This is a genomic window from Scleromatobacter humisilvae, assembly GCF_023231945.1.
In the GTDB taxonomy this organism is placed as follows: domain Bacteria; phylum Pseudomonadota; class Gammaproteobacteria; order Burkholderiales; family Burkholderiaceae_C; genus Scleromatobacter; species Scleromatobacter humisilvae.
In genome coordinates, this window is the sequence record NZ_JAJLJH010000005.1 from 1 (window position 1) to 225,727 (window position 225,727).

The 225,727-nt window shown below is 69.9% G+C and carries 212 protein-coding genes and 2 pseudogenes (1 of these 214 cut by a window edge); 100 read left to right on the forward strand and 114 right to left on the reverse strand.

Features of this window, described 5'->3' with window-relative positions:
* Positions 1-110 (forward strand): annotated as a pseudogene (locus LPC04_RS17500) (IS481 family transposase); the annotation flags it as partial.
* Positions 111-176: 66 nt separating this feature from the next.
* Here LPC04_RS17500 and LPC04_RS17505 read toward each other — a convergent pair.
* From LPC04_RS17505 to LPC04_RS17525, 5 genes are all read right to left on the reverse strand, one after another.
* Complete coding sequence (locus LPC04_RS17505) at positions 177-905, reverse strand: helix-turn-helix transcriptional regulator (protein WP_275683552.1); 729 nt, start codon at positions 903-905, stop codon at positions 177-179.
* A gap of 190 nt (positions 906-1,095) precedes the next feature.
* On the reverse strand, positions 1,096-2,268 hold the full coding sequence (locus tag LPC04_RS17510) for an ABC transporter permease (protein WP_275683553.1): 1,173 nt from the start codon (positions 2,266-2,268) through the stop codon (positions 1,096-1,098).
* Positions 2,265-3,026: an ABC transporter ATP-binding protein gene (locus LPC04_RS17515; RefSeq protein ID WP_275683554.1), complete on the reverse strand. Its 762-nt coding sequence runs from the start codon at positions 3,024-3,026 to the stop codon at positions 2,265-2,267. The genes LPC04_RS17510 and LPC04_RS17515 overlap by 4 nt, the downstream gene beginning before the upstream one ends.
* Positions 3,023-4,558 carry an alpha/beta hydrolase gene (locus LPC04_RS17520; protein ID WP_275683815.1) on the reverse strand — a complete coding sequence of 512 codons (1,536 nt, stop codon included), beginning with the start codon at positions 4,556-4,558 and terminating at the stop codon, positions 3,023-3,025. The genes LPC04_RS17515 and LPC04_RS17520 overlap by 4 nt, the downstream gene beginning before the upstream one ends.
* Complete coding sequence (locus LPC04_RS17525; RefSeq protein ID WP_275683555.1) at positions 4,558-4,923, reverse strand: glutaredoxin; 366 nt, start codon at positions 4,921-4,923, stop codon at positions 4,558-4,560. The genes LPC04_RS17520 and LPC04_RS17525 overlap by 1 nt, the downstream gene beginning before the upstream one ends.
* 147 nt (positions 4,924-5,070) lie before the next feature.
* Here LPC04_RS17525 and gstA point away from each other — a divergent pair, with 147 nt between their 5' ends.
* The 3 genes from gstA to LPC04_RS17540 all read left to right on the forward strand — a co-directional run bounded on the left by gstA (position 5,071) and on the right by LPC04_RS17540 (position 8,331).
* Positions 5,071-5,679, forward strand: a complete 609-nt coding sequence (gstA, locus tag LPC04_RS17530) for a glutathione transferase GstA (RefSeq protein ID WP_275683556.1) — start codon at positions 5,071-5,073, stop codon at positions 5,677-5,679.
* Between the two features lie 206 nt (positions 5,680-5,885).
* The gene (locus LPC04_RS17535) at positions 5,886-7,622 is read left to right on the forward strand and encodes a hypothetical protein (protein WP_275683557.1); all 1,737 of its coding nucleotides are present in this window, start codon (positions 5,886-5,888) and stop codon (positions 7,620-7,622) included.
* Between the two features lie 46 nt (positions 7,623-7,668).
* Positions 7,669-8,331: a hypothetical protein gene (locus LPC04_RS17540; RefSeq protein WP_275683558.1), complete on the forward strand. Its 663-nt coding sequence runs from the start codon at positions 7,669-7,671 to the stop codon at positions 8,329-8,331.
* A 7-nt stretch (positions 8,332-8,338) separates the two neighbouring features.
* On the opposite strand, the gene purT is transcribed toward LPC04_RS17540, so the two are convergent.
* The 3 genes from purT to LPC04_RS17555 all read right to left on the reverse strand — a co-directional run bounded on the left by purT (position 8,339) and on the right by LPC04_RS17555 (position 12,027).
* Positions 8,339-9,556, reverse strand: coding sequence for a formate-dependent phosphoribosylglycinamide formyltransferase (gene purT / locus LPC04_RS17545; RefSeq protein ID WP_275683559.1), 1,218 nt, complete (start codon positions 9,554-9,556; stop codon positions 8,339-8,341).
* A gap of 28 nt (positions 9,557-9,584) precedes the next feature.
* Positions 9,585-11,171: a thioredoxin family protein gene (locus LPC04_RS17550; protein ID WP_275683560.1), complete on the reverse strand. Its 1,587-nt coding sequence runs from the start codon at positions 11,169-11,171 to the stop codon at positions 9,585-9,587.
* A 109-nt stretch (positions 11,172-11,280) separates the two neighbouring features.
* Entirely contained in the window at positions 11,281-12,027 is a 747-nt protein-coding gene (locus LPC04_RS17555; RefSeq protein ID WP_275683561.1) for a hypothetical protein, read from the reverse strand.
* Between the two features lie 82 nt (positions 12,028-12,109).
* On the opposite strand from LPC04_RS17555, the gene LPC04_RS17560 reads away from it, so the two are divergent.
* Both LPC04_RS17560 and LPC04_RS17565 read left to right on the forward strand, forming a co-directional pair.
* Positions 12,110-12,688, forward strand: a complete 579-nt coding sequence (locus tag LPC04_RS17560) for a DJ-1/PfpI family protein (protein ID WP_275683562.1) — start codon at positions 12,110-12,112, stop codon at positions 12,686-12,688.
* 121 nt (positions 12,689-12,809) lie between these two features.
* Positions 12,810-13,244: a ribbon-helix-helix domain-containing protein gene (locus tag LPC04_RS17565; RefSeq protein WP_275683563.1), complete on the forward strand. Its 435-nt coding sequence runs from the start codon at positions 12,810-12,812 to the stop codon at positions 13,242-13,244.
* An 18-nt stretch (positions 13,245-13,262) separates the two neighbouring features.
* On the opposite strand, the gene LPC04_RS17570 is transcribed toward LPC04_RS17565, so the two are convergent.
* Positions 13,263-14,453, reverse strand: a complete 1,191-nt coding sequence (locus LPC04_RS17570; protein WP_338055445.1) for a LysR family transcriptional regulator — start codon at positions 14,451-14,453, stop codon at positions 13,263-13,265.
* Here LPC04_RS17570 and LPC04_RS17575 point away from each other — a divergent pair.
* A complete protein-coding gene (locus tag LPC04_RS17575; RefSeq protein WP_275683564.1) occupies positions 14,446-15,075 on the forward strand; it encodes an FMN-dependent NADH-azoreductase in 630 nt (209 codons plus the stop codon). The genes LPC04_RS17570 and LPC04_RS17575 overlap by 8 nt on opposite strands.
* Before the next feature lie 48 nt (positions 15,076-15,123).
* Complete coding sequence (locus LPC04_RS17580; protein WP_275683565.1) at positions 15,124-16,044, forward strand: pirin family protein; 921 nt, start codon at positions 15,124-15,126, stop codon at positions 16,042-16,044.
* 66 nt (positions 16,045-16,110) lie between these two features.
* On the opposite strand, the gene LPC04_RS17585 is transcribed toward LPC04_RS17580, so the two are convergent.
* Complete coding sequence (locus tag LPC04_RS17585; RefSeq protein ID WP_275683566.1) at positions 16,111-17,508, reverse strand: DUF4397 domain-containing protein; 1,398 nt, start codon at positions 17,506-17,508, stop codon at positions 16,111-16,113.
* A 232-nt stretch (positions 17,509-17,740) separates the two neighbouring features.
* Here LPC04_RS17585 and LPC04_RS17590 point away from each other — a divergent pair, with 232 nt between their 5' ends.
* Positions 17,741-19,819 (forward strand): oxidoreductase, encoded by a 2,079-nt coding sequence (locus LPC04_RS17590; RefSeq protein ID WP_275683567.1) that lies wholly within the window; start codon positions 17,741-17,743, stop codon positions 19,817-19,819.
* Position 19,820: 1 nt separating this feature from the next.
* On the opposite strand, the gene LPC04_RS17595 is transcribed toward LPC04_RS17590, so the two are convergent.
* Complete coding sequence (locus tag LPC04_RS17595; RefSeq protein ID WP_275683568.1) at positions 19,821-19,982, reverse strand: hypothetical protein; 162 nt, start codon at positions 19,980-19,982, stop codon at positions 19,821-19,823.
* Between the two features lie 229 nt (positions 19,983-20,211).
* Between LPC04_RS17595 and LPC04_RS17600 the strand changes: the two genes are divergently transcribed.
* Complete coding sequence (locus tag LPC04_RS17600) at positions 20,212-20,934, forward strand: phosphatase PAP2 family protein (RefSeq protein ID WP_275683569.1); 723 nt, start codon at positions 20,212-20,214, stop codon at positions 20,932-20,934.
* On the opposite strand, the gene LPC04_RS17605 is transcribed toward LPC04_RS17600, so the two are convergent.
* Positions 20,935-21,537: an NnrU family protein gene (locus tag LPC04_RS17605; protein WP_275683570.1), complete on the reverse strand. Its 603-nt coding sequence runs from the start codon at positions 21,535-21,537 to the stop codon at positions 20,935-20,937.
* 70 nt (positions 21,538-21,607) lie between these two features.
* Here LPC04_RS17605 and LPC04_RS17610 point away from each other — a divergent pair, with 70 nt between their 5' ends.
* From LPC04_RS17610 to LPC04_RS17645, 8 genes are all read left to right on the forward strand, one after another.
* A complete protein-coding gene (locus LPC04_RS17610; protein ID WP_275683571.1) occupies positions 21,608-22,102 on the forward strand; it encodes a MaoC family dehydratase in 495 nt (164 codons plus the stop codon).
* 162 nt (positions 22,103-22,264) lie between these two features.
* Positions 22,265-23,182 carry a glucosamine kinase nucleotide-binding domain-containing protein gene (locus LPC04_RS17615; RefSeq protein ID WP_275683572.1) on the forward strand — a complete coding sequence of 306 codons (918 nt, stop codon included), beginning with the start codon at positions 22,265-22,267 and terminating at the stop codon, positions 23,180-23,182.
* On the forward strand, positions 23,179-24,312 hold the full coding sequence (gene nagA, locus LPC04_RS17620; RefSeq protein ID WP_275683573.1) for an N-acetylglucosamine-6-phosphate deacetylase: 1,134 nt from the start codon (positions 23,179-23,181) through the stop codon (positions 24,310-24,312). Before LPC04_RS17615 ends, nagA begins: the two co-directional genes overlap by 4 nt.
* Positions 24,305-25,315: an SIS domain-containing protein gene (locus LPC04_RS17625; protein WP_420854738.1), complete on the forward strand. Its 1,011-nt coding sequence runs from the start codon at positions 24,305-24,307 to the stop codon at positions 25,313-25,315. The genes nagA and LPC04_RS17625 overlap by 8 nt, the downstream gene beginning before the upstream one ends.
* Before the next feature lie 5 nt (positions 25,316-25,320).
* Positions 25,321-26,844, forward strand: coding sequence for a beta-N-acetylhexosaminidase (gene nagZ / locus LPC04_RS17630; protein ID WP_275683574.1), 1,524 nt, complete (start codon positions 25,321-25,323; stop codon positions 26,842-26,844).
* Between the two features lie 55 nt (positions 26,845-26,899).
* A complete protein-coding gene (locus LPC04_RS17635; RefSeq protein ID WP_275683575.1) occupies positions 26,900-28,225 on the forward strand; it encodes an MFS transporter in 1,326 nt (441 codons plus the stop codon).
* Between the two features lies 1 nt (position 28,226).
* Complete coding sequence (locus LPC04_RS17640; RefSeq protein ID WP_275683576.1) at positions 28,227-29,180, forward strand: glycoside hydrolase family 16 protein; 954 nt, start codon at positions 28,227-28,229, stop codon at positions 29,178-29,180.
* A gap of 13 nt (positions 29,181-29,193) precedes the next feature.
* The gene (locus LPC04_RS17645; protein WP_275683577.1) at positions 29,194-30,303 is read left to right on the forward strand and encodes an ABC transporter ATP-binding protein; all 1,110 of its coding nucleotides are present in this window, start codon (positions 29,194-29,196) and stop codon (positions 30,301-30,303) included.
* A 71-nt stretch (positions 30,304-30,374) separates the two neighbouring features.
* On the opposite strand, the gene LPC04_RS17650 is transcribed toward LPC04_RS17645, so the two are convergent.
* Both LPC04_RS17650 and LPC04_RS17655 read right to left on the reverse strand, forming a co-directional pair.
* Positions 30,375-31,673 carry a hypothetical protein gene (locus tag LPC04_RS17650; RefSeq protein WP_275683578.1) on the reverse strand — a complete coding sequence of 433 codons (1,299 nt, stop codon included), beginning with the start codon at positions 31,671-31,673 and terminating at the stop codon, positions 30,375-30,377.
* A 210-nt stretch (positions 31,674-31,883) separates the two neighbouring features.
* Positions 31,884-32,624, reverse strand: a complete 741-nt coding sequence (locus tag LPC04_RS17655; protein ID WP_275683579.1) for a GntR family transcriptional regulator — start codon at positions 32,622-32,624, stop codon at positions 31,884-31,886.
* Between the two features lie 388 nt (positions 32,625-33,012).
* Between LPC04_RS17655 and LPC04_RS17660 the strand changes: the two genes are divergently transcribed.
* The 6 genes from LPC04_RS17660 to LPC04_RS17685 all read left to right on the forward strand — a co-directional run bounded on the left by LPC04_RS17660 (position 33,013) and on the right by LPC04_RS17685 (position 44,309).
* The gene (locus LPC04_RS17660; protein ID WP_275683580.1) at positions 33,013-35,850 is read left to right on the forward strand and encodes a TonB-dependent receptor; all 2,838 of its coding nucleotides are present in this window, start codon (positions 33,013-33,015) and stop codon (positions 35,848-35,850) included.
* 129 nt (positions 35,851-35,979) lie between these two features.
* Positions 35,980-36,984 (forward strand): cupin-like domain-containing protein, encoded by a 1,005-nt coding sequence (locus LPC04_RS17665; protein WP_275683581.1) that lies wholly within the window; start codon positions 35,980-35,982, stop codon positions 36,982-36,984.
* Positions 36,985-37,026: 42 nt separating this feature from the next.
* Complete coding sequence (locus LPC04_RS17670; RefSeq protein ID WP_275683582.1) at positions 37,027-38,610, forward strand: tryptophan halogenase family protein; 1,584 nt, start codon at positions 37,027-37,029, stop codon at positions 38,608-38,610.
* Between the two features lie 30 nt (positions 38,611-38,640).
* Positions 38,641-40,254, forward strand: a complete 1,614-nt coding sequence (locus tag LPC04_RS17675; RefSeq protein ID WP_275683583.1) for a tryptophan halogenase family protein — start codon at positions 38,641-38,643, stop codon at positions 40,252-40,254.
* Between the two features lie 23 nt (positions 40,255-40,277).
* The gene (locus tag LPC04_RS17680) at positions 40,278-41,303 is read left to right on the forward strand and encodes a cupin-like domain-containing protein (protein ID WP_275683584.1); all 1,026 of its coding nucleotides are present in this window, start codon (positions 40,278-40,280) and stop codon (positions 41,301-41,303) included.
* 249 nt (positions 41,304-41,552) lie between these two features.
* Entirely contained in the window at positions 41,553-44,309 is a 2,757-nt protein-coding gene (locus tag LPC04_RS17685) for a TonB-dependent receptor (RefSeq protein WP_275683585.1), read from the forward strand.
* A 407-nt stretch (positions 44,310-44,716) separates the two neighbouring features.
* On the opposite strand, the gene LPC04_RS17690 is transcribed toward LPC04_RS17685, so the two are convergent.
* On the reverse strand, positions 44,717-45,934 hold the full coding sequence (locus tag LPC04_RS17690; RefSeq protein ID WP_275683586.1) for an ROK family transcriptional regulator: 1,218 nt from the start codon (positions 45,932-45,934) through the stop codon (positions 44,717-44,719).
* Between the two features lie 370 nt (positions 45,935-46,304).
* On the opposite strand from LPC04_RS17690, the gene LPC04_RS17695 reads away from it, so the two are divergent.
* The 21 genes from LPC04_RS17695 to ubiA all read left to right on the forward strand — a co-directional run bounded on the left by LPC04_RS17695 (position 46,305) and on the right by ubiA (position 73,272).
* Positions 46,305-47,663, forward strand: a complete 1,359-nt coding sequence (locus LPC04_RS17695) for an extracellular solute-binding protein (RefSeq protein WP_275683587.1) — start codon at positions 46,305-46,307, stop codon at positions 47,661-47,663.
* The gene (locus LPC04_RS17700; protein WP_275683588.1) at positions 47,660-48,646 is read left to right on the forward strand and encodes a carbohydrate ABC transporter permease; all 987 of its coding nucleotides are present in this window, start codon (positions 47,660-47,662) and stop codon (positions 48,644-48,646) included. The genes LPC04_RS17695 and LPC04_RS17700 overlap by 4 nt, the downstream gene beginning before the upstream one ends.
* Positions 48,636-49,478: a carbohydrate ABC transporter permease gene (locus tag LPC04_RS17705; RefSeq protein ID WP_275683589.1), complete on the forward strand. Its 843-nt coding sequence runs from the start codon at positions 48,636-48,638 to the stop codon at positions 49,476-49,478. The genes LPC04_RS17700 and LPC04_RS17705 overlap by 11 nt, the downstream gene beginning before the upstream one ends.
* Positions 49,479-49,496: 18 nt before the next feature.
* Positions 49,497-50,438 carry an ROK family protein gene (locus LPC04_RS17710; protein WP_275683590.1) on the forward strand — a complete coding sequence of 314 codons (942 nt, stop codon included), beginning with the start codon at positions 49,497-49,499 and terminating at the stop codon, positions 50,436-50,438.
* 5 nt (positions 50,439-50,443) lie between these two features.
* Positions 50,444-52,177 (forward strand): glycoside hydrolase family 9 protein, encoded by a 1,734-nt coding sequence (locus LPC04_RS17715; protein WP_275683591.1) that lies wholly within the window; start codon positions 50,444-50,446, stop codon positions 52,175-52,177.
* A 35-nt stretch (positions 52,178-52,212) separates the two neighbouring features.
* Entirely contained in the window at positions 52,213-55,065 is a 2,853-nt protein-coding gene (locus LPC04_RS17720; RefSeq protein WP_275683592.1) for a TonB-dependent receptor, read from the forward strand.
* Positions 55,062-56,252: a DUF5009 domain-containing protein gene (locus LPC04_RS17725; protein WP_275683593.1), complete on the forward strand. Its 1,191-nt coding sequence runs from the start codon at positions 55,062-55,064 to the stop codon at positions 56,250-56,252. The genes LPC04_RS17720 and LPC04_RS17725 overlap by 4 nt, the downstream gene beginning before the upstream one ends.
* Positions 56,253-56,371: 119 nt before the next feature.
* The gene (locus LPC04_RS17730) at positions 56,372-57,706 is read left to right on the forward strand and encodes a methyl-accepting chemotaxis protein (RefSeq protein WP_275683594.1); all 1,335 of its coding nucleotides are present in this window, start codon (positions 56,372-56,374) and stop codon (positions 57,704-57,706) included.
* 121 nt (positions 57,707-57,827) lie between these two features.
* Positions 57,828-59,273: an efflux transporter outer membrane subunit gene (locus tag LPC04_RS17735; RefSeq protein ID WP_275683595.1), complete on the forward strand. Its 1,446-nt coding sequence runs from the start codon at positions 57,828-57,830 to the stop codon at positions 59,271-59,273.
* A gap of 17 nt (positions 59,274-59,290) precedes the next feature.
* A complete protein-coding gene (locus LPC04_RS17740) occupies positions 59,291-60,508 on the forward strand; it encodes an efflux RND transporter periplasmic adaptor subunit (protein WP_275683596.1) in 1,218 nt (405 codons plus the stop codon).
* Positions 60,505-63,702 (forward strand): efflux RND transporter permease subunit, encoded by a 3,198-nt coding sequence (locus LPC04_RS17745; RefSeq protein WP_275683597.1) that lies wholly within the window; start codon positions 60,505-60,507, stop codon positions 63,700-63,702. Before LPC04_RS17740 ends, LPC04_RS17745 begins: the two co-directional genes overlap by 4 nt.
* 12 nt (positions 63,703-63,714) lie before the next feature.
* Positions 63,715-64,416: a heavy metal response regulator transcription factor gene (locus tag LPC04_RS17750; protein WP_275683598.1), complete on the forward strand. Its 702-nt coding sequence runs from the start codon at positions 63,715-63,717 to the stop codon at positions 64,414-64,416.
* Positions 64,417-64,474: 58 nt separating this feature from the next.
* Positions 64,475-65,848 (forward strand): heavy metal sensor histidine kinase, encoded by a 1,374-nt coding sequence (locus LPC04_RS17755; RefSeq protein WP_275683599.1) that lies wholly within the window; start codon positions 64,475-64,477, stop codon positions 65,846-65,848.
* 301 nt (positions 65,849-66,149) lie between these two features.
* Positions 66,150-67,268, forward strand: coding sequence for a polyamine ABC transporter substrate-binding protein (locus tag LPC04_RS17760; protein WP_275683600.1), 1,119 nt, complete (start codon positions 66,150-66,152; stop codon positions 67,266-67,268).
* 148 nt (positions 67,269-67,416) lie between these two features.
* Entirely contained in the window at positions 67,417-67,659 is a 243-nt protein-coding gene (locus tag LPC04_RS17765; protein WP_275683601.1) for a hypothetical protein, read from the forward strand.
* Positions 67,660-67,783: 124 nt separating this feature from the next.
* Positions 67,784-68,299: a Dps family protein gene (locus LPC04_RS17770; RefSeq protein WP_275683602.1), complete on the forward strand. Its 516-nt coding sequence runs from the start codon at positions 67,784-67,786 to the stop codon at positions 68,297-68,299.
* A 40-nt stretch (positions 68,300-68,339) separates the two neighbouring features.
* Positions 68,340-68,954, forward strand: coding sequence for a DJ-1/PfpI family protein (locus LPC04_RS17775; RefSeq protein WP_275683603.1), 615 nt, complete (start codon positions 68,340-68,342; stop codon positions 68,952-68,954).
* Between the two features lie 108 nt (positions 68,955-69,062).
* Positions 69,063-69,887 (forward strand): CsgG/HfaB family protein, encoded by an 825-nt coding sequence (locus tag LPC04_RS17780; RefSeq protein ID WP_275683604.1) that lies wholly within the window; start codon positions 69,063-69,065, stop codon positions 69,885-69,887.
* Between the two features lie 121 nt (positions 69,888-70,008).
* Complete coding sequence (locus LPC04_RS17785) at positions 70,009-71,637, forward strand: peptide chain release factor 3 (protein WP_275683605.1); 1,629 nt, start codon at positions 70,009-70,011, stop codon at positions 71,635-71,637.
* A 55-nt stretch (positions 71,638-71,692) separates the two neighbouring features.
* Positions 71,693-72,313 (forward strand): thiol:disulfide interchange protein DsbG, encoded by a 621-nt coding sequence (dsbG, locus tag LPC04_RS17790; protein ID WP_275683606.1) that lies wholly within the window; start codon positions 71,693-71,695, stop codon positions 72,311-72,313.
* A 50-nt stretch (positions 72,314-72,363) separates the two neighbouring features.
* Positions 72,364-73,272, forward strand: a complete 909-nt coding sequence (gene ubiA / locus LPC04_RS17795) for a 4-hydroxybenzoate octaprenyltransferase (protein ID WP_275683607.1) — start codon at positions 72,364-72,366, stop codon at positions 73,270-73,272.
* Between the two features lie 10 nt (positions 73,273-73,282).
* Here the strand turns inward: ubiA and proC are convergent, their stop codons facing one another.
* Complete coding sequence (gene proC / locus LPC04_RS17800; protein ID WP_275683818.1) at positions 73,283-74,146, reverse strand: pyrroline-5-carboxylate reductase; 864 nt, start codon at positions 74,144-74,146, stop codon at positions 73,283-73,285.
* Positions 74,147-74,381: 235 nt separating this feature from the next.
* On the opposite strand from proC, the gene LPC04_RS17805 reads away from it, so the two are divergent.
* Complete coding sequence (locus LPC04_RS17805) at positions 74,382-75,653, forward strand: Glu/Leu/Phe/Val family dehydrogenase (protein WP_275683608.1); 1,272 nt, start codon at positions 74,382-74,384, stop codon at positions 75,651-75,653.
* Between the two features lie 84 nt (positions 75,654-75,737).
* On the opposite strand, the gene LPC04_RS17810 is transcribed toward LPC04_RS17805, so the two are convergent.
* The gene (locus LPC04_RS17810) at positions 75,738-76,916 is read right to left on the reverse strand and encodes a hypothetical protein (protein ID WP_275683609.1); all 1,179 of its coding nucleotides are present in this window, start codon (positions 76,914-76,916) and stop codon (positions 75,738-75,740) included.
* A 208-nt stretch (positions 76,917-77,124) separates the two neighbouring features.
* Between LPC04_RS17810 and LPC04_RS17815 the strand changes: the two genes are divergently transcribed.
* The gene (locus LPC04_RS17815) at positions 77,125-77,622 is read left to right on the forward strand and encodes a DinB family protein (protein ID WP_275683610.1); all 498 of its coding nucleotides are present in this window, start codon (positions 77,125-77,127) and stop codon (positions 77,620-77,622) included.
* Between the two features lie 258 nt (positions 77,623-77,880).
* A complete protein-coding gene (locus tag LPC04_RS17820; RefSeq protein WP_275683611.1) occupies positions 77,881-79,014 on the forward strand; it encodes a carbohydrate-binding protein in 1,134 nt (377 codons plus the stop codon).
* Positions 79,015-79,024: 10 nt separating this feature from the next.
* On the opposite strand, the gene LPC04_RS17825 is transcribed toward LPC04_RS17820, so the two are convergent.
* Together LPC04_RS17825 and LPC04_RS17830 are read right to left on the reverse strand one after the other, a co-directional pair.
* Complete coding sequence (locus LPC04_RS17825; protein ID WP_275683612.1) at positions 79,025-79,498, reverse strand: GFA family protein; 474 nt, start codon at positions 79,496-79,498, stop codon at positions 79,025-79,027.
* Between the two features lie 75 nt (positions 79,499-79,573).
* A complete protein-coding gene (locus tag LPC04_RS17830; RefSeq protein ID WP_275683613.1) occupies positions 79,574-82,633 on the reverse strand; it encodes an L-glutamate gamma-semialdehyde dehydrogenase in 3,060 nt (1,019 codons plus the stop codon).
* 96 nt (positions 82,634-82,729) lie between these two features.
* Between LPC04_RS17830 and LPC04_RS17835 the strand changes: the two genes are divergently transcribed.
* From LPC04_RS17835 to LPC04_RS17845, 3 genes are all read left to right on the forward strand, one after another.
* The gene (locus LPC04_RS17835; RefSeq protein ID WP_275683614.1) at positions 82,730-83,239 is read left to right on the forward strand and encodes an Lrp/AsnC ligand binding domain-containing protein; all 510 of its coding nucleotides are present in this window, start codon (positions 82,730-82,732) and stop codon (positions 83,237-83,239) included.
* 93 nt (positions 83,240-83,332) lie between these two features.
* Positions 83,333-83,926 (forward strand): Lrp/AsnC ligand binding domain-containing protein, encoded by a 594-nt coding sequence (locus LPC04_RS17840; RefSeq protein ID WP_420854739.1) that lies wholly within the window; start codon positions 83,333-83,335, stop codon positions 83,924-83,926.
* Positions 83,927-84,067: 141 nt separating this feature from the next.
* On the forward strand, positions 84,068-84,376 hold the full coding sequence (locus LPC04_RS17845; protein ID WP_275683615.1) for a hypothetical protein: 309 nt from the start codon (positions 84,068-84,070) through the stop codon (positions 84,374-84,376).
* A gap of 29 nt (positions 84,377-84,405) precedes the next feature.
* Here LPC04_RS17845 and LPC04_RS17850 read toward each other — a convergent pair whose 3' ends face one another.
* Positions 84,406-85,128, reverse strand: coding sequence for a YggS family pyridoxal phosphate-dependent enzyme (locus tag LPC04_RS17850; protein WP_275683616.1), 723 nt, complete (start codon positions 85,126-85,128; stop codon positions 84,406-84,408).
* Positions 85,129-85,167: 39 nt separating this feature from the next.
* On the opposite strand from LPC04_RS17850, the gene LPC04_RS17855 reads away from it, so the two are divergent.
* From LPC04_RS17855 to LPC04_RS17870, 4 genes are all read left to right on the forward strand, one after another.
* Positions 85,168-86,211, forward strand: coding sequence for a type IV pilus twitching motility protein PilT (locus LPC04_RS17855; RefSeq protein WP_275683617.1), 1,044 nt, complete (start codon positions 85,168-85,170; stop codon positions 86,209-86,211).
* A gap of 24 nt (positions 86,212-86,235) precedes the next feature.
* The gene (locus LPC04_RS17860; RefSeq protein ID WP_275683618.1) at positions 86,236-86,877 is read left to right on the forward strand and encodes a cyclic nucleotide-binding domain-containing protein; all 642 of its coding nucleotides are present in this window, start codon (positions 86,236-86,238) and stop codon (positions 86,875-86,877) included.
* A gap of 114 nt (positions 86,878-86,991) precedes the next feature.
* Positions 86,992-88,128, forward strand: a complete 1,137-nt coding sequence (locus LPC04_RS17865; protein ID WP_275683619.1) for a PilT/PilU family type 4a pilus ATPase — start codon at positions 86,992-86,994, stop codon at positions 88,126-88,128.
* A 101-nt stretch (positions 88,129-88,229) separates the two neighbouring features.
* Entirely contained in the window at positions 88,230-89,126 is an 897-nt protein-coding gene (locus LPC04_RS17870; RefSeq protein WP_275683620.1) for an NAD(P)-dependent oxidoreductase, read from the forward strand.
* A 63-nt stretch (positions 89,127-89,189) separates the two neighbouring features.
* Here LPC04_RS17870 and LPC04_RS17875 read toward each other — a convergent pair whose 3' ends face one another.
* The 3 genes from LPC04_RS17875 to LPC04_RS17885 all read right to left on the reverse strand — a co-directional run bounded on the left by LPC04_RS17875 (position 89,190) and on the right by LPC04_RS17885 (position 91,078).
* Positions 89,190-89,825, reverse strand: a complete 636-nt coding sequence (locus LPC04_RS17875) for a BON domain-containing protein (RefSeq protein ID WP_275683621.1) — start codon at positions 89,823-89,825, stop codon at positions 89,190-89,192.
* Between the two features lie 5 nt (positions 89,826-89,830).
* Complete coding sequence (locus LPC04_RS17880) at positions 89,831-90,439, reverse strand: SIS domain-containing protein (protein WP_275683622.1); 609 nt, start codon at positions 90,437-90,439, stop codon at positions 89,831-89,833.
* Positions 90,440-90,652: 213 nt separating this feature from the next.
* Positions 90,653-91,078, reverse strand: a complete 426-nt coding sequence (locus LPC04_RS17885) for a YraN family protein (RefSeq protein ID WP_275683623.1) — start codon at positions 91,076-91,078, stop codon at positions 90,653-90,655.
* 85 nt (positions 91,079-91,163) lie between these two features.
* Here LPC04_RS17885 and rsmI point away from each other — a divergent pair, with 85 nt between their 5' ends.
* The 3 genes from rsmI to LPC04_RS17900 all read left to right on the forward strand — a co-directional run bounded on the left by rsmI (position 91,164) and on the right by LPC04_RS17900 (position 95,063).
* The gene (gene rsmI, locus LPC04_RS17890) at positions 91,164-92,087 is read left to right on the forward strand and encodes a 16S rRNA (cytidine(1402)-2'-O)-methyltransferase (RefSeq protein ID WP_420854742.1); all 924 of its coding nucleotides are present in this window, start codon (positions 91,164-91,166) and stop codon (positions 92,085-92,087) included.
* A gap of 153 nt (positions 92,088-92,240) precedes the next feature.
* Entirely contained in the window at positions 92,241-93,704 is a 1,464-nt protein-coding gene (gene tldD, locus LPC04_RS17895) for a metalloprotease TldD (RefSeq protein ID WP_275683624.1), read from the forward strand.
* Positions 93,705-93,929: 225 nt separating this feature from the next.
* Positions 93,930-95,063, forward strand: a complete 1,134-nt coding sequence (locus tag LPC04_RS17900) for a 3-deoxy-7-phosphoheptulonate synthase (protein WP_275683625.1) — start codon at positions 93,930-93,932, stop codon at positions 95,061-95,063.
* On the opposite strand, the gene LPC04_RS17905 is transcribed toward LPC04_RS17900, so the two are convergent.
* The gene (locus LPC04_RS17905) at positions 95,056-95,643 is read right to left on the reverse strand and encodes a cob(I)yrinic acid a,c-diamide adenosyltransferase (protein WP_275683626.1); all 588 of its coding nucleotides are present in this window, start codon (positions 95,641-95,643) and stop codon (positions 95,056-95,058) included. The genes LPC04_RS17900 and LPC04_RS17905 overlap by 8 nt on opposite strands.
* 60 nt (positions 95,644-95,703) lie before the next feature.
* On the opposite strand from LPC04_RS17905, the gene LPC04_RS17910 reads away from it, so the two are divergent.
* Genes LPC04_RS17910 through LPC04_RS17920 form a run of 3 tightly spaced genes read left to right on the forward strand, consistent with a single transcriptional unit; the run spans position 95,704 to position 97,806 of the window.
* Positions 95,704-97,119, forward strand: a complete 1,416-nt coding sequence (locus tag LPC04_RS17910) for an FAD-binding oxidoreductase (protein WP_275683627.1) — start codon at positions 95,704-95,706, stop codon at positions 97,117-97,119.
* A 9-nt stretch (positions 97,120-97,128) separates the two neighbouring features.
* Positions 97,129-97,605: a hypothetical protein gene (locus LPC04_RS17915; protein WP_275683628.1), complete on the forward strand. Its 477-nt coding sequence runs from the start codon at positions 97,129-97,131 to the stop codon at positions 97,603-97,605.
* An 18-nt stretch (positions 97,606-97,623) separates the two neighbouring features.
* Positions 97,624-97,806 (forward strand): hypothetical protein, encoded by a 183-nt coding sequence (locus tag LPC04_RS17920; RefSeq protein WP_275683629.1) that lies wholly within the window; start codon positions 97,624-97,626, stop codon positions 97,804-97,806.
* Between the two features lie 21 nt (positions 97,807-97,827).
* On the opposite strand, the gene LPC04_RS17925 is transcribed toward LPC04_RS17920, so the two are convergent.
* The 4 genes from LPC04_RS17925 to LPC04_RS17940 all read right to left on the reverse strand — a co-directional run bounded on the left by LPC04_RS17925 (position 97,828) and on the right by LPC04_RS17940 (position 103,222).
* Positions 97,828-98,214 carry a hypothetical protein gene (locus LPC04_RS17925; protein WP_275683630.1) on the reverse strand — a complete coding sequence of 129 codons (387 nt, stop codon included), beginning with the start codon at positions 98,212-98,214 and terminating at the stop codon, positions 97,828-97,830.
* 111 nt (positions 98,215-98,325) lie between these two features.
* Positions 98,326-99,939 (reverse strand): SpoVR family protein, encoded by a 1,614-nt coding sequence (locus LPC04_RS17930; protein WP_420854740.1) that lies wholly within the window; start codon positions 99,937-99,939, stop codon positions 98,326-98,328.
* A complete protein-coding gene (locus LPC04_RS17935) occupies positions 99,936-101,222 on the reverse strand; it encodes a YeaH/YhbH family protein (protein WP_275683631.1) in 1,287 nt (428 codons plus the stop codon). Before LPC04_RS17935 ends, LPC04_RS17930 begins: the two co-directional genes overlap by 4 nt.
* A 77-nt stretch (positions 101,223-101,299) precedes the next feature.
* A complete protein-coding gene (locus tag LPC04_RS17940; protein ID WP_275683632.1) occupies positions 101,300-103,222 on the reverse strand; it encodes a PrkA family serine protein kinase in 1,923 nt (640 codons plus the stop codon).
* 453 nt (positions 103,223-103,675) lie between these two features.
* Here LPC04_RS17940 and LPC04_RS17945 point away from each other — a divergent pair, with 453 nt between their 5' ends.
* Positions 103,676-105,247 carry a hypothetical protein gene (locus LPC04_RS17945; RefSeq protein WP_275683633.1) on the forward strand — a complete coding sequence of 524 codons (1,572 nt, stop codon included), beginning with the start codon at positions 103,676-103,678 and terminating at the stop codon, positions 105,245-105,247.
* Here LPC04_RS17945 and LPC04_RS17950 read toward each other — a convergent pair.
* Both LPC04_RS17950 and LPC04_RS17955 read right to left on the reverse strand, forming a co-directional pair.
* Positions 105,244-106,164: a ParB/RepB/Spo0J family partition protein gene (locus tag LPC04_RS17950; protein WP_275683634.1), complete on the reverse strand. Its 921-nt coding sequence runs from the start codon at positions 106,162-106,164 to the stop codon at positions 105,244-105,246. The two genes, LPC04_RS17945 and LPC04_RS17950, sit on opposite strands and share 4 nt — an antisense overlap.
* A gap of 32 nt (positions 106,165-106,196) precedes the next feature.
* A complete protein-coding gene (locus LPC04_RS17955; protein ID WP_275683635.1) occupies positions 106,197-106,766 on the reverse strand; it encodes an RBBP9/YdeN family alpha/beta hydrolase in 570 nt (189 codons plus the stop codon).
* A 125-nt stretch (positions 106,767-106,891) separates the two neighbouring features.
* Here LPC04_RS17955 and argC point away from each other — a divergent pair, with 125 nt between their 5' ends.
* Positions 106,892-107,884, forward strand: a complete 993-nt coding sequence (gene argC / locus LPC04_RS17960) for an N-acetyl-gamma-glutamyl-phosphate reductase (protein ID WP_275683636.1) — start codon at positions 106,892-106,894, stop codon at positions 107,882-107,884.
* A 73-nt stretch (positions 107,885-107,957) separates the two neighbouring features.
* Positions 107,958-109,343 carry a tetratricopeptide repeat protein gene (locus LPC04_RS17965; protein ID WP_275683637.1) on the forward strand — a complete coding sequence of 462 codons (1,386 nt, stop codon included), beginning with the start codon at positions 107,958-107,960 and terminating at the stop codon, positions 109,341-109,343.
* Here LPC04_RS17965 and LPC04_RS17970 read toward each other — a convergent pair whose 3' ends face one another.
* The 6 genes from LPC04_RS17970 to LPC04_RS17995 all read right to left on the reverse strand — a co-directional run bounded on the left by LPC04_RS17970 (position 109,344) and on the right by LPC04_RS17995 (position 114,011).
* Positions 109,344-110,213: an EamA family transporter gene (locus LPC04_RS17970; RefSeq protein WP_275683638.1), complete on the reverse strand. Its 870-nt coding sequence runs from the start codon at positions 110,211-110,213 to the stop codon at positions 109,344-109,346.
* A gap of 70 nt (positions 110,214-110,283) precedes the next feature.
* Positions 110,284-110,988: a helix-turn-helix transcriptional regulator gene (locus LPC04_RS17975; protein WP_275683639.1), complete on the reverse strand. Its 705-nt coding sequence runs from the start codon at positions 110,986-110,988 to the stop codon at positions 110,284-110,286.
* 18 nt (positions 110,989-111,006) lie between these two features.
* Complete coding sequence (locus tag LPC04_RS17980) at positions 111,007-111,387, reverse strand: VOC family protein (RefSeq protein WP_275683640.1); 381 nt, start codon at positions 111,385-111,387, stop codon at positions 111,007-111,009.
* Positions 111,388-111,468: 81 nt separating this feature from the next.
* The gene (locus tag LPC04_RS17985; protein WP_275683641.1) at positions 111,469-112,749 is read right to left on the reverse strand and encodes an ABC transporter substrate-binding protein; all 1,281 of its coding nucleotides are present in this window, start codon (positions 112,747-112,749) and stop codon (positions 111,469-111,471) included.
* A 175-nt stretch (positions 112,750-112,924) separates the two neighbouring features.
* Positions 112,925-113,683, reverse strand: a complete 759-nt coding sequence (locus LPC04_RS17990; RefSeq protein ID WP_275683642.1) for an SDR family oxidoreductase — start codon at positions 113,681-113,683, stop codon at positions 112,925-112,927.
* A 28-nt stretch (positions 113,684-113,711) separates the two neighbouring features.
* The gene (locus tag LPC04_RS17995; RefSeq protein WP_275683643.1) at positions 113,712-114,011 is read right to left on the reverse strand and encodes a putative quinol monooxygenase; all 300 of its coding nucleotides are present in this window, start codon (positions 114,009-114,011) and stop codon (positions 113,712-113,714) included.
* 106 nt (positions 114,012-114,117) lie between these two features.
* Between LPC04_RS17995 and LPC04_RS18000 the strand changes: the two genes are divergently transcribed.
* The gene (locus tag LPC04_RS18000) at positions 114,118-115,080 is read left to right on the forward strand and encodes a GlxA family transcriptional regulator (protein ID WP_275683644.1); all 963 of its coding nucleotides are present in this window, start codon (positions 114,118-114,120) and stop codon (positions 115,078-115,080) included.
* Here LPC04_RS18000 and LPC04_RS18005 read toward each other — a convergent pair whose 3' ends face one another.
* The gene (locus LPC04_RS18005) at positions 115,081-116,598 is read right to left on the reverse strand and encodes a CoA-acylating methylmalonate-semialdehyde dehydrogenase (RefSeq protein WP_275683645.1); all 1,518 of its coding nucleotides are present in this window, start codon (positions 116,596-116,598) and stop codon (positions 115,081-115,083) included. It lies immediately after the preceding gene.
* 127 nt (positions 116,599-116,725) lie between these two features.
* Here LPC04_RS18005 and LPC04_RS18010 point away from each other — a divergent pair, with 127 nt between their 5' ends.
* From LPC04_RS18010 to sodC, 3 genes are all read left to right on the forward strand, one after another.
* A complete protein-coding gene (locus LPC04_RS18010) occupies positions 116,726-117,691 on the forward strand; it encodes a LysR family transcriptional regulator (RefSeq protein WP_275683646.1) in 966 nt (321 codons plus the stop codon).
* An 81-nt stretch (positions 117,692-117,772) separates the two neighbouring features.
* Entirely contained in the window at positions 117,773-118,267 is a 495-nt protein-coding gene (locus tag LPC04_RS18015; protein ID WP_275683647.1) for a tetratricopeptide repeat protein, read from the forward strand.
* A 36-nt stretch (positions 118,268-118,303) separates the two neighbouring features.
* Entirely contained in the window at positions 118,304-118,831 is a 528-nt protein-coding gene (sodC, locus tag LPC04_RS18020; protein ID WP_275683648.1) for a superoxide dismutase [Cu-Zn] SodC, read from the forward strand.
* 6 nt (positions 118,832-118,837) lie between these two features.
* Here the strand turns inward: sodC and LPC04_RS18025 are convergent, their stop codons facing one another.
* Both LPC04_RS18025 and LPC04_RS18030 read right to left on the reverse strand, forming a co-directional pair.
* Complete coding sequence (locus LPC04_RS18025) at positions 118,838-120,115, reverse strand: aspartate carbamoyltransferase (RefSeq protein WP_275683649.1); 1,278 nt, start codon at positions 120,113-120,115, stop codon at positions 118,838-118,840.
* Positions 120,116-120,375: 260 nt separating this feature from the next.
* Complete coding sequence (locus LPC04_RS18030; RefSeq protein ID WP_275683650.1) at positions 120,376-120,939, reverse strand: flavodoxin family protein; 564 nt, start codon at positions 120,937-120,939, stop codon at positions 120,376-120,378.
* Between the two features lie 95 nt (positions 120,940-121,034).
* On the opposite strand from LPC04_RS18030, the gene LPC04_RS18035 reads away from it, so the two are divergent.
* Positions 121,035-121,706 (forward strand): YecA/YgfB family protein, encoded by a 672-nt coding sequence (locus tag LPC04_RS18035; RefSeq protein WP_275683651.1) that lies wholly within the window; start codon positions 121,035-121,037, stop codon positions 121,704-121,706.
* Between the two features lie 16 nt (positions 121,707-121,722).
* Entirely contained in the window at positions 121,723-122,028 is a 306-nt protein-coding gene (locus LPC04_RS18040; RefSeq protein ID WP_275683652.1) for a hypothetical protein, read from the forward strand.
* Positions 122,029-122,039: 11 nt separating this feature from the next.
* Here the strand turns inward: LPC04_RS18040 and LPC04_RS18045 are convergent, their stop codons facing one another.
* Together LPC04_RS18045 and LPC04_RS18050 are read right to left on the reverse strand one after the other, a co-directional pair.
* Entirely contained in the window at positions 122,040-123,359 is a 1,320-nt protein-coding gene (locus tag LPC04_RS18045) for a D-amino acid dehydrogenase (RefSeq protein ID WP_275683653.1), read from the reverse strand.
* Positions 123,360-123,565: 206 nt separating this feature from the next.
* Positions 123,566-123,802, reverse strand: a complete 237-nt coding sequence (locus tag LPC04_RS18050; protein ID WP_275683654.1) for a hypothetical protein — start codon at positions 123,800-123,802, stop codon at positions 123,566-123,568.
* Between the two features lie 216 nt (positions 123,803-124,018).
* Here LPC04_RS18050 and LPC04_RS18055 point away from each other — a divergent pair, with 216 nt between their 5' ends.
* Positions 124,019-124,243 carry a hypothetical protein gene (locus LPC04_RS18055; RefSeq protein WP_275683655.1) on the forward strand — a complete coding sequence of 75 codons (225 nt, stop codon included), beginning with the start codon at positions 124,019-124,021 and terminating at the stop codon, positions 124,241-124,243.
* A 3-nt stretch (positions 124,244-124,246) separates the two neighbouring features.
* Here the strand turns inward: LPC04_RS18055 and LPC04_RS18060 are convergent, their stop codons facing one another.
* The 6 genes from LPC04_RS18060 to LPC04_RS18085 all read right to left on the reverse strand — a co-directional run bounded on the left by LPC04_RS18060 (position 124,247) and on the right by LPC04_RS18085 (position 131,993).
* On the reverse strand, positions 124,247-125,023 hold the full coding sequence (locus tag LPC04_RS18060) for a metallophosphoesterase (protein ID WP_275683656.1): 777 nt from the start codon (positions 125,021-125,023) through the stop codon (positions 124,247-124,249).
* Between the two features lie 92 nt (positions 125,024-125,115).
* Complete coding sequence (locus tag LPC04_RS18065) at positions 125,116-126,987, reverse strand: phosphoenolpyruvate carboxykinase (GTP) (protein WP_275683657.1); 1,872 nt, start codon at positions 126,985-126,987, stop codon at positions 125,116-125,118.
* Between the two features lie 332 nt (positions 126,988-127,319).
* Complete coding sequence (locus tag LPC04_RS18070; RefSeq protein WP_275683658.1) at positions 127,320-128,534, reverse strand: DUF2235 domain-containing protein; 1,215 nt, start codon at positions 128,532-128,534, stop codon at positions 127,320-127,322.
* A gap of 60 nt (positions 128,535-128,594) precedes the next feature.
* Entirely contained in the window at positions 128,595-130,082 is a 1,488-nt protein-coding gene (locus tag LPC04_RS18075; RefSeq protein WP_275683659.1) for an ATP-binding protein, read from the reverse strand.
* Positions 130,075-130,800 (reverse strand): response regulator, encoded by a 726-nt coding sequence (locus LPC04_RS18080; RefSeq protein ID WP_275683660.1) that lies wholly within the window; start codon positions 130,798-130,800, stop codon positions 130,075-130,077. The genes LPC04_RS18075 and LPC04_RS18080 overlap by 8 nt, the downstream gene beginning before the upstream one ends.
* Positions 130,797-131,993, reverse strand: a complete 1,197-nt coding sequence (locus tag LPC04_RS18085) for an ABC transporter substrate-binding protein (RefSeq protein WP_275683661.1) — start codon at positions 131,991-131,993, stop codon at positions 130,797-130,799. The genes LPC04_RS18080 and LPC04_RS18085 overlap by 4 nt, the downstream gene beginning before the upstream one ends.
* Before the next feature lie 286 nt (positions 131,994-132,279).
* Here LPC04_RS18085 and LPC04_RS18090 point away from each other — a divergent pair, with 286 nt between their 5' ends.
* The 4 genes from LPC04_RS18090 to LPC04_RS18105 are packed head-to-tail and all read left to right on the forward strand — an operon-like array spanning position 132,280 to position 136,439.
* The gene (locus tag LPC04_RS18090) at positions 132,280-133,536 is read left to right on the forward strand and encodes an ABC transporter substrate-binding protein (protein WP_275683662.1); all 1,257 of its coding nucleotides are present in this window, start codon (positions 132,280-132,282) and stop codon (positions 133,534-133,536) included.
* A gap of 10 nt (positions 133,537-133,546) precedes the next feature.
* On the forward strand, positions 133,547-134,461 hold the full coding sequence (locus tag LPC04_RS18095; protein WP_275683663.1) for a carbohydrate ABC transporter permease: 915 nt from the start codon (positions 133,547-133,549) through the stop codon (positions 134,459-134,461).
* Complete coding sequence (locus LPC04_RS18100) at positions 134,458-135,315, forward strand: carbohydrate ABC transporter permease (RefSeq protein WP_275683664.1); 858 nt, start codon at positions 134,458-134,460, stop codon at positions 135,313-135,315. The genes LPC04_RS18095 and LPC04_RS18100 overlap by 4 nt, the downstream gene beginning before the upstream one ends.
* Positions 135,316-135,326: 11 nt before the next feature.
* Positions 135,327-136,439, forward strand: coding sequence for an ABC transporter ATP-binding protein (locus tag LPC04_RS18105; protein WP_275683665.1), 1,113 nt, complete (start codon positions 135,327-135,329; stop codon positions 136,437-136,439).
* 46 nt (positions 136,440-136,485) lie between these two features.
* Here the strand turns inward: LPC04_RS18105 and LPC04_RS18110 are convergent, their stop codons facing one another.
* The 7 genes from LPC04_RS18110 to LPC04_RS18140 form a co-directional block, all read right to left on the reverse strand.
* The gene (locus LPC04_RS18110) at positions 136,486-140,220 is read right to left on the reverse strand and encodes a hydantoinase B/oxoprolinase family protein (RefSeq protein ID WP_275683666.1); all 3,735 of its coding nucleotides are present in this window, start codon (positions 140,218-140,220) and stop codon (positions 136,486-136,488) included.
* On the reverse strand, positions 140,217-140,984 hold the full coding sequence (locus LPC04_RS18115; RefSeq protein ID WP_275683667.1) for a putative hydro-lyase: 768 nt from the start codon (positions 140,982-140,984) through the stop codon (positions 140,217-140,219). Before LPC04_RS18115 ends, LPC04_RS18110 begins: the two co-directional genes overlap by 4 nt.
* 56 nt (positions 140,985-141,040) lie before the next feature.
* On the reverse strand, positions 141,041-141,979 hold the full coding sequence (locus LPC04_RS18120) for a LysR family transcriptional regulator (protein WP_275683668.1): 939 nt from the start codon (positions 141,977-141,979) through the stop codon (positions 141,041-141,043).
* A 15-nt stretch (positions 141,980-141,994) separates the two neighbouring features.
* Positions 141,995-142,360, reverse strand: coding sequence for a hypothetical protein (locus LPC04_RS18125; RefSeq protein ID WP_275683669.1), 366 nt, complete (start codon positions 142,358-142,360; stop codon positions 141,995-141,997).
* Between the two features lie 84 nt (positions 142,361-142,444).
* The gene (gene pcp, locus LPC04_RS18130; RefSeq protein WP_275683670.1) at positions 142,445-143,101 is read right to left on the reverse strand and encodes a pyroglutamyl-peptidase I; all 657 of its coding nucleotides are present in this window, start codon (positions 143,099-143,101) and stop codon (positions 142,445-142,447) included.
* Positions 143,098-144,057: a DUF979 domain-containing protein gene (locus LPC04_RS18135; RefSeq protein ID WP_275683671.1), complete on the reverse strand. Its 960-nt coding sequence runs from the start codon at positions 144,055-144,057 to the stop codon at positions 143,098-143,100. The genes pcp and LPC04_RS18135 overlap by 4 nt, the downstream gene beginning before the upstream one ends.
* On the reverse strand, positions 144,054-144,791 hold the full coding sequence (locus tag LPC04_RS18140) for a DUF969 domain-containing protein (protein WP_275683672.1): 738 nt from the start codon (positions 144,789-144,791) through the stop codon (positions 144,054-144,056). The genes LPC04_RS18135 and LPC04_RS18140 overlap by 4 nt, the downstream gene beginning before the upstream one ends.
* A 213-nt stretch (positions 144,792-145,004) precedes the next feature.
* Here LPC04_RS18140 and LPC04_RS18145 point away from each other — a divergent pair, with 213 nt between their 5' ends.
* Positions 145,005-145,184: a hypothetical protein gene (locus tag LPC04_RS18145; protein ID WP_275683673.1), complete on the forward strand. Its 180-nt coding sequence runs from the start codon at positions 145,005-145,007 to the stop codon at positions 145,182-145,184.
* Positions 145,185-145,849: 665 nt separating this feature from the next.
* Here the strand turns inward: LPC04_RS18145 and LPC04_RS18150 are convergent.
* The 27 genes from LPC04_RS18150 to LPC04_RS18280 form a co-directional block, all read right to left on the reverse strand.
* Positions 145,850-146,944 (reverse strand): AgmX/PglI C-terminal domain-containing protein, encoded by a 1,095-nt coding sequence (locus LPC04_RS18150; RefSeq protein WP_275683674.1) that lies wholly within the window; start codon positions 146,942-146,944, stop codon positions 145,850-145,852.
* Between the two features lie 7 nt (positions 146,945-146,951).
* The gene (locus LPC04_RS18155; RefSeq protein WP_275683675.1) at positions 146,952-147,434 is read right to left on the reverse strand and encodes an ExbD/TolR family protein; all 483 of its coding nucleotides are present in this window, start codon (positions 147,432-147,434) and stop codon (positions 146,952-146,954) included.
* Between the two features lie 12 nt (positions 147,435-147,446).
* A complete protein-coding gene (locus LPC04_RS18160; protein ID WP_275683676.1) occupies positions 147,447-147,944 on the reverse strand; it encodes an ExbD/TolR family protein in 498 nt (165 codons plus the stop codon).
* Positions 147,945-147,986: 42 nt separating this feature from the next.
* Positions 147,987-148,637 carry a MotA/TolQ/ExbB proton channel family protein gene (locus LPC04_RS18165; RefSeq protein WP_275683677.1) on the reverse strand — a complete coding sequence of 217 codons (651 nt, stop codon included), beginning with the start codon at positions 148,635-148,637 and terminating at the stop codon, positions 147,987-147,989.
* A 50-nt stretch (positions 148,638-148,687) separates the two neighbouring features.
* Positions 148,688-149,005, reverse strand: a complete 318-nt coding sequence (locus LPC04_RS18170; RefSeq protein WP_275683678.1) for a hypothetical protein — start codon at positions 149,003-149,005, stop codon at positions 148,688-148,690.
* Entirely contained in the window at positions 149,002-149,745 is a 744-nt protein-coding gene (locus tag LPC04_RS18175) for a tetratricopeptide repeat protein (protein WP_275683679.1), read from the reverse strand. The genes LPC04_RS18170 and LPC04_RS18175 overlap by 4 nt, the downstream gene beginning before the upstream one ends.
* A complete protein-coding gene (locus LPC04_RS18180; protein ID WP_275683680.1) occupies positions 149,732-152,653 on the reverse strand; it encodes a tetratricopeptide repeat protein in 2,922 nt (973 codons plus the stop codon). Before LPC04_RS18180 ends, LPC04_RS18175 begins: the two co-directional genes overlap by 14 nt.
* Entirely contained in the window at positions 152,637-154,562 is a 1,926-nt protein-coding gene (locus LPC04_RS18185; RefSeq protein ID WP_275683681.1) for a tetratricopeptide repeat protein, read from the reverse strand. The genes LPC04_RS18180 and LPC04_RS18185 overlap by 17 nt, the downstream gene beginning before the upstream one ends.
* A 5-nt stretch (positions 154,563-154,567) precedes the next feature.
* Positions 154,568-155,272 (reverse strand): AraC family transcriptional regulator, encoded by a 705-nt coding sequence (locus tag LPC04_RS18190; protein ID WP_275683682.1) that lies wholly within the window; start codon positions 155,270-155,272, stop codon positions 154,568-154,570.
* A 22-nt stretch (positions 155,273-155,294) separates the two neighbouring features.
* Positions 155,295-156,404: a DUF3570 domain-containing protein gene (locus LPC04_RS18195; RefSeq protein ID WP_275683683.1), complete on the reverse strand. Its 1,110-nt coding sequence runs from the start codon at positions 156,402-156,404 to the stop codon at positions 155,295-155,297.
* A complete protein-coding gene (locus tag LPC04_RS18200; protein WP_275683684.1) occupies positions 156,391-156,639 on the reverse strand; it encodes a DUF4266 domain-containing protein in 249 nt (82 codons plus the stop codon). Before LPC04_RS18200 ends, LPC04_RS18195 begins: the two co-directional genes overlap by 14 nt.
* Positions 156,640-156,641: 2 nt before the next feature.
* Positions 156,642-157,133, reverse strand: a complete 492-nt coding sequence (locus LPC04_RS18205) for a peroxiredoxin family protein (RefSeq protein WP_275683685.1) — start codon at positions 157,131-157,133, stop codon at positions 156,642-156,644.
* A gap of 107 nt (positions 157,134-157,240) precedes the next feature.
* Positions 157,241-157,948 (reverse strand): outer membrane beta-barrel domain-containing protein, encoded by a 708-nt coding sequence (locus LPC04_RS18210; RefSeq protein ID WP_275683686.1) that lies wholly within the window; start codon positions 157,946-157,948, stop codon positions 157,241-157,243.
* 10 nt (positions 157,949-157,958) lie between these two features.
* Positions 157,959-158,912 carry an outer membrane beta-barrel protein gene (locus LPC04_RS18215; protein ID WP_275683687.1) on the reverse strand — a complete coding sequence of 318 codons (954 nt, stop codon included), beginning with the start codon at positions 158,910-158,912 and terminating at the stop codon, positions 157,959-157,961.
* Positions 158,913-159,001: 89 nt separating this feature from the next.
* On the reverse strand, positions 159,002-159,658 hold the full coding sequence (locus LPC04_RS18220) for a hypothetical protein (RefSeq protein ID WP_275683688.1): 657 nt from the start codon (positions 159,656-159,658) through the stop codon (positions 159,002-159,004).
* Positions 159,655-162,669: an HzsA-related protein gene (locus LPC04_RS18225; protein ID WP_275683689.1), complete on the reverse strand. Its 3,015-nt coding sequence runs from the start codon at positions 162,667-162,669 to the stop codon at positions 159,655-159,657. The genes LPC04_RS18220 and LPC04_RS18225 overlap by 4 nt, the downstream gene beginning before the upstream one ends.
* A gap of 39 nt (positions 162,670-162,708) precedes the next feature.
* A complete protein-coding gene (locus LPC04_RS18230) occupies positions 162,709-163,683 on the reverse strand; it encodes an FAD:protein FMN transferase (protein WP_275683690.1) in 975 nt (324 codons plus the stop codon).
* A gap of 342 nt (positions 163,684-164,025) precedes the next feature.
* On the reverse strand, positions 164,026-164,742 hold the full coding sequence (locus tag LPC04_RS18235) for a tetratricopeptide repeat protein (RefSeq protein ID WP_275683691.1): 717 nt from the start codon (positions 164,740-164,742) through the stop codon (positions 164,026-164,028).
* Positions 164,739-165,287 carry a cytochrome c-type biogenesis protein gene (locus LPC04_RS18240; protein WP_275683692.1) on the reverse strand — a complete coding sequence of 183 codons (549 nt, stop codon included), beginning with the start codon at positions 165,285-165,287 and terminating at the stop codon, positions 164,739-164,741. The genes LPC04_RS18235 and LPC04_RS18240 overlap by 4 nt, the downstream gene beginning before the upstream one ends.
* Positions 165,280-165,810: a DsbE family thiol:disulfide interchange protein gene (locus LPC04_RS18245; protein ID WP_275683693.1), complete on the reverse strand. Its 531-nt coding sequence runs from the start codon at positions 165,808-165,810 to the stop codon at positions 165,280-165,282. The genes LPC04_RS18240 and LPC04_RS18245 overlap by 8 nt, the downstream gene beginning before the upstream one ends.
* Complete coding sequence (locus tag LPC04_RS18250; RefSeq protein WP_275683694.1) at positions 165,807-167,828, reverse strand: heme lyase CcmF/NrfE family subunit; 2,022 nt, start codon at positions 167,826-167,828, stop codon at positions 165,807-165,809. The genes LPC04_RS18245 and LPC04_RS18250 overlap by 4 nt, the downstream gene beginning before the upstream one ends.
* Entirely contained in the window at positions 167,825-168,277 is a 453-nt protein-coding gene (gene ccmE / locus LPC04_RS18255; protein WP_275683695.1) for a cytochrome c maturation protein CcmE, read from the reverse strand. Before ccmE ends, LPC04_RS18250 begins: the two co-directional genes overlap by 4 nt.
* Positions 168,274-168,471, reverse strand: a complete 198-nt coding sequence (ccmD, locus tag LPC04_RS18260; RefSeq protein ID WP_275683696.1) for a heme exporter protein CcmD — start codon at positions 168,469-168,471, stop codon at positions 168,274-168,276. Before ccmD ends, ccmE begins: the two co-directional genes overlap by 4 nt.
* Before the next feature lie 3 nt (positions 168,472-168,474).
* Positions 168,475-169,254, reverse strand: a complete 780-nt coding sequence (ccmC, locus tag LPC04_RS18265; protein WP_275683697.1) for a heme ABC transporter permease CcmC — start codon at positions 169,252-169,254, stop codon at positions 168,475-168,477.
* Positions 169,255-169,321: 67 nt separating this feature from the next.
* Entirely contained in the window at positions 169,322-169,993 is a 672-nt protein-coding gene (gene ccmB, locus LPC04_RS18270; RefSeq protein ID WP_275683698.1) for a heme exporter protein CcmB, read from the reverse strand.
* The gene (ccmA, locus tag LPC04_RS18275; protein ID WP_275683699.1) at positions 169,990-170,715 is read right to left on the reverse strand and encodes a cytochrome c biogenesis heme-transporting ATPase CcmA; all 726 of its coding nucleotides are present in this window, start codon (positions 170,713-170,715) and stop codon (positions 169,990-169,992) included. The genes ccmB and ccmA overlap by 4 nt, the downstream gene beginning before the upstream one ends.
* A gap of 85 nt (positions 170,716-170,800) precedes the next feature.
* The gene (locus LPC04_RS18280) at positions 170,801-171,208 is read right to left on the reverse strand and encodes an ACT domain-containing protein (protein ID WP_275683700.1); all 408 of its coding nucleotides are present in this window, start codon (positions 171,206-171,208) and stop codon (positions 170,801-170,803) included.
* Positions 171,209-171,248: 40 nt separating this feature from the next.
* On the opposite strand from LPC04_RS18280, the gene LPC04_RS18285 reads away from it, so the two are divergent.
* On the forward strand, positions 171,249-171,830 hold the full coding sequence (locus LPC04_RS18285; protein WP_275683701.1) for an MOSC domain-containing protein: 582 nt from the start codon (positions 171,249-171,251) through the stop codon (positions 171,828-171,830).
* Positions 171,831-171,878: 48 nt separating this feature from the next.
* On the opposite strand, the gene LPC04_RS18290 is transcribed toward LPC04_RS18285, so the two are convergent.
* Positions 171,879-172,970 carry an alkene reductase gene (locus LPC04_RS18290; protein ID WP_275683702.1) on the reverse strand — a complete coding sequence of 364 codons (1,092 nt, stop codon included), beginning with the start codon at positions 172,968-172,970 and terminating at the stop codon, positions 171,879-171,881.
* A gap of 295 nt (positions 172,971-173,265) precedes the next feature.
* Here LPC04_RS18290 and LPC04_RS18295 point away from each other — a divergent pair, with 295 nt between their 5' ends.
* Entirely contained in the window at positions 173,266-175,029 is a 1,764-nt protein-coding gene (locus tag LPC04_RS18295) for a methyl-accepting chemotaxis protein (protein ID WP_275683703.1), read from the forward strand.
* Positions 175,030-175,092: 63 nt separating this feature from the next.
* Here the strand turns inward: LPC04_RS18295 and LPC04_RS18300 are convergent, their stop codons facing one another.
* Positions 175,093-176,139 carry an aminoglycoside phosphotransferase family protein gene (locus tag LPC04_RS18300; protein WP_275683704.1) on the reverse strand — a complete coding sequence of 349 codons (1,047 nt, stop codon included), beginning with the start codon at positions 176,137-176,139 and terminating at the stop codon, positions 175,093-175,095.
* A gap of 266 nt (positions 176,140-176,405) precedes the next feature.
* Here LPC04_RS18300 and LPC04_RS18305 point away from each other — a divergent pair, with 266 nt between their 5' ends.
* The 3 genes from LPC04_RS18305 to rsmA are packed head-to-tail and all read left to right on the forward strand — an operon-like array spanning position 176,406 to position 181,244.
* Positions 176,406-178,979, forward strand: a complete 2,574-nt coding sequence (locus LPC04_RS18305) for an LPS-assembly protein LptD (RefSeq protein ID WP_275683705.1) — start codon at positions 176,406-176,408, stop codon at positions 178,977-178,979.
* Positions 178,980-178,987: 8 nt separating this feature from the next.
* Positions 178,988-180,430, forward strand: a complete 1,443-nt coding sequence (locus LPC04_RS18310) for a peptidylprolyl isomerase (RefSeq protein ID WP_275683706.1) — start codon at positions 178,988-178,990, stop codon at positions 180,428-180,430.
* Between the two features lie 10 nt (positions 180,431-180,440).
* A complete protein-coding gene (rsmA, locus tag LPC04_RS18315) occupies positions 180,441-181,244 on the forward strand; it encodes a 16S rRNA (adenine(1518)-N(6)/adenine(1519)-N(6))-dimethyltransferase RsmA (RefSeq protein WP_275683707.1) in 804 nt (267 codons plus the stop codon).
* Positions 181,245-181,257: 13 nt separating this feature from the next.
* Here rsmA and LPC04_RS18320 read toward each other — a convergent pair whose 3' ends face one another.
* Both LPC04_RS18320 and LPC04_RS18325 read right to left on the reverse strand, forming a co-directional pair.
* Positions 181,258-181,506, reverse strand: a complete 249-nt coding sequence (locus LPC04_RS18320) for a diguanylate cyclase domain-containing protein (RefSeq protein WP_338055448.1) — start codon at positions 181,504-181,506, stop codon at positions 181,258-181,260.
* Positions 181,507-181,558: 52 nt separating this feature from the next.
* Positions 181,559-181,900: pseudogene (locus LPC04_RS18325) on the reverse strand (MASE2 domain-containing protein); the annotation flags it as partial.
* An 86-nt stretch (positions 181,901-181,986) separates the two neighbouring features.
* Between LPC04_RS18325 and LPC04_RS18330 the strand changes: the two are divergent.
* On the forward strand, positions 181,987-182,202 hold the full coding sequence (locus tag LPC04_RS18330) for a hypothetical protein (protein ID WP_275683708.1): 216 nt from the start codon (positions 181,987-181,989) through the stop codon (positions 182,200-182,202).
* Between the two features lie 7 nt (positions 182,203-182,209).
* Here the strand turns inward: LPC04_RS18330 and LPC04_RS18335 are convergent, their stop codons facing one another.
* The 3 genes from LPC04_RS18335 to LPC04_RS18345 all read right to left on the reverse strand — a co-directional run bounded on the left by LPC04_RS18335 (position 182,210) and on the right by LPC04_RS18345 (position 185,853).
* Positions 182,210-182,605 (reverse strand): barstar family protein, encoded by a 396-nt coding sequence (locus tag LPC04_RS18335; protein ID WP_275683709.1) that lies wholly within the window; start codon positions 182,603-182,605, stop codon positions 182,210-182,212.
* A 46-nt stretch (positions 182,606-182,651) separates the two neighbouring features.
* Complete coding sequence (locus tag LPC04_RS18340) at positions 182,652-183,038, reverse strand: guanyl-specific ribonuclease (protein ID WP_420854743.1); 387 nt, start codon at positions 183,036-183,038, stop codon at positions 182,652-182,654.
* 520 nt (positions 183,039-183,558) lie between these two features.
* Entirely contained in the window at positions 183,559-185,853 is a 2,295-nt protein-coding gene (locus LPC04_RS18345) for an NADP-dependent malic enzyme (protein WP_275683711.1), read from the reverse strand.
* A gap of 230 nt (positions 185,854-186,083) precedes the next feature.
* Between LPC04_RS18345 and thiL the strand changes: the two genes are divergently transcribed.
* Genes thiL through LPC04_RS18365 form a run of 4 tightly spaced genes read left to right on the forward strand, consistent with a single transcriptional unit; the run spans position 186,084 to position 189,100 of the window.
* Positions 186,084-187,046: a thiamine-phosphate kinase gene (gene thiL / locus LPC04_RS18350; RefSeq protein ID WP_275683712.1), complete on the forward strand. Its 963-nt coding sequence runs from the start codon at positions 186,084-186,086 to the stop codon at positions 187,044-187,046.
* A 4-nt stretch (positions 187,047-187,050) separates the two neighbouring features.
* Entirely contained in the window at positions 187,051-187,617 is a 567-nt protein-coding gene (locus LPC04_RS18355) for a phosphatidylglycerophosphatase A family protein (RefSeq protein WP_338055446.1), read from the forward strand.
* Positions 187,599-188,156: a CinA family protein gene (locus LPC04_RS18360; protein WP_275683713.1), complete on the forward strand. Its 558-nt coding sequence runs from the start codon at positions 187,599-187,601 to the stop codon at positions 188,154-188,156. Before LPC04_RS18355 ends, LPC04_RS18360 begins: the two co-directional genes overlap by 19 nt.
* Positions 188,153-189,100 carry a 2-hydroxyacid dehydrogenase gene (locus LPC04_RS18365; RefSeq protein ID WP_275683714.1) on the forward strand — a complete coding sequence of 316 codons (948 nt, stop codon included), beginning with the start codon at positions 188,153-188,155 and terminating at the stop codon, positions 189,098-189,100. The genes LPC04_RS18360 and LPC04_RS18365 overlap by 4 nt, the downstream gene beginning before the upstream one ends.
* Positions 189,101-189,107: 7 nt before the next feature.
* On the opposite strand, the gene LPC04_RS18370 is transcribed toward LPC04_RS18365, so the two are convergent.
* The 5 genes from LPC04_RS18370 to leuS form a co-directional block, all read right to left on the reverse strand.
* Positions 189,108-189,542: a hypothetical protein gene (locus LPC04_RS18370; protein WP_275683715.1), complete on the reverse strand. Its 435-nt coding sequence runs from the start codon at positions 189,540-189,542 to the stop codon at positions 189,108-189,110.
* A gap of 84 nt (positions 189,543-189,626) precedes the next feature.
* On the reverse strand, positions 189,627-190,049 hold the full coding sequence (locus LPC04_RS18375; RefSeq protein ID WP_275683716.1) for a DUF6970 domain-containing protein: 423 nt from the start codon (positions 190,047-190,049) through the stop codon (positions 189,627-189,629).
* Positions 190,050-190,094: 45 nt separating this feature from the next.
* Positions 190,095-191,171 (reverse strand): DNA polymerase III subunit delta, encoded by a 1,077-nt coding sequence (gene holA, locus LPC04_RS18380; RefSeq protein WP_275683717.1) that lies wholly within the window; start codon positions 191,169-191,171, stop codon positions 190,095-190,097.
* A 10-nt stretch (positions 191,172-191,181) separates the two neighbouring features.
* Positions 191,182-191,793, reverse strand: a complete 612-nt coding sequence (locus LPC04_RS18385) for an LPS-assembly lipoprotein LptE (protein WP_275683718.1) — start codon at positions 191,791-191,793, stop codon at positions 191,182-191,184.
* Between the two features lie 2 nt (positions 191,794-191,795).
* Positions 191,796-194,441 carry a leucine--tRNA ligase gene (gene leuS, locus LPC04_RS18390; RefSeq protein ID WP_275683719.1) on the reverse strand — a complete coding sequence of 882 codons (2,646 nt, stop codon included), beginning with the start codon at positions 194,439-194,441 and terminating at the stop codon, positions 191,796-191,798.
* A gap of 233 nt (positions 194,442-194,674) precedes the next feature.
* Between leuS and LPC04_RS18395 the strand changes: the two genes are divergently transcribed.
* On the forward strand, positions 194,675-195,520 hold the full coding sequence (locus LPC04_RS18395; RefSeq protein WP_275683720.1) for a PA3715 family protein: 846 nt from the start codon (positions 194,675-194,677) through the stop codon (positions 195,518-195,520).
* Between the two features lies 1 nt (position 195,521).
* Here the strand turns inward: LPC04_RS18395 and LPC04_RS18400 are convergent, their stop codons facing one another.
* The 5 genes from LPC04_RS18400 to LPC04_RS18420 all read right to left on the reverse strand — a co-directional run bounded on the left by LPC04_RS18400 (position 195,522) and on the right by LPC04_RS18420 (position 199,258).
* A complete protein-coding gene (locus LPC04_RS18400; protein WP_275683721.1) occupies positions 195,522-196,655 on the reverse strand; it encodes a GGDEF domain-containing protein in 1,134 nt (377 codons plus the stop codon).
* A 127-nt stretch (positions 196,656-196,782) separates the two neighbouring features.
* Entirely contained in the window at positions 196,783-197,199 is a 417-nt protein-coding gene (locus tag LPC04_RS18405; protein WP_275683722.1) for an ExbD/TolR family protein, read from the reverse strand.
* A gap of 3 nt (positions 197,200-197,202) precedes the next feature.
* Positions 197,203-197,856, reverse strand: coding sequence for a MotA/TolQ/ExbB proton channel family protein (locus tag LPC04_RS18410; protein ID WP_275683723.1), 654 nt, complete (start codon positions 197,854-197,856; stop codon positions 197,203-197,205).
* Entirely contained in the window at positions 197,856-198,653 is a 798-nt protein-coding gene (dapB, locus tag LPC04_RS18415; protein ID WP_275683824.1) for a 4-hydroxy-tetrahydrodipicolinate reductase, read from the reverse strand. Before dapB ends, LPC04_RS18410 begins: the two co-directional genes overlap by 1 nt.
* Positions 198,654-198,676: 23 nt before the next feature.
* A complete protein-coding gene (locus LPC04_RS18420) occupies positions 198,677-199,258 on the reverse strand; it encodes an outer membrane protein assembly factor BamE (protein WP_275683724.1) in 582 nt (193 codons plus the stop codon).
* A gap of 104 nt (positions 199,259-199,362) precedes the next feature.
* On the opposite strand from LPC04_RS18420, the gene fur reads away from it, so the two are divergent.
* Positions 199,363-199,821, forward strand: coding sequence for a ferric iron uptake transcriptional regulator (gene fur, locus LPC04_RS18425; protein WP_275683725.1), 459 nt, complete (start codon positions 199,363-199,365; stop codon positions 199,819-199,821).
* Here the strand turns inward: fur and hprK are convergent.
* From hprK to LPC04_RS18455, 6 genes are all read right to left on the reverse strand, one after another.
* A complete protein-coding gene (gene hprK, locus LPC04_RS18430) occupies positions 199,818-200,771 on the reverse strand; it encodes an HPr(Ser) kinase/phosphatase (RefSeq protein WP_275683726.1) in 954 nt (317 codons plus the stop codon). The genes fur and hprK overlap by 4 nt on opposite strands.
* A gap of 110 nt (positions 200,772-200,881) precedes the next feature.
* Positions 200,882-201,352, reverse strand: coding sequence for a PTS sugar transporter subunit IIA (locus tag LPC04_RS18435; protein WP_275683727.1), 471 nt, complete (start codon positions 201,350-201,352; stop codon positions 200,882-200,884).
* Positions 201,353-201,677: 325 nt separating this feature from the next.
* Positions 201,678-202,031, reverse strand: coding sequence for a ribosome hibernation-promoting factor, HPF/YfiA family (hpf, locus tag LPC04_RS18440; protein ID WP_275683728.1), 354 nt, complete (start codon positions 202,029-202,031; stop codon positions 201,678-201,680).
* A 249-nt stretch (positions 202,032-202,280) separates the two neighbouring features.
* Entirely contained in the window at positions 202,281-203,519 is a 1,239-nt protein-coding gene (locus tag LPC04_RS18445; RefSeq protein WP_275683729.1) for an SAM-dependent methyltransferase, read from the reverse strand.
* Positions 203,516-204,382 carry a DUF1365 domain-containing protein gene (locus tag LPC04_RS18450; RefSeq protein ID WP_275683730.1) on the reverse strand — a complete coding sequence of 289 codons (867 nt, stop codon included), beginning with the start codon at positions 204,380-204,382 and terminating at the stop codon, positions 203,516-203,518. Before LPC04_RS18450 ends, LPC04_RS18445 begins: the two co-directional genes overlap by 4 nt.
* On the reverse strand, positions 204,379-205,749 hold the full coding sequence (locus LPC04_RS18455; RefSeq protein WP_275683731.1) for an NAD(P)/FAD-dependent oxidoreductase: 1,371 nt from the start codon (positions 205,747-205,749) through the stop codon (positions 204,379-204,381). The genes LPC04_RS18450 and LPC04_RS18455 overlap by 4 nt, the downstream gene beginning before the upstream one ends.
* 539 nt (positions 205,750-206,288) lie before the next feature.
* On the opposite strand from LPC04_RS18455, the gene LPC04_RS18460 reads away from it, so the two are divergent.
* From LPC04_RS18460 to LPC04_RS18470, 3 genes are all read left to right on the forward strand, one after another.
* Positions 206,289-207,227, forward strand: a complete 939-nt coding sequence (locus LPC04_RS18460; RefSeq protein WP_275683732.1) for a MerR family transcriptional regulator — start codon at positions 206,289-206,291, stop codon at positions 207,225-207,227.
* Between the two features lie 118 nt (positions 207,228-207,345).
* Positions 207,346-208,221 (forward strand): ferritin family protein, encoded by an 876-nt coding sequence (locus LPC04_RS18465; protein WP_275683733.1) that lies wholly within the window; start codon positions 207,346-207,348, stop codon positions 208,219-208,221.
* Between the two features lie 220 nt (positions 208,222-208,441).
* On the forward strand, positions 208,442-209,020 hold the full coding sequence (locus LPC04_RS18470; RefSeq protein WP_275683734.1) for a c-type cytochrome: 579 nt from the start codon (positions 208,442-208,444) through the stop codon (positions 209,018-209,020).
* Between the two features lie 58 nt (positions 209,021-209,078).
* Here LPC04_RS18470 and LPC04_RS18475 read toward each other — a convergent pair whose 3' ends face one another.
* The 4 genes from LPC04_RS18475 to purU form a co-directional block, all read right to left on the reverse strand.
* Positions 209,079-209,648 carry a DUF2946 family protein gene (locus LPC04_RS18475; protein WP_275683735.1) on the reverse strand — a complete coding sequence of 190 codons (570 nt, stop codon included), beginning with the start codon at positions 209,646-209,648 and terminating at the stop codon, positions 209,079-209,081.
* Between the two features lie 39 nt (positions 209,649-209,687).
* The gene (locus tag LPC04_RS18480) at positions 209,688-210,698 is read right to left on the reverse strand and encodes a YheT family hydrolase (RefSeq protein WP_275683736.1); all 1,011 of its coding nucleotides are present in this window, start codon (positions 210,696-210,698) and stop codon (positions 209,688-209,690) included.
* An 83-nt stretch (positions 210,699-210,781) separates the two neighbouring features.
* Entirely contained in the window at positions 210,782-211,231 is a 450-nt protein-coding gene (locus tag LPC04_RS18485; RefSeq protein ID WP_275683737.1) for a YybH family protein, read from the reverse strand.
* A 20-nt stretch (positions 211,232-211,251) separates the two neighbouring features.
* Complete coding sequence (gene purU, locus LPC04_RS18490) at positions 211,252-212,136, reverse strand: formyltetrahydrofolate deformylase (RefSeq protein ID WP_275683825.1); 885 nt, start codon at positions 212,134-212,136, stop codon at positions 211,252-211,254.
* 102 nt (positions 212,137-212,238) lie between these two features.
* Here purU and LPC04_RS18495 point away from each other — a divergent pair, with 102 nt between their 5' ends.
* From LPC04_RS18495 to ybiB, 3 genes are all read left to right on the forward strand, one after another.
* Positions 212,239-213,639, forward strand: coding sequence for a phospholipase D-like domain-containing protein (locus LPC04_RS18495; protein ID WP_275683738.1), 1,401 nt, complete (start codon positions 212,239-212,241; stop codon positions 213,637-213,639).
* Positions 213,636-214,520, forward strand: a complete 885-nt coding sequence (locus tag LPC04_RS18500) for a hypothetical protein (protein WP_275683739.1) — start codon at positions 213,636-213,638, stop codon at positions 214,518-214,520. The genes LPC04_RS18495 and LPC04_RS18500 overlap by 4 nt, the downstream gene beginning before the upstream one ends.
* 221 nt (positions 214,521-214,741) lie before the next feature.
* Complete coding sequence (ybiB, locus tag LPC04_RS18505; protein ID WP_275683740.1) at positions 214,742-215,680, forward strand: DNA-binding protein YbiB; 939 nt, start codon at positions 214,742-214,744, stop codon at positions 215,678-215,680.
* Positions 215,681-215,690: 10 nt separating this feature from the next.
* Here the strand turns inward: ybiB and LPC04_RS18510 are convergent, their stop codons facing one another.
* The 3 genes from LPC04_RS18510 to LPC04_RS18520 are packed head-to-tail and all read right to left on the reverse strand — an operon-like array spanning position 215,691 to position 218,389.
* Entirely contained in the window at positions 215,691-217,208 is a 1,518-nt protein-coding gene (locus tag LPC04_RS18510; protein WP_275683741.1) for a sensor histidine kinase, read from the reverse strand.
* Positions 217,209-217,222: 14 nt separating this feature from the next.
* Positions 217,223-217,432 carry a zinc-finger domain-containing protein gene (locus tag LPC04_RS18515; protein ID WP_275683742.1) on the reverse strand — a complete coding sequence of 70 codons (210 nt, stop codon included), beginning with the start codon at positions 217,430-217,432 and terminating at the stop codon, positions 217,223-217,225.
* A gap of 33 nt (positions 217,433-217,465) precedes the next feature.
* On the reverse strand, positions 217,466-218,389 hold the full coding sequence (locus LPC04_RS18520) for a branched-chain amino acid transaminase (RefSeq protein ID WP_275683743.1): 924 nt from the start codon (positions 218,387-218,389) through the stop codon (positions 217,466-217,468).
* 90 nt (positions 218,390-218,479) lie between these two features.
* Between LPC04_RS18520 and LPC04_RS18525 the strand changes: the two genes are divergently transcribed.
* The gene (locus LPC04_RS18525) at positions 218,480-218,998 is read left to right on the forward strand and encodes a TrmH family RNA methyltransferase (RefSeq protein WP_275683744.1); all 519 of its coding nucleotides are present in this window, start codon (positions 218,480-218,482) and stop codon (positions 218,996-218,998) included.
* Here LPC04_RS18525 and LPC04_RS18530 read toward each other — a convergent pair whose 3' ends face one another.
* Entirely contained in the window at positions 218,999-219,844 is an 846-nt protein-coding gene (locus LPC04_RS18530; protein WP_275683745.1) for a metallophosphoesterase family protein, read from the reverse strand. It abuts the gene before it with no gap.
* A gap of 75 nt (positions 219,845-219,919) precedes the next feature.
* Between LPC04_RS18530 and LPC04_RS18535 the strand changes: the two genes are divergently transcribed.
* Positions 219,920-220,336, forward strand: coding sequence for a hypothetical protein (locus tag LPC04_RS18535; RefSeq protein ID WP_275683746.1), 417 nt, complete (start codon positions 219,920-219,922; stop codon positions 220,334-220,336).
* A gap of 141 nt (positions 220,337-220,477) precedes the next feature.
* On the opposite strand, the gene radA is transcribed toward LPC04_RS18535, so the two are convergent.
* On the reverse strand, positions 220,478-221,845 hold the full coding sequence (radA, locus tag LPC04_RS18540; RefSeq protein WP_275683747.1) for a DNA repair protein RadA: 1,368 nt from the start codon (positions 221,843-221,845) through the stop codon (positions 220,478-220,480).
* Between the two features lie 191 nt (positions 221,846-222,036).
* Here radA and LPC04_RS18545 point away from each other — a divergent pair, with 191 nt between their 5' ends.
* From LPC04_RS18545 to LPC04_RS18555, 3 genes are all read left to right on the forward strand, one after another.
* Entirely contained in the window at positions 222,037-222,495 is a 459-nt protein-coding gene (locus tag LPC04_RS18545; RefSeq protein ID WP_275683748.1) for a GNAT family N-acetyltransferase, read from the forward strand.
* A 79-nt stretch (positions 222,496-222,574) separates the two neighbouring features.
* A complete protein-coding gene (locus LPC04_RS18550) occupies positions 222,575-223,204 on the forward strand; it encodes a LysE family transporter (protein ID WP_275683749.1) in 630 nt (209 codons plus the stop codon).
* A gap of 13 nt (positions 223,205-223,217) precedes the next feature.
* Positions 223,218-223,982: an SDR family NAD(P)-dependent oxidoreductase gene (locus LPC04_RS18555; protein WP_275683750.1), complete on the forward strand. Its 765-nt coding sequence runs from the start codon at positions 223,218-223,220 to the stop codon at positions 223,980-223,982.
* On the opposite strand, the gene alr is transcribed toward LPC04_RS18555, so the two are convergent.
* Positions 223,983-225,095: an alanine racemase gene (alr, locus tag LPC04_RS18560; protein ID WP_275683751.1), complete on the reverse strand. Its 1,113-nt coding sequence runs from the start codon at positions 225,093-225,095 to the stop codon at positions 223,983-223,985.
* Positions 225,096-225,248: 153 nt separating this feature from the next.
* Between alr and lplT the strand changes: the two genes are divergently transcribed.
* Positions 225,249-225,727, forward strand: the start of a protein-coding gene (gene lplT, locus LPC04_RS18565; RefSeq protein WP_275683752.1) for a lysophospholipid transporter LplT. It continues 799 nt past the right edge of the window; only the first 479 of its 1,278 coding nucleotides appear in the window; the start codon lies at positions 225,249-225,251; its stop codon lies beyond the right edge, outside the window.

The window sequence follows — 225,727 nt, forward strand, 5'->3', positions numbered from 1 at the left end:
GCTGGCAGCACCACTACAACTGCCATCGTCCTCATAGCGGCATCGGCGGCGTGCCGCCCATCTCCAGGCTCAGCACTTTGAGGGACCACCTGTTGACGGTTCACAACTAGCCGACCCCGCCGAGGCCAAGCCTGATCTCGACATCCTCGACCGGCCGGGCTTCTCGCTGTCTGGAGTCAGCCGCAAGTAATCAACCCGAGTCGGATCGCGCGCAGCGCGGCTTCGTATTTAGTTGCGCACCCAAGTTTCGTCGTTGCTCTCCGAAGTCGCAGTAGCACCTCTGTCTCGGAAAGCCCCATCGTGCAACCGACTTCCCAATTGCTGAGACCGTCCATGCTCCAGCGGAGGGCATCCAGCTCGCTCGCGGCGAGAGTGCCCTCGTTGTTTCCTTGAAAGTACGGAGCGCAGAGGTTAGAGGCCGCGGCCTGCGCATAAGCGGCAAATTCTTGAGTGTCGAGGGTTAGACCCAGCATTGCCCTCCTTGCAGCACAAGCTTGCTGGTCTGACGTGAGGCCGAACATGAAATGCCTGCCGCGGGGAAGATGAAATGCGACGCAGATTCCACTTTGAAACCCGAATGCCGCTTGCTGTTCCCAGAAATCTGCTCGTCCGGCAGCAACGTAGGTCTTCTGATCCCAGACTAAAGGCAAGGACGATCGTTTGCAGTATTGCGAAACAGGGTCCAACCGTGCGGAGTCCGCGTCCTCGAAAGTGGGCAGGTAGTCGGGCGGCGCGTTGGTCACGGACTGAAACTCGCTCAAGAAGGGCGAGTGATCCGTAACAACCATCGCAGCCATCGTATGGAACCCCATCGATTGCCCAAACTCCGCCGATATCCGAACGAAATCCTTGACCGTCTTCGCGTGCAAGACCTCAAGGCATTGCCGCTGCAATTGCGTTTCCATGCTGACCCCCGTGCTGTCCTCGCCGACGTCGCGGTCGCGTGGGGCCATACCCCCGGACGCATCGCCGGCGTGGGAGTTCTCTTGCGGAACTCCTCGGTCAGGACGGTAGCACTGGCCCGGTGCGCGGGCATCGCCTGAACCGGGTATCGAGCCGCCTAATCAGCGACGGGGAAGACTCCCAGGGCAAGGCCTATTGCGCCGCGCGTCTGGCGAGCTGCCGCGTCACGAAGGCGAGCGCCGCGGCGGTGAGGACGACGCACATCAGCAGGCTCGGCGCGACGTCCAGCAGGCCGATGGGCGCGTTCTTGAGGACGCGATCCATCAGCGTCGTCTGCGCGACCGAGGGCACCCACAGGTTCCACGCGGCCTCGCCTTCCTGCGTGAAGAAGCCCAGCAGCGGCGTGAGCGTGAAGGCCATCGTGAGCACGACCATGTTGGCCTGCGCCTCCTTGACGGTCCTGCAGCGGATTGCCACGGCCATCATCAGCGCGGCGATGAGCGCCGCGAGCGGCGCGAGCAGGCCGATGAACAACGCGGCCTCGACCCACCCGAAGCGGAACAGCGCGGCCAGCGATTCGCTGCGCAGCAGGCTCTGCGCGGGCAGGAAGCTCAGGCACGACAGCACCGCGATGAGCAGCCCCAGCGCGAACACCGCGCCCCACTTGCCGATTACGATGGCGGCGCGCGACGCGGGCGTCGCGAGCAGCGGCTCGAGCGAGCCGCGTTCGCGCTCGCCGGCCGTCGTGTCGAGTGCCGCGTTGAGCGCGCCGTAGAGGACGGACATCAGCACGAACAGCGGCACGATGTTGGTCATCTGCGCCGCGCGCGCGGCGTTGTCGGCGATGTCGTGCTCGTCGATGCGCGTGACGCTCAGGGTGGACGGCGCGACGCCGCGGGCGACCAGGCGCAGCGTCGTCTGTTCCTGGTTGAAGCCCTGCAGCAGTTGCGCGATCGTGCCGGCGCCGCTCTGCGCGCGCGAGTTCGCGCTGCTGTAGACGAGTTCGATGCGCGGCGGCCGCCCGTGCGCGAGATCGTCCTCGAAAGCGGCGGGCACGACCACCACCGGGTCGCCGAGCTTGTTCGCCTTCAGCTGCGTCTCCCAGTCGGCGGGTGCCGTCTTGACGACGAAGGTCTGGCGCTCGATGTAGTTGCGCAGCGTGGGCGCGCCGTCGAGGCCGATGACGACGACCTCGCGCGCCTCGGCGCGCTTCTCGTACCGGCCCACCAGCGACGACAGCAGCACCAGCATCAGCGGCCCCATCAGCACCGAGCTGATGAAGACGGCAATCAGCGTTCGGCGGTCGCGCAGCGCGTCCTTGAGTTCCTTGGCGAACACGATCCAGATCGATTGCGCCATCCTCATCGCGCGTGGCCCTCCGCGCCGAACGCGAGGCGCACGAACGCATCCTCGAAGTCGTCGCTGCCCGCCTGCTCGCACAGGCTCGCGACGGTGCCGTCGGCCACGTGCTTGCCGCGTGCGACGACCACCACGCGATCGCACAGCCGCTCCACCTCCTGCATGATGTGCGTCGAGAAGACGATGCACTTGCCCGTCTCGTCGCGCAGCACGCGCAGCGCCTCGCGCAGCGCGCGCGTGGCCACGACGTCGAGGCCGTTCGTGGGTTCGTCCAGCACGATGTTGTCGGGGTCGTGCACGAGCGCGCGCGCCAGCGCCGTCTTCATGCGCTCGCCCTGGCTGAAGCCGTCGGTGCGGCGATCGAGCAGCGATTCCATCTCGAGCAGGCGTCCTAGATGCTCGCAGCGCGCCTGCGCGACCTCGTCGGCGACGCCGTGCAGGTGGCCGTGATAGACGATGTTCTCGCGCGCGGTGAGCCGCGGATAGAGCCCGCGCGCGTCGGACAGCACGCCCAGCCGCGCGCGCACGCCCTGCGGGTCGTCGCCCAGGTCGACACCATCGACGCGGATCGTGCCGCTGTCGGGCGTCACGAGGCCGACGAGCATGCGCAGGCTGGTCGTCTTGCCGGCGCCGTTGGGGCCCAGCAGGCCGGTGATCGCGCCGTCCCGCGCATGCAGCGTCAGGCCGTCGACGGCGACCACGGTGCGCGCCTGGCGGCCGCGGCCGGTCGTGAACTGCTTGCGAAGGTCGTCCATCGCGATCATCGCGCGTCCTTCATGCCGGGCGGCGGAACACCCGGCGTGTGCGGGGCCGAATCGTCGAACCGGTTCGGGTCGTTGTCGGCCGCTCGCGCGCGCGACGGCAACGGCGGCTGGAATGCGAGCGGGCGCGGCATCTTCGCGGCGCAGCCCATGTCGACGGCCTGCGCCTCGGCATCGGTGGCGGCGTTGATGAAGTGGAAGACGGCGTCGCGCATGCAGGCGATCGCCGTCACGTTGTGGCCGTTGTTGGCGACGACCACCGAGCGGGCCATCGGCCCCAGCGCCTTGGCGACGCGCTCGGCATGGCGCGGCGGCGTCACCGGGTCGAGCCCGCCGGACAGCAGCAGCACCGGCGCCGCGCTGCGCGGGATCGTGTAGAACGCGGCCGGCACGTCGCCACGGGGCCAGCTCGCGCACGCGGCGCAGTACATCGCCTGCGCCTCGTGGTCGCCATCCGCGCGATCGGCCGGGCTCATGCGCGGCGCGTCCTCCGCGCAGATGACGGAGAAGTGCTCGCCCTCCGACAGGTCGGCATCGCCCGTGGCCAGCGCCATCAGCGATTCGTAGCGCCCCGCCGCGGCCTGCTCGATGGCGTACGGCAGCAAGGCGCCCAGCGTCGGCTGGTACAGGCCGGGACGCACCAGGCCGCGCAGCGCGGCGCGCGTCATCGTGACCTGTCGCGCCTCGCCGCTGACCGGCCCGACGAAGTCGATGGCCTTCGGCAGCGACAAGAGCAGCCGCTGCCAGGTCTGCGCGAGCGATGGGTGCGCCTTGGCGCAGGCCGTCTCGGCGGCGCAGTCGCGAAACAGCGCAGCGAGCGCGGCGTCGGCGTCGATGTCGTCGGAGTCGGGCAGCACCATGTCGGGCGGCGCGACGCCGTCGATCACGACGCGGCGCACGTGCGTGGGATACGCCCGCAGGTATTCGAGCGCGGCGCGCGTGCCGTAGCTGATACCGATCAGGTCGATGCGGTCGGCGCCGAGCGCGGCGCGCACGGCGTCGGCGTCGGCCATCGCGATGGTGGTCGTGTAGAAGCGCAGGTCGCCCCAGGGCAGTTTCTGCAGCGCGACGCGGCAGGCATCGAGCGCCGCGGCCGCGCGGGCGCGATCGAGCGCGCGCGCGAGCGCCTCGTCGGGCGTGGGCACGTCGCAGTTCAGCGGCGCGCTGTGGCCGGTGCCGCGCTGGTCGATCAGCACCAGGTCGCGCCGCGCGGCCAGCCGCGAGGTCAGGTGCTCGATGGTGCCGGCAAGGCCGACGGCGCTCTGCCCCGGGCCGCCGGCGAAGAAGAAGATCGGGTCGGGCAGCTTCTGGCGCGCCAGCGCGGGGATCACGACGACGTGCAGGTCGATCTGCGTGCCGTCCGGCCTGGCGGGATCGAGCGGGCGCTTGAGCACGCCGCACTGCGCGTCGTGATCGAGACCCACCAGCCGGCAGGCCTGCAGCGGCAGCGCCGCGGCCTGCGCGGCGGCGCACGCCAGCCAGGCGAACGCGGCGACGATCGCGGTACGCCAATGCGGCCGCCGCGCCGCGCGCATCACGTGCGCGAGCCCTTCTTCAGCGTCGCAGGATCGAGCTTGGCGAGATTGTCGTAGCCGCCGATGAACTGGCCGTCGATGAAGATCATCGGGAAGGTCGTCCAGCCCGTCCACAGCTTCAGCGGCAGGCGCTTGCGCCACTGGCTCGCGTAGTTGCCGTATTCGAGGTACTTGTAGGCCACGCCGGCCGCGTCCAGCCACTTGCGCGCCTTGGCGGGGAACGGGTTCCAGCCCATGCCGACGACGACGACCGCGTTGGCGGCGACCTCAGCCTCCACTTCGGCGATGACCGCCCGGCCCTCGTCGGCGATGCGGGCGCGGATCGCGGGGTGCACACGGGAGTCGTCGAGGATCTGTCTGGTCACGTTGGCACCGACTATGGTTGGGCAGGGGACGCCAGCGTAGCAGACCTTCGCTGCGTGTCGGCGTGCTGCGCACCCGCGCCGATTTCGGCATCATGGACGCCTCGTCGCGCCGCCCGCCAGGCGCGTCCTCAACTCCGAAAGACCGTCATGAAGCTCTATTACAGCCCGGGCGCCTGCTCGCTGGCCTCCCACATCGCGCTGAGCGAGACCGGCACGAAGTTCGAACTCGTCAAGGCCGCGCTGCAGACGCACACGCTGGCCGACGGCACCGACTACTACACGATCACCGCCAAGGGCCAGGTACCGCTGCTCGAGCTCGACGACGGCTCGCGGCTGTCCGAAGGCCCGGCGATCCTGCAGTACATCGCCGACCACGCGCCCGGCACCGGCCTCGCGCCGGCGGCCGGCACGATGGAGCGCTATCGCCTGATGGAGTGGCTCAACTTCATCACCAGCGAGCTGCACAAGGGCTACTCGCCGCTGTTCAATTCGAAGATGCCGGTCGAGGCCAAGGAGATCTTCGCGGCGCGGCTGAAGGACAAGTACAAGCTCGTCGACGCGCGACTCGAGGGCAACGACTACCTCCTGGGCAAGCAGTTCAGCGTCGCCGACGCCTACCTGTTCACCGTCACCAACTGGGCGGCCAACGTCGGAGTCGACCTGACGGAGTTCAGGAACCTGGAAGCCTTCAACGCGCGCATGAAGGCGCGCCCCGCGGTGCAGGCGGCGCTCAAGAGCGAAGGCCTCATGAAGTAAGGCGCGGTCCACGGCCGCGCGGGCCCACCCGGGACGGGTCGGCCGCGCGTGGCCCGCGCCTGCAAGCTGGGAGCGTTCCCAGTCGCGGCGACGGACGTGCTGGGAAGCGACCCAGCTATCGCGCCGGCCGCCATCCCTGTCGAATGACGACGAAGGCCTGCCGCGTCCGCGGCGGGCGCCGCCATGCAGACCAGGGAGAAGAGAACGTGAGCCTCGCCATCGACGACGCGCCATCCGCGTCCAGGACCTCCACCACCTCGACCAACGATTCGCGCGCCGCGGACGATGCGGCGCTCGTCGCCGCTGCGCAGGCGCGCATCGCGCAGGTCGCCTGCCAGCCGCTCGATCCGGCGCAGCGGGCGGTCGAGGGGTTTCGCGCGGCCGCGTCCACCCGCGCGCCGGACGGCGCGGGCGTCGATGCCCAGGTGCGCGCGGACGCCGGCGCCAACGCGCGCACGGCGCTCGAGCGGTCCGACCTGTCGCCCGCGCAGGCGAAGCAGGTGCGCCAGGTCATCGAGCACCTTGGCAACGCGATCGTCGACGGCAGGATCGACCCGCATATCAACAACACCTTCCGCGCGCATCTGTACGACCTCGCGACCGCCGATCCGCTCGAAGGCGGCAAGTTCCAGGGCGCGCTGGCGCAGATGACGCGCGCGGCCGAGGTGCTCGACCGCGTGCAGCTCGCGCCCGGCACGAGGCTCGGCTACGACGTCGGCGCCAGGCAGCCGACCGGCCGCACCGGCCTGCCGCTGCTGGACGTGCCCGACATCGACGCCGACCTGTACTTCAGGACGGCGGACGGCACCTCGCACATCGAGAGCGTCAAGGTGGGCTCAAGCACGCTGGCCGCCACCGCGAAGGACGCAGGCGCGAGCCCGGCGGCCAGGACCCAGCTCGGTCGGCAAGGGCTCTGGCGGGCCGCCGGCACGCCGCAGGAGCCGCGTTCGCTGGGCCTGTTCGTGCTCGACAAGCACTCGGACTTCACCGCGCTGACGGCCGGCAAGAACCTCGACCAGCTGCAGGCCGCCGTCGGCGACGCCGACGCGCGGCGGGTGGTGATCGGCGATCGCGCGTACTCGGTCAACGAGCTGCGCGCCATGGGCCGCGACGCGGTGGCCGAGGCGAGACCCAACGTGGACGCTTTCCGCGCCCAGTGGGAGGCGAAGAATCCGGGTGCCCGGTTCAGCCCGATCGAGTACTTCAAGGCGAACTCCAGCACGCCCGACCAGGTGATGGCGCGCGTGGGCAAGCAGTACGGCGAACCGCAGCCGCCGTTGTCGGAGCTGCCGCGACCCACGGCGCCAGGCGCGGGCCGCACGGCCGCGGGCGGCGGCGCTGCCGGGGCGGCGGTGTCGGCGGGGATCACGATCGTCTCGCTCGCGCGCAACGGCCAGCTCGACATGCAGCACGCCGGCGTCGTCGCCGGCGAGGCCGCCCGCGGCGGCGCGATCGGCACGGCCGCGGCGTTGGGCGAGCGCGCCATTGCGCCGACGGTGGACCGCGCCATCGGCGCCGCCGCGCAGCGCGCCGGCACGGCTGTCGCGGCGCGCGTGGGCACGTCGGCCGTCGCCGATACCGCGGCCGCCGGCGTCGCCGCCCGCACGCTGGCCACGCGCGTCGTCGGCTCGACGGCGGTGGGCGTCGTGGTGTCGGCGGGCGTGTCGGCCTGGGACAACCGCGCGGGCCTCGCGCATGGCGATTCGAAGGCGATCGGCAACGTCGCGGCCGACACCGCGGTCGGCGCGGCCTCCGTCGCGTCGTCGGTGGCGATCGGGGCGGCGGTCGGCTCGGTGGTGCCCGTCGCGGGCACGGCTGTCGGCGCCGCGGTGGGGCTGGTGGTCGGCGTCGGCGTGGCCTACGGTGCGCAGATCTCGGGTGCGCGCGATGCGATCGCCGGCGCGGCCAGCAGCGCGGTCGACGAGATCAAGAGCTGGTTCTGATGGTGCTCAAATGGCGGATCCGTCCACGACCTCGCCCAGGCGCCCGATGACATCCGCTCCCGTTCCGACTCCTGTCGCCAGGCGCCCCTGGCCGTTCGACGTGCAGGCGCATCGCGACTGGTTCCGCCAGGCGCCCGAGGAGCTGATGCTCGTCGATGCCCTGTCGCACCCGGGCAAGTACCGCGAACTGGTGGACGGCGAGGCCTGGTTCTCGATGATGCTGCCGCTGTTGTCGCGCGTGCGCGTCGAGTCGCTGGCCATCCTCGACTTCGACTACGAGCCCCTGCCCTACCGCCGCGCCTGGCGGGTCTGCGGCGACGAGGTCCTGGGCGTGTCCGACAGCGTCGGCGGCACGCACCGCGCCATCGAGTGGATGCATCGGCTCTGGATCGACGGCCGCGCCATCGTCGACGAGACCGGCGCGCCGGTCGAGCTGGCCGGGTTCAGCACCTGGATCTCGGACGAGGTCTTCGTCGCCGAGGTGCCCGGGCCGGACGACCATCCCGCGCAGGACTTCGGCCCCGGCGGCTATCCCGTGATCCTGGGCCTGGTGGTCGTCGACGCGGGGCGTGGGCGCACGCACGTCCTGCAGCCGGCCGCCACCGAGCGCTGGACCGCGCCGCGGTTGCGCGAACAGGGCGGCCGTTGGCAAGTGGTCGCGTCGGAATCGGCGACCGAGCCCGACCGCGTGATCGATCCGGCGGGCTGAGCTCGGCTCAGTCCACGGCCTTCGGCGTGACCTTGCCCGCGGCCTCCTTGGCCAGCACGCGGGCGCGCTCGACGTCCGCGTCGTGCGCGAGCGCCACGCCCATGCGGCGCTTGACGAAGCTCTCGGGCTTGCCGAACAGGCGCACTTCCGTCTGCGGCACGCGCATCGCGTCGGCCAGGCCGTCGAAGCGCAGCGCCCTGGCGTCGACACCACCGTAGATCACGGCGCTCGCGCCGGGGCTCTTCAGCGACACGTCCACCGGCAGCCCGAGGATCGCGCGGGCGTGCAGCTCGAATTCGTTCTGCCACTGCGTGATCATCGTCACCATGCCGGTGTCGTGTGGACGCGGGCTGACCTCGCTGAACCACACGTCGGCACCCTTGACGAACAGCTCGACGCCAAACAGCCCCTGGCCGCCGAGGTCGTCGGTGACGGCCTTGGCGATGCGCTCGGCGCTCGCGAGCGCGGCCGGATCCATGCGCATCGGCTGCCAGCTCTCGACGTAGTCGCCCTTGACCTGCACGTGGCCGATCGGCGCGCAGAAGCTGGTCTGCACCGCGCCGTTGGCGCCGAGCGAACGCACGGTCAGCAGCGTGATCTCGTAGTCGAAATCGATGAAGCCCTCGACGATCACGCGCCCGTGGCTCACGCGGCCGCCGGCCATCGCGTAGTCCCACGCGGTCTTCACGTCGGCCGGGCCGTCGATCTTGCTCTGGCCCTTGCCCGAGCTGCTCATCACCGGCTTGACGATGCAGGGGTAGCCGATCTTGCCGTCGATGGCGGCCTGCAGCTCCTCCAGCGAATCGCAGAAGACATACGGGCTGGTCGGCAGGCCGAGCGTTTCGGCGGCGAGGCGGCGGATGCCTTCGCGATCCATCGTCAGCCGCGCGGCGCGCGCGGTCGGGATCACGCGCACGACGCCTTCGGCCTCCAGCGCCTGCAGCTCCGAAGTGGCTAGCGCCTCGATCTCCGGCACGACGAGGCCGGGCTTCTCGCGCTCGATCAGCGCGCGCAGCGCCACCGGGTCGCTCATCGTGATCGTGTGCGCGTGGTGGGCGACCTGCTGGCCGGGCGCGTTCTCGTAGCGGTCGACGGCGATGGTCTCGACGCCCAGGCGCTGCAGCGCGATCAGCACTTCCTTGCCGAGTTCGCCGCTGCCCAGAAGCATCACGCGGGTGGCGGCCGGGCTGAGCGGCGTGCCGAGGGTCTTGTTGTAGGTGGTCATGACGGTGACGGATTTCAGGAGAAAGGAATCAGGCCTTGGTCGACGCCGGCTTGAAGACGCCGTCGCAGGTCTCGCGTTGCGGGTCGCCGGCGGGCAGTTTGGCGCAGATGCCTTGCAGTTGCGTGTTCAGGTGATCGATGACGGCCTGGTGCTTGCCGCCGGTGTTCCATTTCACGAGCTTGGCACCGAGCCGCTGCAGCGAGCGGCCGTTGCGCTGGTCGAACGCGTTGGGCTGGGCGGCCGCCTCGTTGAACACGGCCTGCGCCGTGGCCTCGATGCGCTTCGAGTCGTTCGGCGTGAGGTCCACCAGCGCGCCCAGGTACGAGTTGCCCCACTGCAGGCGCGTGGCCGGGCCTTCGCTCTTCTCGAAGGCCTGCTGGTACCACTGCAGCGCCTCGGCGTTGTGGCCCTGCTTGCGCGCGTTGGAGCCCAGCTCGCTCATGAGGTAGTACGGCGAATGGCTCTTGGACAGGCTGGACTTCAGCAGCGTCGCCGACGCGTTCCACAGGCCAGCCTCCTCGAGCAGTTGCGCCGACGTCGGGATGACGGCCTGGCGCTCGAACGCGTTGGTGGCCTCGCGGTCGGTGGTCGCGGCGGCGGCGCGGACTTCCTTGACGAGCGCCGGCGGCAGCTTCGGATGCAGCGTCTCCTTCGGCTGGTCCAGGCGCGCCAGGTCGACGCGCGCGAACAGCGCGTCCAGCCGGTCGCCGCGCGACAGCGTCGCGTCGGCCTGCAGGCGCACCAGCGCGGCGTCGAACGACGCGACGAGCTGCTGGCGCTCCGCGCCCGGCTTGGGCGCCAGCGCGGTGACGATGGCGGGCGCGCTGTTGGTCAGCACGTCCATGTAGGTGCGGCTCAGCGCGGGGTCGCCCAGCACCTGCGCGACGCGGGCGCGCGTGGCGGCGTCGGGCGACGGCGCGTTCTTCTCGTCGCTGTCGCCGATGGACTTCAGTGCGAGGCGCGTGCAGGCCGCGGACTCGGTCGACGGGCAGCTGGCCGCGAGCTTGCGCAGCAGCGGCCCGCGTTCGGCGGCCGGCACCGCCTGCGCGCCTTCGTCGACGTCCCACGCATAGAACGCCAGCAGCCGCCACTCGCTGCCACTGAGCGGCCTGCCGGCACGCGCGTCGGCGAGCACCGCGGCGATCGGGCGCCCGCTGGCCAGGCCCAGCTGCAGCAGCTGCATCACCTGCGCGGCGTCGACCTCGCCCGGCAGGCGCGTCAGCTCCTTGCGATCCGGGCTGAACAGGATCAGCGTCGGATAGCCGACCACCTTGAACTTCGTGCCCAGCCTCTGCGCGCCGGGCGCGTCGCCGTCCAGGTGCACGGCGATGAAGCTCCTGGACTCCTCCGCGAAGTCCTGTCGGTTGAACAGCGTCGCCTTGAGCTGGTTGCACGGCGGGCACCACACGGCGCCCCAATACAGCAGCACCGGCTTGTTCTGCGCCTTGGCGGCCGCGAAGGCCTTGTCGATGTCGGCGTCGCTGGTGGCGTCCTGCCAGGCCACGTTGCCGGGCGGCGGGCCGTCGAGCGCGTGCGCGGCGGGGCCGAAGCCGGCCAGCGTCGCGGCGAGCGCGACGGCCAGGGCGGCAGCTTTCAGGGGGCGAGCGTGGCTCATCGACGAGGTCTCCGGGATGCGGGCGGGCGGTGCAAACGCCTATTGTCCGCGACCTCGCGCGCCCGGGCACGCGCATGCTCATGCGTCACGCGCAGGAGGCGCGCGCGACTCAGGCGTCCGGATCGACGGGAGGCTCGTCGCCAAGCGATTGCTGCGTCGACTCCTCGACCGGCTCCGGCGTCGCCCGCGCCAGCGCCATCCACGTCGCGAACGGCAGCCGCAGCGTGCGCCGGGGCGCCGGGCGCAGCACGTCCAGCACGCCGTCGCGCTCCATCATCACGCCGTAGTCCTCGGGCACGTCGCCGGCGTCGCCGATGCCCTCGGCCAGCACGTACCAGCATTCGCGCGCCATCTGCCGGTAGGCCTCGCCCTTCGCCGGCTTGCGCAGGTCGCCCAGCAGGTCGGCGCGGCGCACCTTGATCTCGTGGACGATGGGCTCGAGGTAGTCCTCGACCGTCGTGTTGCGCACCGAGAACAGGTCGGGCATCGCGACCGTCCATTGCCCGGTGCCGAGCGCATCGTCGCCGGTGCGCACGCGCAGCGACAACCCGCGCCAGGCGATGCGCCCGGCGCGCTGCATCGCCACCGCGACGCGGCCGATCAGCGCCTCGTGGGCGTCGCGCGCGGCGCGGTTGCGCGCCAGCGTCGCGGCCAGCACCTGGATGCCGGCGTCGGTGACGCGCAGCGTCTCGCGGCCATGGTCGTCGCGCAGCCGCTCGACCCAGCCGGCGGCGAGCAGCTCCACCTCGACCAGGTCCTGGCTGGGCCAGCCGGCGGAGCGCCAGATCGCCCGCAGCCGGCGGCGATGCAGTTCGGTGAGCGACGGTGGCGGCGGCGGCAAGGTCACGATGAGCACGCGAAAGTATCCGATTACTACCCGCTCATGGCGTGAGCCTGGGAAGCTTTCTTCCCTGCTTCATCCAACCGGAGAGACGACCATGGCGAAGAAGATTCTGATGATCTGCGGCGATTTCGGCGAGGACTACGAGACGATGGTGCCGTTCCAGGCGCTGCTGGCCGTCGGCCACGTGGTGCACGCCGTCGCGCCCGACAAGAAGGCCGGCGAGTACGTCACGATGGCGATCCACGACTTCGACGGCGCCCAGACCTACAGCGAGAAGCCCGGCCACCGCTTCACGCTCAACGCGAGCTTCGCCGACATCCGCGCCGAGACCTACGACGCGCTGGTCGTGCCCGGCGGCCGCGCGCCGGAATACCTGCGCATGAACTCGCAGGTCGTGGCGATGACGAAGCACTTCCTGTCGGCCAACAAGCCGGTCGCCGCGATCTGCCACGGCGCGCAGCTGCTGGCGGCCACGGGCCTGATCAAGGGCCGCAAGGTCTCGGCCTACCCGGCGTGCCAGGTCGAGGTGGAGCTGGCGGGCGCCGAATACATGGGCATCCCGGTCGACCAGGCCGTGACCGACGGCAACCTGGTCACCGCGCCCGCCTGGCCGGCGCATCCGGCCTGGATTTCGCAGTTCCTGGCGGTGCTCGGCACGCGAATCAGCTTGTAAATCTGCGATTCCGCGGCTGGCGGCTTCGGCCAGCCGGGCGTACATTGGGTCGAGAGGCGCTGCGGTTGGCGCCCCTTTCGGAGAGCCGTGCGCGACGCGGCCCGGGCCAAGGAGACATTGCATGTGTGAAATCTTCATCAGCGCCGACCCCGCGAGCTACGAAAGCCGCACGCGCTCCGTCCGCCTGCACGGCGTGGTCACGAGCATCCGGCTGGAGCATCTGTACTGGGAGGTGCTCGAGGAGATCGCGCGCCGCGACGGCATGAGCGTCGTCCACCTGATCGAGAAGCTCTACGACGAGCTGGTGGCCGCGCGCGGCGGCGTCGGCAACTTCACGTCGTTCCTGCGCGTGAGCGCGCTGCGCTACGAGGCGCTGGTGGCGCAGGGGCGCATTCCGGCCGACGTGCACGTGCCGATCCGCTCGCTCGATGCCAAGGCGGTGCTGCACGAGCTGCCCAAGGGCTGGAGCGTCCTGCCGACGCCGCAGGCCGGCACCGGCGACGCGCCGGCGGCGGGCCGCGCATTGCAGCGTGCCCTCACGCGTCTGCCGCACTGACGCATCCGGCGCGCGCCGTCAGCCGACGCGGAATCGGCCCGGCGACGCGTTGCTCGCCAGCGCCGCGGCGGCGACCGCCACCTCGCACGTTTGCATCGTCTTCGACAGCATGTCGATGAACGCCCGCGTCTTCGCGGGCATCAGCCGGCGGCCGGGGAACACGGCCCAGCACTCGGCGTCGGGCAGGCACCAGTCGGGCAGGATGCGCTGCAGCTCGCCGCGGGCGAGATAGGGTTCGGCGAAGAAATCGGCGACCGCCACGACGCCGGCGCCGCGCCGCGCCAGGCGGATCAGCACGTCCGGCGAATTCGCGCGCACGTGCTGCTGCGGGACGATGGCGTGCGTGGTGGCGTCGTCGCCCGCCCGCGGCGTCTTGGCAGAGGATGGCCGCCGAGCCTCGGCCGGCGTGGCTTCGCGTCGCGACAAGGTCCACGGCACCGGCTCGCCCGACCGCGACAGCAGCAGCAATGCGGGCATCGTGCGCAATGCCTCCGGCGCCAGCGGCTCGCCGTGTTCGCGCAGCAGCGACGGCGCGGCATAGAGGCCCGTGGTGAAGGTGGCCAGGCGGCGCGCGGCGAGCTGGGTGTCGTCGGGCAATGCGCCCATGCGGATAGCGAGATCGAAGTTCTCGCCGATCAGGTCGACGCGCCGAGGCGACAGGTCGAGTTCCAGGGTGACCTCGGGATAGTCGCGGATGAAGCCGGCCATCGGCTGTTCCAGCGCGAGGCTCGCGAAGTCCCCGGGCATCGTCACGCGCAGCCGGCCGCTCGGGCGTGCCTGGCGTGACAGCGCGAACGCGAGCGCCGCGTCGACCTCCTCCGACATCGCCCGCGCGTGATCGAGCACGCCCTGGCCGAACTCGGTGATGACCAGTTTGCGCGTGGTGCGCTGCAACAGCCGCTCGCCGAGCCGCTTCTCGAGCGCGGCGATGCGGCGCGACACGGTGGACTTGGGCAGTTGCACGCGCTCCGCGGCGCGGCTGAAGCTGCCGGACTCGGCCACGCGGGCGAACAGCAGCAGGTCGTCGGCGTCGGGGGTCATCGAACCATCTCCCGGATAGACATTGGCTTGGCCATTGTGCCACTCACGGAACAATGATGTGCAATCTGACGGCTTCCGGCGCACCGGCGGACTCAATACAGTCTCATCAAACGGGAAATCCGTTTCGACCCCACCCGACACCGCTTCCAAGGAACCCATCATGAACATCCTGCAGATCAACTCCAGCGCGCGCTCGTTTGCCAACGGCCAAGGCTCGCAATCCACCCGTCTTGCCAACGAGCTCGTCGAGCAGCTGCGCGCCGCCAATCCGGCCGCCACGCTGACGCTGCGCGACCTGACCGCGAACCCGCACCCGGTGCTCGACGAGGCCACGCTCGGCGCGCTGTTCACGCCGGCCGAGGCGCGCTCGGCCGAGCAGCACGCGCGCGTCGCGCTCGACCATGCGCTGATCGACGAGGTCAAGGCGGCCGACGTCATCGTGATCGGCGTGCCGATGGTCAACTTCGGCATCACCAGCCAGCTGAAGAACTGGATCGACGCGATCGCCAAGGCCGGCGTCACCTTCAAGTACACAGCCACCGGCCCGGTGGGCCTGATCGAGGGCAAGAAGGTTTACGCGGTGCTGACGCGCGGCGGCATCTACCGCGACCAGCCTCACGACACCCAGGTGCCCTACCTGCGCCAGACGCTGGGCTTCCTGGGCATCACCGACCTCGAGTTCATCTATGCCGAAGGCCTGGCGATGGGCCCGGACGCGGAAGCCAAGGCGCTGTCCTCGGCCCGCACCGAAATCGCCCGCATCGTCGACGGTGCGGCGATCGCGGCCTGAAGATCTTCAACGCGGCCCGCGCAGGGCCGCACAACGGAACCCCTGCCAATGACCACGACCTTGACCGACAACGTGACCACGCCGACCCTGGACGCCGCCGTGCGCAATCCGCGCTCGGTCGAGCGCCTGGTCACGGGACAAGCCACCAGCGACGGCGACGGCGTGAAGCTGACGCGCGTGCTGACGCAGCCGCTGCAGCGTCGGCTCGACCCGTTCCTGATGCTCGATGCCTTCGGCTCGGACGACGCCGGCGACTACATCGGCGGCTTTCCCGATCACCCTCACCGCGGCTTCGAGACCGTGACCTACATGATCGCCGGCCGCATGCGCCATCGCGATTCGGCTGGCAACGAGGGCCTGCTGGAGAACGGCGGCGTGCAGTGGATGACCGCCGGCCGTGGCGTGATCCACAGCGAGCTGCCGGAGCAGGAGCAAGGCCGCATGGAAGGCTTCCAGCTGTGGCTGAACCTGCCGGCGGCCGACAAGATGGGCACGCCCGGCTACCGCGACATCCCCACGGGCGAGATTCCGGAGCTGCGCCTGCCCGGCGCGACGGTGCGCGTGATCGCAGGGACGAGCCACGGCGTGGCCGGCGCGGTGCAGAAGGCGCATACGGAGCCGCTGTATCTCGACCTGCACCTGGCGCCCGGCGCGAGCTTCGAGCAGGTGCTGCCGGCCGGCCACAACGCGTTCGTCTACGTGTACCGCGGAGATCTCGAGGTCGACTCGGGGGTCGCGCGCACGCCCGTCGCGCGCGAGCGCATGGCGGTGCTCGCCAACGCGGCCGATCGCGACGGCGTGCGCGTGCAGGCCGGCGCGGACGGCGCGCGGGCGCTGCTGGTCGCCGGTCGTCCGCTCAACGAGCCCATCGCGCAGTACGGCCCGTTCGTGATGAACAACAACGCCGAGATCTTCCAGGCCGTGGAGGACTTCCGCGCCGGCAAGTTCGGCAAGCCGCCGGGACGTTGAACGCGCCGCGCGGCCATGAAAAACGGCGCCCGCGGGCGCCGTTTCCGTTGCAGGCCGCAAGGCCGCTCAGGCCGTGGTGCCGGAGGCCGCCTGGAAGAAGTCGAGCACCGGGCCGCCGGCGGGCACGCTCACGACGATGTCGGTGAAGATGTTGCCCAGCGGCAGCACCTGCACGTGTTCCGTCAGTTGCGCCGCGCCGTCGACGACCTTGACGGTCGAGTTGAAGGTCTGGGGCACGTTCGGAACTTCGGTGTAGCTGGACGCGGTGGCGTACGGGATGTTCGACGCCACGCTGCTGCCGTTGACCGTCATCGACATCTCCAGGCCCTGGTTGTCCGAGGCCAGGTTGATCAGGCGGAACTTCACGCCGGCCGCCGTCACCGGAGCCGTGTTGTTGTCCTCGACCAGCTTGGCCGTCGGCGTGCTGCCGTTGAGGTAGACCATCAACGTGTAGTCGCCGCCGGCGGCGAGCTTCGCGGGGATCTGGGCCGGCGGGACGGCCGTCGACGTGGGGTCGTCCATCATGATGGTCGCCGGGTCGAGGGCAACGCCGCCGACCGTGACCACGGGCGGGTTGCCGGTGGTGACCACGAAGTAGTTGGACAGCTTGGGCGTCGAGTTGCTGGGAAGAACGGTGACCGAGGTGCCGGTGGAGTTCGTGCCGACGACCGACACGGCGGTGCCGGAGATGGCCGTGACGGCACGCACGCGCGCGGTCGTGTTCAGGTAGCTGACGGCCGTGCCTTGCGTGCCCTGCGTCAGCAGGATCGCGTTGGCCAGGACGCCGCTGGTGCCCGGGGTGAGGATGACCGTCATCACCTGTCCGGAAGCCAGCGCGATGGCCGACGGCGTCTGGAAGCGCACGTCGCTGATGTTCTCGGCGACGCTGCCGGCGCCCACGACCGTGATGTAGTACGAGCCCGGCTGGATGTCGAGAGCGAACTGGCTCTGCTGGGGCGACGTGGAGGTCGCCAGGACGTTCGAGGCGATCTGCGTGGAGATCGACAGGCTCTTGGTCGGCGACAGGTAGACGTCCACCGCGCCGATGTCGGCCGAGGTGTTGAGGACGTTGACGGCGGCCGTGTTGGCGTCCAGTGCCGTGTTGTATTCGGCGACCAGCGCCAGGCGCAGCTCGTCGAGGATGCCGTAGGCCACCAGCGAATAGCGCTGGTCCTTGGCGACGGTGCGCAATTGGGCGGCCGTGGCGGCCTGCTCGGCGCCGCTGACGGTCGTCGTCAGGGTCAGATGGACGGTGCCGGCCTCGATGTTGAAGTACGGGCTGGCGTTGCCGTACGTGATGCCGGTGGTGATCTGCGTCGATTCATCCATGAATCCCATCGCGCCCGGGTAGCCAACGCTTGCGTTGACCAGGCGAGTGGGCGCGCTGCCGGAACCGTTGCCGCCGCAGCCGGCCAACATCAAGGGCATGGCGCCGCCCATGGCCAGGAACTCACGTTTTTTCATCAAAACACTCCACTTTCCAGGCCGAGCGCCTGTCATCTGAATCCAACATTATGGGGCATGCCGTGTTGCCGGTCTGTTGCCTGCAACGCGGCAGTCGGCTAAACGCCGCGAAGCATGGAGTGAATTTCCGCCGGAAGGTTCACCCGTGCGCTCCTCCGATTAGTGCGCCGCCTCGATTCTGACAGGCCGTCCGCCCGTACCATCCCGGGCTCCCGCCAGCCCTGAGAACACGATGACCTCGCCCTATCCGAAGCTGCTCGCCCCGCTCGATCTCGGTTTCACGACGCTGCGCAATCGCTCGATCATGGGCAGCATGCACACCGGGCTGGAGGACGCGGCGCGTGACTTCCCGCGCATGGCGGCGTTCTACGCGGAGCGGGCGCGGCACGGGGTCGGGCTGATCGTCACCGGCGGCTTCGCGCCCAACGTCGAGGGCTGGGTCAAGCCGTTCGCGGGCACCTTGTGGACGCACGCCGGCGCGCGGCGCCACAGGCAGGTGACCGGCGCGGTGCACGCCGAGGGCGGCAAGATCGCGCTGCAGATCCTGCACGCCGGCCGCTACGGCTACTCGCCGCTGTGCGTGGCGCCGAGCCGCATCCAGAGCCCGATCTCGCCGTTCACGCCGCGGGCGCTGACCGCGCGCGGCATCGAGCGCCAGATCCGCGCCTTCGTCCGCTGCGCGGTGCTGGCGCGCGAGGCCGGCTACGACGGCGTCGAGGTGATGGGCAGCGAGGGCTACTTCATCAACGAATTCCTGGTGCGCCACACCAACCACCGCACCGACGAATGGGGCGGCTCGTACGAGAATCGCATGCGGCTGGCAGTCGAGATCGTGCGCCGCGTGCGCGAGGCGGTGGGGCCGGACTTCATCCTGATCTACCGCATCTCGATGATCGACCTGATCCCCGAAGGCAGCACCTGGGACGAGGTCGTGCAGCTCGCCAAGGCGGTGTCGGCCGCCGGCGCGACCATCCTCAACACCGGCATCGGCTGGCACGAGGCGCGCATCCCGACCATCGTCACCAGCGTGCCGCGCGCGGCGTTCGGCTGGGTCACCGGCAAGATGCGCGCGGAGCTGCGCGCCGCCGGCGTGACGATCCCGCTGGTCACGAGCAACCGCATCAACACGCCGGAGGTGGCCGAGGGACTGCTCGCGGCCGGCATCGCCCAGTTCGGCCAGGCCGACCTCGTGTCGCTGGCGCGTCCGTTCCTGGCCGATGCCGCCTTCATGGAAAAGGCGGCGCAGGGCCGGGCCGACGAGATCAACACCTGCATCGCCTGCAACCAGGCCTGCCTCGATCACACCTTCCGCAACAAGCAGGCGACCTGCCTCGTCAATCCGCGCGCCGGCTTCGAGACCGAGCTGAAGATCGAGCCCGCCGCGGCGCCCAAGCGCGTGGCCGTGGTCGGCGCGGGCCCCGCCGGCCTCGCCGCGGCGACGACGCTGGCCGAGCGCGGCCATCACGTGACGCTGTTCGACGGCGCCGACCGCATCGGCGGCCAGTTCAACATGGCCAAGCGCGTGCCGGGCAAGGAGGAGTTCGTCGAGACGCTGCGCTACTTCGGCCGCCGCATCGAGCTGCTGCCGTCGCTCGAACTGAAGCTCAAGACGCGCGTCGACGCCGCGGCGCTGGTGGCGGGCAAGTTCGACGAGGTGATCCTGGCAACGGGCGTCGTGCCGCGCGATCCGCGCATCCCGGGCCAGGACAACGCCAAGGTGCTCAGCTACATCGACGTGCTGCTGCACGGCAAGCCGGTGGGCCAGCGCGTGGCCATCGTCGGCGCGGGCGGCATCGGCTTCGACGTCGCCGAGTTCCTCGTGACGGGCGCCGACCGCGGCGAGCCGTCGCCGACGCTGCACCTGGACGAGTGGAGGCGCGAGTGGGGCGTGGGCGATCCGGCGAAGACCGCCGGCGGCCTGGAGCGCCCGCAGCCGTCGGCGCCGTCGCGCCAGGTGACGCTGCTGCAGCGCAAGCCGGGCAAGCATGGCGCCGGGCTGGGCAAGACGTCGGGCTGGGTGCACCGCGCGACGCTGAAGATGAAGAACGTCGAGATGCTGGCCGGCGTGAACTACGAGCAGGTCACCGACGACGGCCTGTTCGTCACCTTCGGCCCCGAGCGCAAGGACGGCACGCTGATCGAGGTCGACACCATCGTGCTGTGCTCGGGCCAGGAGCCGCTGCGCGAGCTCTCGGAGCCGCTGGCCGCGGCGGGCGTCAAGGTGCACCTGATCGGCGGCGCCGACGAGGCCTCGGAGCTCGATGCCAAGCGCGCCATCAACCAGGGCACGCGCCTGGCGGCGGCCATCTAGCTCAGGCCTGGCGAGCGGCGTGGGCGGCCTGCGCGACCAGCGCGTTGGCCGCGCCCAGGCGGGTCTCGACCTTCGCCAGGTCCTGGATGCTGCCCAGCATGCCGACCGTCATCAGGGCGGCAAGCGCGAACGAGGCGATCTGGGTGGTCAGGCTCTTGGTCATGATGGACTCCTTGCTGCGTGAGGTGGACTGCGCGTCGTTGCGTCGTCCGTGATTCGATGGGTGGACTGTAAACAGCGTCCCCCTCGACTTCCACGCGCTTGCGACGGCTGGCGTGCGGCGCGGGCCGGACCGCAGCGACGCGCGACGGACCGTCAGCCCCGCCTCACATTCGGCTCACGGCCTGCGGCTAGGATGGCCGTCTTTCAACCGCTGGATACGACAGGGGCGCATGACGGGCGGCAACGAGATTCATTCGCTGTTCTGGTTGGCAGTGACGCGGCTGGGCGAGGCGCAGATCCTGCTGCCCGCCTTCCTCGCGGGCGCGCTGTGGCTCGCGCTCGCGCGTCCCGCGGGCGCGCGCGGGCGGCTCGCGCTGGGCAACCCGCACGCGCACGACCATCCGGCCCGCCTCTCGGCGCTGCGCTGGGTGACGGGCATCGTCGTGGTCGCGGGCATCACCACCATCAGCAAGGTGGCCTTCCTCGGATTCGGCTATGGCATCGCCGCCATCGACTTCACGGGCTTCTCGGGCCACTCGATGTTCGCCTGCTCCATCCTGCCGGTGATCGGGGCGATCGTCGCGGGCCGCAGCGGCACCGTCGCCGGCGTGGTGCTGGCCGTGCTGATCACGTATTCGCGCGTCAATCTCGGCGCCCATTCGTGGAGCGAGGCGATCACCGGCATGGCCCTCGGCGCGGCCGCCGCGGGCTGGACGCTGGCCGACTACCTGGCCCACCCGGGCGCCGTGCGCGCACCGTGGTGGCTGCCGCTGCTGCTGCTGGTGTGGCTCGCGCTGCTGCCGATGCACGCGCCGCCGTCGCGCACGCACAGCCTGGTGGTGGCGATCTCGCTGAAACTGTCCGGCCGGCCGCGGCCCTACACGCGCTTCGAGCTGCTGGCCGGGCTCATCCACCCCGCCTGGCAGAAGGCGCAGCCGACGACAGCGCCCTGATCAATGGCCGATGCCGTGGAAGCCGGGGAACGGCGCCACGCCGATCAGCCACTGGTGCAGGTGGAACGCGAACAGCATCCACACGAGCACGCCCACGACGACGGCCATCAGGCTGCGCCCGCGCTTGACGCTGCCGACTTCCGGCTCGGCCCCCGCGCGGCGGCGCTGGCGCGCGGCGCGGAAATCGAGCACGACCCAGGCGAGGAAGCTGCCGAACAGCACGACGTCGGCCAGCGTGCCGTTGGCCAGCAGGTGGCCGGCGGCCCAGCACTTCACGCCCAGGATCATCGGATCCTTCACGCGCGCCTTGATGCCGTTGCCCGGCACGTAGGCCGCGGTGACCAGGACGAACGCGAGCAGCGTCAGCAGCGCGGCGACGTCGTGCGTCCAGCGCGGCGGCGACCACAGCAGGACCGCCTGCTGGCGCGCCTGGCCGAAGCCGATGCAGATCAGCACGAAGCCGGCGATCGAGATGAGCGAGTAGACGCCCTTCCAGGCATTCAGGCCGCGCGCGGCGATGAAGCGGGATCGGCGGCCGTCGGCGACGATGCGCACCGAATGGATGCCGAGGAACAGGACGAGGCCGAAGATGAGCAGGATCATGGCCGCGATCATGACGCCGGCAAGGCGGCGGCGCTATCCTCGTTGGCACTCCCTTCGACCAAGACCACCCATGGACAAGACCACTCCGCCCGCGAAGCGCTATTGCTGGGAAGACTTCCCCGTCGGCCGCGTGATGGCCCTCGGCAGCACCACCGTCGCGCGCGAGGCCACGCTGGCGTTCGCGCAGCAGTTCGACCCGCAGCCCTTCCATCTCGACGACGCGGCGGCCGAGGCCTCGCTGTTCAAGAGGCTGTCGGCCAGCGGCTGGCACACCTGCGCGATGACGATGCGCCTGATGTGCGACGGCTACCTCAACGACTCGTCCAGCCTGGGATCGCCGGGCATCGATGAACTCCGGTGGCTGAAACCGGTCTATCCGGGAGACACGATCTCGGCCGAGATGACCGTGCTGGAGGCGCGCGTGATGAACAGCAAGCCGCACATCGGGCTGGTGCTGTCGCGCTGGCGCGTGTTCAACCAGGATGGCGTCGACGTGATGACGATGCAGGGCTGGGGCATGTTCGGCCTGCGGCAGCCGGAACCAGTGCCGGAAAATCGGACGTAATTGGTATTACGACTGGTTCATCGTCGAAGCTGTCCGAATTGTCAGCGACATTCGGGTTTCTTCCTAGAATTCACGAGTGAATTCGACGCTCGGACCCGCGACCCCTACCGCCGAGCATTCGTTGACAGCGGTCTGTCATGGTACTATAGTGGTATCACACATATGAGCCACACCTGCTATCACCCCGCCTTCGAACAGGCCGACATCCGCTACGCGCTGGGCGTGGACGGCGGCGGGACGGGCACCCGCGTCCGACTCTGGACGAACGCCGGCGCGCTGATCGGCCACGGCGAATCCGGGCCCTCGGCGCTGGCCCAGGGCATCGCCCAGGCGTGGACGCACATCGTGCAGGCGGTCGAGCGCGCGTTCGCGTCGGCCGGGCTCGCGATGCCGGTGCCCAACCACTGCGTGCTGGGCCTGGGCCTGGCCGGCGCCGTCGCGCCGCACCTGGCGGCCGCGTTCTTCCGCGCGGCTCCCGAATACGCGCTGATCGTGCTGGAGACCGACTCCCGCACCGCGCTGATGGGCGCGCACGCCGGCCGCCCGGGCGCGATCGTCGCCGTGGGCACCGGCGCGGTCGGCGAGGCGCTGCATGCCGACGGACGCCGCGTGGCGGTCAGCGGCTGGGGCTTTCCGGTCGGCGACGAGGGCTCGGGTGCGTGGCTCGGCCTGAAGGCGATGCAGATCGCGCACCGCGCCCTCGATGGCCGCGCCACGGCCGGCACGCTGGCGCAGGCCGTGTGGCGCCAGGTGGGCGATCGCCGCGACGCGCTGCTCGAGTGGTGCTCGGCCGCCGGCCAGCACGAATACGCGCAACTCGCGCCCCTCGTCTTCGAGTGCGCGGACACCGACGCCGCGGCGCAGTCGCTGGTGCAGGACATCGGACAGGAAATCGAAGACATGGCGCTTGCACTCGACCCGGGGCTGCAACTGCCCATCGTGCTGCTGGGCAGCATCGGACTGCGCATGGCGCCGCGCCTCGCGCCGGCACTGCGGGCGCGGCTCGTCGAACCCGCCGGCGATGCCGTCGACGGCGCGCACCGCCTGGTGCGCCAGCAGATGAAGGAAGCGGTCGCATGAGCGTCGCCCGGCAAGAGATCAGCGGCAATGTCCTGACGCCGCAGGGCTTCATCCGCGGCAAGTTGACGGTCGTCGACGGGCGCGTCTCGGGCATCGAGGGCCAGCCGATCAGCGAGGGCCAGGCGCGCGTGTCGGGCGAACCGCTGATCCTGCCGGGCTTCATCGACCTGCACGTGCACGGCGGCGGCGGCTTCGACACGATGGAAGGCGGCAACGCGGTCGCCGAGATCGCCCGGGTGCACGCGCGCCACGGCACGACCTCGATGCTCGCGACGACGATGACCGCGCCGATGGCCGACATCTCGCGTGCGATGGCCGCGCTGGCCGACGCGGTGCGCACGCACCGGCGCGGCGGCGCGCACGTGATGGGCGTGCATCTCGAAGGCCCGTACATCAACCCGGGCGCGCTCGGCGCGCAGCCCGACTTCGCGCGGCCCGCGTCGGTGGCGGAGGTCAAGGCGCTGCACGAGCTCGCGCCGATCCGCCTGATCACGATGGCGCCCGAGCTGCCCGGCAACCTCGACCTGATCGCGCCGCTGCGCGCGGCCGGCTTCCACGTGCAGATCGGCCACACGGCCGGCACGTACGAGGACGGCGTCGCCGCCCTGCAGCGCGGCGCAACCGGCTTCACGCACCTGTTCAACGCGATGAGCAAGTTCCACCACCGCGAGCCGGGCATCGCCGGCGCGGCGCTGGCGCATGCCGAGTTCGCCGAGATCATCCCCGACTTGCTGCACGTGCATCCGGGCGCGATCCGTGCCGCGCTGCGTGCGATCCCCTGCCTCTACTGCGTGACCGATTCGACGGCCGCGGCGGGCATGCCCGACGGCGACTACAACCTCGGCAGCCACCGCGTCACCAAGTGCCTGGGCGGCGTGCGCCTGGCCGACGGCACGCTGGCCGGCAGCACGCTGACGATGGACCAGGCGCTGCGCAACCTCGTCGGCATGGGCCTGAGCCTGGACGACGCGTCGCGCCGCGTGGCCACCAACGCCGCCGACTTCCTCGGCCTCGCCGACCGCGGCCGCCTGTTCGTCGGCGGGCGCGCCGACATCGTCGTGCTCGATGCCGCCCTGCACCTGACCCAAGTGATCGTAGAAGGAGATCCCATTGACCTCACGGATGTTTGACGAAGCCCGCGAAGCCCCGGCGGCCGTGGCTCGTCTGATGGCGGCCGACCTCGCCGCCTACACCTCGCTCGGCGAGCAACTCCGTGCCGATCCGCCGCGATCCGCCCTGACCGTGGCGCGCGGCAGCTCCGACCACGCCGCGCACTACATGGCCTACCTCGTGATGGCGCGCCTGGGCCGGCTCGTGACGTCGCTGCCGATGTCGCTCGTCACGCTGTACCAGTCGCAGCTCGATTGCAACGGGCTCGTGTCCTGGGGCTTCTCGCAGTCGGGCCAGAGCCCCGACCTGATCGCGCCGACGCGCCAGTTCCGCGAAGGCGGCGCACGCACGGTGGCCGTCGTCAACGACGCCGGCTCGCCGCTGGCGCAGGCCGCGCAATGGGTGCTGCCGCTGCACGCGGGCGCCGAGACCAGCGTGGCCGCCACCAAGAGCTACATCACGCAGCTCGTGGCCGGCGCGCGCATCGTCGCGCACTGGCAGAACGACGCCCCGCTGCTGGCCGCGCTCGATACGCTGCCCGAGGTGCTGGAACGCGCCGCGTACACCGACTGGTCGCCGCTGGTCGACGCGCTGGTCGACGCCGACAAGCTGTTCGTGATCGGCCGCGGCACCAGCCTGGCCATCGCGATGGAGGCGGCGCTGAAGTTCAAGGAGGTCTGCGGCATCCAGGCCGAGGCGTTCTCCGGTGCCGAGGTCAAGCACGGGCCGATGGCGCTGATCGAGGAAGGCTACCCGCTGCTCGTCTTCGCGCCGCGCGGCCCCGCGCAGGCCGGCCTGCTGCAACTGGCCGACGACATGCGCCGCCGCGGCGCGCGCGTGCTCGTGGCCGCGCCGGTGGGCACGCCGGGCGCCGAGCTGCCGCTGGTCGTCGCCGATCACGAGGATCTCGATCCGATCTCCGCGATCCAGAGCTACTACCTGGCCGTCGAGGCGCTCGCACGCGCGAAGGGCCTCGACCCGGACAAGCCGCGCCATCTCAACAAGGTCACGCTGACCCATTGACGACGATGAGCGCCGCGCCATTTCATCCCGGCCATCTGGTGATGGTCGACATTCCCGGCACGTCGCTCGACGCCGCGAGCGCGGAGTTCCTGCGCCGCCATCACGTGCGCGCGATCTGCCTGTTCCGCCGCAACCTCGGCACCGAGGACGAGATCCGCCAGCTGACGGCCGACCTGCGCGAGGTGATGGGCCCGAACTCGCTGATCGGCATCGACCAGGAGGGCGGCTCGACGATCCGCGCGACCTTCCTGCCGCAGGCGCCGGCCGCGATGGCGCTCGGCGCGATCGGCGACGAGGCCTTGTGCGAGGAGGTCGGCGCGACGGTCGCGCGCGGCCTGCGCAGCCTGGGCATCAACTGGAACTTCGCGCCGGTGCTGGACGTCAACAACAACCCCGGCAACCCGGTGATCGCCGAGCGCAGCTTCGGCGAGGATCCCGCCGAGGTCGCGCGCCTGGCCGCCGCGTGGATGCGCGGCTCGCTGCGCGAGGGCGTGGCCTGCTGCGTCAAGCACTTCCCCGGCCACGGCGATACCGCGACCGATTCGCACCACGCGTTGCCCGTCGTCGACAAGTCCATCGCCGAGCTCGAGGCGCTGGAGCTGAAGCCCTTCCGCGCGCTCGCGCATGCGCATGGCGACACGCCCGCCGCGCCGTCGGTGATGACGGCCCACATCGTCTATCCGCAGATCGACCCCGGGCATCCGGCCACGCTGTCGCGGCCCGTGCTCACCGGGCTGCTGCGCGAAGCCATCGGCTACGACGGCGTCGTCATCACCGATGCGCTGATGATGAAGGCCGTGCACGACAACTACGGCCATGCCCTCGCCGCCGTGTTGGCGCTGCAGGCGGGGGCCGACATGCCGCTCGCGCAGGGCACGCTCGAGGAGCAGGGCGCGACCGTCAAGGCGATCGAGCAGGCGCTCGCCGAAGGCCACCTGCTGCCGGCCGACGTCAAGCGATCCGAGGCGCGGCTGGTGGCGCTGGCGCAGGCCTATCCGGTGTCGCCGAGGGCCTACGACGCCGCGCAGCGCGCCGCCGACGACGCCGCGATGCGGGCCGCGTGGGCGCGGGGACTGACCGCGTTCGACGGCGCCGGCCGGCGCGCGACGCCGCCCGCGCCGGGCACGCCGCTGCGCGTGGTCACGCAGGATTCGGTGGAGTGCGACGGCGTCTCGGAAGCCGGCCTGCCGGCCGAACGCGTGATGGAAATGTTCGCCGGCTTCGCCGACGTGCAGCTCGTGCGCGTGCCCGACCTTCGCAACATCGATGCCGCGACGTTCCCGCAGGACGGCCGCTGCAACATCCTTGTCTCCAACCACCGCACGCGCTTCGGCACGACGGCCGCGAGCGCGCGGCCCGACCTGCACGTCGCGCTGTGGAACCCGTTCCAGCTATTCGACATCGCCGCGCCCTCGCTCGTGACCTGGGGCTACTGCGACGGCGCGATCGACGCCGTGCGGGCGTGGCTCGAAGGCCGGGCGCAAGCCACCGCCAGGTCTCCGGTGAACCTCTCTCCTCGCGCGGCCTGAACGCGGGCAGACTGTGTGGAACCGGGCTCCCTCACCGCCAGGAAAGAGACATCGAGTGCAAAGTGAATCCGTCCTGACCGCCGACCTGGCCTCGCCTTCCGTGACGCCGGCGTCGCCGCTGAAGCGATCGCCCATCACCTGGGTTCCGACGCTCTATTTCGCGCAGGGCGTGCCGTTCTTCGTCGTGATCGCGATCGCGGCGCTGCTGTTCAAGGATCTCGGCATCGAGAACAGCGTCATCACGAAATGGACGGGCGCGCTGGGCCTGGCCTGGGCTGTCAAGCCGCTGTGGAGCCCGTTCCTCGAGGCGGTGCCCAGCAAGAAGCTGCTGGTCGTGGTGTTCCAGCTGGTCGGCGCGACCACGCTGGGGCTCATCGCGCTGGCGCTCAACGTGCCGCACAGCGTCTCGCTGGTGCTGGGCATCCTCGCGTTCACGGCCTTCGCGTCGGCCACGCACGACATCTCGTCCGACGGCCTCTACATCGCAAGCCTCACCGACAAGCTGCAGGCCGAATACGCCGGCTGGCAGGGCGCATTCTTCAACGCGGCGCGGCTCTTCGCGCGCGGCGGCGTGCTGGTTTTGGTGGGCTACCTCGAGAAGTCGATGGAGACCGCGCATGCCTGGAGCGCCGTCTTCGTGCTGCTGGCCGCGGTGATGGCCGCGCTTGCCGCGTACCACGTGTGGGCGCTCCCCGACACGCGCGCCGCGACGCAGGTCTCGCGCAAGGTGGGCGACATCGCGAAGACGACGGTTGAAGTGGTCGTCGAGTTCTTCCGCAAGCCGGGTATCTGGTTCGCGATCCTGTTCATCATCCTGTTTCGCGCCGGCGAAGGACAGATCCAGTCGGTCGGCCCGCTGTTCCTGAAGGACGCGCGTGCGGTGGGCGGCCTGGGCCTGTCGACCGACCAGATCGGCGTCGTCTACGGCACGTGGGCGACGGTGGCCTTCGTCGGCGGCAGCATCGTCGGCGGCTACTTCACGTCGTGGCTGGGCCTGAGGCGCTCGATGGTGTGGCTCGTCATCGCGATGAACCTGCCCAACCTCGTCTACTGGTGGCTCAGCACGGCGCGCCCGACGGACATGAGCCTGATCGCCGCCGGCCTGTCGATCGAGATGTTCGGCTACGGCTTCGGTTTCGTCGGCATCATCCTGTTCATCATGCAGGTGGTCGCCAAGGGACGCTTCACGACGGCGCACTACGCGCTGGGCACCGGCGTCATGCAGCTCGGCTTCATCCTCTCGGGCACGTGGAGCGGCGAGATCCAGACCTGGCTCGGCTACCAGCACTTCTTCCTGTGGGTGCTGGCCTGCGCGGTGCCGGTGCTGGTGCTGTCGTTCTTCCTGCCTCATCACGAGGAACCTGTTTCTGCCGCCGCCTGACATGAGCCGCCAGCCGCTGTCGCTGCGCGCCCTCGCGCGCGCGATCGCCTCGCTCGCGTTCGTCGCGACGGCCGCCGGCTGCGTCGTCGTCAACGCCGGCGCCGCGGCCGCGCCGGCCGAGCTGTTCTTCGACGACTTCTCCTACGCGCAGCCCGCCGACCTCGCCGCCGGCGGCTGGCAGTTGCGCGACGGCGTCGGCCATCCGGGCCTGCCCGGCGGACGTTTCAGTGCCGGGGCGATCACGCTGCTCGACGACCCGCAGCAGCCCGGCAACCGCGTGCTGCGCATGACGGCGACGACCGACGGCACCGGCCCCGGCACCGTGCAGGCGCAGCTGTGCCACCAGCGCAAGGTGCTGCAGGGCACCTACGCCGCGCGCATCCGCTTCAGCGACGCGCCGCGCGCGGGCGCCGACGGCGATCCGGTCATCGAGTCGTTCTACGCGGTCGCGCCGCTCGCGCACGCGTTCGATCCCGACTTCAGCGAGCTCGATTGGGAGTACCTGCCCAACGGCGGCTGGGGCTCGGACAAGACCCGGCTGTACGGCGTGTCGTGGCAGACGGTGCAGATCGATCCGTGGGAGTCGCACAACTCCGCGCACGAGGAGTTCGGCTCGTTCGACGGCTGGCACACGCTGCTGATGCAGGTGACCAGGGCCGAGGTGCGCGAGTTCGTCGACGGCCGCCAGGTGGCGCTGCACGACGGCCGCAACGTGCCGGTGTCGCCGATGACGATCTCGTTCAACCTGTGGTTCGCCGTCGGCGGATCGCTGCCCACCGGCGGCGCGCAGCGCGTCTACGACGAGGACGTCGACTGGGTCTTCCACGCGAAGGACCAGGTGCTGAGCCCGGCCGACGTCGATGCCCAGGTGCGCGCGCTGCGCGCCGGTCACATCGCGCGCACGGACACCGTGCCCGCCCCCAACCCGCCGCTGCAACAACGCTGCGACATCTAGGACTCCACACACCATGGCCAGCCTCTCGCTCAAGCAGATCCGCAAGACCTACGACGGCGGCGCCGAGGTGATCAAGGGCGTCGACCTCGAGGTGCGCGACGGCGAGTTCATGGTGTTCGTCGGGCCGTCCGGCTGCGGCAAGTCGACGCTGCTGCGCATGATCGCGGGGCTCGAGGAGATCAGCGACGGCGAGCTGTTCATCGGCGACGAGTGCGTCAACGACGTCTCGCCGTCGGACCGCGGCGTGGCGATGGTGTTCCAGAGCTACGCGCTGTACCCGCACATGACGGTGGCCGAGAACATGGGCTTCGCGCTCAAGCTCGCGGGACGTTCGAGGGCCGACGTGGCCGCCGCCGTCGGCCGCGCGGCGGAGATCCTGCAGATCGGCGCGCTGCTCGATCGCAAGCCCAAGGCCTTGTCCGGCGGCCAGCGCCAGCGCGTGGCCATCGGCCGCGCGATCGTGCGCCAGCCCAGGGTGTTCCTGTTCGACGAGCCGCTGTCCAACCTCGATGCCTCGCTGCGCGTGCAGATGCGCACCGAGCTCGCGCGGCTGCATCGCGAACTCGGCACGACGATGATCTACGTGACGCACGACCAGGTCGAGGCGATGACGCTGGGCCAGCGCATCGCGGTCTTCAACGCCGGCCGCATCGCCCAGGTCGGCGAGCCGATGGCGCTGTATGACCGCCCGGCCAACCTGTTCGTGGCCGGCTTCCTCGGCTCGCCGAAGATGAACCTGGTGCCGGTGACCGTCAGCGCCAACGACGCCGACGGCCTGCGCGTTCGTGCGGGCGCCGGCGAGTTCGCGCTCGGCGCGCGCGCGTCGCGCGACGCGCCCGCGGTCGGCGCGTCGGCCACGCTGGGATTCCGGCCGGACCAGGTGACGCTGGCCGCGGCCGACGGCAGCGCGCCGGCGCTCGAGGGGCAGGTCGACCTCGTCGAGCGGCTGGGCGACGCCACGCTGGTGCATGTGCAGTGCGCCGGCCAGGCCGCGCCGGTGATCGTGCGCCTGCCCGGCCACGCCGATCCGCTGGCCGCCGGCAGCCGCGTCGCGCTGCGGCCCGACCTCTCGCGCAGCCGGCTCTTCGACAGCGCAGGCGACGCGTTCCAGCAGAGCGCCTGAGGTTTTCCGCGCGGCAGTAAAAAAGGCCCCGGTCGCCGTCGCGACCGGGGCCTCGTTCGTTGCGGCTCGCCCTACTTCGACGCTGCCGCAGCCGGTGCCGGCGCGGCGGCCACGGCCGTCTTCGACTGCAGGTACATGATCCAGACGTGGGCCAGCGAGCCGGTGCCGCCCGCGCCGGCGATGGACTGGAACGTCTTCATCGCGTCGGCATCGCGGCCGGCGCGCACCTGGGCGTAGCCGAGATGCAGCTTGGCTTCCTCGGGCTGGCGGATGCCGCCGCGCGCGATGCCTTGCGCGATCAGGTCGGCGCCCTTGGCGGCGTTGTCCTGGGTGGTGTCGAGCAGGCCTTGCGCGACCAGCGGGTTGCCGTCCTTGGCCGCGAGCGCGCCCTTCTCGTTGACCGCCGCCTGCGCGAGGTCGTTGGCCGCGGACTTGTTGATCTCGGGGCGCAGCTTGGTCGCGTCGGCCAGGTCGGTGCCGGTGAAGGGCCTGTTGGCGAATGCGTCGTCCAGCACCTTCTTGGCCTCGCCCGGGTAGCCAGCGCGCGCGGCGAGCGCCGCGTAGTTGATGCGCTCGCGATCGTCGACGTGGCCGAAGATCTGGACCTTCATGCGATAGACGTCGAGCGTGAGGCGGTCGGAGAAGTTGTCGACCTCGCGCGCGCGGCCGATCAGCTCGCGCCAGTAGTCCGGCTTCGGATAGTGGACGGCCAGCAGCTCCAGGCCGTGGACGTAGCCGGCGTCATCCTTCTCGCCCAGGTACGCGCTGACCATGAAGCGCAGCAGCTTGTCGGTGGGCACCTGGCCGGCGGCGACCTGCGCGTCGACTTCGGCGCGGAAGCCCTTGGCGGCGGCGGCGTAGTCCTTCGCGGCGTACTGCGCCTGGGGCAGCAGGCTCTTCAACTGCGGGTCCTTGCCGCCGGCGTCGAGGTAGCGCTGGATCGCCGCGGCGGCCTGCGGGTACTGCTCGCCGGTGTAGAGGATCTCCGCCACGAACTTGAGCATGATGGCGCGGTCTTCCGCCGGCAGCAGCGGATTGGCGAGCAGGGCCTCGAAGTCGCGGTGGGCGCCGGCGTTGTCGCCGGTCGAATATTCGCCCGGTGCCTTCACGCGCAGGATCAGGTATTTCTCGTAAGGCGTCTGGTCGGGCAGGGCCTCGGCTTCCTTCAGCTTGGCGAGCGCGCCCGCGGCGTTGCCGCTCTTGAGCATCTCCTGCGCCGCGTTGAACGGCGTAGCGAACGCGGCCGGCACGGCGTTGTCGGGTTGCGACGCGGCGGCCTCCGGCGCGCTGGCGGCGAACGCCGCGGGGATCGTGCCGTTGAGGCCGGCGGCAAGGGTCAGCGCCAGCACGGCGCGCGAGGTAGCTCTCATGTCAGTCCCAGGGGAAACGCTGCGCCGAACGGAAAAAGGGATTCACGAATGCACGCGGGCGGCGCCCCAAGCGCAAAGGAAAAAGACTTCTATTGTCCTCAAAACGCAGACCCGGCCGCAAACGCTGACTTGGGGGCGAGGAATAGCGCCCATGGCCGGCAGGCCCGCACTGCGGGCGCCGTTGTCGGCACTTGGCGTGCCCGGGCGCGTTCAGGAGGCGTTGAGCTCGGCGACGAAGTCGTAGGTGTCGCCGCGGTAGATCGACTGCGACAGCTCGATCGCGCGGCCGTCGCGCAGGTAGCCCAGGCGCTCGACGAGCAGGCCGGCGTCGCCGACGTCGGCGTCGAGCAGGCGCGCCTGCTCCTCGTTGAGCAACAGCGCGCGCAGACGCTGCAGTGCCCGCACGGGGCGGTTGCCGGCCTTCTCGAGCGCGTCGTACAGCGAGTGGTCGACCGACTCCAGCGACGGCAGCGCCGCCGCCGACAGCGTCGCGTACTCGAGTGCCATCGGCGCGTCGTCGGCGTAGCGCAGCCGGTGGAAGCGATAGACCAGCGAGCCCGGGCTCAGCGCGAGCTTCATCGCCTCCTCGGGCGTGACGGTGCCGCTGGAGCGCTTGATCCATTCGCTGCGCGGCGTGCGGCCGCGGGCGCGCATGTCCTCCGAGAACGACGTGAGCTTCGCGAAGTTCTTGTCGATGCGCGTCGAGACGAAGTTGCCCGAGCCCTGGCGCTGGTCGAGGAAGCCCTCGTCGGCCAGGCCCTGGATGGCCTTGCGCACCGTGATGCGCGAGACGCCCAGGTCGGCCGCGAGCTGGCGCTCGGAGGGCAGCGCGTCGTCGGGGCCGAGGACGCGCTTTTCGATCGCCTCGCGCAGCGCGCGCTGAAGCTGTTGGTAAAGCGGTTGACTGCCGTCCGGGTCCAGCGTGTTGAGAAGTTGTGCCAGCGCGCTCATTGCGTGCCCTTATTCGTGTTGTCGGGGGCGTGACGGCCGGCCTTCGCCTGACGGGTGAATCGGCAGGCCAGGGCGTCACGGCACGAATAGCATACCACTCAGGCACCAAAGTACCGTCAAGTGCACCGACCGGGCGAACCACGGCACCGCGTGCGTGCGGACCGCGAAATCACGCGGGTTCAGCTGGTAAACACGGTGTTGCCCAAACGCAATATGAGGGTAAACGCATAGAGCACTGGTCTAGACTGGTTGTACAGTGGTACTACCTTGTCGCATACCAGGTTTCTAGCCCGAGGGTGCACCGTCTGAGCACATGGAGAGACGGCACGACCCAACCCCAACCGGCCGCGTTCCCGAAGAAATGCTGCCATCCGAAAAGAGGAGCCCCATGAAGACGAAATTGACGCCCATTGCCGCCGCGACCGCGGTCGTACTCGCCGGTTCAGTCGCGCCGGCGTTCGCCCAGTCCGCCGCGGCTCCTGCAGCGGCGGCATCGGCCGCGGACGACGTGCAACGCGTTGAAGTCACGGGCATCCGGGCTTCACTGCAAACTGCCATCAACGTGAAGCGCAACTCCGAGGCGCACATCGACGTCATCTCGGCCGAGGACATCGGCAAGATGCCTGACAAGAACGTGGCCGACTCGCTCGCGCGCATTCCGGGCGTGACCATCCTGAACAGCCCCTCGGGCGGCTCCGGCGGCTTCGACGAGCGCGATCGCGTGGGCCTGCGCGGCACCAACCCCAGCCTGACGCAGACGCTGCTGGACGGGCACCCGGTCGCCAACGGCGACTGGTTCGTGCTGGATCAGACCGGCGCCGGCGTGGGCCGCAGCGTCAGCTTCTCGCTGCTGCCGTCCGAACTGGTGAGCCGCGTCGAAGTGCACAAGACCTCGGTCGCCTCCGACATCGAAGGCGGCACGGCGGGTTCCGTGAACATCATCACCCGCAAGCCGCTGGAATTCAGCAAGCAGTTCACGTTGGAAGGCAGCGTCGGCGCCGTCTACGCCGACCTGCCGGCGAAGACCGACCCGCAGGCCAGCGTGATGGCGGCCTGGCGCAACGAGTCCAAGACCTTCGGCCTCATGGTGCAGGGCTTCGACGAGAAGCGCCACCTGCGTCGCGATGGCGTCGAGGACCTCGCCCATGACGGCTCGAATGCGTATCCCGGCATCGATGCCACGAAGAACGCCTCGTCCGTGGCCGCCGGCATCCCTGCGGGCACGAAATACGAAAACCTGATGGGTGCGGCCCTGTTCACCCAGGAGCGCGAACGCAAGGGCGGCGCCGCCAGCATCGAGTTCAAGCCGACCAACGACATGGACTTCACCCTGTCGGGCTTCTCGTCCAAGATGGACGCGAACAACTACAACCGCAACTTCCTGATGACGCCCTTCTGGGCGCTCGACGACTCGCGGCATGCGGGCAACCTGCCCACGTTCAGCAACATCAAGATCGACCCCAGCACCAACATCCTGACCTCGGTCAACTACACCTTCGCCCAGCCCACGGTCGTCGGCGTGTACGACCTGATCTCGCGCAAGGCGTCGGCGTCCACCAACTACCTCAACCTGGAAGGCTCCTGGAACGTCACGAGCTCGTTGAAGCTGTCCGGCAACGGCGGCGTGTCCAACGGCGAGGGCAAGACCGACGCGCAGAACGTCTGGGAAGGCGACATCTACGGCACCGGGGGCGGCTACCAGCTCAATGGCAGCGGCTCGGCGCCCTCGTTCGGCATGACCCTGTCCCCGGCGCCGGCCTCCCCCGGCCACACGCCTTCCGGCTCCTACCTGACGGACTGGATCTTCGGTGACCAGAACGTCGACGTGAAGGACAAGGACACCTGGGGCCAGATCGATGCCGAGTACTCGCTGACCGACGGCGTGCTGCGCAGCCTTCAGTTCGGCCTGCGCGGCTCCGAGCACAAGCGCTACACCGACGGCCCGATCGTGGGCCAGGGCCCGAACTGGGGCACCGACCCGTTCTCCAATCCGATTCCCCAGGCCGACTTCAACCAGAGCTACCCGGGCAACTTCGGCAACGGACTCGGCGGCAGCTTCCCCACCAACATCGCCTTCCCGTCGGAAGACACCCTGGCGGCCTACGACGCGAAATACGCCAACCGCGACATCTCGCGTCGCCAGGTGACGCACGAATATGCCGTGACGGAAAAGACGGCGGCCGGCTACCTGCAGGGCAACCTGGAAGGCGAAGGCTGGAGCGGCAACGTGGGCATGCGCCTCGTGCAGACCAAGTCCAAGTCACTGGTCTGGGTGCCCACCAGCGACAGCACCTTGCCGGGTTATGTCCCGTCCGCCTTCGCCGCCGTGGGTCCGAACTTCACCGATCCCACGGGCTACTACCAGACCTTCCACGAACGCACCTACACGGACGCCCTGCCGAGCGCCAGCGTGCGCATCGACGTGACGCCGAAGGTCGTGGCACGCCTGGCGGTGTCGCGCACGATGACCCGTCCCGACTACACGGCCCTGTCGTCGGCGCAGCTCCTGGGCGGCTACTCCGACCCGACCGGCAAGTCCGTGGGGTCCGGCAGCACGGGCAATCCGGACCTGAACCCGGTGCGCTCGACCAACGTCGACGCCAACATCGAGTGGTACTTCGCGCCGCGCGCCTTCGTGTCGATGGGTGCGTTCCACATGGAGATGCGCAGCTACATCACGGACGGCATCGAACGCGTGACGGCCTCCACCGACCTCACGTCTGGCGGCAATCCCCAGCCGGGTGCGCCGGGCAACCCGCGCATCACCGCCCCGTTCGACTTGAGCACGCAAGTCAACACGAAGGGCTCCGTCACCGGCCTGGAATTCGCGGTCGAGACGCCGGTGTTCGGCAACTTCGGCGTCAGCGCGAACTACACGCTGGCCGATGCGCACGACGATACGGGCCACGTGCTGAAGGGTGCGGTCAAGAACTCCGGGACCGTGAGCGGCTACTTCGAGAACGACATGTTCTCTGCGCGCCTGAACTACAACTACAGCGGCGACAACTACCTCGGTCGCGACCGTGGCACCGACTACTACCAACGCGGTGTCGGCGTGCTGTCCGCCTCGCTGGGCTACAAGATGGGCGAGCACCTGTCCTTCAGCCTGGATGCGCAGAACCTGAACGATCCGATCCTGAAGTACTACGGCGACGTCAAGTCCGAGCCGCGCGCCATCTACAACAATGGCCGCCAGTACTACCTGACCGCGCACTTCAAGTACTGATCGTCCGCTGCCCGCTTCGGTGGGCTTCGGCGAACCAAGGACGGCCTCATGGCCGTCCTTTTTTCCATCTCCATCCCGCGCCGGGGCTGGGCTATGCTCGAACATCACGCCACGTTTCGCGCTTCCACGATGACTGCGACCCTTCCCTCCATTCGCGAAGTCCACGGCGTCGACCGGGCAAGGTTCGAGACCGAGATCCTGCCCGCCGATGCCCCCGCGGTGTTGCGCGGGGTCGCGAGCAGCTGGCCCGCGGTGGCGAAGGGTCATGAGTCGCCGCTGGCGCTGGCGCAATATCTCGCGTCGAAGGACAACGGCCGTCCCGTGGACGCGCTCATGACGCGTCCCGAGGAAGGCGCCCGCCTCTTCTTCGACGCCACGATGACGGGCTTCAACTACGTGCATACCAAGCTCCCGGTGTCGCACGTGCTGGAACAGATCCTGCGCTACGCCCAGTTCGAGCGGGCGCCGGCGGTGGTGGTGCAGAGCGCGGCAATCGTCACCTGCATGCCCGAGCTCAAGCGCGACCACGTGTTGCCCGTGCTCGACGAGAGCGTCGAGCCACGCGCCTGGATCGGCACCGCCACGGTCACGCCCGCGCACTTCGACGAGTCGCACAACATCGCCGTCTGCGTGGCCGGGCGCCGGCGCTTCACGCTGTTTCCGCCCGAGCAGGTCGCCAATCTCTACGTCGGCCCGCTCGACCACGCGCCCGCCGGCCGGCCGATCTCGTTGGTGGACTTCCTCAAGCCTGACTTCGAGCGCTTCCCGCGATTCCGCGACGCGCTGGCTCACGCGCAGGTCGCCGAGCTGGAGCCTGGCGACGCCATCTACATGCCGCCGCTGTGGTGGCACCACGTCGAGTCGCTGGCGCAGCTGAACATGCTCGTGAACTATTGGTGGGAGCCGCCGCCGTCGCCCGGCCTCGCCACCCTGATCTACGCCACCGCCGCGCTGCGCGCCCTGCCGCGCGCGCAGCGAGAGGCGTGGCGCCATCTGTTCGATCATTACGTGTTCGATGCCGAGCCGGGCGACGCCGACCACATTCCGGCGAACCGCCGCAGCGTCCTGGGCGAGATGAGTCCCGACGATCATGTCCGCCTGCGCAAGTTCTTGAGCGAGCGGCTCGCGCAATGATTGTCCGCAAGATCGATTGACCCCAACGACGCCCCACCGCGCATGCAGAACAGCCTCGCCGAGCCGCCCGTCAAGCACATCGCCATCGTGGGCGGTGGCACGGCGGGCTGGATGACCGCACTGCTGCTGTCCAACTCGAAGTTCGGCGCACGCCTGAGGGTGACCGTGCTCGACGCGCCGACGGCGGAGGTCGTCGGTCTCGACGAAGGCTCCACGCCGTGGCTCCGCGGCTTCTTCGACAGCCTGGGCATCGACGAGGCGGCGTGGATGCCCGCCTGCGACGCGACATGCAAGAGCGGCATCGCGTTCGAGGGCTGGTCCACGCGGCCGGGCCACCAGAGCTGGTTCCATCCGTTCCCGTCGATCCTGGACAGCCTCACGCTGCCGCCGTTCCTGCGCAACGTGCACGCGCGGCTGACGGGCGCGGACGTCCATGCGCATCCCGACCGCTTCTTCATGTCGCGGAGCGTGGCCCTCGAAGGGCGCGCACCGCGGCCCGCACACGCGTTCCCGTTCGAGCTCGGCTACGGCTACCACGTCGACGCCACGCGGCTGGGCGCGTTCCTGCGCGCCAAGGCGCTGGAGCGCGGCGTGGTGCACGTGGCGCGACCCATGCACTCGGCCACGCGCGACGAGCGCGGCGACATCTGCTCCCTCGAGCTCGACGGCGGCGACCGCCTCGCGGCCGACTTCTTCGTCGACTGCTCCGGCTTCGCCTCGCTGCTGCTCGGCAAGGCGCTCGAGACGCCGTACCTGTCGTTCTCCACCATGCTGTTCAACGACGCGGCCATCGAGATGCCCACGCCCGACGACGACGGCCCGCTGATGTCGCAGACGGTGTCCACGGGCATGAAGCACGGCTGGGCGTGGCGATTTCCGCTCACCTCGCGCAACAGCAACGGCTACGTCTACAGCGGCGCCCACGTGTCCGCCGACGCGGCGGAGACCGAGCTGCGCACGCACCTCGGGCTGCTCGGCGCCGACGTGCCCGCGCGCCACCACAGGATGCGCGTGGGCCGGCATGCCAGGCACTGGAGCCGCAACTGCGTGGCCATCGGCGCGTCGCAGGGCTTCATCGAACCCCTGCAGGGCACCGTGCTGCAGAGCGCGCAGCGCGCCGCGGCGTCGTTCGTGGACGTGCTCGAGCGCGGCGACCTCGGCGATGCCGCGCGGGCCGCGTTCAACGACGGGCTCAACGCGCGCATGGACGGCGAGCGCGACTACATCGTCGCCCACTACAAGACCAACACGCGCACCGACACCGACTACTGGCGCGCGAACGCGGCCAACAGCGTGCTGTCGGAGCCGCTGCAACTGCTGCTGCGTACGTGGCTCTCGAGTCAGCCAATCGAGCCCGGCATCGAGGGCGGCGCGTTCGGCACCGGCTACGCCGCGTCGTCGTGGTACTGCCTGCTCGCCGGCGTGGGCCTGTTCCCGCAAGTGCGGCGAGACGCGAGCGCGGCAGGCGCCGACCTCGCGGGCATCGACAACTTCATCCAGCGCAGCACGCCCAACTTCCCCGACCACCGGGCCTGGCTGCGAGACATCCCGTCGCACGCCGAGCGCATCGACCTCCGGCGCCAGCCGGCCGACGGCGGACGCCGCGCCACGCTCGGCGCGCTCTGACCCACCCACCCCTCTGACACTGGCCGCGGCATGACGGACATCTGCACGCTCTTCAACCTGACCCCCGTGGCGCGCACGCGCCCCTCCGGCGAACTGCCCGAGCCGCCGATCCGGCACATCGCCGTGGTGGGCGGCGGCACCGCCGGCTGGATGACGGCGCTGCTGCTGGCCAACTCGAAGTTCGGCGAGCGCCTGAAGGTGACGGTGCTGGAGTCGCCGCAGGTGGGCATCATCGGCGTCGGCGAAGGCTCCACGCCATGGCTGAGCCGCTTCTTCGAGGCGCTGGGCATCGAGGAACGCGAGTGGATGCCCGCGTGCAATGCCACGTACAAGAGCGGCATCACGTTCGACGGCTGGTCCACGCGCCCCGGCTACGAGAGCTACTTCCACCCGTTCGCGTCGATCCTGGACAACCTCACGATGCCGCAGTTCGTGGGCAACGTGCACGCACGCCTGAACGACGCCGACGTGCACGCGCATCCCGACCGCTTCTTCATCTCGAACAAGGTGGCGCAGTCCGGCCGCGCGCCGCGGCCACAGCGCAACTTCCCGTTCGACATCTGGTACGGCTACCACTTCGACTCCGCACTGCTCGGCGCGTTCCTTGCAAGGAAGGCGGCCGAGCGCGGGATCACGCACGTGGCGCGCCACATGACGTCGGTGTCGCTCGACGAGCGCGGCGACATCCGCGCCCTCGCGCTCGATGGCGGCGACACGCTGGCCGCCGACTTCTTCGTCGACTGCACCGGCTTCGCCTCGTTGCTGATCGGCAAGGCGCTGGACACGCCCTACGTCTCGTTCTCGAACAACCTGTTCAACGACGCGGCCATCGCGATGCCCACGCCGTCGGGCGACGGGCCGCTGCGGTCGCAGACCGTCTCGACCGCGATGCGCCACGGCTGGGCGTGGAAGATCCCGCTGACATCACGCGACGGCAACGGCTACGTCTACAGCAGCGCGCACGTGTCGGCCGACGATGCCGAGACCGAGCTGCGCGCGCGCCTGGGGCTGCTCGACGCCGACGTCCCGGCGCGCCACCTGAAGATGCGCATCGGCCGCTACACGCGGCACTGGAACCGCAATTGCGTGGCCGTGGGCCTGTCGCAGGGCTTCATCGAGCCGCTCGAGGCCACCGCGCTGCTGTTCGTCCAGCGCACCGCGATGTGGCTGGTCGAGGCGCTCGAGAAGGGCGAGCTCGACGAGCCGGCGCGCGAAAGCTTCAACGAGAAGATCAACGCGCAGTTCGAGGGCACGCGCGACTACATCGTCACCCACTACAAGACGAACACGCGCACCGACACGCCGTACTGGCGCGACAACGCCACCAACACGGCGCTGTCCGACCCGCTGCGCCTGCTGCTGGGCGCGTGGCTCGCGAGCAAGCCCATCGTGGGCGGCATCCGGCAAGGCCAGATCGGCAGGGGCTACCCGACGATGTCGTGGTACTGCCTGCTGGCCGGCATGGGCCTGTTCCCGGCGGACGCCAACCTGCGCGCGCCGACCGCGCAGGAGGCGCAGCATGACCTGGGCGGCCTCGACCAGCTGCTCGAACGCAGCGCGCTCAACTTCCCCGACCACCGCGACTTCCTGCACGACATTCCGCCCAAGGTGATGGAGAAGTCGTTGCAGGTCTATCAGTGGTGAGTGATCGACATCCAGGGGACAGCATGAACGAGGAACCGCGGCCGATCGCGCGAGTGCGCAACGTCGACAGGGAGACCTTCCATCGGGAGATCGTTCCGCGCGGCGAACCGGTCGTGCTCGAAGGGCTGGTGCGCGGCTGGCCGGCCGTGCAGGCGGGGTCGCAGTCGCCCGAGGCCGCGTCGGCCTACCTGGCCGGCCTGGACTCCGGCGTCGAGGGCGACGCCGTGCTGGTGCCCGCGGGACTGAAGGGCCGCATGTTCTACGAGCCAGGCCTCGCGAAGCTCAACTTCGCGCGCCGCAAGCTCACCGTCACGGGCGTGCTGCAGCACCTGGCGCGCTACTCGCACTTCGAGGATCCGCCGTCGGCCGCGCTGCAATGCGCGCACATTGCCGAGTGCCTGCCCGCCTTCGAGGCGAGCAACCCGATGCCGCTGATGGACGCCGACGTGCACCCGCGCCTGTGGCTGGGCAACGCGTTCCTCACGCCGGCGCATATCGACGAACTCGACAACCTGGCCTGCGTCGTCGCAGGCCGCCGTCGCTTCACGCTGTTTCCGCCCGAGCAGGTGCGCAATCTCTACATCGGGCCGGTCGACTTCACGCCCGCGGGCGCGCCGGTGAGCCTGGTGTCGCTGAAGGCGCCCGACTTCGAGCGCTTCCCGCGCTTCCGCGATGCGCTGGCGGCCGCGCGGGTGGCCGAGCTCGAACCGGGCGACGCGCTGTTCATCCCGGCGGTGTGGTGGCACCACGTGGAGTCGTTCGATGTCGTCAACGTCCTCGTGAACTACTGGTGGCAGCAGTCGACGCACCTGCAGGCGTCGCGCGTCTCGCCGACGAAGACGCTGCTGCACGCGCTGCTGAGCATGCGCCATCTGCCGCCCGCCCATCGCCAGGGCTGGGCGGAGATCTTCGCGCACTTCGTCTTCGCGGAGCCCGAGGACGCGGCGGGGCACCTGCCCCCGGAGCGCCACGGCGTGCTGGGCAAGCTGCCACCGGAGCAGGTGGACGCGTTGCTGGCGGGGATGCTGCCGCCCGCGAAGGGCGGCTGACGCCCGTCTCCGGACGCGCGGCACGCGCGCCGAGATCCGGCGCTGGCCGGCGACGGACTTTCCTGCGGCCAGCGCCGCGCGCGACCTCGCCCGCCGTGGATTCGGCGGATCACGCCGCCGGCGGCATCGAGTTCCCTCGAACTCGCCGCGTGGCGAGCCCGAAACATCAGTGAAAACGAGCGAGCCGTCCCGGAGCGGGATCCGTATGATTCATTAAATCAACTCATTTGATTTGAGAGCAATCGCCCCATGAACCTGCAACGACACCCGATCGCCGCTGCCGCGGCCCTGGCCCTGCTCGGCGCGTTCGCCCCGGTGCAGGTGTTCGCTCAGGCCGCGCCCGCCGCGGCCGCGCCGGCGTCGGCGGCTTCCGCACCGGCCAAGACGGACGACGTGCAGCACGTCGAGGTGACGGGCCTGCGCGCTTCGCTGGAGGCCTCGCTCGCGAGGAAGCGCAATGCCGACTCGGTGGTCGAGGTGGTCACCGCCGACGACATCGGCAAGCTGCCGGACAAGAACGTCGCCGACGCGATCCAGCGCGTGCCGGGCGTCAACATCGCCTCGTCGGCGGGCGGCGAGGGCGGCTTCTCGGAGAACGACCGCGTGTCGATCCGCGGCACCAGCCCCAGCCTGACGCAGACGCTGATCAACGGCCACGCGGTGGCCTCGGGCGACTGGTTCATCCTCGACCAGCAAGGCGTCGTCGGCCGCAGCGTCAGCTACTCGCTGCTGCCGTCGGAGATCGTCAAGTCGGTCACCGTCGCCAAGAGCCAGACGGCCGACCTGCCCGAGGGCGGCGTGTCCGGCTCGGTCAACATCGAGACGCGCAGGCCGCTGGACTTCCGCAAGCCGTTGACGCTTGAGGTCTCCGCGCAGGCCATCTACGCCGACCTCGCGAAGAAGACCGATCCGCAGCTCAACGCGCTGGTCAACTGGAAGAACGACGCCGACAACGTGGGCGTGCTGTTCCAGGTCTTCTCCGAGACGCGCCACGAGCGCCGCGACGGCATCGAGACCTTCGGCTACGGCACCATCGACCCGGCCAGCCCGGCTGCGGTGGCGCATCCGGATCTCGCCAACGTGCTGGTGCCCTTCGGCGTCAACTCGGCGCTGTTCGAGCAGACGCGCAAGCGCGTGGGCGGCCTGCTGGACCTCGAGTTCAAGCCCACCAGCACGCTGACGCTGGACGCCAACGGCTTCTACTCGACGCTCAACGCCAGCAACTACAACCGCAGCTTCTACAGCCAGCCGGCCAGCCTCGTCGTGGCCGCGGTGCCCGACACCTACACCGTCAAGAACAACACGCTGGTCGCCGCGAACTTCTCGCCCGCGGCGGTCGCGGCCGGCATCGCCAACAGCGACCCGGGCAATCTGTTCCAGGCGGTGGCCGCCGAGGTCGACCAGCTCTATCGGCCCAACGAAGGCGCCCAGACCTACTACGGCGACTTCAACGCCAAATGGCGCGCGTCCGACACGCTGACGCTGACCGGCGATCTCGGCTACACCCACGGCGTCGGCAAGACGCCCAGCGAATACGGCTACTCCGCGGCGATCGGCCTCGACGGCAACGTCGGCATGAACTACGCGCTGCATGGCATGGGCGCGCCGGACCTGTCGTTCCCCGGCACGGACGTGTCCAACTTCAACACCAGCGCGGCCACCGAGGGCGGCAGCCACGACCGCGTGTTCACCTACGACGCCGAGAAGTACGGCACGCTCGACGCCGACTGGGCCATCGACCAGGGCGTGCTCGAGTCGGCCAGGTTCGGCGCGCGCTATGCGGAGCACACGCGCCGCACCGTCTGGCCGATCAACGACAGCTGCCAGGCCGACGTCTGCAACTTCACCGACGCGGCGCCGAGGCCGGTGTGGAGCGGCGCCACCTATCCGGGCAACTTCGGCTCGGGCTTCAACGCGGGCAGCGGCACGCTGACCAATGTCTGGCAGCTCAACCCCGGCGCCGTCGAGGCCTGGGTCAAGCAGTACGCCAACGACGGCGGCTTCGCGAGCACCGAGAACTGGCCGGCCGAATTCAACGTCAAGGAAAAGGACGCCGCCGCCTACGGCATGGTCAACCTGGCCGGCTCGCACTGGCGCGGCAACGTGGGCCTGCGCCTGGTCCGCACGCACCAGGAGTCGCTGTCCAACATCTCCACCGGCGAGACCGATCCGAGCATGGGCAACTCGCACGGCTTGTACACGCCGACGCTGATCAAGCACGACTTCACCGACTTCCTGCCGAGCGCCAACTTCAAGTTCGACCTGACGCCGTCGCTGGTGAGCCGCTTCGCGGTCGCGCGCACGATGGCGCGGGCCGACTACAGCGCGCTGGCCACGGCGGTGTCGCTCGACGACACGCTGCACACCGGCTCTGGCGGCAACCCCGACCTGAAGCCGGTGCGCTCGACCAACTACGACGGCACGCTGGAGTGGTACTTCGCGCCGAAGTCGCTCGTGTCGCTGGGCCTGTTCTACATGGACATCTCGTCCTATGTCGACTACGGCACGGCGCCGGTGCAATTCTTCGACAGCACCCACCACGCCGAGGCCACGTACATCATCACGTCGCCAGTCAACATCGCCGCGAAGAACAAGGGCTTCGAGCTGGGCTGGCAGCAGGCGCTGCCGTGGAACCTGGGCGCGGTCGTCAACTACACGTACACGGACGGCAAGACGTCGAGCGGCGCGGAGATGGTGGGCAACTCGAAGAACACCTACAACATCGAGGCGTATTACGACGACGACACCTTCAGCACGCGCCTGGCCTACACCTACCGCTCGTCCTTCCTCGCGGGCCTGAACTCGAGCTTCGCGCAGCACGAGGACGGCGTGGGCACGCTGGCGATGTCGGCCGAGTACAAGCTGAACAAGCTGCTGACGTTCACGTTCGACGCGTTGAACCTGAACAACCCGACGCTGAAGTACTACGGCGAGAACAAGAGCCAGATGGAGGCGCTCTATTCGAGCGGCCGCCAGTTCTACCTGGGCGTGCGGCTGTCGCTCTGACGGCGCTGATTCACATTGAAACGCACGAAGGGCGCGGTGCCGCAAGGTGCTGCGCCCTTCGCGCATTGCAGACCAATGAAATTCGGCCGCTCCGAGGTAATGCCGGGTTAGCACCAATCGCCCGGTTCTAAACTGGTAGTACATTGGTGTCATGTCGTGCGGAGAGCGGGTTGAAAGTCCTGAGGGCCCGCTCGCGACATCCGGAACGACGGCGGACGAGTGGGTCCGCCCGCCCGAAGTCGATAGCGGGCGCCGTTCCGGTCCGGTGGGTGGAGGTGAGCCGCGTCTCTCGGCTCACCTCTTTTTTTGCCCAAAAAAAAGCCGGTCGGCACCCCGAAGCGCCGACCGGTTCGCAATGCCCAATAGAAATTGGACTAGCCCGAAATCGTCAACAAGACAGAACGAGATCACCCATGCGCGTCCGCCTTCAGCAGCACGCCGAGGTTGGGGTTGAGCTCGTCGAAGATCGGCAGCGCGGCCGCCCCGAGAGCGGCCGTGTCATGACCGGCCAGCCCCGCGATCACGCGCGGCGTCTGGCGGTTGCGGCGTGCCGCGACCGAGGTGTGCAGCGGCTCCAGCCGCTCGATCAGCAGCGCCAGCACCGACGACGGCAGGAAGCCGCCGATGACCACGGCCTCGGCATCGAGCATCGACTCGAGGATGTTGACGGCCTGGCGCAGGCGCTGCGCGGCCTCGTCGAGCCAGCCGTCCAGGCGCGCGCGCGCGGCGGGGCTGGGGTCGAGCAGCATCTGCGGCGTGGCGTGCGCGAGGTCGCCGATCTCGAGCGCCTCGTACGCGGCCTGCAGCGAGACGTAGCGCTCCAGGCAGCCGCGGTTGCCGCAGGGGCACTGGCGGCCGTCGGGCACGACGATCATGTGGCCGATCTCTCCGGCGTTGTGCCCCGAGCCCTTGTACAGGTGGCCGTCGTGGAACATGCCCGCGCCCAGGCCGGTGCCGATGAACAGGTAGGTGAAGCTGCGGAACGTGCGCGCGACACCGTGCAGGCGCTCGCCGATGGCGGCGGCGGTGGCGTCGTTCTCCATGATCACCGGCAGGCCGATGGCGTCGCCGATCTGCTGCGCGATCGACAGGTCCTGCCATCCCGGCAACGCCGTCGGCCCGACGGCGCTGAGGCCCTCGACGTCGAACGGCCCCGGCACCGCGAGACCGAGGCCCAGCACCCGGCTCCAGTCGGCATCCGACGACTTGCGCAGCGTCTCGACGACGTCGCGCACCAGCGGCAGCGCCTGCGCCGGGGTCGGGTGGTCGACGGCGAGCGTGCAGCGGCCGCGGATCCTGCCGGACAGGTCGACGACCACCGCCACCATCATGTTCTGGTCGATCTGCAGGCCGATCGAATAGGCGCCGTCCGGGTTGATCACGAACGGCGTGGCCGGCTGCCCGCGCGTGCCGCGCTCCGGCGTCAGCGCGTTCAGGAAGCCGAGCTTCTGCAGCTCGCTGGCGATGTTGGAGATGGTCTGTGGCGTCAGCGCGGTCAGGCGCGCGATGTCGGCGCGCGTCAGCCGCCCGTGCAGGCGGATGGCCTCCATCACCACGCGCCGGTTGTGCGACCGGGCGAATTCGAGATTGGTGCCGGAGAGGCTGGCGACGGGGGGCTTGTTCACCGCGGACATGATGGCAGATTCGGTGTCGAGTCTATTAACATAATCAAATTGAAGTAATGCTCGACAACCCGAATGTGGCGGGAGGCCGTCGATTCCATGGGGGCGATGCGCTTCGGCGGCCTCCGGCGAACAAGCGCCTGTCAGCGCCCGCGATATCGCGCGTGGCCGCACGAAAATCGGTGGCGCCACTTGGCTGCGACGCCGATTTCCTCGCGCCGCAACCCCCCATTCTGGCCCGAATGCGAGTCGTGGTGCGACATCGCGAATCGATGCGTTCCGAGACAGCCGCAAGGTGAAAACCCTCAGCGGCGCCCGCTTGACCCCCGTGGGACGACTCCAGATAATGCAAACAAATTGATTTAACTAGACAGTGATCTTCACCCCCACCCGCCCCGCGAAGTCCGCGCCCCGCACGCGTCGGGCGACGCGCCTGCGTGCGGCGGCCGTCGGCGTGCTGGTCGCGGCGGGCATGGCCCGCGCCGCTGCGGTGGAGCTGACGATGTGGGTGATGCCCGTCACCACCAACGCGCAGCACGATGTGCCGGACCTGATCGCGCCCTGGGTCGCGCAACACCCGGGCGTCACGGTGCGCGTGACGGTGCTGGACTGGGAGTCCGGCTGGAACAAGATCACCGCGGCCGCGGCGTCGCGTCGCGGCCCCGACCTGCTGGAACTCGGCACGACCTGGATGCCGGCGATCGCCGCGATGGGCGGCCTGGAGAAGCTGTCGAAGGCGCAGCTGGCCGAGGTGGGCAACGGCGCGCCGTACTACCCGGAGCTGTGGAAGACGACGCAGGTCTTTGGCCAACCCGGCGTCGTCTACGGGCTGCCGTGGTACGCCGACGTGCGTGCCGCGTTCTATCGCACCGACGTCTTTCGCCAGGCCGGCGTCGACCCCAAGCAGGCGTTCGCCGACTGGGACTCGTTCCATGCGGCGCTGCGCAGGATCAACGGCCAGGTGGTCGCGGGCAAGCGCGTCGCGGCGCTCGCCTACGCGGGCAAGAACGACTGGAACGTCGTCCACAACCTCGCGCCGTGGATCTGGAACGCGGGCGGCGACGTGCTCACCGCTGACGCGAAGCGTTCCGCGCTGGACACGCCGCAGGCCTTGCGCGCGATCGACTTCTATTCGTCGCTCGCCGTCGAGGGCCTGGTGCCGTCGAACGCGCTGGAGAAGGACTCCGACATCCTCGAGGGCGCGTGGGTCGGCGGCGACTACGGCGTGATCTTCTCGGGGCCGTGGCTGATGCGCAGGATCTTCGAGGCGCCGGCCGGCTCGGTGGTGCGCTCCAACTTCGACGTCGCGCCCTACCCCGCGGGCCCGCACGGCCACGCGACCTTCTTCGGCGGCTCCAACCTCGCGATCTTCAAGGGATCGCGCCACAAGGCCGAGGCCTGGGACCTGATGAAGTACCTCGGCAGCGAGGCGCCGCAGGTGCGGCTCTCGCTGATCTCGTCGATGATGCCGGCACGCGTCGACGCGGCCAACGATCCGGCGTGGACGTCGCGCCATCCGGTCTACGCCAAGCTGACCGCGATCGCCGCCGATGGCCGCGCCTATCCGCCGATTCCCGCCTGGGGGCCGCTCGAGACCGTCTACACCAAGCACCTGGGCCAGCTCGCGGAACTCACGTCCGGCATCGCCGACAAGTACAGCGTGCCCGCGATGAAGGCCTTGATCGCCGACACGGTCGTCGAGGCCGACAAGGTGCTGGAGGAGGCCAATTGACCGCCGTCTCCGAGCCCGGACTCGGCGCGCTCGCCAGCACGGCGGAGCACCGCCGCGCGCGCCGGCGCCGCAAGTTCGACGCGTTCCCGTACCTGCTTCTCGCGCCGGCCGCGTTGATGATGGTGGTGGTCAACCTGGTGCCGATCGTGCAGGGCTTTCGCATGTCGATGCTCAAGCTCAACCAGTACACGCTGAGCCAGTTCATGGACGCGCCCTTCGTCGGCCTGCGCAACTACCGCGGCGTGCTGTTCGACCCGAGCAACCCGGTGCACTCGGGCATGCTGGGCGCGCTGCGCAACACGGCGCTGTATTCGCTGCTGGTGACGGCCTGCGCGGTGGCCATCGGCCTGGGCGTGGCGCTGCTGCTCAATCGCGACTTCCCCGGCAAGGCGCTGGCGCGCACGCTGCTGATGCTGCCCTGGGTCGTGCCGACCTACGTGGTCGGTACCCTGTGGGGTTTCATGTGGCAGCGCGACGAGGGCATCGTCAACCACGTGCTGGTCGACGTGCTGCACCTGATGGACCACAAGCCGTTCTGGCTGATCGGCGGCAACACGTTCTTCGCGATCGTGATCCCGACGGTGTGGCGCGCCTGGCCCGTCCTGATGCTGATCTTCCTGGCCGCGCTGCAGGCCGTGCCCGAGGAGCTGTACGAAGCCGCCCGCCTCGACGGCGCCAACGCGTGGCAGCGCTTCGTCAACATCACGCTGCCCGCGTTGAAGCCGGTGATCGTGATCCAGGTGATGTTCCAGATCATCGACAACGTCTACTCGTACAACATCGTCGCGATGATGTTCGGCAAGGGCGCGGGCTATCCCGGCGAGTGGGGCGACCTGCTGATGCCGCTGCTCACGCGCCAGAGCTTCAGCTACTGGCGGTTCGGCGAGGGCGCGGCGGTGTCGTTCGTGATGATGGCCGTGATGCTGGTCTTCGTGGCGGTGTGGATGCGCACCTTCCGGCGGAGCATGACCGATGAAGCGTAAGACGAGCCAGCGCCTGCTGAACCTGCTGGTGTGGGCGATCGTCGCGCTCACGCTGTCGCCGGTCGCGTTCATGGTCTACGCGTCGCTGTCGGACTACAACGACGTCGTCACCGGCAACCTCGTCAACGCGAGCTTCACGCCGCACTGGTCGAACTACCGCGAGATGTGGGTCAACGTCGACTTCCTCGCCTTCCTGCGCAACAGCCTCGTCATCTGCGGCTTCACGACGTTGTTCTCGACGATCCTCGCGGCGCTGGCGGCGTACTCGCTCGCGCGCTTCCGCTTCCGCGGAAACCATCCGTTCAGCGTCGCGGTGAGCACGACGCAGGTGATCCCCGGCATGCTGTTCTTCCTGCCGCTCTACATGCTCTACATCCAGATCGACGACGCCGGCATCCCGATGATGAACACGTACCACGGCATGATCTTCCTGTACACGGCGATGTTCACGCCGGCCAGCATCTGGATCATGCGCGGCTTCTTCGTGACCATCCCGCGCGAGCTGGAGGAGGCCGCGATCATCGACGGCTGCTCGCGCCTGGGCGCCTTCGTGCGCATCGTGCTGCCGATCAGCGCGCCGGGCATCATTGCCACCGCGTCCTTCGTGTTCCTGCTCGCGTGGGACGAGGTCTTCTTCGCGTGGGTGCTGACGTCGTCGACCGACGTGCAGACCGTCCCCGTCGGCCTGCGTCTGTACATGGGCCAGCACGCGACCCGCTACGACCTGATGATGGCCGCGGCCGTCGTCAGCGTGATCCCCGTGCTCGTGACCTTCTTCGCCTCGCAGCGCTGGTTCATCAAGGGCCTTGCCGCCGGCGCCGTCAAGGGCTGACTTCCCGATTCGATTGCAATGACTCCTGAGACCATTTCCGCCACTCCCGGCCTCGCCGCGTCCACCGGCCCGCGCGTGCTCGCGTTCGACGTCGGCGGCACCTGGGTCAAGTACGGCATCGTCGACGCGCGCGGCCGGCTGCTGTTCTCCGACCAGCTCGCCACGCAGGGCGAGCCCGACGGCAAGGCCCTGCTGGCGCGCCTGCTGGCCGTGGCCGGCCCGCTGGTGGCGCGCCACGCGCCCGCGGGCATCGCGTTCTCGACGCTGGGCATCATCGACGCGGCCGAGGGCCGGCTCGTCGGCGCGGTCGAGGCGATCTCCGGCTATTTCGGCCAATCGCCGAAGGAGAGCTTCGAGCGCGCGTTCGGCATCCCGGTGGTGGTCGAGAACGACGGCAACTGCGTCGCGCTCGCCGAAGGCTGGACCGGCGCGGCCGCCGGCGTGCACCACTACCTCGCGCTGACGCTGGGCACCGGCATCGGCGGCGGCATCGTGATCGACGGCAAGCTCTACCGCGGCGCGCACGGCGCGGCCGGGGAATGGGGCTACATGCTGGTCGACGGCAAGGTGTGGGAGGACCATGCGTCGCCGCGCGGCCTCGCCGCCGCGGCCGAAGTCATGCGACCCGGCTGCGGCTTCGACGCCGAGGCCGTGTTCGCGGCGCGCGATCGCGGCGATGCGGAGATGGCCGCCCTCGTCGCGCGCTGGTTCGCGCTGCTCGCCACGGGCCTGGCCAACCTGCTGTTTGCCTTCAACCCGTCGCGCGTCGTCATCGGCGGCGGCATCACCGCACGCGGGCCGGCCTTCCTGCAGGAGTTGCAGGCCGAGATGCGCAAGCGCCTGCGCCCGGAATTCCACCGCATGTGCGAGATCGCGCTGGCGTCCGCCGGCAACCAGGCCGGACTGCTGGGCGCCGCGCGGCTGTGGCTCGCGCAGCACGCGCCGGACACGAAGGACTGACCGCCATGCAAGTGCTGCTCAATCACGTCGGCTTCGCGCCCGCCGCCTCCAAGCGCGCCACGCTGCAACACACGCTGCCGCTGCAGCCGCAGGCGTTCGCGGTGGTCAACCTGCGCACGCGCGCGGTCGTGCACACGGGGGTGACCGAGCCGACCGCGCCGGTCGCCGGCTGGCGCGATCGCCACTTCGCGCACGCCGATTTCAGCGCCGTCACGACGCCGGGCCGCTATGCCGTGATGCTCGAAGGCACCTGGCCGCCGGTGCAGTCGCAGCCATTCGAGGTCGCCGACGGGCTGTTCGGCAGCCAGATGCTGTCCGACATCGTCCACTACTTCAAGGGCCAGCGCTGCACGGGCCTGTTCGACGACGCCGACCGCCGCGCCCCGCTGCTCGACACGCGCGAGCCGCGCGACGTGCACGGCGGCTGGTACGACGCCTCGGGCGACTGCTCGAAGTACCTGTCGCACCTGTCGTACGCCAACTTCATGAACCCGCAGCAGACGCCGCTGGTGACGTGGACGCTGCTCGCCGGCCGCGACGCGATCCCGCCGCAGTCGAAGTGGCTGGACGAACGCATCGTCGACGAGGCGCTGCACGGCGCGGACTTCCTCGTGCGCATGCAGTCGCCCGAAGGCTTCTTCTACACGACCATCTTCGACAAGTGGAGCAAGGACGAGCACCAGCGCGAGATCTGCTCGTATGCGACGCAGAAGGGGATCAAGTCGGCCGACTACCAGGCCGGCTTCCGTCAAGGCGGCGGCATGGCGATCGCGGCGCTGGCCCGCGCGGCGGGCGCGCCTCGCGACGGCGAGTTCAAGCGCAGCGACTACCTCGCGGCGGCGATCCGCGGCTTCGAGCTGCTGGAGCAACGCAACGCGGAATTCCTCGACGACCATGCCGAGAACCTGATCGACGACTACTGCGCGCTGCTGGCCGCCACCGAGCTCTACGCCGCCACGCGCGAGCCGCGCTGGGCCGGCTTCGCCGCGCGCTACGCCAAGCGGCAGATGGCGCAGCAGGACGAGCAAGGCTTCTACTGGGCCGACCGCGCCCGCACGCGCAGCTTCTTCCATGCGAGCGACGCCGGCCTGCCGCACCTGGCCCTGGTTCGATTCGTCGAGGTCGTCGCCGCGATCGATCCCGGCCTCCCGACCGGTCTTGCGCGCGCCGCCGTCGCGCGCGGGCTCGCGTTCGAGCTGCGCGCGACCAACGACGGCGGCGCGAACCCCCTGGGGTATCCGCGCCAGCACGTGGTCATGCCGGGCCGCGAGGGTGCGACGCAGTTCTTCGTGCCGCACGACAACGAGAGCGGCTACTGGTGGCAGGGCGAGAACGCCCGCCTCGGATCGCTCGCGACCGCGGCGCGCGCTGCGCAGGCGCTGCATCTCGCCGACGACGCCTTCGACGCCCAACTTGCTGCCTACGCTCAGCGCGCGCTCGACTGGCTGTTCGGCGCCAATCCGTTCGACACCTGCATGCTGCAGGGCTGGGGCCACAACCCGCCGCGCTACGAGCCCGGGTTCTGGAACGCGCCCGGCGGCGTGTGCAACGGCATCACGTCGGGCCTGGCCGACGAGGCCGACATCGATTTCCGCAAGCCCGAAGAGACCGAACCGGCGCATTCCTGGCGCTGGACCGAGCAGTGGATTCCGCATGCCGCGTGGCTGTTCTGCGCGCTGGCTCACGGAAGACCGCGGCCAGAAAAATCATTCCATCCCATCGACGCGGACAGACGCTGACCCCGCAGTTTCTGTAGCCGCCTTTCGAGGCTGCCATGTCCTTTCGCTTGAACCCCTTCGCATCGGCGGCGCTGCTGATGTCCGGAGCGATCGCTCCTGCCTTCGCGCAACCGGCCGCGCCGGCACCCCAACCCGCGGCCTCGGCCGCGCCGCCTGCGCCGCTCGACGTGCAGACCGTCGAGGTCAAGGGCATCCGCGCGTCGTACGCGTCGTCGCTGTCCAACAAGAAGGGCGCGGACTCGGTCGTCGAGGTCGTCACCGCCGAGGACATCGGCAAGCTGCCGGCCAAGAACGTGGCCGACACCGTGCAGCGCCTGCCCGGCGTCAACATCAGCTCCAACTCGGGCGGCGACGGCGCCTTCGCCGACGCCAACCGCGTCAGCATTCGCGGCACGGCGCCGTCGCTGACGCAGACGCTGATCAACGGCCACAGCGTCGGCTCCGCCGACTGGTTCATCGCCAACCAGGGCGTCAACGGCGGCGCGTCGGGCCGCAGCGTCAGCTACGACCTGCTGCCGGCGGAGATCGTCGGCAAGGTCACCGTCTACAAGACCGCGCAGGCCGACCTGATCGAGGGCGGCGCCACCGGCTCGGTCGACATCGAGACGCGCTCGCCGCTGAGCCTGACCAAGCAGCTGACCCTCGACGGCTCGGCCACCGCGGCCTACAGCACGTCGACGCGCAAGACCGACCCGCAGGTCAGCGGCCTGGTCGGCTGGAAGAACGACGCCAGGACCTTCGGCGTGATCCTGCAGGCGTTCTCAGAGAAGCGCCACGACCGCCGCGACGGCCAGGAATTCCTCGGCTACAACACGGTGTCGTTCCAGGACATCTACGGCCTGGCGCCCATCGCCAATCCGGCCAACGACCCGACGATCGCCGCGCAGAACGCGGCCAACGCGGCGCAGCTCGCGGCGCTGCACGCGTCCAAGCCGGGGCTGGACGGCGCGACCTTCGCCAACAACGTCAACGCGACGCTGCTGGAGATGGACATGCAGCGCAAGGGCGCGATGCTGGACCTCGAGTTCAAGCCGACCAGTCGCCTGCGGCTGGAGGTCAACGGCTTCTACTCCAAGCTCACCGAGACCAACCAGGACTCGAGCCTCGAGACCGAGCAGACGGCGCTGATCGGCATGGGCGTGCTGCCCGATTCGTACCAGGTCAACTCCGGCGGCCTGCTGACCCAGGCGACGTGGAACCAATCGTCCATGCCCGACTACGCGACGACGGGCGCGTACGTTGCCGACTACGACAAGTACTACCGCCCCAACGAGAGCGCGCGCGTCTGGTACACCGACGTCGACCTCGAGCTTGCGGTCAGCGACTCGCTGAGGGTGACCGGCAAGCTCGGCAAGACGCAGGCCGTCGGCGCGACGCCCAACGAATACGCCTACGTGACCAACGTCGGCAACACCGGCCTGAGCTACCAGATGAACGGCCTGTACAAGCCGGGCGACGTCTCGTTCCCCGGCTACGCGAACACCGGCAACTACAACGACCCGCACCTGTTCCTCGCCTACGACGGCCTCAGCAAGGTGAAGTCGACCGACCAGGAGACCTATTTCCAGAGCGACGCGGAATACGCCACGGAGCTTGGTGTTCTGGACGCGATCAAGTTCGGCGTGCGCCTGACCAACCACTCGCGCAGCGTGCTCGACTACTACAACGACGGCTGCGAGGCGCAGATCCCCGACGACACCTACACGCAGTGCGTCGGCATCGCGCAGTGGGCCGGCCAGGTCGAGAACCGCTACGGCCAGGGACTGCACGGCGGCCCGGGCTTCCTCACCAACATCTGGCAGCTGAGCCCGGGCGAGATCACGGGCTACGTCAACGCGCCGGGCAACCTGCCGGCGTCGTCGCTGCCGTACTCGTGGCCCAGCAGCTTCGTCGTCAACGAGAAGACGCAGGCGCTGTACGGCATGGCCAAGCTCGTGGGCGAGCAGTGGAAGGGCAACGCGGGCCTGCGCGTCGTGCGCACGCGGCAGGTCGCGCACTACAACGAAGGCGCGGACGCCGCCGCGCCGGGCGACACGGTCTACCCGGATCCGCACAACGGCGACTACATCCACGTCACGACCACGAAGACCTACACCGACCTGCTGCCCAGCGCGAACTTCAGTTATGACTTCACGCGCAACCTGATCGGCCGCGCGGCCGCGTCGCGCACGATGACCCGGGCCGACTACACCGACCTCGCCGGCGCCGTCAGCCTCAACGGCCAGAACGGCACCGGCTCGGGCGGCAACCCGCAGCTCAAGCCGGTGCGCTCCACCAACTGGGACGCGTCGCTGGAGTGGTACTTCGCGCCGCAGGCGCTGCTCGAGGTCGGCGTGTTCTACATGGACCTGACGTCCTACATCGGCTACGGCCAGACCACCGTGCTGGCGCCCAACCTGCAGCAGAACCCCATCGTCTCGACGCCCACCTATCCGTACACGGTGGCCCAGCCGGTCAACGACAAGGGCACCAACAAGGGCTTCGAGCTCGCCTGGCAGCAGCCGATCGCATACGGCTTCGGCGTCAACCTGAACTACACGTGGGCGCTGGGCCGCGACTCGAACGGCGCGCCGCTGGCCGGTTCGTCCAAGCACACGTACAACGCGGAGGGCTGGTACGAGAACGACTTCCTGAGTGCGCGGCTGATCTACAGCTACCGCTCGGACTTCCTCACCGGCATCGTCAGCGCGCTGCCGCAGTACGTGGCTGGCTCGGGCGACGTGTCGGCGTCGGTCAACTTCAAGCTTACCGACCAGCTCTCCGTGTCCTTCGACGCCAAGAACCTGGCCGGCACGCTGGCGCGCCAGTACGTGGTGCAGAAGGACATGCCCGCCGCCATCTACAACAACGGCAAGCAGTTCTACCTCGGCCTGAAGTACTCGCTGTGATCACGCCGCTTCCTCGCCAGCGCATCCGCTCGATCGATGCGTTCCGCGGCCTCACGATCCTCGTGATGGTCTTCGTCAACCAGCTCGCGGGCGTCAGCGGCGTGCCGCAATGGGCGCGCCACATGAAGGCCGATGCCGACGCGATGAGCTTCGTCGACGTCGTGTTCCCGGCCTTCCTGTTCATCGTCGGCATGTCCATCCCGTTCGCGCTGGCCCAGCGCCAGGCGCGCGGCGACAACGGCGCGGCGCTGCAGCGCCACGTGCTCGCGCGCTCGCTGGGCCTGATCGTGCTCGGGTTGTTCATGGTCAACGCGGAGGACGGCTTCAACCCGGCGCAGATGCCGTTCGACATCGGCTGGTGGTCGCTGGGCCTGTACCTGTGCACGTTCCTGATCTGGGGTGTCTACGGCAGCGCCGCACCAGGCGGCCGCAACAGCTGGCGCGCGGTCGGCGTGCTGGGGCTGCTGGTGCTGAGCTGCGCGTACCGCGACGGCCCCGACGGCAAGGCGTGGATGACGCACCAATGGTGGGGCATCCTCGGCCTGATCGGCTGGTCGTACCTGATCTCCGCGTCGGCCTACCTCGCGGGACGCGCACGCATCGCGGTGCTGCTGGCCGCCGCCGCGGCGTGCGTCGCGTTCTACGCGCTGTGCCACGCGTTTCCCGCGGCGGCGTATCCGAACTGGAGCGACCTGACCGACTGCGGCGGGCTCGTCTGCGAGACCTCGTTGACGCTGCTGGGCGTCGTCACCAGCCTCGTGTTCTTCGCGCGGCCGGACGAGCGCGCACCGGTGCGCCGCTTCGGCCGGGCGGCTGTGCTGATCGTCGCGTGCCTCGTCGTGGGCGCGCTGCTGCGGCCGGCCTACACGATCTCCAAGATCTACGCCTCGCCGACCTGGTGCCTGTACTCGGCCGCGATCTGCATCGCGCTGTTCGCGGGCCTGCATGCGTTGGTCGAGCTGCGTGGGCACGCGCGCTGGACGCGCTGGCTGGATCCGGTGGCCGCGCAGCCGCTGGTGGCCTACCTGATCCCGTTCGTGGTGGTCGGCCTCGAGGACGCGTTGCACGCCCAGTTGCCCGATGCGTTGAACCACGGGCCGCTGGGCGTCGGCTTCTGCGTGGCGTTCGCGCTGTTCGTGCTCGGCGCGACGGCGCTGGTGACGAAGAAGGTGCGGCTGCAACTCTGAGAACTCCTGCGCCAAAGCCCCGGATTTCGTCTTGCCGCCGGCGTGCAACCTTTGCATACTGGCCCTCGACCAGGAACGAATACCGCCCGGGGCACTCGCCCGGCGCACCAGGAGACCGCATGTTCAATCGCCGGCCCCCGCCGCCGCCCGCCGCCATGCCGCCGGTCCAGTCCGGCCCGGACTACTCGGGCGCGATCCGCAGCATCGCCACGCAGGCGTCCGAGCTCGGGCGCGGCGCCGCCGAGCTCGATGGCGTGATCGAGGACGTCGTCGCCGCGAGCAGCCGGCAGGTCGCCGAGATCGGCCAGCTGGCCAGCGACATGCAGGCGATGGTGCAGTCCAACCGGGCGATCGAGGCCAGCGGCAATGCGAGCCGCGTCGCGATGGGGCAGGCGCGCGACGCGGTCGCGCACGTCGGCGAGGGCGTGCTGGGCGTGGTGACCTCGCTGCGCGACGTCGCCAGCGCGGCCACCGACATCACGCAGATCGCGCTGCAGACGCGGCTCGTCGCGTTCAACGCCACCGTCGAGGCCAAGCGTGCCGGCGAGGCTGGCGCGGGCTTCGCGGTGGTGGCCGAGGCGGTGAAGGACCTGGCCGCCAAGGTCGAGCAATCGTCCAAGCTGATCATGTCGACGGTCACGCAGCTCGACTCGCGCATCGACAGCCTGGCCGCGAGCATCACCGACAACAAGGACGCCGCCCAGCACAGCGCGTTCCACCAGGCGCTGGCGCAGGTGGAGGCGAGCGTCAACGAGATCGTCGCGGCGACGCAGCGCAATCTCCAGACCTGCCAGGGCGTCACCGCGGAGGTCGGCACGGTGGCGACGTCGGTGGCGGCCAGCGCGGACACGCTCAAGCGCGTCAACGCCAACACGCGCAACTTCCTCAAGGCCTCCGAGAACCTGGCCGAGATCACCAACGAGTGCGGCGCGGTCACGCCCGACACGCCGTTCATCGAGGCCGTGCAGCGCGGCGCGGCGCGCCTGTCGACGGCCCTGGAGGACGCGGTGGCGCAAGGCCGCATCTCGATGGCCGACCTGTTCGACGACAAGTACGCGCCGGTGGCGGGCAGCAACCCGGCGCAGGTCACCACGCGCTTCGTCGCGCTGACCGACGAGCTGTTCCCGCCGGTGCAGGAGGAGCTGCTCGCGTTCGACCCGAAGGTCGTGTTCTGCGCCGCCGTCGACCGCAACGGCTACCTGCCCACGCACAACCTGAAGTTCTCGCAGCCGCAAGGGCACGACCCGGTGTGGAACGCGGCGCACGCGCGCAACCGGCGCCTGTTCAACGACCGCACGGGCCTGGCCGCCGGCCGCAACGAACGGCGCTTCCTGCTGCAGACCTACCGCCGCGACATGGGCGGCGGCCAGCGCGTGCTGATGAAGGACCTGTCGGCGCCGATCACCGTGCAGGGCCGGCACTGGGGCGGCCTGCGGCTGGCCTATTCGTTCTGACGCCCGGGCGCCGGCCCGAAACTGACAAAACGGTCATTTTTCGGTCAGTGTGGGGTTGGGAGCGAAGGCTAGAGTGCAGCCTGTCCCGCTCACTCCGAAGTTCCGTCTTCGTTTCCCGGCCATGCCTCCTCGCCTTTCCCTTGTTGCCCTGGCGGCTGCCGCGCTGCTGTCGGCCTGCGCCGCCGGGCCCGACTACGTGCGCCCGACGATGGCCGTGCCGGCCGCGTACAAGGAATCGGGCGACTGGAAGCCGGCCGACCCGCGCCCGGCCGCGAGCGGCCTGGCCTGGTGGACGGCCTACGGCGACCCGGTGCTCGACGGCCTCGAGGCGGACGCGGACAACGCCAACCAGAACATCCGCCAGGCCGAGGCCACCTACCGCCAGGCGAAGGCGATCGTCGACGAAGACCGCGCGGGCCTGTTCCCGACGCTGGGCGCGACCTTCGGCGCGGAGCGCGGGCGCAGCAACACCAGCGGCGTCACGCGCACCGGCAACAGCTTCAGCCTGGGCCTGGCCGGCAGCTGGGAGCCCGACCTGTGGGGCAGCGTGCGGCGCCAGGTCGAGTCCGGCGTGGCGAGCGCGCAGGCGAGCGCGGACGACCTCGCCGCCGCGCGCCTGAGCATCCAGACGACGCTGGCGCAGGACTACCTGCAGGCACGCATCGCCGACCAGCAGATCGACCTCTACACGTCCACGATCGACGCGTACACGAAGGCGCTCAAGCTCACGAGCGCGCAGCACGCGGCGGGCGTGGCGCTGCAATCCGATGTCTCGCTGGCCCAGGCGCAGCTCTCGCAGGCGCAGGCCGCCGCGGTCGACCTCCAGGCCACGCGCGCCCAGCTCGAACACGCGATCGCCGTGCTCACCGGCCGTGCGCCGGCGCAGTTCACGCTCACCGCCGCGCCCGCCAGCCAGCCGCTCGCGCTGAAGATGCCCGACACGCCGGCGGGCCTGCCCTCGGCCTTGCTGGAGCATCGACCCGACATCGCCGGCGCCGAGCGCCGCGCCGCGGCGGCCAACGCCAACATCGGCGTCGCCAAGGCCGCGTACTTCCCGCAGCTGACGCTCAGCGCCAGCGGCGGCTTCGGCGCGGCCGCGCTCGGCAACCTGTTCGACACGCCGGGCCGCGTCTGGTCGCTCGGGGCGGCGCTGGCGCAGACAATCTTCGACGGCGGCCTGCGCACCGCGCGCGTCGCGCAGGCCGAGGCCGCGTACGACATCACCGTCGCGCAATACAAGCAGACGGTGCTGGGCGGCTTCCAGCAGGTCGAGGACGAGCTCGCGCTGCTTCGGCTGCTGAACCAGGAGACCGCGTTCCAGGACCAGGCCGTGCGCGCGTCGCAGCAGGCCGAGCAGTCCGCGCTCGCGCAGTACCGCGCGGGCACCGCCAGCTATCTGAACGTCGTGACGACGCAGACGACGCTGCTCAACAACCAGCGCACCCTCGTGCAGCTGCGCGGCCGCCTGGTGGCCGCCAGCATCTCGCTCGTGTCCGCCACCGGCGGCGGCTGGAGCGCATCCGATCCCCTCGCCGCGCCCGTCGCGGCGTCCGCGCAGGCGCAATGAACCGAACCGATTCCGCCATGACCACGATCCTCTCCCGCAACCGCACCACCTGGGCCCTGGTGGCCGTCGCCGCCGCCGTGCTGGGTGTCGGGCTCTGGTCCGTCGAGCGTCCCGCCAATGCCGCGGACGACAAGGACAAGAAGAAGGCGCCCGACGCGCCGGTGGGCGTCGTCACCGTGCTGGCCAAGGCGCAGGACATGCCGGTCTACCGCGCGGGCATCGGCACGGTCACGCCGAACTTCTCCGTCACGGTCAAGGCACGTGTCGACGGCCAGCTCGACAAGGTCGGCTTCGCCGAGGGCCAGGACGTCAAGAAGGGCCAGATGCTGGCCCAGCTCGACCCGCGGCCGCTGCAGGCCCAGCTGCTGCAGGCGCAGGCCACGAAGGCCAAGGACGAGGCCACGCTCGCCAACGCGCGCATCGACCTGAAGCGCTACGAGACGCTGATCGCGCAGGACGCCGCCACGCAGCAGCAGGTCGACACGCAGAAGGCGCTGGTCAACCAGCTCGCGGCCTCCGTCAAGGCCGACGAGGCGGCCGTCAAGTACGCGCAGGTGCAACTCGACTTCACGACCATCAGCGCGCCGATCAGCGGCCGCGTCGGCGCGCGCCTGGTCGATCCGGGCAACATCGTGCACGCGGCCGATGCCACCGGCGTCGTCGTCATCAACCAGATCGACCCGATCTCGGTGCTGTTCACGCTGCCCGACGACGCGGTGCAGGAGACCATCCATGCGCTGGACGCCAAGAAGCCGCTGCTGATCCAGGCCTTCGCGCGCGACGGCAGCTCGCTGCTCGGCGCGGGCTACCTGACCTTGTTGAACAACCAGATCGACACCACCACGGGCAGCGTGCAGCTCAAGGGCACGTTCCCGAACCCGCAGCACAACCTGTGGCCGGGCCAGTTCGTCAACGTGCGGCTGATCCTGGGCAGCCGGGCCAAGGCCATCACGGTGCCCGAGGCCGCGATCCAGCGCAGCCAGTCCGGCGTCTATGTCTACGTCGAGGACGACGCGACGAAGACGGTGCGCAACCAGCTGGTGTCGCTGGCGCAGATCCAGGACGGCACCGCGGTGGTGAGCACGGGCCTGAGCGCGGGCGAGCGCGTCGTCGTCGACGGCCAGTACAAGCTCAAGCCGGGCGTCAAGGTGGTCGAGGTGGCGCGCGCCGCCTCGGGCGCGGCGCCGGCCGGCAGCGCGGGCAGCAAGAGCGCCGCATCGGGAGCCGGCAAGTGAGCGTCTCTTCCGGCTTCATCAAGCGGCCGATCGGCACCACGCTGCTGGCGCTCGCGATCCTGCTGGTGGGCATCGCGGTGTACCCGCTGCTGCCCATCGCGCCGCTGCCGCAGGTCGACTTCCCGACCATCCAGGTGTCCGCCAACCTGCCGGGCGCGAGTCCGGAGACGATGGCGTCCAACGTCGCGCAGCCGCTGGAGCGCCAGTTCTCGCTGATCGCCGGCCTGAGCCAGATGACCTCGACCAGCGGCATCGGCTCGACGCAGATCACGCTGCAGTTCGACCTCAACCGGCCGATCGACGGCGCGGCGCTCGACGTGCAGGCGGCCATCAACGCGTCCACCGGCCAGCTGCCGGCCAACCTGCCGAGCCCGCCGACCTTCCGCAAGGTCAACCCGGCCGACTCGCCCATCATGCTGCTGGCGGTGCACTCCGACACGCTGCCGCTGATCCAGACCAACGACTACGCCGACAACATCCTCGCGCAGCAGATCTCGCAGATCTCGGGGGTCGGCCTCGTCAACATCGGCGGCGCGCAGAAGCCCGCCGTGCGCATCCAGGCCGACCCGGCCAAGCTGGCCGCGATGGGCATGAGCCTGGAGGACATCCGGGCCGTCATCGCCAACGTGTCCGTCAACGCGCCCAAGGGCACGATCGACGGCCCGAACCAGGCCTTCACGGTCTACACGAACGACCAGCTGCTCGCGGCCAAGCCGTGGAACGACGTGGTGCTCGCGTACAAGAACGGCGCGCCGATCCGCGTCAGGGACATCGGCATGGCCGTCGACGCGCCCGAGAACAACAAGGTCGCGGCCTGGGCGTATTCCGGCGCTGCGGCGCCCGACAGCGTCGGCAACGGCCGCGGCATGCTGCTGGTCATCACCAAGCAGCCGGGCGCCAACGTGATCGAGACCGTCGACGCGATCAAGGCGGCGCTGCCCAAGCTGCAGGCCGCGATCCCGCCGACGGTCAAGGTCGACACGCTGATCGACCGCACGCAGACGATCCGGGCGTCCGTCAAGGACGTCGAGTCCACGCTGGTGCTGACCATCGCGCTCGTCGTGCTGGTGATCTTCATCTTCCTGCGCAACGTCGCCGCGACGCTGATCCCCAGCGTCACCGTGCCCCTCGCGCTGATGGGCACGGCCGCGGTGATGTACCTGATGGGCTACAGCCTCGACAACCTCTCGCTGATGGCGCTGACCATCGCGGTGGGCTTCGTGGTCGACGACGCCATCGTGATGCTGGAGAACATCTACCGCTACGTCGAGGAGGGCATGGATCCGATGGACGCGGCCTTCAAGGGCGCGGGCGAGATCGGCTTCACCATCATCTCGATCTCGGTGTCGCTGGTGGCGGTGTTCATCCCGCTGCTGCTGATGGGCGGCATCGTCGGCCGGCTGTTCCGCGAGTTCGCGGTGACGGTGACGCTGACGATCGGCGTGTCGGTGATCATCTCGCTGACGCTCACCCCGATGCTGTGCTCGCGCTTCCTCAAGGACGAGCACAAGACAAAGCACGGCCGCATGTACAAGCTGTTCGAGGCCGGCTTCGACAAGATGCTCAGCGGCTACAAGCGCGGGCTCGACATCGTCTTCAAGCACCAGTTCTTCACGCTGATGGTGTTCTTCGCGACGCTGGCGTTCACCGTCTTCCTGTTCGTCGTCATCCCCAAGGGCTTCTTCCCGCAGCAGGACACGGGCTTCATCTTCGGCAACGCGCAGTCCACGCAGGACTCCTCGTTCGCGGCGATGAACCGGCGCCAGGTGCAGTTCGCGGACGTCATCCGGCAGGATCCGGACGTCACCGGCGTGGCGATGTTCGGCAACTCGTCGCAGTTCAACACCGGCAACTTCTTCATCGCGCTCAAGCCCAAGGATGAAGGCCGCAAGCTCAGCGCCGACCAGATCATCGCGCGCCTGCGCCCGAAGCTCGCGAAGATCGAGGGCGCGTCGCTGCTGATGCAGGCCGGACAGGACATCAACGTCGGCGGCCGACTGGCGCGCACGCAGTACCAGTACACGATCACCGACGCCAACCTCGACGAGCTCAACGAGTGGGCGCCAAAACTGCTGGCGCGCTTCCAGCAGCTGCCGCAGCTGACCGACGTCGCCTCCGACCTGCAGAACGCCGCGACCACGGCGAGCCTGACCATCGACCGCGACCGCGCGTCGAGCTTCGGCATCTCGCCCGCGCTGATCGACGCGACGATCTACGACGCCGTCGGCCAGCGCCAGGTGAGCCAGTTCTTCACGCAGATCAACAGCTACCACGTGGTGCTGGAGGTCACGCCCAGGCTGCAGGAGGACCCGAGCCTGTTCGACAAGCTGTACCTGACCTCGCCGATCACCGGCACGCAGGTGCCGCTGTCCACGTTCGTCAAGGTGGACACGAACAAGACCGCCTACCTGTCGATCAGCCACCAGAGCCAGTTCCCGGCCGTCACGATCTCGTTCAACCTGAATCCGGGCGTGTCGCTGGGCCAGGCGGTCGACGAGATCAACAAGGCGCAGGCGCAGATGGGCCTGCCGCAGGCGCTGTCGGGCTCGTTCCAGGGCACGGCGCAGGCGTTCCGCGATTCGCTGAGCTCGCAGCCCTACCTCATCGCCGCGGCGCTGGTGGCCGTCTACATCGTGCTGGGCCTGCTCTACGAGAGCTACATCCACCCGCTGACGATCCTGTCGACGCTGCCGTCGGCCGGCGTGGGCGCGCTGCTGATCCTGATGGCGGGCGGCTACGACCTCACCGTCATCGCGCTGATCGGCATCATCCTGCTGATCGGCATCGTCAAGAAGAACGGCATCATGATGGTGGACTTCGCGCTCACGGCGGAGCGCGAGCAGGGCATGAAGCCGGAGGAGGCGATCTACCGCGCCTGCCTGCTGCGCTTCCGCCCGATCATGATGACGACGATGTGCGCGCTGCTGTCCGGCCTGCCGCTGATGCTGGGCCACGGCGCGGGCTCGGAGCTGCGCCGCCCGCTGGGCTTCGCGATGGTCGGCGGCCTGGTGCTGTCGCAGGCGCTGACGCTGTTCACGACCCCGATCGTCTACCTCTACCTCGATCGCACGCACTACTGGTACGTGAAGAAGAAGGAGGCGCGGGCGAAGCGCAAGGCCGCCAAGTCGATCAACGCCGACGGCACCGACACCGACCGCAGCCTGCCGGTGGTGGTCGACGACGCCCGGCATTGACGCGCTGACGCCATGAAGCTGCTGATCGTCGAGGACGAACCCAAGACCGCCGAGTACCTGCAGAAGGGTCTCACGGAGCAGGGCTGCGCGGTCGACGTCGCCCACAACGGCGTCGACGGCAAGCACCTGGCGCTGGTGCACGACTACGACGTCATCGTGCTCGACGCGATGCTGCCGGGCATCGACGGCTTCACGCTGCTGCGCGCGCTGCGCGCCGTCAAGCAGACGCCCGTCATCATGCTGACCGCGCGCGACTCGATCGAGGACCGCGTGCGCGGACTGCACGAGGGCGCCGACGACTACCTGGTCAAGCCGTTCTCGTTCCTCGAGCTGCTCGCGCGCCTGCAGGCGCTGCAGCGGCGCGGCCGCGCGCAGGAGCCCACGCAGCTGAGGATCGCCAACCTGCAGATCGACCTGATCGCGCGCAAGGCCTGGCGCGGCGCCGAGCGCATCGACCTCAGCGCCAAGGAGTTCGCGCTGCTGGCCGTGCTGGCGCGCCGCCAGGGCGAGATCCTGTCCAAGACCGCGATCGCCGAGCTGGTGTGGGACATGAACTTCGACTCCAACACCAACGTCGTCGAGGTCGCCATCAAGCGGCTGCGCGCCAAGGTCGACAACGCCTTCACGCCCAAGCTGCTGCACACGATCCGCGGCATGGGCTACGTGATGGAGGCGCGCGACGGGGCCGGTCCGGACGAGGAGTCGGCGGCATGAGCGCCGTCCGGCCGCTCCGAAGGCGCTCGCCGCGCAGCCGCCAGGCGGAGGCATTCTGATGCGGCGGTCCATCACGCTGCGCCTGGTCGTGATGTTCGCGCTCACGGCGCTGGCGATGTTCACGCTCGTCGGCGCGGTGCTGTACGGCGTGCTGGAGCGCGAGCTGACGCGCCACCAGAACGACGACCTCAACACCAACCTGCAGAACATGCGCTACTCGCTCGAGCGCTTCGGCGACCTCGAGCACTGGCCGCGCCTGCAGACAAAGATGGACACGCTGACGCCCGCCGACGGCAGCGTGCGCTTCTGGGTGCTCAGCGACGATCCTCGCTTCCTGTACGGCAAGGGCCTCGACGAGATGGAGCGCGTCAACCAGGGCGAGGCGGGCCACGGCATGCTGAGGCTGCCGATCTCCGGGCGCAGCTACCGCACGCTGTCGATGCGCATCGGCCCGTTCGCCGATCGGCCGCCGGTGCGGCTGATCGTGGGCGTCGACATCGAGCCCTTCGAGCACACGCTGCGCGCGTTCCTCGTCGCGCTGACGCTGCTGACACTCGGCGTGGTGGCGCTGGTGATGGCGCTCGGCTGGTGGATCGCGCGCATCGGCCTGCGTCCGCTGCAGCGGCTGTCGGCCGAGGCGCGCGCGCTGCGACCGAAGACGTTGTCGCAGCGCCTGCAGCTGGAGAGCCTGCCGGTGGAGCTGGAGGATCTGACGGTCGCCTTCAACGGCGCGCTCGGCCGCCTCGAGGAGGCCTACCAGCAGCTCGAGGGCTTCAACGCCGACGTCGCGCACGAGCTGCGCACGCCGCTGGCCAACCTGATCGGCGGCACGCAGGTGGCGCTGGCGCGCCCGCGCAGCGCGACCGAATTCGAGGAGACGCTGCAGTCCAACCTCGAGGAGCTCGAACGCCTGCGCTCCATCGTCAACGACATGCTGTTCCTGGCGCGCGCCGACCAGGGCGAGGCCGCGACCGGCCTGACGGCGGCCGACGTCGCGCACGAGGTCGAGATGACGATCGAGTTCTTCGAGCCGCTGCTCGACGAGACCGGTACCACCGTCGCGATCGAGGGCGAGCTGCGCGCGCAGGCCACGATGAACATCGCGCTGTTCCGGCGTGCGCTGTCCAACCTGCTGCAGAACGCGATCGCGCACTCGGCCGCGGGCGCGCGCCTGGTCGTGACGATCACGCAGCGCGCCGGCGCGATCTGGATCGCGGTCGCCAACCCGGGCGAGACGATCGCCGCGACGCACCTGCCGCGGCTGTTCGACCGCTTCTACCGCGTCGACTCGTCGCGCCACGACACCGGCGAGATCCACGGCCACGGCCTGGGCCTGGCCATCGTCAGGGCGGTGGCGACGATGCACGGCGGCGCGACGCTGGCGACGAGCGAGGACGGCGTCACCACCATCGCGTTCAGCATCGCGAGCTAGGGCCGACAGCCGGCTTCGCGTCGTCGATCTCGGCCAGATCCACCCCTTGCTGGATCGCGTCGAGCATGAAGGCCTGCGCCGTCCTGCCCGTTCGATCGTGTTGACCAGCACCTGCAGCATCGTCGCGATGATGCGCGCGCCGGGCGGCGGACGGCAGGTCAACCGTGGGCGGGATTCCTCGTTGTGGAGTGAAGGCTCGGGCGATGGTCGTCGGCCGCCGCCTTCTCGTCAGCCAAAGCGGCTTTGGCCGTGGTGCAATACGACCTTCGCCCGTTTTCATCCCTGCCGGAGTTCCCGCCTCATGCCTTCCCGCCTGCCTCGCCTCCTCGCCGTCGCGGCCAGCGTCGCCGCCGTCCTGCTCGCGCCCGCGAGCCGCGCCGCCGGCCCGGAGCCCAAGGTGCTCAACATCTACAACTGGTCGGACTACATCGCCGACGACACGTTGAAGAACTTCGAGAAAGAGACCGGCATCAAGGTCAACTACGACAACTACGACACCAACGAGATCCTGCACGGCAAGCTGGTGGCGGGCAAGACGGGCTACGACATCGTCGTGCCGAGCGCGCACTTCGCCAAGGTGCAGCTGGAGGCCGGGCTGTTCCAGAAGCTCGACCGCAGCAAGCTGACCAACTGGGGCAACCTCGATCCGACGTTGCTGCAGCTGATGGCGAAGATCGATCCGGGCAACCAGTATCTCGTCGACTGGCTGTGGGGCTACATCACGGTGGGCATCAACACCGGCAAGGTCAAGGCGGCGCTCGGCGGCATGCCGATGCCCGACAACCCGTGGGCGCTGGTCTTCGACCCGAAGTACGCCGACAAGCTCAAGAGCTGCGGCATCAGCTTCCTCGATTCGCCGTCCGAGGTGATGCCGATCGCCCTCGGCTACGTCGGCAAGCCGGCCTACAGCCGCAACGCCGCCGACTACGCGCTGGCCGGCGCGATGCTCAAGAAGATCCGTCCGGACATCGGCCGCTTCTCGTCGTCGGGCTACATCAACGACATGGTCGCCGGCTCGGTGTGCGCGGTGCTGGGCTACTCGGGCGACATCAACATCGCCCGCGCCCGCGCCATCAAGGAAAAGAACGGCAACGACATCATGGCCTTCGTGCCCAAGACCGGCTCGACGCTGTTCTTCGACTCGATGGCGATTCCGGCCGACGCGCCGCATCCGGGCAACGCGCTGCTGTTCATCAACTACATCCTGCGCCCCGAGGTGCACGCGTCGCTCACCAACAAGGTGTTCTACGCCAACCCGAACAAGGCCTCGCTGAAGTTCGTGCAGAAGGACGTGGCCGACAACCCAAGCGTGTTCCTCAAGCCCGACGACCTGGCCCACATGACGGTGCCCGACGCGCTGCCGCAGGACATCAAGCGCGTGCAGACGCGCACGTTCACGTCGTTCAAGACAGGGCAATGACCGCCCGCCCCGCGTGCGACGCGCGGGGCGGAACTGGCCGGAAATGCGGCCGTTGATCGGGCTTTGGAAACGCGGGCGCCTGTCTACGATGAAGGTGCGGTGAATGCCTTTTCGGCCGGCATCGCGCCAGACCCATCAGGAATCCGCCATGCGCATCCAGCCCCATTCGAACGCCGCGACTGCGCTGCCCGCCGCGACGACCAAGTCCAGCCGCGCGCCGCACGCGCCCGCGAAGGCCGCGGCGCCTGCCGCCGCGCCGGCCAAGCCGGCCGCGCCCGCGGTCGGCGCGGCGACGCCGCCCAAGGTCGCCAGCGAAGCCACGGCCGCCGAGGCCGCCGCCAAGCCCGAGACCTACGGCGGCGCCGGCAGCCTGCTCGACGCCCACGCCTGAGCTGCCGCGCGCCTCGCGCGCCTGCGAACGACCCCAGCCGAGTCCGGCATGGGGTCTTTTGTCGTTTCCGTTGGCCGTTCGACGGGCGTTGCCTAAGCTTGCCGGTTCCAACCCGAGGGAACGCATGCCCAAGAAGACTTCCGGCGCGAAGATCGCCGCCGCCAGCACGACCATCGACATCGGCATCGGCACCAGGGATCGCGCCGCGATCGCCGACGGCCTGAGCCACCTGCTCGCCGATACCTACACCCTGTATCTGACGACGCACAACTTCCACTGGAACGTCACCGGCCCGATGTTCAACACGCTGCACGTGATGTTCATGGGCCAGTACACGGAGCTGTGGAACGCGGTCGACCCGATCGCCGAGCGCATCCGCTCGCTGGGCCACCACGCGCCCGGCTCGTACGCGCAATTCGGCCGCCTCAGCTCGCTGCCGGACGTGCCCGAAACGCCGCCCAGGGCGCTCGAGATGGTGCGCGTGCTGGTGGCCGGCCACGAGGCCGTCGCGCGCACCGCGCGCAAGCTGTTCCCGGTCGCCGACAAGGCCGGCGACGAGCCCACCGCCGACCTGCTGACGCAACGCCTGACGGTGCACGAGCAGACGGCGTGGATGCTGCGTTCATTGCTGGAAGACTAAGCCTCGCTCGGCTTCGAGCGTCTCGCCACCGAGGACCGCCATGCGCGTCGCCATTCTCACGTTCGACGGCTTCAACGAACTCGACTCGTTCATCGCGCTGGGCCTGATCAACCGGCTGCGCGCGGAGGGCGTGCAGGCCGAGATCACGAGCCCGTCGGCGCAGGTGACGTCGATGAACGGCGTCACCGTCACCGCGCAGCAGCCGCTCGAGTTCGTGCTCGAGGCCGATGCCGTGCTGTTCGGCAGCGGCATCTATTCGCGGGCGATCGCCGAGAACGCGGCGCTGATGGATCGCATCGTGCTCGACCCGACGCGCCAGCTGATCGGCGCGCAGTGCTCCGGGACGCTGCTGCTCGCCCGCCTGGGCATGCTGGGCGACGCGCCGGCCTGCACCGACCTCACGACCAAGCCGTGGGTGATCGAGGCCGGCGTGCGCGTGGCCGACCTGCCCTTCGTCGCGCGCGGCCCGATCGCCACGGCCGGGGGCTGCATGGCGTCGGCCTACCTCGCCACCTGGGTGATGTGGCGCGCGGCCGGCCGCGAGGCGGCGCGCAAGGCGCTGCACTACGCCGCGCCCGTGGGCGAGAAGGACGCGTGGGTCGAGCACGCGCTGAAGATCGTGGGCGAATCGCTGGGCGAGTCCGCGACGCCCTGAAACATTTCGATGCGCTGCGAAGCGTGGGGGTCGGGCTTGTTCGGGCCCGGCGGCGCCCCGCGCGCTGGCATGATCGCGCCTTTCCGAGTGAGTGGAGAGGTTCCCGACATGGCGCAAGCCCACGACAAGTCCCTGCAATCCCGCACGCGCGTCGCGCTCGCCTGCGTCGTCGTCGCGACGCTGGGCCTCGCCGCCTGCGGCCAGAAGAAGACGGAGCTGGGCCAGGGCGGCTCGGTGATCAGCGGCTCGGCCGGCCCCGCCGGCGCGCAGAACGCCAGCCACGAGCTGGTCCGGTGCGATGCCCCGGTCGCGACGATGGCGCTGGTCGAGAACCCGAACGGCTACACGATGGCCGGCGGCTACAACCTGCCCAGCTCGCCGGTGCCGCTGGTGCGCCTGATCGCGCAGCAGAGCGGGTGCTTCCGCATCGTCGATCGCGCCGCCGGCCTGCACGCGACGATCCAGGAGCAGCAGCTCAAGGATTCCGGCGTGCTCGGCAACGCGGTGCAGGTGCGCAAGGGCCAGGGCTACGCCGCGCAGTACACGATCACGCCCAGCCTGACCTTCAGCGAACGCGACGCCGGCCGCGAGCTCGGCGGCGTCATGAGCCACGTCCCCGTCCTCAACAAGTTCGTCGGCCTGGCCGACAGCGTCAAGCTGAAGGAGGCCCAGGTCGCCCTGCTGCTGACGGACAACGAGACCACCGAGCAGATCGCCGCCGCCACCGGCTCGGTGCGCGTCACCGACCTCGGCATGGCCGGCCTGATGCTGGGCCGCGCCGGTGGCGCCGCGGGCGCGGGCTGGAGCAACACGAACGAAGGCAAGGTGATCGCCGCGGCGTTCCTCGATGCGCACAACCAGCTGGTGACGCAGCTGCGGATGCTGCAGGCCAAGGATCTGCCGCCGCCGGTGCCCACCAGGAAACAGGGCTGACGGACGGATTTCGCGGGCTGCCGAGGTCAATCCCGGCGCGACGGGCCTCGACCCGCGATAATCCCGGGTTCCCCCGCACTCAACCCGCGTCCGCCCGGCTTCCGGGCCGGCGCACGCCGCCATGTCCGCCGATCTCGCCACCCAGGTGCGCCGCCGCCGCACCTTCGCCATCATTTCCCACCCTGACGCGGGCAAGACCACGCTGACGGAAAAGCTGCTGCTGTTCTCGGGCGCGATCCAGATCGCCGGCTCGGTCAAGGCGCGCAAGGCGGCGCGGCACGCGACGTCCGACTGGATGGAGATCGAGAAGCAGCGCGGGATCTCGGTGGCGTCGTCGGTGATGCAGATGGAATACCGCGACTGCGTCATCAACCTGCTCGACACCCCGGGCCACCAGGACTTCTCCGAAGACACCTACCGCGTGCTGACCGCCGTCGACGCCGCGCTGATGGTGATCGACGCGGCCAACGGCGTCGAGCCGCAGACGCGCCGCCTGCTGCAGGTCTGCCGCGCGCGCAACACGCCCATCCTGACCTTCGTCAACAAGATGGACCGCGAAGTGCAGGAGCCGCTGGCGCTGATGGACGAGATCGAGCGCGAGCTGGGCATGAGCGTCGTGCCGTTCACCTGGCCGGTGGGCATGGGCAAGCTGTTCGGCGGCGTCGTCGACCTGCGCAAGAAGCAGATGCGCGTGTTCTCGCCGGGCGAGGATCGCGCCGGCGGCGACGAGGAAGTGCTGACCGACCTCGACAACCCGGCCTACGCCGAGCGCTTCGGCATGGGCTGGGACCAGTCGCAGAACGAGATCGAGCTGCTCGGCGCCGCGGCGCCCGAGTTCGACGAGGAGGCCTTCCTCGAAGGCCACCAGACACCGATGTTCTTCGGCTCGGCGATCAACAACTTCGGCGTGCAGGAAGTGCTGGACGCGCTGGTCGACCTCGCTCCCGCGCCGGGCGCGCGGCCGTCCATGCAGCGCGAAGTGAAGCCCGAGGAGGCCAAGTTCAGCGGCGTCGTCTTCAAGATCCAGGCCAACATGGACCCGTCGCACCGCGACCGCATCGCGTTCCTGCGCGTGGCTTCCGGCCACTTCGAGCGCGGCATGCGGCTGAAGGTCGTGCGTTCGGGCAAGGAGCTGCGGCCGAACACGGTCGTGTCGTTCCTGTCGCAGCGGCGCGAACTGCTCGACGAGGCCTTCGCCGGCGACATCATCGGCATCCCCAACCACGGCGTGCTGCAGCTGGGCGACACGCTCACCGAAGGCGAGCAGCTGCAGTTCACCGGCCTGCCCTTCTTCGCGCCGGAGCTGTTCCGCACGGTCGAAGTGGCCGATCCGCTCAAGACCAAGCAGCTGCGCGCCGGGCTGACGCAGCTGGGCGAGGAAGGCGCGATCCAGGTCTTCCGGCCGGTGCTGGGCACCGTGCTGCTGCTGGGCGCGGTCGGCCAGCTGCAGTTCGAAGTCGTCGCGCACCGGCTCGAGCACGAGTACGGCGTGCGCGCGCGCATCCAGCCCGCGCGTTACGCGCTCGCGCGCTGGGTCACCTGCGACCCGGACGATGGCGGCGACAAGGAACTGCAGCGCTTCATCGACAACAACGCGCACCGCATCGCCTACGACGCGGTCAACGCGCCGGCCATCCTCGTCGAGTACGCGCCGGAGCTGCGCGCGGTCGAGGCCAACTGGCCCAAGATCAAGTTCCATGCGCTGCGCGAGCACGCGGGGCTGATCTTCCAGAAGCGCATGGACGATTGACGGAACCTTGTCGCGCGTCCGGCGTCCATCCAGCCCCCGTCACTCGCGCCGCGCCATGAACAAGTCCCCGCTGGTCTCCCTCGCCGCGGCCATGCTGCTGGCCCTCGCGTCGTTCGACGCGCCCGCGCAGGCGCAGTGGAGCGGCGTCGCCCAGCGCCAGGGCGCGCCGGTGACGCCCGACGTGCTGCAGCACACGCGCTGGATCGCCGACGGCCGCGACGACGCGCCGCGCAAGGTCTACGTGTTCCTCGACGCGAACTGCGTGTACTGCGCCAAGTTCTGGGCCGACGCGCGCCCGTGGGTCGACGGCGGCAAGGTGCAGCTGCGCTACATCCTGGTGGCCGTGATTGCGCCGACCAGTGCCGGCAAGGCGGCGACGCTGCTGGGCGATCCGGATCCGGCGAAGCGCTTGGCGGCGTTCGAGCGTTCGCATGCGTTCGGCGTGGCGCGCATGATGCAGGGCGGCCCGCGCCATTCGATGCAGGACGCGAGCCTGCCGCCGACGGCGCCCGTCCCCGAGGCGGTCGCGCGCGGGCTGCAGGCGAGCGAAGGCCTGATGAACGCGCTGAACCTGCGCGGCACGCCGGGCATCGTCTTCCAGCGGCCGGACGGCCAGCTGGTCGCGCTCGGCGGGATGCCGGCCAACGGGTTGGGAAGCATCCTCGGCCCGCTCTGACGGCGGCCGGGGCCGGCGGTCGTGCGATCGGATCGGGCGACAATGCGCCCATGTCCTCGAGCCGCGTCGCCCTCTATCTCGACCTGATCCGCTGGAACCGCCCCGCCGGCTGGCTGCTGCTGCTGTGGCCCACGCTTTCCGCGCTGTGGATCGCCTGCGACGGCTTCCCGGGCTGGCACCTGCTGACGGTGTTCACGCTCGGCACGATCCTGATGCGCAGCGCCGGCTGCTGCATCAACGACGTGGCCGACCGCGAGTTCGACAAGCACGTCAAGCGCACCGCGCAGCGGCCCGTGACCAGCGGCGCGCTGTCGGTCAAGGCGGCGTTGACGTTCGGCGCCGTGCTGGCGCTGCTCGCGTTCGGCCTCGTGCTCACCACCAATCCGCCGACGATCCTGATGTCGTTCGCCGCGCTGGCGGTGACCCTCGCCTATCCGTACGCAAAGCGCCTCGTCTCGATGCCGCAGGCCGTGCTGGGCGTCGCGTTCAGCTTCGGCATCCCGATGGCGTTCGCCGCGGCCACCGGCGGCCGCGACTGGTCGCTCGCGGCCATTCCCGCCGCGGTGCCCGCGCTCGCATGGTGGCTGCTCGTGGGCAACCTGTTCTGGGTGCTGGCCTACGACACCGAGTACGCGATGGTCGACCGCGACGACGACCTGAGGATCGGCATCCGCACCTCGGCGATCACGCTCGGTCGCTTCGACGTCGCCGGCGTGATGGCGTTCTACGCGGTCTACCTGCTGTCATGGCTGTACCTGGGCCTCAAGCTGGGCCTCGGCCCGCTGTACTCGGTGGGGATCGTCGTCGGCGCGCTGCAGGCGGGCTGGCACTTCACGCTGATCTGGGATCGCACGCGCGACGGCTGCTTCCGCGCATTCCGCGTCAACCACTGGGTCGGCGCCGCCGTCTTTGCCGGCGTGGTGCTGTCGTTCGTCGCCAGCGGCCACGCGCTGCGCTGAGCAATCGCGCCTAACCGCCGAATTCGTCGCCCAGCTCCTTCGCGCGCGCCTGCGCCGCGCGCAGCGCCTGCACGATCGCCGGCTTGACGCCCGCGGCCTCCATCGACGCGATCGCGGCGTACGTGGTGCCGCCCTTGGACGTCACGCGCGAGCGCAGCGTCTCGGGCGACTCGTCGCTGGCACGCGCGAGCGAGGTCGCGCCCTTGAACGTCGCCTGCGCCAGGCGCCGCCCCTGCCCGGGGCTCAGGCCCATGTCGGCCGCGGCCTGCATCATGGCCTCGATGAAGAAGAACACGTAGGCCGGGCCGGAGCCGGACAGCGCGGTGACGGCGTCGAGGTCGCTCTCCTGCGCCACCCACAGCGTCTCGCCGGTGGGTGCCAGCACGCGCTCGATCGCGGCGCGGTCGTCGGCGCTCACCGCGGCGCGCGCGAACAGGCCGGCGATGCCCTCGCCGATCAGCGCCGGCGTGTTGGGCATGGCGCGCACGACGCGGTCGCTGCCGGTGGCGCGTGCGATGGCGTCGCTGCGGATGCCGGCCATCACCGACAGGTGCAGCGCGCCGCCGACGAAGGGCGCGCAGGGCGCGGCGGCCTCGAGGAAGACCTGCGGCTTGACGGCCCACACGACGATGTCGGCGCCGGCCAGCGCGGCGCCCCCGGCGGCCTCCACGCGCACGCCAAATTTCTCACGGACGATGTCGGCTTGTGGCGCATGCGGTTCGACCACCACGACGCGGCTCGGCGGATGCCCCGCGGCGATCAATCCACCGAGGATGGCTCCGGCCATGTTGCCGCCGCCGACGAAAGCCAGCAGCGGTGCCGTCGAGGCGCCGGAAGGCCCCGGCAGTGGCGCGGATTGGGTGTTCGAGTTCATCATCCGGCGAGTGTAGGACCCGCCCGCGCCGTAACCGGCATGAAACCGACTCGCAGGGGTCATGCAAAAGTTGCATGGGGCTCGGTGACTAATTCGGCGCGGTCCGGCCTACAGTGCGGCCACTCCCGGCGCGGGCCCGTCTCCGATCGAGACCGTCGCGCCCACGGAACTTGCGTCGCCCCGCTCACGAGGCCGGGCGAGTCGCGAATCTCAAACAGACACAAGGAATTCCGTCATGAGCAATCTGTCGTACGTTTCACCGACCGGTGACAGCCCCTGGGGCACGTACCTGTCGCAGGTCGACCGCGTGGTGCCCTACCTCGGCGCGCAGGCCCGCTGGGTCGAGACCCTCAAGCGCCCGAAGCGCGCGCTGATCGTCGACGTGCCCATCGAGCTGGACAACGGCACCGTCGCTCACTTCGAAGGCTTTCGCGTGCAGCACAACCTGTCGCGCGGCCCGGGCAAGGGCGGCGTGCGCTACCACCCGGACGTCACGCTGGAAGAAGTGATGGCGCTGTCGGCGTGGATGACGGTCAAGTGCGCGGCCGTGAACCTGCCGTTCGGCGGCGCCAAGGGCGGCATCCGCGTCGACCCCAAGCTGCTGTCGACCAAGGAACTCGAGCGCATGACGCGCCGCTACACCAGCGAGATCGGCCTGATCATCGGCCCGCAGAAGGACATCCCGGCGCCGGACGTGAACACCAACGGCCAGATCATGGCCTGGATGATGGACACGTACTCGATGAACACCGGCTCGACGTCCACCGGCGTCGTCACCGGCAAGCCGCTGCACCTCGGCGGCTCGGCCGGCCGCATCAAGGCCACCGGCCGGGGCGTGTTCGTCACCGGCAGGGAAGCGGCCCGCCGCATCGGCATGGACCTGAACGGCGCCCGCGTCGCGGTGCAGGGCTTCGGCAACGTCGGTGGCTCTGCCGCCGAACTGTTCGGCCAGGCCGGCTCGAAGATCGTCGCGGCGCAGGACCACACCGGCACCATCTTCAACGCCAACGGCTTCGACCTCGCCGAACTGATCCCGCACGTGAACAACACGGGCGGCGTCGCCGGCTTCAAGGGCGCCGACGTCATCAAGGCCGAGGAGTTCTGGGACGTCGACTGCGACATCCTGATCCCGGCCGCCCTCGAAGGCCAGATCACCGAGGAGCGCGCCCGCCGCATCAAGGCCAAGATGGTGCTCGAAGGCGCCAACGGCCCGACGGTGCCCAAGGCCGACGACATGCTGTTCGAGCGCAACATCCTCGTGGTGCCGGACGTCATCTGCAACGCCGGCGGCGTGACGGTGTCGTACTTCGAATGGGTGCAGGATTTCTCCAGCTTCTTCTGGAGCGAGGACGAGATCAACGTGCGCCTGGACAAGATCATGGTCGACGCGCTCAAGAAGATCTGGGACACGGCCGACCGCCACAAGATCACGCTGCGCACCGCGACCTTCGCCGTCGCCTGCGAACGCATCCTGATCGCACGCGAAGAGCGCGGCCTGTACCCCTGAAGCATCGCGGTGGCGCGATCATCGAGAGGGCCCTTCGGGGCCCTTTTTTCATGACGCGGCGCGGGCCATCGCCCCAGGAGGCGGCTAGGTCGCGGCTGCGTCGGGTTGCGGCGCCGGCGATGGCGCCGATGCCGGCGGCGTGCCACCGTCCTGCGACGGCTCCTCCGGGCTCTTCTCGTGCGGCTTCACGGTGGAGCGGATGATCATGATCTTGTTCAGGACGTCGAACCAGAACGGCGCGCCGAGCATGATCGCCATCGCCGTGACGAGCCAGCCCAAGCCGATGCGCAGCCAGGAATAGAACGGGCTGTGGCCCGCATCGCACCGGCGCGTGACCTGGTCGTTGTCCACCGTGGAGGCGGCGCAGAACTGGGTCGGCGCGACGGAGTACCAGGCATCCCGGTCGTCGTGCTCCCAGCCGATCGGCAGCGCCACCGCCTCGAGTTCGGCGCGCGTCTCCTTGAGCGCGGTCAGGTCGATGGTCGGCACGGCGGCGGACGCGGCCACCGCGGGTGCCGGAGCCCTGGCCGCCTCGGAGCGGTGCACGACGCTTTCGCGCAATGTCTTGTCCGTCGTCAGGCGATGCAGGATGTGCAGCGAGTCGACGTTGAGGACGACGGCGGCCACGACCCCGATGATGAACAGCAGGGCCTGCGTCCGGCGCTTGTACCAGCCCGAGGCACGATCCATCGCGCCGTCGAACCACTGCTCGATGGCCTTGCGCACGCGCGCGAGGTCGCCATCGGCATAGTCGATGGCGGACAGGATGATGTCGCGCAGGTGCGCGGAATAGCCCAGCGCGCCCTGGCGCAGGAGGTCGATGTCCAGCTTCGCGAGCTTGCCGGGCTTCCCGGCTTCGGGCGCGGCAGCCGTAGGCGTGTTCTTCGGCGGCGGACGGCGCGCGATCTGGTCGATCAATGCCGTCGCGAAGTGGCCGGTTGGGATGTACGACGGCAGGTTGCGGCGCGCGCTCAGCGGCATGTGCTTGTCCGCGCCCGACCACATGTTGAAGCCGCTCTTGCGAAGCTTGTCGACCTGGTACACGCCCTGGAAGAGCGAGAAGATGATCGGGTGGTGGTAGAGCAGCCTCGAGGTCTCGCCGGTGTCGTCGTCGAGCAGGGTGCGCATCGCCCGCTCCAGATCCATCGCGCGCCATTTCAGCAGCCCTTCGATCCATTCCTTGATGGCCGTGCACACCAGTGACATCAGCAGGAACAGGAACACCATGCCGATGGCGACTTCGAGGGTTTCCGAATTGAACATGCGCGGCTCCCTGACCTGAAGTCGGCAAGACTACGACGCGGCGGACGATCGCGCGTCCGTTGAAGTAGGGATGCGCGAGCCTTCGAACGAAGCGGAGGGCGAGTGCTCGCGTCCGGCAGGCCCCCGCGATGGGCAAGCAGGAATTCGCCCCGCTCGCGGCCAGGGCCCGCGTGTCGCAGTGACTTCACGGGTGCGGCAAGATGGCGTCATGAACGACATCACGCTGCGCGCCCTCGCCGATTTCCCCGACCAGCTCGAGTCCCACTTCGCCGCCTTCGCGCCGGAGTTCACGCGCTGGGCGCCGCCCTCGTGGGACGGCGTGCCCAGCGAGCCGCTGACGGCGCTCGAGCAGCTGTGCCACGTGCGCGACATCGAGATCGACGGCTACCAGCTGCGCATCCGCCGCACGCTCGCCGAGACGCATCCGACGCTGGCCTCCATCGACACCGAGGCCCTCGTGCGCGAGCGCGCCTACGCGCGTGACGAGCCCGCGCGCGTGCTCGCCGCGTTCCGCGCGGCGCGGGCGCGGACGCTGGAGATGATCTCCGGCCTGTCCGAAGAGCAACTGGCGCGCACCGCCGTCTTCGAGGGCTACGGCCCGCTGACGCTGCGCAGCCTGATCCACTATCTCTGCAGCCACGACCAGCAGCATCTGGCCGGACTGCAGTGGCTGCTGGGCAAGGCGGAGGCGTCCCGGCTGGCCTGACGGCCGCGCAGGCAGTCCGCGCGGTGCGCCGCAGCATCGCGCGCGCACGCCGAACTATTCGCCGCCGCCACCGCGCCCGTCGGGCGCCGGCGCCGGAAATCCCGTGCAAATTGGTTGCAGGAAGTTGCATACCGCCTGCCGTACCCGGTTCTGGGGATGCGTTCTGAAAACGCTTTCACTAGCATCGGCCGGCGGCGAACGGAACCGGTTCCATTGCTCTGCCGCATCGGTCACCACAACCCAACGCATGAGGCAAGCATGATGAGACTCCGTACCCTTCTCGTGACGTCGGCCGCGGCGCTGCTCGGCCACGCGGCCCAGGCGCAGTCCTGGCAACTCGTCTGGTCGGACGAGTTCAACGGCTCCATCAGCCCGGACTGGGTCTTCGAGACCGGGGGCGGCGGCTGGGGCAACAACGAGCTCGAGTACTACCGCAAGGAGAACGCGACCGTCGAGAACGGCAACCTCGTGATCACGGCCAAGAAGGAGGACTTCGGCGGCTATCACTACACCTCGGCGCGCATGAAGACGCAGGGCACGCGCAGCTGGAAGTACGGCCGCATGGAGGCGCGCATCAAGCTGCCGGCCGTGCAGGGCACGTGGCCGGGCTGGTGGATGCTGGGCAACAACATCGCCAGCGTGGGCTGGCCGGCGTCGGGCGAGACCGACATCATGGAGCAGATCAACACCGGCGGCACGGTCTACGGCAGCGTGCACTGGCAGGCGGCCAACGGCTCGCAGGCCGACTACAGCAACAACATCGGCACCACGCCGACGGACTACCACGTGTACGCCGTCGAATGGGATCAGGACTTCATCAAGTGGTTCGTCGACGGCACCCAGTACAACCAGATCCAGATCACCAACGGCGTCGGCAACACGCAGGCCTTCCAGAACCCGTTCTTCCTGCTGCTGAACATGGCCGTCGGCGGCAACTGGCCGGGCTTCACGATCAACGACGCCGCGCTGCCGGCCAAGATGTACGTCGACTACGTGCGCGTCTACCAGAAGGGCACGCCGGTGAGTATCCAGATCGAGGCCGAGAACTACGCCGTGATGAGCGGCATCCAGACCGAGCCGTGCTCGGAGGGCGGCCAGGACGTCGGCTGGATCGACGCCAACGACTGGATCGTCTGGAACGTCAACATCCCCGTGGCCGGCACCTACACGGTCTCGTACCGCGTCGCGAGCTTGAACGGCGGCGGCGTCATCCAGCTGGAGAAGGCCGGCGGCAGCCCGGTCTACGGCAGCGTGTCGGTACCCAAGACCGGCGGCTGGCAGAACTGGACGACGATCTCGCACCAGGTCACGCTGCCCGCGGGCCAGCAGCAGATCGCGGTGAAGGCGCTTGCGGGCGGCTACAACATCAACTGGCTGAAGATCGCCAACTGACGGCCAACCATCATTTCGTTGCGAAAAGAGCCCGCCGGCGCGCCAGCGACGCCGCGGGCCACATCTCGGCGCTGGCGTAGTACTCCGGCACCGCCGGCACGTCGCCGGATAGCTGGATCCACGGCTGCTTGGTCGACGTGAAGATGTGGATGTCGGGTGGGAACGCGTCGGGCTCGTCGAGCGTGCCCACGCGCACGAAGCTCACCAGCGGGCTGCTGTATTGGCTCCAGACGGCGATCCGGCAGCTCGGGCAGCGCGCGATGCGCTGACCTTCGCCGCTGTGGGACGGCGTGCCGACGACATCGACGGGGCCGGCCAGCAACGTGACGCGGTCGGCTTCGATCAGCGCGTTGAGCGCGAATGCGGCGCCGCTCTCGCGCTGGCACCAGCGGCAGTGGCAGCAGTGCACGAACATCGGCCGCGCGTGCAGGCGGTAGCGCACGGCGCGGCAATCGCAGCCGCCGTCGAAGGTCTCGTCGCTCATGTGAAAAATCCCCGCACCGTTGCCGATGCGGCGATTCTGTTGCCTGCGCCGGAGCGGCCCGACCCGGGCCTTCCCTCAATGCCCGCCGGACTCGCCCGCGAGCAGCGCCGCGTTGCCGCCGGCGGCCGCGGTGTTGATGGTCAGCGTCTGCTCGGCGCAGAAGCGCAGCAGGTAGTTCGGGCCGCCCGCCTTCGGGCCGGTGCCCGACAGGCCTTCGCCACCGAACGGCTGCACGCCCACCACCGCGCCGATGATGTTGCGGTTGATGTAGACGTTGCCCACCTTGGCCAGCTTCGCGAGACGCTGCGCGCGGCTGTCGATGCGCGTCTGGATGCCCAGCGTCAGGCCGTAGCCCAGCTCGTTGATGTCGTGCATCACCTGGTCGACGTCGCCGTTCCAGCGCACGACGTGCAGCACCGGGCCGAAGATCTCTTCCTTCAGGTCGGCGATGGCGCCGAGCTCGAAGGCGACCGGCGGCACCAGGCGCGGGAACGTCGACGCCGTCTTCGCCTCGCCCAGCAGCTTGGCCTCCTTCTTCAGGCGCGCCACGTTGCGCGAGACGTTGGCGTGGGCCTCGTCGTCGATCACCGGGCCGACGTCTGTCGACAGCCGCGCCGGATCGCCGACGTTCAACTCGGCGAGCGCGCCCCGCACCATCTCGATCACGCCGTCGGCGATCGAGCCGTGCACGACCAGCAGGCGCAGCGCGGAGCAGCGCTGGCCGGCCGAGCGGAACGCGCTCTGCACGACGGCGTCGACGACCTGCTCGGGCAGCGCGCTCGAGTCGACGATCATCGCGTTGAGGCCGCCGGTCTCGGCGATGAACGGCACGATGGGGCCGTCCTTGTGCGCCAGCGTGCGCTGGATGATCTTGGCGACCTGCGTGGAGCCAGTGAAGCACACGCCCGAGCAGTGCAGGTTGGCCGTCAGCGACGCGCCGATCGTCTCGCCCGGACCGTGCAGCAACGCCAGCGCGTCCTTCGGGACGCCCGCTTCGTACAGCAGTTCGACCATGCGCGCGGCGACCGCGGGCGTCTGTTCGGCCGGCTTGGCGGCGACGGTGTTGCCGGCCACCAGCGCGGCGACGACCTGGCCCGCGAAGATCGCGAGCGGGAAGTTCCACGGCGAGATGCAGACGAACACGCCGCGGCCGGTCATGCGCAGCTCGTTGCTTTCGCCGGTCGGGCCGGGCAGCACCTGGTCCTGCAGGCGGATCTGCGCCTGGTCGGCGTAGTAGCGGCAGAAGTCGACCGCCTCGCGCACCTCAGCCACGCAGTCGCCCAGCGTCTTGTGCGCCTCCTTCACGAGCAGGCCGCAGAACTCGGCCAGCCGTGCGTCGAGCATGTCGCCGGCGCGGCGGATGATGGCGGCACGCTCGGCCACCGGGCGCTCGCTCCACGCGGCGAAGCCGTCGTCGAGCCTGACCATCTGCGTGATGACTTCCTCGGTGGTCGCCTCGCGGATCACGGGCACCACGGTGGCCGCGACGGCGGCGTCCAGCGGCGCGCGGTCGGCGATCACGGCCAGGTCGGCGCCGGTGGAGTTGCGGCGCTGCAGGCCGTGGTCGACCGGATACAGGAACGCAGGCATCGGGAATGCCGGCGGGCGCGCGGTGGTCATCGGCGAGGCGAGCAGGCGCTCGACGTCGACGGCGTTGTCGGCCAGCTGGTGCACGAAGCTCGAGTTGGCGCCGTTCTCCAGCAGGCGGCGCACGAGGTAGGCGAGCAGGTCGCGGTGCTCGCCCACGGGCGCATACACGCGGCAGGCGACCGTCGGATCCTTCATCACCTCGCGGTAGATGCCCTCGCCCATGCCGTGCAGACGCTGCATCTCGAACGCGGCGTTCTTCGCGCGCGCCATCTGCAGGATCGCGGCGATGGTGCCGGCGTTGTGCGTGGCGAACTGCGGGTAGATGACGTCGGCGTGGGCGATGAGCGCGCGCGCGCAGGCCAGGTAGGAGATGTCGGTGTGTTCCTTGTGCGTGAACACGGGATAGCCGGTGAGGCCGCCTTCCTGCGCGCGCTTGATCTCGCCGTCCCAATACGCGCCCTTGACCAGGCGCACCATGAAGCGCAGCCTGTGCTTGCGTGCGATGGCGGCGACGGCGTCGACGACCTGCAGCGCGCGAGTCTGGTAGGCCTGTACGGCCAGGCCGAAGCCGGTCCACTTCGGGAACGCATCGGCGATGCGCTCGGCGAGCGCGTCCAGCACGTCCAGCGACAGCTCGAGGCGGTCGGTTTCCTCGGCGTCGATCGTCAGGTTCAGGTTGGCACGCGCGGCCTGCTCGATCAGCGACCACACGCGCGGCAGCAGCTCGGCGAAGACGCGATCGCGCTGGCCGTCCTCGTAGCGCGAGAACAGCGCCGACAGCTTGATCGAGATGCCGTCGGCCGTCTCGGGCGAGGCGGCGACCTGTCCGCGCGAGATCGCGTCGATCGCGTTGGCATACGAGGCCAGGTATCGCTCGGCGTCGTGCTCGGTGCGCGCGCCCTCGCCCAGCATGTCGTACGAGAAGCGCAGGCCGGTGGCGGCGTTGGCCGAACCGCGGCGCGCGCTTTCCATGTCCTTGCGCTGGTCCTGCGCCTCTTCCATCGCCTCGGCGATCGTTCGGCCCAGCACGAACTGGCGACCCAGCAGCTGGATGGCGCGCACCGTGGCGGCGACGACCGTCTTCGCGCCCAGGCGCTTCAGCAGGCCGCCCTCGCCCTCGGCGCCGGGCAGGAACTTCTTCGACAGCGAGATGGCGTTGGCGGAGATGCCCGCCAGGATCTTGTGCGGACCGTCGACGACGGAGTCGGCGTCGAAGTCGGCGCGGCCCAGCTGGTCGGCGGTCAGCGCGATCGCGGTCTCGACGTCCGGCACGCGCAGCAGCGCCTCGGCCAGGCGCATCAGCGCGAGGCCCTCGGCGCTGGAGATCGGATACTCGCGCAGCAGCGATTCCATAGCCCAGAACGGCGCCGGCTTGTCGCGCACGGACTCCACCCACGGGCGGCCCGCGCGGATCACCTGCGCCCAATCGAGCTGGCCCTGCAGCGTGGCCAGCGCCGCCTCGACGACGTCCACCTCCGGGCGATACGGGTAGGGCAGGCGGGCCTGTTGCGGCGCCGCGACAAACGGGAGGCTGGATGGAGACATGGCAGTGGAAATCCTGACTGGATAATTTGGTAGCTTAGAGCGAGAATCCAAGAGATAAATTCGGATTTCGTCAGAGACCGCGGAGATTCGTCCAGCATGAACAAGACCCAGCCCGAACCGTCTTCGGTGTCGAATCTGTCCAACGACAAGGGCATCGACAAGATCGACGCACGCATCCTGCGCGTGCTGCAGCGGGATGGCCGCATCAGCAACCTGAAACTGGCCGAGGAGGTGCACCTGTCGCCCACCGCCGTGCTCGAACGCGTGAAGCGCCTGACACGCGAGAACTTCATCCTGGGCTACGAGGCCCGGCTGAACCCGAACAAGCTCGGGGCCAGCATGATGGTGTTCATCGAGGTGCTGCTCGACCGCACCGCCCCGGACATCATGGACACGTTCAAGGCCGCCGTCCAGACCCGGCCGGAGATCCTCGAGTGCCACCTGGTGGCCGGCGGCTTCGACTACCTGATCAAGACGCGCGTGGCCGACATGGCCGCCTATCGCGAGATGATCGCGTCGGTCATCTGGAGCCTGCCGGGCGTGCGCGAGACGCGCACGTACACGGTGATGGAAGAGGTCAAGACGACCAACGCCCTGCCGATCTGAGCCGGCCCGGACGGCCGCATTGCCGCAGATTTCTCGGCGGCGGGGCGGCAAATCAGTGAACGGCTCGCGGTGCATTCCGGCACCGTTGAGCCCATGTCGACCGACACTCCCGACCTGCAACGGGCCGCGCCCGCCGAGGCCCGCGCCGGGCGCGAGCGTCCCGCGCGCGCCCGGTCGCGCCCGCGCGGGCGCGAGGAGACGGCGGCCGCGGCCGATGCCGCGGTGTCGACCTCGCTCGACGAAGTCGACCTCCGTCTGCTGCGCGTCCTGCAGTCGGACGGCCGCATCACCAACCTGAAGCTGGCGGCGGCGGTCGGGCTGTCGTCGGCGAGCACGCACGAGCGCGTCAAGCGGCTGGTGCGCGACGGCACGATCCTGGGCTTCAACGCCCGCCTCAATCCGAACCTGCTGCAGGCCGGGCTGCTGGTGTTCGCCGAGGTGCGCCTGGCCGCCATGAGCAACGCGGTCAACGAGGCCTTCAAGGCCGCGGTGCAGCTGCGCCCGGAGATCCTCGAGTGCCACGAGGTGGCCGGCGGCTTCGACTACCTGCTCAAGACCCGCGTGGCCCACATGGGCGCCTACCGCGACCTGGTGGCGGCCGTCGCCTGGAGCCTGCCTGGCGTGCGCGACGTGCGCACCTACGCGGTCATGGAAGAACTCAAGAACACGACCGCGCTGCCGGTCTGAGAACTAGTTCACGGGTGCGCACACCCATCGGTGGCCCCCCACCGGGGGGATGCGTTTGGTTACCTCGACCGGCAAAGTTCAGTCATCGGTTGGACGCGACGTCCGGCCAACGAAACACCGAACTTGCCGAGGTTTCCAACCATGAACGCTGCCGCCGCCGTCTACATCGCCAACGCCAACCACGCCGCCCACGACTGGGCGCGCTCCCAGGCCGCCCGCACCATGGTGCGCGCCGCGATGAACAGCAACGCGGTGGTCTACCGGCGCACGTGGCCGTCGCAGGAGGCGATCGACTTGCTGTCCGACGCCGAATACGACCCGAAGCTGACCTGCAACGGCTGGCTCGACTCGACGCTGGACCTGCGCGACGGCCTGTCGGTGGTGGAAGTGTTCGCCCCGATCGACGAGCCTGCCGCGCTGCAGGAATTCGCGCTGCTGCGCCGCCGCTGAAGTGCGCGCCGGCAGGCGTTGGCGCCTGCCTACGAAGTCGGCGCCGACTTCGCGGGCCGTGATCCGAAGATCGCCCTCCCGACCCGCACCCAGGTCGCCCCCTCGGCGACCGCCGCCTCCAGGTCGGCGCTCATGCCGATGGACAGGGTGTCCAGTTCCAGCCCCTCGGCGTTCAGTGCCTCCAGCAGCTTGCGCAGCGCCCGATGCGGCGCGCGCTGCGCCGCCAGGTCGGCGGCCGGCTCGGGGATCGCCATCAGCCCGCGCAGATTGAGGTTCGGCAACGCCGCCACCGCGCGCGCGAGCGCCAGCGTCGCCTCGGGCGCGACGCCGCTCTTGCTGTCCTCGCCGCTGATGTTGACCTGCAGGCAGACCTGCAGCGGCGCCAGCGCGGGCGGCCGCAGGTCGGACAGCCGCTGCGCCAGCTTCATCCGGTCGACGGAATGCACCCAGTCGAAGTTCGCCGCCACTTCGCGCGCCTTGTTGCTCTGGAGCGGGCCTATCAGGTGCCAGCGGATCGGGTCGCCCGAGTCGGCCCTCAGATCCGCCAGCTCGGTGATCTTTGCCAGCGCCTCCTGCACGTAGTTCTCGCCGAAATCGCGCTGGCCTGCGTCGAACGCCTCGCGCACTGAAACACCTGGACACGTCTTGCTCACCGCCAGGAGGTGAACGGTTGCCGGAAGGCGGTCAAATGCCCGACAAGCGGACGCTATGCGCCCCCTGACTTGTAGTATGTTCTCTGCGATGCTGGCCATTCGGGCCGGAGCATAGCCCCAAGCGGGGCCACGGACCTCATGGACATCACCCAACTGCTCGCGTTTTCCGTCAAGAACAAGGCGTCCGACCTGCACCTTTCCGCGGGCCTGCCTCCGATGATCCGCGTGCACGGCGACGTTCGCCGCATCAACGTCGACCCGATGTCGCACAAGCAGGTCCACGGCCTGGTGTACGACATCATGAACGACACCCAGCGCAAGCACTACGAGGACACGCTGGAGTGCGACTTCTCGTTCGAGATCCAGGGGCTGGCGCGCTTTCGCGTCAACGCGTTCAACCAGAACCGCGGCGCGGGCGCCGTGTTCCGGACGATTCCGTCCAAGATCCTCACGCTCGAACAGCTGAACTGCCCCAAGGTCTTCGCGGACCTGGCGATGAAGCCGCGCGGCCTGGTGCTGGTCACCGGGCCGACGGGCTCGGGCAAATCGACGACGCTGGCCGCCATCATCGACCACCTCAACGACAACAGCTACGGCCACGTGCTGACCATCGAGGATCCGATCGAGTTCGTGCACGAATCCAAGAAGTGCCTGGTCAACCAGCGCGAGGTCGGCCCGCAGACGCTCAGCTTCTCCAACGCGCTGCGTTCGGCGCTGCGCGAGGATCCGGACTGCATCCTCGTCGGCGAAATGCGCGACCTGGAGACCATCCGCCTCGCGCTGACCGCCGCCGAGACGGGCCACCTGGTCTTCGGCACGCTGCACACGTCCAGCGCCGCCAAGACGATCGACCGCGTGGTCGACGTGTTCCCGGCGGCCGAGAAGGACATGGTGCGCGCGATGCTGTCCGAATCGCTGATCGCCGTCATCTCGCAGACGCTTTGCAAGACCAAGGACGGCAACGGCCGGGTCGCGGCCCACGAGGTCATGCTCGGCACGGCGGCCATCCGCAACCTGATCCGCGAGAACAAGATCGCGCAGATGTATTCGGCGATCCAGACCGGCCAGACCTCGGGCATGCAGACGCTCGACCAGTGCCTGGCCGACCTCGTGCGCCGCAACCTCGTCGCTCCTGCGGAAGCTCGCCAGAAGGCCAAATTCCCGGAAAACTTCCCGGGTTGATTCCCCTCGCCATACGCGCTTCCCGTGAAAAACCTTTTCGCCCGGTTTCGCCGCAAGCCCACGCCGCTGGCCGTTGCGCAGCAGGACGGCTCCTCGAGCTATTTCGCCACGCAGTTCCAGGAGGGTCACCAGGACACGCAGCTGATGGTGAGCTGGGACACGCGCAGCATCGACCTGCACACCAAGCCCTACGACCCGGCGCTCGGCACGCTCGCGCTGGTCAAGCTGTTCGGCCAGGATCCGCAGCTGTCCCAGCTCGGGCCGGAGGCGCTGTCGGTGTTCGGCAACTACCTCGAGTACGTGCAGGTGGAGGCCGGCCGCCAGGTGATCGGGCAGGACGAGCAGGGCGACTTCCTGCTGATCGTGCTGGACGGCACCGTCGCCGTCGAGCGCGTGCAGCCGTGGGGCGCGAAGGCGCGCCTGGGCGAATCGCGTGCGGGCGACGTGCTGGGCGAGATGTCGCTGCTCGATGCCGGCGCCCGCTTCTCGGCCTGCACAACGCTGACGGCCGCCAAGTTCGCCGTGCTCGGCGCGGCCGCGCTCGACCGCATGATGCAGCACGAGCCGCGCTTGGCCGCCGCGCTGCTGGCCTGGCTCGCGCGCCGGCTGTCGCTGCGGTTGCGCCAGGTCAGCGCGCGGCTGTCGGCCCTGCTCACGCGCGAGTAAGCGCCAATTCCGGCACGCTTGGCGCCGCCGCGCGCCGTGGTTGCCATTGAACACCCCCACGTCCGCCCGATGCTGGCAATATCGAGGGTGTAGTCACGAAGAGGTTGCGAAGCCATGGAAAGAGAACAAGCATCGAAGTTCGTCAATGACCTGCTGCGCCTGATGGTGACGCGCAACGGCTCCGACCTGTTCCTCACGGCCGACTTCCCGCCGGCGATCAAGGTCGACGGCAAGGTCACCAAGGTGTCGCCGCAGCCGCTCACCGGCGCGCACACGATGGCGCTGGCGCGCGCCATCATGAACGACAAGCAGGCCTCCGATTTCGAACGCACCAAGGAGTGCAACTTCGCGATCTCGCCGGCGGGCATCGGCCGCTTCCGCTGCAGCGCGTTCCTGCAGCAGAGCCACGTCGGCATCGTGCTGCGGACGATCCCGGCCGACATTCCCACCATCGACAGCCTGGGCCTGCCGCGCATCCTCAAGGACGTCGCGCTGACCAAGCGCGGCCTGATCATCATGGTGGGCGCCACCGGCTCCGGCAAGACGACCTCGCAGGCCGCGATGCTCGACTGGCGCAACGAGAACACCTTCGGCCACATCATCACGGTGGAAGACCCGGTGGAGTTCGTGCACCCGCACAAGAACTGCATCGTCACGCAGCGCGAGATCGGCATCGACACCGACAGCTGGGAGCTGGCGCTGAAGAACGCGCTGCGCCAGGCGCCCGACGTCATCCTGATGGGCGAGATCCGCGACCGCGAGACCATGGACCTGGCCATCGCGTTCGCCGAGACGGGCCACCTGTGCATGGCCACGCTGCACGCCAACAGCTCCAACCAGGCGCTCGACCGGATGATCAACTTCTTCCCGGAAGAGCGTCGCACGCAGCTGCTGATGGACCTGTCGCTCAACATGAAGGCGCTGATCTCGCAGCGCCTGCTGCCGCGCCAGGAGGGCAAGGGCCGCGTCGCGGCGGTCGAGATCCTGCTCAACACGCCACTGGTCGCCGACCTGATCTTCCAGGGCAAGGTGGGCGACCTGAAGGACCTGATGAAGCGCTCGCGCGAACTGGGCATGCAGACCTTCGACCAGGCGCTGTTCGACATGTACGAGGCCAACCTGATCACCTACGAGGACGCGCTGCGCAACGCCGACTCCGTCAACGACCTGCGCCTGCAGATCAAGCTCGACAGCGAACGCTCGCGCTCGACCGACCTCGCGGCCGGCACCGAGCACATGACGTTCGGCTGAACGCGCCGGGCTGGCGTTTTCAGGGCTTTCTCGGATCCGCGTCGGCGAGGCGCGGAATCGTCTTATCCTCGCATCCTCGATGAGCTGACCATCTCGATGCGATGACCAAACAATACGAAGCAACCCCGTCCCGCAAGGTGGCCTTCCTGGGCCTGGGCGTGATGGGTGGCCCGATGGCCGGCCACCTGGCCGCGGCCGGGCACCAGGTGACCGTCTACAACCGCACCGCGGCCAAGGCCGAGGCCTGGGTCGCCCGGCATGGCGGCCGCGCGGCCCCGACGCCGCGCGCGGCCGCCGAGGGCGCCGAGTTCGTGTTCGTGTGCGTCGGCAACGACGCCGACCTGCGCGCGGTGGTCGCCGGCGACGAGGACGGCGCGTTCGCCGGCATGGCGCCGGGCACGACGCTGGTCGACCACACGACCGCGTCGGCCGACATTGCGCGCGAGCTGCACGGCATGGCGCGCTCGCGCGGGCTGCACTTCGTCGACGCGCCGGTCTCGGGCGGCGAGGCGGGCGCGATCAACGGCCTGCTCACGGTGATGTGCGGCGGCGAATCCGGCCCGTTCGACGCGATGAGGCCGGTCGCGATGGCCTTCGCGCGCGCGGTCACGCGCCTGGGCGACAGCGGCGCCGGCCAGCTCGCGAAGATGGTCAACCAGATCTGCATCGCCGGACTCGTCCAGGGCTTGGCCGAGGCGGTGGCCTTCGGCACGCGCGCCGGGCTGGACATGCCCGCCGTGCTCGACGTCATCGGCAAGGGCGCCGCGCAGAGCTGGCAGATGGACAACCGCGGCAAGACGATGGTGCAGGACAAGTTCGACTTCGGCTTCGCCGTCGACTGGATGCGCAAGGACCTGGGCCTCGTGCTGGACGAGTCGCGCCGCAACGGCGCGCGCCTGCCGGCCACGGCGCTGATCGACCAGTTCTACGCCGAGATCCAGAACCGCGGCGGCGGCCGCTGGGACACGTCGAGCCTGATCCGGCTGCTGAACAAATAGGCGGCGCGCGCCCATGCAAAACGGACGCCGCGGCGTCCGTTCTCGTTGGCGCGGCGTGTCGCGTTACTTGAGGTTGCTCAGCTGTTCGTCGGTGAGGATCTCGAACACGCGCACGACCTTGAGCACGCTGGGCTGCGAACGCGCGATGTCGGCGGCGCGCGTGGCCTCGCGCTCGCTGACACGGCCCATAAGGTAGACGTTGCCGCGCTCGGTGACGACCTTGATCGCGCTGGACTGGATGTCCTTGGCGTCGATCAGCGCGCTCTTGACGCGACCGGTGATCACGGTGTCGCTGGAACGCGTGCTGATCGTGCTGTTCGGGCCGACCTCGAGCTCGTTGACGACGGTGGCGACGCCCTCGATGCCGGCGACGGCCTTCTCCGCACCGGCCTTGCCGGCCTCGTCGGGCACCTCGCCGCTGATCAGCGCGATGCGGTTGTAGCTGGTGACGTTGATGTGGCCCTTGTCGCCGATGGCGTCGCGGATGCGGCCGCCGGCCTTCAGCTCGATCGACTGGTCCTCGATCTGCGCCCCGCCCGTGCGGCGGTCGTTGAAGGACATGCCCGCACCCACCGCGCCCGCACCCACGAGCGCGATGCAGCCTTGCAGCGACGCGAGCGAGGCGACGGCCAGCGCGCCGACGAGGGCGGTCGTGACCAGCGGGTGGCGGCGGCGGATGGGCGAGGAGGAGGTGTTCATGGTCATCAGAGGTCGGCGTCGCCGAGGAGTTGGAGATCGACGGCATCGCACAGGGCATGCAGCGTCAGCAGTTGGAGTTCGCAGATGCGCGCGGCGCGCTCGTGCGGGACGGTGATCCAGATGTCGGTCTCGGCCGTGATCGCGTGGCCCGCGGGCCGCGTGCCATTGGCGCCCGGCTCGCGTCCGGCGATGACCAGTGCGCTCATCTCGCGCTCGTGGGCCGCGCCGACGACCGAGGCCAGCAGCGCGTCGTCGGGACGCATCGCGAACGCGACCAGCACGTCGCCGGCCTGGCCCAGCACGCGCAGCTGCGTGACGGCCGGCGCGTCCTCATCCGACGCACGGGCCTCGGACAGCAGCAGCGGATCGACCGCCAGCACCATCGCCGCCAGGCCGGGGCGCTCGCGCTCGAAGCGGCCCGACAGCGCGGCCCCGAGCAGCTGCGCCGGCGCCTGGGCCACGCCGCGGCCATGCACCCAGATGCGGCCGCCGGCCGTGACGCAGTCGACGATCGCCTGTGCGGCGTCGGCGATCGGGCGGGCCATGGCCTCGGCCGCCTGGTAGCTGAGGTCGGCGCTTTCGAAGAAATGCTGTTGGATGCGGGGTTCGAGCATGGAAACCAGGTTGACGCGGCCGGAGGGAGACCGCGCGCGGATCATAGTTCAGCACCTCGTAGGACAGAGTCTCGTCGTGCGGTCGAGTTCCGTGGCCGCTGCGCGATCCGAAAAGCGCGCGGGCCAGAAAGATTTCGTCGATATCGCGGGTTTGTACCTATCAAGACGGCTGGCGTGGTGCCGAACAGCCCTTTGCAAGCGCCGAATCCGAGCTCAGCTCTCGTCGAACGCGGCCTTCAGCCACTGCACGCGATCACCGTCCACCGCGACGACGTCGAACCGGCAGGGCGGCACCCGGGACAACCGTGACAGGTACGTCTGCGCCGCATAGACCAGCCGCGCCCGCTTCGCCGGGTTGACGCTGGCGGCCGCGCCGCCGCCCATGGCGCCGCGGCGCACGCGCACCTCGACGAACACCAGCGTGCCGTCGGTGTCGAGCAGAATCAGGTCGATTTCGCCGCCGAGCCGGGAGCGGCCACGCGCCACTCGATAATTGCGTTCGAGGACGCGCAAGCCGCGCGCCTCGAGGTAGCGCTGGGCCAGCGCCTCGCCGGCCCGTCCGGTGCGCGCGCGGGCCGTCTCGCCTGCCGTCGCAGGGTTTGCCGGAGTGCCGGCGTCCTTCGCGTTCGTCCGCTTCATCCAAGGCCAAGCCATCGTGTCCGATCACTCCCTGCCCGCTCCCGGCGACGATGCCTCCGCCGCGCCCCTGGTCCCGCGCCAGGCGCTGCAGACTGCCGCGGCCGTGGCAGGCCTGCAGGACTACCCGCGCGGCTGCCTCTACGTGGTGGCCACGCCCATCGGCAACCTCGCCGACATCAGCCTGCGCGCGCTGCACGTGCTCGCGCTGGCCGACGCCATCGGCTGCGAGGATACGCGCACCAGCGGCGCCTTCCTGCGGCATTTCGGCCTCGAAAAGCCGCTGTTGGCGCTGCACGAACACAACGAGCGCGCCGGCGCCGCGCAGGTCTGCGCGCGCCTGGCCGCGGGCGAGCGCGTGGCCTACGTCAGCGACGCGGGCACGCCGGCGGTGTCCGACCCGGGCGCGGTGCTGGTGCAGGTCGTCGCGGCCGCGGGCTATCGCGTCATGCCGTTGCCGGGCGCCAGCAGCGCGGTCACCGCGTTGAGCGTGGCGGGGGACGCCGCCGCGCAGGGCTTCGCGTTCGCCGGCTTCCTGTCGAACAAGGCGCAGGAGCGCGCCACCGAACTCGGGCGGCTGAAGGACGCGCGCCAGTCGACCGTGATCTTCGAGGCGCCGCATCGCATCGAGGCGCTGGCCGCGGCGATGGGCGACGCGCTCGGCGGCGGCGAGACGCGGCGCCGGCTCACGGTCTGCCGCGAGCTGACCAAGCAGTTCGAGCAGGTCGCGACGCTGCCCGTCGCCGACTTCCCGGCCTGGCTCGCGGCCGACGCCAACCACCGGCGCGGTGAGTTCGTGCTGGTGCTGCACGCCGCGCCCGCGCGGCCGGCGAACGAGGACGCGCTGCCGGCCGAGGCCGAGCGCACGTTGCGCGTGCTGCTGCGCGAGTTGCCGTTGAAGCAGGCCTCGGCGCTGGCCGCCGAGTTGTGCAGCCTGCCGCGCAAGCGCCTCTACGCGCAGGCGTTGGCCTGGCGCGCGGACGAGCCTGAGGACGATGACGACGACGCATGACGGCTGCGAAGTTGAGGGTCAAGGCGCACCGCGCGGCAATCGGCCTCCTAACCTGTCAGACTTCCGCGACCGGCATGCGTCGAATCCTTGCAAAATGATCCGCATTCCCCTGCTGACCGGTATCCGCCTCAGCCCCTCATTCAGGAGCCCGCCGTGATCTTACGCGAACCCACGATCGAACGCCTGGCCATCGCCGAAGGCCTGCTGCTCGAGCCCTTCGGACTCAACGAATCGCACCTCGCCGCGACGCTGGCCGCGATGGGCGAGCACAAGGTCGACGACGCCGACCTCTACTTCCAGACCACGCGCCACGAGGGCTGGAGCCTCGAGGAGGGCATCGTCAAGAGCGGCAGCTTCTCGATCGACCAGGGCGTCGGCGTGCGGGCCGTCGCCGGCGAGAAGACGGCCTTCGCGTACTCCGACGACATCTCGGCCGCCTCGCTGATGGACGCCGCCCGCACCGTGCGCGCGATCGGCGCGGCCGGGCAGAGCCGCCGCGTCAAGCTGCAGACGAAGACGAAGATCTCCACCAGCCGCCTGCTGTACGGCACGGCCGACCCGATCGCCACGCTCGACTCGACGCAGAAAGTCGCGCTGCTGGAGCGCATCGAGAAGATGGCCCGCGCGCGCGACCCGCGCATCGTGCAGGTGATGGCCGGCCTGGCCGCCGAGCACGACGTCGTGCTGATCGCGCGCGCCGACGGCACGCGCGCCGCGGATGTGCGCCCGCTGGTGCGCCTGTCGATCACCGTCATCGCCGAGCAGAACGGCCGCCGCGAGACCGGCTCGGGCGGTGGCGGCGGCCGATTCGGGCTCGGCTACTTCACCGACAACATCCTGGCCAAGTACGTCGACCAGGCCGTCAACGCGGCGCTGGTCAACCTCGAATCGCGTCCGGTGCCGGCCGGCGAGATGACGGTCGTGCTCGGCCCGGGCTGGCCCGGCGTGCTGCTGCACGAGGCGGTCGGCCACGGCCTCGAAGGCGACTTCAACCGCAAGGGCTCGAGCACGTTCGCCGGCCGCATCGGCAAGCGCGTCGCGGCCAAGGGCGTGACGGTGCTGGACGACGGCACCATCGCCGATCGCCGCGGCTCGCTCAACGTCGACGACGAGGGCAACGCGAGCCAGCGCAACGTGCTGATCGAGGACGGCATCCTGCGCGGCTACATCCAGGACTCGATGAACGCGCGCCTGATGGGCGTCAAGCCCACCGGCAACGGCCGCCGCGAGAGCTACGCGCACACGCCGATGCCGCGCATGACCAACACCTACATGCTGGCCGGCGACAAGCCGCGCGAGGAGATCGTCGCGTCGATCAAGCGCGGCCTGTACGCGACCAACTTCGGCGGCGGCCAGGTCGACATCACCAGCGGCAAGTTCGTGTTCTCCGCGAGCGAGGCCTACTGGGTCGAGAACGGCAAGATCCTCTACCCGGTCAAGGGCGCGACGCTGATCGGCAACGGGCCCGAGGCGCTGACGCGCATCTCGATGATCGGCAACGACATGGAGCTCGACTCGGGCGTGGGCGTCTGCGGCAAGGAAGGCCAGAGCGTGCCGGTCGGCGTCGGGCAGCCGACGCTGCGCATCGACGGCCTCGTGGTCGGCGGCACGGCTTAAGCATCGCTTCACGCCGCGCGAAGCCACGCGCTTCGCGCGGCGTGCTACATTCGAATTTCCATGAACGTCTCGCGCTTCTTCTTTTCGTACTTTTGGTTCTCGCCCCGTCAGGTGGCTGGAGAAGCAATCGCGCGCAGATAAGCAGACGAGACCTTCGAAAGACCGCCGGCAAACCCGGCGGTTTTTTTTCGCCGGCGCCGAGTTGCCATCCTGGAGAGCCGACCGATGACGAATCCGAAACCGCAGCCCGAAGCGCGCCACACGCTGTCGCTGAGCGAACGCACCAGCGACACCGACGACCAGCGCATCCGCGACGTCACGCCGCTGCCACCGCCGGAGCACCTCATCCGTTTCTTCCCGATCGCCGGCACGCCGGTGGAGACGCTAATCGGCAACACGCGCGGCGCGGTGCGCAACATCCTGGCCGGCTCGGACGACCGGCTGCTGGTGGTGATCGGCCCGTGCTCGATCCACGATCCGGCCGCGGCGCTCGAGTACGCGCGCAAGCTCAAGGCCGAGCGCGAGAAGTACGCCGACACGCTCGAGATCGTGATGCGCGTCTACTTCGAGAAGCCGCGCACCACGGTCGGCTGGAAGGGGCTGATCAACGATCCCTACCTCGACGAGAGCTACCGCATCCACGAGGGCCTGCGCATCGCGCGCCAGCTGCTGCTGGACATCAACCGCCTGGGCGTGCCTGCCGCCGGCGAGTTCCTCGACGTGATCTCGCCGCAATACATCGGCGACCTGATCAGCTGGGGGGCGATCGGCGCGCGCACCACCGAGAGCCAGGTGCATCGCGAGCTGGCGTCGGGGCTGTCGGCGCCGGTCGGCTTCAAGAACGGCACGGACGGCAATCTCAAGATCGCGATCGACGCGATCCAGGCGGCCGGGCGCCCGCACCACTTCATGTCGGTGCACAAGAACGGCCAGGTCGCAATCGTCGAGACCCGCGGCAACAAGGATTGCCACGTGATCCTGCGCGGCGGCAAGGCGCCCAACTACGACGCGGCCAGCGTGCGATCGGCGTGCGCCGAGCTGGAGGCGGCCAAGCTCGAGTGCAAGCTGATGATCGACTTCAGCCACGCCAACAGCGAGAAGAAGTTCGAGCGCCAGGTGGCGGTCGCGCGCGACGTCGGCGACCAGGTGGCGTCGGGCAACCACTGCATCTTCGGCGTGATGGTGGAGAGCCACCTCATCGCCGGGGCGCAGAAGTTCACGCCGGGCAAGGACGACCCGGCCGCGCTCGAGTACGGCAAGAGCATCACCGACGGCTGCATCGGCTGGGACGACTCGATCGCCGTGCTGGACGTGCTGCGCGATGCGGTACTCGCGCGTCGCGCCGGCAAGGCTAGTTGACGTCGGGGTCGAGGTTGCGCGCGAGACGCGCGCTGTGCCAGTAGACGTCGTCGCCGCCCAGGCCGTCGAGGTTGGCGCGATTGAGCACGCGCGCCAGCACGAACAGCAGGTCGGACAATCGGTTCAGGAACAGCCGCGGCGCGGCGTTGATCTCCTCGCTGTCGGCCAGCATCACGACGGCCCGCTCCGCGCGCCGCGCGACCGCGCGCGCGACGTGCGCGAGCGACGCACTGCGCGTGCCCGCGGGCAGGATGAACTCGGCCAGCCGCGGCAGCGCCGCGTTGTAGTGCGCCAGCGCGGCGTCGAGCGCGGCGACGGCGTCGTCCTTGAGCAGCTTGTAGCCGGGGATGGACAGCTCGCCGCCGAGGTTGAACAGCTCGTGCTGGATGGTCACGAGCAGCTCGCGCACGTCGTCGGGCAGCGGCTCGGCCAGCAGCACGCCGAGGTGCGAGTTGAGCTCGTCGACATCGCCCATCGCGGCGATGCGTCCGTGGCTCTTGGGCACGCGCGTGCCGTCGCCGAGTCCGGTCGTGCCGTCGTCGCCGGTGCGGGTCGCGATCTGTGAGAGTCGATTGGCCATGGGCGTGAGTGTAGGACTTCGCGTGCGGGCGTAGACTGGAAGCGCCGAGCCGCCACCGCCATGAACACCGCCGTCGACTTCACCCTCAACGTCCTGCCGCGACCCATGCCCGCCGCGATGAGCGAGGCCTTGCGCGCGCGCTTCGGCGAGCGTTTCGCCACCGCACTGGCCGTGCGCGAGCAGCACGGCCGCGACGAGTCGCCGTTCGACGCGCCGCCGCCGGAGGCCGTGGTCTTCTGCGAGAGCACCGAGGATGTCGCCTTCGTCGTCGCGGCCGCGGCCGAACACCGCGTGCCGGTGATCCCGTACGGCGCGGGCTCGTCGCTGGAAGGCCATCTGCTGGCGGTGCAGGGCGGCGTCAGCGTCGACGTCTCGCGCATGGCTCGCGTGCTGCGGCTCGATGCCGACGATCTCACCGTCACCGTGCAGGCCGGCGTCACGCGCATGCAGCTCAATCGCGAGATCAAGGACTCGGGGCTGTTCTTCCCGATCGACCCGGGCGCCGATGCGACGCTGGGCGGCATGTCGGCCACGCGGGCCTCGGGCACCAACGCCGTGCGCTACGGCACGATGCGCGAGAACGTGCTGGCGCTGACGGTGGTCACGGCCAGCGGCGAGGTGATCCGCACCGGCACGCGGGCGCGCAAGTCGAGTGCCGGCTACGACCTGACGCGGCTGATGGTGGGCAGCGAGGGCACGCTGGGCGTCATCACCGAGGTCACGCTGAAGCTGCACCCGCTGCCCGAGAGCGTGGCCGCGGCCGTCTGCTCGTTCGACGACGCCACGGCCGCCGTCGACACCGTGATCGCGATCATCCAGATGGGCGTGCCCATCGCCCGCTGCGAGCTGATGGACGCCAACGCCGTGATCGCCGTCAACCGGCACGACAAGCTGGGCCTGGCCGAGAAGCCGATGCTGCTGATGGAGTTCCACGGCAGCGAGGCGAGCGTCGCCGAGCAGGCCGGGACCGTGCAGGAACTCGCGGCGGAGCACGGCGGCACGGCGTTCCAGTGGGCGACGACGCCCGAGGAACGCACGCGGCTGTGGACGGCGCGCCACCACGCGTTCCTGTCCGGCCTGCAGCTGCGACCCGGCTGCCGTGCGGTCACCACGGACTGCTGCGTGCCCATCTCCGGCCTGGCCGACGCCGTGACGCAGGCCCTGGCCGAGGCCGAGGCGGCCGGCCTCCCGCACTTCATCGTTGGCCACGTCGGCGACGGCAACTTCCACGTGGCCTACCTGATCGACCCGGCGCTGCCCGAGGAGCGCGAGGCGGCCGAGCGGCTCAATCAGCAACTGGTGCAACGCGCGATCGCCGCCGGCGGCACCTGCACCGGCGAGCACGGCATCGGCCTGCACAAGCAGGGCTTCCTGGTCGACGAAGCCGGCGCCGGCGCGGTCGCGATGATGCGACAGATCAAGCAGGCGCTCGATCCGCACAACATCATGAATCCCGGCAAGATCTTCGCGCTCTGAACAGCGGCCATGCCCAGGCGCGTGATCGACCGTCGATTTGTCCGCTCATGGCGCCGGTTCGCCGCGCCGGCCTCGCTTGCCTGTGTCGCGTGGCTCGCCGGCTGCGCGACGGGGCGCACCGTCATCGACGTGCCGCCGCCGCCCGCGAGTGCCCGCGCGGCGGCGGTCGCCCAGATCCTGCGCATCCGCAACGTGTGCGACGACCGCGTCTTCGAGGACGTCCCGCGGCAGGCCGACGTCCCGTCATTGGGCGAGCCCGCCTCCGGCGCGTCGGCCGAAGTGCGCGCGCACGCGGTGGCTCGCGAGCGCAACGGCTACGGGCTGGCGCAGGGCGACGTCGTGCTGTCGGACCGGGCCGACCTGCGCGACGTCATGCGCGTCCAGGTCGCCGCGGCGCTGTCGCAGGCGGGCTATCGCGTCGAGGATGACCAGCCGTCGGCGCTGGACGTGGACGTGCACGTGCGCAAGTTCTGGCTCTGGTTGTAGCCTGGCCTGGTGGTGGGCGTGATCCGCTCGAGCGTCGTCGTCGACATCACGATCGGCGGCAGCCCGCCGGTCACGGTGTCGGCGCAGACCAGCCAGCCCGGGCAGATCTTCTCGCGGGATGCCTGGACGAACGCGGTGCAGGTGGCGCTGGAGGCCTGGCGCCGGCAGGCCGACGCGGACTTGCGCGCCGTGGCGCACTGAAGCGTCGTCAGTCCGCGGCGCTCAGGACGGGCGCCGGCGCAACAGGATCACGAGGCCGCCGAGGGCAAACAGCGCCGGCACCAGCGGCTGCGGCCTGGCGGGGGCCAGCGATGCCGGCAGCACCGGGCCAGGCTCGGTGGCGGCGTCCTGGAAGGCGAGGCCGCTCTCCGGCGCAGGCTGCAGCGGCGTCGCGGCCGGCATGGCGAATTCCGCGAGTTCGGCCGCGGAGATCGTGCCGTTGCCGTCGGCGTCGATCCCCTTCAGGTCGCAGGCGAGGTCCAGCGGCTGCCCCGGATGGCAGCGCGATTCGGCGGCTGGCGCGGCCGACTTCGTGGAGGCGACGATCCCGATCGCGCCCGTCGAGGCGACCGCGAGCACGGCCGTCGCGAGCATTGCAACCTTGAGCATCGGAACCTCCCTCCCATTGTCCAGCGCCGGACGTTACATCCAGAAACGCGCCGCGTCACGTGGGGAATCCTCGACAAAGGTCGATCTCATGGAAAACGAGCAGGCGGGCGTTCAGGCCTTGCTCGGCGACACCGACCAGCGGCGCGTGCTCTCGCCCCTGCCGTTGACGCTCTCCAGATGCACGTCGAAGCCCCACAGCCGCGCGACGTGCTTGAGCACCTCCTGCGAGCTGTCGTGCAGCGGCCGGTCGTTGTGCTGCGTGTGGCGCAGCGTCAGCGAGCGGTCGCCGCGCAGGTTCACGTTCCAGACCTGGATGTTGGGCTCGCGCGAACCCAGGTCGTACTGGCGCGACAGGGCCTCGCGCAGGGAGCGGTAGCCGTTCTCGTCGTGGATGGCGGCGATCTCGAGTTCGCTGTCCTTCTCGTCGTCGACGATCGCGAACAGGCGGAAGTCGCGCATCAGCTTGGGCGAGAGGTATTGGCCGATGAAGCTCTCGTCCTTGAAGTTGCGCATCGCGTGGTCCAGCGTCGGCAGCCAGGGCGTGCCGGCGAAGTCGGGGAACCACTGGCGATCCTCGTCGGTCGGGTTCTCGCAGATCCGCTTGATGTCGGTGTACATCGCGAAGCCCAGCGCGTACGGGTTGATGCCCGAGTAGTTGCGCGAGGTGACCGGCGGCTGCGCGACGACGTTGGTGTGCGACTTCAGCCACTCGATCATCATGCCGTCGGCAAGATACCCGTCGTCATACATCTGGTTGAGCAGCCGGTGGTGCCAGAACGTGGCCCAGCCCTCGTTCATCACCTGCGTCTGGCGCTGCGGATAGAAGTACTGCGCGATCTTGCGCACGATGCGCACGATCTCGCGCTGCCACGGCTCCAGCAGCGGCGCGTTCTTCTCGATGAAGTAAAGCAGGTTCTCCTGCGGCTCGCTCGGGAAGCGGCGCTCCGGCGCGGCACCGTCGTCGCTGGCGGCCTTGCGCGGCAGCGTGCGCCACAGGTCGTTGACCTGCAGCTGCGCGTAGGCCTCGCGATCGGCCCGCGCCGCCTGCTCCTGCGCGAGCGACAGCTTGCTCGGGCGCCGATAGCGGTCGACGCCGTGGTTCATCAGCGCGTGGCAGGAGTCGAGCAATTCCTCGACGGCGTCGAGCCCGTAGCGGCCCTCGCACTCGGCGACGTAGTTCTTCGAGTAGACGAGGTAGTCGATGATCGACGACGCGTCCGTCCACATCCGGAACAGGTAGTTGCCCTTGAAGAAGCTGTTGTGGCCGTAGGCCGCGTGCGCGATGACGAGCGCCTGCATCGCCATCGTGTTCTCCTCCATCAGGTAGGAGATGCACGGCTCGGAGTTGATGACGATCTCGTAGGCCAGGCCCATCTGGCCGCGCTTGTAGTTCTTCTCGGTGGCGATGAACTCCTTGCCGTAGCTCCAGTGACGGTAGTTCACCGGCATGCCGACGCTGGCGTAGGCGTCCATCATCTGCTCGGACGTGATGATCTCGAGCTGGTTCGGGTAGGTGTCGAGCCCGAAGCGCTGCGCGGTCGCGCGGATCACCTCGTGGTACTGCTCGATCATGTCGAAGGTCCAGTCGCTGGGCGAGGGCAGCGGCTGCGCCGGGCGCTCCTTCAGCGGCGCGAGCTCCAGCGGCGGCCCGGCACGGCGCCGGCCGCCATATTCGTCGGCGCTCGCATTGCGGCCGACCGCGCGACGGTTTTCCAGAAACGTCATGCCGCCTGCGCTCCTTCCTTGCGGAACAGCTCGCGGAACACGGGATAGATCTGCGAGGCCTCGATCGCCTTGCGCATCGCGAAGTGGGGCACCTCGCCGACGATGCGCTGGTACTCTTCCCACAGGTTCTGCTCGGGCTCGGCCACCTGCACGTAGGCGAAGTAGCGGCATTTGGGCAGGATCTTGTCCATCAGCAGCTCGCGGCAGCGGCCGCTGTCGTGGTGCCAGTTGTCGCCGTCGCTGGCCTGCGCGCCGTAGATGTTCCACTGGTCGGCGGGATAGCGCGCACGGATGATCTCGTCCATCAGCACCAGTGCGCTGGAGACCACCGTGCCGCCCGTCTCGGTGGCGTGGAAGAAGTTCTGTTCGTCGACCTCGGCCGCCTGCGTGTGGTGGCGGATGAAGACGACCTCGATCTTGTCGTAGTGCCGCGTCAGGAACAGGTACAGCAGGATGAAGAAGCGCTTGGCGAGATCCTTGCGCGACTCGTCCATCGAGCCCGACACGTCCATCACGCAGAACATGACGGCGCGCGTGGACGGCACCGGCACCCGCACGCGGTTGCGGAACTTCAGGTCCAGCGGATCGAGGAAGGGCACGCGCGCGATGTGGCCCTTCAGGAACTTGATGCGCTCGACGAGGTCGGCCTTCTGCTTGAGCGAGACCTCGTCGCGCGCGCCCTGCTCCTCCAGCAAGGCCAGCGCGGCCTCGGCCTCGCGCAGCTCGCCGCGACTGTCGGCGCTGAGCGCGATGCGCCGGCCGAGGGCGCCGCGCATCGAGCGCACGATGCTGAGGTTGCTGGGCGTGCCGTCGTTGACGAAGCCGGCGCGATGCGACTTGTACTCGGGGATCTCGGCGAGCTGCGTGCGAGTCAGGTTGGGCAATGCGAGGTCGTCGAAGAACGCCTGCATGAACTCTTCCTTGGTGAGGTGGAACACGAAGTCGTCCTCGCCCTCGCCGGAGTCGCTCGCCTGGCCGCTGCCCGAGCCGCCCCCGCCACCGCCGTCGGGCCGCTTGATGCGGTCGCCGGTGACGTACTCGCTGTTGCCCGGATGCACGGCCTCGCGCTTGCCGCCCTGGCCGTGGCCGAACACCGGCTGGCTCAGGTCGCGCTTGGGGATGTGGACGTCCTCGCCCTGCTCGAGGTCGCGGATGCCCCGTCCGTCGACCGCGCGGCGCACGGCCTCGCGGATCTGCGCCTTGTGGCGGCGCAGGAAGCGCTCGCGGTTGCCGACCGACTTGTTCTTGCCGGACAGCCGTCGATCGATGATCTGTTGCAGCATTTGGTGACGCGGTTGGCGCGGTGAGCGCCGCGGAGACGAGCGTTCCGCGGCGGACTGTTGCTAGGAAGACCGTTCGATCAGGAGCTCTTGCGAACGCGGAGATACCACTCGCAGAGCAGGCGCACCTGCTTCGGCGTGTAGCCCTTCTGCACCATCCGGTTGACGAAGTCCTCGTGCTTGCGGGCCTCGTCGGCGCTCGCCTTCGCGTTGAAACTGATGACCGGCAGCAGCTCTTCCGTGTTCGAGAACATCTTCTTCTCGATCACGACGCGCAGCTTCTCGTAGCTCGTCCACAGCGGGTTCTTGCCGTTGTTCTGCGCCCGGGCGCGCAGCACGAAGTTGACGATCTCGTTGCGAAAGTCCTTGGGGTTCGAGATGCCCGCGGGCTTCTCGATCTTCTCGAGCTCGGCATTCAGCGCGCTGCGATCGAACACCTCGCCGGTGTCGGTGTCGCGGTACTCCTGGTCCTGGATCCAGTAGTCGGCGTAGGTGACGTAGCGGTCGAAGATGTTCTGGCCGTACTCCGAATAGCTCTCGAGGTAGGCGGTCTGGATCTCCTTGCCGATGAACTCCGCATAGCGCGGCGCCAGGTTCTCCTTGATGAACGAGACGTACTTCTGCTCGGTCTCCGACGGGAACTGCTCGCGCTCGATCTGCTGCTCGAGCACGTACATCAGGTGCACCGGATTGGCGGCCACTTCCTGGCTGTCGAAGTTGAAGACCTTGGACAGGATCTTGTACGCGAAGCGCGTCGAGATGCCGCTCATGCCTTCGTCGACGCCGGCGTAGTCGCGGTACTCCTGGTAGCTCTTGGCGCGCGGGTCGGTGTCCTTCAGGTTCTCGCCATCGTAGATCTGCATCTTCGAATACAGCGACGAGTTCTCCGGCTCCTTCAGCCGCGTAAGCATCGCGAACTGCGCCATCATCTTGAGCGTGCCCGGCGCGCAGGTGGCGTCCGCCAGCGACGAGCCGCGGATGAGCTTCTCGTAGATCTTGACTTCCTCGCTGACGCGCAGGCAATACGGCACCTTGACGATGTAGATGCGGTCGAGGAAGGCCTCGTTGTTCTTGTTGTTGCGGAAGGTCTTCCACTCGCTCTCGTTGGAGTGGGCCAGCACGATGCCATCGAACGGGATCGCGCCGAAGCCTTCGGTGCCCTTGAAGTTGCCTTCCTGCGTGGCGGTGAGCAGCGGGTGCAGCACCTTGATCGGCGCCTTGAACATCTCGACGAACTCGAGCAGGCCCTGGTTGGCCAGGCACAGGCCGCCGGAGTAGCTGTAGGCGTCGGGATCGTCCTGCGCGAAGGTCTCGAGCTTGCGGATGTCGACCTTGCCCACCAGCGACGAGATGTCCTGGTTGTTCTCGTCACCCGGCTCGGTCTTGCTGATGCCCACCTGCTTGAGGATGGAGGGCATGCGCTTGACGACCTTGAACTTGCGGATGTCGCCGCCGAATTCCTCCAGGCGCTTGACCGCCCACGGCGACATGATGCGGTTGAGGTAGCGCCGCGGGATGCCGTATTCGCTCTCGAGGATCGCCCCGTCCTCGGTTGCGTTGAACAGCCCCAGCGGCGACTCGTTGACCGGCGAGCCCTTGATCGCATAGAACGGCACCTGCTCCATCAGCGCCTTCAGCCGCTCGGCGATGGAGCTCTTGCCGCCGCCCACGGGGCCCAGCAGGTAGAGGATCTGCTTCTTCTCTTCCAGCCCTTGCGCGGCGTGGCGGAAGTACGAGACGACCTGCTCGATCGCGTCCTCCATGCCGTAGAACTCGGCGAAGGCCGGATAGATCTTGATGACCTTGTTGGCGAACAGGCGCGACATGCGCGGGTCGTTGCGCGTGTCGATCGACTGCGGTTCGCCGATGGCCTTGAGCATGCGCTCCGGCGCCGTGGCATACGCCAGGGGGTTGCGCTTGCATTCCGCCAGGTACTCTTCGAGCGAGAGTTCTTCCTCGCGGGTTCGTTCGTAGCGGGCTGCGAACTGGCTGATCACGTCCATGACAAACCTCCGGGCTGAGTGACACTGCAAGCGCCGAACACGAGGTGAATCGAGTCGGGCCAGGCGCTTGCGTCTGGAATGTTTTGATGGAGTCCGGGCCAGACCGGAACGTTCTTGCGGGAAGTACGTACCGGTGAGTCAAGGCGCCATCAGAGCAGTCCGTTCAGCGGGGAAAGGGACGATGAACTCTCTCTGAATCCGTAGGTTACAGCGTGCGACGGTTTTGTGGTTGTCGATCAGGCGAATAAGGACTTGTTCCGGTTTTATCTTGTCCTTTCCCGGCCTACATTTCAACTCGCCTGTAGGATTCTTTCCACGCGTGCGCGGATTGACCCGCCCGCCAGCCCGTGTCGCCTGAACCGGGCGTGGCGAGGCCTTCGTCTTGTCGCGCACGACACCGCCTGCTCGGCTTGCCCGGGCCTTCGCGGCGTCCCGCCTCTTTCGGAGACACCGATGATTCGAACCGAGACGCGCCTGCGCCTCCTGTGGCTGACGCTCGCCTGCACGACCCTGGCCGCATGCGGCGGCGGTGGCGGCTCGACGACCGCGCCGCCGCCGCCCGCGCCGGCACCCGCACCGTCGGAGTCGGCCTACCTGCTGGCCGAGTTCGTCGCCACCGATTCCAACGGCCAGTTCGTGCGCGTCTGGGACCCCGCGCACCCGACGGTCGCGGTGCAGAACGTCAAGCTCGTGATGAGCAACGGCATCCAATGGGCGTCGTCGCATCTCGTCTTCGCCGATGCAACGACCTACAACGCCGGCACGCGCACGGTCACGACGCTGGGCCACGCGAAGGTGTTCTACGACAACGACGGCAAGCTCTTTTCGATCGACCTGCGCGGCGGCCAGTCGCATGCGCCGGTGCAGTTGTCGAGCGCGACCGACGTGTTCATGCCCGTGCGCGCCTACGCGATGGATGCCGGCGGCGACGACGCCTGGGTCGACGCCCAGGGCGGCAACCACGACTGGGCGATCCGCAGCTCGATGGTGGCCGCGACGGCGCCTGTCTTCGTCCGGCACGTCATCGCGCCGCTGCGCGATGCCGCCACCGGCCTGCCGCAATACTTCTTCGCCTCGCTGGGTGTCGACGGCACGCACCCGGTGCCGGCGACCTACGAGATCGCGGACGCCGCCACCTTCGGGCAGGTTCCCACGCCGCCCGTCGACGAGATGGCGGCGGCCGACGGCTGGATCGGCGCGGATCCGGGCCAGCAGGGCCTGGGTTACGTGGCCATCGACGGCCAGCTGCGCGAACTGCACTGGACCGCCGGCGGCGTGAGCGTGGATGCGAGCAGCCTGCGCGCGCTCGCGGGCAGCGGCACGTCCGCGACCACGTCCGACGCGCAGTCGCTCTACGTCGTCGACGGCACCACGCTGCTGTCGCTGGCCAACGGCACCGCGCGCACGGTCGGCAGCTTCACATTCGCACCGGCCACGTTGACGGACGCGGGCGGCTACGTGGCGGGCGTCGAGATCAGCGGCGCGACGGCGACCCAGCCCAAGTACCAGGTCGAGACCGTGAGCAAGACGAGCGGCGCCACCACGCTGGTCGAACCGGAGGCGACGACACTGCAGCTGCTGGCGGCGTCGTCCGACGGGCTGATCCTGTCCGGCACGGTGGAACAGCCGCAGGCCTTCGTGCTGGCCAGCGGCGACAACCTGGTGCGCACGACGCTCGGCTCGCAATGGGTGGGCGTGGTGCGCGCGGCCGGCGCGCGCGTCGACCAGCCTGCGGCGCCCGTGGCGCTGCTGTCCTGCGTGGCCGGCACGACGGGTTTCTGCGTGCCCGGCGCGCTGACGCAGCTGGACTTCTCCGGCACCGGCATCGCGCTCGGCAACGTCGCCGCGAGCGCGCCGATGCTGCGGGGCGATGCGATCGTGGGACTCGCATCGTCGCTGTCGGGCCAGACGCTGCTGAACTCGCCCGCAGGCTTCGGCGACGGCGAGACCGACCGCCGCGATGCGTGGCAATTCACGCCGGCCACGGCGGGCTCGCTGACCCGCGTGACCAGCAACCTGCCCTAGTCTTCCTCGGACAGGCCGAGGCGCTCGAGCAATCCGCTCAGCTCGTCATTCGAGCCGAACGAGATCGCGATCTCGCCCGAGTCGCCGTGGCGCGTCTTCTTGAGCATGCGGATCTCGACGACGGCGGCGAGCTTGTCGGCGAGCTGCTCCTCGAGGCGCGCCAGGTCTCCGCGCTTTTCCTTCTTGACGCGCAGCAGCGGCGTCTGCCGTCCGCTGCTCGCCTGGCTGCGCGCGACGAGCCTCTCGGCGTCGCGCACCGACATCTTCCTGGCGACGATCTCCGTCGCGTTGAGGATCTGCTGCGCCGGCTCCAGCGTGAGCAGCGCGCGCGCATGGCCCATGTCGAGGTCGCCTGCCATCAGCATCTGCTGCACCGGCGCCGCCAGATTGAGCAGGCGCAGCAGGTTGCTGGCCGCGCTGCGCGAGCGGCCGACGGACTGCGCCGCGACCTCGTGCGTCATGCCGAACTCGTCGACGAGGCGCTTCAGGCCCTGCGCCTCTTCCAGCGGATTCAGGTCCTCGCGCTGGATGTTCTCGATCAGCGCCATCACGGCGGCCGATTCGTCGGGCACCTCGCGCACCAGCACCGGCACCTCGTCGAGCCCGGCCAGCTTGGCGGCGCGGAAGCGGCGTTCGCCGGCGATGATCTCGTAGCGCTGCGCCTTCGCGCCCGCGCCCTCGAGCGGCCGCACCAGGATCGGCTGCATGATGCCCTGGCCGCGGATGCTCTCGGCCAGCTCGTACAGCGAGCCTTCGTCCATGCGCGTGCGCGGCTGGTACCTGCCGGCCTGCATCTGCGTGAGCTTCAGCGTGGTGGGCAGCGTCGGGCCGCCCGCGGGCGCCGGCGTCTCGTCGATCTTCGGGCCGAGCAGGGCTTCGAGGCCCATGCCGAGTCCCTTGGGTTTTTTGGTGACCATGAGGCGGATTGTCCCCGAGAAAAACAGCGGAGCTAGTTGCCGGCGGCAGGATTGCGCAGCAGATCGGCCAGCAGCTGTCGTCCTTCGGGCCAGTCGCCGAGGCCGGAATCGGCGTTCAGGTGGCCGCGCCCTCGCACCTCCAGCACCTGCGAGCCCCAGTCGATGGCCATGCCGCGCGCCCGGTCGAGCGCGCAGAACGGATCGTCCGTGCTGATGACGGCCAGCGACGGGAACGGCAGCCGCTGCCGGACGATGGGCGTGAACGAGTGCAGCACGCCGCGCACCTCGTCGCGCTCGACGTCGGGCGGGGCCACCAGCAGCGCGGCACGCACGCGGCCCGTCTTGCGCGAATGCGCGGCCCAGCCGGCGGTCAGCTGGCAGCCGAGGCTGTGCGCGACCAGCGCGACCTGCGGCGATTCCTCGCGGGCCTCGAGCTCGCCGATCGCCTCGTCCAGCCGCATCATCCAGTCGCCGCGCAGCGGGTGCATCCAGTCGCTCTGCTCGACCCGGACGTCGCTGTACAGCGCCTCCCAGCGGCTCTGCCAGTGGCGCGGACCGGAGTTCTGCCAGCCCGGCAGCACCAGCACGTGCAGGCGGGGCACTTCTGCGCGGCAGGGATCGTGTAATGTCATTGCCTTATGCTTCGCCTTGAATGACCGCTTCGCTGCGGCACATCGATTCTGCCGCGTCGGGCCCGACGGCCCCCGGCACCCGGAGATTTCAAGCCATGAGCACCGCCCCCAAGAAGTTCCGCGTCTACGTCGACGGCCAGGAAGGCACGACCGGATTGCGCATCCACGAGATGCTCGCCGCCCGCCCCGACCTCGAGCTGCTGCGCATCTCGCCCGAGCTGCGCAAGGACGACGCCGAGCGCGCGCGCCTGCTCAACGCCGCGGACGTCGCGTTCCTGTGCCTGCCCGACGAGGCCTCGCGCGCCGCCGCGAAGATGATCACCAACCCGGACACCTGCCTGATCGACGCCAGCACCGCGCACCGCACCGACCCGAGCTGGGTCTACGGCCTGCCCGAGCTCGCGCCCGGCCAGCGCGAGGCGCTGCGCACGGCCAAGCGCATCGCCAACCCGGGCTGCCACGCCACCGCGTTCATCCTGCTGATGCGACCGCTGGTCGACGCGGGGCTGGTCGCGGTCGACGCCAACGTCACGGCGACGTCCATCACCGGCTACTCGGGCGGCGGCAAGAAGATGATCGAGCAGTACCAGGGCTGGCATGCGCGCCAGATGGACGGCGAGCGCCAGGTCGACGCCGCGCTGAGCGCGCCGCGCCCGTACGCGCTGGGCCTCGCGCACAAGCACATCCCCGAGATGAAGACGTGCTCGAAGCTGACGCGCGCGCCGGTCTTCATGCCCATCGTGGGCAACTTCTACAAGGGCCTGGCGGTCAGCATCCCGTTCCACCTGAACCAGTTCGCCGCGGACACCGACGCCGCGAAGGTGCACGCCACGCTCGCCGAGCGCTACGCCGGCGAGCCGTTCGTCAACGTGATGCCGCTGTCCGATCCGGCGGTGATCGCCGAGGGCTCGTTCGACGTCCAGGCCTGCAACGACACGCAGCGCGCCGACCTGTTCGTCTTCGCCGGTGCCGGGCAGGTGCTGCTGATGGCGCGCATCGACAATCTCGGCAAGGGCGCGTCCGGCGCCGCGGTGCAGACGATGAACCTGCACCTCGGCCTGCCCGAGACCTTGAGCCTGCAGGACTGATGCGACCCGCCGCCACGGCCGCCTGCCCTCGCGCGCCAGCGTGGCGGCGCTGCTTTTGCGGAGCGGCCGTCGCATGACGAACGCGTCTGCCGAGACCCTGCGGGACTCGCGCGGACTGCGTCTGGGAACCGCGTCGCGCGCGGCCGCCGACCGCGCGGACGAGGCGCTGTGGCAGATGATGACCTTCGCCGACACGCCGCGTCTCGCGCTGCAGGCCGCGCGCGAGGCCGACGCCGGCTGGGCCCTGCCGCTGCTGCTCGACGCCGGCTTCCGGCTCGGCCTGAACCAGCCGGACGACCGCGCCGCCGCGCGCGAGCTGCTCGCGTCCGCGGGCGCGCTCGCGTCCCGCGCGACCGCGCGCGAGCGCGCGCACCTCGAGGCCTTGACGCGCCTGCAGGAAGGCCGCGTGGCGGCGGCGCTGCGCATCTGGGACGACCTGCTGCTGGAGCATCCGCGCGACGCGCTCGCGCTGCACTGGGCGCACCAGTGGGATCACGCGCGCGGCGATTCGGCCAGCATGCGGCTGCGCCCGGCCCGCGCCCTGCCGGAGTGGGACGACGCCGACCCGCTGTTCCCGTGCGTGCTGGGGCTTTACGCCTTCGGCCTCGCCGAAGGCCACCAGCTGGCGCTGGCCGAGGATCTCGGCCGGCGCGCGATCGCGCTCGCGCAGGAGCAGCGTGCCGACGCGCCGGCGCGCGTCCCGTGGGCCGTGCACGCCGTCACGCACGCGATGGAGATGCAGGGCCGCTTCGACGACGGCGCGATCTGGCTGCGCCAGCAGCAGGCCGGCTGGACCGACGGCACGCGCTTCGCGAGCCATCTGTGGTGGCATCTCGCGCTGTTCCGGCTGGAGGCGCTCGACGTCACCGGCGCGCTGCGCCTGATCGACACGCACCTGTCGGGCGCCGCGCTGACGCACGGCCTGCAGTGCGTGGACGCCGCGGCGCTGTACTGGCGACTGCGTGTGATGGACGTCGAGGTCGACGCGCTGTTCAAGGACCTGCTGCAGCGCTGGTCGCCCGAGCCCGAGCAGGCCGGCGTCCACGCGTTCACCGACTGGCACGTGGTGCTCGCGATGCTGGGCGCCGGCGAGCGCGCGCAGGCCGAGGGTTGGGTCGCGCGCTGCGCCGAGCGCGTGATGCGCGCCGAGGAAGGTGCGCGCAGCAACCACGCGGTCGCGCGCGACCTCGGCCTGCCGCTCATGCGCGCGCTGCTGGCGGCGGACCGCGGCGAGCACGACGCCGCCGTGCGCGGCCTCTACCTCGTGCACGAATCCGCGGCGCGGCTGGGCGGCAGCCACGTGCGGCGCGACCTCGTCGCCCAGACGCTGATGAACGTCGCCGCCGCCAGCAAGCTGCCGCACATCGGCCGCGCGCTGCTCAACGAACGCTGCCTGGCCAAGCCGGTGACGCCGCTGACCCGCCACTGGGCCGGCAAGCTGGGCGTGGCGATCGCCTGATCAGGCCCTGCGCCGTGTCGCGAGCAGGTTGACGGCCAGGCCGCCCATCACCAGCGCCGCGGCGCCGAGCTTCCACGGCGGCAGCCCTTCGTGCAGCGCCAGCGCGGAGGCCGTCATGCCGAACACCGGCACCAGCAGCGCGGTGGGCGTGACGGCCGACGGGCTGTGGCGCGCGAGCAGCCAGTTCCACACGCCGTAGCCGAACAGCGTGTTGCCGATCGCCTGCCACGCCACCGCGAGCCAGGCCACCCAGCCGGCGTGCGCCAGCGAGTCGGCGACGGGCTGCGTGCCGTTCTGCAGCAGCGCGATGAGCCACAGCGGCACCGCCGCGAACGGGCTCGACCAGACCATGAAGCCGAGCGCATCGACGCGTCCGGCCGCGCGCGCGATCAGGTTGCACAGCGACCACGCGACGGCCGCGCCGATGACCAGCGTCACGCCGAACGCCGTCACGCCGGCCTGGGTCGACACGTGCGAGGCGACGATCGCGAGCCCGCCGACGGCCAGCGCGAACGCGGGCCACTGCAGCATCTTCAGGCGGTCGCGATACAGCAGCGCCGACAGCCCGATGGTGAAGAACACCTGCGACTGGATCACCAGCGACGCGAGGCCAGGCGAGATGTCCGAGCGCATCGCCCAGAACAGCAGCCCGAACTGGCCGACGCCGATCAGCACGCCGAAGGCCGCCAGCTTGCTCCAGCTCATCGCCGGCTTCGGGATGAAGAAGATGAACGGCAGGAACGAGAAGGTGTAGCGCAGCGCCGCGAAGGTGTAGGGCGCGAAGGCATCGAGGCCCAGGCGGATGACGACGAAGTTCGTGCCCCAGATCGCGACGACGGCCAGGGCGAGCAGCAGGTGGGTCAGGGGCATGCGTGCAGTCTAGGTGCTGCGGCGTGACCCGCCGCCACGCAAGCCCTTTGCCGTCAGCCGACGAATCGGGCTAGGGGGACGAGGCCCGCGCCGGCCACTCTCGCCTCACCTGGCGCAGGAAGTCCGGCAGCGTGCGGCCGGGCTCGTCTCGGTAGACCTCGTCCAGCACGTCCAGCGTGCGCATGCGGTCGATGCGGAAGCTGCGGAACGCCGTGCGGTGCTCGCACCACGCGGCCAGCGTCCAGACGGCTTCCCAGTTGTAGCAGCCCAGCGGCCGCGCGATGCGCGAGGTGGCCGCGCCTTGGGCGTCCTCGTAGTCGAATCGGATGCGCCGGCGCATCGACGCTGCCTCGCGCAGCACGCCCAGCCGCTCGATGCTCACGGGGTCCTTGGCCCACGGCGCCGCGTACAAGGGCAGCGCCTCGGCCGCGGCGCGCGCCGCTGGCGGCAGCACGCCGATGATCTTGCCCAGCGCGTCCTCGGCGGCCAGCGCGAGCTCGCGATCGAGCCGGCTTTGCGCCAGCCGCACCGCGGCGACCAGCGCCTGCGCCTCGAGTGTCGTGAACATCAGCGGGGGCAGGTCGAAGCCGCCCGTGAGCCGGTAGCCGACGCCCGCCTCGCCGTCGATCGGCACGCCCTGCGCCTGCAGGTCGGCCACGTCGCGATAGACGGTGCGCGCGGAGACCTCGAGCTTCTCCGCGATCCACGCGGCGGTCGACAACCGCCGGCCCCGCAGCAGCTGCACGATTCGGAAGAGACGGTCGGCACGACGCATGGGCCGAGTGTAGGACGCTCAGGCCGCCATCGCGTGAAGGCCGATGCGGTTGCCCTCGGTGTCGGCGATGTGGGCGGTGAAGCCGTTGCCGTTCGGCAATTCCATCCTGGGCTGCAGGAGGCGCGCACCGAGTTCGCTGGCGCGCGAGAGCACGGCGTCCAGCGACGGACTGGCGTCGAGGTAGACCAGCGTGGCGTTCGCGCCGGACGCGGGCGCGGCGGCGTCCTGCTTGAGCATGCCGCCGACGCCCTGGCCGACCTCGTACGGAAAGATGGCCAGCGTCTGCGGGCCCGCCTGCTCGCGGCGCAGCGAGCGGGCCAGCAGCGTCTCGTAGAAGCGCTGCGCGCGGTCGATGTCGGCGACGGGGATCTCGAACCAGTTGAGGGCGTTGCGGGTCATGGCAGTCCTTTCGTTGAAGAGGCTGCCATGCTGCCCGGGCGCTGCTGACAACGTTCTGTCAGCAGGCTCGTCGACGGGTTCTCAGTTCTTGCGGCCCTTGGCCGGCGCGGCCGGCGTGTCGGCCACCACGGCGTAGGCGGTGCCGCGCACGGCGTCGAGGCGGTTCATCACCGCGTACATGTCGGCGGGCTTGGCGAAGAACTCCTGGAAGCCCTTGATGCCGGCGGCGGCCATGTCGGCCGGGACGTCGCGGTCGAAGCCCTGCACGAGGTTGTTCTTGGCGTCGGTCAGCACCTTGTACGACGCGAGGTCGAGCACCGTGCCCGCCACCGGCGCGAACTTGTTGGTGGGGAACGAGCCGAGGGACTTGGCGAGCTTGGCGTTGGCCGCGCTGCTGCCGGCGAACTTCAGGAAGCGGCGCGCGTCGGCCTTGTTCTTGGCGCGCGAGGCCACGTGGAAGGTGTCGGTCGGCGCGGCCTCGGAAGCGGCCTGGCCGCTGTCGATGGCCGGGAAGCGTTCGTAGTCGATCACCGGACGCACGATCTCGGGGAAGCTCGCGCTGACGACGGTGCCCATCAGGATCATGCCGGCACGGCCGCCGTACAGGTCGGCCTTGGCGGCGTGTTCGTCCACGGCCAGCGCGTTGGGGTCGAAGCACTTGGCGTCGATCAGCTGCTTCCACATCGCGAACGCGCGGCGCACGTTGCTCTCGTTGTACGACACCTTGCCATCGAGCAGCTGCTGGTGGTACTCGTAGCCGTTGGCGCGCATGTCGATGAAGTCGAACCACGCGGCCAGCGCCCAGCCGTCCTTGCCGTTGAGGGCGATCGGCGTGAAGCCGGCCTTGCGCAGCTTGGAGCAGGCCGCCAGGATCGCGCTGAGGTCGTGCGGCGCCTCGTGGATGCCGGCACGCTCGAGCACGTCGCGGCGCGTGAACAGGCCCCACGGGTAGTACTGGTAGGGCAGCGCGACCTGCTTGCCGCCGACCGTGATGGCCGAGCTGGGGAACGTGTTCCACCAGGTGTTGGCCTTCCACAGGTCGCTCAGGTCGTCGAGCTCGCCGCGTTGCGCCATCATGCGCATCTGGTCGCCGGCGAACCAGTTGAAGACGTCGGGCGCGTTGTCGGTGTCGAGCGACGCGGGCAGGGCCTTGCGGTACGTGGGCTGGTCCTGGATCGTCAGGTGGACGTCGACGTCGGGATTGGCCGTGTGGAAGTCGTTGACCAGTGTCTTGAAGGCCTCGCGCTGCGCGTTGTCCTCGGCACCGAAGTTGATGTTGAGGACCCCGGCGGACGCCGCGGTCGAGCCCAGTCCCAGGACCAACGCGGCCGCGATGGCCGCAATGCTGCGAATCGACTTCATGGTTTTTTCCCCTAACCCACCGACCGGCGGATTATGTGGGCCATGTTGACGGTGTTCCGATAGGGTCTGACCTATGTCTTCCGGGGTCCACGTGATGCATCTCACAGGGAGATGACTCTAAAAGCCGCGCAACGTCCGGCATTGCCGCGTTTTCCGGCCGCGAACCGTGAATGACTCAGCGTCCGCCGGTGACGTCGAGCGTCGCGCCCGTCATGTAGCCGGCGGCGTCCGACAGCAGGAACGCGACGGCCTGGGCGACCTCGTCGGCCGTGCCCAAGCGCTTCATCGGGATCGCGTCGACCGCCGCCTGCGCCCGCTGCAGCATGCCGCTGGCGGCGTGGATGTCTGTTGCGATGATGCCGGGACGCACGCCGTTGACGCGGATGCCCTCGTCGGCGACCTCGCGCGCGAGGCCCAGCGTGAGGTTGTCGATCGCCGCCTTGCTCGCGGCGTAGTCCACGTAGATGCCTGGCGAGCCCAGGCGTGCCGCGGCCGACGACAGGTTGACGATCACGCCGCCGCGTCCGCCGTGGCGCGTGCTCATGCGGCGCACGGCCTCGCGCGCGCACACGAACGCGCCGACGACGTTGACGTTGAACAGGCGCGCGATGCGCGCGGCGGACATCTCGTCCACGCGCGCGGCCACGTCGACGATGCCCGCGTTGTTGACGAGCCCGCCCAGCGGCCCGAGCTCGGCGTCGAGCCGCTGGAACATCGCCTCGATCTCGCCCTCGCGGGCCACGTCGGCCCGCAGCGCGCAGGCGCGCCGGCCGAGCGCGCGGACCTGTGCGGCGACCTGTTCGGCCGAGGCCTCGTCCCGGTGGAAGTTGACGCCGACATCCCAGCCGGCCTGCGCCGCGCGCAGCGCGCACGCGGCACCGATGCCGCGGCTGGCGCCGGTGATCAGCAGGACGCGGGGCGGCGAATCGGTCATCGCCGCATTAGACGCGAAGACGCCGCGCTCAGGGCAGCTTGGCCGCCAGCAGGTCGACGCGCTCGATCTTCGGCGCCTCGCTGAGCAGCTTGTCGGCGTTGGCCATCAGCGCGGCGGCGATCGGGCCGTTCAGGTGCGCCGAGCGGCCGGCCTCGTCCTGGAAGGCGTCGAAGACGCCGAACGTGGACGGGCCGAACTTGAGCGCGAACCAGGCGGTCGTGCCGGACTCGGCGTTGGCGAGCGGCAGCGCGCCGGCGAGGAAGTCGGCGACCGCGGCCTCCATGCCGGGCTTGGCTTCGAGGCGGACGAACAGGGCGAGCTTGACCATGATGCAGGTTCCTTCGGGGTGGGTTGGATTGAACGAGACCGCAGTGTGGGCGTCGCCAGGCTCGATAGCGAGTGGCGAGAACGACAACGTTGATATCATTCCAGCCATGCGAATCCACCTGCTCGTGCTCGACGGCGTGTTCGATCTCGGACTCGCCGCGTTGACCGACACGCTGACCACGGCCAACGAGCTTGCGCCGACCCTGCCCGACGCACCGCCGCCCGTCGTGTTGACGCTGGTGGGCGTGCGTCGCCGCGTGCGCACGGCGCAGGGCCTGGTCGTGCCGGTGAAGCCGGCCGACGCCGTGCCGGTGCCCGACATCGTGCTGGTGCCGGCGCTCGGCGCCAAGATGCCCGACGCGCTGGCGGCCCGGCTGGCGCTGCCTGACGTGCGCGACGCAGGCGCCGTGCTGCGGCGCTGGTCGCAAGGCGGCGCGTCCACCGGCGCCGCCTGCACCGGCACTTTCGTGCTGGCCGAGAGCGCGCTCCTGGACGGCCAGCGCGCCACGACCTCGTGGTGGCTGGCGCCGCTGTTCCGCCAGCGCTATCCGCGCGTCACGCTCGACGAGTCGCGCATGCTGGTCAACGCCGACGGCGTCACGACGGCGGGCGCGGCGCTGGCCCATCTCGACCTCGCGTTGGGCGTGGTGCGCAGCCGAAGCCCGGCGCTCGCGGCGCTGGCCGCGCGCTACCTGCTGGTCGAGGCGCGCGGATCGCAGGCCGAGTTCGTCATTCCCGACCACCTCGCGCACGCCGATCCCGTGGTCGAGCGCTTCGAGGCCTGGGCGCGCCAGAACCTGGCCAACGGCTTCTCGCTGGGCGAGGCCGCGCGCTCGGTCGGCGCCAGCGAGCGCACGCTGGCGCGCCGGCTGCGCGGCGTGCTGGGCAAGTCGCCGCTGTCGTACTTCCAGGACCTGCGCATCGAGCGGGCCGTGCACCTGCTGCGCACCGGCTCGGACAGCGTCGACCGCATCGCCGCCCAAATCGGCTACGCCGACGGCGTGACGCTGCGCACGCTGCTGCGGCGCAAGCTGGGCCGCGGCGTGCGCGAGCTGCGCGCGCGCAGCTGACTACTTCGACGTGGGCATCGCGAACTCGGCGCCCTTGCCGATCGACGCGGGCCAGCGCTGCATCACGCTCTTCTGCTTCGTGTAGAAGCGCACGCCCTCTTCGCCGTAGGCATGCATGTCGCCGAACAGGCTCTTCTTCCAGCCGCCGAAGCCATGCCAGGCCATGGGCACCGGGATCGGCACGTTGATGCCCACCATGCCGACCTGGATGCGGCGCGCGAACTCGCGGGCGATGTTGCCGTCGCTCGTGAAGCAGGCCACGCCGTTGCCGTACTCGTGGGCGTTGACGAGGTCGACGGCGGTGGTGAAGTCGTTGACGCGCACGCAGGCCAGCACCGGGCCGAAGATCTCTTCCTTGTAGATGCGCATCTGCGGCGTGACGTGGTCGAACAGCGTGCCGCCGGTGAAGAAGCCGTTCTCGTGGCCCGACACCTGGTGGCCGCGGCCGTCGACGAGCAGCTTCGCGCCTTCCTTGACGCCGAGGTCGATGTAGCCCTCGATGCGCTGCAGCGCCTCCTTTGTGACGACGGGGCCCATCTCGGCGGCCGGGTTCATGCCGTTGTCGATGACCAGCGTCTTCGCGCGCTCGGCCAGCTTGGGCAGCAGGCGGTCGGCGACGTCGCCCACCAGCACCGCCACCGAGATCGCCATGCAGCGCTCGCCGGCCGAGCCGTAGGCCGCGCCGACCAGCGCGTCGACGGCCTGCTCGATATCGGCGTCGGGCATCACGACCATGTGGTTCTTCGCGCCGCCCAGCGCCTGCACGCGCTTGCCGTGGTGCGCACCGGTCTCGTAGATGTATTGCGCGATCGGCGTCGAGCCGACGAAGGACACGGCCTTGACGTCGGCGTGCGTGAGCAAGGCGTCGACCACCGTCTTGTCGCCCTGCACGACGTTGAACACGCCGTCCGGCAGCCCGGCGCGTTGCAGCAGTTCGGCGATCAGCAGGCTGGGCGACGGGTCGCGCTCGCTGGGCTTGAGGATGAAGCAGTTGCCGCAGGCCAGCGCCACCGGGAACATCCAGCACGGCACCATGAACGGGAAGTTGAACGGCGTGACGCCGGCGACGACGCCGAGCGGCTGGCGCATCGTCCAGTTGTCGATGCCGGTGGACACCTGGTCCGTGAAGTCGCCCTTGAGCAGCTGCGGGATGCCGCAGGCGAACTCGACGACGTCGATGCCGCGCATCACCTCGCCCTGCGCGTCGGAGAAGACCTTGCCGTGCTCGGCGGTGATCATCGCGGCGAGCTGGTCGCGGTGCTCGTTGAGCAGCGCGAGAAAGGCGTTGAGCACGCGGGCCCGGCGGATCGGCGGCGTGTTGGCCCAGCCCTCGAACGCCTTGGTCGCGGCGGCGACGGCGGTGGCGACGTCGGCGGCCGTGCCCAGGTGCAGCTGGCGCGCGACGGCGCCGGTGGCCGGGTTGAAGACCGACTGCCTGCGCGCCTCCGCGTTGACGACGTGCTCGCCGCCGATGAAATGGCCGACGGGCGTGTGGGACGAGAAGGCGGGCGTGGACATGGCGGGCTCCTGGCTAATCGATGCCGAGTGACGAGTCTAGGCATTCGAGCCGCGTGCGGGAAGGCCTCGGGGCTGGATTCACTGTTCGTTTGGGTGAACAATGATCCGACCAAGATCGGAACAAAGAATGGATGCCCGCAAGATCGAATCGCTGTGGTCGCACGTGCACGGCCTGGGCGTGCTGCAGAGCGCCGGCAGCTTCACAGCCGCGGCGCAGCGCCTGGGGCTGAGCAAGGCCGCGATGAGCCAGCGCGTCGCCGAACTGGAGCGCGCCGCCGGCGTGCCGCTGGTGCGTCGCACGACGCGCAGCGTGCGGCTGACCGAGGCCGGCGAGCGGCTGGTCGAGGCCACGCGCGGCGCCTTCGCGCAGATCGAGCAGGGCTTCGCCGGCGTGCAGGATCTCGTCGGCGAGCCGCACGGCGTGCTGCGCGTCAGCGCGCCGGTCGCGCTCGGGCGCCAGCAGATCGTGCCGCGGCTGGCCGGCTTCCTGCGCGCCTATCCGCAGGTGCGCGTCGAGCTGGAGCTGTCGGACCGCCTCGTCGCGATGACGCAGGAGGGCTTCGACGTCGCGCTGCGCCACACGGCCGCACCACCCGACACCCACGTCGCCTGGCCGCTGTGCACGACGCGCAGCTGGCTCGTCGCCTCGCGCGCCTACCTGCGACGCGCGGGCGCGCCCGCGACGCCGGCCGACCTGGCGACGCACGACTGCCTGCACTACCTGCGCCCCGGCGACACGCCGACCTGGAGCTTCGAGCCGGATGCCGCGCTGAAATCGAGGAGCGGCCGCGTCAGCGTCGGCGTGCGCGGCGTCTTCGCGGCCAACAACAGCGAGGCCCTGCGCGAGGCCGCGCTCGCCGGCCTGGGCATCGCGCTGCTGCCGGATTTCAGCGCCCAGGCCGCGGTGCAGTCCGGCAAGCTGCAGCTGGTGCTGCCGCAATGGAAACCAGTCGGCGCCTTCGGCGAGCATCTCTATGCGATCCGGCCCTACAGCCCGGTGGTGCCGCGCGCGGTGCAGGCGTTCATCGGCTATTGGCGCGAGGCGCTGGCCGAGGGCTTCAGCGTCGACAAGCCCGCGCGCCCGCGCGCGTGACGCGCGAGGCGTGTAATGCGCCGTAATCGTCCCGACGCCGGCGCCGACCTACCATTCGAATCAACCCAGAGGAAACCCAGCATGACCGCACGACACACCTTCGCCCTGGCGCTCGCCGCCGCCGCCTTCGCACCGTCCTTCGCGTTCGCCTCGGACGACGCGCCCGCCAAGCCGACGGCGCATGCCGCGCCGGCCGACAACCTCGGCCAGGCCCGCGCGCAGATCGCGGCGCGCCAGTGGGGTCCGGCGCTCGACGAGCTGCGCCGCGTCAACGACACGGGCAGCGCCGACTGGAACAACCTCATGGGCTTCGTGCTGCGCAAGGGCAAGACGCCCGACCTGGCGGGCTCCGAGAAGTACTACGACGCGGCGCTGCGCATCGATCCGCACCATCGCAACACGCTCGAATACTCCGGCGAGCTCTGCCTGATGAAGGGCGACCTCGCCAAGGCCCAGGCGCGGCTGGCGGCGCTGACGTCCGAGTGCGGCGCCAGCTGCGAGCAGACCGGCGAGCTGAAGGCCGCCATCGACCGCTACAAGGCGGCCGGCAACAAGTACGTGTCGACCAGCTGGTAAGCCGTCGACGTCCGCCACCTGCCAAGGGAATCCGCCATGAAGACTCTCGTCGCTTCCGTCTTGTTCGGCGCCAGCCTGCTGGCCGCTTCCGCCCAGGCTGCCGAGGGCAGCGTGACGCTCAACGTCGCCACGGCGGATGGCGCGGGCGCCGCGGTCGGCACGGTGCGCCTCGTCGACACGCCGTACGGACTGGCGCTCTATCCCTCGCTGACCGGCCTGCCGCCGGGCCTGCACGGCTTCCACTTCCACGAGAACGGCAGCTGCGCGCCGGCCCAGAAGGACGGCGTGGCCGTGCCCGCGGGCGCGGCGGGCGGGCATTTCGACCCGCAAGGCGCCAAGCACCACGGCGAGCCCTGGGGCGACGGCCACCTGGGCGACCTGCCGCCGCTGTATGTCGGCGCCGACGGCATGGCCATGCAGCCGGTGCTCGCGCCGCGGCTCAAGCTCGCCGACGTGCAGCATCGTGCGCTGATGGTCCATGCCGGCGGCGACAACCACTCCGACCACCCCGCCGCGCTCGGCGGCGGCGGGGCCCGCATGGCCTGCGGCGTCGTCGGCGGCTGAGGCCGCTCAGTCGAGGACGCTGTCCTCGGGGCCGATGTGCACCGGCGGCGTCCACGCCGCGTCGCGCATCGACCGCTGCACCAGCTTGTCGACGCCCAGCAGCGAGGCGAAGATCGCCATGCGCACCGGTATGCCGTTGTCCGTCTGGCGGAAGATCGCCAGGCGCGGGTCGCCATCGAGGTCGGCGCTGAGGTCGTGCGAACCGGACCGGCTGTCGCGCGGCAGCGGATGCATCACGACGACGTCGGGCTTGCACACGCGGTCGACCAGCGCGCGGTTGATCTCGAACGCGGCGCCGTAGCCCTCGATCGACTCCTCGGCGAAGCGTTCCTTCTGGATGCGCGTGGCGTAGACGATGTCGGCGTCGGCCAGGCTCGCCAGCGAATCGCGCACCTCGACGACGTTGCCGTTGCGGCTGACGCGGTCGACGATGGACCCGGGCATCTCCAGCGACGGCGGCGCGATCAGCGTGAAGCGCACGCCTTTGTACAGCGCGAGCAGCTTGATCAGCGAGTGCACCGTGCGGCCGTACTTCAGGTCGCCGACCAGCGCGATGTGCGCGCCGTCCACGCGCTTGCCCAGGCGCGAGAACTCGCGCTGGATCGTGTAGAGATCGAGCAGCGCCTGCGTCGGATGCTCGCCGGGCCCGTCGCCGCCGTTGACCACCGGCACGTTGGTGGCGCGCGCGAACTCCGCCACCGCGCCCTGCTCGGGATGGCGCACGACGATGGCGTCGGCGTAGCCGGCGATCACGCGGCTGGTGTCGTGGATGGACTCGCCCTTGGCCATCGACGAGAACGTGAAGCCCGTGGTGTCGCACACCGAGCCGCCGAGGCGGCAGAACGCGGCACCGAAGCTGACGCGCGTGCGCGTGCTCGCCTCGAAGAACAGGTTGGCAAGTACCGCGCCCTCGAGCACCCGCGTGACCTTCTGGCGGCGCGCGATCGGCTGCATCACGTCGGCCAGGCGGAACAGGTCTTCGGCCGTCTCGCGGCTGAACTGGTCGACCGACAGAAGGTGGCGCAGGGGTGCCCCGGGTACCAATGGGTTGTCTGAAGGATATACGCTCTGCGTAGCGACTTCGACGCGCGGCGCGGCGTTCGCCAGGATCTCCTGCACGAAGCGCCGGGCGACTTCCGGCATCGCCCGGAATTCGTTCGACTCGTCGGGCAGCAGCCAGCTGTCGAGGGCGCGCCGGCGGCTGCCGATGCGATCCGCGAAGGCGTCGCGGGTCATGTCGAGGCGCCGCATGGCGTCTCGGAGGAGGACTTGTTGCGTGATCATGAGCCCGCATTTGAACTCAGAGCGTATATTTACGCAAGCCGTGTGCGTATATCAATCGCGGGCGGGCAAAAAAAACCCACCTCGAGGGTGGGTTTCAAGTCCTTCGCGAGAAGGACGTCGTTGGGACTGTGCGTGTTGGCCGACTCCGTCCCCTCCCAGAGCTCCTTGAATCGGTCAACACAACGGAATCCAATGTACGAGGCCGGTCGACGAAACGCATCCCTATTTCAGGGGGAGTGCCTCGTCCGGGCAACACCGAACTAGGCTCGGCGCGCACCGAAATAGTTCGCTGCCGTCGCGATCGCCGCGGCATCCTTCTCGATCGCGCCCGGCGCGCCGCCCAGGCCCCACAGCGGCGGCTGCCATTGCATCGCGAGGAATTCGGCGCACAGCTTCAGGCTGTCGAACATCGGTTGCGTCCTGGCGCGGTCGCCGCTGGTGGTGATCGCCCACACCCGCTTGTCGCGCATGCGGTCCTTGAACGCCAGGCCCTCGACGCGCATCCAGGCGCTCCAGTGATCGAGGTAGCGCTTGAGGCGGTTGGGGAAGCTGTACCAGTAGAGCGGTGTCACGAAGACGAGGTCGGTGGCGGCCAGGGTGGCGTCGAGCAGGCGCTGCGTATCGCCGCTGGGCATCGGATAGGTGCCCATGTCGTGGCGGCGATCCTCGAAGTCGGCCAGGTCGAGGCCGTTCAGGTGCAGCCAGGTGCTGGTCGCGCCGTCCGGCAGGTGGCGTGCGGCCTCGCGTGCGAGCCATTCGGTGTTGCCGACGGCGCCCGGCACGCGGGCGCTCGAAACGATGAAGAGGAAGTGGCGGTCGGTCATATCTGGGATGCCTTCGTGCTTCGCACTGCGGTATTCGCCCTTCGGGCGGCCGGGCGGGCTCATGCGCAATGATCCCATGGGGCGACAATCGCGCCATGAACCCGCCCGCCTCTCCCGCTTCGCCGCCGCCGCTGTCCGAAGCCGACATGAACCGCCTGCAGACGCTGCTGGACAAGATCCCCGAACCGCTCGAGCCGCTGGACATCAGCATGCTCGATGGCTACCTGTGCGGCGTGCTGCTGCAGCCCACCGCGGTGCCGGCGGGCGCCTGGATCAAGCACGTGTGGGACATCGACGGCCGCCCGCTCAACGACAAGTGGCCGGGCCTGCACGAGCTGCAGGGCCTGGTGCAGCGCCGCTACCGCGAGCTGATGACGGCGATCGCGGGCCGCCAGTGGTTCGACCCCTGGGTGTTCGAGCTCGACGACGAGGCCGAGCCGCTCGAATCCACGCTGCCCTGGGTGGCCGGCTTCTCGGCCGCGATGGAGCTGTTCCCGGCCTTGATGAACATGGATTCGCAGGATTCGCTGGAGCCGCTGGCCGTCCTCTACGCCGCGTTCGATCCGGACGACCTGGAAGACGCCGAGGCGCTGCTCGCCGAGATCGAGACGCTGGAGCCGCCTTCGAGCCTGGACGAGGCGATCGAGGACGTCGTGCAGAGCGTGATGCGCCTGGCCGACGTCAGCCGGCCGCTGCCGAAGGCGGTGACGACGCCGAAGCGCCCGCCGCCGAAGCGTGGCGGGCCGCCGGGCCGCGGCCGCTTCTGACGCCGCGGAGCCGCGCATGCCGACCTGGCTGGGCTACATCGTCTACTTCCTCGTGATCTTCGTCGCCATCGCGCCGCGGCAGGCGCTCGGGCCGGTGGCGGGCCTGGTGACGCGCTACGTCGGCGCGGGCGTCGTGGCGATGGTGTCGCTGGGCGTCGGCGCCTGGACGCTGGGGCGCGCCCAGTCCGATCGCGAGCACTGGATCGGGCTTGCCGAACTCGCGCTCGGCGTCGCGTGCGCCGCGTTGTGGCTCTACCGCCTGTTCAGGCCGGCGTACCGCGACCAGACGCCCGACAGCGCGTCGCTCGCCGACGATCGCTGACGCCGGGGGCGTCAGGCCCACGAGCGCGACGGCACCGGCACCAGCGGCCGTCGCGACGGCAGCGCGTCGCCGCAGAAGCCGTAGTCCAGCTGCGGACGGCGCCCGCTGATCAGCTCGGCCAGCGCGCGGCCCGAGCCGGCGCCGTGCGTCCAGCCGAGCGTGCCGTGGCCCGCGTTGAGCCACAGGTTCGAGATCCTGCTGCGGCCGATGTAGGGCAGGTTGTCCGGCGTGCTGGGGCGCAGGCCGGCCCAGAAGTTGGGCTGGCTCGTGTCGGCGACGCCCGGGAACAGCTGCTCGTAGCGCCGCACCAGCGCCTCGCAGCGCTTGCGCGAGGTCGCGCCGTCGATGGACGTGTCGTAGCCGGCCATCTCCGCGGTGCCCGCGATGCGGACGTGGTCGCCCAGGCGCGAGATCGCGATCTTGCGGGTGTCGTCCAGCAGGCTGACGACGCTCGCGTCCTCCGGGCGCTTCAGCCGCAGCGTCGCCGAGTAGCCCTTGGCCGGATAGATGTTGAGGTAGATCCCGAGCTGGCGCAGCAGCGGCGCCGTGAACGAGCCGGTGGCGGCGACGATCTGGTCGCCAGAGAGCCGGGTGTCGCGCAGCGTGACGCGATCGCGGATGCGTACCGCGGCGATCCTGTTGCCCGACTTCTCGAAGCCCAGCACGTCATGCTCGTGGAGGAATTTCGCGCCCCGCCGGGCGCACAGCGCCGCCAGCTTCTGCGTGAAGACGCGCGCGTCGCCCGACTCGTCGCTGGGCGTGTAGGTGCCGCCGTGGATGCCGCCGAAGGCCTTGAGCGCAGGCTCGACCGCCAGCACCTCGTCGCGACCCAGCACGCGGCGGTCGACGCCGTGGTCGCGCATCAGCGCTGCCGCCTTGACGCCGGACTCGTAGTCGGCCGCCGACGAGAAGAAGTGCAGGATGCCGCGCTGCAGGCGGTCGTATTCGATGCCGGTGGCCGCGACGACGGACTTCAGGGACTCGTGGCTGTAGCGCCCCAGCGCGACCAGCTGCTGCACGTTGCGCGCGAACGCGGCGTCGTTGCACTGACCCAGGAAGCTCAGCGCCCAGCGCCACTGGTGCGGGTCGAGGCGCGGACGGAACAGCAGCGGCGAGTCGTCCTGCAGCATCCATTTGGCCACCTTGAATGGCGCGCCGGCGTTGGCCCAGGGCTCGCAGAAGCACACCGAGATCTGGGCGCCGTTGGCGAAGCTGGTTTCGAGCGCGGCCTCGGGCTGGCGTTCGACGACGGTCACGTCGTGGCCTTCCTCCAGCAGGTACCAGGCGGTGGCGACGCCGATGATGCCGGCGCCCAGAACGATCACTTTCATCGGGAATCCTCGGTCGCGCGGCGACCGGGTGGCGCCGTCACGCTGGGGCGGAATTCTCGTCGAGCGAGCTCACTTCATGAAGCGGGATTAATTGAATTCCAAGTTAAGTAGCCGGGCTACTTGAGCGCCGATGCCGATTCGGGCAGGTGTCGACGGTCGACGGCGACCGGGCGCCGGGGTGCGCTGCAAAGGCTCGTTCGGCGCGCCTAGCTGGCGTTGACCTGAAGCTGCTTGGCCGCGCTCGATCCCGGCATCTGGGCCGATGGCCCGGCGCGGGTGGGCTCGGTGGGCAGCGGGATGTCGAGGCCCATCGCGCTGCTGGTGGCGCGGTAGCCGACCGAGCAGAAGACAGCCGCCTGGTCCGTGTTGGACAACCACACCGCACTGACGACGGCAGCGGTGACGGTGCCCCAGGTCAGGAATTGAAGCGGCATGGTGCGCATGGCGGCGGCTCCCAAGGGTGTCCGAGGGTGCGACGCTTGCACCCCTTGTCGACGCAATCAGCTTAAGCGCGATCCAAAGACCCTGCCATCGCCAATTGGAGGGAGTCGTGAGATTGGTACACCGCAACTGCCGGACTTACCACACACATTTCGATGTATCAAATCCGTTACGTTCCCACACACTGGCCTCACGGTTCCAACGCCATGGAGTGCCCGATGACCGATGCCAGACGCCCGACTTTCCTCCGCAATTTCGGCCGCGGCGCGCAGGCGCGACGCGCACCGGACCTGGCCGACATGGGCACGGCCTTCGCGCTCGACGAGGCCCTCGAGGCCGGCGACTACAGCACGCTCACGCCGGGCGAGACGCCCCCGCCCATCCGCGCCGCGGTGCCGGTCGCGCCCTGGCGCCTCTGGCTCGGACGCAAGCTGGGCTCCTGACGCTCAGACCTCGAACAGCTTGAGCGGCTCGAAGCCTTCGGCCTCGCCCTTCTTCTCCAGGCCACGCGCCTGGCACACCACGCGCGCGGCGTGCAGGCCGGCGCGCGGCACCAGGTAGTCGTGACGGCAGTGCAGGTGGCCGTGGATCCACAGGTCGGCTCGCGGGATCAGGTCGTCGTCGGCATTGCAGAAGCTCGCCGTCGTCGGCTGCGGGCCGAAGCGCGGATCGGCGCTGCGCAGGCTCGGCGCGAAATGCGTGATCGCGACCGTGCGGTCCCAGCGGCCTTGCGGCGACTCCTGCAGTGCGCGCTCCAGCCACGCGCGGCACGCCAGTCCCATCACGCGCACGGCATCGGCGTCGAACGGCTGGCCGTGGCGCGTCGCCCCCATCACGCGCTGGAAATACGAGCCGGCTCGCAGCGCCTTCGCGCGCCCGGCCTCGCCGAACAGGTCGAAATCGCTCCAGCGCACCGTGCCGAGAAAGCGGATGCGGCGGCCCTGCGCGTCGGCGATCACGGCGCTGTCGCGATGGAGCATGCGGATGCCCAGGGAGTCGCAGAAGGCGCGCAGCTCGATCGCGGCCTGGTCGACGTCGCGGCCGTCGAACTCGTGGTTGCCGGCCACGAAGACGACCGGCACCGGCCATGACGCGAAGCGGCGCAGGCCTTCCCAGTCGCGGTCGATGTCGCCGGCGAGGATCAGCAGCTCGGCGCCGGGCGCGGGCTGCGCATCGAAGCGCTCGGTTTCGAGGTGGAGGTCGGACAGGATCTGCAGGCGCATCGTGGGGCGAGGATACAGGCCTCGACTCGGAATGAAAAAGGCCGCCCGCAGGCGGCCTTCGTGCGGGCGCGCGTGACGCGCGCGGGCGAGGATCAGCCCAGCGCCGCCGCGATGCGGGCCTTCGTGGTCTTCAACTGCTCGGGCAGGTGGTAGGCGAGCGTCGTGAACAGCTCGTCGTGCATCGCCAGCTCCTGCTGCCAGGCGGCCTTGTCGACGCCGATCACGCTGTCGAACTGTGCGCGCGTGAAGTCCAGGCCGTTCCAGTTCAGGTCCTCGTAGCGCGGGCTGGTGCCGAACACGTTCTCCGTGCCCTGCGCCGTGCCGTCGATGCGGCCCAGCATCCACTCCATCACGCGCATGTTCTCGCCGTAGCCCGGCCAGACGAACTTGCCGTCGGCGCCCTTGCGGAACCAGTTGACGCAGAAGATGGCCGGCAGCTTCGCGCCCTTGGCTTCCAGCTTCTCGCCCATCGTGAGCCAGTGCTGGAAGTAGTCGCTCATGTTGTAGCCGGTGAACGGCAGCATCGCGAACGGGTCGCGGCGCACGACGCCCTGCTGGCCCGCGGCGGCGGCGGTGGTCTCGGAGCCCATGGTCGCGGCCATGTAGACGCCGTCGACCCAGTCGCGCGCCTCGGTCACCAGCGGCACCGTGGTGGAGCGGCGGCCGCCGAAGATGAACGCGTCGATCGCGACGCCCTTCGGGTCGTCCCAGGCCTCGTCGAGCGCCGGGTTGTTGGTGGCGGCCACCGTGAAGCGCGCGTTCGGATGCGCGGCCTTGGCGCCGGTCTCCTTGGCGATGGCCGGCGTCCAGTCCTTGCCCTGCCAGTCGATGCAATGCGCGGGCGCCTCGCCCATGCCTTCCCACCAGACGTCGCCGTCGTCGGTCAGGCCGACGTTGGTGAAGATGGCGTCCTTCGTGAGGCTGGCCATGCAGTTCGGGTTGGTCTGCTCGTTGGTGCCCGGCGCGACGCCGAAGTAGCCGGCCTCGGGGTTGATGGCCATCAGGCGGCCGTCGGCGCTGGGCTTGATCCAGGCGATGTCGTCGCCGATGGTGGTGACCTTCCAGCCCGGCATGCCGGCCGGCGGGATCAGCATCGCGAAGTTGGTCTTGCCGCAGGCGCTCGGGAATGCCGCCGCGATGTGGCGCTTGACGCCTTGCGGGTTGGTCACGCCCAGGATCAGCATGTGTTCGGCAAGCCAGCCCTCGTCGCGGCCCATGTTCGACGCGATGCGCAGCGCGAAGCACTTCTTGCCCAGCAGCGCGTTGCCGCCGTAACCCGAGCCGTAGCTCCAGATCTCGCGCGTCTCGGGGTAGTGGACGATGTACTTGGTCTTGTTGCACGGCCAGGCGACGTCCTTCTGGCCGGCTTCCAGCGGCGCGCCGACGGTGTGGACGCAGGGCACGAACTCGCCGTCGGTGCCCAGCACGTCGAGCGCGCCGCGGCCCATGCGCGTCATCAGGCGCATGTTGACGGCCACGTACGGGCTGTCGGACAGTTCGACGCCGATGTGCGAGATCGGCGAGCCCAGCGGGCCCATCGAGAACGGCACGACATACATCGTGCGCCCGCGCATCGAGCCGGCGAACAGCGCCGGCGTGCCGTCGGCCTGGCCGTTCTGCAGCAGCGCGCGCATCTTCTCGGGCGATTCCCAGTTGTTGGTCGGGCCCGCCGATTCCTTCTTCTCGCTGCAGATGAAGGTGCGGTCTTCGACGCGCGCGACGTCCGACGGATCGGAGCACGCGAGGTAGCTGTTGGCGCGCCTGGCCGGGTTCAGGCGCTTGAACGTGCCGGCCGAGACGAGTTGCTCGCACAGGCGGTCGTACTCGGCCTCGGTGCCGTCGCACCAGTAGACGTCGGCGGCCTGGGTCAGCGCGGCGATCTGCGCGACCCAGGAGACGAGGCGGTCATGCTTGACGTAGGACGGCACGTTCAAGCGCAGCCCTTCCATGGCGGGACGGTTCATGAGAAAGCTCCAATCACAAGGTTCAAAGACAAGATTGGGCGAACCTCGCTGCCACGGGCCGTTCCGTGACGCGGGGCTCGCCCAATCTCGCGGCGCACGCTTCGAACCGTACCTTCGTCGGGTGACTCGGCGAACGGGAGTTACACCGAGGAACCAGCCGAGGCCGCGGGTTTACCCGCCGAAAGCGGGGAAGCGGACGTCCTCGCCAGTGTAATTGGCTCGTAACCTGGACTGGCGACGACGTCATGCAAAACGGGAATGGTTTCATGCAGGACTTGGCGGCGCGCGGGTCGGCGCGCCGCCTGTTTCCCGCACGGCAAGCGGCGTACCGCTCAGGGTTCGACGACGACGTGCGGCGCGGCGCCCGACCAGTCCAGCATCAGGTAGCTGTTGGTGAGGTTCTTCGGCCGATAGACCGCGCCGCCATCGGCCCCCAGCTGCACCGGCACCTTGCCGGCCGCGAGGCGCTGCAGCACGCGCTGGCTCAGGCGCATGCCGGGCGGGAACTGGCGCGGGCCCGTCTTCATCTTCAACGCGCCGTCGGCCCAGGGTTGGTGCTGGATCGCCGTTGCGTCCGCGTCGCCGGCGGGCATGTGGTCGAACTGCGCGCCCACCGAGGCCATCTGGCGCGCCATCCACGCGAGGCCGCCGTTCGACAGCCCCGATTCCTTGAGCGGGTAGCCGCCGCCGACGTCGGCGTGCGCGCCGGGAAACAGCACCTGGACGACGCCGTCGCGCGCGTTCCACAGCGACGGCGTGAAGTCGACGCGCTGCTCGTCGACCGCCACGGCGTGGAAGCCATGGGCGACGCTCGCGTTCAGGATCGAGTCGCAGAACTGGAAGACGTCGACGCGCACGGCGGAGCCGTCCTTCTCCTCGATATCGGGGATGCCCAGCGCGCCGACGGTGTCCCACACGCCGACGGCCGTGATGCCGACGTTGCCCACGAACTGCAGCTTGGGTGCGGGATGCAGGCCGAGGTCGAAGCTGTCGCGCAGGTCGCTGACCACCTGCGACAAGTCCTGCAGAACGCTGCCCTTGCCCTGGTAGATCGCCTTCTTGTATTGCGTCCATGCTGCCAGGCCCGCGCTGTAGCTCTCCTCCGATCCGGCGTCGAGCTTCATCGCGGTCCAATCGAGCAGGCCCTGGTGGGTGACGAAGCCGGCCAGCGCGCGCGCGGTGTAGGCGCCACGGCTGAAGCCGAGCACGAACAGGTTGTCGCCCGGCACGTACACGCGCGAGAGGTACGTGTAGCCGCGGATGACGCGGGCGACGAGGCCGAGGCCGACCGCGCCTTCGACCGCATGCGCGAGCACGTTGCTGCTGTCGCCGACGCCGTGGATGTACTTGCCCACCTGGCTCGTCGCGGCGCCCCCGGTCGGGGCCAGCTCGAATTCCTTTTCGTTGTCGGTGGGGCCCAGCGCCGCCGATCCGCTGAGCGCCTCGAACAGCTTCTGCACGTTCGTCGGCGTCTGGTTGCCGTCCTTGTCCTTGCTGTTCGGCCCGTTCCACGTCCCGTCCAGGCACAGCACGATGTTCTTGCTCATGTCTCCGCTCCTTTGGATGCGCGCCCGGGAGACTGCAGCGGCCGGGCGGCCCGCGCATCATCAAGGCAGACGAGGCGCGCTCCCATCCCCAGAAGGAGCGGGCAGCCGCACCGTGGCCACCAGCCCGCGCTGCGGGTGGTTGTCGAGCCTCACGTCGCCGCCGTGCTCGCGCAGGATGCCGCGCGCGATGCCCAGGCCCAGGCCGCTGCCGTCGCGGCTGGCCTCGCGGCCGTGGGCCAGCCGCACGTAGGGCTCGAAGATCTCCTCGCGCGAGCTTTCGGGCAGGCCGGGGCCGTGGTCGCGGATCGTCAGCGTCACGCCGGCGTCATCCGCACTCGCCGCGATCTCGAGCTGCTGGCCGCCGTAGCGCAGGCCGTTGTCGATCAGGTTGCCGAGCGCGCGCTTGAGCGCCAGCGGCTTGGCGCGCACCGCCAGCGGCGGCACGGCGATCGCGATGCGGGCGCCCGCGGCGAGCGCGGGGTTGGTCAGGCGCTCGACGAGGCGGTCGAGGCGCACGTCGGACACGTTCTCGTGCACGGCGCTGTCCTTGACGCTCTGCAGCGCGCCCTTGACCATCACGTCGAGCTCGTCGAGATCCTCGTGGAAGTCGGCGCGCAGCACGTCGTCGTCCAGCAGCTCCGTGCGCAGCTTCAGGCGCGTGATCGGCGTCTTCAGGTCATGCGAGATGCTCGCGAACAGCCGCTCGCGGTCCTCGACGAAGCGCTGGATGCGCGCCTGCATGTCGTTGAACGCGCGCGCCGTGCGGCGCAGCTCGATGGTGCCGGCCTCGTCGGGAATGTGCGCCGGGTGCAGCGCGCTGCCGAAGGCCGCGGCCGCGTCGGTGATGCGCTGCAGCGGGCGCGTGACGGTGCGGGCGACGAACAGCACCAGCACAAGCACGGTCAGCAGCGTCGCCCCTTGCAGGAGCAGCCGATCGCGCGTCAGCGGATTGGCGCTGTCGAGGAAATACGGATCGGGCAGCGTCGCGGCCAGCAGCAGGCAGCCGCCCGGCTCGAGGTCGACCTGGATCACGAGGACGGGCGCGCGGCGCGGGCGCAGCAGCATCGGCGCGACGACCCAGTTCTCAGGCAGCTCGCGCAGAGAACGGCCGTCTCCGGTGACCGCCAGCGTCTCGGGCCAGGCCAGCGCGACGTCCGCCGCCAGTCCCGGCGGCAGCTCGCCCTGCAGCGTGCTGCGCACCTGGCCGATGACCGTGCGCGCGAGCAGCGAGTCCTCGATCGCCTGCACCGGCACATGCTGCTTGTTGACCGCGACGAAGAAGCGCGTGCCGCCCATCTGGCGCAGCTGGTCGATCAGCAGCGGGCGATACTGGCCGGGCAGGTCGCGCAGGAAGCGGATCGCGGCGGCGGCGCTGACGGCGGTCTGGCGCGCGGCGTCGCGGGCGTCCTTGCGCGCGGTGTCGCGCAGCTGCCAGGTCCAGATCGCGCTCCCGAGCAGCTGGCTCAGCAGCACGCCCACCACCATCACGCCCATGATGCGCCCGCGCAGCGTCGCGGGCAGCAGCCGGTCGATCCAGCCGTCATTCATGGCTGGCGACGACCTCGACCGAGAAGACGTAGCCGCTGTTGCGCACGGTCTTGATCAGCACCGGCTGCTTGCCGTCGTCGGCCAGGCGCTGGCGCAGGCGGCTGACCTGCACGTCCAGCGAGCGGTCGGCCGGGCCGAGGTCGCGCCCGCGCGTCTGCTCCATCAGTCGCGAGCGATCGAGGATCTCGCCGGCGTGCTCCGCGAAGATGCGCAGCAGGTCGAAGTCCATGCCGGTCAGCGCCACGATCTCGCCGTTGGCGTCCTTCAGCGTGCGCTCGAGGCGGTCGAGGCAGAAGCCCGCGAAGCGCATGTAGCGGCGCGCGTTGCCGTCGCCCGGGTTCGAGCGCCGGTGGATCGCCTTGATGCGCGCGAGCAGCTCGCGCGGGTTGTAGGGCTTGCCGATGTAGTCGTCGGCGCCCAGCTCGAGGCCGACGATGCGCTCGGTGTCGTCGGAGCTCGCGGTCAGCATGATGATGGGCACCTCCGAGCGCTCGCGCACCATGCGGCACAGCGCGAAGCCGTCGGTGTCGGGCAGCATCACGTCGAGGATCACCAGGCTCAGGTCGTCGCGGTAGCGCTCGAACTCCGCGCGGAAGCTCTCGCCGTCGTGCGCCAGCTGCACGACGTACTGCTGCTTCTCGAGGTATTGCTTGAGCAGCTGGCGGGTCTTCTGGTCGTCGTCGACGGCCAGGATGGTCTTCTTGCGCGCATTGGTCATTGCGCCGCTCCCCGCACGATCGCCAGCAGCTGCGCCTGCGCCTGCTGCGGCGTCATGCTGCGCGTTCGGATGAAGCGCTGCAGCACGCCGCCCATCGCGTCGCGCACCGACTCCACCGCCGCCATGCGATGCGCGATGCTCGGGAGCAGCGCGCTGCCGGGCCGCGCCAGCGTCTGCCACGAGTCGCGGGCGCAGACATCGAGCTGCGACGGATCGATGTCGGTGCGCACCGGCACCGAGCCCTTGGCCTGGTTGTAGGCCATCTGCGTGGCGGGCTGCGCGAGGATCTCGGCCATCTTCTCCTGCTCCGCGCGGTGCGCGTCGTGGCCCACGAGCATGGCCAGCGTGTCGATGCTGTAGAGGTGCATGCCGGCGGTCTGCGGGATCGCGACGCAGTCGAAGTCCAGGCCCGGCTGCTCGCCCCAGGCCTCGAGCTCGCCGCGCGCCCAGTCGCCCATGATCAGCATGCCCGCGGCGCCCGATTGCAGCCGGCGCGCCGACGCGGTCCACGGCTGCTCGGTGGTTGGCTCGTCGTCGAGGTCGCGCAGCCAGCGCAGGCGGTTCAGCGCCGCGACCACGCGCGCGTCCTGCCACGACGACCAGCCCTGCGGCGACGCCAGCTCCGAATACAGCGCCGGCCCGCCCTCGGACAGCAGCACCGTCTCGAACACGGTCGCGATCTGCCAGGCCTCGTCGCTCCACGCGAGCGGCGTGACGCGATGCGCGCGCATCGCCCTGGCGGCGGCGTCGATGTCGGCCCACGTGCGCGGCGGCGCGAGGCGCAGCTGCTCCCACACGTGGTGGTTGTAGAGCAGCGTGTTGATGCGATGCACGCCCAGCGGCGCGGCCATCACCTTGCCGTTGCGGCTGACGGTCTGCAGCACCACCGGGAACATCGCCTGGCGCCAGTGGCCGCGCTGCGCGACGTCGTCCAGCGGCCGCACGAGGCCAAGGTCGGCCCAGTCGGTCAGCGTGCGGCCGATGACCTGCGCGACGTCGGGCGCCGTGCCGGCCAGCACGCGGCCGGTCAACACCTTGATGGCCGCGCCGCCGCCACCGCCGGGGATCGCCTCGTCGTGCCAGCCGATGCCCTGGCTCGCGAGCTGCTGCACCAGGCGGTCGGCGGCCTGGCGTTCGCTGTCGGACGTCCACCAGTGCAGGACGTCGAGGGGTTGCGCGTGCGCGAGATTCATCGAGGCCGCCAGTATCAGTGCGGTCCACGCGCACGTGCGGCGCCGCGCGGCTGTCGAAAGCCTGCGCTTTGCAATGTTTTGTAAGCCCGGGACGATCGTTCGCATGGAGCCTGCGCGGGGCGGGTGAGCGTGGACGTAATGATGCGTAAGACGCCCGCCGTCGCAATGCTGGAAACCACCTTGCGGATCAAGCACTTGCGCCGCCTCGCGCGCTTCGCGGCGCGCGCTCGCGTTACGCGGGGCCCGATGCTAACTTGCGCCACCCTCCGCACGAAGGAAGCGCCCGATGAACGCCCTGCTCCGCACCACCGCCCTGGCCACACTCGCCCTGACCTGCATGGCCCGCGCCGACGCCGGCACGCTCGTGCTGGAGAGCTGGCGCACCGACGACAAGGCGCTGTGGGACACCGTGCTGCTGCCCGCGTTCACCAAGGCGCATCCGGGCATCACCGTGAAGTTCACGCCCACCGCGCCGCCGGAATACAACTCGGTCGTCGCGGCACGCCTGGCCTCGGGCAGCGCGGGCGACCTGATCACGTGCCGGCCGTTCGACGTCTCGCTGGACCTGTACAAGAAGGGCCATCTCGAGAAGCTCAACGGCAACCCGGCGCTGAACAACTTCCCCGACTCGGCCAAGGTCGCCTGGCAGACCGACGACGGCAAGGACACCTACTGCGTGCCGATGGCCTCGGTCATCCACGGCTTCTTCTACAACAAGAAGATCTTCGCTGAACTGGGCCTGAAGCCGCCGGCCACCGAGGCCGAGTTCTACGCGGATCTCGACAAGGTGAAGGCGTCCGGCAAATACGTTCCGATGTCGCTGGGCACCGCCGACCAGTGGGACACCAGCCAGGTCGTCTTCACCGGCATCGGCCCGAACTACTGGAAGGGCGAGGACGGCCGCAAGGCGCTGATCGCCGGCAAGGCGAAGTTCACCGACCCGCAGTTCGTGGCCGTCTGGCAGACGATGGCCAAGTGGCCGCCGTACCTCGCCAAGGGCTACCAGGCGCAGACCTACGGCGACTCGCAGACGCTGTTCGCGTCCGGCAAGGCCGCGATCATCCCCGCCGGCTCGTGGGACATCGCGTTCTATCAAAAGGAGGCCGGCCTGGACTTCGGCGCCTTCGCACCGCCGGTGCAAAAGGCCGGGGATCCGTGCTACATCTCCGACCACGCCGACATCGGCATGGGCATCAACACGGCCAGCAAGAACAAGGCGGACGCGAAGGTCTTCCTCGACTGGATCGCGTCGAAGGAATTCGCCGACCTCTACACCAACAAGGCGACCGGCTTCTTCTCGCTGTCGAAGTTCGGGGTCCAGGTGCAGAACCCGGTGGCGCAGCAGATGGTGGGCTGGCGGGCGCAGTGCAAGTCGACGATCCGCCTCAACGCGCAGATCATGAGTCGGGGCGAGCCGAGCATGGAGAACGAACTCTGGAACGTGAACTCGCAGGTGCTCAACGGCAAGCTCACGCCGCAGCAGGCGGCGGACCGCATCCAGTCGGGATTCGCGAAGTGGTACCACCCCGCGGCCTCGAAGTGAGGACGACGGTGTGAAGCAGAAGGCCGGCTGGCCGGCCCTGGTCTTCCTCGCGCCGGCGCTGGCCATCTACACCGCGTTCAGCGCGTGGCCGCTGATCGCCACGCTGCGCCTGAGCGTGTACGGCACCGACGACGTCGGCCACGTCAGCTTCATCGGCCTGGGCAACTTCCACAAGCTGCTGTTCGACGAGCACTGGTTCGGCGCGTTCCGCAACGCGCTGGTCAACAACGTCGAGTTCTTCGCGATCCACACGCTGGTGCAGAACCCGGTGGCGCTGCTGCTGGCGGCGCTGCTGTCGCTGCGCGGGGTGCACGGCGCGGCGGCGTATCGCACGGTGCTGTTCCTGCCGACGCTGCTGTCGGTGGTGATCATCGGCTTCACGTGGCAGCTGATCCTGTCGCCGCTGTGGGGCGTGGCCGAGAAGGCGCTGAACCTGGTCGGCCTCGGCGAGCACTTCGCGCCGTGGCTGGGCCAGGAGGACACCGCGCTGCCGACCGTGGCGTTGATCTCGGTGTGGCAGTTCGTCGGCGTGCCGCTGATGCTGATCTACGCGGCGCTGATCGCGATCCCCGAGGAGATCGTCGAGGCCGCGACCGTGGAAGGCGCGGGCCCGTGGCGCATCTTCTGGCGCATCCGGCTGCCGCTGATCCTGCCGACGCTGGGCCTGGTCAACATCCTCACCTTCGTCGGCAACTTCAACGCGTTCGACCTGATCTACGCGGTCAAGGGCGCGTTGGCCGGGCCCAACTTCGCCACCGACCTGCTGGGCACGCTGTTCTACCGCACCTTCTTCGGCTACCAGTCGGAGACGGGCAGCGCGACGATGGGCGCCGCGCTGGCCACGCTGATGTTCATGCTGATCCTGGCGGGCGTCGCGCTGTACTTCTTCGTCATCCAGCGGCGCCTGCAGCGCTTCGCGTCATGAGCCGCGCCGCGACTCCCGCGCGCCGTGCCGGCGCGATCGGCCGATCGGCGATGGTGCACCTCGTCCTCGGCGGCTATTGCCTGCTGGTGCTGGCGCCGATCGCGCTGGTGTTGCTGAACTCGTTCAAGACGCGCGCCGGCATCTTCGACGACCCGCTGGGCCTGCCGACCCACGCCACGCTGAGCCTCGCGGGCTACGGCAAGGTGCTGGGCGACGCGGCGATCGGCCACATGTTCGTCAACAGCCTCGTCGTGACCAGCGTGTCGCTCGTCGCCATCCTGCTGTTGGGCGCGATGGCGGCGTGGGCGCTGACCGAATATGGTTTCCTCGGAAACCGCCTGCTCGCGCTGTTCCTCGCCTTCGGGATCATGGTGCCGATCCGCCTCGGCTCGGTCGCGATCCTGCAGGAGATGGTGGCGCTGGACCTGGTCAACACGCTCACCGCGCTGGTGCTGGTCTACATCGCGCAGGGGCTGCCGCTGGCGGTGATGATCCTGTCGGAGTTCGTCGCGGCCGTGCCGCAGGAGCTGAAGGACGCCGCGCGCTGCGACGGCGTCGGCGAGTACCGCATCTTCTTCCAGGTCGTGCTGCCGCTGATCCGCCCGGCCGTGGCGACGGTGGCCGTCTTCACCATGGTGCCGATCTGGAACGACCTGTGGTTCCCGCTGATCCTCGCGCCGTCCGAGCAGACGCAGACCATCACGCTGGGCGTGCAGCAGTTCGTCGGCCAGTTCGCCACCGACTGGAACGCGGTGCTCGCCGCGCTGTCGCTGGCGGTGCTGCCCATCCTCGTGCTGTACGCCGTGTTCTCGCGCCAGCTCATTCGCGGCATCACCGCCGGCGCCGTCAAGTAGCGATCCCTCTCATGGCCCAGGTCCGACTCACCAACGTCTCCAAGAGCTACGGCAGCTCGCAGGTGCTGCACGGCATCGACCTGCACATTGCCGACGGCGAGCTGGTGGTGCTCGTCGGCCCCAGCGGCTGCGGCAAGTCGACGCTGCTGCGCATGATCTGCGGCCTCGAGCCCATCACCGCCGGCGAGCTGCGGATCGACGACCAGGTCGTCAACGATCTGCCGCCCGCCCGGCGCGGCATCGCGATGGTGTTCCAGAGCTACGCGCTGTACCCGCACATGACCGTGCGCGGCAACATGGCCTTCGGCCTGCAGATCGCCGGCGCCTCGCGCGCGGAGCGCGACGCGCGCATCCTCGCCGCGGCCAAGGCGCTGCACATCGACCACCTGCTCGATCGCCGGCCGCGCGAGCTCTCGGGCGGCCAGCGCCAGCGCGTGGCCATCGGCCGCGCGATCGTGCGCGAGCCGCGGCTGTTCCTGTTCGACGAGCCGCTGTCCAACCTCGACGCGGCACTGCGCGTGAAGACCCGCATCGAGCTCGCGCGCCTGCACCGCGAGCTCGCCGCGACGATGATCTACGTGACGCACGACCAGGTCGAGGCGATGACGCTGGGTGACCGCATCGTCGTCATGCACGAGGGCCGCATCCAGCAGGCCGGCTCGCCGCTGGAGCTCTACGAACACCCGGCCAACCGCTTCGTCGCGTCCTTCATCGGCTCGCCGACGATCAACCTGGTGCCCGCGACGACGCAGGCCTGCTCCGCCGCCGGCGCGCGCGTGGAGGTGCATGCGGGCTGCGTGGCCGACGTGCCCGTGGACGCCGCATCGCTCGCGCCCGGCCAGCGCGTCGAGATCGGCATCCGGCCGGAGCACCTGCGCGTGGCCGATGGCAATGCGCCCTCTGCGGACATCCGCTTCGGCGGCGAGATCACGCTGATCGAGCAGCTCGGCGAATCGCACCTGCTGTATGTGCGCTGCGCCGATGGCCTCGAGCTGGTTGCGCGTGCGTCGGGGCATACGCGGCTGCGGCTCGGCGACCGGATCGGGCTGGTGGCGGACCCGGCGGTGTTGCATGCGTTCGATGCGGAGGGACGGGCTTGCAAGCGGCGGACTGCGACGACGTGAATGCCTGCGCGCCGCGCGGTTGCCGGAGGGCCAGGGCCCTCTGGCTTCAGTCAGCTCGCCCGAACCCGCCGCCCCCCGGCGTCTCGACCACGAACACATCTCCCGGCTGCATCTGCGCCGAGCCGATATGGTCGAGCGCCTCGACCCGGCCGTCCGCGCGCACGACCGAGTTGCGGCCAACCTCGCCGGCCGATCCGCCGCCCATGCCGAACGCCCCATGGTGCCGGCCGTTGCTCAGGATGGACGCCGTCATCGCTTCGAGGAAGCGCACCTTGCGCGTGCCGCCGTCGCCGCCGCGCCACTTGCCCGCGCCGCCGGAGCCGGGGCGGATCTCGTAGCTGTCGACGCGCACCGGGAAGCGGAACTCGAGCACTTCGGGGTCGGTCAGGCGCGAGTTGGTCATGTGCGTCTGCACGACGCTGGTGCCCGCGAAGCCACCCGTGATGGCGCCGGTCTCGTCGATCAGCGCGCCCGCGCCCGAGCCGCCCGAGATCGTCTCGTAGTACTGGTGACGCTCGTTGCCGAAGGTGAAGTTGTTCATCGTGCACTGGCCGGCCGCCATCACGCCGAGGGCGCCATACAGCGCGTTGGTGATGCAGGTCGAGGTCTCGACGTTGCCGGCCACCACCGACGCCGGCGGATGCGGATTGAGCATGGAGCCGGGCGGGATGATCACGTCCAGCGGCTTCAGGCAGCCGGCGTTGAGCGGGATGTCGTCGTCGACCAGCGTGCGGAACACGTACAGCACCGCGGCCATGCACACGGCGGTGGGTGCGTTGAAGTTGTTGACCAGCTGCGGCGACGTGCCGGTAAAGTCGATCGTCGCGCGGCGATTCGGCGCATCGACGCGGATCGCGACGGCGATCTGCGCGCCGTTGTCCAGCGGCAGCGTGAACGCGCCGTCCTTCAGGCGCGTGATGACGCGGCGCACCGATTCCTCGGCGTTGTCCTGCACGTGGCCCATGTAGGCCAGCACGACATCGAGGCCGTACTGCGCGACCATCTTGCGCAGCTCCTGCACGCCCTTCTCGTTGGCCGCGATCTGCGCCTTCAGGTCGGCGATGTTCTGCGCGGGGTTGCGCGACGGGTACTCGCCGCTCTCGAGCAGCGCGATCATCTCGGCCTCGCGCAGGTGCCCGCGCTCGACGAGCTTGACGTTGTCGATCTGCACGCCCTCCTCGTCGATGCGCGTCGAGAACGGCGGCATCGAGCCGGGCGTGACGCCGCCGACGTCGGCGTGGTGGCCGCGCGAGGCGACGTAGAACAGGATGCGCTGGCCATGGTCCGCGGGGCGAGCGCTCGGCCGCTCCGGAGCAAGCCCCGCGCCCCGTTGGGGGGCTCCCGACGGTACTCCGGCGGGTGGGGGCTCACTGAACACCGGCGTGACGACCGTGATGTCGGGCAGGTGCGTGCCGCCGTGGTACGGGTCGTTGAGCACGTAGACGTCGCCCGGCTGCATGCTGCCAGCGTTGCGCGCCATCACCGTCTTGATCGACTCGCTCATCGAGCCGAGGTGCACCGGCATGTGTGGCGCGTTGGCGATCAGGTTGCCGCCGGTGTCGAACAGCGCGCACGAGAAGTCCAGGCGCTCCTTGATGTTGACCGAGTAGGCGGTGTTCTGCAGCTGCAGGCCCATCTGCTCGGCGATGTTCATGAAGGCGTTGTTGAACACCTCCAGCATCACCGGGTCGACGCTGGTGCCGATCGCCACCTTCTTCGCGCGCGGCGCGGTCCGTTGCAGCACGAGATGGTCGAGCTCGGTCACGCGTGCCCGCCAGCCGGGCTCGACGACGGTCGTCGCGTTCTTCTCCGCGATGATGGCCGGGCCGTCGACGAGATGCCCCGGGCGCAGAGTCTCGCGCACGACCAGCGCCGCGTCGTGCCATTGGCCCTCGGTGTACATGCGCACCGTCTCGGTGACGGGCGCCTGCGTCGGCTCGATGGCGGCGACGCGCGGCTCGGCCGGCGCGTCGCCGGCGGCGATGGCCTCGACCGAGACCGCCTCGACGATCAGCCCGCGACCCTCCATCAGGAAGGCATACCGCCGACGGTATGCCGCCTCGAAGCCCGCCGAGAGCGTCGCGACGCTGCCGTCGCCGAAGTCGACCACCAGCGCCGAGTCGGTGCCGGCGTAGCGCACGTGCGCGCGCCGCATCACGCGGAGTTCGCCCGAGCCCGCGCCCTGGCGGCGGATCTCGCTGCTGGCCTCGTCAGCCAACGCCTCGAGCCGCGCGCGGATCGCGGGCAACGCCGCGTCGGCCAGCGGCTGTTCGACCGCCGCCTCGCGCATCACGCCCTGGTCGGCCAGGCCCATGCCGTAGGCCGACAGCACGCCCGCGAGCGGATGCACGAACACGGTCGACATGCCGAGCGCGTCGGCCACCAGGCACGCATGCTGGCCGCCCGCGCCGCCGAAGCACTGCAGCGTGTAGCGCGTGACGTCGTAGCCGCGCGCCACCGAGATCTTCTTGATCGCGTTGGCCATGCTGGCGACGGCGATGTCGAGGAAGCCCTCGGCGAGCTCCTCCGGCGTGCGATCGTGGCCCGTGCGCGCGGCGACCTCGTCGGCCAGCGCGTTGAACTTGTCGACGACGACGTAGCGGCACAGCGACTCGTCGGCCGCCTTGCCGAACACCTTGGGGAACCACTCCGGCTGGATCTTGCCGAGCAGCACGTTCGCGTCGGTGACGGCCAGCGGGCCGCCGCGCCGGTAGCTCGCCGGGCCCGGGTTCGCGCCCGCGCTGTGCGGCCCCGCGCGCAGGCGCGCGCCGTCGAACGCGAGGATCGAGCCGCCGCCCGCGGCGACGGTGTGGATGCTCATCATCGGCGCGCGCATGCGCACGCCGGCCACCTGCGTCTCGAACGCGCGCTCGAACTCGCCGGCGAAGTGCGAGACGTCGGTCGACGTGCCGCCCATGTCGAAGCCGATCACGTGGCCGAACTCGGCCAGCTGCGCGGTGCGCACCATGCCGACGATGCCGCCGGCCGGCCCCGACAGGATGGCGTCCTTGCCCTGGAACGCGTGCGCGTCGGCCAGGCCGCCCGAGGACTGCATGAAGAACAGCTTGACGCCGGGCATCTCGCCGGCCACCTGCTCGACGTAGCGGCGCAGGATCGGCGACAGGTAGGCGTCGACGACGGTCGTGTCGCCACGGCTGACCAGCTTCATCAGCGGACTGGTCTCGTGCGAGGCGCTGACCTGGGTGAAGCCGACCTCGCGCGCGATGCGCGCGGCGGTGGCCTCGTGCTGCGTGAAGCGGTAGCCGTGCATGAACACGATCGCCACGCTGCGCAGGCCGGCGTCGAACGCGCGCTGCAGCTCGGCACGCAGCGCGCCGTCGTCCAGCGCGCGCAGCACCTCGCCCTGCGCGCTCACGCGCTCGTCGGCCTCGATGACCTGCGAGTACAGCAGCTCGGGCAGCTGGATGTGGCGATCGAACAGGCGCGGCCGGTCCTGGTAGGCGATGCGCAGCGCGTCGCGGAAGCCGCGCGTCGTCACCAGCAGCGTCTTCTCGCCCTTGCGCTCCAGCAGCGCGTTGGTGGCCACGGTCGTGCCCATCTTCACGCACTCGACGAGCTCGGGCGTGACCGGCTCGCCGGCTTGCAGGCCCAGCAGGTGGCGGATGCCGGCGACGGCCGCGTCGCGGTACTGCTCGGGGTTCTCCGACAGCAGCTTGTGCGTGACGAGGCTGCCGTCCGGCCGCTTGGCGACGATGTCGGTGAAGGTGCCTCCGCGGTCGATCCAGAACTGCCAGCGTGCTTGCGTCGTCATCGTCGTCATCCCTTCAAATCGGTCACGAACATCTTGCCAGGAGCGTGGGTGATGCACAGCGGCACGGCGCTGCGTTGCGCGACCCACTGGGCCGTCACGCCGCAGCCCCAGAACACGGGCACCTCGTCGGCCAGGATCTCGACGGCGTCGCCGTAGTCGGGGCGAGCCAGGTCGGCGATGCCCAGCGCCTGCGGGTTGCCGACATGCACCGGCACGCCGTGCGCATTCGGAAAGCGCGCGCAGATCTCGACGACCCGTGCGACGTCGCGGCTGCGGATCGGCCGCATGCTCACCACCATCTCGCCGGCGAAGCGGCCGGCCGGCGTGCAGGCGACGTCGGTGCGATACATCGCGACGTTGCGGCCTAGCTGCAGGTGGCGCAACGCGATCCCGGCGTCCTGCAGCGCGGATTCGAACGAGAAGCTGCAGCCGATCAGGAAGGCGACGAGGTCGGTGCGCCACAGCGCCGCGACGTCGGTGCGCTCCTCCGCCAGCTGGCCGTCGCGGTAGACGCGGTAGCCGGGCAGGTCGGTCGCGATGTCGGAGCCCGGCGCGGCGAGCGCCTCGCGCGCGCCGGCGGCGAGCACCTCGACCAGCGGGCAGGCCTGCGGGTTGCGCTGGCAGAACAGCAGGAAGTCGAAGGCGTCCGCCTGCGGCAGGATCGCCAGATTGGCCTGGATACGGCCAGGGGCATGCCCTGCGGTGGAACGATCGAAGGCACCGGTGCGGCAGGCTTGGCGCAGCGTGGCGGGATCGTCGTGGTGGATTGGCATGGACCCATTCTGGAAAGCCCGGCCGCGCCGCGCAAGCGCAAATTATTTCTCTGAACTCATCGAATCTTCTTCTGATTCGAGCGGCCGCGGGCGCGTGTCCTGGCGGGATCCACGCCGAAGCCGTCGATGAACTTCAGCGCGTCCTGGATGACGGCGGTGAGGGCGGACGATCCCGGATCGTAGCGGTAGCTCGCCTGCACCGGCAGCGCCGCCAGGGCCGTCTCGCAGGGCAGTACCGCGATCTCGTGGCGCTGCACCAGCGTCTGCGCGGCGATGGCGGGCAGCGTGGCGATCCCGAAGCCGCTCTCGATCAGCTGCACCATCGCCGGGATCGACGAGACCGTGTGCAGCCGCGGCGGCTCCAGGCCCGCGCTGCGAAGCTGCTCCAGCAGCGCGAGGTGCGGCTGCGAGCCGCGCTGGAAGGTCATCATCTCGTGCGAGACGATCTCCGCCAGCGTCCAGGGCGCACGGCGCTTCAGGGCCTTCGCGCCGACGAACACCATCTCCATCGTCGGCAGCGGGCGCGTGCGTATGTCGGGCGCCGACACCGACTGCGCCGCGAAGACGAGGTCCAGCGACCCGCGCTTGACGGCCTCGGCCAGCACCGGCGTGATCTCGACGGTGAGCTCCAGCTGCAGGTTGGCGTGCACGCTGCGCAGGTGCTGCAGCATCGGGATCAGCCAGGTGTGCAGCGCCGACTCGATCGCCCCGACGCGCAGCAGGTGCATGCCGGCGTCCTCGGTGCCGAGCTCGTCGCGCATCTGCCGATGCAGCGTCATCAGGCGCTCGGCGTAGCTCAGGAAGCGCAGGCCGGCGTTGGTCAGCGCGAACTGCTGGCGGTCGCGGCGGTCGATCAGCAGCACGCCCAGTTCTTCCTCCAGCGCGGAGACGCGGCTGGAGATCGCCGACTGCGTCATGAACAGCTTCTCGGCCGCCCGCGTCATGCTCTTGAGCGTGGCGACCCAGTAGAACGCTTCGACGAATCGCTGGTTCATGGGCGTCCGTTCGCGTCAGCCCTGCGCGAGCTGCTTCATCCGGGCCTTCAGCGCCTTGCGGCCGTCGGCGTTGGAGGCGCGCCAGGCCTGCAGCGCGAGCGCGAGGAACTGCTGCTCGCCGGGCGCGAGCCCGGCCGCCTCGCGCGCGGCGTCGAGCCAGCCGGCGGGCTTGCCGCAATGCTGCTCGATCTGGCGCGCGAGCTTGTCGCCGATCGGGCGCGAGGACTTGATCTGGCTCCACATGCTGGGCGAGATCTCGACGTGGGCCGCGAAGGCCTGCTCGAGGCCCTTGGGCGCGGTGCCGGTCGCGACGGCGCTTTCGGCGTAGGCCTGGAACAGCGCCAGCACGTTGCGGCGGCGGAAGACGGTGGGATCGGACACGTTGCGGGAGTCTGCCTGCGGAAAGCTCGGCCCCGATTGTCGCCGCCGCGCGCGCAATCGTAAAGACTATTTACTGTTCGGCACTCAATGCTCGCGGCCTGCCGTCTCGCGCACGTCCGTGCGTGTCAGCAGGGCCGAGCGCAAGGCGTGGCGGATGCCCTCGATCTGCGCCGACAGCGGCATGGACGGCGTGCCCGGCTTCGTCGCGACCTGGTCGGGCGTGTAGGGCACATGCACGAAGCCGCCGCGCGCGTGCGCCAGCGCGGGCGTGGTCGCCAGGCGGTGCATCAGCGCGTAGAAGACGTGGTTGCAGACGAAGGTGCCGGCGGTGTTGGACACCGCCGCCGCGCCGCCGGCCGCGCGCACGTCTCGCGCCATCGCCTTGATCGGCAGCGTCGAGAAATATGCCGCCGGGCCGCCGGCCACGATCGGGGCGTCGACCGGCTGGCGCCCCAGGTTGTCCGGGATGCGGGCGTCGTCGACGTTGATCGCGACGCGTTCGAGGGAGATCTCGGCGCGGCTGCCGGCCTGGCCCAGGCAGACGACGAGCTCGGGCGTGTGCGCAGCCAGCGCATCGTCGAGCGTGCGCACCGCGTCGCCGAACGCGCACGGCAGCCGCACCGCGCGCACCGTCCGGCCCTCGCACGTCCAGCCGTCGAGCGCGTGCGCGATCTCCCACGACGGGTTGGAGGACTCGCCGCCGAAGGGCTCGAAGCCGGTGAGCAGGATCGTCGTAGTCACGGTTTGGGCAGCAGGAAGTAGAGCAGGAAGATATTGAAGACCAGGACGGCCGTCGCCGTCGGCCATTGTGCGCGGATCACGCCGTTCTTGTCCGGCAGCTCCAGCAAGGCCGCGGGCACGATGTTGAAGTTCGCGGCCATCGGCGTCATCAGCGTGCCGCAGTAGCCGGAGAACATGCCGATCGCCGCCATCGCGGCCGGGTTGACGTGGAATGCGCCGACGAGCACCGGCACGCCGACGCCACCGGTCATCACCGGAAAGGCCGCGAAGCCGTTGCCCATGATGATGGTGAACAGCGCCATGCCGAGGCAGTAGACCGCGACGGCGACGAAGCGGATGTCCATCGCGATGTAGTGCGTCGTCAACCACGCGACGGCCTTGCCGACGCCGGCGTCCGAGAACACCAGGCCCAGCGTCGCCAGCAGCTGGGGGAGCACGACGGCCCAGCTGATCGCGTCGACGAGGCGGCGCGCCTCGCGCACGCCCTGCGCGGGCGTCTCGCGCGTGAGGGCGCACGCGAGCGCGAGCGCCACCAGGCTGGACATGCCGATCGCCGCCAGCGTCGGGTTGCCGGCGTCCAGCAGCGGGATGCCCGCGACCACGCCCTTGGTCGACGCCAGCGAGGCCGCGACAGCGACCGCGGGAATCGCCAGCGCCGGCAGGAACAGCCTGTTGGCGAGGCGGCGTGCGCGCTCGGCGTATTGCGCGACGGTCGGCGCGACATGAGATCCTGCGGCGACGCGGTGCAGCCCCGCGATGACGGCCATGGCGATGACGCCGCCGCCGACCCAGGCCGGCGGCAGCAGGTCGCCCACGAGGAACACGAGCGCGTAGAAGCCCCAGAAGAATGCGCTCGAGAATCGGCGCGGGTTCGTCCGGTCGACGGCCGTCATGGCGGCCACGCAGGCGATCAGGGCGCCGGCGAGGACGTAGAGATGGGCGAGCGAGAAGATCATGCCGCGCCTCCTTCCTTGGCCAGCACGGGCGCCTCGGGGGCGGGCGCGTCGCGCATCTCGCGCGCCAGCGCCGCGTCCAGGCGCCAGAGCCGGATCGCGTGGACGACGAAGGCCACCCCCGCCGTCGGCAAGCCCCAGAACGCGACCTTCAGCGGCTCGACCGCGATGCCGGCCTCCTTCAGGAACGTCGTGATCAGGACGACGGCGCCGAACGCGACGAAGATGTCCTCGCCGAAGAACAGCCCGACGTTGTCGGTGGCCGCGGCCAGCGCGCGCAGCCGGTAGCGGATGCGATCGGGCAGCTTGCCATGCCGGGCCTCGGCGGCGCCCTCGGTCATCGGCGCGATCAGCGGGCGCACCATCACCGCATGGCCGCCCAGGCCGGTCAGGCCGAGCGCGGCCGCGAGTTCGCGCACGGCGAGATAGACGATCAGCAGCTGGCCGGCCGTCGCGTTGCGGAATTTCTGGATCCAGCCCTGCGCGTGCTGGCGCAGGCCGTGGCGCTCGAGCAGGCCGATGGTGGCCAGCGGCAGCAGGATCGCCAACGTCAGGTTGCGAGTCTTCAGGAAGCCGGTGCCGATCGCCGTCAACGTCGCGACGACGCCGAAGCCCGCGGCGAACGCCGTGACGATGGCCGCGCCGATGACGACGATCATCGGGTTGAAGCGCAGCACGAAGCCCGCGATGATCACGGCCACGCCGATGAGCGGCCAGAGGGAGACGTCAGGTGCCATGGCGATTTCCTGGGTGAGAGGCCGGCCGTTCGAGCGCCCGCCGGCGCCGGCGGCCAGGGGGTGGATGGATTCTGGAAACGCAGCCAATGTCGCGCAAGCAAGAATTATTTCTTTCAGCGCATCGATTTTCCTTGTGGCCCGTGGATCCCGCGCAACGGTTCGTCGCCGACGCTTGCGCAAACAGTAAAGACTATTTACACTACGTCCCGTCGCTTGAAGAAGCGGCAATTGATTGCAACGGAATCGCCCACCGAGACCCTCATCGTGAACAACCGCCACGCCCATCGCAACGTCCAGGCCCTCGTCGGCGGCCGTGCGTTCGTGCGCGGTACGGCGATGTCCGGGCATGGCGGCTCCGAGGATCGCCCCGATCCGGGAGGCAGCCGCGTCTGATCGACGCGCTGCCGCACTCTGAATTCCAGAGGCCCGGATTCCGCAAAGGATCCGGGCCTTCTTGTTTGTCCTTCCACTTCGGGTGTGCCTTCGCACTCCGTCGCCGCTCGACTTCCGGGTGTATGCGGCGCGGGATGTGCGCCGCAGGACGCCTGCCTCGTGCAGCGAGACGCCGCATCCGACGGGATGGCTCGCGCGAGGGCACAGCCGAAGTGGAAGCCCTCAACGTCGCAACGCGGGTTCAGATCCCGCACACGACGCCGGCAACCCGAAGTCGCGCGTGCGCTCACGCCGCGCGATCCAAACCGGCCGCAACGATTGGGCGGCTCCGGAACCCGTCACCGGAATCCATTCGACATCTGCGAGCGGGTGGGAGTGGCCGTTAGCTCGGCGGGTCCAGTCCCCGGGCTGCGAGCCCGTCGACCTTGATTCAATCCCGACCGGCCACCCCCGAGTCGTTTGTACGTGAAGCGCCCGCGAAAGGCGGGCACGAAATGCAAGCATTGCATCAACGCGTCTTGCATATCCGGGGCACGGTCCGGGCGTGGATCTCGATGGACGTGCTCGGCGGGCCACGCTCTTCCTGCACGCAAGGGCGCCTGTGAAAACGCCAGCCGCCGCGACATGTCGCGAGGGCCGGCGCTTCGCGCCGAGGCGCGTCAGGATCAGGACGGCAGGAAGTCGATCGGATAGGTCGTGATCATCGTGTCGACATCCTCGGCCGCGAACTGCAGCGAGCGGAAGCGCGCGAGCAGCTTCTGTTCGAGCTCGGGGTTCTTCAGCTCGCTCGACACGAAGTGGCACGCCGTGACGCTGCCGTTCGGCGCGATCGTCAACTCGATGACGACCTTGCCCTGCAGCGACGCGTCCTCGCGCAGCGCGCGGTTGTAGATCGCGTACAGCGCGCCCTTGCTGCGTTCGAGCGTGAGGCGCACCTCTTCCAGCGAGCGCGAGGCCTTGCCGCTGCCGCCCTTGGTGACCGAGCCGCCGGACTTGCCGTAGCCCGCACCCGTGCCGTGGCCGCCCGTGCCCGAGATCTGGCCCCCCAGCCCCGGCCCGCCGCCGCCGCCGCCACCGGCCACGCCCGCGACCAGCGTCGTCGAGCGTCCGGCGAGACCGCCGCCGCCCGAGTCGCGGCTGAAGCCCGCGGTGTTGATGCCGCCGCTGCCTCCGGTGGCGTTGGACGTGATCATGTTGCGATCGGGCAGGCCCTGCTCCTTGCCGGCGCCCACACCGACGCCGACACCCGTGCCGACGCCCGCGCCCTTGTTGATGTTCTGGTTCAACTGCACGGCCAGCGGCGCGCCGTGCAGCTCGGGCGGCTGGTCCTTCAACGCGGCGAGCAGGCCGACGCCGGCCGCCTTGTTGCGCGCGGCCTCGCGGTCCTCGCCCGGCGGCTTGCCCGGGATCGGCTGGCGCGCCTCGACCACCGGCCGCTCGCGCGGCACCGGCTTGGTCGGCAGCGGCGCGGGCTCGCGCTTGTCGGCGGCGTCGGGCTTGGGCGGCTCGATCTTCTCCGCGGCCTTGGGCGGCGGCGGAGGCGGTGGCGGGGCCGGCTTGTCCAGCAGCAGCTGGGCGACGACCGGCGGCAGCGGCGCGGACGGCTCGCGCTCCGGCTCGCGCAGCGTGATGAAGCGCAGCGCGATGCCGAACACGATCACGAAGCCCATCAGCGCGAGGAACAGCTTGCGGAAGCGTTCCTCGTCGTCGTGCGCGAGCGCCCACGGCAGGGTCGACGTGCGGAATGAGATGGCGGTCATGCGAACGTCATCCCTTCTGGTTGACCGCGAACGACACGTTGGTGAAGTTCGCGATGGCCGCGGTGTACATCACCTTGCGCAGCAGTTGGTAGGGGATGTCCTTGTCGCCCATGATCGTCACCGAGTGCGCCTGGGCGGCGTCCTCGGCCAGCGCGACGGGTCGCGCCGAGACCAGGTCCAGCTCGGACTTCAGGCCCGGGATCAGGTCGTCCTTGGCATTGACGAGCGGCGGCACGTCGGCGACCTTGCGGCCCTCGACGGTGATCTCGGTGGCGTTGATCACCACCACCAGCGTCTGCTTCGGATCCTTCTTCGCGCTCGACTCCGGCAGGTGCACCGAGGCCGCGGGCAGCGTCTCGACGCCCGAGTTCGACAGCAGGAAGAAGATCAGGATGGTGAAGACGTCGATCAGCGACACGAGGTTCATGTCGAGCGAGTTGCCATGGCGGGCGTTGCGCGCGGCGCGCTTCTGGATCGGGGTGAGCTTCATCGCATGCCCCTCTCAGTGCCGCACCGGCGCGTCGCCGATGGAGATCGCCGGGAACAGGTCGACGTCCACGACCTCGGTGCCGCCGTTGGCCGTCTTGGCCGTGCGCATCGCGTCCATCACGTGGATCATCGTGTCGTACGGGATGTTGGGCTCGGGCAGGACCGACGCCGACGTGACGGCCGGGAACTTCTGCTTGACCTGCAGCATCACGGTGTTGAGCGACGTCGTGTCGGTGGCGCCGTCGGCGGTGTTGGGGATGCGCGAGATGAGTCCGCCGATCTTGTCGCCGACCTCGATGGCGTCATGGCGCACCACGACCTCCAGCTTGAGGTCGTTCTCCTTGAGGCCTTCGTAGTTCGCGGACTTCGCCGGCAGCGTCAGGTCGACCACCGCGATGCGCGAGAACACGGCCGTCGACAGCAGGAACGGCACCAGCACGACGATCAGGTTGATGAAGGCGCTGACCTCCAGCGCCTCCGAGCCCTTCTTCAGGCGACGTCTAGCAGCCATGGCGGCACCCCCGGTGTTGCGGATGGGTGGATCGGCTCATGTTCAGGCGGCCTTGTGTTCCGGAGCCAGGCGCTGGACGAGGTTCAGGAAGCTGATCTTGGCGGCCTCGAGGCCGTCGACGATGTCGGCGGTGCGGGCCTGCAGGAACGAGTGGATCAGCAGGAACGGGATCGCGACCATCAGCGCGAAGGCGGTGTTGTTCATCGCGATCGAGATCGACGCCGACAGCAGCGCCGCCTTCTCCGCCGGGTTGACCTGCGACACCGCGGTGAACGCGTGGATCAGGCCCGTGATGGTGCCCAGCAGGCCGACCAGCGTGATGACGTTGGCGAACACGGCGATGTAGTGCGTGCGCTTCTCCAGGCGGGGCACGATCTCCATCATGCCTTCCTCCATCGCGGCGTCGATGTCGTCGCGGCGGCGCGAGGACTGCAGGCGCGACAGGCCGTTGTGCACGATCTTGCCGATGGCCGAATCCGACGACGCGGTCAGGCCCAGCACTTCCTTCCACTGGCCGCCCTGCAGCAGCGGCAGCACCTTCGACCAGTCCTTGCGGTTGGCCACGCGGGCCTTCTGCAGGAACACGAAGCGTTCGATGGCGATCGCCAGGCCCGTGGCCATGATGGCCAGGCTCGGGAAGATGAACAGACCACAGTCCTGGAAGAACTTGATGATCGACTCAAAGGAATTCATGGAAATCTCCGGGGAACAGATTCGGGAACGTGAAACGAATGGATGCGAATTCAGTGCGCGACGGGCGCGGGGCTTGCCGGCGCCGCGACCGCGGCGGCGTGCTCCTGTTCGAGCTTGTCGTAGCGCACCTGGCGCCGGAAGACGTCGCGATCGACGGGCGCCAGCGCCTCGTCGACGACGCTCACCGGCGGCCGGCCGGCCAGGTCGCCCGGCAACGGCTTCTTCCAGGGAACGATGTAGAGCACCTTCGGCAATTCTCGGTTGCCGATGATCTTCGTGGGATCGATTTCGGCGCGATCCTGGCCAAAGGCAGGGGCGACAAGGCAACCGATCGTAAGCAGCGCCGCCAGGCGATGCGATGGGGTCATGACTTCTCCTTGGGCGCGTTCGCCGGAGCGGGCGCCGAAGCGGCCGGTGCGGCCGGCTTGGCCTGCCGATTCTTGACGTCGGCCACCCACTTGGCGACGACGGGGTCGCCCGCCGGCGTCAGCGCGAGATAGCGCGTGTAGAGCTCCAGCGCGTGCGCGCCGTCGCCGAGATACAGGTCGTCGAGCACGCCGAGGTTGAGCACCGCGGTGGCGTAGTTCGGGTCGAGCGCGATGGCGTGCTCGTAGGCGTCGCGCGCCTTCGTGAACTCGCCGCTGGCGCGGTACGCGAGGCCCAGCTGGTTCCAGGCGACGGCCAGGCCCGGCGCGAGCTCGGTGGCCTTCTCGAGTTCCTTGACGGCCTCGGGCAGGTGCCCCGCTTGTCGTGCGATCACGCCGAGATTGGCGTGCGGCCCGGCGAGCTCGGTGTTGGATTGCGTCAACGCGCGGAACATGCGCTCGGCGTCCGCGGCATGGCCGGCGCGCATCAGCGCCAGCGCGTCGTCGTAGGCGCGCTGCGTGGCCGGCGCGATCGGGCCGGTGGACGCGGGCTTCGGCCCTTCGGCAACGCTGGCCGCGGCCGACGGCGCGGATGCCGCGGGGCTCGCGGCAGGCGCGGACGCGCTCGCCGCAGCCGGGGCCGACGAACCCGGCATGCGGAACCCGATCGAGCCGCAACCGGCGAGCAGCGCGCCGACGGCGACGATTGCCAGCGCAAGCGGGAGACGTTCAGCGGATCGCATCGACGGTCGCCTCGCTGTGTTCGGTCTTGTTGTAGCGCGCCGGCTGCAGCGTCTTCAGCGCGTCGAAGCTCTTCTTGACCCACTCGTCGTAGATGCCCTGCGTCGTGCGGCTCGCGTTGATGCCGTGCAGCGCGATCGCCTTCTCGACATACGGATCGGCCTGTTCCTCCAGCAGCTCGTTGTACTGCTCGAGCTCCAGCTTGGACAGCTTCTTGGGCCGCTGCGACGTGGTCAGCGACTTGGCGAAGTCCTGGTACAGCGCCGCGACGCGGTACGTGGCGGCCGTGGTGACCTCGGCGACGCCGTAGTCGCTGGCCACCGCGTACGCCTTCAGGGCGTCCTGCATCTTCGCCTTCTTGAGGTTGAGGTTCTTGGCCAGCGGCTCGACCAGTGCCACCTTCTGGTAGGCCTCGAGCACCGGCTGCGCCGCATCGAGCGCGGCCATCGCGCCCAGCGTGCGGGTGCGGTTGGTGCGCGCCGCGCCGCCGTTCTGGTCGGCCACGAAGATCGCGTGCATCTGCGCGCTCTCGACGGCGGCGTTGCCGTCGATGTGCGCCAGCTGCGCGAGACGCCAGTGCGCCTCGACCGCCGGCTCCAGCGGACTCGGGTACTGCTTCAGGTAGCGGTCGTAGTCCTTGGCGGCGAGCGCGCGGTTGGCCGCGGCGTCGGCGGGGCGAGGCTTGCCGGCCTTGACGCTGTCCGGATCGCTCGCGGCCGCGCGTTCGTACAAGGTCGCGGCCTGCCACAGCGCCGCGCGCGCACGGGTCGCGCCCTCCGGCGTCGTGGTCGGCGCCAGCGCGATGCGCTCGTACTGCGCGGCGGCAGGCGCCCATTGCTGCTGCTCGCCGTAGGCCAGCGCCAGGCGGGCCGTCACTTCGGGTTGCAGCGGGCTCTTCGGATAGTGCTGGCGGAATCCTTCCAGCGTCTTCGTGGCGCCGGCCCAGTCCTTCAGGGCGATGAGGGACGCGGCGGCGTCGTATTCGGCGTTCTCGCGGATGGCCGATCCCGGCGCCGCGACGGCGACGCGCGCGAAGCTCTCGGCCGCCGCCTTGTTGTCGCCCGCGGTGCGCGCCTGCTCGCCCTGCTTGTAGATCGAGGCCGCGAGACGCTCGGTCAACTCGCCGCGCGCCGGATCGTTGGCCGGCGCGAGCGCCAGCACCTCGCCGTACGCCTTCTCGGCGCGGTCGAACTGGCCGGCCTCGAACGACGTGTGCGCGACCAGCGTCCATGCCACGCGCCGCTGCGCCGGCGTGGCCGGCGGCTGCAGCGCGAGCACCTGCTCGGCGACGCTTGCGGCGCGTTCGTTGTCATGCAGCTTGAACAGCGTGTCGGCGGCGTTGGTCAACACCGCCGGCGTGCGCGAGTCGGCCGGGAACGCGGCGGCGAAACGCAGCTCGCTGTCGACGCCCGCGCGCTGCATCGGCGCCAGCGCGTCGCCGCTCACGCCCTTCTGTTCGGCCGCGTGCGCGAGCAGCGCCGAGTAGCCGGCGTCGGCGCTGTGCGGATGCGTCGGATATTCATAGGCCGTCTTCTCGTATTCGACGGCCGAGGCCGCGAACTGGCCGCTCTCGTAGAGCACCTCGGCCAGCAGGAAGTTGTTCTCCGGCGCTTCGGGGTCGCTGCCGAACTCGGCCAGCCACGCGCGGTACCACTTCGCCGCCTCGACGTAGTCGGCCTGCGCCTTGGTCTTCTGCGCCTGCGAGTGATAGCGCTGCGCGAGTTCGGCCAACGCGGTCTTGACCAACGGCTGCGCGTGCTCCCAGCCCTCGGGATTGGCCTTGCGGAACTCGCCGTCCAGGCCGTATTGCGCGACGTAGTCCTTCTTGGCGGCCAGCGCCAGCTGGTCGAAGCCGGCGTCCTGGTCGATCGCGATCACCTGCGCCTGCATGGCCGGCGCCTGCGCGTCGAGCGGGTTCAGGCGCGCGAAGCCGGCGTAGGTATCGGCGGCGTCCTTCGGGCGCTCCTGCTTCAGGTACAGCTGGCCCAGCTGCTGGTAGACGCGGAACTCGTACGAGCGGCGGTCGTTGCTCGTGATGTAGGCGGGGATGGACTCCGCGCCCTTGAGGTTGGCCAGCGAGATGCCGATCACGCGCAGCGTGTCGTCGACCAGCTCCTTGTCGGCGCGCGTGAGCGCCTCGGACTTGTCGAGGTCGTCGTCCTTGATGCCGACGATCTTGCCATCGAGCGCGCCGAAGAACGAGCCGAGCGCCTCCTCGAGGTTGCCTTGCTTGAACCGGGACCAGCCCTGCATGTACAGCGCACGCTCGTGGAACGTGCCGAGCTTGTCGCCACCAAGCACCAGCGTGTACGCCTGCTCGGCCTTCGGATACTGCCGCAGCGTGAACAGCAGCTCGCCGCGGCGGAACTGGGCTTCGTCGCGGTAGCGCGTCTGCGGATACTTCGCGACCAGCAGGTCGAGCGTCGCCAGCGCCTCCTCGAGGTGGCCGCCCTGCTCCTGCGCGCGCGCGAGCTGGTAGATGACGCGGTCGTTGGTCGGGTCGTTCGGATACGTCTTGAGGTAGTCGCGGTATTGCGCGATGGCCGCCGTGTAGTCGGGCGTGCCGGACGGCGTCGGGTTGGCGGCGTTGGCGTTGTCGGCGCTGGCCATGGCCAGGTCGCCCAGGCGGCGCTGCGCCTCGGCGCGCTTGTCGGCCTCGGGTGTCACCGCGAGGAAGTTGCGGTAGGCCGCGATGGCCTTGTCCTCGTCGGCCGGGATGCCCGGATCCGGCTCGATGACGATCTCGCGCTTGGACAGCGACTGGATCGTCGGCGCGTTGTCGGGCGTGGCGCCGGGCTTGCTGCCGTGCCAGCCGAACATCGAGCAGGCACCGAGCGACTGCACGAGCAGCAGCACGGCCAGCGTGCGCGGGCGCGGAGCCAGGAGAAGACGCTCACGGCTTGTCCGCATGGTCGCCCTCCTTGGTCTCGGTCGCCCGGTCATACAACTGCGCGACCGCGAAGCGGGCCTGTGCGGTGTAGGCGGCCAGGCGCTCCTTCTGCGCCTTCAGTCCGGTGATGGCGATCTCCTGCAGCGCGGCCTGCTGCTCCGTCGACAGCGCCGTCACGCGCGGCGCGAGGATGTTCAGGCGCGCGTCGAGTTCGGCGATGCGGCGCGCGAAGGCCTCGAAGCGCGCGGGTTCGTCACGCTCGGCCTTGGCGAGCTGCTCGTCGTGCGCGCGGGCGTCGACCAGCGCGTCCTCGGTCTGCTGCTGGCCCTTCCTGGCCGTCCAGACGCGGGACGGATAGTCGTGCGCGAGCTGCCACGCGAGCGCGCCGGCGACGCGGCGCAGGCGGTCGTGCGCCTCGGCGAGCGCGGGATCGGCGTCGGGCGGCAGCTTGGCGAGCGTGTCGGTGACGCGTTGCAGGCGCTCCTGCAGCGCGCGCTCGTCGGCGTTGGCGAAGGCGACGCCGTCCTGCGCGTCCTGCGCCTGCTTCAGCGCCGCGGCGTTGGCGTCGCTGCGCTGCTGCAGCTGCGCGATGGTGTTGCCGCTCGCCTGCTGCTGCGCGCGGATTCGCGGCAGGCGGTCGGCGAAGGCCTGGCGGCGCGTGGCGAGCATGTCGCCGAAGACGCCGAGGTTGTCGTGCCAGTCGGCCAGGTTGTGCGTGAGGAACTGCAGGTCGCGGTAGTTCTTGAACGCTTCCTGGAACTCGTTGCCGGCGACGACGGGCGTCAGCAGGCGCGCGTGCGGCATCAGCGGCAGGTCGCGGAAGGTCTGGAACCAGCCCATGTCCTCGCCGGGATTGCGCGCCATCAGGCCCTCGACGAGCTTGCCCTCGCGGATGGCCGCGATGGTGGCGTCGATGTCGGCGTCCGCCGTCTGGAAGTTGACGATGGCGGTCTCGTAGCGCTTGAGCGCCTGCGCGTCGGCGTGCAGTTCGGCGTAGGCGTAGGGCACGGCCAGCTGCGCCTCGAGCACGGCGGGGTCGCTTTGATCGCGACCGGCCAGCTCGAGCCACGGCACCAGCGCTGCCTTGGGCTGGCTCAGCGCGTCCTCGGACCAGCCGAAGCCCAGCAGCGCGGGGTTGGACTCGATCCCCTCGAGGCGCACGCGCTGCAGGTACTTGCGCGCGTCCGCGGCCTGCCCGTCCTTCAGCGCGGCGAAGCCGAGCGCCACGTTGGCCTTGTCGCGCAGCGCGCGGCCTTCCTCGTCGGGCATCGGCTGCTGGCCGAGCGTGTCGAGGATCTTCGTGCCCTGCGCGACCTCGCCGCCGCGGATCAGCGCGACGCCCAGGTTGTAGCGCGCGAACAGGTCGTCGCCCTTGGGCCCGGCGATCGGAGTCAGGATCTTGCTGGCGCCGGCGTTGTCGCCGAGCGCCATCATCACGTTGGCCTGCAGCAGCCGGCGGTCGTCCTCCAGCGGCGCGGGCAGGCGATGCTCGATGCGTCCCAGCGCCTGCGACGCCTCGGGCATCAGCCCGCGCTGGTAGCGGATCTTGGCGAGGAAGTACCACGCGCGATCGCGCACCGACGGCGGCGCGCCGCGCGCCAGCAGCGCCTCGAACACCTCGGCTGCCTGCTTGTGCAGCCCGTACGACAGCAGCAGCCCGCCGCGCAGGATCTCGGCCTCGTCGGCGTGATGCTGCATGCGCTCGAAGTGCTGCGAGACCTCCAGCTTGGTGATCGCGGCGAAGTAGCGGCCCTGGTAGAACTCGAACAGCACGTCGCCGTAATGCGGATCCATCACCGGATGCCTGGGCGGATCGGCCGGCACCTTGTCGGGATCGTCGGCGGCGCGCGCGCCCGCCGTCGCCAGAACGCCGGCGACGAGAGCGGCGACCAGGCTCGGCCGCGGAAGAAAGCGCGAACGCAGGCGCATCGTCGTCACTGCCAGACTTTGACGTCGAATTCCGGCTGCAGCTTCTGCTGCACGTCCTTGATCTGCAGCTCGATGTACTTGGGCTCGGTCGCCTTGTCGAACTTGATCGTCGTGGCGCGCTTGTAGTCGCGGTCGTGCGGGCCCTTGCCGGTGAAGAAGGCGACGATCTCGTGGCTGCCGGCCTTCAGGTCGCCGAGATAGACGCGCTGCACGCCGCCGCGGTGCAGCGCCTGCACTTCCAGCGGCGTGTAGAGGTAAGTGGTGACGACCTTGTCGTCGAGCTTGATCTGCACCGAGTCGAGGTCGAACAGCAGGCCCACGTCCATCGACACGAACACGGCCACCTGCGTGTTGGCGGGGAACAGCAGCTCCTCTTCCAGCACCAGCAGGTCGCGGTTGAGGCGGATCACGTCGGCCTTGGTCTGCTGCACGCGGTCGTCGAGGCTGCCGGTGGGCGCGGGCTCGGCCGCGGCCGCGGCGCTGGCGGGGCTGTCCGGCGCGGGCGCGGCGGCGCTGGCCGCGGACTCGGGGGCCGGGGCGGCGGCTACGGGCGCCGTCGCGGTCGTGACGGCCGGCATCGCGGCGCCCACGTCGGCGGGCAGCGGCGCCGAGGCGGCGGCGGCCGGTGCGCCGGCCGCGAAGACCGGCGACAGCGCCGCGGCGGCGCACAGTCCGAGGGCGATCAACGCCGTGCGAGTCAGGTTCAGCATGCTGATCTTCCGAAATGTTTTCTTAGAACGTGGCCGACAGCACGGTGTTGAACACGCTCGCGTGGAACGAGTACGGCTTGCCGGTGTCGCCGACGGTGTAGTCGGCGTAATGGAAATCGATGAACTGGTACGAGCCGCTCAGCTTGACGTCGTACTTGCCCGGCACGCTGCGCAGCGTGTACGAGACGGTGGCCCCGGGCCCGAAGTCGTGCATCGTGCTGAGCTCGCGGTTGCGCGTGAAGTAGAGCGTCTGCTGCTGCGCGTTGTCGCTGTAGAACAGCGCGTGGTTCTGGCGGTAGTAGCGGACGTAGCTTTCCAGCAGCCAGCCCGGCGCGAGGTTGCGGTTGTAGCCGAGCTCCAGCGTGTGGCCGCGCACGCCCCAGGTGTCCCAGTAGTAGCGGTAGTCGAGCCGGATGGAGCGGCGGTTGCTGGCGCCGTCGGGCGTGATGTCGCCGGTGGTCGACAGCTTCAGCGCCTTGCTTTCGCGCGTGGTGGGGTCGTTCTCGTGGACGTAGGCGCCGAACACGCGCGCCAGCCGGTACGGGCTCTGCAGGTAGCCGTCGTCGTTGATCGACTCGAGGTTGGCCGAGGCCGTCCAGCGCGGCGTCAGGATCTGAGTCAGCCCCAGGCGGTACTGCCAGTGGTGCGCCGTGCCGACCCAGCCCGGCGTGCCGTGCTGGCCCACCTTGTCGTCGGCGTGGCTGTAGCCGAGCACCACGGTGGTCATGCCGCCGAACACGTCCTGCGTCAGGTCGAAGCTGAGCGTCGAGGCCTGGTAGTCGGGCTCGACGCTCTTCGAGCCGGAGACGTGGATCAGCGAGTCGCGCACCACGTAGTCGAGGCCGACCTCGCCCTGGTTGCGCGTCTCCTTGAACTTGCTGGCGGTGGTGACGACGTCGATCGACGCGTTGCTGACCGCGTCAACGTACCAGCTGCCCGACAGCGACACGCGATCGAGCATGCTCTTGCGCACCAGCACGGCCGGGCCCTGCGCGATCACGCCGCCGCCGTCGTACAGGTGGTACATCGTCTCGGCGCGGTCCTCCGGCAGGTCGACGGCCTGCACCGAGCTCGCGGCGATCGCGCCGCCGACCAGCCCGGCGACCTTGGCGGCGTTCTTAATTGCAGCCACAACCGCCCCCCTGCACGCCGGTGGCGCCGCGCGAGCCCTCGCGCACCGTGTAGACGTGGTCCTGCTGGCGCCCCGGCAGCTCGTTGAGCGAGGTCTTCATCACCGGATCGGCGAGGCGTTCGCGCTCGTACGGCTTGACCCAGGGCTCGATCGGCTTGATCGCGCAGCCGCTCGCGCCCGCGAGCACGCAGGCGGCGGCGACGATCGCGAGGGGACGAAGGCGGAACAGGGGCATCGTCATTCCTTCAGCAACCCGCGGATCTGCTGCTCGTAGTCGCCCTCCGTGCCCGCGCGATAGCCGCGGTGCAGGAAACGCATCTTGCCGTCGCGGTCGATCACGACGGTCGACGGCATCGTGTTCAGGTCGTAGAGCTTGCTGACCTTCTTGTCGGTGTCGAGCAGCACCGGGAAGCTGACGCCCAGCTTGGCGGCCGTGGCGAGCGCGGTGTGCGGGTCGTCGTCGACGTTGACGCCCAGCAGCACGAAGCCCGACTTGTGGTACTTCTGGTAGAGCGTGTCCAGGCGCGGCATCTCTTCGCGGCACGGACCGCACCACGTGGCCCAGAAGTTCACGAGCACGACCTGGCCACGCAGTTCGTCGAGCCGCACGTTGCGGCCATCGGCGCCGCGCAGCGTGAAGTCGGGCGCGACGGCATTGGCCAGGGGCGCCGCGGCGGTGGCCGCGAGGCAGGCGGTGGCGAGCACGGCGGCGAGGAGGGAGCGGATCATGCGCATTTGGAATTCACCTGGCTGGGATCGGACGGTGGAGACGGGCGTGTCGTCAGGGATATCGACGACTCGGGCCGTGCGATCAAGCCGGAGGCGGGTCAGCTTTGTCAGAAGAAGAACGCGAAGCCCAGCGTGAGCTCGGGGTTCTGCGTGGAGGAGCGCTTGCCGAGCAAGTCGAGCGTGTAGATGTGGTCGCGCACGTCGGCGCGCAGCGCGACCCAGTCGGCCAGGAACAGCTTGGCGCCGACGCCGAAGTTCCAGGTCTGCATGCGCTGCGAGTCGAAGGACGTGTTGCCGATGCCGCCGATCGCGTACATCGTCGACGCCTTCGCCCAGTTCTTGCCGATGAAGATCTCGCCCGGCAGGAAGTTCCAGCCGAGGGACAGGTCGTAGTACTTCAGCTTTTCCTGTTCGGCCGTGAAGATGCCGCCCGGCAGGATGTTGCGGAACTCCTTGTCGCTCACCTTGGTGCGGCCGTAGGTGGCCTCGACGAAGAAGTCCTCCGTGATGTCGTAGCCCAGGCGCACGCCGTAGACGCCGCTGGTGCCGAAGTTCTGCGACGAGTAGGTGCCGCCGAACAGGCCGATCTCGAAGTCGTTGGACGGGTACTTCGGCTTGTGCACGTCGCGCCGCTCGACGCCCGGGTTGATCACCTGGTCGTTGGTGTCCGCCGCGGGCGCGTCGGCCGCGCGCGCGTTGCCGTGCGCCAGCAGCGCGAGCACGCCGGCGGTGGCAAGCGTGGCCGCGGTCGCGCGCATCGCGAGCGACAAGGTGGACGGGCGTGCGGCGGTCTTGGAGCGGCTCTTGGCGGTCATGGGCGGCGCATCAGAAGAAGAAGGAGAGTCCGGCGGTGGCCGCGCGGTACTCGATCGAACGCTGGTCGGAGACGAACGCGGTGTAGATCGCGTAGTCGGCCCGGATCATGAAGCGGTCGGTGAGGTGGTAGCGCGCGCCGACGATGGCGTCGGCCAGGCGCGCGTTGGTCTGCTGGAACTGCACCAGGCTCTGGTTCGGGATGTTGTGGAAGCGCCCGATGCCGATGCCCGCGAACGGCGAGAAGCGCTGGTCGGACCAGGGCTCGGCCTGCAGGTTGACGTGCCACAGCGTCGTGCCCGAGAACACGCCCTGCACCTGGCCCAGCGTCGACTCGAAGCTCAGCGTGTCGGAGATGCGGTACGACAGCCAGAACTTGATCATCGGCTCCTGGTGGAAGCGGCCGTAGCCGGCGCCGAGCTCCACGCGGCGCGCCAGGTAGTCGTTGAAGGCGACGTCGCCGAACTGGTTCTCCAGGCCGTTCTCGGCCAGCGTGGTCTGCAGCTGCGCGCGCGTGACCCAGCCCACCTTGCCGGTGGCGGTGCGCACCTTGTACCAGTCGGTGTGGCGCAGCTGGATGGACACCCACTCGCCGCGCGCCGCGACGTAGAAGACCGGATAGCCGCGGCCCGCGAAGGTGTGCAGCTCGATGAACGGGTCGGTGACCTGCACGCGCTCCATCTTCTCGCCGCCGGGCACCGAATCGGGCGTCGGCACGGTGGGCGCCGAACCGGTGGTGACCGGCGCGGGGATCTCGACCGGCGCGGCGCCGGGCACCGGCACGAGCGCGGTGCGCGGCTTGTCGTCGACCGCGGAGGCAGCGTTGGCCGGCGCCGAGGCTGAGGCGACGGGTGCCGACGCCGCCGACGCCGGAGCGTCGACATCCGCCGCGCGCGCGACGCCGCATGCGAGCACGCACGCGAGCAACGCCACGGCGCGCTGCAGCGACAGGGACAAGGACGACACGGCGCGCACGCCGCCGACCGTGTGCACCCCTGGCGCTGCGCGCCGCCCCGCCGAGCGGGGGCCTTCGCCCTTCGGGCGGCCGCGCGGGCTCATTGCGTGTTGCACGTACCCGTCGCCGGATCCGCAGGAGTGAACATGCTGTAGCTGGAGGTGCTGAATTCGTCCTGGCCCTTGGGCACCGGATGGCTGATCCAGTAGTTGATCAGCTTGGCGTTCGGATCGTCCTGGCTTGCGAAGATGCGGCCGCCGCCGTGCAGCACGTTGAGGACGAGGGGCTTGTCGAACAGCCGGCTCTGCAGCGGGCTGCCGAAGATGGTCACGCCCTGGGCCGAGTAGAAGTTCTTGTACATGTCGGTGGCGCGGATCGCGGTGGCCGTGGCGGAGTCGGTCGCCGCGGCCGCGAGGTCGGCGTCGGCGACAGGCGTTGCCGCGACGATCACGCGCAGCGCGCCGCCGGTGCCGGTGTTGCTGTCATGGCAACCGGCGCCCGCGCAGGTGTTCGTCGAGGTGACGCCATTCTGCGTGATGGGCAGGTCCTTCAGGAAGATCGGGAAGATGCACTTCTCGAAATAAGGAAACGCCAGCGTCGCTCCGCCGGTGGTCGACGGGTTCGACACGTTGCCCGGATTGCTCAGCGGATCGCCGCCGCCGCCGCAGCCGGCGAGCAGGGCGGCCGCGATGGCGCCCTGGACGACGCCGGCGCTGACGCCGCGAGAAGGAAACATCTTCGAGATCAGCATCTTCATGGAGTCAGGCAGCCCGCTGCGATCCAGTTGGCGATGGTCGCATAGTTCGCGCTGTTCGCGGGCAGTACCGCAGTGGTCTGGCTGGTCGCGCCGTCCGGGTGCGGGATCGTCGACGGCCGGGCCAGCAGGTAGTCGACCGGCGGGTGGCAGGTGTCGGAGACCATGGTCATCGTCACGCCCCAGTCGCCGTCCGGATCGCCCGTGAGGACGAAGCGGTTGTTGGTGAACGACGTCGCGCCGGTGGGCTTGTTGTCGGAGCCGCGGGCCTGGTGGCAGCCGGCGCAGGTGCTCTCGAGGATCGGGTAGACCGAGGCGATGAACGAGTCCTCGTCCAGCGTGGGCACCATGCGGGTGCCGCTGGTCGGGTCGAACGGGTCGTTGTAGTACTTGCCGCCGGTGTCGATCCACTCGGCCAGCAGGCGCTTCTCGGCCGCGTTGAGCATCTTGGAGTGATCCGGCGCCGACGACGGCGGGTTCGGATGCGCGGCCTTGGCGGCGTCGTCCGACATCAGGCTCTGGCCCGACAGGATCTCCATCAGCCGGCTCTTGCGCGCCAGGCCGCCGGCCTCGCCTTCGCTCGCGGCGGTGTTCACCAGCGCATCGAGGCGCTGGATCATCGGCACGCCGTCGTCGAAGAAGATGATGGGGCGGCCGGACGAGTCGAGCTGCGGGTCGCCGATCATCAGGCGGTCGTACGACACCACGCGCCCGTCGCCGCCGATGGTGGCGCTCAGGTCGGTGTGGTCGGAGATGTTGTGGCAGGTCGTGCAGGTGTTGGCGCCGCGGTCGCGGTTCCACAGCGGCTGGATGTGCGTCGGGTAGTTGATGACGCCGTTGACGGGCACCGGCGTGACGAGGTCGTCGGCCGGGTTCGCGTTGCCGGTGAAGCGCAGCGCGACGGCCGGGCGGGCGGTGACGCCGGTCTTGGCGGTGTCGGCCCAGATGTCGGTGGAGACCATGTCGGGCTTGAGCATCGCGGCGGTCGGGTCGAGGCGGACGTGGGTGTCGGCCATCGTCTCGCCGGACTGGTGCGCGCTGGCCATCGAGGCCAGGATGCCGGCCGGCACCGTGTTGACGGTCGCGCCCGAGTTGATCGGCGCGCCGCGGCGCGGGCTGTGGCAGCCGTCGCAGGTGCGGCGTTCGCCCGGACGCACCTGGATCCAGTTGGTGTGCGTCTGCAGCGCGCGGCCTTGCGCGTCGATCACGGCCAGCGCGATCGGGGTGTCGGCCGGCACGTTGAGCTTGAACGAGCCATCAGGTTCGATCGGCGCGTAGCCGAGCACCTGCTGCGCCTCGAACTCGGTCTCGCCCAGCGAGCTGCGCATTTTCATCATGCTGGTGGGCGGCGCCACCGCGCGCACGGCGCGGATGAAGCGCGCCGGGGCGCAGTTGTAGGCGGCGTTGGCCGGGTCCTTCATCTTGTTGATGTCGGCGACCGTGGCGCGGGTGTCGTTGACGTCGACCGGCGTGGTCTGCGGGATCAGCGGCGCGGTGCAACCCGGGTTGGCGTCGGCGCCGGCCAGCATGCCTTCGCCCATGCGGCCCAGGCCGTCCGTGTCGTAGACGCTGCGCACGTCCAGCGTGCCCATGTGCTGCGAGGCCAGCGTGGTGTCCAGCGGCGCGGCGGCGACGGTCGTCGGCTCCGTGCGGGCCTGGATCGCGGCCACGTCCACGTACATGAAACCGGCCGGCGGCGTGGCCACGGGCAGCATCGACTGGTTGGCCGGATCGAACATGTAGACGGCGTACGGCGGCGGGACGTTGTCCTGCACCGGGTCGGCCTGCGTCTCGGCGATCGGACGATCCATGTCGGCCAGCAGCGCGAGTTCGGCGGCGGACAGCGTCGAGCAGGGCACGACGACGCCGTTCTTGGTCACCTCGCACGGGCGGTACGACACCAGCACGCGGTTCGTGCCGTCCCACAGCGGGTAGGGCCCGGTGATGCGGCCGAAGGTGGAGACGCCGCGGTCGAGGTTGATCGCCTTGTCGGTGGCCTGCACCTGGCCGCCCACCGCCGCGACGGACTTCTTCGCCGGCGTGTTCTGCTCGGAATAGTTGGCCGCGTCGATCAGCATCAGGGCGCCGCCTTCGTGCGTGCGCTGCAGCGGCATCAGGTCGGACGTGAGGAAGCCGGCGTACTTGCCGCTCGGATCCATGTCGCGCGGGTGCAGGAAGCTGTTGCCGTCGCTGTGCGAGCCGTACAGCACGAACATGTCGGTGCCGTCCGGGTTGACCGTGAACACCTTGAAGTGGTTGCGGCCGCCGACGTGGTCCCAGCGCGAGAACATGATCTGGCCGTTCGGGCGGATCACCGGGTTGCGGTCATGCGACTGGTTGAACGAGATCTGCGTGATGCCCGAGCCGTCCAGCGCCATCGTGTGCAGGTTGAACACCCGCTCGCGCTCGTACTCGTCGAGAGCGTAGTAGCTGTGGCCCAGCGCCTGGTTGGGCATGGACTCGGTCTGGCGGTTCGACGTGAACACGATGCCCTGGCCCGCGGGCAGGTAGACCGGGTGCATGTCGTCGTCGTTGGTGGAGGACGTGACGCGGCGGAAGGTGCCGCCGGTCAGGCCGCCCGTCGTCATGTCGTATTCCCAGATGTTCCAGTGGCCCGTGCAGGCCGCGACGCCGCCGACCTGCACCGCATTGGCGGTGGGGCAGCGCATCGAGAACAGGATCTTCTTGCCGTCCCAGGACACCTCGGGCGTGGCGACGTCGCCCTTGCCCATCGTGAACTGCGTCGTCATGTTGTGCTCGGGGGCGCTCGGCGACGACTTCTCGCGGATCATCAGGTCGCCGCCGGGGGCGGTCGGGCCGCCGTTGGTCGGGTTCAGGCCGATCGTGTTGACGCGCTTGGCGTACACGATGGGCACGTCGCCCTGCACGGTGACGGTGCTGGCGTCGGTCTTGGAACCGCCTCCGCAGGCGCTCAGCGACAGCACGCCGGCGGCGGCCAGTGCGCTCGCGCAGCCCAGCAGGGTGCGGGTCGAAAACAGGATCGGCTGTTTCATGGTGGGTCTCTTTCCTTCAAGTCTTCGTCGTCGTCCGCGTCAGCCGAGAAGGCCGGCGGAGTAGTGCAGCGCGCCTTGCGCATCCACGATCACCGCGTCGATGCCCAGGTGGGCGTCGACGAAGCGCAGTCCTTCCTCGACGCCCATCACGAAGACCGTCTTCGAGAAGGCCTCCGTGGTCAGGCCGTCGTCGGCGATGATGGTCACGCTGCGCACGCTGCTCGGGGAACGGCCGGTGCGCGGGTCGAGCAGATGGTGGCAGCGGACGCCGTCGCGCTCGAAGAAGCGCTCGTAGTCGCCCGAGGTCGAGATCGACACGTCTTCCAGCGGCAGCAGCGCCACCACGGCGCCTTCGCGGCGCGGGTCGCGGATCGCCACCGTCCACGGACGCTCGCCGCGCGAGCCCATGACGTGGCTGTCCCCGCCGGCGGCCACCATCGCGTGGCGGATGCCCAGGCGGCGCAGGATCAGGATCGCGTTGTCGACCGCGTGGCCCTTGGCGAAGCCGCCCAGGTCGATGCGCACGCCGCGGCGCGCGAAGCGCACGCTGCGCGTGGCGGCGTCGAGCTGCAGGTGGCGCCAGCCGATCAGCGGCAGCGCGTCGGCCAGCGCCGCGGCGTCGGGCGCGATGCCGGCGCGGTAGTCGTAGAGGTTGCCGGCGCTGGCGAAGGTGATGTCGAACGCGCCGCCGGACAGCTTGGAGAACGCCACCGCGCGCGACAGCAGGCCGAACATGCCTTCGCTGACCGCGACCGGCCCGTCGGCCGCGTTCGCGTTGACGATGGACAGCTCCGACGTCGCCTTGTGCGGGCTCATCGTCGCGTCGATGCGGTGCATCTCGGCCATCACGGCGCCGATCGCCACCTCGGCCGCGTCGCGGCTGGGCGCCTGCAGCTCGACCTCGATCGAGGTGCCCATGATGGCTTCCTCGCGCCGATACCAGCCCGCGCCGGATCCCTGGGCGGGAGTCGGCGACGGGGAGGCGCTGGTGGTGGCGGGCGAGTGGCTGCTCATGATTTTTGGATGGTCGCGAAGCTCGGCGGAGGCGACCCCTGAAATGGGGTGCCGGTGGGCATGCGGATTGCACACTCCTTCGCTTCGGGCGCATCTTCGCAGTGAAGACCTTCGACGAAGCGTGAAAAAGTGCCGTATTTTTGGACGCACTGTTTCGTCGTCCGGCTAATCAGTAACGAGATGTTCTGTTAGGCGGGACCCGGCCTCAGTTGTGTACAAACGCATCCGAAATCCCGCGCGACCGTGAGCTTCTGCACGAACCAGGACGAGCGTCGGAATGCCGGCCGGACATGAAAAACGGCGCCCGCGGGCGCCGTCGATCGAGCGGTCCGCAGACGCGGATCAGCGGTTGGCGGACGCCGCCGCCGACGCCGAACGCGCCTCCGCCAGCGCGCGCATCTCGTCGAGCTGGCCGCGCAGGTACTGGGCGATCGGATCGCCCGGCTGGGCCACCTTGATGGCCTGGTTCCAGGCGACCAATGCGGTGCGGAAGTCGCGCTGGCTCATCGCATAGCTGCCCTTGAGCGCCAGCGCCTTGACCTGGTTGGGGTTGATCGCCAGCGCGCGCTCGACCAGCTGGATCGGCTCGCCGTCCAGGCCGCCGTTGCCGGTGGCCGCGAGCAGGTCGGCGAGATCCGCCATGACGTCGGCATCGTTCGGTCGCAGCGCGGCGACGCGGCGGTAGTCGGCAACGGCCGCCGGTCCGTGATTGAGCATCACCTGCAGTTGCGCGGCCCGCATCCAGCCGTTCGGGTCGTCCGGGTGCTTCTCGGCGCGCTCCTGCAGCACGGCCAGCTGCGCCTCGGCCGCCGGCCCCGGGCCGGGCGGCGCGTCGGGCGTCACCGGCAGCAGGCGCGGCGACCCGATCCAGGCGTAGCCGCCGCCGGCGACGGCGACGACCAGCACGGCCAGCCCGATCGCCAGCCCGCGCGTGGGCCGCGCGACGGCCTCGGCCGCGGTGGCCGCGTCGGTCACGTGCGCGACCGCGGGGCCGCGCCAGACGAGGATGGCCACGGTGGCCACCAGCAGGAGAAGCGAAATCAGCGCGAACAGGATCATGCGAGGGTTCCAGGACGCGCCAGCGGATCGGCCGCGGGCTCGTCGTCGAGCATGGGCTCGGGTTCGAATTCGTCGTCGGCCAGCCGCGAGCGGCGGTGGATCACCAGCGCCAGAGCGGCCAGCGCGATCGCCAGCAGCGTGGCCGGCGCCAGCCACAGCACGGCCGTCGTCGCCTTCAGCGGCGGCCGGTAGAGCACGAAGTCGCCGTAGCGGTCGGTCATGTACTTGCGGATCTGCTCGGGCGTCTGGCCCTTCTGCAGCATCTCGCGCACTTCCTGGCGCAGATCCGCTGCCAGGTCAGCGTGGGAGTCGGCGATGGTCTGGTTCTGGCACACCAGGCAGCGCAGCTCGCCGGTGATCGCCAGCATGCGCGCCTCCAGCGCCGGGTCGGCGGCGGTGAGGCGGGCGGTGGGCGCCTCGAACTTCACGGTGGCGTCCGACGCGGCCGCGGACGGCGCCGAGGCGGGCGCATCGGCCGCGCGCGTCGGCAGTGCAAACGCGCAGGCCAGCAGTGCGGCGAGGCCGATTCGACGCGCGTCAGCCATTGAGCTTCCTTATCAGCGGCAGCACGGTGTTGTTGAGCACCTCGGGCGTCAACATGCCGATCTGCTTGAAACGCACCACGCCCTGCTTGTCGATGATGAAGGTTTCGGGCACCGCGTAAACGCCGAAGTCGATGCCGACGCGGCCCCTCTCGTCGAACATCGAGGCGTCATAGGGGTTGCCGCGCTCGGTCAGCCAGGCCTGGGCCGGCTCGCGCTGGTCCTTGTAGTCGAGCCCGTAGATCGGCAACGCCTTCAGCTTGGCGAACTCGACAAGATACGGGTGCTCGTCGCGGCAGGTCTCGCACCACGACGCCCACACGTTGAGCATCCACACCTTGCCCAGCATGTCGGCGCGACGGATCGTCGCTTCGGGCTTGTCCAGCTGCGTCAGCGCGAACTCCGGCGCGGGCTTGTCGATCAGCGGCGAGGGCACCTCGCGCGGATCGAGATACAGGCCCTTGTATAGAAAGCCGGCCAGGCCGACGAAGATCGCCAGCGGGATGATGAACTTCAACGCCTTCATGCGGATTCCCCGCTCGCGCCCAGCGGCCCGACCACCTGCACCGGCGGGCTCGGCGGCAGCAGCGGCCTGTCGGCGGTGCGCGTCTTCGGGCGGTAGCGGCGGTCGCTCACGGCGACGATCCCGCCCAGCGCCATCAGCAGGCAGCCGCCCCAGATCCAGTCGACGAAGGGCTTGACGTGCACGCGCCAGGTCCACGTGTTGGGCTGCACCATGTCGCCCAGCGACACGTACAGGTCGCGCGTGAGGCCCGGCTGGATCGCCGCCTCGGTCGTGGGCGTGCGCTGGATGCGGTAGACGCGCTTCTGCGGATGCAGCGTCGCCACGTCGTGGCCGTTGTGCGTGACGGGCATGTCGGCCTCGACGGCCTCGTAGTTGGGACCGTGCACGTCGTGCAGGTCGGCGAAGCGGAACTCGTAGCCGCCCACCGTGGCGCTCGAGCCGACGGCCATCGTCAGGTCTTCCTCGACCTCGTAGGTGCGCACCATGCTGACGCCGAACGCGAACACCGCGACGCCCAGGTGCGCCAGCCACATGCCCGTCAGCGAACGCGGCCACTGGCGCATGCGCGCGAACAGCGGCAACTGCGCACCGCCGTCGGAGCGCAGGCGTTCGACGGCGTCGACGACGATGGACGCCGTGATCCAGTAGGCCATCAGGAAGCCCAGCATCGCCATCAGCGACAGCTTGCCCGACAGCCACGCCGTCGCCAGCGCGCCCAGCACCGAGGCCAGCGCGGCCCAGCGCAGGCGATGGAACAGCGACGGCAGCGATGCCTCCTTCCAGCGCGCCAGCGGCCCGAGCGCCATCAGCAGCACGACGGGCACCATCAGCGGCAGGAAGACCGTCTCGAAGTAGGGCGCGCCCACCGAGATCTTGCCCATGCCCAGCGCGTCGAGCAGCAGCGGATAGAGCGTGCCCAGCAGCACCGAGGCGCACACGACCACGAACAGCATGTTGTTGCCGAGCAGCATGGACTCGCGCGACACCAGCGCGAAGCGCGCGCCCAGCCCGACCTTCGGCGCGCGCCAGGCATACAGCGCGAGCGAGCCGCCGATGACCAGCACGAGGAAGATCAGGATGAAGCGCCCGCGCGCCGGATCGGTGGCGAACGCGTGCACCGACGACAGCACGCCCGAGCGCACGATGAAGGTGCCCAGCAGCGACAGCGCGAACGCGAGCAGCGCCAGCAGCACCGTCCACGACTTGAACGCACCGCGCTTCTCGGTCACGGCCAGCGAATGGATCAACGCCGTGCCCGCGAGCCAGGGCATGAACGACGCGTTCTCCACCGGATCCCAGAACCACCAGCCGCCCCAGCCCAGCTCGTAGTACGCCCAGGCGCTGCCCAGCATGATGCCGATCGTCAGGCAGGACCACGCGGCGGTCGTCCACGGCCGCGTCCAGCGCGCCCACGTCGCGTCGAGCTTGCCCTCGATCAGCGCGGCCACGGCGAACGCGAACGCCACCGAGAAGCCGACGTAGCCCATGTAGAGCATCGGCGGATGCGCCACCATGCCGGGATCCTGCAGCAGCGGGTTCAGGTCGTTGCCGTCCAGCGGCACCGGCACGAGGCGGTCGAACGGGTTGGACGTCGTCAGCATGAACAGGATGAAGCCGATCGAGACCAGCCCCATGATGCCCAGCACGCGGGCGACGAAGGGCTGCGGCAGCTTCGTGCTCCACTGCGCGACGGCGAGCATCCACACGGCCAGCATCGCCAGCCACAGCAGCAGCGAGCCCTCGTGGCCGCCCCAGACGCCGGCGATGCGGTAGGGCAGCGGCAGCGTGCTGTTGGAGTTGCTCGCGACGTAGAGCACGGAGAAATCGTTGCGCACGAAGCACGCGACGAGGCAGAAGAACGCGGCCGCCACGAGCAGCCCGTGCGCGCGCGCCGCGGGACGCGCGAGCGCCATCCAGTCGGCGCGGCCGCGCGCCGCGCCGATCATCGGCAGCGTGCCCAGGATCAGCGCCACGGCCAGCGCGATCAGCAGCGCGACCTGGCCAATTTCCGGGATCATTGGTTCTTCTCCGCTTTCATCGAGCCGCCATGCGCGGCGGCCTGCTTCAACGCCGCCGCGGCCTCGGGCGGCATGTAGTTCTCGTCGTGCTTGGCGAGGACTTCCTTGGCCGTGAACACACCGTCCGGCCCCAGCTTGCCCTCGGCCACGACGCCCTTGCCTTCCTTGAACAGGTCCGGCAGCGTGCCGCGATAGTGCACCTGCATCGACTTGACGAGGTCGGTGACCGTGAAGACCACGTCGACGCCATCGCGCCTGACGCTGCCCGCCGTCACCATGCCGCCGATGCGGAACGGCCGGCCCTCGGGCGCCTCGTGCGCGGCGACCTGCGACGGCGAGTAGAAGAACACGAGGTTGGAATTGAAGGCGTTGAGCACGAGCGCGGTCGCGCCGCCGACGGCCACGAGGATGCCGACGATGATCGTCAGGCGCTTCTGGCGAGGGGTCACGGACGCTCCCGCGCCGCGCGCGCGGCCTCTTCGTCGGCCATGCGCTCGGCGATCGCGACGCGCGCCGCGCGGTGGCGCCAGCGCGCGAGCAGCGGCTCGGCCAGCATCAGCGCAGCCATCGTGCCGTACGCGCCCCACACGAAGCCGCCGCGGCCGCCCATGTCGAGGAATTCAGATAGCGAGTGCCATTGCATGGCTCATCCTTGATTGCTTTGGGCGACCAGCGCCCGCGCCCAGGCGGTGTCGCCCTCGCGCTCGAGCACGATCGCCCGCGCCCGCACGAACACGACGGCGAAAGCGTAGGCCCAGCAGGCGAGCGTCAGCAGCAGCATCGCGACGAGCATCGTCGAGGCCATGTGCTGCTCCTTGCCCATCGTCAGGCTCGATCCCTGGTGCAGCGTATTCCACCAGACGACCGAGAAGTAGATCACCGGCACGTTGACCACGCCGACGATGGCCAGCAGCGCGCCTGCCTTGTCGGCGCGCCGGGTGTCGTCGATCGCGGCGACCAGCGCCATGTAGCCGAGGTAGAGGAACAGCAGGATCAGCTCGGACGTGAGCCGCGCGTCCCACACCCACCAGGTGCCCCAGGTCGGCCGGCCCCACAGCGAGCCCGTCCACAGCGCCAGCACGGTGAACAGCGCGCCGGTGGGCGCGATCGCGCGGGCGAAGATGAAGGCCATGCGCGCGTTGAGGAACCAGCCCATCGCGGCCCAGAACGCCATCGCCACGTACAGCACCATCGACAGCCAGGCCGCCGGCACGTGGATGAAGATGATGCGGTAGACCTCGCCCTGCACCGCGTCGGTGGGCGCGACGAAGAAGCCCATCCACAGCCCGGCGACGGCGAACGCGGCCGCGACCAGTCCGCAGGCTGGCCCGAGCACGCCCGCGAGCCGGTAGAAATTGGCCGGCGACGCGAACGTGAACCAGGTCAGGCGCGGGCGGGCGAGGGCGGTGGCGGCGGGCGAGTTCACGGAGCGTATTGTCCCGTCGTCAGAGAAGCGTCGTGTTGCGAGATGTCATATCGCTGTCCTGCGTGCTTTATTCCACCGCGATGCGCAGCGCCGCCGCCGTGGCCGGCGGCGCGCCGACCAGGCAGGCGATCAGCAGCGCGCCCAGCAGCGACAGGTGCGGCGACGCCGACTGCCCCGCATCGACCGCCGCCGCCGCGCCGGCGCCGAAGATCAGCGCCGGAATGGCCAGCGGCAGCACGATCAGCACGATCAGCATGCCGGCCGAGCGCAAGCCCAGCGTCAGCGCGGCGCCGACCCCGCCCAGCAGGCTCAGGACCGGCGTCCCCAGCAACAGAGACACGAACAGCACCGGAAGTTCCTCGGCCGGCAGGCCCAGCAGCAATCCGAGCAGCGGCGCGGCGACCACCAGCGGCGCGCCGCTGATCGTCCAGTGCCCGGCGGCCTTGGCGGCGGCCACGGCCAGGCCGGCGTCCGGCGCGAGCAGCAACTGCTCCAGCGAGCCGTCGGCGTGGTCGGCGGCGTAGAGCGGCGGCATCGACAGCATGGCCGCCAGCAGCGCGCAGACCCAGACCACGCCCGGCGCGATCAGCCTGAGCACTTGCGGGTCGGGCCCGACGCCCAGCGGGAACAGGCTCGCCGCGACGAGGAAGAACGCGACCGGCAGCAGCGCCTCGGTGCGGCGGCGCCAGGCCAGGCGCAGGTCGCGCTGGTAGACGGCCAGGAACACGGCGCCGTTCACGCTGCGGCTCCCGCGTCGCGCGTCAGCAGGTCGAGATCGAGCACGCGGAAGCCCGCGCTGGCGGCCTCGACGTCGAGATGCAGGTGATGGCTGGTCAGCAGCACGCTGCCGCCACGGGCGCGATGCGCGGCCAGGAGCGCGTGCAGCGTGGCGGTGCCGGCGACGTCCAGCGCGTCGAAGGGCTCGTCCAGCACCCACAGCGCGGGCGCCGTCTCGAGCGCCAGCCGCGCCAGCGCGACGCGCCGGCGCAGGCCCTGCGACAGGCTGCGCGTGGGCGTGCGCTCGCGTCCGGCCAGGCCCAGGCGCGCCAGCGCGGCGCGGATCGCGGGCGCGCTCGGGTTTGCGTCATGAACGCGCCCGTGCACTCGGGCGAGGAAGGCCAGCGACTCGGCGGCGGTCAGGTCGTCCTTGAGCGCGTTCGTGTGGGCGATGTAGACGAGCTGGCGGTCGAAGCGTTCGTTGCGGCGCGTCGGCGCATCGCCCCACAGGATCTGGCCGCGTTCCGGCGCCGCGAGGCCGGCCACGAGGCGCAGCAGGCTGGTCTTGCCGCGGCCGTTGCCGCCGCGCAGCCACAGCAGCTCGCCGGCGCCCAGCGTCTCGTCCAGCCCGGAGAACAGGACGCGGTCGCCGCGCCGGCAGGCCACGTCCACCAGCCGCAGCGATGGCAGCGGCGACGACGAGGTCGTCGCGGCGGGCATGCCGGTCTGCGGGGAAGAAGTCATCGGGGGTCGGGGCGGGGCGAGGGGCGCGTCAGTATAGGAGTCGAGCTCGACATGAGCACCCTCGGGCGGCGCATGAGCCGCCCGATCAGGCGTGCCGGGCCTGCAGCGCGTGCAGCGCGTCCATCGCATCGGAGGCGCGGGCCGCCGGCACGAACAGGTGGTCGTGGTGCACGCCCGCGATCACGTTGCAGGAGATGCCGGCGTCGCCCAGCGCGCGGGCGAAGGCCGCCGTGAGGCCGACGGCGGCGAGGTCGGAATGCACGGTCAGCGTGATCCACGCGCTGCGGAACGCGACGGGCCAGCCGCGAGCGAGCGCCTCGGCCTCGGCGACGACGATGGTCAGGCCTTCGGCTTCGCGCACGGTGGCGACCGCCTCGGCGCCGTCGGCCGACGCGCCCGGCGGCAGCGCGCACCACGCCCACGTGCCGGCATGCAGCTCGGGCTGCATCGAGGCGAGCAGCAGGGCGAGGTCGGAGATCGGCGCGGACGTCATGGTGCCGCCATTGTCGCGGCGAAGCGCTGACAATGCGCCGATGACGACGATCGTGTCCAGCGTGAACGTGCCCGGGCCGGCGGACGCCTCCGGCGTGCAGCGCCTCGTGCCGGCCACCGGCGCGGTGGGCGTGGGCCTGGCCGGCTTCGCCGAACGCATGGCGTTGCACCCGGTGGGCGAGGATCCGGCGCTCGCCGACGAGCTCGCGCTGTCGCACGCGCTGTTCGCCTATCCGACGGCGCACGCGCCGGTCTGGCGCACGATGCGCGCGCAGGCCGGCGTCGCCGAGCCCGACGCGCCGCTGCCGCCGGGCTCGTTCGACGAGCACCTGGCGCTGGACGGCGTGCAGGAGTCGCAGCTGTGGGAGGGCGACCTGCTGCGCTTTCCCGATTGCACGCTGGTGGTGAGCGTGCCGCGCCTGCCCGACGCGCGCTTCAACGAGACGCTGGGTTTCGTGCACGCCGCCAAGATGGTGGCGCAATCGCGCTGGAGCGGCTTCTGGCTGTCGGTGCGCGTGCCCGGCACCATCGCGGCGGGCCAGGCCTTCGAGCTGATCCCGGGGCCGCGGGCGACGGGGGTCGTCGAGCTTTTTCGGGCGCGCACGGCGAAGATGCGCTGGTGAGACGACGCGGGCCCGCGCGGCCGGCCGCGTCGCGCGAGTTCCGCTCGATCAGGCCGGCAGCGCCGGATAGTCCGTGTAGCCCTCGGCGCCGCCGCCGTAGAAGGTCTTCTGATTCCACGGCGCCAGTTCCGCGTTCTCGCGCAGCCGGCGCGTCAGGTCGGGGTTGGAGATGAACGACTTGCCGAACGAGACCGCGTCGGCCTTGCCGGAAGCGACCGCGTCCAGCGCCATCTCGCGCGTGTAGCCGTTGTTGACGATCCAGGCGTTGGGCCAGAGCTTGCGCAGCGCGGCGAAGTCGAACGGCGCGAAATCGCGCGGGCCGCCGGTGCTGCCCTCGACGACCTCGATGAACGCGAAGCCGAGCTTGGCGAGTTCCTTGACGACGTGGCTGAACAGCGCGAACGGGTCGGAATCCTGGCCGATGTCGTTGGCCGGCGTGACCGGCGACAGGCGCAGTCCGACGCGGCCCGGGCCGATCTCGTCGCAGACCGCGGTCATCACCTCGATCAGGAAACGGGCGCGGTTCTCGATGGAGCCGCCGTAGCGGTCGCTGCGGTCGTTGCAGGAGTCGCGCAGGAACTGCTCGACGAGGTAGCCGTTGGCGCCGTGCACCTCGATGCCGTCGAAGCCGGCGTCGACGGCGTTGCGCGCGGCCTGGCGGAACTGCTCGACGACCCGGCCCACCTCCTCCGTGCTCAGCGCGCGCGGCGCCGAGACCTGCTCGAAGCCGGCGGGCGTGAAGGTCTTGGTGTTGGCAGGCCTGGCGGTGGCCGACACCGGCTGCTCGCCGGCGGGCAGCAGCGAGGTGTGCGAGATGCGGCCGACGTGCCAGATCTGGGCGACGATCTTGCCGCCCTTGCCGTGCACGGCGTCGGTCGCGAGCCTCCAGCCGGCGAGCTGCTCGGGGCTGTAGACGCCCGGGGTGTCGAGGTAGCCCTGGCCCAGCGGCCCGATCTGCGTGCCCTCCGAGATGATCAGCCCGGCGCCGCTCGCTGGGTCGGCGCGCTGCTCGTAGTACAGCGCGTTGAGCGCCTGCGGCGCGCGGCCGGCGGCGGCGCGGTCGCGCGTGAGCGGCGCCATGACGACGCGGTTGGCGAGGGCGATGTCGCCGAGCTGCAGGGGGTCGAAGAGGGAGGTCATGCGGCGCAGGTTAGCGGCGGACGCAAACGCCCGCCGGCGCAGGGAATTGGCGAGTCGTGTTAGCGCATTCAAATGGAAATAAGCAATCCGAACGCCCCTTTCGCGTGCATTGACAGGCGATTTGCGCGCCGGCGTGAATTTGGCCGCTTAAGCGCGGCTATTTCCCCTTTGTCAGGATTTCGCGACTCTCACAATCGGTCGATAGCTTCTGGGAGTTGCGGCGCGTTTCGCGCGCCGCGGACGCGACCCGGCTCGACCCCCTTTTCCACCCTTCCGTGAGGCGCCCATGTTCTCCATGCGCAACATTTCCGTCCGGTCCCGCTTCTACCTGGTGATGGCCCTGGTGGCGATCTCGCTGCTGGTGCAGGCCGGCTGGGGATGGGTGTCCGCCCAGTCCGGCGTCTCCACGGTCACCGTGCTGTTCGACCAGGCCGACGCCACCGCCCAACAGGTCGGCGCCTTGCGCGAGTCGATGGCCAGCGTACGGCGCTACCAGGCCGAGATGATCGCCACGGCCGTGTCAAACCCGACTGGCGTCGGCCCGTTGCACGATGCCTGGAAGAAGGAGATCGGTTCGCTCAACGCCGGCGGCGACGCGCTGGTCAAGGCGCACGCGGCCGACACCGCGCTGGTGGACCTGGTGGCCAAGCAGAAGAAGCTGCTGGCCGACGTCGTCGAGATCATCGATCCGATCGCGCAGCAGCTCACCGACGCCAAGATGGACGCCACCGCCGCGCTCGCCTACGCGGGGCAGGCCAACGAGAAGCTCGAGGCGGCCCAGGGCAACCTCACCGCGATCCTGAAGTCGCAGCAGGCCGGCCTGGCCGGCATCCGCGGCGAGATCGCGCAGAGCTCGATGATCGCGGCGATCGCCCGCGTCGCGCTGATCGGCCTGACGCTGGCCGTCTTCCTGCCGCTGATGTGGATCACGCTGCGCTCGATCTGCGGCCCGCTCGACCAGGCCGTGGCCGTCGCCACCCGCATCGCCAGCGGCGACCTCGCCAACCGGATCGTGGCCGAGGGCCAGGACGAGCCGGCCCGGCTGATCCGCGCGCTCGCGGACATGCAGACCTCGCTGCGCAACCTGGTCGGTCAGGTGCGCGAGTCGTCCGAGAGCATCGAGGTCGCCAGCTCCGAGGTCGCCAGCGGCAACGCCGACCTGTCGCAACGCACCGAGCTCGCGGCGAGCCACCTGCAGCGCACCGCCAGCTCGATGGACAGCCTGACGGTCACCGTGCGCCAGTCCACCGATTCCGCGCACACCGCCAACCAGCTGGCCACGTCGGCCGCCAGCGTCGCCGCGCGCGGCGGCCAGGTCGTGGCCCAGGTGGTGTCGACGATGGAAGACATCAACAGCAGCTCCAAGAAGATCGCCGACATCATCGGCGTGATCGACGGCATCGCGTTCCAGACCAACATCCTGGCGCTGAACGCCGCGGTCGAAGCGGCGCGTGCGGGCGAACAGGGCCGCGGCTTCGCGGTCGTCGCCGGCGAGGTGCGCAACCTGGCGCAGCGCTCGGCCGAGGCGGCCAAGGAGATCAAGGCGCTGATCGGCGCGTCGGTCGACCGCGTGGAATCGGGCTCGCGCCTGGTGCACGACGCCGGCACGACGATGACCGAGATCGTCGCCAGCGTGCAGCGCGTCACCGACATCATCGGCGAGATCAGCGCCGCGTCCACCGAGCAGAGCCAGGGCATCGTCGAGGTCAAGGGCGCGATCGGCGAGGTCGACCAGATGACGCAGCAGAACGCCGCGCTGGTCGAGGAAAGCGCCGCCGCCGCCGAATCGCTGAAGGAGCAGGCGACCAAGCTCGCCGCGGTGGTCTCGACCTTCCGCCTCGCCGAGGGCGACTCGACGCCGCGCGCCGCCGTCGCCAGTTTCGCCGCGCCGGCCCACAGCGCGTCCGCCGACCAGGCCATCGCCCGCGCCAAGATGCAGGCGGCGGCCCCGAAGCCTGCCGTGGTCAAGCCGGCGCCCGCGCCGGTGGCCCCGCCGGTGGCCGCCCCCGCGCCGGCACCCGCCGCCGCGCAGTCCGACAGCGATTGGGAAAGCTTCTGAGCGCGGCCTGAGCCGCCATGAAAAACGGGCGCCGCGGGCGCCCGTGGCCGTTGCCGGGTGCCGTCAGAAGGTGTAGCCGGCCTGGACCGCCGCGCCGGTGAGCGGCTCCAGCAGGTTCAGCAGCGAGCGCAGCGGCCCGTAGCGGTTGGCCACCTTGGTCGCGTAGCCGAAGAAGCGTGGCAGGTCGGCGCTGTAGTGCGGCTTGCCGTCACGGTGCTTCAGGCGGCAGAAGATGCCCAGGATCTTCAGGTGGCGCTGCAGGCCCATCCACTCGGTCTGGCGCCAGAACTCGCCGAAGTCGGGGTCGACCGGCAGGCCGGCGTGGCGCGCGTCCTGCCAGTAGCGCACGGCCCAGTCGAGCTCGTGCTCCTCGTCCCACGACAGGAACGCATCGCGCAGCAGCGAGGCCAGGTCGTAGCTGATGGGCCCGCGCACGGCGTCCTGGAAGTCCAGCACGCCCGGGTTCTGGGCGCAGACCATCAGGTTGCGCGGCATCCAGTCGCGGTGGACGGCCACCTGCGGCTGGGCGAGGGCCGAGTCGATCAGGCGCTGGCTGACGGTCTGCCAGGTCTCCTGTTCCTTGGGCGTCCAGACGACGCCGAACTCCCGGGCCACGCACCAGTCCGGAAACAGCTGCACCTCGCGCCGCAGCAGCGCATCGTCGTACGGCGGCAGCGTGCTGCAGTCGCCCTTGAGCTGCCACTGGATCAGCGCGCCGATGGCGTCGCGCATCAACGCATCGGCGCCGGCGAGGTCGGCCTGGCGCAGCGCGGCCAGGTATTGCGTGTCGCCGAGGTCGTCCAGCAGCAGGAAGCCCTGGTGGATGTCCTGCTCCAGCACGCGGGGGCCGTTCAGGCCGGCGCCGCGCACCAGGCCGCCGATGTGGACGAAGGCGGCGACGCTGTCCTCGGCCGCGGGCGAGTCCATCACGATGTAGCTGTGGCCGTCGGACCCGGTGACGCGGAAGTAGCGCCGCGAGCTGGCGTCGGCCGAGGCCAGGTGCAGCGTGGCGCGGTCGAGGCGGTGGCGCGGGGCGAGTTCGTCGAACCAGCGGCCGAAGGCGCGCTCGCGTTCGGCGTCGACCCAGGCGATGGAGAGGGAGTCGGTCATCGGGGAAAGTATCCAGCGCAAGGAGAGGGCGCGGCCGGGCACGGGCTGAGCTCGTGACTTCCGGGCAACGCGGCACGACAGGCCGACACAAGGCGGCGGCACTGTCGTGGATAATCGACATTCTAATAATCCCCCTGCGTCGCAAGCGGCTCGGGTTCCCGCAGGGCGGCGTCGATGCGTCGATGGGTTGTCCGCCGCGCGTGGGACCGGCTCGTCGTTTCGGCTCCAGGCGCTCACCGCCACCAGCTTTTCCTCCAGTTCGCGTGTTGCGTTCCCCCCTCCCGCGTCGCCGCCATCGTCCTCCGTCCGTACTGGCGCCGCTTGCCGTCGCGGCGGCGCTGTGCGCGTTCGCGGCCGCCGCGCCCGCGCAGACGCTCCCGCGCGTGCGCACGACGCCCGCGCCCGAGCCAGCCAAGCCGGCGTCCGGCGCCGACGGGGCGCCGCCGGTGGTCACGCTGACGGCCGACGAGGTCGTCAGCCACATCGGCAACGTCACCCAGGCCAGCGGCAAGGTGGTGGTGCAGCGCCTGGACATGACCCTGCGCGCCGACCTGCTGACCTACGACCAGCTCAGCGACACGGTGCACGCCCAGGGCAATGCGCGCATCGAGCGCGGCCTCGACTGGTTCATGGCCGATCGCGTCGACCTCGAGCTGACACGCGACGCCGGCACGCTGACCGGCACCCAGTACGAACTCGGCGCCCGCAAGGCCGGCGGCCATGCGCAGCGCATCGAGCTGATCGACCGCAACCGCTCGACGGCCTACAACGCCAACTACACGAGCTGCACCCGCGACGGCACCGGCGACCCCGACTGGATCATCAGCGGCGACAAGATCGACATCGACACGAGCACCAACGAGGGCAAGGCCCAGCACGCGGTGCTGCGCTTCCTGGGCGTGCCGATCCTGGCGGCGCCGTCGCTGACCTTCCCCGTCACCGCCGAGCGCAAGTCGGGCTGGCTGCCGCCCACGGGCGACCTGAGCACCCGCAGCGGCTTCTCGATCTCCGAGCCGTATTACTGGAACATCGAGCCCAACATCGACGCCACGCTGTCGGCCGGCGCCAGCACGCGGCGCGGCGCCGAGCTGGCCGGCGAGCTGCGCTACCTGCAGCCCAACGACCTGGGCCAGGTGACCGCCTACCTGCTGCCCGACGACTTCTCCGAGAACCACACCGGCATCGACACCACGCGCGGCGCGGTCGAATGGGCGCACGAGGGATCGCGCGGCGACTGGCTGACCTACAGCGCGCGCCTGCAACGCGTCTCCGACTCGGCCTACTGGGTGGATTTCCCGAACCAGATGCCGTCGCTGACCCAGCGCATGCTGCCCACCGACCTGTCAGGGACGCGCCGCTTCCTGCCGTTCGGCGATGCCGGCGAGATCGCCGCCTACGCGCGCGTCGAGCGCTTCCAGACGCTGCAGGAGCCGCCGAACCAGCGCGAGACGGACGGCCTGTCGGTGATCCCCGTGCCCTTCCAGCGCAGCCCGCAGATCGGCGTGCGTGGCAACCTCACGCTGGCGGATCAGCTGCGCTTCGACATGGAGGCCGAGGGCAACCGGTTCGACCTGTCCGACCGGCCGCAGGAGAACAACGCGATCGGCCGCATCAACGCGCTGTGTTCCGCCGGCAGCGCGAGTTGCCTCACGCCGCTCGACACGCGCGTGGGCGGCGCGCGGGCCCATTTCATCGCCTCAGTGTCGCGCAGCTTCTCGTCCGAATGGGGCCACTTCGAACCGCGGCTGGCGATCAACGGCACGACCTATCGCTCCGACGTCGCCGACGACGGCACGCGCGTCGAAGCCACGCGCTGGGTGCCGACCCTCAGCGGCGACAGCTCGTTCAGCTTCGAGCGCCAGACCGACCTGTTCGGGCGCGAGCTGGTGCAGACGCTCGAGCCGCGCTTCCTCTACGTGCTGACCCCGCGACGCAACCAGTTCGCCCTGCCGCTGTACGACACCGCGCCCAAGGACTTCAACGAGGTCTCGATCTACAGCACGAACGAGTTCACCGGCAACGACCGCATCTCGGACGAGAACCAGCTGACGGCAGGCGTGGCCACGCGCTACAACGACGCCGGCAACGGGCGCGAGCTGCTGCGCCTGGGCATCGCGCAGAAGTTCCTGTTCAGCAAGCAGTGGCTGACGACGTCCAACTTCCAGGACACCTCCGACCAGACGCCCCCGCCCTACACGCGCAAGCTGTCCGACCTGCTGCTTTACGGCTCGTCGTCCGCGATGGAGCACTGGAGTTTCGACGGCATCATCGAACTGGATCCGTTCCGCGCCACCGGCAGCGGCGCGACCGGCAGTTCGTCCGGCGATTCCGGCTCGAGTGCCGCGGACACCTCCGGCGGCAGCACGTCGACGTGGACGGTGCAACGCGCCGTCGTGAGTGCCCGCTTCCAGCCGGGGCCGTTCAAGACAGTGAGCCTGACCTATCGCTTCGCAAGCAGCAACAACGGCTCCAGCGGTGCCAGCCGGCAGTTCGAGGTCGGCGGCCAGTGGCCCGTCTATCACCAGCCGCCACGGGCCAACGGCTGCGGCGGCACGCTCTACGCGGTCGGGCGGGTCGACTACAGCGTGACCGACCGTCGCGCGACCTACGCCATCGGCGGCCTCGAATACGACGCGGGGTGCTGGATCGGCCGCGCCCTGGTCGAGCGCACGTCCACCGGCAGCCAGCAAAGCACCACCCATTTCGTGCTGCAACTGGAACTCAACGGCCTGTCGACGCTCGGACCCGGGTCGCTCACGCTCCTGAAGGACAATGTCCCCGGCTACCAGCCTTTGCGCAACGATGCCGGCGGCACGACCGCGAGCCCGAATTCACAATGAGAGATCGCTTGAAGCTCAATTTCCTGACCCTGGTCACCGCGACGTTCGCGCTCGGCGCCGCCGCCACCGGCTTCGCCCAAACCGCGCCGGCCGCCGCGCCCGCGGCGTCGATCCCCACCCCGTCGACCGCGGCACCGCTGCCCGACGTCAACAAGCCTTCGCTCGTCTCGCCGGTCGCCGCGTCCGGCGTGCGCCAGTTCGGTTCGCTGCCGCGCATCAAGGCGGCCGCGCGCTCGGCCGACTACATCGTCGCGGTCGTCAACACCGAATCGGTCACCAACAACGAGGTGACGGCGCGGTTCCAGAAGATGCAGCAGGAGAGCATCGAGCGCGGCGGCTCGCAGCCGTCGCCGGGCGAGCTGCGCAAGCAGGCGGTCGATGCGCTGGTCGAGGAGCGCGTGCTGGTGACCTACGCGCGCGACAACGGCGTCAAGGTGGACGACGGCGAAGTCGACCGCGCGATCGGCAACATCGCGTCGTCCAACAAGATGACGACCGACCAGCTGCGCGACCGGCTGCGCCAGCAGGGCGTCGACTACGGCACCTTCCGCTCGGGCATCAAGGACCAGATCACCATCGAGCGCATCCGCGAGCGCGAGGTCGTCAGCCACATCCGCGTGACCGACTCGGAGGTCAACGACTACGTCGCCAAGATGCGCGGCGGCCACGGGTCGTCGCAGCAGATCAACCTCGCGCAGATCCTGATCCCCGTGCCCGAGAAGGCCTCGCCCGCGGTCGAGGCCGAGCGCAAGGCGCGCGCGGAACAGGCGCTCGCGCGCGTGCGCAACGGCGAACCCTTCGACCAGGTGGCCCGCGAGATGTCCGAGGACAGCAACAAGGCCAAGGGCGGCGAGATGGGCTCGCGCCCGATCGACAAGTACCCCGACCTGTTCGCCGACGCCGTCGCCAACATCAAGGTCGGTGCCACCACCGACGTCTTCCGCAGCGGCGCGGGCTTCCACATCCTGAAGGTGATCTCGCGCGGCGAGGACTCCGGCATGACGGTGCAGCAGACCCGCGTGCGCCACATCGTGCTGCGCCCGTCGGCGCAGCTCAGCATCGACGCCGTCGAACGCCGCATCATCGATTTCCGCCAGCAGATCAGCAGCGGCGCCAAGACCTTCGAGGAACTGGCGCGCCAGTACTCGGAGGACGGCAGCGCCACGTCCGGCGGCGACCTCGGCTGGGCCTCGCCGGGCTCGTTCGTGCCCGAGTTCGAGGAGGCGATGAACAAGCTGCCGATCGACGGCCTGTCGGGCCCGGTGCGTTCGCGCTTCGGCGTCCACCTGATCCAGGTGCTGGATCGCCGCCAGACCACGATCGACCCGAAGCAGCTGCGCGAGCAGGCCACCAACGCGCTGAAGGAACAGAAGTTCGATCCCGCCTACGCGGAGTGGGTGGCCGACCTGCGCGCCAAGGCCTTCATCGAATATCGCGATCCGCCGGTCTGATCGAGCAACGATGGCGCACATCGCCCGCAAGCGCTTCGGCCAGCATTTCCTGACGGCCGTCGATGTCATCGATCGCATCATCAAGGCGATCGCGCCGCGGCCGGGCGAGCGTCTGGTCGAGATCGGCCCGGGCCTGGGCGCGATGACGATCCCGCTGCGCCAGCACTGCGACGCGCTGACGGTCATCGAGCTCGACCGCGACCTGGCCGAGCGCCTGCGCCGGCGCGGCGATCTCGACGTCGTCGAGTCGGATGTGCTGAAGGTGGACTTCGGCGCGATCGCCGAGCGCCTGGGCGGCCCGATCCGCGTCGTCGGCAACCTGCCGTACAACATCTCGTCGCCGATCCTGTTCCACCTGATGGACGCCGCGCCGCACGTGATCGACCAGGTCTTCATGCTGCAGAAGGAAGTGGTCGACCGCATGGCCGCGAGTCCAGGCAGCAAGGCCTTCGGCCGCCTGACCGTGATGCTGCAGTGGCGCTACGAGATCGAGCACCTGTTCGACGTGCCGCCCGAGGCCTTCGATCCGCCGCCGCGCGTCAATTCGGCCATCGTGCGCATGCGCCCGCGCGCGACGCCGGCACCGGTGTCGCAGGCGGTGCTGGGCAAGATCGTCAGCGTCGCCTTCTCGCAGCGGCGCAAGATGCTGCGCGCCACGCTCGGCAAGTGGCTGGCCGAGCACGGCTACACGGGCGAGTTCGACGGCACCCGGCGCGCCGAGCAGGTGCCGGTGGACGAATACATCGCGCTGGCGCAGGCGTTGCCGCCGTTGCCCGAACAGGCGTTGGCCGGCGCCGATCTCGGCGACGAGTAGGCCTGCAGCCGCCTCAGCCGCGCTCGACGCGGTGGCGGCCGGCGTGCTTGGCACGGTAGAGCGCCTGGTCGGCGGCGCGCAGCAGGCGCTCGACGTCATCGTCGCTCGCGCTGTCCAGCGCCACCGAGGCCACGCCGATGCTGATGGTGACGTGCGCAGCCACCGGCGAATCGCCGTGCGGCACCGCGGCCGCGTCGACCGCCGCCAGGCAGCGCTCGGCGACGATCGCGGCGTCGGCCCGCGATGTGTGCGGCAGGATCAGCGCGAACTCCGACGGCGATGGCGTCCATGGTCACCATCGTCAGCGTCAGCGCGCTCGGGACCAGGTTGAAGCCGATCGCCGGCGGCCAGAACGCCGACAGCGCGCAGTCGGCCACCAGGTTGCGATGCTCCGCGTCGCGCGGACGCTCGCTGCGCGAGCTCAGCACGTACGCGATGTGCGGCCACAGCAGCACATGCGCGAGCATGCAGCCCCAGAGCCATCCCGGGCCGCCGTGCTGGTGCAGCGCGGCGGCGATGCCGATCGAGCCGACGGCCAGTCCGATCGCACGCGGGACATGCACGCGCCGTGGCAGCCCGGCACCGACCAGGCGAGGCTCCGCGGCCGCGTCGAAGGCGGCGTGCGCGCGTTGTTCCGGGTGGGAGCTGTCCGCCATGTCCGGGGTATCGGCGCATCGCAGGCATTGCTGCAGCGCGACAGGGCTGCAAATCGCGAATGCGCCGGCCACCTTCCGTCCCGCCAATGAAAAAGGCTCCCGTGCGGGAGCCTTTGTCGGTGCAACGCGGCCTGGAGGATCAGGCGGCGTTGAGCCACATCGCCGTGTCGAACGCGCTGCTCATCAGCGGCATGTTCGTGCCGAACCCGGCGTTGGCGTTGGCTTTGCTGCCAGCCTTGGGGGCCGGCTTTTCGATGACTGGGGCCGCTTCTGCCGCCCGCTCCCATGACCCATTTTCTTGAGAGCGGGCTACTGAAAAGAATAGAAGCACCGGAAGGGTATCTTGCGTTCCCCCCAGAAGTCGGCGGCGTCGCGGAAGACGTCCAGCAGCTGCTCGCGCGACTCGCGATCGAAGCGGGCGTTGTCGGGCAGCTGTTCCAGCACGACGACGAAGCCGGGCTGCGAGCCCGACTTGTGCACGAGGTCGGTCATGCAGTCGTACAGGGCGTCCAGGTTCTTGCCGAAGTGCGCCGGGAACAGGAACGCCTCGGCAATGGCCTCGAGCACGTCCTGCTTGGACTGCGCGTTGGTCAGGTTCGCGTACAGAAAATGCTGTCCGGCACCTTGCGCTGCCTCGAGCAATTCGTCGACCCGATACGCCCGTATCGATTGAACGATGTTGGGACGGACGGTCTGCAAAAGCATGGTCACGTTCCTCTCAGAAATCACTTGAACATTCGTCTTCCGACGATCACTTCACGATCCGATGAAAACTGTTGTAGTGATCTTCGGTATAAAAACAAGCATCTGGTTCCGTCGGCTGGTTGCCGCCGCAGATGATTCGACGGGCACCGCGGTTGTGCGCTCCAGGCGTCGGCACGGTGTATTCGTGGTAGTAGCCGCGCGCCTGGCGCGGCAGGCGCTTCTCGTAGTTGCCGAACACCACGCCGTCCCGCGAAAACGGGAACGGGCCGCCGGAATGGATCAACTGATCGGTCTTGAGGGCTTGCGGGGGCAGGCTGGACAGCGAAACGTCGGCTCCGAGGCCGGCAGGCGCGGCTTGCGCGCCGAACGACACCGCGGCGGCCAAGGCCAGCACCAGCAAGGCGCCCTTCGATGTGCAGCGGGAGAACGACATCGCCGTGGCTCCAGCACGCGTGCCCTGGACGGTGGCCGCGTCGACGTTCTTCACGACGTCCTTCTCGTTGATCACCACTGCTAGACCTGTTCGTCCCGGCTGAAAGGCCGGCCCCTGGCTCCGGTGCGACGCTCGAAACATTGGCGTCGAATTCCGGAGCAACCCTGAAATTCCAATCCCGAATGGTACCGGAACCCCCTCGAAATCTCAAGTCTCGAGGTGGAGGAGACACCCTGATATGGGCTATGGGTGTGAGCGACCGCTTCCCGGATTAGCGCTTATTTCCTGGATCGCAGGCCGTTGTCGCTTCCCTGAAATTCCCTTCGGGAAGGCTTGCCCGACGCTGACTTCCGGGGCAGAAACAGCGCCTCGCGGCCGCGCGCAGCTCGACAATACCGCAATCGAAGCAGCGGAAAATGCAGCGGCCCGACATGGTTTCATGTCGTCATCGGCGCGAGCATAGCGGCTCGCGGCGTGGTCGCGAGGCTGTCCTACAACCGGCGCCCCGACGCCGCCAGCATCAACGGGCGGCGTTGGCGTCGGCCACCGTCAGCGCGGTCATGTTGATGATGCGGCGCACCGTGGTCGACGGCGTCAGCACGTGCACCGGCCGCGCCGCGCCCAGGAGCACCGGGCCGATCGCGATGCCGCCGCCGGCGGCCGTCTTCAGCAGGTTGTACGAGATGTTGGCCGCGTCGATGTTGGGCATCACCAGCAGGTTGGCCTCGCCGGTGAGCGTCGAATTGGGCATCAGTCTGGCGCGATATGCGGGGTCGAGCGCGGCGTCGCCGTGCATCTCGCCGTCCACCTCGAGCCACGGCGCCTGCTCGCGCAGCAGGGCCAGCGTGTCGCGCATCTTCTGCGCGCAGGGCTGGCTGCTGGAGCCGAAGCTGGAGTGCGACAGCAACGCGGCCTTGGGCACGATGCCCAGCCGCTTCATTTCCTCGGCGGCCATGATGGTGATCTCGGCCAGCTGCGCGGCGGTCGGGTCGACGTTGACGTGCGTGTCGACCAGGAACACCTGGCGGCCGGGCAGGATCAGCCCGTTCATCGCCGCGTAAACGTTGCAGCCCGGCCGCTTGCCGATCACCTGGTCGATGTAGAGCAGATGGTTGGCGGTCGAGCCCCAGGTGCCGCAGATCATGCCCGACACCTCGCCCTTGTGCAGCATCATCGCGCCGATCAGGGTGAGGCGGCGGCGCATCTCGATCTTGGCGAGCTGCGCGGTGACGCCCTTGCGCTCCGTCATGCGGTGGTAGGTCTGCCAGTAGTCGCGGAAGCGCTCGTCCTGCTCGGTGTTGACGACGTCGTAGTCGCGGCCTTCCTGCAGCCGCAGGCCGAACTTCTCGCAGCGCTGCGCGATGACTGCCGGGCGGCCGATCAGCACCGGGCGCGCGATGTTCTCGTCGACGATCACCTGCACCGCGCGCAGGATGCGTTCCTCCTCGCCCTCGGCGTAGGCCACGCGGCGATGCACGGCCACCTTGGCGAGCGCGAAGATCGGCTTCATCGCGGTGCCGGAGGCGTAGACGAAGGACTGCAGCTTCTCCTTGTACGCGACCATGTCGGTGATCGGCCGCGCGGCGACGCCCGAGTCGGCCGCGGCCTGCGCCACCGCCGGCGCGATCTTCATCATCAGGCGCGGGTCGAACGGCTTCGGGATCAGGTACTCGCGGCCGAAGCTGAGATCGGCGCCGGCGTACGCGGCGGCCACGACCTCGCTCTGCTCGGCCTGCGCGAGCTCGGCGATCGCGTGCACGGCCGCCACTTCCATCGCGTCGTTGATCGTCGTGGCGCCGGAGTCGAGCGCGCCGCGGAAGATGTACGGGAAGCACAGGACGTTGTTGACCTGGTTCGGATAGTCCGACCGCCCCGTGGCCATGATCGCGTCGTCGCGCACGGCCTGCACGTCCTCCGGCGCGATCTCGGGCGTCGGGTTGGCCAGCGCGAAGATGATCGGGTTGGCGTTCATCGTCGCGACCATCGCGGGCTTGAGCACGCCGCCGGCCGACAGGCCCAGGAACACGTCGGCGCCGACCATCACCTCGGCCAGCGTGCGCAGCGGCGTGTCCTGCGCGAATTCGGCCTTGTCCGGATCCATCAGCTCGACGCGACCCGTGTAGACGACGCCTGCCAGGTCGGTCACCCAGATGTTCCTGCGCGGCATGCCCAGCTTGAGCAGCAGGTTCAGGCAGGCGAGCGCCGCGGCGCCGGCGCCCGACACCACCAGCTTCACCTCGCCGATGGACTTGCCGCTGACCTTCAGCCCGTTCAGCAGCGCCGAGCCGACGACGATGGCCGTGCCGTGCTGGTCGTCGTGGAAGACGGGGATCTTCATGCGCTTGCGCAGCTCGCGCTCGACGTAGAAGCAGTCGGGTGCCTTGATGTCCTCGAGGTTGATGCCGCCGAAGGTGGGCTCGAGCGCGGCGATGCAGTCGACGAGCTTGTCGAGGTCGTTCTGCGCGATCTCGAGGTCGAACACGTCGATGCCGGCGAACTTCTTGAACAGGACGCCCTTGCCTTCCATCACCGGCTTGGACGCCAGCGGCCCGATGTTGCCCAGGCCCAGCACCGCGGTGCCGTTGGACACGACGGCCACCAAGTTGCCGCGCGCGGTGTAGCGGAACGCGTTGGCCGGATCGGCGACGATCTCCTCGCAGGCCGCGGCGACGCCGGGCGAATACGCGAGCGCCAGGTCGCGCTGGTTGATCAGCTGCTTGGTCGGCGTGACCGCGATCTTGCCCGGCGTGGGGAACTCGTGGTACTCGAGCGCGGCCTGGCGCAGCTCGGCGCGCTTGTCTTCTTGAGTGGTCATCGGCGATCCTGGTGGCGACTGCGTTGTCTCGGGCCTTCTCGGCGTACGCAGAGCGGGCGGCAATTGTAGGAGGGGGTCCCTAAAGGCAGACCGAATACATGAGTGGCCCGCTGCATCGGCATCGAGGCATGCGGCAGGTGAATACTTTCTGAGGTAGGCGCGGCCGCGTCAATCGCGGGTGTCCACATGCTGAACGGGCATCTTGCGCTTCGTGGGTGAAAATAGGCTGAATGGCCGTTGGTGAATTCGATCTCATCGCAAAGTACTTCGCCCGCCCCGTGCGGCGTGCCGTCCTGGGCGGCGGCGACGACTGCGCGCTGCTGCAGCCGACGCGCGGCATGCAGTGGGCGGTGTCGACCGACGCGCTCGTCGAGGGCCGGCACTTCCTCAGCACGGTGCCGCCGGACGCGCTGGGCCACAAGTCGCTGGCGGTCAACCTGTCCGACCTGGCCGCCTGCGGCGCGAAGCCGGTGGCGTTCACGCTGTCGCTGACGCTGCCGCGCGTCGACGAGGCCTTCCTCGCCGGCTTCGCCGAGGGCCTGTATGCGCTGGCCGACGCCCACGACATCGAGCTGGTCGGCGGCGACACCACCGCCGGCCCGCTCAACATCGGCATCACCGTGATGGGCGAGGTGCCGCCGGGCCAGGCGCTGCGGCGCGGCGGCGCGAAGCCGGGCGACGAGCTGTGGGTCAGCGGCCGGCTCGGCGACGCGCGCCTCGCGCTCGAGGCCTTCCGCGGACAGGTCAGCCTGCGCGGCGAGGCCTTCGAGGACGTGCGCCGCGCGATGGAGCGCCCGCAGCCGCGCGTGGCGCTGGGCCTGGCGCTGCGCGGCATCGCGAGCGCGGCGATCGATCTCAGCGACGGCCTCGTCGGCGACCTCGGGCACGTGCTGCGCGCGAGCGCGGTCGGCGCCACGCTGCGGCTGGCCGACATCCCGCACGGCGTGCACGTCGCGGCCTGCAGCGAGGCGCAGCGCCGCACCTGCCTGCTGGCCGGCGGCGACGACTACGAACTGCTCTTTGCAGCGCCCGCGTCCGCGCACGCGCGGGTGCGTGACGCCGGCGCGCGCGCGGGCGTGCCCGTGGCCTGCATCGGCACGCTGGACGCGGAGCCCGGCCTGCGCGTCGTCGACACCCACGGCGCGCCCGTCGCCCTGACCGAGCGCGCGTTCGACCACTTCATCTCGGGCTGATCCGGTGACCGGCGAATATCCGACCTTCACCCCGCGCCGCGCCACCTGGGGCTTCATGGGCCTGCATCCGCTGCGCCTGATCGCGCTCGGCTTCGGCAGCGGCCTGTCGCCGGTCGCGCCCGGCACCGCCGGCACGCTGGCGGGCTGGGCGCTCTACCTGCTGATCGACCGCTATGCGGCGCCCACGCCCCTGGCCTGGGCCGCGATCCTCGTGGCCGGCTTCTTCGTCGGCTGGTGGGCCTGCACGCACACCGCGCGCGCGATGGCGGTCGGCGACCCGAGCGCGGTGGTGTGGGACGAGATCATCGCGTTCTGGATCATCCTGTGGGTCGCGATGCCGGTGGGCTGGTTCGGCCAGCTGATCCTGTTCGGCCTGTTCCGGCTGTTCGACGCGGTCAAGCGCGGCCCGGTCGGCTGGGCCGACGCGTTGTTCAAGCCCAAGCGCGGCGCGCTGCCCGGCTGGCCGCAGGGCTTCGGCATCATCTTCGACGACCTGGTCGCAGCGGCGTGCGTGCTGGTGGTCTGGTTCGTCGGCCTGTGGGGATGGACGACATGGCAGACGCCGCATTGATCGCGTTCGACGACTCGCTGCTCGTTCGAGTCAACACGCTGGGCGACGCGCTGCGCGCCCGCGGCTGGCGCCTGGCTACCGCGGAGAGCTGCACCGGCGGCCTGCTCGCCGGCACCTGCACCGCGCCGGCCGGCGCCAGCGACTGGTTCGCCGCCGGCCTCGTCACCTACGCCAACGACGCCAAGAGCAGCCTGCTGGGCGTGCCCGACGCGTTGATCGCCGCGCACGGCGCCGTCAGTTCGGAGGTCGCCGATGCGATGGCGCGCGGCGCGCTGGCGCATGCGGGCGTGCAGCTCGCGCTGTCGGTCACCGGCATCGCCGGACCGGGCGGCGGCAGCTCGGCCAAGCCGGTCGGCACGGTCTGGCTGGGCCTCGCGTGGATGCACGCGCGCGAGACGCAGGAAGGACTGCCCGCCGGCGGCGAGGCGCCGCTCGTCGGCAGCCGCACCGAGCGCCTGACGCTCGACGGCGATCGCGCCGCGATCCGCGCGCAGACCGTGGCGATCGCGCTGGATCGCCTGATCGCCGCGGCGTCGTGAAGATCGCCTTCGACGTCCGCCTGGAAGGCGCCGAGCGCGCCGACTGGTGGCGCGCGTTGACCGATGCCCTGCCGGACGACGACTGGCTCGATCCCGCCGTCGAAGGCACGCAGTCGGCACGCTGGCGCGAGGCCGACATCGCCGTTGTCGCCAACCCGCTGCCCGGTCGACTCGCGGGCTGCACGCAGCTGAGGCTGATCCAGTCGCTGTGGGCGGGCGTCGACCGGCTGCTGGCCGATGCGACGTTGCCGGCGTCGGTGCCGATCGCGCGCATGGTCGACCCGATGATGAACCGCGCGATGGCCGAGACCGCGGCGTGGGCGGTGCTGTCGCTGCACCGGCGCGCGTTCGATTACGCCGCGCAGCAGCGCCAGACGCAATGGCGCCCGCTGCCGCAGAAGCGTGCCGACGAGGTCGCGGTGCTGGTGCTGGGCCTCGGCCAGATGGGCCGCACCACCGCGCTGCAGCTGGCGGCGCTGGGCTATCGCGTCAGCGGCTGGAGCGCGCGGGCGCAAGACGTGGCCGGCATCGCGACCAGCGCCGGCTGGGCGGCGCTTCCTGCAGCACTCGGCGCCGCCGACGTCGTCGTCAACCTGCTGCCGCTCACCGACGACACGCGCGGCCTGTTCGACCGCACGCGCCTCGCGCAGATGCGCCAGGGCGCGGGCCTCGTGAACCTGGCGCGCGGCGCGCACGTGGTGGAAAAGGACCTGCTGGTCGCGCTGAACTCGGGACAGCTCGCGCACGCCGTGCTGGACGTGTTCGACACCGAGCCGCTGCCGTCGACGCACGTCTTCTGGTTCCATCCGCGCGTGACGCTGTGGCCGCATGCCGCGGCGCAGACCGACCTGCGCAGCGCCGCGGCCGTCGTCGCGGTCAACGTCGAGGCCGTGCGGCGCGGCGAGACGGCGGCGCACCGGGTCGATCGATCGCGCGGATACTGAACGCGCCTCACGGCGCCGACGCGGCGGACGCCTCGGCCTGCTGCCGTTGCACCGCGCGCGCCATCTCCTGGTTGAGGCGGACGAACTTGCGCACGAACTCGTCGCAGACCGCCTTGCTCGCGCCGCACAGGATGGCGGTCGAGATCATCACCTGGCCATCGCGCTCGACGAGGCTGCGCTTGGCGACCGCGGGCCAGGCCGGATCGCCCTTGGGCGCGAACGTCCACATGGCCTTCTTCGCGTCGTCGTGCGCGACAACCCAGCCCTCGTGGGTCTCGAAGCGGACAGCGGGGTCGGCCCGCAGGGCTTCGAGCGCGGCACCGGGCGAGGCGTACTCGATGGGATTGCGCGGCGACTCGGGCAACGGCGCGCGTTGGGCCAGCGAGAGCGAGGCGGCGGCTCCCAGCAAGACGGCGCAGGCGAGTCGGAGCAGAGCGGGCATGGGCGCCTCGAGCGATGACGATGCGCCACGCTAACGCACGCGCGGCGGCCCAACAACCCGAGCTTGCGAGCGGTGCCTGCGCGCTCAGCGATGCCGCCAGACCTCGCGTCGGTGCGCCACGACCGGCAGTTCCTGCAGGCACTTGCCATCCCCGCGCCCTGTGTAGCCGCCTGTGGGATAGCAGACGATCACGCCGTTGGCGTCGATCAGCGGGTCGAGCTGGTCGCAGCAGCCCGCCTGCACGTAGTAGGCGACGCCGCTGCCGTAGGCCACTTCGAAGACCGCGCGCGGCGCGGCCGGACCGGTCTGCGCGTCGTAGTCGGCCAGGCGGATGCGCAGCCAGCCGGGCAGGCCCGCGACCTCGACCCGGTTGGAAGGCGAACTGCTGGCTCGATCGGAACCGTCGGGCGGCGCGAGCGGCGCGGCCTCGCCCCTCTCGATGCGGCTGGCGCAGCCGGCGAGCGACGCGATGACGACGGGCAGCAGGAACAACAAAGGCGAGCGCATGGGGGTCTCCTCGAGGCGCCGACGCCGGGGCAATCGCCGTGCGCGTCAGGTGCGCAGCACCAGCCCGGCCTGCGCGCCCTCGGGCCTGAGCGCCTGCAGCATCATCAGCACGAGGCGGCGCAGCGCGTCCCACGGTTCGGTGGGCCACTGCGGGTGGCGCAGGCCCTTGAGCACGCCGTCGCATTCGCTCGCGGCGCTGACCAGGCGCGCGGCCATCAGGCCGCTCAGGCGCGGCAGCGCGCGCTCGAACAGGCGTTCGCGCGCGCCCCAGATGCGCGCCTCGCGCAGGGCCATCGGCAGCGGCTTGCCGTCGGCCATCGCGTCCTGGATGCGCTTCATCGCGCGGATGTCGTCCGACAGCTTGTAGTGCACGAAGACCGCGGCCTCGCCCTCGGCCTGCAGGCCGTCGAGCATGCGCAGCGCGCGCGGCACCTGCACGGCCATCACGGCGTCGCACAGGTGCTGGACGTCGTGGCGGGCGACGTCGAGCACCGCGTCCTCGACCTGCGCGAACGTGATCTCGCCGGGCGGATGGAGCAGGCCCAGCTTCTGGATCTCCTGGTGCGCGGCCAGCAGGTTGCCCTCGACGCGGTCGGCCATGAAGGCCAGCGTCGCCTCGCCGGCGGCCCCGGCCTCCACGCGCTGGCCCTGCAGCGCGAAGCGCTTGGCGAGCCAGGCGGGCAATGCGTTGCGCTCGATCACGTCGGCGGCGATGCTGACGCCCGCGCCGTCCAGCGCGCCGAACCACGCGGCCTTCTGCTGCTGCCAGTCGAGCTTGGGCAGGTGCACCAGCAGCCGGCTGTCGGGGCCGGCCTGCGCGGCCAGTTCCTGCAGCGCCTCGCTGCCGTCCTTGCCGGGCTTGCCCGAGGGGATGCGGATCTCGATCAGCTGCTGGTCGGCGAACAGGCCCATGGACTGCGACGCGCCCAGCACGCCGCTCCAGTCGAAATGCGCGCCGCTGACGACGAAGACCTTGCGCTCACTCGCCCCCGCCGCGCGCACCGCGGCGCGGATCGCGTCGGCGGCCTCCTGCGCGCGCAGCGGCTCGTCGCCGTGCACCACGTAGACATCGCGCAGGCCGCGCGCGAGATGGTCGGCGAGTTGCTCGGGGCGGACTTGCATCTGCTTGCGCTCAGCGCCCCGCGGCCTGGGACGCGGCCCATTCGACGGCCGACACGGACGACGCCGCCGACGCCGGCGCCAGCGCTGCGGCGGCCGCGTGCGCGGCCTGCGCCTGCGCCGCCGGGCCCGTGGGCTTGCCCACCGCGGCCAGCACGCGCACCAGCTGGTAGGCCATGTCGGACTGCATGTCGCGGTAGAGCGCCTTCATCTCGCTGTCCTTCGCGAGCGCGTCCTTCTCGTCGAAGGTCATGTCGCGGAAGCGCTCGATGTTGGCCGGCGGCAGCAGCTCGATGCCCTTGGGGTCGAGCACGCGGTAGCGCAGCTTGACGTGCAGCTCCAGTTCGCGCACCTGGCCGAACGCGGTCGAGGCCTCGACCGTGGTCTTCTGCGTGTCCTCGAGCGCCTCGATCATCACCTGCGATTCGAGCACCGGCGCGATGCGCGCCGTCGACGGCAGCGCACGCCGGATCTCGTCGGCCATCGTCGAGCGGTCGGCGAAGCCGGACAACGCGATCCGCTCGTAGTTCAGCGACTGCGCGATGCGGCGGTGGAAGCCGCAGGCCGCGAGCGTGGCGGCCGCGGCGACCACCAGCGCGGCAAGGGCGAGGCGACGGGGCGTCATTGTCAGACGACGATGTTGACGAGACGGCCCGGCACGACGACGACCTTCCTGGCCGGCTTGCCTTCCATCCAGCGCACCGCCTCGGGCGAGGCCACCGCGATCGCCTCGATCGCGGCCTTGTCGGCGCTGGCCGGTACGAGCACGCTGCCGCGCGTCTTGCCCAGCACCTGCAGCACCAGCTCGATCTCGTCCTGCACCAGCGCGGACTCGTCGACCGCCGGCCAGCCGGCGTCGAGCAACTGCTTGCCCGTCGCGGCGTAGCCGAGATCCGTCCACAGCCCTTGCGTGATGTGCGGGCAGGCCGGATACAGCGCGCGCAGCAGCACCGAGAAGCCCTCGCGCAGCACCGCCGCACTGCCCGCGCCGCCATCCATCGCGAAGCCCTCGAGTGCATTGAGCAGCTTCATCGCGCCCGAGACGACGGTGTTGTACTGCATGCGCTCGTAGTCGTAGGTCACCTGCTTGAGCAGCACATGCACCTCGCGGCGCAGCGCCTTCGCGGGTGCACTCAGCTCGAGCCCGGCGACGCCGTCCGCCGCGGCCTTGACGGCCTCGCCGTGCTTCACGCCGAAGGCCCACACGCGCTTGAGGAAGCGGTGCGCGCCCTCGACGCCGGAATCGTTCCACTCCAGCGTCTGCTCGGGCGGCGACGCGAACATCACGAACAGGCGCGCGGTGTCGGCGCCGTAGCGGTCGATCAGGGCCTGTGGGTCGACGCCGTTGTTCTTGGACTTCGACATCGTGGTCATCTCGTAGCTGACCGGCGTGCCGTCCTTCAGCTTCGCGCTGACCACGTTGCCGTGGGCGTCGCGTTCGATGTCGAGGTCGTGTTCCCAGTAGTAGTTCTTGCCGGCGTCCTCGGGCTTGTGGAAGAACGCGCCCTTGAGCACCATGCCTTGCGTCAGCAGGTTCTTGAAGGGCTCGCTGAACTTGACGAGCTTCAGGTCGCGCATGACCTTGGTCCAGAACCGCGCGTACAGCAGGTGCAGGATCGCGTGCTCGATGCCGCCGATGTACTGGTCCATCGGCATCCAGTAGTCGGTGCCTCCGGCGACCATCCTGTCGTCGTTGGTCGGGTCGCAATAGCGCATGAAGTACCACGACGAATCGACGAACGTGTCCATCGTGTCCGTCTCGCGCTTCGCGGGCTTGCCGCACTTCGGGCAGCCGACGTTGAGGAAGGCGGCGTGCTTGTTGAGCGGATTGCCCGAGCCGTCCGGGATCAGGTCCTCCGGCAGCACGACCGGCAGGTCCTTCTCGGGCACCGGCACCACGCCGCAGTCGTCGCAGTGGATGATGGGGATCGGCGTGCCCCAGTAGCGCTGGCGGCTGACGCCCCAGTCGCGCAGGCGCCAGGTCGTCTTCTTCTCGCCGAGGTTGGCGGCGGACAGCAGTTCGGCCACGCGCGAGACGGCCTCCTTCATGCCGAAGCCGTCGAGCGCGCCCGACTCGATGCACACGCCGCGCTGCTTGTCGCCGTACCACTCCTGCCAGGCGTCGGTGGAGAAGGTCTCGCCGTTGACGCTGACGACCTGCTTGATCTCCAGGCCGTATTTCCTGGCGAACGCGAAATCGCGCTCGTCGTGCGCGGGAACCCCCATCACCGCGCCGTCGCCGTACGACATCAGCACGTAGTTGCCGACCCACACGGGAATCTGCGCGCCGGTGAGCGGGTGGATCACCATCAGCCCGGTGGGCAGGCCTTCCTTTTCCCTGGTGGCGAGTTCGGCTTCGGTGGTGCCGCCGGCCTTGGCCGCGGCGATGAACGCGTCGAGCGCCGGATTGCCCTTGGCCGCATGCGTTGCCAGCGGATGCTCGGGCGCGACGGCGCAGAACGTGACGCCCATGATGGTGTCGGCGCGCGTCGTGAACACGTAGAGCTTGCCGTCGCCGATCAGCGCGCCGGTGTCGTCGTGGATCGTGTGGGGGAAGGCGAATCGCACGCCCTCGCTCTTGCCGATCCAGTTCTCCTGCATCAGGCGCACGCGCTCGGGCCAGCCCGAGAGGTACTCCGGATCTTCAGGGTTCGTGACGGCCGACAGCAGCTCCTCGGCGTACTTCACGATGTTGAGGTAGTAGCCCGGGATCTCGCGCTTTTCGACCGGCGCGCCCGAGCGCCAGCCGTGGCCGTCGATCACCTGCTCGTTGGCGAGCACCGTCATGTCGACCGGATCCCAGTTGACGATCTGCGTGCGGCGCTCGCAGATGCCCGCCTCCAGCATCTTCAGGAACAGCCACTGGTTCCACTTGTAGTACTTCGGGTCGCAGGTAGCGACCTCGCGCGACCAGTCGATGGCCAGGCCCATCGCCTGCATCTGCTCCTTCATGTGGGCGATGTTGTCGTACGTCCACTTGGCCGGCGGCACCTTGTTCTTGATGGCCGCGTTCTCCGCGGGCAGGCCGAAGGCGTCCCAGCCCATGGGCATCAGCACGTTCATGCCCTTCATGCGCAGCTGGCGCGCGAGCATGTCGTTGATCGTGTAGTTGCGCACGTGGCCCATGTGCAGCTTGCCGCTGGGGTAGGGCAGCATCGAGCACGCATAGAACTTCGCGCGGCTCGCGTCTTCGCTCACGCGATAGGCATCGGTGGAGCGCCAGTGGGCCTGGGCGGCGGCCTCGACCTCGGAGGGGACGTACTTTTCGTTCATGCCCCGATTGTAGGAGGGGCGGGTGGCGGCCGCCCCGCGCGGGGACGCTACATTCGCGGCTCGTCGTTGTCGAGTCGGTGTGCCCTGCGACGGGAAGGCCTGCTCGCTGGGCGCATTCGACACGGGCTGCGAAGTCCGGAGCAGATGATTCGGGCATCACGAATCGTTACCGCGCCGCCATGGACGAGCAGCGCCCCGGACGCGATGATCTGCGCCTCACGAGGAGCGAGAACATGAAGACGTTGGGACACCGGGCCATGCGCGCGGCCTGCATCGCGGTGCTGACGCTTGCCGCGGGCGCCTGCCAGGCCGCGAGCGACCACGAGCGCAACGTCGGCGCGCAGGTGGAGCAGCTGTGCGACCCGCGCTCGCTGGCCACCCTCGGCCGCTTCGTGCATGTCGACAACTTCAGGGAACCGGCCCTCGGCCAGGAGCCCGATGCGACCGCGATGGTCGCCGCATCGGCCTGCCGCGCCGCGCCGGCGCACCACGGCCGGCTCGTCGCCGCGGCCTATCGCTCGGGCCACGACAACGACCTGCTGCTGGTGATCGCGGTCATCGACGGCGCGACGGGCCAGGTCGGCTCGAACTTCAAGGCCAATCTCGACAGCGATCCTGCCGTCAAGGTCGTCTCGGGCAGCCTGTGGCTGGACACCGCGGCCTACGATCTCGCGCCGGGCGTGCGCGCGTTCGGCCTCGACATCACCAGCGGCCTGCCGCGCGGCTGCGCCGCCGGCGGCTCGGGGGCGCGGCGCAGCCTGTTCGTGAGCCAGGGCCGCTTCATCCGTCCGGTGCTGCAGGACCTGCCCATGTCGGAATGGAACCTGATCCAGCGCGGCCGCTCGGCCTGCACCGACAGCAGCGCACCCGACCTGACCATCACCGAGAACTTCGCCGCCACGCTGGCCCCGGCGCCGACGTCCACGCGCGGCTACCGCGACCTGGCCGTCACCGGCCTGGCCACGCGCGACGACGGCAGCGTCGACGAACGTCCGCCCTTCCACGCGCTACTGAAGTGGGACGGGCGCGTCTACTCGCTCGTCGAGCAGCAGCAGGCCTGGACGATCTGGAAGCAATGATTCAAACGAGCACGGCCTCGGGCGGCGCGGCCTCGACGACGCGGTTGCGCCCGCGCTCCTTGGCCTCGTAGAGTGCGCCGTCGGCCCGCTTGTAGAGCATCGGCCAGTCGTGGTCGGTGTCGACGCGGTCGGTGATGCCGATGCTGATCGTGCAGCCGATCTCCTGCCCGCCCGCGGGGATGCGCAGCGCGGCGACGGCGCTGCGCAGTCGCTCCAGCACCACCCAGGCGCCGGGCGGCTGCGTGCCCAGCATCACGAGCGCGAACTCCTCGCCGCCGATGCGCGCGAGCAGGTCGCTCTTGCGGATGTGGCGCTGCAGCGTGGCCGCCACTTCGCGCAGGACGGCGTCGCCGATGTCGTGGCCGTGCTGGTCGTTGATGCGCTTGAAGAAGTCGATGTCGAGGATGGCCAGCGACAGCGGCACGTGCATGCGGCGCGCGCGCTCCATCTCGCGCACCATGCCGGACTCGAACTCGCGCCGGTTGTGCAGCCCGGTCAGCGCGTCGGTGCTGGCCTCGCGCTGCAGCCGGCTGTGGTACGCGAAGCTCTGCGCCGCAAGCCGCTCCAGCAGTGCGACCGCGGCCCAGACGAGCGCGACGACGGTCGCGAAGTGCGCGATCTCGTAGATCACGTCGGCTTCGTGAGGATGGCGCGGCAACACCAGCGGCACGCTGATCGCGGCCAGCACGATGTTGACCAGCGAATCGCTGGCGCGCGGCAGCGCGATCACACCGAAGAACATCACGATCAGCAGGCCCGGCATCTGCAGCGGGGAGTCGGCACCGAGCGCGACCGCGATGGCGACCTGCATCCCGTAGATCGCGCAGTACATCAGCAGCGCCTGCACGCGGAACGACAGTCCGCGCACGTGGCGCACGACGGCCAGCAGCAGCAGCACGATGACGCCGCCACCGAGCCGCACGCTGGCCGCCGGGCCGAGGTGGCCGGGGTCGCGCATCTGGTCCCAGCCGACGAAGCCGGCGATCATCAGCACCGCGGCGACGACGGTCGGCACGACCAGCGGATCGCGCACCTCGCCCTGCGCCCGGCGAAAGGCGACGAGTTCCTGCTCGCTCATGGCCGGCAGCGCGAAGATCGCACGGGCACCTGCGAAGAAGGAGGCGATGGCGTTCATGGATGAGATTGCCCCAGCATGTAGCGGGCCCGCGGGTAGCCGGACCGTTGCAGGGACATCGGCCGTCGACGGCCCGTCCTGAAGCGCGACGGCGCACCGCCGCAGCATCTCCGTGAACAGCGTCGCGCTACGGCGCCGGCTGCGCGGTGAAGCCGATGTGCGTCAGCCCGGCGTCCTGCACCAGGCCGATCAGCTCGGCGACGCGACCGTAGGGCACGCTCTTGTCCGCGCTCAGCAGCACGTCGGGCTGCGGCTGGCGCGCGGCGGTCTGCCGAAGCGTGCTCACCAGGACGTCGTGCGTGACGACGGCGTCGCCGACATGCACCTTGCCGTCCGGCGTGATGGCCAGCGCGAGCGCGGCGCCGCCGTCGTTGCTGCGGGCGGCCGCCACCTTGGGCAGATCCATCTTCAGGCTGGACGTCATCAGCGGCGCGGCGATCATGAAGATCACCAGCAGCACCAGCATCACGTCGATCAGCGGCGTCATGTTGATGTCGCTCATCGGCTGCGACGTCGGGCTGCGTTCGAGGCGACCGAAGGCCATGGCTCAGCGCGCCGCGGAATCGAGCTGCATCTCGCGCAGGTCGTGCGCGAAGCCCTCGAGCTCGGCCTCGCACGCGGCCACGCGCTTGCCGAACACGTTGTAGGCCAGCACGGCCGGGATCGCGACCGCGAGGCCGGCGGCGGTGAAGATCAGCGCCTCGCCGACGGGCCCGGCGATCTTGTCGATGGTCAGGCCGTTGCCCTCGGACATCCCGGCCAGCGCGTGGAAGATGCCCCAGACGGTGCCGAACAGGCCGATGAACGGCGCGGTCGACCCGGTGGACGCCAGCACCACCTGGCCGTACTGCAGCTGCGCGAGCCCGGCGTGCAGCGCGTCGCGCAGGCGGCGCGTCAGTTGCGAGGCGAGCGCCGGCTGCGTCTCCAGCGTGCCGGCGGCCGGTTGCAGCAGGGCGGCGTCGAGCAGCGGCAGCAGCACCGCCTCGCGGTCGGTGGCGACGAGCCGGCTGCGGCCCTCGGCGACGCTCGCGGCGCTCCAGAAGGCGGCCACGCCGCGCTGGATGTCGGCGTCGGCGCGCCGCAGCAGCCAGCCCTTCCACAGGATGATGACCCAGCTGCTGACCGACATCGCCAGCAGCAGCAATCCGACGGTGCGGCTGATGAAATCGCTTTGATTCCAGAAGCCGGCCAGGCCTTCCATCAGTTCAGTCCCAGGACGTCGTTCATGTCGTACAGGCCCGGGCCGCTCTGCGCGAGAAAGCGCGCGGCTCGCAGGCTTCCCTGCGCGTACGTGGCGCGGCTGGAGCTCTTGTGGGTGATCTCGATGCGCTCGCCGATGCCGGCGAACATCACCGTGTGATCTCCGATGATGTCGCCGCCGCGCACCGTCGCGAAGCCGATCGTACTGGGATCGCGCACGCCCGTGACGCCTTCGCGTCCGAACACCGCGTTATCGGCCAGTTTGCGCCCGAGAGCCTTGGCCACGGCCTCGCCCATCGCCAGCGCGGTGCCGCTGGGCGCGTCGATCTTGTTGCGGTGGTGGGCCTCGATGATCTCGATGTCATAGCCGTGCGAGAACGCCTTGGCGGCCTGTTCGAGCAGTCGCATCACCACGTTGACGCCCACGCTCATGTTGGGCGACATGAACACCGGCGTGCGTCGCGCCGCCGCACCGATCTCGGCCTTCTGCTCGGCGCTGAAGCCGGTGGTGCCGATGACCAGCGCCACGCCGCGGTCGGCGCAGGCCGCCAGGTGGCGCAGCGTGCCCTCGGGGCGCGTGAAGTCGATCAGCACCTGGCTGGTGGCGAGCGCGGCGTCGACGTCGTCGGTGATCGCGACGCCGGTCGCGCGGCCGAGGAAGGCGCCGCAATCCTGGCCCAGCTGCGGGTTGCCGGCGACGTCGAGCGCGCCGGCGAGCGCGCAGTCGGGCGCGTCGAGCACGGCCTCGATGAGCATGCGACCCATGCGACCCGAGGCGCCCGCAATCGCGATGCGCAGGGCGGACCCGGTCGTCGGCGCGGTCACGGCGCCGCGGGTTCCAGCGGCGGGTAGGCGCGGGTGGCGCCGGGCAGCACGACGGCGGACGCGGCCGGCGCGGCGATCGCGACGGGCGGCGGCAGCGCCGCGCGCTCGGCGTCGGTCAGTTCGAGCTTGGGCGTGGAGGTCGGCAGCTTCTTGCGGCTGATCGAGGCGACGAATTCGTCCTCGGACGGCAGCACGGGCGCGTCGATCTTGAGCACCGCGTCCTTCTCGAACACCACGGCGAACGCGCGCTGCTGGTCGTCGAAGCCCTGGCGCTTGAGCGTGAAGACGTAGTCCCAGCGGTCGGCGTGGAACGGGTCGGTGATCAGCGGCGAGCCGAGGATCTCCTTGACCTGCACCTTCGTCATGCCCGGCTTGACCTGCGTGATCTGCTCCGTCGTGACGACGTTGCCCTGGATCACGTCGGGCTTGTACGGCGAGACGAAGGCGATGAAGCCCTTGAGCGACGCCGGCTCGTTGAGACCCGAGGTGACGGATTCGACTGTCGAGCACCCGCCGAGGGCGAGAACGGCCAGCAGGCCGGACAGGACGGGGAAACGGGACAAAACCAAGGTGCGCATCGACGAGGCTCGAAACCACTGCCCAAACAGGGCAAAGGCTGGATATGATTGACCGATTCTAGTCTGCCCGCGCCTCGCGAAGCAGACCTTGGCAGCCCCTTAACATGACTCACGCTGAAGAACTCAAGAGCAGCGGCCTGAAGGCCACTTTGCCGCGCATCAAGATCCTCGAGGTCTTCCAGCAGTCCGTCGACCGCCACCTGACCGCGGAAGACGTCTACAAGACCCTTCTCAACGACGGGTCGGATATCGCGCTCGCCACCGTCTACCGGGTGCTGATGCAGTTCGAGCAAGCCGGAATTCTCGCACGCAGCCATTTCGAGTCCGGCAAATCGGTGTTCGAGCTCAACGAGGGCACGCACCACGACCACCTGCTGTGCCTGACCTGCGGCCGCGTCGAGGAGTTCTTCGATCCCGAGATCGAGGCGCGCCAGCGCGAGGTGGCGGCGTCGCGCGGCTTCGCGCTGCAGGAGCATGCGTTGTCGCTGTATGCGGTGTGCAAGCGCGAGAACTGCGAGCATCGGCCGGCGCCCAAGGTCAACCCGCGCCAGCATCACGGCTAGTCGCCGCCCTTGGCCATCGCGTCCTGGTGGCGCTTGACGAACTCCTGGTAGGTGTCGATCCCGCGCAGCTGCAGGATCGTGTTGCGCACGGCGGCCTCGACCAGCACGGCCAGGTTGCGGCCGGCGTCGACGGCGATCACCACCTTGCGCACCGGGATGCCCAGGATGTCGTCGTACAGCGGCTCGTACGGCAGGCGCTCGAACTCGCGCTCCATCGTCTCCTTGCGCACCAGGTGGACGATCAGCTTGAGCCGCATCTTCCGGCGCACGGCGGTCTCGCCGAAGATGGCCTTGATGTCGAGCAGGCCGATGCCGCGCACTTCCAGCAGGTTCATCAGCAGGTCGGGGCAGCGGCCTTCGAGCGTGGACTGCGAGACGCGGTACAGATCCACCGCGTCGTCGGCCACCAGGCCGTTGCCGCGCGAGATCAGCTCGAGGCCGAGTTCGCTCTTGCCGAGGCCGGATTCGCCGGTCAGCAGCACGCCCACGCCGAGGATGTCCATGAACACGCCATGCCGCGTGGTGCGGTCGGCGAACAGCTGGCTCAGGTACGAGCGCACCAGGTCGATCACGTGGCCGGCCGAGGCCGAGGTGACGAACAGCGGGATCTCGGCGCGGTCGCACAGCGCGACGAGCTGGTCGGGCGGGCGCTGGCCGTCGGCCACGATGAGGACGGGCGGCTCGAGCGTCACGATGCGCTGGATGCGGCGCGCCTGCACCTCGGCGTCGGCGTTCTCGAGGTACGCCACCTCGCGATGGCCGACCAGCTGCACGCGGTACGGGTGGATGTAGTTCAGGTAGCCGATCAGGTCGGCCGCCGAGCGCGCCTCGCGCACCGCGGCCTCGTCGAAGCGGCGCTCCGGGTGCGCATGCCCCGCGACCCATTCCCAGCGCAAGGCCGGTTGATGTTCTTCGAACAGCGCCTCCGCGCTGATGACGCGTGGCTTCATGCGTTCTTCAGTCCGCGAAGCGTGACTTCACGTCGGCGCGCGCGCGGCCGCTCCGGAGCAAGCCGGCGAGCCCCGTGGGGGCGGCGAGCGGCGCGAGCGGGGTCGTCATTTCAGGCGACCGACTTCAGCGGTTCCCAGTCGGAGATCAGTCGATGCAGCGTCGCGGCATCGACATCGCCCTTGAGGCGTTCGCGCAGCTCGCGATCCGACAGCATCTCGGCGATCTCGGACAGGATCTCGAGGTGGCGCTGCGTGGCGGCTTCCGGCACCAGCAGGAAGATCAGCAGGCCGACGGGCTCGTCGTCCGGCGCGTCGAACGGGATCGGCTGCTGCACGCGCAGCACGGCGGCGAGCGGATTCTTCAGGCCCTTGACGCGGCCGTGCGGCACGGCGACGCCGTGGCCCAGGCCGGTGGAACCGAGGCGCTCGCGGGCGAACAGGTTGTCGGTGACCGTCGCGCGCGCGATCGCGTGCTGGTTCTCGAACAGCACGCCGGCCTGTTCGAACACGCGCTTCTTGCTGGTGGCGTCCACGCCCACCTGGACGTTGGCAAGAGGAAGGATGGCAGCGAGACGGTTCATGAGCGTACCCGGCGGGTGAGCCGAGTTTCCGTGCGGCGCCCGGTGGTCCCCGGGCTGGAAAATCACCCGGACATCCGGGAATCGAACAGATGATTATAGGAACCGGAAAACCGTGTGCGCACGCGGCAAGTGCGCAGGCTGCACTGTAGTGCCGCAATTGCTGCGACGCAGCAACAATTTCACGATTTTCGGGGCCTGCAGGCTGATTCGGCTCGCGCGGCGAACTCTTGAGCCCACGCCGAAAAGACCCTGATCCAGCATAGCCCAAACGAACAAGGCGGCCGATGGGCCGCCTTGCGTGGATTGTGTCGGGATGTCCGTGCGATCAGGTCGGCAGCGGCATTTCCGGGGCGACCTGGCGCTTGCCGGTCGCGTGGTGATGATCCTGCAGGCGATCCTTGTGGCGAACCACCTGGCGATCGAGCTTGTCCATCAGCTGGTCGATGGCGGCATAGAGGTCTTCATGCGCCTGTTCGACGAAGATGTCCTTCCCCTTGCAATGGAGAGTGACTTCGGCTTTTTGTCGACGTTCCTTTTCCTTGAGGTTTTCCACGGTGAGCAACACGTTGACATCGACGACGGCGTCGAAATGGCGCGTGATCCTGTCGAGCTTGGTCAGGACGTATTCGCGCAAAGCCGGTGTCACTTCCAGATGATGGCCGCTGATCGTCAGATTCATCAGTGCCTCCTTTCAAAGTTGCGATAGACATGGCCCGGAGGATTGAATTCCGGGTCGACCGTGCCGGGCGGATCGGTCGACTGAGGCGCCTGGCACGAGCCCACTATGCGCGCCGACCTCCGGTTTGACCAGTCTCCACAAGCTCGAAAAACCGGGCTATATTCACGTTCTATGACGGGATGGTGACCAGCTCGTCCATGCGCAAATGTCTCCCGACGCCCGTCGGTCGAGCGCGCTCCGAAACGTCTTTCAATCCCGCTGCAACGTGAACTGGATGACGTCGGTATTGCCGCCGTCGAACGCCGCTTCGCAGTACGCCAGGTAGAAGTCCCACAGGTGCACGAAGCGCTGGTCGAAGCCCTGGCGGCGCACGTCGTCCAGGCGCGCCAGGAAGGCGTGGCGCCAGCGGCGCAGCGTCTCGGCGTAGTCGAGGCCGAACGCGAAGCGATCGACCAGGCGCAGCCCCGCGGCCTCGGCGTGCCGCGTGAACAGTGCAGCGGTCGGCAGCATGCCGCCCGGGAACACGTAGCGCTGGATGAAGTCCGACGAGTTCGCGTAGCGCTCGAACAGGTCCTCGCGGATCACGATGGCCTGCACGCAGGCCTTGCCGCCGGGCTTCAGCTGCCGCTGCAGAGTCTGGAAATACGCGTCCCAGTATTCGCGGCCCACGGCCTCGAACATCTCGATGGACACGATGGCGTCGAACGGGCCGTCGGGCACGTCGCGGTAGTCCTGCAGGCGCAGGTCGGCGTGAGGCGCGAGGCCCGCCTGCTCGAGGCGCGACTGCGCCCATGCGAGCTGCTCGGTGGACAGCGTCAGGCCGACGACGTCGATGCCGTCGCGCGCCGCGCTCTCCGCGACCGCGCCCCAGCCGCAGCCGATCTCCAGCAGCCGCTCGCCCGGCTGCACGCCGGTGGCGGCGATCGCGCGGCGCAGCTTGGCGGCCTGCGCCTGCGCGAGCGGCCGCGTGCGGTCGCCGTCGAACCAGGCGCTCGAATAGTTCATCGTCTCGTCGAGCCACAGCGCGTAGAACGCGTTGCCCAGGTCGTAGTGCGCGCTGATGTTGCGCCGGCTGCCGCGCCGCGTGTTGCGGTTCAGCGCGTGCTGGACGCGATGCAGCAGCGAGCCCCACCACGAGCCGTAGATCGCCTTGGCCATCACGTCGCGATTGGCCAGCAGCAGGCGCAGCAGGTCGGGCAGGTGCGGCGTCGTCCAGTCGCCGGCCATGTAGGCCTCGGCGAAGCCGATGTCGCCGGTGCGCATCGTCGCCGCGAAGACCGACCAGTCGTGCACGGTGAGCGTCGCCTGCAGATCGGGTCGCGTGGCGCCGCTCGCCTGGTGCGTCGCGCCGTCGGGCGTGTGCACGGTGAGCGCGCCGGCCCGCAGGCGCGGCAGCAGCGCCAGGGCGGCGCGGGCGGCGGCAGGCGCGCGCGCAGATTTCTCGCGGGCGCCGGCGTCGGTGGACGGCGGAAGCGTTCGGGAACTCATGCGCGATTCTGGGCCGAGGTGGCGTCGTCCGTTGTCGGTGAAAGCCGCGATGCGCCAGCTTCGCGCAAGCCTTCGACGACCGCCGCGCCGCGCGTGACGCGCGCCTGCGGCGGCGCCGGCTTGCCGACGATGGTCAGCTTCTTGAGCCACAGCTTCAGCGCATGCCAGTGGATGCGCGCCACGATGACGGCGGTCATCGCCGGCAGCGTCCACAGCGCGAAGCGCACTGCCCCGCGCGTCAGCGGCTCGATGCGGCCGGACACGCTCGTCAGCAGCAGCGGCGCGCCGTCGACGTGCAGCTCCACCCGCACCGCGGTGCGGCCGCACGCATCGCGCGCCGCGAGGTCGGTGCGCATGAAGCGGAACTGGTACTCGCCGCGCGTCTGGCAGAACGGCGAGACGTGGAACACCTTGGTCGCGGCCAGCGTCCGGCCGAAGCCGATGTCGTCGCCGGCCAGCAGGTAGCAATGGCGCTCGCCGAAGGTGTTGTTGACCTCGACGACGATGGCCGCCAGCGTCTGGTCGGCGCGGTGCGCGTACCAGAAGCTGACCGGCTTGAACGCGACGCCGAACATGCGCGGGATGCAGTGCAGCCAGACCTCGCCGTCGGCGTCGGCGATGCCCTCGCCGGCGAGCAGCTCGTCGAGCCAAGCGAGGCTGTCGCCGCGGCCGTCGCCGTGGTCGGCGTCGCGAAAGCCGAAGAGGGTGCGCCGATTGCGCGTGAGGACGGGGTCCGCCTCGCAGCGCAGCGAGCGCATCGGCAGCATCAGGAAGCACGTCGGATAGGCGAACCCGTGTTCCACCGGCGCGAGGCGCTTGTGGCGCACTTCGCCGAAGCCGATGCGCGCGCGTGCGGGCGTCACGCGGCCTCGCGCAGCGCGCGCGCGTCGGTGTCGCCGACCAGCGGCGCCGCCTGGCGCGCCAGGATCCGATCGGCCACCTGCTGACCCGACTTCAGGCCGTCCTCGTGGAAGCCGTAGCCCGTCCAGGCGCCGCAGAACCACACGTGCGACCGGCCCTGCAGTTCGGCCAGCCGGCCCTGCGCGGCGATGGCGGCGTTGTCGAACACCGGATGCGCGTACGAGATGCGGCGCAGCACGGTGCCCTCGCGCGGCTCGTGCAGCGGATTGAGCGACACGATCACCGGCTGCTTCCACGGCAGCGGCTGCAGCTGGTTGAGCAGGTAGTGCAGGCAGACGTTCTGGCCGTTGACGCCGGCGCTGACGTCGCGCTCGTAGTTCCACGCCGCCCACGCGGCGCGGCGGCGCGGCAGCAGGCGCTCGTCGGTGTGCAGCACGGCCTCGTTGTCCTGGTAGCCGATCGCGCCGAGCGTGCGGCGTTCGTCGGGGCTGGCGTCGGTGAGCATCGCGAGCGCCTGCGGTGCGTGCGCGGCCAGGACGACGTCGTCGAACCACTCGATGCCCTCGCGCGTGCGCACCGACACCCGCCCGCCGTGCGCCGCGCCGAAGCCGGCCTCGCGCGACAGGTCGCGCGCGATGCCCAGCACCGGCGTGGCCAGCCGCACCTCGCCGACGCGCGTCGCCAGCTTGGCGACATACTCGCGCGAGCCGCCGGTCACGGTGAACCATTGCGGACGCTCGCGCACCTGCAGCAGCCCGTGGTTGTGGCAGAAGCGAATCAGCGTGCCCACCGGGAAGCGCAGCATCTGCACCGTCGAACAGGACCAGATGCAGCCGATCATCGGCAGCAGGTAATCGTCGACGAAGGCGCCGCCGAAGCGGTGTTCGACGAGGAACTCGTCCAGCGGCTGCGCCAGTTCGGCATCGACACCGCGCCTGGCCAGCGCGGTCGCGAGCCGGTTGAAGCGCATCAGGTCGATCAGCATGCCGTGGAAGCGCGGACGCAGCAGGTTGCCGCGGTCGGCGAACACGGTGTTGAGGTTGGTGCCGCTCCATTCGAGCTGGCTGCCGTCGGGGCGCGGCGCCTGCACCGAGAACGTCATCTCGGACTTCGCGACCTCGACGCCCAGCTCGGCAAACAGCGCGATCAGGCGCGGATAGGTGCGTTCGTTAAAGACGAGAAAGCCGGTGTCGACGCCGTGCGTGACGTCGCCGTGCGGGCCGGGCAGCGTGACGTCGACCGTGTGGGCATGCCCCCCCAGCCGCGCATCTGCCTCGAAGACGGTGACCTCGCAATGCGGCGCGAGTCGGTGGGCGGCACCGAGTCCGGCGATGCCGGACCCGACAACCGCGATGCGCGGGCGGCTCACGAGAACCCTCCCACGCGACGTCCGCGGGCGGGCGTCGAGGGATAAATGTCGCTGCGCAGCGCCCCTGAGCGAACAAGGGAGGGAGGGAGGAGGAGAAGCGCTCGGGACGTTACGACGGTTGCCCGGCGAAGCTGCGCAGCGAGTAAACCGGCGGAGACGCCGCGCCTGGCGCGGTGGTGCGACGGCGCCGCAGCCCCCGCACAGTTGTTGAGACCGGATTCTGCGCCCGAAGTTCCTGTCGCGACAGCGTCAAGCACCTCGATTTGAGGGGGGATAGGTCGTCCGCTGCATGGGTTGCGCCGGAAACGCAGTATCGATTTGTCCTGGACAAACAGCGGATCTTGATTCGGCATAGCGGGGTAATGTGCCAACGAGTCCCCTGATTGTCCAGGACAAATGTCGATTTCTGCGTTCAAATAGCACACCGTCGAATCTCCTCCGCGGTCTGTTTGGACGAATGTGAATGTCGCGGCTCGCATGCCATGGTTACGTCTGTGCCTCCCTCTTCGGATTCATCGGTCGAGCTGCCCCAGCGCCGCATGGATGAGCCTCTGCTGTCGATCGCCGCCGTCGAGCGCGAGACCGGACTCGGCAAGGACACGCTGCGCGCCTGGGAACGCCGCTACGGCTTTCCGGTGCCGCGGCGCGACGCCGCCGGCGCGCGTGGCTACCCGCGCGCGCTGGTCGACCGCCTCGTGCTGATCCGGCGCGCGCTGCTGGCCGGACAGCGGCCCGGGCGCCTTCTCTCGATGCCGGACGCCGAACTCGACGCGCTGCTGGCCGGCCTCGCGCCCGCGCCGCGCGCGCGCGCGCCCGGGCCCGGCGAGGCGCCGCCGCTCGACATCGCCGAGGGCCTCGCCGCGCTGCGCGCTGGCGGCGCCGAGGCGCTGCGCCACTGGCTCACGCTGGGCCTGGCGCGCACGGGGTTGGCGTCGTTCGTCATCGACGGTGTCGCTCCGCTGACCGTGGCGATCGGCGAGGCCTGGGTCGACGGCCGCATCGCCGTCTACGAGGAGCATCTCTACAGCGAGGCCGTGCAGTCGGTGCTGCGCAGCGCGCTGGTGCCGTTCCAGGCCGGCCTCGAGCTGCGCGGGCCGCGCCTGCTCCTGACGACCGTGCCGGGCGAGGCCCACGGCCTGGGCCTGCTGATGGCCGAGGCGCTGATGACGCTGCAGGCCTGCCGCTGCCTGTCGCTGGGCACGCAGACGCCGCTGGCCGACATCGTCGCCGCCGCCCAGGCGCATCGCATCGACGTCGTCGCGCTGAGCTTCTCCGCGAGCCTCCCCGCCGCGCAGGCGCTGCCGGCGCTGGCCGAGCTGCGCGCCCGGCTGCCCGCGAGCGTGGAAATCTGGGCCGGCGGCGGCTCGCCGGCCCTGCGAGGCTTGCGGATTGCCGGCATCCGGGTCATGAGCCAGCTCGTAGACATCTCCGAGGCGGTTGCCGACTGGCGACACCTTTCCAGCCCGACGGCCGATTGACCGCATTTGCTGAGGGCTGTTCCGGCCGGCGACCGAGACTCATTCGGTATCCTCCGCGGTTTGTCGCACTAATCAACGCTGGTACCGTCTAAAATGGGGCCAGGAGGCTGACGTCAGCATGCTGTATCCCGAACTATTCAAACAACTCGAAGCCGTCCGTTGGGACATGGACAAGGACATCCCCTGGGACTCCTTCGACGCGTCGCAACTGACCGACGAGCAGGCCACCACGATCAAGATGAACGCGATCACCGAGTGGTCGGCATTGCCGGCCACCGAGATGTTCCTGCGCGACAACCGCGATGACAGCGACTTCTGCGCCTTCATGAGCGTCTGGTTCTTCGAGGAGCAGAAGCACTCGCTGGTGCTGATGGAGTACCTGCGCCGCTTCCGCCCCGAGCTGGTGCCGACCGAGGAGGAACTGCACGCAGTGCGCTTCGAGTTCGACCCGGCGCCGGCCCTCGAGACGCTGATGCTGCACTTCTGCGGCGAGATCCGCCTCAACCACTGGTATCGCCGCGCCGCGCAGTGGCACACCGAGCCGGTGATCAAGCACATCTACGAGACGCTCGCGCGCGACGAGGCCCGCCACGGCGGCGCCTACCTGCGCTACATGAAGAAGGCGCTGGCGCGCTTCGGCAACGAGGCCAAGGCCGCGTTCACGAAGGTGGGCGTGCTGATGGCCAGCGCGCGGCGCACGGCGCAGGCGCTGCATCCGACCAACCTGCACGTCAACGCCAACCTGTTCCCGCGCGACACGATCCAGAGCCGCGTGCCCGATCCGCAGTGGCTCGAGGGCTGGCTGGACAAGCAGATCCAGTTCGACGCCGTGTGGGAGAACAAGGTCGTCGAGCGCATCCTCCACAACATGAGCCTGCTGCTCGAACGCAGCTTCGTGTCGGTGCAGGAACTCAATCGCTATCGCAAGGAAGTGACGGCGCTGGTCGCGGCGCGCGTCGCCCCGCCGGCCGCGCCCGATCCGCAGGCGGCCTGATCTCCAGTGCTCTCTTCGCAAACGCCCGGTCCTTCGAGCCGGGCGTTTTGCTTGGTGCACCGGGGGTTTGTCCCGGGGCACCCGAGCGGTGCGGCGACCCGATTCGCGAGAGAGCGGAACCTATAATCGCGCGGCTTTTGTTTGACGACGCGAAGGTGCACGCAAGGGACGCACGCTTCGCATCGACGGTCCTTCCTGCAGCCCGCGCCCCGAGGAATCCATGAGCGAAGAGCAACATCACGAAGAAGAACACGAATCCGGCATCAAGACGCCGAAGCAGCTGATCACCGTGGTCGCCGCCGCGATCATCGTCCCCGTCATCGTGATCATCATGCTCACGCAGTTCGTGACGCTCGACAACAAGAAGTCTCCGGGCTCCGACGTCTTCGCCGCCTCCGCGGTCGCCGCGCGCATCGCGCCGGTCGCCAGCGACGCCGTGTTCGACGCCAGCGCCGTCGTCATCCCCAAGACCGGCCAGCAGGTGTTCGAGGCCCAGTGCACCACCTGCCACACCGCCGGCCTTCTCGGCGCGCCCAAGTTCGGCGACGCTGCCGCCTGGGGCCCGCGCGTGGCCAAGGGCTACGACGCGCTGCTGACCTCGGCGCTGCACGGCAAGGGCAACATGCCGGCGCAAGGCGGCGGCGACTTCAGCGACTACGAAGTCGGCCGCGCGGTCGTCTACATGGCCAACCATGGTGGCGGCAAGCTCGCCGAGCCCGCGGCGCCGGCCGCACCGGCCGCCTCGGCGGCGTCGGGCGCGGCTTCGGACGCGGCGCCTGCTTCGGCTGCGTCGAAGTAAGCCGCGCCGGCCCATTGAAAAAGCCGCCCGCGGGCGGCTTTTGCTTTGGCGCCGCGACTCAGGCCGGGTGTGCGGTCTCGCGCGGCGGATGCCCGTCCCACAGCGCGGCCGGGCTCAGGCAGAAGCCGAAGCGCGCGGGCATCGCGGCGAAGTCCAGCGGCTGCGGCGCCCACAGGCCGGCGTCGACGGCGTCGGCGGCGGCTTCCATGTCCTGCGTGTGCACGATCCCGAAGCCGGCATCGGTGGCCAGGAACAGCCGTCCCTGCTCGTCGACCCAGGCCGACTCCACCGCCGCCGCCTCGCCCGTGTGCGAGCGCACCTCCGGCGCCGCGCCGGCGTGCGCGATCAGGCGCCACACGTGCGGCGCCGCCTCCAGTTCGACGTAGACGCGCTGCGGGCCGTTCTGGAAGTACCACGCGCCCTCGGGCGTGCCTTCGTAGTTGCGCTCGATGAACTCGCGCAGCTGGCGATGCTCGATGCGACTGCCCTTGGCGAGCGGGAAGGCGCCGGCGGCCTGCGTGCGGTCGTCGCGCATGTACCAGTCGCCGCGGGCGTCGAGCGCCAGCCAGCCCGTGCAGGCCGGCACGTTGGGCCATTTCTTCAGTGCGGCGCGCACCATGTCGTCCATGCCGGCTCCTCGAGGTTCGTGTCGCCCGCCGCGGGCAGCTCAGTGATTGTGGCTCTTGAGCCAGCCGAACACCGAGGTGGGCATCTTCAGCATGTTGCCGGGCGGCAAGGCGCCGCCTGCGAAGCCGACGTGGCCGCCGTGCCGAGGCTGCCACAGCGTGACGTGCTCGCCGACTTCGGACTGCTTCGGCAGCGACTCCGCCGGGATGAACGGATCGTTGAGCGCGTTGAGCACCAGCGCGGGCACGCGGATGTCGCTCAGCCTGGGCTTGGCCGAGGCCCGCTTCCAGTAGTCCTCGGTGTCGCGGAAGCCGTGCAGCGGCGCGGTGAAGACGTTGTCGAACTCGTACAGGTTGCGCGCGGCGAGCAGCTTGCGCTCGTCGAACAGGCCCGGATGCTGGCGCAGCTTGGCGAGTGCCTTGGGCTTCATCGTGCCGAGGAACATGCGCGTGTAGGTGTAGAGCCCGAAGCCGCGGCCGATCGCGTGGCCGCCGGCGGCCAGGTCGACCGGCGAGCACACGGCCGCCACGGCGTGCACCTTCCGGGCGGCCTGCGTGCCCGACTCCTCGGCCCAGCGCAGCAGCATGTTGCCGCCGAGAGAGATGCCCACGGCCAGCACCGGCCCGCCGCGGCGTTCCGCCATGCGGTGCAGGATCCACTCGACCTCTTCGTAATCGCCCGAGTGATAGGCGCGCGGGGCCAGGTTGAGCTCGCCCGAGCAGCCGCGGAAGTGGGGCACCGCGTACGACCAGCCCTGGTCGCGCGCCAGGCAGGCGAAGGCCTTGGCGTAGCCGCTCCTGGACGAGCCCTCGAGGCCGTGGAACAGGATCAGCAGCGGGCGCGCGGCAGCGTCGGCGGCGCTGATGTCGGGCGGATCGACGAGGAAGTCGACGTCGATGAAATCGTCATCGGGCGTCGTCCAGCGTTCGCGCCGGAAGCGCGGCGCCTCGCCGGTGGTCGCGCGCGAGAACAGCGACGGCCAGATCGTTTGCAGGTGCCCGCCCGGCAGCCACCAAGGCGCGCGGTGCGAGAAGGTGCTGTGGGAAGACATGACGGCGGCCATCTGGATTGCTCGAGGATAGTGACTTGAGGGCGCTCGAGCAATCCATGTGCCCAACAGCATTCAGGGAAATGTCAGTGAAGGACGGAAGGCAGGTCGATGATCTCGGGGATCTCGTCCGGCGCGCCCGGGCTCGCGTGGTGGGCGACCATGCGCCAGCCCTGGCTCGTCTTCAGGTAGACGTTGGTCGCGACGATCCAGCCGGTCTGCGGCCCGTCGACGGTGACCACGTCGATGCGCTCGAGCACGCTGTGCACCGCGCAGCCCATCGCGTGCACCTGCTTGACGTGCTCGGGGTGCACCGCGATGTGGCCGCCCGCGAAGACGGACTCGAACGCGGCGCGCACGGCCTGCGGGCCGACCACGCGGGTGCCGCCGGGGTGCACGCAGACGATCTCGTCGTCGTCGGCCCAGACGGCCATCACGCGTTCCAGGTCGCCGTCGCGCAGGGCGTCGTAGAACTGGGCTTCGCAGTCCTCGGGCGAGGCGTGCAGCGCGGCCGCGCGGGCTTTCGGATGGGGCATGCGTCGGAGTCCTGCTCGGTTCAGTTGAACACCACGGTCTTGCGGCCGTTGCGAAGCACGCGATGTTCCACGTGCCAGCGCACGGCGCGCGCGAGGACGACGCATTCGACGTCGCGGCCGATGGCGGTGATGTCCTCGGGCGTCAGCGTGTGGTCGACGCGCTCGACGTCCTGCTCGATGATCGGGCCTTCGTCGAGGTCGGCCGTCACGTAGTGCGCGGTGGCGCCTATCAGCTTCACGCCGCGGTCGTGCGCCTGGTAGTACGGCTTCGCGCCCTTGAAGCTGGGCAGGAAGCTGTGGTGGATGTTGATGGCGCGGTTCTCGAGCACGCCGCACAGCTCGGGCGACAGGATCTGCATGTAGCGCGCGAGCACCACCAGGTCGACCGCTTCCTGGTCGACGATCGCCTGCACCGCCTGCTCCTGCTCGCGCTTGGCCTGCGCGCTGGCGCCCGGCGCGAGCGGCAGGTGGTGGAACGGCAGGCCGTAGCTCGCGGCCAGTTCGGCGAAGGCCGTGTGGTTGGAGACGATGGCCGGGATGTCGACGTCCAGCTGCCCCGAGTGCCAGCGAAACAGCAGGTCGTTCAGGCAGTGCCCGTGCTGGCTCACCATCAGCAGCACGCGCGGGCGGCGCGCCAGCGAATGCAGCTGCGAATCCATCTCGAACTGCTGCGTCACGTTGGACAGCATCCGGTTCAGCGTCGCGACGTCGGCCAGCTGCGGCGGCGCCTCGAAGTGCACGCGCATGAAGAAGCGGCCGGTGGCGCCGGGGCCGATCAGGTCGCCGAACTGCTGCGAGTCGATGATGTTGCAGCCGGCCTGGAACAGCAGCCCCGAGACGGCGTGCACGATGCCCTTGGTGTCGCGGCACGACAGCCGGAGGATGAATTCGCGCTCGCGCGTGATGTTTGCCTGCATTCGCCGCATTGTAAGTAGCCCTCGCCACTGCTGGGCACGTGGGTTGCCAAACTGGCCTTCGCCATCCGCACACTCACAAGAAGATCCCAGATGCCCCCCGTCCGTCCGCTGTTGTCCCGCGCCGCCAGCGCCTGCTCGTTCGCGCTGCTCGCGGCCTGCAGCTCGCTTCCCACGATCGCGCCGGACACCGCGGAGGCCGCGGGAACGGGCGGCGTGCGGATCGACGGCGCCCACGGCCCGCTGTCGCCCGACGCGCAGAAGCGCGTGCTCGCCCGCCTGCAGGCCGCGGGTCAGGACACCGACATCTTCCAGCGCCACCTCGCGTACGAGCAGGAGATCGTCGGCTCGCCGCTGTCCGCCGGCAACCGCGTCACGCTGCTGCAGGACGGCCCGTCCACCTACCAGGCGCTGTACGCCGCGATGGCCGGCGCGAAGAACTCCATCGACATGGAGAGCTACATCATCGAGGACGACGAGGTCGGTCGCCGCTTCGCCACCGAGCTCAAGGCGGCGGTCGCGCGCGGCGTGGTCGTCAACCTGGTCTACGACAGCGTCGGCTCGATCGACACGCCCAAGGCCTACTTCGAAGACCTCGCCGCGCACGGCGTCAACACGCTGCAGTTCAACCCGATCGATCCGCTCAAGGCGAAGGCCGGCTGGGACGTCAACTCGCGCGACCACCGCAAGCTCACGATCGTCGACGGCCGCACCGCCTTCGTCGGCGGCATCAACATCAGCAGCGTCTATTCGGGCGGCTCGTTCCGCCAGCACACGAAGTACGAACCGGGCCACGGCCAGAAGGTGCCCTGGCGCGACACCGACCTGCAGATCGACGGCCCCGTCGTCGCCGACTTCCAGAAGCTGTTCATGGACACCTGGGCACGCCAGAAGGGCAAGGCGATGGCGAGCGCGGACTACTTCCCGCAGGTCGAGCGCCAGGGCGACGTCGTCGTGCGCGCGATCGGCGGCACGTCCACCGAGCCCTACAGCCAGATCTACGCGACGCTGCTATCGGCGGTCCGCAGTTCGTCGACGTCGATCCTGCTGGCCAACGCCTACTTCGACCCCGACCCGCAGCTGATGGGCGCGATCAAGGATGCTGCCAAGCGCGGTGTCGACGTGCAGCTGCTGCTGCCCAGCGTCAGCGACACCTGGCTCGTGAGCGCCGCGGGCCGGCGCCACTACGGCGAGCTGCTGGAGGCCGGCGTGAAGATCTACGAGCGCCAGGGCGCGCTGCTGCATTCGAAGACCACGCTGATCGACGGCGTCTGGTGCGCGGTGGGGTCGACCAACCTGGACTGGCGCAGCTTCCTGCACAACGACGAGATCGACGCCATCGTGCTGAGCCCAGCGTTCGGCGACCAGATGCGCGCCGCGTTCGCCAACGACCTCGCGCAGTCGCAGCAGCTGACCTTGGACAAATGGCAGAGTCGCGGATTGTTCCCCCGGCTGCAGGAATGGAGCGCCGGGATGTGGGAGTATTGGCTATGAGTTTCGAACAACCCTTCACGCTCGCTCGGCGCGGTCATGCGGCGAACCGCCTTCTGCAGGCGACGCTCGTCGCCTGCGCGCTGTTGGCGGCGACGGGCGCCGCGCAGGCGCAGGACGCCGCGGCGCTTCACGCGAAGTTCGAATCGCTGCAGGACAAGCTCGCGCACAACGCCTACGGCCGCCCGCTGGTGCTGCAGTCGACGCAGGCCGGCGACCACCTCGAGGGCGAGGTCTACGCGCGCGTCGACCAGCCGTACCCGATGGTGCAGAAGGCGCTGCAGGGCACCGACAACTGGTGCGGCATCCTGATCCTGCACCTCAACGTGAAGATGTGCCACGCGCAGCCCGCGGGGCTGGACATGGCGCTGGGCCGCAAGTACGACCAGCCGGTCGACGATGCCTACAAGCTGCACTTCGACTACAAGCTCGCGAGCGACGGCCCCGACTACCTGAAGGCGGAGCTGACGTCCGGCGACGGCCCGCTGGGCACCAAGGACTACCGCATCGCCGTCGAGGCCGCGCCGCTCGACGCCGCCCACACGATGCTGCACATGAGCTACGCCTACGGCTTCGGCTTCACGGCGCGCGTGGCGTTGAACGCCTACCTGTCGACGGCCGGGGCGGACAAGGTCGGCTTCAGCGTTTCCGGCAAGGACGCCGACGGCAAGCCCACCTACGTCGGCGGCGTGCGCGGGCTGGTCGAGCGCAACACGATGCGCTACTACCTCGCGATCGACGACTACGTCGCCACGCCGGCGCCGTCGCAGCTCGAGCAACGCCTCAACACCTGGTTCGACGCGACCGAGCGATATCCGCGCCAGTTGCACGAGGTGGAGAAGAACGACTATCTGGTGATGAAGCGGGAAGAGGCCAAGCGCTGAGCGCGGCCGCATCCGCATGCAGCGCCTCGACGGACTCGCGGAGCGACGTCTCGGCACGGCAGGCGCTGGCGAGGACGCATGACAAGCTCAGCACGAGAAGGACGCGCACGGGCAAGGCCTCGCTTCGATCGAAGCGCGAAGCCTGCGCGGTGGCGCCAGAATGCGGTCATGGATCGCAACGCCCCGTCTCCCCGCTCGCGCCGATGCCGCGCGTCCGCCGCATGACCATCGCCCCCTACCTGCGCGAGATCGGCCGCGGCAAGGACGGCGCGCGTTCGCTCACGCGCGAGCAGTCGGCCGACCTGATGGCGCGCCTGCTCGATGGCGAGGTGGGCGACGTCGAGGCCGGCGCATTCGCGATCGCGATGCGCATCAAGGGCGAGACGCCCGAGGAGCTGGCCGGCTTCATGGACGCCGTCGCGCTGCGCCTGCTGCCGCTGCCCGCGCCGCCGGCGACGGGCGCCGTGGTGCTGCCGTCGTACAACGGCGCGCGCCGGCTGCCCAACCTCGTGCCGCTGCTCGCGCTGCAGCTCGCCCGCGAGGGGCTGCCGGTGCTGGTGCACGGCCTCGAGGAGGATCCCGGACGCGTCACGACGGCCGCGGTGTTCGAGGCGCTGGGCCTGCCGCCGGTGCGCGACGCCGCCGGCGTGGCCGCGCGCTGGGCAGCCGGCGCGCCGGCCTTCATCGCCACCGACGACCTGCATCCGTCGCTCGCGCGCGTGCTCGCGCTGCGGCGCCTGATCGGCCTGCGCAATCCGGCGCACTCGCTGGCCAAGCTGCTGCCGGCGCTCGGGCCGGCGCGCCAGGCGGTGCGCGTCGTCAACCACACGCATCCCGAATACGCGACCAGCCTCGGCGAGTTCCTCGCGCGCACGCGGGCGACGGCGCTGCTGATGCGCGGCACCGAAGGCGAGCCGGTGGCCGACGCGCGGCGCTGTCCGCGGCTGACGGCCTTTCTCGATGGCGTCGAGCAGCCGGCGCTGTCGGTGGAGGCGCAGGGCGGCTCGCTGGTGTCGGTGCCGGAGCTGCCGCCCGCGATCGACCCCGCGTCGACCGCGGCCTACATCGCGGACGTGATGTCCGGCGCCAGGCCGCTGCCCACGCCGATCGCCACGCAGATGATGGCCCTGCGCGCGCTGGCCGACGCCGCGCGCGACTGACGACGAGACTTCAGGCCGCCGGCAGGCTGACGCGGAAGATCGATCCGACGCCGAGCTTGCTCTGCACCGTGATGCGGCCGCCCATCAACTGCGTCAGCGATTGCGACAGCGCCAGGCCCAGCCCGGCGCCCGAGATGCCCGAGGCCTCGCGGCCGAGGCGGTTGAACGGCTGGAACAGGCGCGCGCGGTCGGCGGGACTGATGCCGTGGCCGGTGTCCTGCACCTCGATGTGCCACTCGTCGTCCGCGGGCTGGGCGCGCAGCGTCACGCTGCCGCCGGTGCGGTTGTACTTGACGGCGTTGCTCAGCAGGTTGGTCAGCACCTGGCGCAGGCGCGTCGGATCGGCGTGCACGACTGCCGCGTGCTCGGGGGCGGCGCCGGCGTCGGGATCCTCGCAGTGGACGCTGACGTGCGCGCTGTCGGCCTGCGCCCGGCACCAGGCGACACAGGACTCGAGCAGCGGCGCCAGCGCGACGTCCTGCAGGTGGATCGGCAGGTGCGCGGCCTCGGCCAGCGACAGGTCGAGCAGGTCGCCGATCATCGCGAGCAGGTGGTCGCCGGCCTCGTGGATCATGCGCACCTGGCGGCGCTGCGCGGGCATCGCGGCGAGCGCGGGGTCGGTGTCGAGCAACTGCGCGAAGCCCAGCACCGCATTCAGCGGCGTGCGCAGCTCGTGGCTGATGCGCGAGAGGAACATCGTCTTGGCGCTGTTGGCGGCCTCCGCGGCGAGGCGATCGCGCTGCGCCTGCTCGAGTTCGCGCAGCAGCGTGGCGTCGGTCTGCGTGCCGAACATGCGCGTCGGCCGGCCGCGTCGATCCCATTCGACGATGCGGCCGCGCTCCTCGATCCAGCGCCACTGGTCGTTGGCCGCGCGCGCCCGGTAGACCGCGCGATACATCGGCTCCTCGCCGCGAACGTGCGCGTCGAAGGCCTTGTCGACCGCCGCCTTGTCGTCGGGATGGATGACGCGATCCCAGTCGGCCTGCGTGTGGCCCAGCGTGTTCATCGGATAGCCGAGCAGGCGCTCGCCCTCGTCGATGTCGCCCAGCACGTCGGTGGACAGGTCCCACTCCCACACATACGTGCCGGCCTCGTGCATCGCGCGGCGTTGCAGCGCGAGCGAGCCGGGCAGCGCGTGGCCGGCGTGCTCGATCAGGCCGGCCAGCAGCGCGGCGGCGGTGTCGCGCGCCGGCATGAGGCGGTCGCCCCAGTCGTCGATGCCCAGGCCGTCGGGCAGCGGGACGCGCAGCTCGCCGACGACCGTGCCGGAGTGGCTGCAGGACCAGGCCGTCTCGGCCGCGCCGGGCGGCACGGACCCGCGCACGGGGGGGCGCGCGTGGATCGGCGGCATCGACAAGTCGCCGTCGGGCGGCTGCGGCCAGAGCCAGCGTTCGGCGCCGGTGAGCGACGCCAGCGCGCGCATCAGCGTCGCCAGTGCGTGCGCGTGGTCGCTGCGGCGCGCGTGATCCAGCAGCGCGGCGTAGGCCAGCGCGCGCACCTGGTCGAGCGTGGGCGCCGGCGAGGACATGCCGGCGTCCGGTCTCAGTGTCCGGCCGCGATCTTGACGCCAGCGGCGAGCTGGTAGGTCGTGCCGCAGTACGGGCAGCGGCCGCGGCCTTCGTGGCTCAGGTCGATGTAGACCTTGGGATGCGTGCTCCACAGCGGCATCTTCGGGTTCGGGCAGAAGACGACGCCGGGGCCTTGCAGGTCGCTGGCGGTGACTTCGACGACGGCGGACGATTTATCGGTCATGGGTGCTTGTTTCGATTTCGGGAGAGGATGCGCTCAGACCTTGGTCAGCCATTCGGCGTACTTCGGGTTGCGGCCGTTGACGATGTCGAAGAACGCGGTCTGGATCTTCTCGGTGATCGGGCCGCGCGAGCCGGCGCCGAGCTCGATGCGGTCGAGTTCGCGGATCGGCGTGACTTCGGCGGCGGTGCCGGTGAAGAAGGCCTCGTCGGCGATGTAGACCTCGTCGCGCGTGATGCGCTTCTCGACCAGCTTCAGGCCGAGATCCTGGCAGATCGCGAACACGGTGTTGCGCGTGATGCCGTTGAGCGCGCCGGCCGACAGGTCGGGCGTGTAGACGACGCCGTTCTTGATCACGAAGATGTTCTCGCCGGCGCCTTCCGACACGAAGCCGCTGGCGTCGAGCAGCAGCGCCTCGTCGTAGCCGTCGTCGACGGCCTCGGTGTTGGCGAGGATCGAGTTCGAGTAGTTGGACACCGCCTTGGCCTGCGTCATCGTGATGTTGACGTGGTGGCGCGTGTAGCTCGAGGTCTTGACGCGGATGCCGCGCTTGAGGCCTTCCTCGCCGAGATAGGCGCCCCAGGCCCAGGCCGCGACCATCAGGTGGATCGTGTTGCCCTTGGGGCTGACGCCCAGCTTCTCGGAGCCGATCCACGTGAGCGGGCGCAGGTAGCAGCTCTCGAGCTTGTTCTCGCGCACGACGTCGAGCTGGGCCTTCATCACCTCGTCCGGCGTGAACGGGATCTTCATGCGCAGGATCTTGGCCGAGTTGAACAGGCGCTCGGTGTGCTCGCGCAGGCGGAAGATCGCCGGGCCGTTGACCGTGTTGTAGGCGCGCACCCCTTCGAAGGCGCCGCAGCCGTAGTGCAGCGTGTGGGTCAGGACGTGGATCTTGGCGTCGCGCCACTCGACGAGCTTGCCGTCCATCCAGATCTTGCCGTCGCGATCGTCCATGCCCATGGGGTTGCCTCGAAGAGAGTGGGAAAACCCGAATTCTAAGGTCGTTGGGCCGATTCCCGCCACGCGCCATCCTGCAGAATTCCAGCCCAGATGACACCCGCCAACCACCAGCTCGATCATTCCAGCCACCGCGCGACGGCCCCGCTGCCCCTGCACCTGCTGGCCCACGACGTCGACATCGCGCTGAACGTGGGCGCGCTGTTCCGCCTCGCCGACGCGCTCGGCGTCGAGCATCTGCACCTGACGGGCTCGTCGCCGCTGCCGCCCGACCCGAAGATCCGCAAGACCTCGCGCTCGGCCGAGCGGCATGTCGCGTGGTCCAGCGCCGCCGACCCGCTGGGCGTCGTCGCGACGCTGAAGTCCGAGGGTTGGCGCATCCTCAGCCTGGAGCTGAGCACCGGCAGCATCCCGCTGCACGAGCTGGCGCTGGCGCCGGGCGACCGGGTCTGCCTGATCGTCGGCGCCGAGAACGCCGGCGTCTGCCAGGCGCTGCTCGACGTCTCCGACCTCACCGTGCACATCCCCATGCGCGGCCAGAACTCGTCGATGAACGTGGCCAGCGCGTGCGCGATCGCCACCTACGAGATCGCGCGCCAGCTGGCGCGCTGATCAGGCCGATTCGGTGCGGCCCATGAAGCCGCTGGCGAGCGCGTCGGCCCAGTCGCCGCGGCCGTTGGCCTGCGCGCGGGTGGCGGCGGATGTCCAGTCGTAGGGCGTGGTGCGCAGCTGCACGTGCCAGGCGCCGCGGCGATCGCGCTCGACCAGCGCCCAGCGGGCGTCCGGCGAGCCGTTCTCGATGACGTGCGGCAGCGGGTGGACGTCGTCGTAGGCCTGCAGGCCGACGCTGCCCGGATTGACGACCAGCGGCCCGCCCGGCAGCGACATCGTGCGCGGCACGTGCGTGTGGCCGCACAGGATCAGCGACGCGGCCAGGCCCGCACGCGTGCCGCCGGGCGGCGTCTCGGCGGCGCGCTCGCTCAGCTCGGTGGGCGTGGCGGCGCGCACGCCGCGTTGGCCGTCCAGGCCGCAGCCCGACGTGACGCTCTCCAAGAAATAGACCAGGTCGCTCGCCGGCGTGCCGTGGCACAGCAGCACCTCGTCGAGCAGCCACTGCGTGGCGGGCAACGCGCCCAGCCACGCGCGCTCGGGCGCCTGCAGCGCGCGCGCCGCATACGCGTCGGACGCGCCCATGCGCGCGACGTCGGCGCCCAGCGCCTGGCGCTCGTGGTTGCCGGCGATCGTGTGCCAGCGCCCGGGTTCGGCGGCCTCGCGCGCCATCAGCCACTGCACGGTCTCGAGCGGCCACAGCGGGCCGGACGCGATGTCGCCGAGGTTGACGACGTGCGTCACGGCGGCGCGCTCGATCTCGGCCCAGACGGCCTCGAGCGCGGGCAGGTTGCCGTGGATGTCGGAGACGATGGCGATGCGCGTGGACGTCATTTGGCGGGATCGCATGGCGGGTAAACATCGCTAGGATACGCACGGTCGGCACGCCCTGCGCGCCCTGACGGCCGTCCCACCGGAAACCGCATGCCCATCCTCGACATCCACACCCGCGTCGCCGCGTGCCTGCACATCGTGCTGGCCGTCCTGGGACTGTTGTTCCTGCTGGCGATGGCGGCGCTCGTCGGCGCCTTCGGGGCGCTCGGGCCGAATTACGGCATCGACCGCCAGATCGCCGACTGGGTCGGCGGCGTCGGCATCCTGCTCATCGCGCTGTTCGCGCTGCTGCCGGTGCTCGAGATCATCGGCGCGGTGCTGCTGCTGCGCGGCAACGACACCGGCCGCATCTTCACGATCGTCTTCAGCGTGCTGAGCCTGGTCAACATTCCGATCGGCACCGCGGTTGGCGCTTACTCGCTGTGGGCGTTGCTGCGCGCGAAGCCGCCGCTGCCGCCCGCGACGCAGGCCGCGCCGATGCCGGCCGGAATGCAACAGCCGTTCTGAGGGCGTGAATCTCCGGGTCGGCGGCGGTGTCGTCGTCGGCAACGGGTCGGCAGGGCAGCATCTTTGCGCCATCGCGACGCGACGCGACGCGACGCCGCACGGCCCAAGCCCACGCCGCCGCCGCGTGCCCGACGCGCGCGTTCAGAGCCCGCGCAACACCTCGATCGCCTCCTCGATTCGCTCCACCGCGTGGATCGTCAGCCCTTCGATGGGCTTCTTGGGCGCGTTCGCCTTGGGCACGATGGCCACCGAGAAGCCCAGCTTGGCGGCCTCCTTCAGCCGATCCTGGCCACGCGGCGCCGGCCGAACCTCGCCGGCCAGGCCCACTTCGCCGAACGCGAGGAAGCCGCGCGGCAGCGCGCGGTTGCGGATCGAGCTCTGGATCGCCAGCAGCACGGCCAGGTCGGCGGCCGGCTCGCTGATGCGCACGCCGCCCACGGCGTTGACGAACACGTCCTGGTCGCCGGTGGACACGCCCGCGTGCCGATGGAGCACCGCCAGCAGCATCGCGAGGCGGTCGCGCTCCAGGCCGACCGACAGGCGGCGCGGGCTGGGGCCGCCGGCGTCGACCAGCGCCTGGATCTCGACCAGCATCGGCCGCGTGCCCTCCAGCGTGACCAGCACGCAGCTGCCCGGCACCGGCTCGCCGTGCGTGGACAGGAAGATCGCACTCGGGTTGGCCACGCCCTTGAGTCCGCGCTCGGTCATCGCGAACACGCCGATCTCGTTGACCGCGCCGAAGCGGTTCTTGAACGCGCGCACCAGGCGGAAGCTGGAATGCGTGTCACCCTCGAAGTAGAGCACCGTGTCGACGATGTGCTCCAGCACGCGCGGTCCGGCCAGGTTGCCGTCCTTGGTGACGTGGCCCACCAGCACGATGGTGCAGCCGCCCGACTTGGCGGTGCGCGTGAGCTGCGCCGAGCATTCGCGCACCTGCGCCACCGAGCCGGGCGCCGACGTGAGCTGCTCGGAGTAAAGCGTCTGGATCGAGTCGATGACGCAGAACGCCGGCTGCTCGGCCTCGATCGTCGCGAGGATGCGCTCCAGGTTGATCTCGGCCAGCACGCGCACGTGCGCACCGGTGAGATCGAGGCGGCGCGAGCGCAGCGCCAGCTGCGCGCCGGACTCCTCACCGGTGACGTAGAGCACCTTCATCTGCGTGGCCAGCGCGTCGACCGCCTGCAGCAGCAGCGTGCTTTTGCCGATGCCCGGGTCGCCGCCGATCAGCACCACGCCGCCGGCGACGATGCCCCCGCCCAGGACGCGATCGAGCTCCTCGATGCCGGTGGGCGTGCGGGCGATCTCGCCGGCGTCGATGTCGGCCAGCGTGGCCACCGGCTGGCTGCGCGTCAGGGCCTGGAAGCGGTTCTTGCTGGCCGCGGCGCCGGTGGGCTCGCCGACGCCTTCCTCCAGCGTGTTCCATTCGTTGCAGTGCGGGCACCGGCCCAGCCACTTCGGATTGGTGCCGCCGCAGGCGGAGCAGGTGTAGACGGTCTTGGGAGCAGCCATGGGCCCATTGTCGCCTACTGTTCAAATCCACAGGTCGACAAATGCACGGTTTATCGACCGGCGGGCGCTCGGCGCCGTTGCTGGTCGACCCGCCGCCGTCAGGCACCGCGAGAATGCGCCTGCCTGTCAGCGAGCGCCAACGAAGCGCGTCAACTGAGCGAGACCCCAGCGGCGCGGGCTAGGATGGCGGGATGACATCCCCCGCCATCCGCCGCGCCGCGCCCGCCGACGTCGACGCCCTCGCCCCGCTGTTCGACGCCTACCGACGCTTCTACGAGCAACCCGGCGACATCGCGCTGGCCAGCGCCTACCTGCATGACCGGCTGGAGCGCGGCGAATCGGTGATCTTCGTCGCCGAGGCCGACGGACAGTTGCTTGGCTTCTGCCAGCTGTACCCGACGTGGTGCTCGGTGGCCGCGGCACGCATCTTCGTGCTGTACGACCTGTTCGTGGACGACGGCGTGCGCCGCTCCGGCGTCGGCCGCCAGCTGATGCTCGCGGCGCAGGCGTTCGGGCGCGACGCCGGCGCGGTGCGGCTGGACCTCGGCACGGCGCGCACCAACGTCCGCGCCCAGGCCTTGTACGAATCGCTGGGCTGGCAGCGCGACGACATCTACCTGACCTACAACCTGTCGCTCGAGAGCGACTGACGCGCGAACCTGGAAGCCCCATCACCACCTCGGACGGGCGACATTCGTTCATGATGTCGGCCCGCCCCGGAAACCAAGCATGACCCTCACCACCTGGATCACCTTCTTCCTCGCCTGCTGGGCGATCAGCCTGTCGCCCGGCCCGGGCGCCGTCGCCGCGATGACCGCGGGCTTGAACCACGGCTTCCGGCGCGGCTACTTCATGGTGCTCGGACTCGTGCTGGGCATCTGGACACAGGTCGTGATCGTCGCCGCCGGCCTCGGGGCGGTCATCGCGGCGTCCAACACCGTGTTCACCGTGCTGAAGTTCTGCGGCGCGGCCTACCTCGTGTGGATCGGCGTCTCGCAATGGCGCGCCAGCGACAAGCCCATGGTCGCCGAGTCCCGCGACGCGCCCGTGTTGAGTCGCGGGCAGCTGATCCTGCGCGGCTGGGCCATCAACGCCACCAATCCCAAGGCGGCGGTGTTCATGCTGGCCGTCGTGACCAACTTCATCGACCCGGCACGGCCGCTGCTGCCGCAATACGTCGTCATCGCGCTGTCGCTGTCGTTCACCGACCTGGTCGTGATGGCCGGCTACGTGGCGCTGGCTTCGCGCGTGCTGCGCGCACTCAACGAGCCGCACCACGTGCGCATCATGAACCGCTGCTTCGGCGGCATGTTCGTGGTCGCGGGGACGCTGCTCGCCACGTTCCGCCGCAGTGCCTGAAGCGGAGCGCGCGATGACCGCAGCCACCCTCGTCATCCTCACCGGCGCCTCGCGCGGCCTGGGCGAGGCGATGGCCGCGCACTACCTGGCCGGCGGCGCCTTCGTGCTGGGCCTGTCGCGCGGGCAGTCGGCCGCGTTGAAGGCGAGCGGGGCGGGCGGACTGGCGCAATGGCCGGTCGACCTGTCCGACCCGCTGCCGGTGGCCGGGCGCCTGGCCGCCTGGCTGGCCGATTTCGAACGCCGCGCCGCCGGCGCGCTGCCCGGGCGCTTGCGCGTGATCCACAACGCCGCGCTGCTGAGCGCGCCCGGCAACGTCGCCGAGGCGGATCCGGCCGATCTCGCGCGCAGCCTGCGCATCGGCATCGAGGCGCCGGTCGCGCTGACGGCCGCGTTCCTGCGCGCCACGGCGCACTGGGCCGCCTCCGATCGCCGCGTGCTGTTCGTGTCGTCCGGCTTGGGCCGCCGCCCGATGGCCGGCAGCGCCGCCTACTGCGCCCAGAAGGCGGGCCTCGACCACTTCGCGCGCGCCCTCGCGCTGGAAGAACAGGCGCGACCGCACGGCGCGCGCGTGGCCTCGGTCGCACCGGGCATCATCGACACCGACATGCAGAAGCAGCTGCGCGGCGCCGACCCGCAGCGCTTCCCGGAGGCCGCGAAGTTCGACGAGTTCCACCGCAGCGGATCGCTGGACAGCCCCGCCACCGCCGCCGCCAAGGTGATCGCGCTGCTGGAGCGCGACGACTACGGCAGCAATCCGGTGACCGACGTCCGCGGCTGATCAGGCCGTCACGCTGACCGGCACGCGCAGCGCCAGCGCGCACATCAGCTCGTAGCCGATGGTGCCGGCCGGCCTGGCGACCTCGTCGATCGGCAGCAGCGAGTCGGCGGGCCCGTGGCCCCACAGCGTCACCTCCGAGCCGATACCCGCCTTCGGGAGCGGGCCGAGGTCGACGGTGATCATGTCCATCGACACGCGGCCGACGATGCGCGTGCGCACGCCGTCGACCAGCACCGGCGTGCCGGTGGGCGCGTGGCGCGGGTAGCCGTCGGCGTAGCCGCAGGCCACCACGCCGATGCGCATCGGGGCCTCGGCGGTGAACGCGCTGCCGTAGCCGACGGTGTCGCCGGGCTGCAGCTGCTGCACGCCGATCAGCTTGCTGCGCAGCGTCATCGCGGGGCGCAGCTTCCAGTCGGCGATCGTGCGCGCCGGGTAGTCGGGCGCGCTGCCATAGCTCATGATGCCGGCGCGCACCCAGTCGCCGCCGACGCGCGGCGTCGTCGCGAGCGGGTCGGCGCCGTGGCGCAGCGTGGCGGCGCTGTTGGACAGCGTGCGCTCGCCGGCCATGTCGGCGGTCGTCGCCTCGAACACGGCGAGCTGGTGGGCGATGCCGCGGTCGCCGTCGGCGTCCGAGAAGTGCGTCATCAGCGAGATCTCGTCGACCTGCGGCAGCAGCTCCAGCCGCGCGCGCGCGCCGCGGAAGGCGGTCGGCGTGAAGCCGAGCCGGTTCATGCCGCTGTTCAACTTCAGGAAGACCCTGTGCGGCGTGTGGGTCTTGTGCTCGGCGAGCCAGTCGATCTGCTGCTCGCAATGCACCGCGTGCCACAGGTCCAGCCGCGAGCACAGCTCGAGGTCGCGCTGCTCGAAGCAGCCTTCCAGCATCAGGATCGGCCCGCGCCAGCCGAGATCGCGGACGCGCCGCGCCTCGTCGAAATCGAGCAGCGCGAAGCCGTCCGCTCCTCGGAGGCCGTCGAACGCCCGCTCGATGCCGTGCCCGTAGGCGTTGGCCTTGACGACGGCCCAGACGCGCGCGTCGGGCGCGGCCTCGCGGGCCCGTCCGATGTTGTGGGCCAGGGCGTCGACGTGGATCAGGGCTTCGATGGGACGGGGCATTTCCCGATTCTGCCAGCGGCTTCGCGCCGCATGAAACGGGCCTTCGTCACGGAGGCGACAGGTTGGCGCATGCTATAAAGCCGCTCGCCCTATGGAGAGATTTCCCAGGCGCGGGGCCTCCTGGGTGGCCTCGACGCCGACGATGCCGAACGAATGAAAAGAGGTTTCTACACCATCATGTCGGCGCAGTTCTTCAGCTCGCTGGCTGACAACGCCTTGTTCGTTGCCGCCATCGAGTTGTTGAAAGGCGCCGGCGCGGCGGAGTGGCAGCGCGCGGCACTCGTGCCGATGTTCGCGCTGTTCTACGTCGTGCTCGCGCCCATCGTGGGGGCGTTCGCCGACGCCGTGCCCAAGGGCAAGGTGATGTTCTATTCGAACGGCATCAAGGTGGTCGGCTGCCTGATGATGCTGTTCGGCGCCAACCCGCTGATCTCGTACGCGATCGTCGGCCTGGGCGCCGCGGCCTACTCGCCGGCCAAGTACGGCATCCTCACCGAGCTGCTGCCGACGTCGCAGCTGGTCAAGGCCAACGGCTGGATCGAGGGCCTGACCATCATGTCCATCATCCTGGGCGTGCTGCTGGGCGGCCAGCTGGTGGGCCCGAAGATCGCGCCGGTGCTGCTGGGCGTGCA

Bases quoted from the DNA above. Each gene is read 5' to 3' on its own strand.
- LPC04_RS18185 (WP_275683681.1), bottom strand. From the start codon at position 154,562: ATGCGCCTGCGTTCGCGCTTTCTTCCGCGGCCGAGCCTGGTCGCCGCT.
- LPC04_RS18420 (WP_275683724.1), bottom strand. From the start codon at position 199,258: ATGCGCACCTTGGTTTTGTCCCGTTTCCCCGTCCTGTCCGGCCTGCTG.
- LPC04_RS18345 (WP_275683711.1), bottom strand. From the start codon at position 185,853: ATGACCACTCAAGAAGACAAGCGCGCCGAGCTGCGCCAGGCCGCGCTC.
- LPC04_RS17950 (WP_275683634.1), bottom strand. From the start codon at position 106,164: ATGGTCACCAAAAAACCCAAGGGACTCGGCATGGGCCTCGAAGCCCTG.
- LPC04_RS17900 (WP_275683625.1), top strand. From the start codon at position 93,930: ATGACGAATCCGAAACCGCAGCCCGAAGCGCGCCACACGCTGTCGCTG.
- LPC04_RS17865 (WP_275683619.1), top strand. From the start codon at position 86,992: ATGGAAAGAGAACAAGCATCGAAGTTCGTCAATGACCTGCTGCGCCTG.
- LPC04_RS17565 (WP_275683563.1), top strand. From the start codon at position 12,810: ATGTGTGAAATCTTCATCAGCGCCGACCCCGCGAGCTACGAAAGCCGC.
- LPC04_RS17595 (WP_275683568.1), bottom strand. From the start codon at position 19,982: ATGACCAAGAGCCTGACCACCCAGATCGCCTCGTTCGCGCTTGCCGCC.
- LPC04_RS17815 (WP_275683610.1), top strand. From the start codon at position 77,125: ATGAACGACATCACGCTGCGCGCCCTCGCCGATTTCCCCGACCAGCTC.
- LPC04_RS17995 (WP_275683643.1), bottom strand. From the start codon at position 114,011: ATGGTCAAGCTCGCCCTGTTCGTCCGCCTCGAAGCCAAGCCCGGCATG.
- LPC04_RS18035 (WP_275683651.1), top strand. From the start codon at position 121,035: ATGAACCCGCCCGCCTCTCCCGCTTCGCCGCCGCCGCTGTCCGAAGCC.
- LPC04_RS18290 (WP_275683702.1), bottom strand. From the start codon at position 172,970: ATGACCTCCCTCTTCGACCCCCTGCAGCTCGGCGACATCGCCCTCGCC.
- LPC04_RS18220 (WP_275683688.1), bottom strand. From the start codon at position 159,658: ATGAAGATGCTGATCTCGAAGATGTTTCCTTCTCGCGGCGTCAGCGCC.
- LPC04_RS17580 (WP_275683565.1), top strand. From the start codon at position 15,124: ATGACCACGACCTTGACCGACAACGTGACCACGCCGACCCTGGACGCC.
- LPC04_RS18375 (WP_275683716.1), bottom strand. From the start codon at position 190,049: ATGCGCTCGCCTTTGTTGTTCCTGCTGCCCGTCGTCATCGCGTCGCTC.
- LPC04_RS18250 (WP_275683694.1), bottom strand. From the start codon at position 167,828: ATGATCCCGGAAATTGGCCAGGTCGCGCTGCTGATCGCGCTGGCCGTG.
- LPC04_RS17550 (WP_275683560.1), bottom strand. From the start codon at position 11,171: ATGAGCCACGCTCGCCCCCTGAAAGCTGCCGCCCTGGCCGTCGCGCTC.
- sodC (WP_275683648.1), top strand. From the start codon at position 118,304: ATGAAGACTCTCGTCGCTTCCGTCTTGTTCGGCGCCAGCCTGCTGGCC.
- LPC04_RS17760 (WP_275683600.1), top strand. From the start codon at position 66,150: ATGCCTTCCCGCCTGCCTCGCCTCCTCGCCGTCGCGGCCAGCGTCGCC.
- LPC04_RS18530 (WP_275683745.1), bottom strand. From the start codon at position 219,844: ATGCGATCCCGCCAAATGACGTCCACGCGCATCGCCATCGTCTCCGAC.
- LPC04_RS18545 (WP_275683748.1), top strand. From the start codon at position 222,037: ATGACATCCCCCGCCATCCGCCGCGCCGCGCCCGCCGACGTCGACGCC.
- LPC04_RS18065 (WP_275683657.1), bottom strand. From the start codon at position 126,987: ATGAACCGTCCCGCCATGGAAGGGCTGCGCTTGAACGTGCCGTCCTAC.
- LPC04_RS18025 (WP_275683649.1), bottom strand. From the start codon at position 120,115: ATGATCACGCAACAAGTCCTCCTCCGAGACGCCATGCGGCGCCTCGAC.
- LPC04_RS17870 (WP_275683620.1), top strand. From the start codon at position 88,230: ATGACCAAACAATACGAAGCAACCCCGTCCCGCAAGGTGGCCTTCCTG.
- LPC04_RS17735 (WP_275683595.1), top strand. From the start codon at position 57,828: ATGCCTCCTCGCCTTTCCCTTGTTGCCCTGGCGGCTGCCGCGCTGCTG.
- LPC04_RS18335 (WP_275683709.1), bottom strand. From the start codon at position 182,605: ATGCTTTTGCAGACCGTCCGTCCCAACATCGTTCAATCGATACGGGCG.
- LPC04_RS17805 (WP_275683608.1), top strand. From the start codon at position 74,382: ATGAGCAATCTGTCGTACGTTTCACCGACCGGTGACAGCCCCTGGGGC.
- LPC04_RS17645 (WP_275683577.1), top strand. From the start codon at position 29,194: ATGGCCAGCCTCTCGCTCAAGCAGATCCGCAAGACCTACGACGGCGGC.
- LPC04_RS18370 (WP_275683715.1), bottom strand. From the start codon at position 189,542: ATGCCCGCTCTGCTCCGACTCGCCTGCGCCGTCTTGCTGGGAGCCGCC.
- LPC04_RS18205 (WP_275683685.1), bottom strand. From the start codon at position 157,133: ATGATCCGCTCCCTCCTCGCCGCCGTGCTCGCCACCGCCTGCCTCGCG.
- LPC04_RS17665 (WP_275683581.1), top strand. From the start codon at position 35,980: ATGACTGCGACCCTTCCCTCCATTCGCGAAGTCCACGGCGTCGACCGG.
- LPC04_RS17610 (WP_275683571.1), top strand. From the start codon at position 21,608: ATGGACAAGACCACTCCGCCCGCGAAGCGCTATTGCTGGGAAGACTTC.
- LPC04_RS17655 (WP_275683579.1), bottom strand. From the start codon at position 32,624: ATGAGCGCGCTGGCACAACTTCTCAACACGCTGGACCCGGACGGCAGT.
- LPC04_RS17945 (WP_275683633.1), top strand. From the start codon at position 103,676: ATGATTCGAACCGAGACGCGCCTGCGCCTCCTGTGGCTGACGCTCGCC.
- LPC04_RS18115 (WP_275683667.1), bottom strand. From the start codon at position 140,984: ATGCCAATCCACCACGACGATCCCGCCACGCTGCGCCAAGCCTGCCGC.
- LPC04_RS17755 (WP_275683599.1), top strand. From the start codon at position 64,475: ATGCGGCGGTCCATCACGCTGCGCCTGGTCGTGATGTTCGCGCTCACG.
- LPC04_RS18395 (WP_275683720.1), top strand. From the start codon at position 194,675: ATGAAGACGTTGGGACACCGGGCCATGCGCGCGGCCTGCATCGCGGTG.
- LPC04_RS18165 (WP_275683677.1), bottom strand. From the start codon at position 148,637: ATGAATTCCTTTGAGTCGATCATCAAGTTCTTCCAGGACTGTGGTCTG.
- LPC04_RS17975 (WP_275683639.1), bottom strand. From the start codon at position 110,988: ATGCGTCGTGCCGACCGTCTCTTCCGAATCGTGCAGCTGCTGCGGGGC.
- ccmA (WP_275683699.1), bottom strand. From the start codon at position 170,715: ATGACTTCTTCCCCGCAGACCGGCATGCCCGCCGCGACGACCTCGTCG.
- LPC04_RS17575 (WP_275683564.1), top strand. From the start codon at position 14,446: ATGAACATCCTGCAGATCAACTCCAGCGCGCGCTCGTTTGCCAACGGC.
- LPC04_RS17685 (WP_275683585.1), top strand. From the start codon at position 41,553: ATGAACCTGCAACGACACCCGATCGCCGCTGCCGCGGCCCTGGCCCTG.
- LPC04_RS17850 (WP_275683616.1), bottom strand. From the start codon at position 85,128: ATGGCCAGCATCGCAGAGAACATACTACAAGTCAGGGGGCGCATAGCG.
- LPC04_RS18000 (WP_275683644.1), top strand. From the start codon at position 114,118: ATGCGAATCCACCTGCTCGTGCTCGACGGCGTGTTCGATCTCGGACTC.
- LPC04_RS17680 (WP_275683584.1), top strand. From the start codon at position 40,278: ATGAACGAGGAACCGCGGCCGATCGCGCGAGTGCGCAACGTCGACAGG.
- LPC04_RS18405 (WP_275683722.1), bottom strand. From the start codon at position 197,199: ATGGCCTTCGGTCGCCTCGAACGCAGCCCGACGTCGCAGCCGATGAGC.
- LPC04_RS17825 (WP_275683612.1), bottom strand. From the start codon at position 79,498: ATGAGCGACGAGACCTTCGACGGCGGCTGCGATTGCCGCGCCGTGCGC.
- LPC04_RS17520 (WP_275683815.1), bottom strand. From the start codon at position 4,558: ATGCGCGCGGCGCGGCGGCCGCATTGGCGTACCGCGATCGTCGCCGCG.
- LPC04_RS17605 (WP_275683570.1), bottom strand. From the start codon at position 21,537: ATGATCCTGCTCATCTTCGGCCTCGTCCTGTTCCTCGGCATCCATTCG.
- LPC04_RS18520 (WP_275683743.1), bottom strand. From the start codon at position 218,389: ATGGGCATGGACGATCGCGACGGCAAGATCTGGATGGACGGCAAGCTC.
- LPC04_RS17880 (WP_275683622.1), bottom strand. From the start codon at position 90,439: ATGCTCGAACCCCGCATCCAACAGCATTTCTTCGAAAGCGCCGACCTC.
- LPC04_RS17625 (WP_420854738.1), top strand. From the start codon at position 24,305: ATGTTTGACGAAGCCCGCGAAGCCCCGGCGGCCGTGGCTCGTCTGATG.
- LPC04_RS17810 (WP_275683609.1), bottom strand. From the start codon at position 76,916: ATGTTCAATTCGGAAACCCTCGAAGTCGCCATCGGCATGGTGTTCCTG.
- LPC04_RS17915 (WP_275683628.1), top strand. From the start codon at position 97,129: ATGCCCAGGCGCGTGATCGACCGTCGATTTGTCCGCTCATGGCGCCGG.
- LPC04_RS18160 (WP_275683676.1), bottom strand. From the start codon at position 147,944: ATGGCTGCTAGACGTCGCCTGAAGAAGGGCTCGGAGGCGCTGGAGGTC.
- LPC04_RS18175 (WP_275683679.1), bottom strand. From the start codon at position 149,745: ATGCGATCCGCTGAACGTCTCCCGCTTGCGCTGGCAATCGTCGCCGTC.
- LPC04_RS18330 (WP_275683708.1), top strand. From the start codon at position 181,987: ATGAAAAAGGCTCCCGTGCGGGAGCCTTTGTCGGTGCAACGCGGCCTG.
- LPC04_RS18105 (WP_275683665.1), top strand. From the start codon at position 135,327: ATGGCCCAGGTCCGACTCACCAACGTCTCCAAGAGCTACGGCAGCTCG.
- LPC04_RS18135 (WP_275683671.1), bottom strand. From the start codon at position 144,057: ATGATCTTCTCGCTCGCCCATCTCTACGTCCTCGCCGGCGCCCTGATC.
- LPC04_RS17510 (WP_275683553.1), bottom strand. From the start codon at position 2,268: ATGAGGATGGCGCAATCGATCTGGATCGTGTTCGCCAAGGAACTCAAG.
- LPC04_RS18230 (WP_275683690.1), bottom strand. From the start codon at position 163,683: ATGAGCAGCCACTCGCCCGCCACCACCAGCGCCTCCCCGTCGCCGACT.
- LPC04_RS17965 (WP_275683637.1), top strand. From the start codon at position 107,958: ATGACGAACGCGTCTGCCGAGACCCTGCGGGACTCGCGCGGACTGCGT.
- LPC04_RS17765 (WP_275683601.1), top strand. From the start codon at position 67,417: ATGCGCATCCAGCCCCATTCGAACGCCGCGACTGCGCTGCCCGCCGCG.
- LPC04_RS18360 (WP_275683713.1), top strand. From the start codon at position 187,599: ATGGCAGACGCCGCATTGATCGCGTTCGACGACTCGCTGCTCGTTCGA.
- LPC04_RS17910 (WP_275683627.1), top strand. From the start codon at position 95,704: ATGAACACCGCCGTCGACTTCACCCTCAACGTCCTGCCGCGACCCATG.
- LPC04_RS18460 (WP_275683732.1), top strand. From the start codon at position 206,289: ATGGATGAGCCTCTGCTGTCGATCGCCGCCGTCGAGCGCGAGACCGGA.
- leuS (WP_275683719.1), bottom strand. From the start codon at position 194,441: ATGAACGAAAAGTACGTCCCCTCCGAGGTCGAGGCCGCCGCCCAGGCC.
- LPC04_RS18470 (WP_275683734.1), top strand. From the start codon at position 208,442: ATGAGCGAAGAGCAACATCACGAAGAAGAACACGAATCCGGCATCAAG.
- LPC04_RS18210 (WP_275683686.1), bottom strand. From the start codon at position 157,948: ATGACCGCCAAGAGCCGCTCCAAGACCGCCGCACGCCCGTCCACCTTG.
- LPC04_RS18140 (WP_275683672.1), bottom strand. From the start codon at position 144,791: ATGGCACCTGACGTCTCCCTCTGGCCGCTCATCGGCGTGGCCGTGATC.
- LPC04_RS17560 (WP_275683562.1), top strand. From the start codon at position 12,110: ATGGCGAAGAAGATTCTGATGATCTGCGGCGATTTCGGCGAGGACTAC.
- LPC04_RS18410 (WP_275683723.1), bottom strand. From the start codon at position 197,856: ATGGAAGGCCTGGCCGGCTTCTGGAATCAAAGCGATTTCATCAGCCGC.
- LPC04_RS18245 (WP_275683693.1), bottom strand. From the start codon at position 165,810: ATGAAGGCGTTGAAGTTCATCATCCCGCTGGCGATCTTCGTCGGCCTG.
- LPC04_RS17785 (WP_275683605.1), top strand. From the start codon at position 70,009: ATGTCCGCCGATCTCGCCACCCAGGTGCGCCGCCGCCGCACCTTCGCC.
- ubiA (WP_275683607.1), top strand. From the start codon at position 72,364: ATGTCCTCGAGCCGCGTCGCCCTCTATCTCGACCTGATCCGCTGGAAC.
- LPC04_RS17935 (WP_275683631.1), bottom strand. From the start codon at position 101,222: ATGCTGCAACAGATCATCGATCGACGGCTGTCCGGCAAGAACAAGTCG.
- LPC04_RS17650 (WP_275683578.1), bottom strand. From the start codon at position 31,673: ATGAGAGCTACCTCGCGCGCCGTGCTGGCGCTGACCCTTGCCGCCGGC.
- LPC04_RS17505 (WP_275683552.1), bottom strand. From the start codon at position 905: ATGGAAACGCAATTGCAGCGGCAATGCCTTGAGGTCTTGCACGCGAAG.
- dsbG (WP_275683606.1), top strand. From the start codon at position 71,693: ATGAACAAGTCCCCGCTGGTCTCCCTCGCCGCGGCCATGCTGCTGGCC.
- LPC04_RS18085 (WP_275683661.1), bottom strand. From the start codon at position 131,993: ATGAATCTCGCGCACGCGCAACCCCTCGACGTCCTGCACTGGTGGACG.
- LPC04_RS18400 (WP_275683721.1), bottom strand. From the start codon at position 196,655: ATGAACGCCATCGCCTCCTTCTTCGCAGGTGCCCGTGCGATCTTCGCG.
- LPC04_RS18050 (WP_275683654.1), bottom strand. From the start codon at position 123,802: ATGCGCACCATGCCGCTTCAATTCCTGACCTGGGGCACCGTCACCGCT.
- LPC04_RS18120 (WP_275683668.1), bottom strand. From the start codon at position 141,979: ATGAACCAGCGATTCGTCGAAGCGTTCTACTGGGTCGCCACGCTCAAG.
- LPC04_RS18045 (WP_275683653.1), bottom strand. From the start codon at position 123,359: ATGAAAGTGATCGTTCTGGGCGCCGGCATCATCGGCGTCGCCACCGCC.
- LPC04_RS18005 (WP_275683645.1), bottom strand. From the start codon at position 116,598: ATGTCCACGCCCGCCTTCTCGTCCCACACGCCCGTCGGCCATTTCATC.
- LPC04_RS18475 (WP_275683735.1), bottom strand. From the start codon at position 209,648: ATGGACGACATGGTGCGCGCCGCACTGAAGAAATGGCCCAACGTGCCG.
- ccmD (WP_275683696.1), bottom strand. From the start codon at position 168,471: ATGCAATGGCACTCGCTATCTGAATTCCTCGACATGGGCGGCCGCGGC.
- LPC04_RS17740 (WP_275683596.1), top strand. From the start codon at position 59,291: ATGACCACGATCCTCTCCCGCAACCGCACCACCTGGGCCCTGGTGGCC.
- nagA (WP_275683573.1), top strand. From the start codon at position 23,179: ATGAGCGTCGCCCGGCAAGAGATCAGCGGCAATGTCCTGACGCCGCAG.
- LPC04_RS18340 (WP_420854743.1), bottom strand. From the start codon at position 183,038: ATGTCGTTCTCCCGCTGCACATCGAAGGGCGCCTTGCTGGTGCTGGCC.
- LPC04_RS18075 (WP_275683659.1), bottom strand. From the start codon at position 130,082: ATGAATGACGGCTGGATCGACCGGCTGCTGCCCGCGACGCTGCGCGGG.
- rsmA (WP_275683707.1), top strand. From the start codon at position 180,441: ATGGCGCACATCGCCCGCAAGCGCTTCGGCCAGCATTTCCTGACGGCC.
- LPC04_RS18070 (WP_275683658.1), bottom strand. From the start codon at position 128,534: ATGAGCAAGAACATCGTGCTGTGCCTGGACGGGACGTGGAACGGGCCG.
- LPC04_RS18200 (WP_275683684.1), bottom strand. From the start codon at position 156,639: ATGCCCCTGTTCCGCCTTCGTCCCCTCGCGATCGTCGCCGCCGCCTGC.
- LPC04_RS17715 (WP_275683591.1), top strand. From the start codon at position 50,444: ATGCAAGTGCTGCTCAATCACGTCGGCTTCGCGCCCGCCGCCTCCAAG.
- radA (WP_275683747.1), bottom strand. From the start codon at position 221,845: ATGGCTGCTCCCAAGACCGTCTACACCTGCTCCGCCTGCGGCGGCACC.
- LPC04_RS18300 (WP_275683704.1), bottom strand. From the start codon at position 176,139: ATGACCGACTCCCTCTCCATCGCCTGGGTCGACGCCGAACGCGAGCGC.
- LPC04_RS18445 (WP_275683729.1), bottom strand. From the start codon at position 203,519: ATGAGTTCCCGAACGCTTCCGCCGTCCACCGACGCCGGCGCCCGCGAG.
- LPC04_RS17905 (WP_275683626.1), bottom strand. From the start codon at position 95,643: ATGGCCAATCGACTCTCACAGATCGCGACCCGCACCGGCGACGACGGC.
- ybiB (WP_275683740.1), top strand. From the start codon at position 214,742: ATGACCATCGCCCCCTACCTGCGCGAGATCGGCCGCGGCAAGGACGGC.
- LPC04_RS18225 (WP_275683689.1), bottom strand. From the start codon at position 162,669: ATGAAACAGCCGATCCTGTTTTCGACCCGCACCCTGCTGGGCTGCGCG.
- thiL (WP_275683712.1), top strand. From the start codon at position 186,084: ATGGCCGTTGGTGAATTCGATCTCATCGCAAAGTACTTCGCCCGCCCC.
- LPC04_RS18555 (WP_275683750.1), top strand. From the start codon at position 223,218: ATGACCGCAGCCACCCTCGTCATCCTCACCGGCGCCTCGCGCGGCCTG.
- LPC04_RS17720 (WP_275683592.1), top strand. From the start codon at position 52,213: ATGTCCTTTCGCTTGAACCCCTTCGCATCGGCGGCGCTGCTGATGTCC.
- LPC04_RS17675 (WP_275683583.1), top strand. From the start codon at position 38,641: ATGACGGACATCTGCACGCTCTTCAACCTGACCCCCGTGGCGCGCACG.
- LPC04_RS17590 (WP_275683567.1), top strand. From the start codon at position 17,741: ATGACCTCGCCCTATCCGAAGCTGCTCGCCCCGCTCGATCTCGGTTTC.
- LPC04_RS18495 (WP_275683738.1), top strand. From the start codon at position 212,239: ATGCCCCCCGTCCGTCCGCTGTTGTCCCGCGCCGCCAGCGCCTGCTCG.
- LPC04_RS17830 (WP_275683613.1), bottom strand. From the start codon at position 82,633: ATGTCTCCATCCAGCCTCCCGTTTGTCGCGGCGCCGCAACAGGCCCGC.
- LPC04_RS18100 (WP_275683664.1), top strand. From the start codon at position 134,458: ATGAGCCGCGCCGCGACTCCCGCGCGCCGTGCCGGCGCGATCGGCCGA.
- LPC04_RS17540 (WP_275683558.1), top strand. From the start codon at position 7,669: ATGACATCCGCTCCCGTTCCGACTCCTGTCGCCAGGCGCCCCTGGCCG.
- LPC04_RS17775 (WP_275683603.1), top strand. From the start codon at position 68,340: ATGCGCGTCGCCATTCTCACGTTCGACGGCTTCAACGAACTCGACTCG.
- LPC04_RS18055 (WP_275683655.1), top strand. From the start codon at position 124,019: ATGACCGATGCCAGACGCCCGACTTTCCTCCGCAATTTCGGCCGCGGC.
- LPC04_RS17670 (WP_275683582.1), top strand. From the start codon at position 37,027: ATGCAGAACAGCCTCGCCGAGCCGCCCGTCAAGCACATCGCCATCGTG.
- LPC04_RS18240 (WP_275683692.1), bottom strand. From the start codon at position 165,287: ATGGCTGACGCGCGTCGAATCGGCCTCGCCGCACTGCTGGCCTGCGCG.
- LPC04_RS17940 (WP_275683632.1), bottom strand. From the start codon at position 103,222: ATGGACGTGATCAGCCAGTTCGCAGCCCGCTACGAACGAACCCGCGAG.
- LPC04_RS18080 (WP_275683660.1), bottom strand. From the start codon at position 130,800: ATGACCAATGCGCGCAAGAAGACCATCCTGGCCGTCGACGACGACCAG.
- hprK (WP_275683726.1), bottom strand. From the start codon at position 200,771: ATGAAGCCACGCGTCATCAGCGCGGAGGCGCTGTTCGAAGAACATCAA.
- LPC04_RS17845 (WP_275683615.1), top strand. From the start codon at position 84,068: ATGAACGCTGCCGCCGCCGTCTACATCGCCAACGCCAACCACGCCGCC.
- fur (WP_275683725.1), top strand. From the start codon at position 199,363: ATGACTCACGCTGAAGAACTCAAGAGCAGCGGCCTGAAGGCCACTTTG.
- LPC04_RS18525 (WP_275683744.1), top strand. From the start codon at position 218,480: ATGACACCCGCCAACCACCAGCTCGATCATTCCAGCCACCGCGCGACG.
- LPC04_RS17515 (WP_275683554.1), bottom strand. From the start codon at position 3,026: ATGATCGCGATGGACGACCTTCGCAAGCAGTTCACGACCGGCCGCGGC.
- LPC04_RS18515 (WP_275683742.1), bottom strand. From the start codon at position 217,432: ATGACCGATAAATCGTCCGCCGTCGTCGAAGTCACCGCCAGCGACCTG.
- LPC04_RS17640 (WP_275683576.1), top strand. From the start codon at position 28,227: ATGAGCCGCCAGCCGCTGTCGCTGCGCGCCCTCGCGCGCGCGATCGCC.
- LPC04_RS18030 (WP_275683650.1), bottom strand. From the start codon at position 120,939: ATGACCGACCGCCACTTCCTCTTCATCGTTTCGAGCGCCCGCGTGCCG.
- LPC04_RS17615 (WP_275683572.1), top strand. From the start codon at position 22,265: ATGAGCCACACCTGCTATCACCCCGCCTTCGAACAGGCCGACATCCGC.
- LPC04_RS18110 (WP_275683666.1), bottom strand. From the start codon at position 140,220: ATGACGACGATGACGACGCAAGCACGCTGGCAGTTCTGGATCGACCGC.
- LPC04_RS17855 (WP_275683617.1), top strand. From the start codon at position 85,168: ATGGACATCACCCAACTGCTCGCGTTTTCCGTCAAGAACAAGGCGTCC.
- LPC04_RS17925 (WP_275683630.1), bottom strand. From the start codon at position 98,214: ATGCTCAAGGTTGCAATGCTCGCGACGGCCGTGCTCGCGGTCGCCTCG.
- LPC04_RS18285 (WP_275683701.1), top strand. From the start codon at position 171,249: ATGACGACGATCGTGTCCAGCGTGAACGTGCCCGGGCCGGCGGACGCC.
- LPC04_RS17730 (WP_275683594.1), top strand. From the start codon at position 56,372: ATGTTCAATCGCCGGCCCCCGCCGCCGCCCGCCGCCATGCCGCCGGTC.
- LPC04_RS17835 (WP_275683614.1), top strand. From the start codon at position 82,730: ATGAACAAGACCCAGCCCGAACCGTCTTCGGTGTCGAATCTGTCCAAC.
- LPC04_RS17750 (WP_275683598.1), top strand. From the start codon at position 63,715: ATGAAGCTGCTGATCGTCGAGGACGAACCCAAGACCGCCGAGTACCTG.
- LPC04_RS17585 (WP_275683566.1), bottom strand. From the start codon at position 17,508: ATGAAAAAACGTGAGTTCCTGGCCATGGGCGGCGCCATGCCCTTGATG.
- LPC04_RS18510 (WP_275683741.1), bottom strand. From the start codon at position 217,208: ATGTCCTCGCCGGCGCCCACGCTCGACCAGGTGCGCGCGCTGGCCTAC.
- LPC04_RS17990 (WP_275683642.1), bottom strand. From the start codon at position 113,683: ATGACCGATTCGCCGCCCCGCGTCCTGCTGATCACCGGCGCCAGCCGC.
- LPC04_RS18170 (WP_275683678.1), bottom strand. From the start codon at position 149,005: ATGACCCCATCGCATCGCCTGGCGGCGCTGCTTACGATCGGTTGCCTT.
- purT (WP_275683559.1), bottom strand. From the start codon at position 9,556: ATGACCACCTACAACAAGACCCTCGGCACGCCGCTCAGCCCGGCCGCC.
- LPC04_RS18465 (WP_275683733.1), top strand. From the start codon at position 207,346: ATGCTGTATCCCGAACTATTCAAACAACTCGAAGCCGTCCGTTGGGAC.
- LPC04_RS18040 (WP_275683652.1), top strand. From the start codon at position 121,723: ATGCCGACCTGGCTGGGCTACATCGTCTACTTCCTCGTGATCTTCGTC.
- LPC04_RS18295 (WP_275683703.1), top strand. From the start codon at position 173,266: ATGCGCAACATTTCCGTCCGGTCCCGCTTCTACCTGGTGATGGCCCTG.
- LPC04_RS18060 (WP_275683656.1), bottom strand. From the start codon at position 125,023: ATGCGCCTGCAGATCCTGTCCGACCTCCACCTCGAAACCGAGCGCTTC.
- LPC04_RS17770 (WP_275683602.1), top strand. From the start codon at position 67,784: ATGCCCAAGAAGACTTCCGGCGCGAAGATCGCCGCCGCCAGCACGACC.
- LPC04_RS18235 (WP_275683691.1), bottom strand. From the start codon at position 164,742: ATGATCCTGTTCGCGCTGATTTCGCTTCTCCTGCTGGTGGCCACCGTG.
- hpf (WP_275683728.1), bottom strand. From the start codon at position 202,031: ATGAATCTGACGATCAGCGGCCATCATCTGGAAGTGACACCGGCTTTG.
- holA (WP_275683717.1), bottom strand. From the start codon at position 191,171: ATGCAAGTCCGCCCCGAGCAACTCGCCGACCATCTCGCGCGCGGCCTG.
- LPC04_RS18090 (WP_275683662.1), top strand. From the start codon at position 132,280: ATGAACGCCCTGCTCCGCACCACCGCCCTGGCCACACTCGCCCTGACC.
- LPC04_RS17710 (WP_275683590.1), top strand. From the start codon at position 49,497: ATGACTCCTGAGACCATTTCCGCCACTCCCGGCCTCGCCGCGTCCACC.
- LPC04_RS17985 (WP_275683641.1), bottom strand. From the start codon at position 112,749: ATGAAGTCGATTCGCAGCATTGCGGCCATCGCGGCCGCGTTGGTCCTG.
- LPC04_RS18190 (WP_275683682.1), bottom strand. From the start codon at position 155,272: ATGCTGAACCTGACTCGCACGGCGTTGATCGCCCTCGGACTGTGCGCC.
- LPC04_RS18150 (WP_275683674.1), bottom strand. From the start codon at position 146,944: ATGACCGCCATCTCATTCCGCACGTCGACCCTGCCGTGGGCGCTCGCG.
- LPC04_RS18180 (WP_275683680.1), bottom strand. From the start codon at position 152,653: ATGCGGACAAGCCGTGAGCGTCTTCTCCTGGCTCCGCGCCCGCGCACG.
- LPC04_RS17840 (WP_420854739.1), top strand. From the start codon at position 83,333: ATGTCGACCGACACTCCCGACCTGCAACGGGCCGCGCCCGCCGAGGCC.
- LPC04_RS18435 (WP_275683727.1), bottom strand. From the start codon at position 201,352: ATGAACCGTCTCGCTGCCATCCTTCCTCTTGCCAACGTCCAGGTGGGC.
- LPC04_RS17705 (WP_275683589.1), top strand. From the start codon at position 48,636: ATGAAGCGTAAGACGAGCCAGCGCCTGCTGAACCTGCTGGTGTGGGCG.
- proC (WP_275683818.1), bottom strand. From the start codon at position 74,146: ATGAACTCGAACACCCAATCCGCGCCACTGCCGGGGCCTTCCGGCGCC.
- LPC04_RS17820 (WP_275683611.1), top strand. From the start codon at position 77,881: ATGATGAGACTCCGTACCCTTCTCGTGACGTCGGCCGCGGCGCTGCTC.
- LPC04_RS17875 (WP_275683621.1), bottom strand. From the start codon at position 89,825: ATGAACACCTCCTCCTCGCCCATCCGCCGCCGCCACCCGCTGGTCACG.
- alr (WP_275683751.1), bottom strand. From the start codon at position 225,095: ATGCCCCGTCCCATCGAAGCCCTGATCCACGTCGACGCCCTGGCCCAC.
- LPC04_RS17780 (WP_275683604.1), top strand. From the start codon at position 69,063: ATGGCGCAAGCCCACGACAAGTCCCTGCAATCCCGCACGCGCGTCGCG.
- LPC04_RS18535 (WP_275683746.1), top strand. From the start codon at position 219,920: ATGCCCATCCTCGACATCCACACCCGCGTCGCCGCGTGCCTGCACATC.
- LPC04_RS17930 (WP_420854740.1), bottom strand. From the start codon at position 99,939: ATGACGTTTCTGGAAAACCGTCGCGCGGTCGGCCGCAATGCGAGCGCC.
- argC (WP_275683636.1), top strand. From the start codon at position 106,892: ATGAGCACCGCCCCCAAGAAGTTCCGCGTCTACGTCGACGGCCAGGAA.
- LPC04_RS17660 (WP_275683580.1), top strand. From the start codon at position 33,013: ATGAAGACGAAATTGACGCCCATTGCCGCCGCGACCGCGGTCGTACTC.
- LPC04_RS18010 (WP_275683646.1), top strand. From the start codon at position 116,726: ATGGATGCCCGCAAGATCGAATCGCTGTGGTCGCACGTGCACGGCCTG.
- LPC04_RS18015 (WP_275683647.1), top strand. From the start codon at position 117,773: ATGACCGCACGACACACCTTCGCCCTGGCGCTCGCCGCCGCCGCCTTC.
- nagZ (WP_275683574.1), top strand. From the start codon at position 25,321: ATGAGCGCCGCGCCATTTCATCCCGGCCATCTGGTGATGGTCGACATT.
- LPC04_RS18280 (WP_275683700.1), bottom strand. From the start codon at position 171,208: ATGACGTCCGCGCCGATCTCCGACCTCGCCCTGCTGCTCGCCTCGATG.
- LPC04_RS17980 (WP_275683640.1), bottom strand. From the start codon at position 111,387: ATGACCCGCAACGCCCTCAACTGGTTCGAGATCCCCGTCGCCGACATC.
- LPC04_RS17570 (WP_338055445.1), bottom strand. From the start codon at position 14,453: ATGTTCATGATGGGTTCCTTGGAAGCGGTGTCGGGTGGGGTCGAAACG.
- LPC04_RS18480 (WP_275683736.1), bottom strand. From the start codon at position 210,698: ATGTCTTCCCACAGCACCTTCTCGCACCGCGCGCCTTGGTGGCTGCCG.
- LPC04_RS17885 (WP_275683623.1), bottom strand. From the start codon at position 91,078: ATGAAGCGGACGAACGCGAAGGACGCCGGCACTCCGGCAAACCCTGCG.
- gstA (WP_275683556.1), top strand. From the start codon at position 5,071: ATGAAGCTCTATTACAGCCCGGGCGCCTGCTCGCTGGCCTCCCACATC.
- LPC04_RS17600 (WP_275683569.1), top strand. From the start codon at position 20,212: ATGACGGGCGGCAACGAGATTCATTCGCTGTTCTGGTTGGCAGTGACG.
- LPC04_RS18385 (WP_275683718.1), bottom strand. From the start codon at position 191,793: ATGACGCCCCGTCGCCTCGCCCTTGCCGCGCTGGTGGTCGCCGCGGCC.
- LPC04_RS17970 (WP_275683638.1), bottom strand. From the start codon at position 110,213: ATGCCCCTGACCCACCTGCTGCTCGCCCTGGCCGTCGTCGCGATCTGG.
- LPC04_RS18550 (WP_275683749.1), top strand. From the start codon at position 222,575: ATGACCCTCACCACCTGGATCACCTTCTTCCTCGCCTGCTGGGCGATC.
- LPC04_RS18155 (WP_275683675.1), bottom strand. From the start codon at position 147,434: ATGAAGCTCACCCCGATCCAGAAGCGCGCCGCGCGCAACGCCCGCCAT.
- LPC04_RS18485 (WP_275683737.1), bottom strand. From the start codon at position 211,231: ATGCCCCATCCGAAAGCCCGCGCGGCCGCGCTGCACGCCTCGCCCGAG.
- LPC04_RS18500 (WP_275683739.1), top strand. From the start codon at position 213,636: ATGAGTTTCGAACAACCCTTCACGCTCGCTCGGCGCGGTCATGCGGCG.